Origin of the sequence: Paenarthrobacter sp. 2TAF44 (assembly GCF_052114885.1) — a bacterium.
Taxonomy (GTDB): Bacteria; Actinomycetota; Actinomycetes; order Actinomycetales; family Micrococcaceae; genus Arthrobacter.
Genome location: NZ_JBFRFP010000001.1, coordinates 57,672 through 288,357, shown reverse-complemented (window position 1 = coordinate 288,357; position 230,686 = coordinate 57,672). Strand labels below are relative to the sequence as shown.

Annotated in this window: 200 protein-coding genes and 1 pseudogene (2 of these 201 only partly in view); 97 read left to right on the top strand and 104 right to left on the bottom strand. The window is 61.2% G+C overall.

From position 1 onward, the window contains the following. Positions 1–947: the 3' portion of a magnesium-translocating P-type ATPase gene (mgtA, locus tag AB4Z15_RS01245; RefSeq protein WP_442015675.1), read on the top strand. The gene continues 1,723 nt to the left of window position 1, outside the view; the window shows 947 of its 2,670 coding nt (coding positions 1,724–2,670); its start codon lies beyond the left edge, outside the window; its stop codon occupies positions 945–947. A gap of 68 nt (positions 948–1,015) precedes the next feature. On the opposite strand, the gene AB4Z15_RS01240 is transcribed toward mgtA, so the two are convergent. The 9 genes from AB4Z15_RS01240 to AB4Z15_RS01200 all read right to left on the bottom strand — a co-directional run bounded on the left by AB4Z15_RS01240 (position 1,016) and on the right by AB4Z15_RS01200 (position 7,484). Continuing rightward, entirely contained in the window at positions 1,016–1,486 is a 471-nt protein-coding gene (locus AB4Z15_RS01240) for a pyridoxamine 5'-phosphate oxidase family protein (RefSeq protein ID WP_442015674.1), read from the bottom strand. After that, the gene (locus tag AB4Z15_RS01235) at positions 1,461–1,994 is read right to left on the bottom strand and encodes a hypothetical protein (RefSeq protein WP_442015673.1); all 534 of its coding nucleotides are present in this window, start codon (positions 1,992–1,994) and stop codon (positions 1,461–1,463) included. The genes AB4Z15_RS01240 and AB4Z15_RS01235 overlap by 26 nt, the downstream gene beginning before the upstream one ends. Before the next feature lie 88 nt (positions 1,995–2,082). Beyond that, positions 2,083–3,039: a polysaccharide deacetylase family protein gene (locus tag AB4Z15_RS01230; RefSeq protein ID WP_442015672.1), complete on the bottom strand. Its 957-nt coding sequence runs from the start codon at positions 3,037–3,039 to the stop codon at positions 2,083–2,085. Then, positions 3,036–4,487 (bottom strand): DUF4389 domain-containing protein, encoded by a 1,452-nt coding sequence (locus AB4Z15_RS01225; protein WP_442015671.1) that lies wholly within the window; start codon positions 4,485–4,487, stop codon positions 3,036–3,038. The genes AB4Z15_RS01230 and AB4Z15_RS01225 overlap by 4 nt, the downstream gene beginning before the upstream one ends. Positions 4,488–4,489: 2 nt before the next feature. Beyond that, positions 4,490–5,254: an ABC transporter permease gene (locus AB4Z15_RS01220; protein WP_442015670.1), complete on the bottom strand. Its 765-nt coding sequence runs from the start codon at positions 5,252–5,254 to the stop codon at positions 4,490–4,492. Continuing rightward, complete coding sequence (locus AB4Z15_RS01215) at positions 5,251–6,243, bottom strand: ATP-binding cassette domain-containing protein (protein WP_442015669.1); 993 nt, start codon at positions 6,241–6,243, stop codon at positions 5,251–5,253. The genes AB4Z15_RS01220 and AB4Z15_RS01215 overlap by 4 nt, the downstream gene beginning before the upstream one ends. A 1-nt stretch (position 6,244) precedes the next feature. Then, positions 6,245–6,691, bottom strand: coding sequence for a universal stress protein (locus AB4Z15_RS01210; RefSeq protein WP_442005552.1), 447 nt, complete (start codon positions 6,689–6,691; stop codon positions 6,245–6,247). Then, positions 6,691–7,158 (bottom strand): flavodoxin family protein, encoded by a 468-nt coding sequence (locus AB4Z15_RS01205; RefSeq protein WP_442005517.1) that lies wholly within the window; start codon positions 7,156–7,158, stop codon positions 6,691–6,693. Before AB4Z15_RS01205 ends, AB4Z15_RS01210 begins: the two co-directional genes overlap by 1 nt. After that, positions 7,155–7,484, bottom strand: coding sequence for a DUF3040 domain-containing protein (locus AB4Z15_RS01200; RefSeq protein ID WP_442005516.1), 330 nt, complete (start codon positions 7,482–7,484; stop codon positions 7,155–7,157). The genes AB4Z15_RS01205 and AB4Z15_RS01200 overlap by 4 nt, the downstream gene beginning before the upstream one ends. Before the next feature lie 127 nt (positions 7,485–7,611). On the opposite strand from AB4Z15_RS01200, the gene ppsA reads away from it, so the two are divergent. Continuing rightward, positions 7,612–10,032 carry a phosphoenolpyruvate synthase gene (gene ppsA / locus AB4Z15_RS01195; protein WP_442015668.1) on the top strand — a complete coding sequence of 807 codons (2,421 nt, stop codon included), beginning with the start codon at positions 7,612–7,614 and terminating at the stop codon, positions 10,030–10,032. Beyond that, positions 10,029–13,202 carry an HAD-IA family hydrolase gene (locus AB4Z15_RS01190; protein WP_442015667.1) on the top strand — a complete coding sequence of 1,058 codons (3,174 nt, stop codon included), beginning with the start codon at positions 10,029–10,031 and terminating at the stop codon, positions 13,200–13,202. Before ppsA ends, AB4Z15_RS01190 begins: the two co-directional genes overlap by 4 nt. A gap of 43 nt (positions 13,203–13,245) precedes the next feature. On the opposite strand, the gene AB4Z15_RS01185 is transcribed toward AB4Z15_RS01190, so the two are convergent. Both AB4Z15_RS01185 and AB4Z15_RS01180 read right to left on the bottom strand, forming a co-directional pair. After that, a complete protein-coding gene (locus tag AB4Z15_RS01185; protein WP_442015666.1) occupies positions 13,246–14,247 on the bottom strand; it encodes a zinc-dependent alcohol dehydrogenase family protein in 1,002 nt (333 codons plus the stop codon). Between the two features lie 71 nt (positions 14,248–14,318). Then, positions 14,319–16,724, bottom strand: a complete 2,406-nt coding sequence (locus AB4Z15_RS01180; protein ID WP_442015665.1) for an HAD-IC family P-type ATPase — start codon at positions 16,722–16,724, stop codon at positions 14,319–14,321. Positions 16,725–16,951: 227 nt separating this feature from the next. Between AB4Z15_RS01180 and AB4Z15_RS01175 the strand changes: the two genes are divergently transcribed. From AB4Z15_RS01175 to AB4Z15_RS01160, 4 genes are all read left to right on the top strand, one after another. Then, positions 16,952–18,265, top strand: a complete 1,314-nt coding sequence (locus AB4Z15_RS01175; RefSeq protein ID WP_442015664.1) for a GAF domain-containing protein — start codon at positions 16,952–16,954, stop codon at positions 18,263–18,265. 88 nt (positions 18,266–18,353) lie between these two features. Next, positions 18,354–18,824, top strand: a complete 471-nt coding sequence (locus AB4Z15_RS01170) for a universal stress protein (RefSeq protein WP_442015663.1) — start codon at positions 18,354–18,356, stop codon at positions 18,822–18,824. Further along, positions 18,821–19,354, top strand: a complete 534-nt coding sequence (locus tag AB4Z15_RS01165; RefSeq protein ID WP_442005510.1) for a flavodoxin family protein — start codon at positions 18,821–18,823, stop codon at positions 19,352–19,354. The genes AB4Z15_RS01170 and AB4Z15_RS01165 overlap by 4 nt, the downstream gene beginning before the upstream one ends. A 105-nt stretch (positions 19,355–19,459) precedes the next feature. After that, entirely contained in the window at positions 19,460–20,326 is an 867-nt protein-coding gene (locus AB4Z15_RS01160) for a universal stress protein (protein WP_442015662.1), read from the top strand. A gap of 51 nt (positions 20,327–20,377) precedes the next feature. On the opposite strand, the gene AB4Z15_RS01155 is transcribed toward AB4Z15_RS01160, so the two are convergent. The 3 genes from AB4Z15_RS01155 to AB4Z15_RS01145 all read right to left on the bottom strand — a co-directional run bounded on the left by AB4Z15_RS01155 (position 20,378) and on the right by AB4Z15_RS01145 (position 23,243). Further along, on the bottom strand, positions 20,378–21,241 hold the full coding sequence (locus tag AB4Z15_RS01155; protein ID WP_442015661.1) for a universal stress protein: 864 nt from the start codon (positions 21,239–21,241) through the stop codon (positions 20,378–20,380). 141 nt (positions 21,242–21,382) lie between these two features. Then, positions 21,383–22,768 carry an MBL fold metallo-hydrolase RNA specificity domain-containing protein gene (locus tag AB4Z15_RS01150; RefSeq protein WP_442015660.1) on the bottom strand — a complete coding sequence of 462 codons (1,386 nt, stop codon included), beginning with the start codon at positions 22,766–22,768 and terminating at the stop codon, positions 21,383–21,385. Between the two features lie 112 nt (positions 22,769–22,880). Beyond that, positions 22,881–23,243, bottom strand: coding sequence for an SPW repeat domain-containing protein (locus AB4Z15_RS01145; protein WP_442015659.1), 363 nt, complete (start codon positions 23,241–23,243; stop codon positions 22,881–22,883). A 229-nt stretch (positions 23,244–23,472) separates the two neighbouring features. Between AB4Z15_RS01145 and AB4Z15_RS01140 the strand changes: the two genes are divergently transcribed. Next, positions 23,473–24,171 (top strand): response regulator, encoded by a 699-nt coding sequence (locus AB4Z15_RS01140; protein WP_442015658.1) that lies wholly within the window; start codon positions 23,473–23,475, stop codon positions 24,169–24,171. A gap of 3 nt (positions 24,172–24,174) precedes the next feature. Here the strand turns inward: AB4Z15_RS01140 and AB4Z15_RS01135 are convergent, their stop codons facing one another. Further along, a complete protein-coding gene (locus AB4Z15_RS01135) occupies positions 24,175–25,881 on the bottom strand; it encodes a GAF domain-containing sensor histidine kinase (protein ID WP_442015657.1) in 1,707 nt (568 codons plus the stop codon). A gap of 158 nt (positions 25,882–26,039) precedes the next feature. Between AB4Z15_RS01135 and AB4Z15_RS01130 the strand changes: the two genes are divergently transcribed. The 3 genes from AB4Z15_RS01130 to AB4Z15_RS01120 all read left to right on the top strand — a co-directional run bounded on the left by AB4Z15_RS01130 (position 26,040) and on the right by AB4Z15_RS01120 (position 29,593). Further along, on the top strand, positions 26,040–26,510 hold the full coding sequence (locus tag AB4Z15_RS01130) for a pyridoxamine 5'-phosphate oxidase family protein (protein WP_442015656.1): 471 nt from the start codon (positions 26,040–26,042) through the stop codon (positions 26,508–26,510). A 118-nt stretch (positions 26,511–26,628) separates the two neighbouring features. Continuing rightward, the gene (locus AB4Z15_RS01125) at positions 26,629–27,696 is read left to right on the top strand and encodes a zinc-dependent alcohol dehydrogenase family protein (RefSeq protein WP_442015655.1); all 1,068 of its coding nucleotides are present in this window, start codon (positions 26,629–26,631) and stop codon (positions 27,694–27,696) included. Positions 27,697–27,700: 4 nt separating this feature from the next. Continuing rightward, a complete protein-coding gene (locus AB4Z15_RS01120) occupies positions 27,701–29,593 on the top strand; it encodes a heavy metal translocating P-type ATPase (protein WP_442015654.1) in 1,893 nt (630 codons plus the stop codon). Here the strand turns inward: AB4Z15_RS01120 and AB4Z15_RS01115 are convergent. Continuing rightward, positions 29,587–30,009 carry a pyridoxamine 5'-phosphate oxidase family protein gene (locus tag AB4Z15_RS01115; protein WP_442005500.1) on the bottom strand — a complete coding sequence of 141 codons (423 nt, stop codon included), beginning with the start codon at positions 30,007–30,009 and terminating at the stop codon, positions 29,587–29,589. The genes AB4Z15_RS01120 and AB4Z15_RS01115 overlap by 7 nt on opposite strands. A 204-nt stretch (positions 30,010–30,213) precedes the next feature. On the opposite strand from AB4Z15_RS01115, the gene pta reads away from it, so the two are divergent. Continuing rightward, positions 30,214–32,301 carry a phosphate acetyltransferase gene (pta, locus tag AB4Z15_RS01110; RefSeq protein WP_442015653.1) on the top strand — a complete coding sequence of 696 codons (2,088 nt, stop codon included), beginning with the start codon at positions 30,214–30,216 and terminating at the stop codon, positions 32,299–32,301. Here the strand turns inward: pta and AB4Z15_RS01105 are convergent. Continuing rightward, a complete protein-coding gene (locus AB4Z15_RS01105; RefSeq protein ID WP_442005498.1) occupies positions 32,298–32,756 on the bottom strand; it encodes a universal stress protein in 459 nt (152 codons plus the stop codon). The two genes, pta and AB4Z15_RS01105, sit on opposite strands and share 4 nt — an antisense overlap. 56 nt (positions 32,757–32,812) lie before the next feature. Next, a complete protein-coding gene (locus tag AB4Z15_RS01100; RefSeq protein ID WP_442015652.1) occupies positions 32,813–35,422 on the bottom strand; it encodes a cation-translocating P-type ATPase in 2,610 nt (869 codons plus the stop codon). Positions 35,423–35,557: 135 nt separating this feature from the next. Between AB4Z15_RS01100 and AB4Z15_RS01095 the strand changes: the two genes are divergently transcribed. Continuing rightward, positions 35,558–36,070 carry a pyridoxamine 5'-phosphate oxidase family protein gene (locus AB4Z15_RS01095; RefSeq protein WP_442015651.1) on the top strand — a complete coding sequence of 171 codons (513 nt, stop codon included), beginning with the start codon at positions 35,558–35,560 and terminating at the stop codon, positions 36,068–36,070. Here AB4Z15_RS01095 and AB4Z15_RS01090 read toward each other — a convergent pair. Next, positions 36,067–36,891 (bottom strand): universal stress protein, encoded by an 825-nt coding sequence (locus tag AB4Z15_RS01090; protein WP_442015650.1) that lies wholly within the window; start codon positions 36,889–36,891, stop codon positions 36,067–36,069. The genes AB4Z15_RS01095 and AB4Z15_RS01090 overlap by 4 nt on opposite strands. A gap of 167 nt (positions 36,892–37,058) precedes the next feature. Here AB4Z15_RS01090 and AB4Z15_RS01085 point away from each other — a divergent pair, with 167 nt between their 5' ends. The 6 genes from AB4Z15_RS01085 to AB4Z15_RS01060 all read left to right on the top strand — a co-directional run bounded on the left by AB4Z15_RS01085 (position 37,059) and on the right by AB4Z15_RS01060 (position 43,078). Further along, positions 37,059–38,207 (top strand): acetate/propionate family kinase, encoded by a 1,149-nt coding sequence (locus AB4Z15_RS01085; protein ID WP_442015649.1) that lies wholly within the window; start codon positions 37,059–37,061, stop codon positions 38,205–38,207. A 13-nt stretch (positions 38,208–38,220) separates the two neighbouring features. Continuing rightward, positions 38,221–40,650 carry a phosphoketolase family protein gene (locus AB4Z15_RS01080; RefSeq protein ID WP_442015648.1) on the top strand — a complete coding sequence of 810 codons (2,430 nt, stop codon included), beginning with the start codon at positions 38,221–38,223 and terminating at the stop codon, positions 40,648–40,650. 62 nt (positions 40,651–40,712) lie between these two features. Then, positions 40,713–41,171, top strand: a complete 459-nt coding sequence (locus tag AB4Z15_RS01075) for a DUF1003 domain-containing protein (protein ID WP_442015647.1) — start codon at positions 40,713–40,715, stop codon at positions 41,169–41,171. Positions 41,172–41,232: 61 nt separating this feature from the next. Continuing rightward, complete coding sequence (locus AB4Z15_RS01070) at positions 41,233–41,727, top strand: MarR family winged helix-turn-helix transcriptional regulator (protein WP_442015646.1); 495 nt, start codon at positions 41,233–41,235, stop codon at positions 41,725–41,727. A gap of 116 nt (positions 41,728–41,843) precedes the next feature. Continuing rightward, entirely contained in the window at positions 41,844–42,650 is an 807-nt protein-coding gene (locus AB4Z15_RS01065; RefSeq protein WP_442015645.1) for an MBL fold metallo-hydrolase, read from the top strand. Further along, the gene (locus AB4Z15_RS01060) at positions 42,641–43,078 is read left to right on the top strand and encodes a nuclear transport factor 2 family protein (protein ID WP_442015644.1); all 438 of its coding nucleotides are present in this window, start codon (positions 42,641–42,643) and stop codon (positions 43,076–43,078) included. Before AB4Z15_RS01065 ends, AB4Z15_RS01060 begins: the two co-directional genes overlap by 10 nt. 134 nt (positions 43,079–43,212) lie before the next feature. On the opposite strand, the gene AB4Z15_RS01055 is transcribed toward AB4Z15_RS01060, so the two are convergent. The 9 genes from AB4Z15_RS01055 to AB4Z15_RS01015 all read right to left on the bottom strand — a co-directional run bounded on the left by AB4Z15_RS01055 (position 43,213) and on the right by AB4Z15_RS01015 (position 54,159). Continuing rightward, the gene (locus tag AB4Z15_RS01055) at positions 43,213–44,535 is read right to left on the bottom strand and encodes an NtaA/DmoA family FMN-dependent monooxygenase (protein ID WP_442015643.1); all 1,323 of its coding nucleotides are present in this window, start codon (positions 44,533–44,535) and stop codon (positions 43,213–43,215) included. Positions 44,536–44,606: 71 nt separating this feature from the next. Then, complete coding sequence (locus tag AB4Z15_RS01050; protein ID WP_442015642.1) at positions 44,607–45,572, bottom strand: alpha/beta hydrolase; 966 nt, start codon at positions 45,570–45,572, stop codon at positions 44,607–44,609. 11 nt (positions 45,573–45,583) lie between these two features. Next, a complete protein-coding gene (locus AB4Z15_RS01045) occupies positions 45,584–46,345 on the bottom strand; it encodes an SDR family NAD(P)-dependent oxidoreductase (protein WP_442015641.1) in 762 nt (253 codons plus the stop codon). Positions 46,346–46,408: 63 nt separating this feature from the next. Then, positions 46,409–47,425 carry an ABC transporter permease gene (locus AB4Z15_RS01040; RefSeq protein WP_442015640.1) on the bottom strand — a complete coding sequence of 339 codons (1,017 nt, stop codon included), beginning with the start codon at positions 47,423–47,425 and terminating at the stop codon, positions 46,409–46,411. Next, positions 47,422–48,990 carry a sugar ABC transporter ATP-binding protein gene (locus tag AB4Z15_RS01035; protein WP_442015639.1) on the bottom strand — a complete coding sequence of 523 codons (1,569 nt, stop codon included), beginning with the start codon at positions 48,988–48,990 and terminating at the stop codon, positions 47,422–47,424. Before AB4Z15_RS01035 ends, AB4Z15_RS01040 begins: the two co-directional genes overlap by 4 nt. 78 nt (positions 48,991–49,068) lie before the next feature. Beyond that, positions 49,069–50,166 carry a sugar ABC transporter substrate-binding protein gene (locus AB4Z15_RS01030; RefSeq protein ID WP_442015638.1) on the bottom strand — a complete coding sequence of 366 codons (1,098 nt, stop codon included), beginning with the start codon at positions 50,164–50,166 and terminating at the stop codon, positions 49,069–49,071. A gap of 147 nt (positions 50,167–50,313) precedes the next feature. Next, entirely contained in the window at positions 50,314–51,390 is a 1,077-nt protein-coding gene (locus tag AB4Z15_RS01025; protein WP_442015637.1) for a sugar ABC transporter substrate-binding protein, read from the bottom strand. 86 nt (positions 51,391–51,476) lie between these two features. Beyond that, the gene (locus tag AB4Z15_RS01020) at positions 51,477–52,928 is read right to left on the bottom strand and encodes an MFS transporter (protein WP_442015636.1); all 1,452 of its coding nucleotides are present in this window, start codon (positions 52,926–52,928) and stop codon (positions 51,477–51,479) included. Positions 52,929–53,142: 214 nt separating this feature from the next. Further along, the gene (locus AB4Z15_RS01015) at positions 53,143–54,159 is read right to left on the bottom strand and encodes a helix-turn-helix domain-containing protein (protein WP_442015635.1); all 1,017 of its coding nucleotides are present in this window, start codon (positions 54,157–54,159) and stop codon (positions 53,143–53,145) included. 264 nt (positions 54,160–54,423) lie between these two features. On the opposite strand from AB4Z15_RS01015, the gene AB4Z15_RS01010 reads away from it, so the two are divergent. Further along, positions 54,424–54,576 (top strand): hypothetical protein, encoded by a 153-nt coding sequence (locus tag AB4Z15_RS01010; RefSeq protein WP_431115036.1) that lies wholly within the window; start codon positions 54,424–54,426, stop codon positions 54,574–54,576. Between the two features lie 65 nt (positions 54,577–54,641). Beyond that, the gene (locus tag AB4Z15_RS01005) at positions 54,642–56,435 is read left to right on the top strand and encodes a glycoside hydrolase family 15 protein (protein WP_442015634.1); all 1,794 of its coding nucleotides are present in this window, start codon (positions 54,642–54,644) and stop codon (positions 56,433–56,435) included. Here the strand turns inward: AB4Z15_RS01005 and AB4Z15_RS01000 are convergent. Further along, a complete protein-coding gene (locus tag AB4Z15_RS01000) occupies positions 56,432–57,478 on the bottom strand; it encodes a helix-turn-helix domain-containing protein (protein ID WP_431115038.1) in 1,047 nt (348 codons plus the stop codon). The genes AB4Z15_RS01005 and AB4Z15_RS01000 overlap by 4 nt on opposite strands. 261 nt (positions 57,479–57,739) lie before the next feature. Between AB4Z15_RS01000 and AB4Z15_RS00995 the strand changes: the two genes are divergently transcribed. The 12 genes from AB4Z15_RS00995 to AB4Z15_RS00940 all read left to right on the top strand — a co-directional run bounded on the left by AB4Z15_RS00995 (position 57,740) and on the right by AB4Z15_RS00940 (position 69,049). After that, positions 57,740–58,276: a flavin reductase family protein gene (locus AB4Z15_RS00995; protein ID WP_431115039.1), complete on the top strand. Its 537-nt coding sequence runs from the start codon at positions 57,740–57,742 to the stop codon at positions 58,274–58,276. Positions 58,277–58,351: 75 nt separating this feature from the next. Then, positions 58,352–59,554, top strand: a complete 1,203-nt coding sequence (locus AB4Z15_RS00990; RefSeq protein ID WP_431115040.1) for an LLM class flavin-dependent oxidoreductase — start codon at positions 58,352–58,354, stop codon at positions 59,552–59,554. Between the two features lie 50 nt (positions 59,555–59,604). Further along, entirely contained in the window at positions 59,605–60,126 is a 522-nt protein-coding gene (locus AB4Z15_RS00985) for a cupin domain-containing protein (RefSeq protein WP_431115041.1), read from the top strand. Next, on the top strand, positions 60,123–61,073 hold the full coding sequence (locus AB4Z15_RS00980; RefSeq protein WP_431115042.1) for an isocitrate lyase/PEP mutase family protein: 951 nt from the start codon (positions 60,123–60,125) through the stop codon (positions 61,071–61,073). The genes AB4Z15_RS00985 and AB4Z15_RS00980 overlap by 4 nt, the downstream gene beginning before the upstream one ends. Then, positions 61,073–61,849, top strand: coding sequence for an SDR family NAD(P)-dependent oxidoreductase (locus tag AB4Z15_RS00975; RefSeq protein WP_442015633.1), 777 nt, complete (start codon positions 61,073–61,075; stop codon positions 61,847–61,849). Before AB4Z15_RS00980 ends, AB4Z15_RS00975 begins: the two co-directional genes overlap by 1 nt. 44 nt (positions 61,850–61,893) lie before the next feature. Next, a complete protein-coding gene (locus AB4Z15_RS00970; RefSeq protein WP_442015632.1) occupies positions 61,894–62,817 on the top strand; it encodes an SDR family NAD(P)-dependent oxidoreductase in 924 nt (307 codons plus the stop codon). Positions 62,818–62,891: 74 nt separating this feature from the next. After that, a complete protein-coding gene (locus tag AB4Z15_RS00965) occupies positions 62,892–63,635 on the top strand; it encodes an NADPH-dependent F420 reductase (protein WP_442015631.1) in 744 nt (247 codons plus the stop codon). A gap of 43 nt (positions 63,636–63,678) precedes the next feature. Next, positions 63,679–64,872, top strand: coding sequence for an acetyl-CoA C-acyltransferase (locus tag AB4Z15_RS00960; RefSeq protein WP_442015630.1), 1,194 nt, complete (start codon positions 63,679–63,681; stop codon positions 64,870–64,872). Further along, complete coding sequence (locus tag AB4Z15_RS00955; protein ID WP_442015629.1) at positions 64,873–65,502, top strand: nuclear transport factor 2 family protein; 630 nt, start codon at positions 64,873–64,875, stop codon at positions 65,500–65,502. Next, positions 65,495–66,415: an SDR family NAD(P)-dependent oxidoreductase gene (locus tag AB4Z15_RS00950; protein ID WP_431115047.1), complete on the top strand. Its 921-nt coding sequence runs from the start codon at positions 65,495–65,497 to the stop codon at positions 66,413–66,415. Before AB4Z15_RS00955 ends, AB4Z15_RS00950 begins: the two co-directional genes overlap by 8 nt. Beyond that, positions 66,412–68,031 carry an FAD-dependent monooxygenase gene (locus AB4Z15_RS00945; protein ID WP_442015628.1) on the top strand — a complete coding sequence of 540 codons (1,620 nt, stop codon included), beginning with the start codon at positions 66,412–66,414 and terminating at the stop codon, positions 68,029–68,031. Before AB4Z15_RS00950 ends, AB4Z15_RS00945 begins: the two co-directional genes overlap by 4 nt. 202 nt (positions 68,032–68,233) lie before the next feature. Then, entirely contained in the window at positions 68,234–69,049 is an 816-nt protein-coding gene (locus AB4Z15_RS00940) for an enoyl-CoA hydratase/isomerase family protein (RefSeq protein WP_230116537.1), read from the top strand. A 71-nt stretch (positions 69,050–69,120) separates the two neighbouring features. Here the strand turns inward: AB4Z15_RS00940 and AB4Z15_RS00935 are convergent, their stop codons facing one another. Beyond that, positions 69,121–69,996, bottom strand: a complete 876-nt coding sequence (locus AB4Z15_RS00935) for an isocitrate lyase/PEP mutase family protein (protein WP_442005468.1) — start codon at positions 69,994–69,996, stop codon at positions 69,121–69,123. A 171-nt stretch (positions 69,997–70,167) separates the two neighbouring features. Here AB4Z15_RS00935 and AB4Z15_RS00930 point away from each other — a divergent pair, with 171 nt between their 5' ends. The 3 genes from AB4Z15_RS00930 to AB4Z15_RS00920 all read left to right on the top strand — a co-directional run bounded on the left by AB4Z15_RS00930 (position 70,168) and on the right by AB4Z15_RS00920 (position 74,020). Continuing rightward, positions 70,168–70,995: a crotonase/enoyl-CoA hydratase family protein gene (locus AB4Z15_RS00930; RefSeq protein WP_442015627.1), complete on the top strand. Its 828-nt coding sequence runs from the start codon at positions 70,168–70,170 to the stop codon at positions 70,993–70,995. 155 nt (positions 70,996–71,150) lie between these two features. Continuing rightward, positions 71,151–72,407 (top strand): M24 family metallopeptidase, encoded by a 1,257-nt coding sequence (locus AB4Z15_RS00925; RefSeq protein ID WP_431115052.1) that lies wholly within the window; start codon positions 71,151–71,153, stop codon positions 72,405–72,407. 47 nt (positions 72,408–72,454) lie between these two features. After that, positions 72,455–74,020 carry a CocE/NonD family hydrolase gene (locus AB4Z15_RS00920; protein WP_442015626.1) on the top strand — a complete coding sequence of 522 codons (1,566 nt, stop codon included), beginning with the start codon at positions 72,455–72,457 and terminating at the stop codon, positions 74,018–74,020. Here the strand turns inward: AB4Z15_RS00920 and AB4Z15_RS00915 are convergent. Beyond that, complete coding sequence (locus AB4Z15_RS00915) at positions 74,006–74,827, bottom strand: IclR family transcriptional regulator (RefSeq protein ID WP_442015625.1); 822 nt, start codon at positions 74,825–74,827, stop codon at positions 74,006–74,008. The genes AB4Z15_RS00920 and AB4Z15_RS00915 overlap by 15 nt on opposite strands. 118 nt (positions 74,828–74,945) lie before the next feature. Here AB4Z15_RS00915 and AB4Z15_RS00910 point away from each other — a divergent pair, with 118 nt between their 5' ends. The 9 genes from AB4Z15_RS00910 (at position 74,946) to AB4Z15_RS00870 (ending at position 84,107) form a co-directional block, all read left to right on the top strand. Then, the gene (locus tag AB4Z15_RS00910) at positions 74,946–75,545 is read left to right on the top strand and encodes a VOC family protein (protein ID WP_442015624.1); all 600 of its coding nucleotides are present in this window, start codon (positions 74,946–74,948) and stop codon (positions 75,543–75,545) included. After that, the gene (locus AB4Z15_RS00905) at positions 75,546–77,672 is read left to right on the top strand and encodes an acetate--CoA ligase family protein (protein WP_442015623.1); all 2,127 of its coding nucleotides are present in this window, start codon (positions 75,546–75,548) and stop codon (positions 77,670–77,672) included. It abuts the gene before it with no gap. Next, positions 77,669–78,817: an FAS1-like dehydratase domain-containing protein gene (locus AB4Z15_RS00900; RefSeq protein WP_442015622.1), complete on the top strand. Its 1,149-nt coding sequence runs from the start codon at positions 77,669–77,671 to the stop codon at positions 78,815–78,817. Before AB4Z15_RS00905 ends, AB4Z15_RS00900 begins: the two co-directional genes overlap by 4 nt. A 159-nt stretch (positions 78,818–78,976) precedes the next feature. After that, the gene (locus tag AB4Z15_RS00895; protein ID WP_442015621.1) at positions 78,977–80,677 is read left to right on the top strand and encodes a flavin-containing monooxygenase; all 1,701 of its coding nucleotides are present in this window, start codon (positions 78,977–78,979) and stop codon (positions 80,675–80,677) included. Between the two features lie 204 nt (positions 80,678–80,881). Beyond that, the gene (locus AB4Z15_RS00890) at positions 80,882–81,631 is read left to right on the top strand and encodes an SDR family NAD(P)-dependent oxidoreductase (protein WP_431115059.1); all 750 of its coding nucleotides are present in this window, start codon (positions 80,882–80,884) and stop codon (positions 81,629–81,631) included. Between the two features lie 69 nt (positions 81,632–81,700). Continuing rightward, a complete protein-coding gene (locus AB4Z15_RS00885) occupies positions 81,701–82,240 on the top strand; it encodes a flavin reductase family protein (protein ID WP_431115060.1) in 540 nt (179 codons plus the stop codon). A 53-nt stretch (positions 82,241–82,293) separates the two neighbouring features. Further along, positions 82,294–82,788, top strand: coding sequence for an NUDIX domain-containing protein (locus tag AB4Z15_RS00880; RefSeq protein WP_431115061.1), 495 nt, complete (start codon positions 82,294–82,296; stop codon positions 82,786–82,788). Positions 82,789–82,790: 2 nt separating this feature from the next. Further along, a complete protein-coding gene (locus AB4Z15_RS00875) occupies positions 82,791–83,507 on the top strand; it encodes an NADPH-dependent F420 reductase (protein WP_442015620.1) in 717 nt (238 codons plus the stop codon). A gap of 60 nt (positions 83,508–83,567) precedes the next feature. Beyond that, positions 83,568–84,107 carry a nuclear transport factor 2 family protein gene (locus tag AB4Z15_RS00870; protein WP_442015619.1) on the top strand — a complete coding sequence of 180 codons (540 nt, stop codon included), beginning with the start codon at positions 83,568–83,570 and terminating at the stop codon, positions 84,105–84,107. A 113-nt stretch (positions 84,108–84,220) separates the two neighbouring features. Here the strand turns inward: AB4Z15_RS00870 and AB4Z15_RS00865 are convergent, their stop codons facing one another. The 4 genes from AB4Z15_RS00865 to AB4Z15_RS00850 form a co-directional block, all read right to left on the bottom strand. Beyond that, positions 84,221–85,723: an NAD-dependent succinate-semialdehyde dehydrogenase gene (locus tag AB4Z15_RS00865; RefSeq protein WP_442015618.1), complete on the bottom strand. Its 1,503-nt coding sequence runs from the start codon at positions 85,721–85,723 to the stop codon at positions 84,221–84,223. A gap of 63 nt (positions 85,724–85,786) precedes the next feature. Continuing rightward, positions 85,787–87,472, bottom strand: coding sequence for a thiamine pyrophosphate-dependent enzyme (locus AB4Z15_RS00860; protein ID WP_442015617.1), 1,686 nt, complete (start codon positions 87,470–87,472; stop codon positions 85,787–85,789). Between the two features lie 61 nt (positions 87,473–87,533). Next, positions 87,534–88,841 (bottom strand): dihydrolipoamide acetyltransferase family protein, encoded by a 1,308-nt coding sequence (locus AB4Z15_RS00855; RefSeq protein WP_442015616.1) that lies wholly within the window; start codon positions 88,839–88,841, stop codon positions 87,534–87,536. Positions 88,842–88,868: 27 nt separating this feature from the next. Further along, positions 88,869–91,085 (bottom strand): alpha-ketoacid dehydrogenase subunit alpha/beta, encoded by a 2,217-nt coding sequence (locus AB4Z15_RS00850; protein ID WP_442015615.1) that lies wholly within the window; start codon positions 91,083–91,085, stop codon positions 88,869–88,871. A 151-nt stretch (positions 91,086–91,236) separates the two neighbouring features. On the opposite strand from AB4Z15_RS00850, the gene AB4Z15_RS00845 reads away from it, so the two are divergent. From AB4Z15_RS00845 to AB4Z15_RS00810, 8 genes are all read left to right on the top strand, one after another. After that, positions 91,237–91,908, top strand: coding sequence for a GntR family transcriptional regulator (locus AB4Z15_RS00845; RefSeq protein ID WP_442015614.1), 672 nt, complete (start codon positions 91,237–91,239; stop codon positions 91,906–91,908). Positions 91,909–91,930: 22 nt separating this feature from the next. Next, positions 91,931–92,482: a VOC family protein gene (locus AB4Z15_RS00840; RefSeq protein WP_442015613.1), complete on the top strand. Its 552-nt coding sequence runs from the start codon at positions 91,931–91,933 to the stop codon at positions 92,480–92,482. A gap of 214 nt (positions 92,483–92,696) precedes the next feature. Continuing rightward, a complete protein-coding gene (locus AB4Z15_RS00835; protein ID WP_442015612.1) occupies positions 92,697–94,067 on the top strand; it encodes an MFS transporter in 1,371 nt (456 codons plus the stop codon). A gap of 245 nt (positions 94,068–94,312) precedes the next feature. After that, positions 94,313–95,773, top strand: coding sequence for an MFS transporter (locus tag AB4Z15_RS00830; RefSeq protein WP_442015611.1), 1,461 nt, complete (start codon positions 94,313–94,315; stop codon positions 95,771–95,773). Between the two features lie 203 nt (positions 95,774–95,976). Continuing rightward, entirely contained in the window at positions 95,977–97,614 is a 1,638-nt protein-coding gene (locus AB4Z15_RS00825; RefSeq protein ID WP_442015610.1) for an AMP-binding protein, read from the top strand. Next, the gene (locus tag AB4Z15_RS00820) at positions 97,611–98,393 is read left to right on the top strand and encodes an enoyl-CoA hydratase/isomerase family protein (RefSeq protein WP_442015609.1); all 783 of its coding nucleotides are present in this window, start codon (positions 97,611–97,613) and stop codon (positions 98,391–98,393) included. The genes AB4Z15_RS00825 and AB4Z15_RS00820 overlap by 4 nt, the downstream gene beginning before the upstream one ends. Before the next feature lie 12 nt (positions 98,394–98,405). Continuing rightward, positions 98,406–98,780, top strand: coding sequence for an SDR family NAD(P)-dependent oxidoreductase (locus AB4Z15_RS00815; RefSeq protein ID WP_442015608.1), 375 nt, complete (start codon positions 98,406–98,408; stop codon positions 98,778–98,780). Positions 98,781–98,818: 38 nt separating this feature from the next. Beyond that, the gene (locus tag AB4Z15_RS00810; RefSeq protein ID WP_442015607.1) at positions 98,819–99,190 is read left to right on the top strand and encodes an SDR family oxidoreductase; all 372 of its coding nucleotides are present in this window, start codon (positions 98,819–98,821) and stop codon (positions 99,188–99,190) included. Between the two features lie 46 nt (positions 99,191–99,236). Here AB4Z15_RS00810 and AB4Z15_RS00805 read toward each other — a convergent pair whose 3' ends face one another. Then, positions 99,237–99,677 carry a hypothetical protein gene (locus tag AB4Z15_RS00805; protein WP_442015606.1) on the bottom strand — a complete coding sequence of 147 codons (441 nt, stop codon included), beginning with the start codon at positions 99,675–99,677 and terminating at the stop codon, positions 99,237–99,239. Between the two features lie 348 nt (positions 99,678–100,025). Next, positions 100,026–101,756, bottom strand: coding sequence for a CocE/NonD family hydrolase (locus AB4Z15_RS00800; protein ID WP_442015605.1), 1,731 nt, complete (start codon positions 101,754–101,756; stop codon positions 100,026–100,028). A gap of 299 nt (positions 101,757–102,055) precedes the next feature. Here AB4Z15_RS00800 and AB4Z15_RS00795 point away from each other — a divergent pair, with 299 nt between their 5' ends. Together AB4Z15_RS00795 and AB4Z15_RS00790 are read left to right on the top strand one after the other, a co-directional pair. Beyond that, complete coding sequence (locus AB4Z15_RS00795) at positions 102,056–102,436, top strand: ArsR/SmtB family transcription factor (RefSeq protein ID WP_442015604.1); 381 nt, start codon at positions 102,056–102,058, stop codon at positions 102,434–102,436. Continuing rightward, positions 102,433–104,118 (top strand): SulP family inorganic anion transporter, encoded by a 1,686-nt coding sequence (locus AB4Z15_RS00790; RefSeq protein ID WP_442015603.1) that lies wholly within the window; start codon positions 102,433–102,435, stop codon positions 104,116–104,118. The genes AB4Z15_RS00795 and AB4Z15_RS00790 overlap by 4 nt, the downstream gene beginning before the upstream one ends. Before the next feature lie 45 nt (positions 104,119–104,163). Here AB4Z15_RS00790 and AB4Z15_RS00785 read toward each other — a convergent pair whose 3' ends face one another. The 6 genes from AB4Z15_RS00785 to AB4Z15_RS00760 form a co-directional block, all read right to left on the bottom strand. Next, positions 104,164–104,652, bottom strand: a complete 489-nt coding sequence (locus AB4Z15_RS00785) for a pyridoxamine 5'-phosphate oxidase family protein (RefSeq protein ID WP_442015602.1) — start codon at positions 104,650–104,652, stop codon at positions 104,164–104,166. Between the two features lie 169 nt (positions 104,653–104,821). Beyond that, positions 104,822–105,802 carry an ABC transporter substrate-binding protein gene (locus AB4Z15_RS00780; protein WP_442006458.1) on the bottom strand — a complete coding sequence of 327 codons (981 nt, stop codon included), beginning with the start codon at positions 105,800–105,802 and terminating at the stop codon, positions 104,822–104,824. A gap of 59 nt (positions 105,803–105,861) precedes the next feature. Continuing rightward, on the bottom strand, positions 105,862–107,895 hold the full coding sequence (locus tag AB4Z15_RS00775) for an ABC transporter permease (protein WP_442015601.1): 2,034 nt from the start codon (positions 107,893–107,895) through the stop codon (positions 105,862–105,864). Further along, a complete protein-coding gene (locus tag AB4Z15_RS00770) occupies positions 107,895–108,932 on the bottom strand; it encodes a quaternary amine ABC transporter ATP-binding protein (protein WP_442015600.1) in 1,038 nt (345 codons plus the stop codon). Before AB4Z15_RS00770 ends, AB4Z15_RS00775 begins: the two co-directional genes overlap by 1 nt. A 593-nt stretch (positions 108,933–109,525) precedes the next feature. Beyond that, positions 109,526–112,129, bottom strand: a complete 2,604-nt coding sequence (locus tag AB4Z15_RS00765) for a GH32 C-terminal domain-containing protein (protein ID WP_442015599.1) — start codon at positions 112,127–112,129, stop codon at positions 109,526–109,528. Between the two features lie 272 nt (positions 112,130–112,401). Beyond that, entirely contained in the window at positions 112,402–113,334 is a 933-nt protein-coding gene (locus AB4Z15_RS00760; protein ID WP_442015598.1) for a LysR family transcriptional regulator, read from the bottom strand. Between the two features lie 163 nt (positions 113,335–113,497). Here AB4Z15_RS00760 and AB4Z15_RS00755 point away from each other — a divergent pair, with 163 nt between their 5' ends. The 3 genes from AB4Z15_RS00755 (at position 113,498) to AB4Z15_RS00745 (ending at position 116,970) form a co-directional block, all read left to right on the top strand. Further along, a complete protein-coding gene (locus tag AB4Z15_RS00755) occupies positions 113,498–114,799 on the top strand; it encodes an aromatic ring-hydroxylating oxygenase subunit alpha (RefSeq protein ID WP_442015597.1) in 1,302 nt (433 codons plus the stop codon). Beyond that, positions 114,796–116,211: a ferredoxin reductase gene (locus AB4Z15_RS00750; RefSeq protein ID WP_442015596.1), complete on the top strand. Its 1,416-nt coding sequence runs from the start codon at positions 114,796–114,798 to the stop codon at positions 116,209–116,211. Before AB4Z15_RS00755 ends, AB4Z15_RS00750 begins: the two co-directional genes overlap by 4 nt. Before the next feature lie 438 nt (positions 116,212–116,649). Further along, on the top strand, positions 116,650–116,970 hold the full coding sequence (locus AB4Z15_RS00745; RefSeq protein ID WP_442015595.1) for a hypothetical protein: 321 nt from the start codon (positions 116,650–116,652) through the stop codon (positions 116,968–116,970). 105 nt (positions 116,971–117,075) lie between these two features. On the opposite strand, the gene AB4Z15_RS00740 is transcribed toward AB4Z15_RS00745, so the two are convergent. The 3 genes and pseudogenes from AB4Z15_RS00740 to AB4Z15_RS00730 all read right to left on the bottom strand — a co-directional run bounded on the left by AB4Z15_RS00740 (position 117,076) and on the right by AB4Z15_RS00730 (position 122,199). Beyond that, a complete protein-coding gene (locus AB4Z15_RS00740; RefSeq protein WP_442015594.1) occupies positions 117,076–119,367 on the bottom strand; it encodes a molybdopterin guanine dinucleotide-containing S/N-oxide reductase in 2,292 nt (763 codons plus the stop codon). A 59-nt stretch (positions 119,368–119,426) separates the two neighbouring features. Continuing rightward, a complete protein-coding gene (locus tag AB4Z15_RS00735) occupies positions 119,427–120,728 on the bottom strand; it encodes an FG-GAP repeat domain-containing protein (RefSeq protein WP_442015593.1) in 1,302 nt (433 codons plus the stop codon). Positions 120,729–121,141: 413 nt separating this feature from the next. Beyond that, a pseudogene (locus AB4Z15_RS00730) lies at positions 121,142–122,199 on the bottom strand (LLM class flavin-dependent oxidoreductase). A gap of 81 nt (positions 122,200–122,280) precedes the next feature. On the opposite strand from AB4Z15_RS00730, the gene AB4Z15_RS00725 reads away from it, so the two are divergent. Next, positions 122,281–122,787: a MarR family winged helix-turn-helix transcriptional regulator gene (locus AB4Z15_RS00725; protein ID WP_442015592.1), complete on the top strand. Its 507-nt coding sequence runs from the start codon at positions 122,281–122,283 to the stop codon at positions 122,785–122,787. Positions 122,788–122,924: 137 nt separating this feature from the next. Here the strand turns inward: AB4Z15_RS00725 and AB4Z15_RS00720 are convergent, their stop codons facing one another. The 3 genes from AB4Z15_RS00720 to AB4Z15_RS00710 form a co-directional block, all read right to left on the bottom strand. Then, positions 122,925–124,412: an NAD-dependent succinate-semialdehyde dehydrogenase gene (locus tag AB4Z15_RS00720; protein WP_442015591.1), complete on the bottom strand. Its 1,488-nt coding sequence runs from the start codon at positions 124,410–124,412 to the stop codon at positions 122,925–122,927. A gap of 97 nt (positions 124,413–124,509) precedes the next feature. Beyond that, the gene (locus AB4Z15_RS00715; protein WP_442015590.1) at positions 124,510–125,403 is read right to left on the bottom strand and encodes a LysR family transcriptional regulator; all 894 of its coding nucleotides are present in this window, start codon (positions 125,401–125,403) and stop codon (positions 124,510–124,512) included. A gap of 80 nt (positions 125,404–125,483) precedes the next feature. Continuing rightward, positions 125,484–127,127, bottom strand: a complete 1,644-nt coding sequence (locus AB4Z15_RS00710; RefSeq protein WP_442015589.1) for a DUF5597 domain-containing protein — start codon at positions 127,125–127,127, stop codon at positions 125,484–125,486. Positions 127,128–127,276: 149 nt separating this feature from the next. Between AB4Z15_RS00710 and AB4Z15_RS00705 the strand changes: the two genes are divergently transcribed. Continuing rightward, the gene (locus tag AB4Z15_RS00705) at positions 127,277–128,524 is read left to right on the top strand and encodes an MFS transporter (RefSeq protein WP_442015588.1); all 1,248 of its coding nucleotides are present in this window, start codon (positions 127,277–127,279) and stop codon (positions 128,522–128,524) included. A 56-nt stretch (positions 128,525–128,580) separates the two neighbouring features. Next, a complete protein-coding gene (locus AB4Z15_RS00700) occupies positions 128,581–129,198 on the top strand; it encodes a TetR/AcrR family transcriptional regulator (protein WP_442015587.1) in 618 nt (205 codons plus the stop codon). Between the two features lie 28 nt (positions 129,199–129,226). Here the strand turns inward: AB4Z15_RS00700 and AB4Z15_RS00695 are convergent, their stop codons facing one another. The 3 genes from AB4Z15_RS00695 to AB4Z15_RS00685 form a co-directional block, all read right to left on the bottom strand. Beyond that, the gene (locus AB4Z15_RS00695) at positions 129,227–129,901 is read right to left on the bottom strand and encodes a DUF6766 family protein (RefSeq protein ID WP_442015586.1); all 675 of its coding nucleotides are present in this window, start codon (positions 129,899–129,901) and stop codon (positions 129,227–129,229) included. A 94-nt stretch (positions 129,902–129,995) separates the two neighbouring features. Further along, positions 129,996–130,391: a hypothetical protein gene (locus AB4Z15_RS00690; RefSeq protein ID WP_442015585.1), complete on the bottom strand. Its 396-nt coding sequence runs from the start codon at positions 130,389–130,391 to the stop codon at positions 129,996–129,998. 130 nt (positions 130,392–130,521) lie between these two features. Further along, positions 130,522–133,998 carry a putative Ig domain-containing protein gene (locus AB4Z15_RS00685; RefSeq protein ID WP_442015584.1) on the bottom strand — a complete coding sequence of 1,159 codons (3,477 nt, stop codon included), beginning with the start codon at positions 133,996–133,998 and terminating at the stop codon, positions 130,522–130,524. A 467-nt stretch (positions 133,999–134,465) separates the two neighbouring features. Here AB4Z15_RS00685 and AB4Z15_RS00680 point away from each other — a divergent pair, with 467 nt between their 5' ends. The 8 genes from AB4Z15_RS00680 (at position 134,466) to AB4Z15_RS00645 (ending at position 145,894) form a co-directional block, all read left to right on the top strand. Further along, a complete protein-coding gene (locus tag AB4Z15_RS00680) occupies positions 134,466–135,461 on the top strand; it encodes an ABC transporter permease (protein ID WP_442015583.1) in 996 nt (331 codons plus the stop codon). Further along, positions 135,458–136,444, top strand: a complete 987-nt coding sequence (locus AB4Z15_RS00675) for a carbohydrate ABC transporter permease (protein ID WP_442015582.1) — start codon at positions 135,458–135,460, stop codon at positions 136,442–136,444. The genes AB4Z15_RS00680 and AB4Z15_RS00675 overlap by 4 nt, the downstream gene beginning before the upstream one ends. Before the next feature lie 104 nt (positions 136,445–136,548). After that, positions 136,549–138,105, top strand: coding sequence for a DUF3502 domain-containing protein (locus tag AB4Z15_RS00670; protein WP_442015581.1), 1,557 nt, complete (start codon positions 136,549–136,551; stop codon positions 138,103–138,105). Positions 138,106–138,141: 36 nt separating this feature from the next. Continuing rightward, positions 138,142–139,971, top strand: coding sequence for an alpha/beta fold hydrolase (locus AB4Z15_RS00665; protein ID WP_442015580.1), 1,830 nt, complete (start codon positions 138,142–138,144; stop codon positions 139,969–139,971). A gap of 13 nt (positions 139,972–139,984) precedes the next feature. Then, positions 139,985–141,667, top strand: coding sequence for a family 43 glycosylhydrolase (locus AB4Z15_RS00660; RefSeq protein ID WP_442015579.1), 1,683 nt, complete (start codon positions 139,985–139,987; stop codon positions 141,665–141,667). Next, positions 141,664–142,716, top strand: coding sequence for a LacI family DNA-binding transcriptional regulator (locus tag AB4Z15_RS00655; RefSeq protein ID WP_442015578.1), 1,053 nt, complete (start codon positions 141,664–141,666; stop codon positions 142,714–142,716). The genes AB4Z15_RS00660 and AB4Z15_RS00655 overlap by 4 nt, the downstream gene beginning before the upstream one ends. 41 nt (positions 142,717–142,757) lie before the next feature. Then, entirely contained in the window at positions 142,758–144,941 is a 2,184-nt protein-coding gene (locus AB4Z15_RS00650; RefSeq protein WP_442015577.1) for a glycoside hydrolase family 36 protein, read from the top strand. A 35-nt stretch (positions 144,942–144,976) separates the two neighbouring features. Further along, positions 144,977–145,894, top strand: coding sequence for a family 43 glycosylhydrolase (locus tag AB4Z15_RS00645; RefSeq protein WP_442015576.1), 918 nt, complete (start codon positions 144,977–144,979; stop codon positions 145,892–145,894). On the opposite strand, the gene AB4Z15_RS00640 is transcribed toward AB4Z15_RS00645, so the two are convergent. From AB4Z15_RS00640 to AB4Z15_RS00630, 3 genes are all read right to left on the bottom strand, one after another. Next, the gene (locus AB4Z15_RS00640; RefSeq protein WP_442015575.1) at positions 145,863–146,915 is read right to left on the bottom strand and encodes a LacI family DNA-binding transcriptional regulator; all 1,053 of its coding nucleotides are present in this window, start codon (positions 146,913–146,915) and stop codon (positions 145,863–145,865) included. The genes AB4Z15_RS00645 and AB4Z15_RS00640 overlap by 32 nt on opposite strands. 68 nt (positions 146,916–146,983) lie before the next feature. Continuing rightward, positions 146,984–147,796: a hydrolase gene (locus tag AB4Z15_RS00635; protein ID WP_442015574.1), complete on the bottom strand. Its 813-nt coding sequence runs from the start codon at positions 147,794–147,796 to the stop codon at positions 146,984–146,986. A 17-nt stretch (positions 147,797–147,813) separates the two neighbouring features. Then, positions 147,814–148,233: a nuclear transport factor 2 family protein gene (locus AB4Z15_RS00630; protein ID WP_442015573.1), complete on the bottom strand. Its 420-nt coding sequence runs from the start codon at positions 148,231–148,233 to the stop codon at positions 147,814–147,816. Positions 148,234–148,512: 279 nt separating this feature from the next. Here AB4Z15_RS00630 and AB4Z15_RS00625 point away from each other — a divergent pair, with 279 nt between their 5' ends. Next, positions 148,513–149,406, top strand: coding sequence for a PaaX family transcriptional regulator (locus tag AB4Z15_RS00625; RefSeq protein ID WP_442015572.1), 894 nt, complete (start codon positions 148,513–148,515; stop codon positions 149,404–149,406). Between the two features lie 82 nt (positions 149,407–149,488). Here the strand turns inward: AB4Z15_RS00625 and AB4Z15_RS00620 are convergent, their stop codons facing one another. The 6 genes from AB4Z15_RS00620 to AB4Z15_RS00595 all read right to left on the bottom strand — a co-directional run bounded on the left by AB4Z15_RS00620 (position 149,489) and on the right by AB4Z15_RS00595 (position 157,605). Further along, complete coding sequence (locus tag AB4Z15_RS00620) at positions 149,489–151,165, bottom strand: thiamine pyrophosphate-binding protein (protein WP_442015571.1); 1,677 nt, start codon at positions 151,163–151,165, stop codon at positions 149,489–149,491. Then, positions 151,162–151,974 (bottom strand): cyclase family protein, encoded by an 813-nt coding sequence (locus AB4Z15_RS00615; protein ID WP_442015570.1) that lies wholly within the window; start codon positions 151,972–151,974, stop codon positions 151,162–151,164. Before AB4Z15_RS00615 ends, AB4Z15_RS00620 begins: the two co-directional genes overlap by 4 nt. 28 nt (positions 151,975–152,002) lie before the next feature. Next, entirely contained in the window at positions 152,003–153,580 is a 1,578-nt protein-coding gene (locus AB4Z15_RS00610) for a phytoene desaturase family protein (RefSeq protein WP_442015569.1), read from the bottom strand. A 16-nt stretch (positions 153,581–153,596) separates the two neighbouring features. Continuing rightward, positions 153,597–155,372, bottom strand: coding sequence for a flavin reductase (locus AB4Z15_RS00605; protein ID WP_442015568.1), 1,776 nt, complete (start codon positions 155,370–155,372; stop codon positions 153,597–153,599). 50 nt (positions 155,373–155,422) lie between these two features. Then, positions 155,423–156,700 carry a styrene monooxygenase/indole monooxygenase family protein gene (locus tag AB4Z15_RS00600; protein ID WP_442015567.1) on the bottom strand — a complete coding sequence of 426 codons (1,278 nt, stop codon included), beginning with the start codon at positions 156,698–156,700 and terminating at the stop codon, positions 155,423–155,425. A 110-nt stretch (positions 156,701–156,810) separates the two neighbouring features. Further along, positions 156,811–157,605 (bottom strand): SDR family oxidoreductase, encoded by a 795-nt coding sequence (locus AB4Z15_RS00595; protein ID WP_442015566.1) that lies wholly within the window; start codon positions 157,603–157,605, stop codon positions 156,811–156,813. 297 nt (positions 157,606–157,902) lie between these two features. Here AB4Z15_RS00595 and AB4Z15_RS00590 point away from each other — a divergent pair, with 297 nt between their 5' ends. After that, the gene (locus AB4Z15_RS00590; RefSeq protein WP_442015565.1) at positions 157,903–158,913 is read left to right on the top strand and encodes an AraC family transcriptional regulator; all 1,011 of its coding nucleotides are present in this window, start codon (positions 157,903–157,905) and stop codon (positions 158,911–158,913) included. A gap of 30 nt (positions 158,914–158,943) precedes the next feature. Here AB4Z15_RS00590 and AB4Z15_RS00585 read toward each other — a convergent pair whose 3' ends face one another. The 9 genes from AB4Z15_RS00585 to AB4Z15_RS00545 form a co-directional block, all read right to left on the bottom strand. Next, on the bottom strand, positions 158,944–160,008 hold the full coding sequence (locus AB4Z15_RS00585) for an AraC family transcriptional regulator (RefSeq protein WP_442015564.1): 1,065 nt from the start codon (positions 160,006–160,008) through the stop codon (positions 158,944–158,946). Positions 160,009–160,110: 102 nt separating this feature from the next. Continuing rightward, the gene (locus AB4Z15_RS00580) at positions 160,111–161,211 is read right to left on the bottom strand and encodes an LLM class flavin-dependent oxidoreductase (protein ID WP_442015563.1); all 1,101 of its coding nucleotides are present in this window, start codon (positions 161,209–161,211) and stop codon (positions 160,111–160,113) included. Positions 161,212–161,279: 68 nt separating this feature from the next. After that, the gene (locus AB4Z15_RS00575; protein WP_442015562.1) at positions 161,280–161,795 is read right to left on the bottom strand and encodes a flavin reductase family protein; all 516 of its coding nucleotides are present in this window, start codon (positions 161,793–161,795) and stop codon (positions 161,280–161,282) included. 159 nt (positions 161,796–161,954) lie between these two features. After that, positions 161,955–162,146 (bottom strand): hypothetical protein, encoded by a 192-nt coding sequence (locus tag AB4Z15_RS00570; protein WP_442015561.1) that lies wholly within the window; start codon positions 162,144–162,146, stop codon positions 161,955–161,957. A 144-nt stretch (positions 162,147–162,290) separates the two neighbouring features. Beyond that, entirely contained in the window at positions 162,291–163,265 is a 975-nt protein-coding gene (locus AB4Z15_RS00565) for a LysR substrate-binding domain-containing protein (protein WP_442015560.1), read from the bottom strand. A gap of 61 nt (positions 163,266–163,326) precedes the next feature. Further along, on the bottom strand, positions 163,327–164,943 hold the full coding sequence (locus tag AB4Z15_RS00560) for an ATP-dependent acyl-CoA ligase (protein ID WP_442015559.1): 1,617 nt from the start codon (positions 164,941–164,943) through the stop codon (positions 163,327–163,329). Beyond that, complete coding sequence (locus AB4Z15_RS00555; protein WP_442015558.1) at positions 164,940–165,257, bottom strand: zinc ribbon domain-containing protein; 318 nt, start codon at positions 165,255–165,257, stop codon at positions 164,940–164,942. Before AB4Z15_RS00555 ends, AB4Z15_RS00560 begins: the two co-directional genes overlap by 4 nt. After that, a complete protein-coding gene (locus tag AB4Z15_RS00550; RefSeq protein ID WP_442015557.1) occupies positions 165,254–166,393 on the bottom strand; it encodes a thiolase family protein in 1,140 nt (379 codons plus the stop codon). The genes AB4Z15_RS00555 and AB4Z15_RS00550 overlap by 4 nt, the downstream gene beginning before the upstream one ends. A gap of 49 nt (positions 166,394–166,442) precedes the next feature. Continuing rightward, on the bottom strand, positions 166,443–167,771 hold the full coding sequence (locus tag AB4Z15_RS00545; RefSeq protein ID WP_442015556.1) for an MFS transporter: 1,329 nt from the start codon (positions 167,769–167,771) through the stop codon (positions 166,443–166,445). 341 nt (positions 167,772–168,112) lie between these two features. Between AB4Z15_RS00545 and AB4Z15_RS00540 the strand changes: the two genes are divergently transcribed. From AB4Z15_RS00540 to AB4Z15_RS00530, 3 genes are all read left to right on the top strand, one after another. Next, positions 168,113–168,922, top strand: a complete 810-nt coding sequence (locus tag AB4Z15_RS00540) for a cyclase family protein (RefSeq protein ID WP_442015555.1) — start codon at positions 168,113–168,115, stop codon at positions 168,920–168,922. Then, entirely contained in the window at positions 168,919–170,634 is a 1,716-nt protein-coding gene (locus AB4Z15_RS00535; protein WP_442015554.1) for a thiamine pyrophosphate-binding protein, read from the top strand. Before AB4Z15_RS00540 ends, AB4Z15_RS00535 begins: the two co-directional genes overlap by 4 nt. A gap of 114 nt (positions 170,635–170,748) precedes the next feature. Further along, a complete protein-coding gene (locus AB4Z15_RS00530) occupies positions 170,749–171,360 on the top strand; it encodes a dihydrofolate reductase family protein (RefSeq protein WP_442015553.1) in 612 nt (203 codons plus the stop codon). On the opposite strand, the gene ligD (AB4Z15_RS00525) is transcribed toward AB4Z15_RS00530, so the two are convergent. Continuing rightward, positions 171,361–172,605, bottom strand: coding sequence for a non-homologous end-joining DNA ligase (ligD, locus tag AB4Z15_RS00525; protein WP_442015552.1), 1,245 nt, complete (start codon positions 172,603–172,605; stop codon positions 171,361–171,363). Between the two features lie 103 nt (positions 172,606–172,708). Here ligD (AB4Z15_RS00525) and AB4Z15_RS00520 point away from each other — a divergent pair, with 103 nt between their 5' ends. Continuing rightward, positions 172,709–174,457 carry a pyruvate dehydrogenase gene (locus tag AB4Z15_RS00520; protein WP_442015551.1) on the top strand — a complete coding sequence of 583 codons (1,749 nt, stop codon included), beginning with the start codon at positions 172,709–172,711 and terminating at the stop codon, positions 174,455–174,457. 55 nt (positions 174,458–174,512) lie between these two features. On the opposite strand, the gene pdxR is transcribed toward AB4Z15_RS00520, so the two are convergent. Further along, complete coding sequence (pdxR, locus tag AB4Z15_RS00515) at positions 174,513–175,910, bottom strand: MocR-like pyridoxine biosynthesis transcription factor PdxR (protein ID WP_442015550.1); 1,398 nt, start codon at positions 175,908–175,910, stop codon at positions 174,513–174,515. A 124-nt stretch (positions 175,911–176,034) separates the two neighbouring features. Here pdxR and AB4Z15_RS00510 point away from each other — a divergent pair, with 124 nt between their 5' ends. Together AB4Z15_RS00510 and AB4Z15_RS00505 are read left to right on the top strand one after the other, a co-directional pair. Beyond that, a complete protein-coding gene (locus AB4Z15_RS00510) occupies positions 176,035–176,925 on the top strand; it encodes a dihydrodipicolinate synthase family protein (RefSeq protein WP_442015549.1) in 891 nt (296 codons plus the stop codon). Then, on the top strand, positions 176,922–178,166 hold the full coding sequence (locus tag AB4Z15_RS00505; RefSeq protein ID WP_442015548.1) for an MFS transporter: 1,245 nt from the start codon (positions 176,922–176,924) through the stop codon (positions 178,164–178,166). The genes AB4Z15_RS00510 and AB4Z15_RS00505 overlap by 4 nt, the downstream gene beginning before the upstream one ends. 25 nt (positions 178,167–178,191) lie before the next feature. Here AB4Z15_RS00505 and AB4Z15_RS00500 read toward each other — a convergent pair whose 3' ends face one another. Continuing rightward, a complete protein-coding gene (locus tag AB4Z15_RS00500; RefSeq protein ID WP_442015547.1) occupies positions 178,192–178,923 on the bottom strand; it encodes a B3/B4 domain-containing protein in 732 nt (243 codons plus the stop codon). Further along, positions 178,916–179,518, bottom strand: a complete 603-nt coding sequence (locus AB4Z15_RS00495) for a helix-turn-helix domain-containing protein (RefSeq protein ID WP_442015546.1) — start codon at positions 179,516–179,518, stop codon at positions 178,916–178,918. The genes AB4Z15_RS00500 and AB4Z15_RS00495 overlap by 8 nt, the downstream gene beginning before the upstream one ends. 179 nt (positions 179,519–179,697) lie before the next feature. On the opposite strand from AB4Z15_RS00495, the gene AB4Z15_RS00490 reads away from it, so the two are divergent. Then, positions 179,698–180,153, top strand: a complete 456-nt coding sequence (locus AB4Z15_RS00490; protein WP_442006557.1) for an Lrp/AsnC family transcriptional regulator — start codon at positions 179,698–179,700, stop codon at positions 180,151–180,153. 124 nt (positions 180,154–180,277) lie between these two features. Here the strand turns inward: AB4Z15_RS00490 and AB4Z15_RS00485 are convergent, their stop codons facing one another. The 6 genes from AB4Z15_RS00485 to AB4Z15_RS00460 form a co-directional block, all read right to left on the bottom strand. Further along, positions 180,278–181,693 carry an aldehyde dehydrogenase family protein gene (locus AB4Z15_RS00485; RefSeq protein ID WP_442015545.1) on the bottom strand — a complete coding sequence of 472 codons (1,416 nt, stop codon included), beginning with the start codon at positions 181,691–181,693 and terminating at the stop codon, positions 180,278–180,280. Beyond that, entirely contained in the window at positions 181,686–182,732 is a 1,047-nt protein-coding gene (locus AB4Z15_RS00480) for a homoserine dehydrogenase (protein WP_442015544.1), read from the bottom strand. Before AB4Z15_RS00480 ends, AB4Z15_RS00485 begins: the two co-directional genes overlap by 8 nt. Before the next feature lie 121 nt (positions 182,733–182,853). Then, positions 182,854–183,753 (bottom strand): EamA family transporter, encoded by a 900-nt coding sequence (locus AB4Z15_RS00475; RefSeq protein ID WP_442015543.1) that lies wholly within the window; start codon positions 183,751–183,753, stop codon positions 182,854–182,856. A gap of 36 nt (positions 183,754–183,789) precedes the next feature. Further along, positions 183,790–184,191, bottom strand: a complete 402-nt coding sequence (locus AB4Z15_RS00470; protein WP_442006561.1) for a RidA family protein — start codon at positions 184,189–184,191, stop codon at positions 183,790–183,792. Positions 184,192–184,309: 118 nt separating this feature from the next. Next, on the bottom strand, positions 184,310–184,729 hold the full coding sequence (gene arfB, locus AB4Z15_RS00465; protein ID WP_442015907.1) for an alternative ribosome rescue aminoacyl-tRNA hydrolase ArfB: 420 nt from the start codon (positions 184,727–184,729) through the stop codon (positions 184,310–184,312). An 80-nt stretch (positions 184,730–184,809) separates the two neighbouring features. Then, entirely contained in the window at positions 184,810–185,472 is a 663-nt protein-coding gene (locus tag AB4Z15_RS00460; protein WP_442015542.1) for a TetR/AcrR family transcriptional regulator, read from the bottom strand. Positions 185,473–185,571: 99 nt separating this feature from the next. Here AB4Z15_RS00460 and AB4Z15_RS00455 point away from each other — a divergent pair, with 99 nt between their 5' ends. From AB4Z15_RS00455 to AB4Z15_RS00445, 3 genes are all read left to right on the top strand, one after another. Then, positions 185,572–186,045, top strand: coding sequence for a nuclear transport factor 2 family protein (locus AB4Z15_RS00455; protein ID WP_442015541.1), 474 nt, complete (start codon positions 185,572–185,574; stop codon positions 186,043–186,045). After that, positions 186,042–186,923, top strand: coding sequence for an SDR family oxidoreductase (locus AB4Z15_RS00450; protein ID WP_442015540.1), 882 nt, complete (start codon positions 186,042–186,044; stop codon positions 186,921–186,923). Before AB4Z15_RS00455 ends, AB4Z15_RS00450 begins: the two co-directional genes overlap by 4 nt. Before the next feature lie 68 nt (positions 186,924–186,991). After that, the gene (locus AB4Z15_RS00445; RefSeq protein ID WP_442015539.1) at positions 186,992–187,624 is read left to right on the top strand and encodes a dihydrofolate reductase family protein; all 633 of its coding nucleotides are present in this window, start codon (positions 186,992–186,994) and stop codon (positions 187,622–187,624) included. Here the strand turns inward: AB4Z15_RS00445 and AB4Z15_RS00440 are convergent. Then, a complete protein-coding gene (locus tag AB4Z15_RS00440) occupies positions 187,596–187,985 on the bottom strand; it encodes a hypothetical protein (RefSeq protein ID WP_442015538.1) in 390 nt (129 codons plus the stop codon). The two genes, AB4Z15_RS00445 and AB4Z15_RS00440, sit on opposite strands and share 29 nt — an antisense overlap. Before the next feature lie 2 nt (positions 187,986–187,987). Then, positions 187,988–188,392, bottom strand: a complete 405-nt coding sequence (locus tag AB4Z15_RS00435) for a DUF1801 domain-containing protein (protein WP_442015537.1) — start codon at positions 188,390–188,392, stop codon at positions 187,988–187,990. A gap of 106 nt (positions 188,393–188,498) precedes the next feature. On the opposite strand from AB4Z15_RS00435, the gene AB4Z15_RS00430 reads away from it, so the two are divergent. Further along, positions 188,499–188,852: a TraR/DksA family transcriptional regulator gene (locus AB4Z15_RS00430; RefSeq protein ID WP_442015906.1), complete on the top strand. Its 354-nt coding sequence runs from the start codon at positions 188,499–188,501 to the stop codon at positions 188,850–188,852. A 51-nt stretch (positions 188,853–188,903) separates the two neighbouring features. Here the strand turns inward: AB4Z15_RS00430 and AB4Z15_RS00425 are convergent, their stop codons facing one another. Continuing rightward, positions 188,904–189,122 carry a hypothetical protein gene (locus tag AB4Z15_RS00425; RefSeq protein WP_442006569.1) on the bottom strand — a complete coding sequence of 73 codons (219 nt, stop codon included), beginning with the start codon at positions 189,120–189,122 and terminating at the stop codon, positions 188,904–188,906. 159 nt (positions 189,123–189,281) lie between these two features. On the opposite strand from AB4Z15_RS00425, the gene AB4Z15_RS00420 reads away from it, so the two are divergent. After that, positions 189,282–189,866 carry a carboxymuconolactone decarboxylase family protein gene (locus tag AB4Z15_RS00420; protein WP_442015536.1) on the top strand — a complete coding sequence of 195 codons (585 nt, stop codon included), beginning with the start codon at positions 189,282–189,284 and terminating at the stop codon, positions 189,864–189,866. Here the strand turns inward: AB4Z15_RS00420 and AB4Z15_RS00415 are convergent. The 7 genes from AB4Z15_RS00415 to AB4Z15_RS00385 form a co-directional block, all read right to left on the bottom strand. After that, positions 189,854–191,110, bottom strand: coding sequence for an MFS transporter (locus AB4Z15_RS00415; protein WP_442006584.1), 1,257 nt, complete (start codon positions 191,108–191,110; stop codon positions 189,854–189,856). The genes AB4Z15_RS00420 and AB4Z15_RS00415 overlap by 13 nt on opposite strands. A gap of 103 nt (positions 191,111–191,213) precedes the next feature. Continuing rightward, complete coding sequence (locus AB4Z15_RS00410; protein WP_442015535.1) at positions 191,214–192,410, bottom strand: VWA domain-containing protein; 1,197 nt, start codon at positions 192,408–192,410, stop codon at positions 191,214–191,216. Further along, positions 192,407–194,656 (bottom strand): DUF5682 family protein, encoded by a 2,250-nt coding sequence (locus AB4Z15_RS00405; protein ID WP_442015534.1) that lies wholly within the window; start codon positions 194,654–194,656, stop codon positions 192,407–192,409. Before AB4Z15_RS00405 ends, AB4Z15_RS00410 begins: the two co-directional genes overlap by 4 nt. Positions 194,657–194,659: 3 nt before the next feature. Further along, positions 194,660–195,766, bottom strand: a complete 1,107-nt coding sequence (locus AB4Z15_RS00400; protein WP_442015533.1) for an ATP-binding protein — start codon at positions 195,764–195,766, stop codon at positions 194,660–194,662. Next, complete coding sequence (locus tag AB4Z15_RS00395; RefSeq protein WP_442015532.1) at positions 195,763–197,223, bottom strand: DUF5691 domain-containing protein; 1,461 nt, start codon at positions 197,221–197,223, stop codon at positions 195,763–195,765. The genes AB4Z15_RS00400 and AB4Z15_RS00395 overlap by 4 nt, the downstream gene beginning before the upstream one ends. Beyond that, positions 197,220–198,518, bottom strand: a complete 1,299-nt coding sequence (locus AB4Z15_RS00390) for an SWIM zinc finger family protein (RefSeq protein WP_442015531.1) — start codon at positions 198,516–198,518, stop codon at positions 197,220–197,222. The genes AB4Z15_RS00395 and AB4Z15_RS00390 overlap by 4 nt, the downstream gene beginning before the upstream one ends. Before the next feature lie 105 nt (positions 198,519–198,623). Beyond that, complete coding sequence (locus AB4Z15_RS00385) at positions 198,624–200,558, bottom strand: FAD-binding monooxygenase (protein WP_442015530.1); 1,935 nt, start codon at positions 200,556–200,558, stop codon at positions 198,624–198,626. Positions 200,559–200,741: 183 nt separating this feature from the next. Here AB4Z15_RS00385 and AB4Z15_RS00380 point away from each other — a divergent pair, with 183 nt between their 5' ends. Further along, positions 200,742–201,689: a 5'-3' exonuclease gene (locus AB4Z15_RS00380; protein WP_442015529.1), complete on the top strand. Its 948-nt coding sequence runs from the start codon at positions 200,742–200,744 to the stop codon at positions 201,687–201,689. 157 nt (positions 201,690–201,846) lie between these two features. Beyond that, positions 201,847–202,398: a hypothetical protein gene (locus AB4Z15_RS00375; RefSeq protein ID WP_442015528.1), complete on the top strand. Its 552-nt coding sequence runs from the start codon at positions 201,847–201,849 to the stop codon at positions 202,396–202,398. A 121-nt stretch (positions 202,399–202,519) separates the two neighbouring features. Here AB4Z15_RS00375 and AB4Z15_RS00370 read toward each other — a convergent pair whose 3' ends face one another. Further along, complete coding sequence (locus AB4Z15_RS00370; RefSeq protein WP_442015527.1) at positions 202,520–203,608, bottom strand: fatty acid desaturase family protein; 1,089 nt, start codon at positions 203,606–203,608, stop codon at positions 202,520–202,522. 185 nt (positions 203,609–203,793) lie between these two features. Between AB4Z15_RS00370 and AB4Z15_RS00365 the strand changes: the two genes are divergently transcribed. Then, a complete protein-coding gene (locus AB4Z15_RS00365; protein WP_442015526.1) occupies positions 203,794–204,213 on the top strand; it encodes a YciI family protein in 420 nt (139 codons plus the stop codon). Between the two features lie 66 nt (positions 204,214–204,279). Next, on the top strand, positions 204,280–205,533 hold the full coding sequence (locus tag AB4Z15_RS00360; protein ID WP_442015525.1) for an RNA polymerase sigma factor: 1,254 nt from the start codon (positions 204,280–204,282) through the stop codon (positions 205,531–205,533). A gap of 87 nt (positions 205,534–205,620) precedes the next feature. On the opposite strand, the gene AB4Z15_RS00355 is transcribed toward AB4Z15_RS00360, so the two are convergent. The 3 genes from AB4Z15_RS00355 to AB4Z15_RS00345 are packed head-to-tail and all read right to left on the bottom strand — an operon-like array spanning position 205,621 to position 208,865. After that, positions 205,621–207,477, bottom strand: a complete 1,857-nt coding sequence (locus AB4Z15_RS00355; protein WP_442015524.1) for a DUF222 domain-containing protein — start codon at positions 207,475–207,477, stop codon at positions 205,621–205,623. 53 nt (positions 207,478–207,530) lie between these two features. Beyond that, complete coding sequence (locus AB4Z15_RS00350) at positions 207,531–207,935, bottom strand: (R)-mandelonitrile lyase (protein ID WP_442015523.1); 405 nt, start codon at positions 207,933–207,935, stop codon at positions 207,531–207,533. Positions 207,936–207,956: 21 nt separating this feature from the next. Further along, the gene (locus tag AB4Z15_RS00345; RefSeq protein WP_442015522.1) at positions 207,957–208,865 is read right to left on the bottom strand and encodes a helix-turn-helix transcriptional regulator; all 909 of its coding nucleotides are present in this window, start codon (positions 208,863–208,865) and stop codon (positions 207,957–207,959) included. Between the two features lie 130 nt (positions 208,866–208,995). Here AB4Z15_RS00345 and AB4Z15_RS00340 point away from each other — a divergent pair, with 130 nt between their 5' ends. Both AB4Z15_RS00340 and hrpB read left to right on the top strand, forming a co-directional pair. Then, positions 208,996–210,039, top strand: a complete 1,044-nt coding sequence (locus tag AB4Z15_RS00340; RefSeq protein WP_442015521.1) for an NAD(P)-dependent alcohol dehydrogenase — start codon at positions 208,996–208,998, stop codon at positions 210,037–210,039. An 83-nt stretch (positions 210,040–210,122) separates the two neighbouring features. Continuing rightward, positions 210,123–212,834 carry an ATP-dependent helicase HrpB gene (hrpB, locus tag AB4Z15_RS00335; protein ID WP_442015905.1) on the top strand — a complete coding sequence of 904 codons (2,712 nt, stop codon included), beginning with the start codon at positions 210,123–210,125 and terminating at the stop codon, positions 212,832–212,834. Positions 212,835–212,870: 36 nt separating this feature from the next. On the opposite strand, the gene AB4Z15_RS00330 is transcribed toward hrpB, so the two are convergent. After that, a complete protein-coding gene (locus AB4Z15_RS00330; RefSeq protein WP_442015520.1) occupies positions 212,871–214,529 on the bottom strand; it encodes an amidohydrolase in 1,659 nt (552 codons plus the stop codon). Further along, entirely contained in the window at positions 214,519–215,976 is a 1,458-nt protein-coding gene (locus AB4Z15_RS00325; RefSeq protein WP_442015519.1) for an APC family permease, read from the bottom strand. The genes AB4Z15_RS00330 and AB4Z15_RS00325 overlap by 11 nt, the downstream gene beginning before the upstream one ends. A gap of 155 nt (positions 215,977–216,131) precedes the next feature. Here AB4Z15_RS00325 and AB4Z15_RS00320 point away from each other — a divergent pair, with 155 nt between their 5' ends. The 3 genes from AB4Z15_RS00320 (at position 216,132) to AB4Z15_RS00310 (ending at position 219,732) form a co-directional block, all read left to right on the top strand. Then, positions 216,132–216,749: a TetR/AcrR family transcriptional regulator C-terminal domain-containing protein gene (locus AB4Z15_RS00320; RefSeq protein ID WP_442015518.1), complete on the top strand. Its 618-nt coding sequence runs from the start codon at positions 216,132–216,134 to the stop codon at positions 216,747–216,749. A gap of 20 nt (positions 216,750–216,769) precedes the next feature. After that, entirely contained in the window at positions 216,770–217,504 is a 735-nt protein-coding gene (locus AB4Z15_RS00315) for a M50 family metallopeptidase (RefSeq protein ID WP_442015517.1), read from the top strand. A 143-nt stretch (positions 217,505–217,647) separates the two neighbouring features. Then, positions 217,648–219,732, top strand: a complete 2,085-nt coding sequence (locus AB4Z15_RS00310; protein ID WP_442015516.1) for an elongation factor G-like protein EF-G2 — start codon at positions 217,648–217,650, stop codon at positions 219,730–219,732. A gap of 4 nt (positions 219,733–219,736) precedes the next feature. Here AB4Z15_RS00310 and AB4Z15_RS00305 read toward each other — a convergent pair whose 3' ends face one another. Continuing rightward, entirely contained in the window at positions 219,737–220,402 is a 666-nt protein-coding gene (locus AB4Z15_RS00305) for an alpha/beta hydrolase family protein (protein WP_442015515.1), read from the bottom strand. A gap of 113 nt (positions 220,403–220,515) precedes the next feature. Between AB4Z15_RS00305 and ligD (AB4Z15_RS00300) the strand changes: the two genes are divergently transcribed. Together ligD (AB4Z15_RS00300) and AB4Z15_RS00295 are read left to right on the top strand one after the other, a co-directional pair. Further along, a complete protein-coding gene (gene ligD, locus AB4Z15_RS00300) occupies positions 220,516–221,541 on the top strand; it encodes a non-homologous end-joining DNA ligase (protein WP_442015514.1) in 1,026 nt (341 codons plus the stop codon). A 41-nt stretch (positions 221,542–221,582) separates the two neighbouring features. Then, on the top strand, positions 221,583–222,695 hold the full coding sequence (locus tag AB4Z15_RS00295) for a serine hydrolase domain-containing protein (protein WP_442015513.1): 1,113 nt from the start codon (positions 221,583–221,585) through the stop codon (positions 222,693–222,695). 24 nt (positions 222,696–222,719) lie between these two features. Here AB4Z15_RS00295 and AB4Z15_RS00290 read toward each other — a convergent pair whose 3' ends face one another. The 7 genes from AB4Z15_RS00290 to AB4Z15_RS00260 form a co-directional block, all read right to left on the bottom strand. Beyond that, complete coding sequence (locus tag AB4Z15_RS00290; RefSeq protein WP_442015512.1) at positions 222,720–223,340, bottom strand: L-threonylcarbamoyladenylate synthase; 621 nt, start codon at positions 223,338–223,340, stop codon at positions 222,720–222,722. 20 nt (positions 223,341–223,360) lie between these two features. After that, entirely contained in the window at positions 223,361–224,176 is an 816-nt protein-coding gene (locus AB4Z15_RS00285; protein WP_442015904.1) for an ABC transporter permease, read from the bottom strand. Between the two features lie 76 nt (positions 224,177–224,252). Beyond that, positions 224,253–225,227 (bottom strand): ATP-binding cassette domain-containing protein, encoded by a 975-nt coding sequence (locus AB4Z15_RS00280; protein ID WP_442015511.1) that lies wholly within the window; start codon positions 225,225–225,227, stop codon positions 224,253–224,255. 24 nt (positions 225,228–225,251) lie between these two features. Further along, positions 225,252–226,421, bottom strand: a complete 1,170-nt coding sequence (locus AB4Z15_RS00275; protein ID WP_442015510.1) for a DUF2092 domain-containing protein — start codon at positions 226,419–226,421, stop codon at positions 225,252–225,254. Between the two features lie 154 nt (positions 226,422–226,575). Beyond that, positions 226,576–227,646, bottom strand: coding sequence for an SIS domain-containing protein (locus tag AB4Z15_RS00270; RefSeq protein WP_442015509.1), 1,071 nt, complete (start codon positions 227,644–227,646; stop codon positions 226,576–226,578). Positions 227,647–227,686: 40 nt separating this feature from the next. Next, positions 227,687–228,616, bottom strand: a complete 930-nt coding sequence (locus tag AB4Z15_RS00265) for an N-acetylglucosamine kinase (protein WP_442015508.1) — start codon at positions 228,614–228,616, stop codon at positions 227,687–227,689. Beyond that, positions 228,613–228,849 (bottom strand): MFS transporter, encoded by a 237-nt coding sequence (locus tag AB4Z15_RS00260; RefSeq protein ID WP_442015507.1) that lies wholly within the window; start codon positions 228,847–228,849, stop codon positions 228,613–228,615. The genes AB4Z15_RS00265 and AB4Z15_RS00260 overlap by 4 nt, the downstream gene beginning before the upstream one ends. A 99-nt stretch (positions 228,850–228,948) precedes the next feature. Here AB4Z15_RS00260 and AB4Z15_RS00255 point away from each other — a divergent pair, with 99 nt between their 5' ends. From AB4Z15_RS00255 to AB4Z15_RS00245, 3 genes are all read left to right on the top strand, one after another. Then, positions 228,949–229,680 (top strand): GntR family transcriptional regulator, encoded by a 732-nt coding sequence (locus AB4Z15_RS00255; RefSeq protein WP_442015506.1) that lies wholly within the window; start codon positions 228,949–228,951, stop codon positions 229,678–229,680. A gap of 1 nt (position 229,681) precedes the next feature. Beyond that, a complete protein-coding gene (locus tag AB4Z15_RS00250; RefSeq protein WP_442015505.1) occupies positions 229,682–230,476 on the top strand; it encodes an IclR family transcriptional regulator in 795 nt (264 codons plus the stop codon). 173 nt (positions 230,477–230,649) lie between these two features. Next, a protein-coding gene (locus tag AB4Z15_RS00245; protein ID WP_442015504.1) for an SDR family NAD(P)-dependent oxidoreductase crosses the window boundary here: on the top strand, positions 230,650–230,686 show its 5' end (the start). 749 nt of this gene lie beyond the right edge of the window; only the first 37 of its 786 coding nucleotides appear in the window; the start codon lies at positions 230,650–230,652; its stop codon lies off the right edge, out of view.

Below are 230,686 nucleotides of genomic sequence, written 5' to 3'. Positions count from 1 at the left end.
CCCCTGAACATAAAGCACGAATCATCACTGCCCTGCGTCAGAGCGGCGGCTCCGTGGGGTTCCTGGGAGATGGAGTGAACGACACCCTGGCCCTGCACAAAGCCGACATAGGCATCTCGGTGGATACGGCCACCGACGTCGCCAAGGATGCGGCAGACGTCATCCTGCTCGACAAAGACCTCGGCGTCCTTGCCGATGGTGTCAGGGAGGGTCGCCGGATCTTCGCGAACACCATTAAGTACGTCCTGATGGGAACATCAAGCAACTTCGGGAACATGTTCAGCGCCGCGACTGCCTCGGTGGTGTTGAGCTTCCTGCCCATGCTCCCAGGCCAGATCCTGCTCAATAACCTGCTCTATGACGCCGGTCAACTGGCCATTCCCAGCGACAGAGTCGACAACGAACAACTCCGCGCCCCTGCCCACTGGGATATCGCCTTCATCCGACGATTCATGTTCCTCTTCGGTCCCATCAGCTCAATCTTTGACTTCGCCACCTTCGCCCTCATGCTGACAGTGTTCCATGCTGTGCCTGGGGAGTTCCGCGCCGGGTGGTTCATCGAATCAATCGCCACCCAAACCCTGATCATCTTCGTCATCCGGACCCGCAAGGTGCCCTTCCTTCGCAGCAGGCCTTCGGCCGGGCTGGTCGTGGCGTCCTTGACCGTAGTCGCCGTGGGAGTGGCCTTGCCCCTGACAGCGACGGGGCCTTGGCTCGGTTTCGACCCATTACCGGCACCGTTTTTCCTGGCCCTTCTGGGCATGGTGATCGTATATCTGACCATGGTGGAGTTCGCCAAAAAATGGTTCTTCTCCCGGGCCAAGCAACAATCCCCTGCCGCCGCGTTACCCATTCCTCGGCGTCGGGCAACCCATCACATCAGCAGGCGGGCCTCCCGGTTCAGCATCGCCGCAAAACTATCCGGGCCGACGGAGGACATCCCCTGACGTCTGATCACCCCGTCGCTACAGGGCTTCTCGCCACCAGAATCCCCACATCACCCCGCGCCGGATTCCTATTCCAAGCCTGCGCGGGTTGCGTCGTCGAGCGGGGTTTGAAGCGACATTGGAGCGGAGAGATCAAAGCGCCTGCCGGAGACGGATTGGGGGACTAGCCGGTAGAGGAGGTCCTGGCCTACGCCTTGCCACGGGAAGAGGGCACGTCTGACTTCATCCAAAGCTGGACCGCCCGTACCGGCCTCGCCGGCTGCACCCTTTACTACGACGCTCCAGGCTTTGCCGAACTCGGCGCTCACTGAGTCGGCTTCAAGGGCCACGACGGCGTCGTCTTCCATCGCCTGTTGCTTGGTCCCCATTCCGGTTCGAAAGACGATTGTCCGATTGTCCACGGCGAAATTCACCGGAAAGATGTCCGGGTGGCCATCCACGATCACGGAGAGACGCCCAACATTCGTTTCGCCCAGAAGCCTCCAGCAATCGTCGGCTTCGAGTACTTCTGCCTCAGGCACTATGTTCTTGTCGGTCATGCGGCGATCCTACGGCGGCCCGCTTGTGACTAACAGGGCCCAAAGTCCCGCCACGGGATGCGTTTGTTCCGATCCGCCGCGCGGAGCCTTGCCAATCGGCTGGTGGAATGACGCCAAGCAGAAGCAACAGCAGCCCCAGCTCCGCGAGGCCGGCACCGAAGTAGACAGCTTGCAACGCGCTGAACGGGATCAGGGACATCTGCACGAAGATCCATACCAGGATGCCATAGGCAGCAGCTGCGGTTGCCATACCGGCCAAAGGATTGCGCCTGAGGAGCAAAACGAAAGCAGCCGTGTGGAGGCCTCCTACAACGAATGCAAGCAAGATTCCAGGCACCAGGTATGTGCTGAAGGGAGACCCCTCCAGGTATTCAGCCGGCAGCTGTATCTCAGGCGGTAGCCCGAGGCGTTCCGGCCCGAGCCAGGATCCAAGCGCCAGGGCAAGGCCACCGGCAATGGAAGTCACGGCTACGAAGCCCAGAACGATCAGAAGCAGCACAAAGGTCATGTCTTCCTCCTAAATGATGGTGCGGAATTCCTGGATGAGTCCGATCACGACACCCAGAATGGCTCCGGTACCGGGGCGCATCCATGGACTAGCCGGCCAACAGCGCATCGAGAGTGGCGAAACCGAATCCGGCGGACCTTGTCCCTTCAATGATGAGCGGCAAAGCGTCTGCGTCCAGGGTGCTGCCGTCGTCAGGATTCGAACCGATATGCATGAGGATGATGCCTCCCGGTTGCAGGCCCCCCAGTACCCGTTGGATTACGGATTCACGGGTCATGCCACCACTGGTTCCCTTCCATCCGAGAGTGTCCCCGCTCCAGCGCACAGGCACATAGCCGAGGCTGTTGACTGTATTGATGGTCCGGGAGTCGTGGTCTCCGAAAGGGAACCGAAAGAACGGCCGGGGGGCACCGCCGGCCGCAACGATGGCCGACTCGGCCCGTCCGATTTCGTCGGCAATCATCAAATCCGTGAGCTGGGTGAAAGCGGGGTGGGTCATTGAATGGTTGCCCAGCCGATGCCCGGCTGCCGCAATCCGGGCCACGCCGTCCGGGTTGGCCGCTGCCCAAGTGCCCGTCAGGAAGAACGTTGCGCTGATTTGCTCCCGGTCGAGCGTGGACAGGATGCTTTGAAGCCCGGCTGCGTTGGCGCCGCCATCGAATGTCAAGGCAATCTTGTTTCCCGCGCCCGGGATCGACGTTAGGTCCTGGCCCAGAAGCGACTCCGGGAAGGGGCGCACAGGTGGCGTGGCAGGTGCGGTATCGGAAGTGCCCGGCACGGATTCAGGGGGAGGAACCAAGGGTGGCTCCGAGGACGGTGGCGCCTCGTGGGAGCTTGCGGCGGAACCCGGTGAGGTGGTCGCGACCGGAGACTCCGACGATGCCCCCTGCGCCGGAGCTTCCGGCGCAGCACCGGGCCGCATGCTGAGCATCAGCGCGAGACCTGCCGCCACCACCAATACGGCGGCCAAGACCACGACGGCGACCATCCGCCGTCGGGCTTTGCCTTGGGACGGCAGGTCCGCCGGGGGACCGTTCCCGGTCACAGGTGGCCGTCCCGTCGGTTTCGACCCGGTGGTTCGACGAAGTCAGGCTCATCCGGGCCTTGGTCCAGCCGGAAGGGCGGGTACTCATCGCGCATGAGGGCTCCATAGGCCAGGACACGATAGACCCATCGGTTGAGACCCATGATGAACGCAAAGAGTGGCTGGGGATACCTACCCGTGAACAGAAGAATTACCAGTGCAATAAGCACGAGAAGGGCAAGCAGCGACAATCCTCCGCCGCGGTCGCCCACCACACCGGCGGGTCCATCATTCGTGCGCCATGCCCACGTCGCTGTGCCAGTGATGGCCCCGACAATGAGCAAATGCGGTATAAGCAGGAACCAGGATTTAATGAGCACCAATCCGCGGGAAAGGCGCGGCGGATAGTCGATGTCCAGGTCGGCAGGATAGTTGGTGCGTCCAAGCGTGAAGGGCGGGTACTGATCCGTGCCCCCGGCGGCGTAGACGTAGAAGGCCACGCGCCAGTTCCATCGCAGGACGCCCACGTTGAAGTGGAAGAGTGACTGCGGGTAATGGCCCGTGAAGAGAATGGCAAACCAGGCGACAACCGTGGTCACCGCGAAAGCAAACCAAAGGAAGAACAACACGAAGAAATGCGGAATCGCAAGGAACCATTTGACCAGCCACATCCAACGTGTCAGGGCAGGATCAAGATGGCCCCCCAAGCGAACCGGATGGCCGATGATGCCCGCCGGTTCCTGCCGTTGTTCGCCAACGAGGGGCGCCTGAAGGACTGCGGGAGCAGTTGCGCCGCCGTGCCTGCCGAGTCCGATTGCGCCGGCCACCAACAGCGGGACTCCGAGGACGAGAGCCAAGGTGCCGGAGAGAAGCAGGCCAGTGGCAGCAGGCTTAATAAGCTCTGATCGAAAGCCCGCCTGGAGGTCGGCCGAAACGCCCTCACGTGCGTCGGCATTCATGACAACCACGGTCCAGTTGCCCGCGGATATGTTCCAGGTGAGTTCCTGTTGTCCTGGACCGGAAGCGGAGGCCACCCATAAGGGTTGGCCAGCGGGTAGGGCAGGTGTTGAGGACCCGGGGATGTCCCGATAGACCGGGCGGAAGGGCTGGAACTTCACTTCCTGCAGTTCTGTGTGGTGGACTCCCTTCAGATACGCATCAACATCACCCTGGGGCGCAATGCCGATGAAGACGCTCCCATCAGGATCCGCAGACGTAGCCCGGAGCCTCAGGGTGCCAACGTCGAACGGAAGTCTCTCGGCAGTGCCCTCGCCGATGGCATCCAGTTGAGGCGAGACCAATGCATAGGATGCAACGGTGTAGCGCTCCGTACGGGATGTGAAGTAACCTTCATCGCCCTGGCCTGAGGCCAGCAACGCTGCCGCTGCCCCTCCGGCTGTAAGCGCGAATCCAAAGATTGACAGTGTGATCCCGACGACGAGCATCACGATTGAGGCTGGCTTCGTCATGGCTACAGTTCTTTCCGTTTGAAGAGGAACGCGGCCAACGCGACAGCGGCTATTGCGGCAACAAGCCCGGTGATCGCTGGCCATGCCGGCGACATGTGTGCTTGATTCGCCGCCATCGCGGCAGCAATGGCGGGAACGCCAGCCGGAGAATAGCTGGCCAACGGATCCCACGCTCCGCCCGCCGCCAACAGGGCGTACAGGCCAAGTCCGGCCCCGGCAGCCCCTGCAGTGGCCGGAATCAGAACTGAGAAGAGTTCCATGAAGGCGAGGACAAGGAGTGCGAAAAGGAGCAGCAGGAGCGCCGGAGCCCAGAGCTGGCCAGCGGGTGCGGCGCCAAAGACCAGCTGCGTCATGAACCATGTTGCCAGGGTGCCCACCACAAACGCGATGCTGACAAAGAGCCCGTGGACGGTTGCTTTGGCCATGATGAACGTGCTTCGACGCACGGGCTTGGTGAGTACGAAAGCTGCAGTGCCCTCGCGGACCTCGGTGGAGACCATTCCGCCGTACATAATGATGATCGCGAACAGGATGATCTGGGAGAGGTTCTTAATCCATTGCCCGTACGCGTCGGCAAAAGTTGCCGGCGGCAGCGTGACCGACCCCTTGGTCCCGGCGGTAAGAGATCCCAAGAGCTCAGGAGTGATCCGCGCCAGCGGCGGGCCGATGACAGCAAAGAAGATCACCATGGCCGGAAGCACCCAGATGCGCCAGGTGTGGATTATTTCCTGGGCTTCCTTCCAAGCGAGGACTGGAAAGGTTTTCACGGCTCCGGTTCTCCAATGAGTTCGAGGAAGACGTCTTCCAAGCTGATCTCGGCGCTTTCCAAGCGAACCAATCCCGTGCCTTGTTCGCTGACCATGGTGGGGATCTCGTGTTGGGCAGCAGCCACATCCGACACCCGCGTCAGGATCTCCCCCCGCTGGCCAGGATGTACCGATATGGTCCAGGCCCTGCCCGCAATGGCATGGGCGAGCCTCTCGGCTCCCGTGCTGACCTCCACTGCGATGGTTTGTTGTCCATGCCTGGCCCGGAGCTCATCCATCGAGGATTGTGAGAGGATTCTTCCCTTATTGAGGATGGCCACTGAGTCACAAACGCGCTCTACATCGCTGAGGATATGCGTTGAGAAAAACACGGTGGTCCCACCTCGCAGTCCTCCGATGAAATCCAGGAGGTCCCTTCGGCCCCCGGGATCCAGTGCACTGGTGGGTTCGTCCAGCAAGAGCAGTTTGGGTGAATTGATGAGGGCCTGTGCCACACCCAGGCGTTGACGCATTCCCCGGGAGTACTTCCCGATTGCCTGGTTGTTTCCAGCCAACCCCATGAAGCCCAACAACTCCTGGACCCGTTCGTCCAGGATTCCGCCCTTAAGCCCACACAACCTGCCTGCAAGTTGAAGAGTTTGGGAAGCCGTCATCCAGTCGTAGAACGCCGGAACGTCAGGGAGGTAACCAACCTCGCGACGGACCTCGGGGGCTTCCGCACCAACATCCATGCCCAGTATCTGCAAGCCACCGGATGAAGCACGGGAGAGGCCGGTCATGATGCGGAGCAGGGTGGTCTTTCCTGCACCGTTGGGTCCCAGGAAACCGAAGATCGACCCTGCGGGCACGCTCAGGTTGACAGCGTCGAGCGCTTTTTTGCGCCCGAATGTTTTGCTCAGGCCTGTGCACTCGATCACTGCACCTGGGCTGGCTGTAGCCGGAACCGTTGGCTCATGGGCTGGAAGCCGCATCTTCTGGTCCGGTTGCATCTCAGGGAGCGGTTTCGGGGGAATGGACGACGACGACGGGGCAGTGGGCGTGCGCCACGACTGCGGAACTCACAGAACCCAGAAGGAGGCCACCAAAGCCACCATGTCCACGGCGGCCGACGACGACGAGTGCTGCATGCTTGCTGCCCTCCACCAAGGCAGCCCGTGCCGAGCCTTGGACAAGTCGGGTGCTGAGGTTCTTTGGCAGGTGGGCCCCGAATGCCTCCTCAAGGGCATCCTTTACGTGCTGCTCTGCATCATGGGCGAAGCCATCGATGCCCATCGCCAGGTATCCCTCGTATCCGAGCGGCAGCTCCCAACAGCCCCATGCCTCCAACGGCGCGTTGAGGGCCATCGCAAGATGTTGGCCCTGGCGCAACGCCTCCACTGACGCCTTGGACCCATCGACGCCAACGATGATCTTGCTGGGGTCCAAGCGACCGGCCATCATGCGCTCCTCTTGGTTGCACGGGTATTCATCAGCGTTAGCAGCTCCCCGCCCCAATTCCTTGCCCGCTCAGGCTCGCCGGCCAGAAGGGGACCTTCCGTGCCCTTGACATAGAAAGGCATGGGTTGGCTGACGAGTGTTGCACCCGCGTTTCTGAGTTGCCGGGAGATCTTTTTCGCTGCATCGCCATGAATGAACAGCTTGACTCTGGTGTCAAAGGCAGCTGCCAGGACTCCCGAAAGTCCCTGCATGCCAACAGCTGCCAGACCTTCCATGATCTTCGGCGTTGGCCGCCAGCCGTTGATGGGGCTTCCCACCACCAACAGGTCGCCAGCCGAGACATCCCCACGCCGGAACTGCGCGATCGGCACTGTCCTGGCCTTGGCCGTTCCCAAGCCGGAGGCGACAGCCTCCGCGATTTCCTTTGTGTTTCCGAAAGCGGAGTCGTAAACAATAACTGCCTTCACGGTGTTTCCTTGTCGTTTTCGTGGTGGAGCCTGGCGGCCTGGGTCTTCCGCCGGGCGGGATGGGCATCCATGAAGAGAGTTGCCCAGTAGGTGCCGCCGCCCATCACCATGAAGCCCGTTATGCCGAGCACTGGTTCCCCCACCGCGACCCCGGCCAGCAGCAAACCGAGTCCCGCAAGGCCAACAAGGGCTCCGCGGAAGGCATGCTTCCACCGGATTCGTCCAAGATTTTCCAAGCTCATGAGGGCGGCCAGCTTCGGATCCTCTTCTTCGAGGCCCCGAGCGATCTTGTCCAGTTCCAGCTTCTCAAAGTTGGAGAGTTCCATGGTTTTGCCTCCTGCTCTCCTGTCCAGCATGGGCCGCCTGCACGTGGCGAAACAGGGCCAAAAGTCACAGCGGGGCAGGGGACCAAAGACCCTCCTCATGCAGTGGCTGGGCGTGCAGAATCAAGGCATGTATTCAGCACGTGAAGCTTCGTTGAACAGCGCCCACGTCTTGTGGTTTGAAGATTCAGGTATCCAGGACATCCCCTCCGTGGGCGGCAAGAATGCCTCTCTCGGTGAGCTGACGAGGTCCCTGCGGTCCGCGGGCGTGAAGGTACCTGACGGATTTGCCACAACGGCTGACGCATATCGGCAATTCCTTTCCGCGAACGCCCTGGAATCGGTGATCAGCCTCTCCTTGGATGATTACCATTCCGGACGCTCATCGTTGCGACAAGCTGGAAGCGCCATCAGGGAATCATTCCTGTCCGCGGAATTCCCGGCGGACTTCGCCCGCAGCGTGCAGGAGAGCTACAGCATGCTGTGTCAACGCGCTGGCCAGGATCAGCTCGCGGTGGCCGTACGGAGCAGCGCAACGGCAGAGGATCTACCGGATGCGAGCTTTGCAGGCCAGCAGGAAACCTACCTCAACATTTCAGGAGAGCGAGGAGTCCTTCAAGCCTGCAGGCAGTGCTACGCCTCCCTGTTCACGGATCGAGCCATCAGCTATCGGGAGATCAAAGGTTTTGGGCACCTCGATGTGGCGCTGTCCGTTGGTGTGCAGCGCATGGTCCGCTCCGATGTCGGGGCCTCAGGGGTCATGTTTTCCATTGATACAGAGTCCGGTTTTCCACGGAGCGTCCTTATCAGTGCGGCTTGGGGGCTGGGCGAGACGGTCGTTCAAGGAACCATCAACCCTGATAAGTACCAAGTGTTCAAGCCCCTGCTGGGCGATCCGACGCTTGTCCCGGTCATCCAGCGGGAGGTCGGGGCCAAGGAACGGAAGATGGTTTACAGCCAAGGTGGCACTGCCCGGACGCAGATGATGGACACGAGCGATCAGGAACGGCGGTCGCTGGTCCTGACGGATCCGGAGGTACTGAAGTTGGCTCGATGGGCTGTAGCGGTGGAAGAGCACTACGGGCGTCCCATGGATATGGAATGGGCAAAGGACGGGGTCACCGGCGAGCTGTTCATGGTTCAGGCACGCCCGGAAACCGTCCAGGCCCAACTGTCTGCATCAACATTCCGAATGCACCACCTGCGGCACCCAGGCAGGATACTGGCAACCGGTGCGGCGGTAGGGGAGTCGATCACCCAAGGCCCTGTGTGCGTCATCCGGGATGCGGGGGACATTGAATCGTTTGTGGAAGGCTCGATTCTGGTCACACAGATGACCGACCCCGATTGGGTTCCTGTCATGAAACGGGCGGCCGGCATTGTTACGGATCACGGTGGCCCCACCAGCCACGCTGCCATCGTCAGCAGGGAGCTCGGTGTCCCCGCAGTCGTTGGAACCGGGAACGCAACGGGACTCCTCAAGCCTGGCGCGCAAGTCACGGTGTCATGCGCTGAAGGTGAGCAAGGCCGGGTATATGAGGGAAAGCTGGAGTTCGACGTCGAAGAAGTGGATGTGGGAACTCTTCCGTCCACCCGGACCGATGTCATGATCAACGTCGCCAGCCCCTCCGCCGCGTTTCGATGGTGGCGGCTGCCGGCAGCTGGCGTGGGCTTGGCCAGAATGGAATTCATCATCAATAACTTGATCCGGGTTCACCCGATGGCCCTGGTTCACCCTGAACGGGTCACCGATGCCGCCGAGGCGAGGTCCATACGTGAGCTGACGGTCAATTATGAGAGTCCTGAGGAATATTTCGTCTCTGTTCTGGCTACGGGAATTGCGAAAATTGCAGCGCCGTTCCATCCCAAGCCTGTGGTAGTTCGGCTTAGTGATTTCAAGAGCAACGAGTACGCCCATCTCATGGGAGGAAAATTCTTCGAGCATCCCGAAGAAAACCCAATGCTGGGCTTCCGTGGTGCAGCCAGGTACTACAGCAAAGAGTACAAGGAGGGTTTCGAACTGGAACTCCGGGCCCTGAAGCGCGTCCGGGAAGTTATTGGCTTTACAAATGTCATCGTTATGGTTCCGTTCTGCCGCACGGTCCATGAAGCGGAAACGGTTTTGGCTGTCATGGCGGCCCACGGACTGGTGCGCGGCAATAACGGGCTGAAGATTTACATGATGTGCGAAGTGCCGTCGAACGTAGTCCTGGCAGAGCAGTTTGCGCGGAGGTTTGACGGCTTCTCCATCGGATCAAACGACCTCACTCAACTGGTTCTGGGCGTGGACCGTGATTCGGAACAGTTGGCCGGCCTCTTTGATGAACGGGATCCTGCCGTGACGACGATGATTTCACAAGTCATCACGGAGGCCCATGCTGCAGGAATCAAGATCGGATTGTGTGGTCAAGGGCCCAGCAACCACCCCGACTTCGCCGGATTCCTGGTCCGTGAAGGTATTGATTCAATCTCATTGAACCCGGACACTTTCCTCCGCACTTTGCCAATGATATTGTCCGCCGAACAGCGGCCGGCCCAGGCCGGGAGATGAAGGGATCACCCACCGCTGCTGCGGCCAAACCCCCTTATGACGGCGTCATTTTTGATCTGGACGGGGTAGTGACCATTACTGCCACGGTCCATCAAAGGGCTTGGAAAGATGCCTACGATGCGATCATCCATGATGCCCGTTTTCCGGCAGATGCCGATCACCGGGCCTTCACACCGAACGACTACTTCACGTTGTTGGACGGCAAGCCCCGGGAACAAGGTTTGACGGATCTGTTGGCGTCCCGGGGTGTTCGCATCCCGCCGGGACTACCAAGCGACCCCACAGGTGAGTGGACCGCATTCGGGTTGGGTGCGCTGAAGAACAAGGCCTATCTGGCGCGGCTGAGGGACGACGGTGTTCAAACCTATCCCGGAACAGTACAGTTCCTGGCGAATTTGAAGGCAGCAGGAGTTCCAGTGGCGCTCGTGACCTCGAGCCGTAATGCAACTGCAATACTCGCAGCGGCAGGCATGGCAGATACCTTTGCCGTCGTCCTGGACGGCACGGCAGCCACGACCCTCGGTCTACCCGGGAAGCCATCGCCAGATGTGTTCCTTGAGGCAGCGCGCCGATTGAAGGTCCTGCCAAAGCGTGCCGTGGTTATAGAAGACTCAGTCGCGGGGGTGCAGTCGGCTCATCGGGGCGGGTTCGGGCTGGTGGTGGGGATCGACCGTCTGGGGACCCGGAACGAACTCGAAGCCGCCGGCGCGAACGTAGTGCTCAACGACGTCAGCGAACTTGATCTTGGGCTTGTCATGGGTGACCCCTGGAAGCTGATTTTTGAAGGAACGGATCCAGACCACGAAGGACATCGTGAGGCACTCACAACACTCGGAAATGGCTACATGGGCGTCCGAGGCGCCGTAACCGAAATCCACAGGAGGACGCGATATCCGGGACTGTATCTGGCCGGAGTGTTCAACCGTGTCTCCGTGGGCATTGGCCAAGAGACCGTACTCGAAGAACACATGGTCAACGGTCCGGATTGCCTCCCGATGGATCTGCGGTTGGAGGGTAGCCCATGGTGGTCCCGCGACGGGCTGGAAACTGTTCATGAACGAAGGACGCTTCATATGGACAAGGCAGTCCTCAAACGCAGGCTCGTTCTGGGGTCACCGGACGGACGACGTCTGGAAGTCAGGGAAACGCGATTCGTCTCCATGGCAGACCCCCATCTGCTCGCCATAAAGACCCGCATTAGGCCGCTGGGTTGGAGCGGCTTGATCGGAGTCCGGGTGGGGGTCAACGTCGGCATACGCAACGCAAACATTCCCGAGCCACCTTTGACCGGTCGGAAACATTTGATTGATCGGACGACGTTGGACGGTGCGGGCCGCGGTCCAGGCACTACCTTGATGGTGGAAGCGGAAACCAGCCAAAGCCAGATCCGGCTGGCCGTTGGACTTCGCGTTGAGTTGGCAGGTACCAATGGGACCCCCGGGAGCAAAGGGGCATTCCACTTTCGGACTTTTGAAGCCCATTGTGCTGATGGAGCCGCGGTGACGGTTACGAGGATTGTGGCCGTTGCCACGTCACGGGATCGGCCTATTTCGTCGGCCGGTACTGCGGCCGCCGCAAGCCTGGAACGCGCCGGCTGTGATTTCGATAAGCTCCTGCGGGCCCACCAGTCCGCATGGCAGCGGATGGTACGTCCATTCTTGGTCCATCTCGACGCCCCAGCACAGGTACAGCTCGTTTTGAACCTTCACTTGTTCCACGTTCTACAGACGTTGACGTTGCATACCACTGAACTTGATGTTGGCGTACCTGCACGGGGGCTGCATGGCGAAGGCTACCGTGGTCATGTCTTTTGGGACGAGTTGTTCGTACTTCCCGTTCTCACGTCCAGGACACCTGCAGTGGCGCGGGCCTTGCTGGACTACCGATGGAGGCGGCTCCCGGCGGCACGGCAGGCTGCGGCTCAACACGGCATGCCCGGTGCCAGGTTTCCCTGGCAAAGCGGGAGTGACGGGAGGGAAGAAACCCCGCAGTGGCTATATAACGCACGTTCGGGTCGTTGGGTGGCGGACCACTCGCACCTGCAAATGCACGTAGGGCTGGCTGTGGCTTTCAACGCGTGGCAGTACTTTGAAGCGACCAATGACGTGGCGTGGCTTTCTCAGAAGGGGGCAGAGCTTGTGGTGGAAGTTGCCCGTTATTTTGCCGCCGTCGCTGAGTACGACCCCGGTGACCACCGCTACCACATCCGGGGCGTGGTGGGGCCGGACGAGTATCACACATGGTTGCATGGACACGGAAACCCCGGCCTAGATGACAACGCGTATACGAACGTGATGGCTGCGTGGGTATGGGGCTGTGCAGCCGGGATTCCCGAAACTTTCTCGGGCCATGAATTGGCCGACCTTCTGGAACGCCTTGGCATCACCGAACAGGAAGTTATCCGGTGGGGCCGTCTGTCCCGTACCGTGTTTGTGCCATTCGCCGAGGATGGAATCATCAGCCAATTTGCCGGTTATGACCAATTGGAAGAACTGGACTGGGACAAGTACCGCCAACAGTACGAGAACATTGAGCGGCTGGATCTCATCCTCGAGGCAGAGGGCGATGACGTCAATAGGTACAAGCTGGCCAAACAGGCAGATGTCCTTATGCTGCCCTACCTCTTGGGACGCCAGGGGCTTATTTCGTTTCTGGGGCGCCTTGGGTACGACTTGCAGCAGGAACAGTTGGATCGAACGATCGAGTACTACTTGGCCCGAACGGCCCACGGTTCCACATTGAGCAGGGTCGCGCACGCCTCAGTATTGGCAGCCTTGGACCCGGAGCGGGCATGGGACAGCTTTCGGGAAGCCCTTGACGCCGACCTTGATGACACCCAGCATGGCACCACAAAGGCGGGAATACACCTTGGAGCGATGGCGGGCACAATAGACGTCGTCCAAAGAAGCTTCGCTGGGCTACGGCTGGACCGGAGGGGGTTGTCGTTCACACCGAACATGCCCCACGGCCTTCGATCGGTTTCCTTCCACGTGACTTATCGGGGACACCTGATGGACATCCAGCTGAAAGATGGACGCATCCGAATATCCTCTGCCGCCGGCGACGCCCCGCCTGTCCGGGTCACAGTCCATGACCAGACCGTGATGCTCGCCTGTGGGCACAGTCGAAGCTTCCGGCTGGAATCGACGAGCCGCAGCGAACAGCCTTGAAGCCTTGGGCATCCTGGCGAGCTGGGGCGATGGCCGTTACCCATCAGCTGATTTTCAACACGGCGGCTCCGGTAATCCGGTCATTGGCCAAATCGTCCAAGGCCTGGTCTGCACGCGAGAAGTCGTATGAGGTTGTGGTCGGCTTTAACGCCATGTCCGCGGCAAGGGCGAGGAGTTCCACCCCGTCCGCGCGTGTGTTGGCGGTTACGCTTCGGAGTTGGCGTTCGTAGAAGAGGTCATCGGCGTAGTTGAGTGAGGGAATGTCGGTGAGGTGTATGCCGGCAATTGCCAGGGTCCCTCCTCGGTTCAAGGACCTCAATGCGGTGGGCACCAGCTCTCCTACTGGTGCAAAGAGAATGGCTGAATCGAGCTTGACCGGAGGCTCGTCTGAGGCGCCGCCCACGTACGCGGCGCCTAAGGACCGGGCGAGCGCCTGTGCTTCTGTTGAACGTGTCATGACGTAGATGGAGGCGCCCTGATGCATCGCAATCTGCGCCGTGAGGTGGGCGGAACCCCCAAAGCCGTAGATGCCCAGGCGCCCTCCTGGCGGCAGGGCAGCTCGCTTCAACGCGCGGTAACCGATAATTCCCGAGCACAGAAGCGGGGCGGCCTGTTCATCGGTGAAGCCGGACGGAATAGCATAGACAAAGTCCTCGTGGGCCGTCATCATCTCCGCGAACCCGCCGTCACGGTCCCATCCAGTAAACGTTGGCGCCACGCAGAGGTTCTCGTTGCCGCGGAGGCAGAAGGTACACGTTCCACAGGTGCCGCCGAGCCATGGAACACCAACCCGGTCTCCGGGCGCGAACCTGCTTTCAGTGGACCCGGTTTCGAGGACTGTTCCGACGGCTTCGTGGCCCGGCACTACATTGGCATTGCGGGGCGGTAAATCACCTTCAGCCAGGTGAAGGTCCGTTCGGCACACACCGCAAACACTTATACGGATCAGCAATTCCCCGGCCTGTGGTTGGGGGTCTTTCCGTTTCCCCTGCACCAGGGGACGGTTTGCTATCGGTCCTGGATCTGCTACCCACCATGCATGCATTGCCAGCTTCCTTTCGTAGTCCTACGCCTGGAGGTTTGCATGCTTTCAGCGCCGTAAACCAGAGCCGAAGGTCATGGTCCTTCGCCATGTGGCCTGGGAGGAGGACTCCTCCGGAGTCGACCGGCAATCTCGACGGCGGTGCTGGACGCCACCGCGACTACGAAAGTCGCCAGGAAGAGGTCTCCTGGGGGCCATTCAAGTCGGAAGAACCCACTCAAGGGCGGGAAGGTGAATACGATGACAGTGCCCAGATACATTGCGGCTATAACGGCCGCCTTCCGTAGGTTGAGGGGTCGCGCGATGACCGCCAGGATCCAGGATCCTATGAGCGCCAAGGCCATCGATGAGGCGGATCGCGCCTGGTCCACGCTGAAACGGCCCGTAGCTTGGACGTAGAAATTGAGCGCGGTGATCCCGACGGCGATGGCCACGCCTGCCGGTATTGAGAAGGCTAATGACCGCCGCAGGAATCCGCGCGTATAGTCGTGCCTATTGGGCAGGAGTGCCAGGAAAAAGGCAGGCAGCCCGATGGTGAGGCCATCGATGGCAGACAGCTGGCGTGGAAGGAATGGGAAAGGGAGCAGGAGTGCTCCGCATAGTAGCGAGATCACAAGTGCGTAGGCTGTCTTGCTGAGAAACAGCATGGAGACACGCTCCATATTGTTGATCACTCTCCGCCCCTCGGCCACGACGGCAGGAAGCCGGCTGAATCTGCCATCAAGCAGGACGATGCGTGCCACGGCTTTGGTTGCGGGAGCAGCGGAGTCCATGGCTATGCCGAGATCGGCCACCTTGAGCGCCAATGTGTCATTGACTCCATCTCCGGTCATGGCAACCGTGTGACCGCGACGTTGCAGTGCAAGCACCAGCTCCCTCTTTTGTTCCGGTGAGACGCGTCCGAACACTGAATGCGCGTCCACCAGATCCTGCAAGGCTGCCGGGTCCCCAGTCAATTTACTGGCGTCGATAGCATCCGGGTTTTCCAGACCCAACTTCCGGGCCAGAAGACCAACGGTTCTGGGGTCATCTCCGGAAAGAATTTTTATGGTGACGTCTTGCTCCCGGAAGTAGGCCAAAGTGCGCGGCGCATCCCACCGGATACTTTCCCGCAGTGTCAGCACCAGGACAGGCTCGCAGTCACCGGGCAAGGCACTTTCAGTCGCTTCGGTACATTGGCTCGAGCGGGACATTCCCATGGTGCGAACCCCCGACAAGACCAACTCCCCGGCCCGTTGCCGCGCGAGCCTACAGTCAGGCGATTCGCCGGCAAATACAACTTCCGGTGCGCCGAGAATCCAGGTACTGGAATCGCCTTGGAGATTGGGCAGGGTCACCGAGCTCCATTTGCGCGTAGAGTCGAACGGCACTGAAGAGAGAGGGGTCAGTTGCACTTTGAGGGGAAAGGCGTCTCCGATGGACAGGGATGTGGCGTTGGCAGGCTCGTTGGCCCCGAACCAAGCCAAAGCCTGTCGCCAGCCGTCCTGGACTTCACCTCGAAGCTGGTGAACGGCGTCGAAGGCCATTCGTCCGTCTGTTAGCGTTCCTGTCTTGTCCAAGCACAGGACGTCGACCCGGGCCAACACTTCTACAGCTGCAAGCTCCTGGACCAGGACCTTCTGGCCCGCGAGGCGGACGGCGCCTACGGCGAAAGCCACGCTGGTCATGAGTACCAGTCCCAGGGGAATCATGGCGATTGTACTTGCCACAGTCGAAACAGCGCTCTGTGCCCAAGCTCCAGAGGCCAGTGCGGCCTCCCATCCCCCTTGTTGGAGCAGCTGTGAATTCAACACCAGCAACGTCACCGGCAGGACAACCCAGGCGAGAACCCGCAGCACCCGATTGATACCTGTGCGTATTTCTGAACTGACGAGCGAAAACCGCTTGGCGTCGGCGGCCAGCCGGTTGGCAAAGGTCTCATGGCCAACCCTGAATACCCGGGTATGGCAGGAGCCGGTGAAGACCAGCGACCCGGCCAACAGCACATCCCCCCGGTGTTTGGTGACAGGTGCCGATTCACCTGTCAGTAGTGACTCGTCGACTTCAAGCGAACCCGGTCCAACAATATGGGCGTCTGCTGGGACTTGATCACCTGCACAAAGCAGAAGTAAGTCATCCAGCACCACGTCATGTGCGGGGATTTCCTGAACATTTCCCTCCCGCACCACTCTGGCCATTGCTCCGTGGACGATGGTTAAGCGGTCGAGGGATCGTTTGGCGCGGTATTCCTGAACCACGCCAATGAGGGCGTTTCCTATGGCCGCCAGCCCGAAGAGCGCGTCCCTCCACTGCCCAAGGAACAGCAGCAAACTGAAACCCGCCACTACGATGCCATTGAACAGCGTGAGTACATTGGCACGGACTATGGCCAACAGGCTACGGCTGGGAGGTGTCGACAAATCGTTCACGAGACCGTCCCGGACCCGCTGGGAGACTTCCTCTTCGGAAAGGCCCGCCATCGGGATGTTGGGTGTGATCATCGTCGCCGACCTTTACCGCCTGTGCTAACGGCTCTCATGGAAGTATGTTTCGCCATGCTGGTATCACCTTTGTCATCGTCCCAGTCTCCTGACGGCAGGTGTAGGGTCGAAGGTCATGTCTCCCAAGACGTGTTCGGGCCCTTGACCCGTGATCTGTACCCGTATGCCGACGACTCACCTAGACTCGGGAGAGGCAGGCCATTAGCGGCGCAGGGAGGTAAAGGCCTATGGGCGCGGATCACCCTTGGCGCTCCCCACTGAAGGGGCGCGTTGAAACACTCCTCCGTGAGTTCGTGCAGCGTGCGGATGAGATGATCCATGCACAGGAACAAATGAACGGGTTGCTCTCAGCGGTAATTTCCATTGCCGAGGACCTCAGCCTGGAAGTTGTCCTGGACCGCGTCGTCCGGTCGGCCTGCGAGTTGGTGGACGCCAAATACGGAGCTCTTGGCGTCATTGGAGAGGATAAGCAGCTAAGCCACTTCATTACGGTCGGCATGGATGGGGACGCCATTGGATCCATCGGCGATCTTCCCACCGGGCATGGTGTCCTGGGACACCTGATCCGCGAACCCGAACCACTCCGTCTTCACGACCTCACCGCTCACCCAATGGCTGTGGGAGTCCCGGCAAGCCATCCTCCCATGAAGTCGTTTCTCGGAGTACCAATCCGTGTCCGCGATATTGTTTTTGGCAACCTGTACCTCACCGAGAAGAGGGACGGGAAGGACTTCAGCCAAGATGATCAGGAGCTTGCCATCGCACTGGCGGCAGCAGCCGGCGTCGCCATCCAAAACGCCCGCCTGTTCGACGAAAGCAATCGCCGGCAGCGATGGTTGGAAGCGGGCATGGAGCTTGGCAGCCGCCTCATTGCAAGCAAGCCCGACGACGACTCCGGCAACCTGGATCTTGTCGCGGAGGCGGCCGTCCGTGCTTCCGACTCAATCCTGGGTGTCGTTGCCATACCAACGCCCGGAGGAGAGGTCCGTTGTAGATCGGCGGTCGGAGTGCAGGGCTTGAACACGGGCCAGCAATTGCCGGGCTCCGAGGTAGTAGCATCAGTGCTTGCCACTGGCGACTCCCGCCTCGTGCAGGATGCTTCACAAGTTCTCGGTCCCGAGGTGTCGGAGAAGCTGGGCACTGTGTTGGTAGCGGCCCTGGGCCACAGGGGGAGGGGAAACGGAGTTCTGCTGATGGCCCGGGCCGTTGGCGGCGCGGCCTATACCCGTTCTGATCTGGAATCCAGTGCATTGTTTGGCAGCAGGATCGGCCTTGCACTGGATCTCGCGGAAGTAAGCGCCCTTCGTGAGCAGGCCTTGTTGCTCTCGGACAGGGAGCGCATAGCCCGCGACCTTCATGACCTCGTCATTCAGCGTATATTTGCAGCCGGCTTGGGAATGCAGAACTTGAAGCGATTCCTGGTGGACCCCGCAGCCGTTGAGCGGATGATGCATGTCACGTCGGAATTGGATGACACCATCCGCACTCTCAGAAAGACAATCGAAGACCTCCGTTCCGAAGAATCCCCGCCCACGCAATAAGCATCTCCGTGACTTTGGACCCTGTCCGAGGACGCCCTGCAGCGCCATTGTGGAGGGATCGAACGTTTCATTCGGCAGGAGAACAGTCATGGACAAAGCCGGCTCAACAGGAGAAATCATCGTCGGAGTCGACGGCTCCGATGCGTCCATAGCTGCACTCCAAGAAGCCCAACTGTTGGCGACGCCGTTGGGCGTTGACGTGGTTGCCACGGCTTTCTGGGACTATCCCCCCGTCTACGAGGGCTATGTGGTGATGGGCATTACCGGTTTTGAGGAAGCCGCCGGGCGAATCCTGAAGCAGTCCGTGGAAATGGCCTTCGGCCCGACCCAGCCCGACAACGTCCATTCGCGGCTTGTTCAGGGTCATCCCAGACAAGGACTGATCGAAGCTAGCCGGAAGGCAGACATGATCGTTGTGGGGCGACGTGGACACGGTGGTTTTGGAGGCTTGCTGCTGGGATCAGTCACCTCAGCGTGCGTTGCTCATGCCCACTGCCCGGTTCTCGTGGTCCACGTACCTGAGGACCACTCGACCGAAGCCACTGAAGGGCGACCATGATGGACATCTTGGTGGTCTACGAAACAATGTACGGAACTACCCGCAGGGTAGCTGAAGCAATTGCCAGCGGCTTTGATGGCGAGCCCGGGGCCAGAGCGGTCTCCGTTTCCGATGTAGTCGCCGATGACCTGGGTAATTGTGCCTTGCTGATCGTCGGTGGACCTACCCATGCTCACGGAATGAGCAGACCCGCAACACGACACTCCGCAGCAAACGTCGCTGCCGCGACCGGTTCCCTTGGCCACGATATCGATGCGAACGTCGGCATACGTGAGTGGCTGGCCCAGCTCCGACCTGCCATCCCGGGCCAAAAAGCCGCAGCATTCGACACCCGCAACCACGGTCCGGCATTCCTCACCGGCAGAGCATCCAAACACATCACCTCCGGGTTACGAAAAGCCGGCTTCGAGCTCATTGCAGAACCGGAGAGCTTCGAAGTCAGCCAGGAACCTTCGATAAGCGAAGACGAGCTCCACCGCGCCGCAAAGTGGGGCCAAGCTCTGGCCAGGTTAATTGACGCCGGAAGATAGGGAGTTTCAGATGACCTTGCCCAGCATGACCGGCTGGACAGGCTGGAATGTGTTCCTGGCTTGACGGTTACCAAAGGGCAGTCCAAGGCTTGGAAAGAAGGAACAATGAAAGAGAGCGAGCGGGAAGAGAGCGAGCGGATCGTCGTCGGATTTGACGGGTCTCCCGAGGCCGTTACGGCAGTTCAGTGGGCGACCCGGCAAGCCGAGCTGAGAAGCTGCGCGCTGCAATTAGTGCATTGTTCCCTTTGGCCGGCCATAACACACAACATGGAACCCGTGCCGGGTGTAGCTGACAGCGGCCTGCGACACGCCGCTGAATCAATAGTTGCCGAGGGGGTCGCGTGCGCCCGTCAGGCTTCTGAGTCGGTGGAAATCACGAAGAGCCTGGTGTACGGCTGGCCGGCCGAGAACCTTCGCAAGTTGGCGGGAGGCGCCTCCATGCTGGTTGTGGGAAGTCGGGGGATAGGAGGCTTTATGGGCCTGCTCGTGGGATCCGTGAGCCTGGAGTTGGCCGCCACTGCAGCGTGTCCCGTGGCTGTTGTTCGGTCCACCGACCACCCGGATGGACCCGTCGTCGTTGGCATAGATCGGGAAGGCTGGGAGGCTTCGCTTCACTATGCCGCTTCTCATGCTTCCTATGCGGGCACATCGCTTCGGATTGTGCATGTCCGAAAGAGACACGAAGCCCACGCTGAAGCAAGTGACGTTGGTCCCCTGGAAATATTGCATTCGGCAGTACGTACCGTGCGCAACACCTCGCCCGAACTCGAGCTTGAAGACCTCCTGCTCACGGGGACCTCCGTTGCCGGAACGCTCCTTAGTGCAGCGAAAGATGCCCAGTTAATCGTTGTGGGAACTATGGGGCAGGGTCTTGTCCGCGGCAGTATTGGCTCAACGGCGCATGCCGTTCTCCATCATGCTTCCTGTCCTGTCGTGGTGGTAAGGCCCCCACTGGAAGCGAGGGAGCAGTAATGAGCAGCAGGCCCGGGGAGCCATTGGGTTCCAGGGCCTGCTGCTCGCTACTTACTCGGAATGCTTGACTGGCTGGATCCTGGTGATGATTGTTGGGCAGGGCAGTTTGGTGAGGACTGCGTGGGCCGTAGATCCCATCAGTAGACGTTTGAAGCCGCCACGGCCCCTGCTGCCGACGACCAACAGGCGGGCTGTTGCGGCGGCATTTACCAGCGCCTCGCCAGGACGCATGTGGGTCTCCAAGTTCTGGTGCACAACAAGATCCGGATATTTATCCGCCAAGCCCGCGACCGTTTCCGCAAGAACCACCCGTTCCTCCTCGGTCACGAGTTCAAAGAAATTGCCGTGGGGCACTCCCCGATCCACCCATGGATCCGGTGTCCGGAAAGCGTGCAGCACGGTTAGCTCCTGCCCTTCACGGTCTGCCTCTGCGGCAGCGAATGCCACGGCCTGAGTGGATTCTTCGGAACCATCAACTCCGACCAGAACGCCGTGTCGACTGGTCATATCATGTTCAGCGATCACCGCTACGGGGCACTTCGCCACGGCAGCAACCTGTAGCGCACGATCCGCGAGCGATCCGCCGGCCCAACTGTGGCCGGAACCAATAACCACCATCGATGCGGTTTTTGACCGCTTGCGCAGGGCGTACCCGGCTCCTCCCGAGACGAGATCCGTGCTGATTTTGACCGTTGGCTCGACTTTTTCGGCCCGGTCTTTGGCAGTAACAAGGAATTTTTCACCGGACTCCCGGATCCACTCGTTATAGCCGATGGCATCGTAGGCCCAACGATCATCCACAGCGTGTACCAGGAGCACAGGTAATTTAAGGGCAGCGGCCCTTTGCACGGCCCATCGGGTCGCAGCCTCACTACTGGGCGCATCGCTGACACCGACGACAATTGCTTCCTTCATGACTGCTCCAGTTCTTGTTCGATGATTCCCCGGAAAATCCGTTTGCCGGGTCTTGTCAGTCCAGCTTCTGCCTGCTCTTTTCAAAGGGTTAGGGTCGGAAGTCCCGCGGAACGCGGCCGCGGCAGACTGGTGTGCCTTTTGCTAATCGGGGGCATTCACCATGATGGTTTCCAGGTGGTCGGGAACTCGTGCTTTCCAGCCCAGTTCACGTTTGATGCGCAGACGGAGTGCATCGGAGGCCTCAGGCTCTCCATGCGTGATGTAGGTCATTCGTGGCGTCCGCGGTGCTGAACGCATCCAACGGATAATTCCGTCGGCGTCGGCGTGGGCGCTGAAACCTTCCAATTGAACAACCTCCGCGCGGATCAGCACATCCTGTCCATAAACCCTGAGTTGCCGGGACCCCGCGGCAAGGGCGGCTCCGCGGGTACCTCCTGCCTGGTAACCGCTGAGAACCACAGCATTATGTGGATCGCTGCCATAGGCGGCCAGATGATGAAGTATCCGCCCTCCCGTGAGCATTCCGCTGGCCGAGATGATGATCATTGGCCCGCCACGGAGATTGAGGAGTTTCGAGTCATCGACGCTCCTGGTCATAATGGCGAGCTCGTACATGCTCTTGAATTCCTCCGGACCCAGGCGATGTTCCTCCGGATGTTGCTGGTAAATATAGGACGCGTCAATGGCCATGGGACTGTTCAAATACACCGGTATGTCCGGAATCAGCCCTTTCCGGCGGAGACGCGCAAGCTGGAGCATCAGCGTCTCGGCACGCCCCACGGCAAACGCCGCAATCAAGACGACACCGCCGCGCTTTGCTGCACGGTTAACAACTTCGGCCAGTTCAATGTCAGAACCCGCCGCCGGATGGGTCCGGTTCCCGTAGGTAGACTCTGTCACCAGGACATCAGTGGATTCAAGATCCCGGGGCGGGTACATGAATGGATCATCGGTCCTGCCCAGGTCACCTGTGAAATGGACGGAATGCTCTCCGAGTCGTACATGGATCTGGGCAGCACCAAGGATGTGCCCGGCGGGAACGAATGTCGCATCAAAGGCGTGACCCAGCTCGACGGGTGCGTCAAAGTCCACAGGGCGGACACTATTTAGCGATCTCACCGCATCGGCGGCCGTGTAGATGGGCAAGGCGGGCACATGGATGGAAGAGCCAGTATGTTCGGCATACCGGGCCTCTTCCTCTTGCAGGTGGCCGGAGTCCGGCAGCAAGAGTTTGCACAGTTGATTGGTGCCGTGAGTGGTGTATACGGGGCCGCGGTAACCGTCCCGGACGAGAGCCGGGACGTACCCACTGTGATCCAAGTGGGCGTGTGTCAAGAGCACGGCATCTATGGAGCCCGGGGAAACTGGAAACGGCCTCCGGTTGCGCTCGCGGAGACGTTTATAGCCTTGGAACAGGCCGCAGTCCACGAGGACGCGCGTCCCGTTGAACTCCAGAAGGTAGCGGGACCCTGTGACAGTATCGGTTGCTCCAAGGAAGCGGAGTGAAGCGACGTTCCTGGTTTGCATTATGCCCTAACCACTCAAGTCGACGGCGCCTGCCCTGGGAATTGGCCGCAGAGCAGACCTTGGCGGCATCTGGCGCCGTAAGGTAGTCCGGCGCCAGATGCAGGTTTGGTACCTAAGGGGCCGGCACCGCGTGGTGGTGCCGGTACTCTTCCGTACTGGGCTTGATCGCCAACGCGGTGACGATCAAAGCGGCAGCACCCGGAATCCATGCGCTCCACGCAGCGCCAGTCGCTGATGTGAAGCCACCCACCCAAGGGGCCAACAAGAGAGCCACTGCGATGATCGCTTGTGCCCATTCGGCGGCCGGCATTCCCGGCAATGCAAGATTGACGACACCGCAGATGACAAGCAGTGTGCCTAAGGTGACCATGATGGCCGTTGATGATCCTGCTTGCGTGGTCCATAAGACCGACAGCGCCGCGTAGGCGCCCGCCGCGACTACTGTCCAATCCTGCCATCGTGTCCATTTCTTCATCGGAATTTTGCTCCTTTATTGTCTGGAGACACCCGCGGGGCCTGATGCTGGGCGGTTTCGTCTCCTGTTCTCCTAGCGTCCGTTTAATCTCCTCGTCCTAATAGGGCCTAAAGTCACGCGCGGGGATGGGTCCTTGTGCCCTTGTGGCGCAGACATGCAGTCGGCAAGAATTTGGCATCGATGAAATGTCGGCAAGCGCGGTTGCCGCTTCCGCCGGAGAGGGAATGTCATGAATCACCAGGATGTCCCAGGCCTTGCTGGGGTGGGTTCGCCAGAAAGTCCTGTTCGCGTGTTCATTCTTGATGACCACGAATTGGTTCGCCGCGGGTTGCAGGAGCTTTTGGAAAGCGAAGGGTTTCAGGTGGTGGGCATGTCGGGATCTGCTGAGGAAGCGACGCGCCGTATCCCGGCATTGCGCCCCGACGTCTCAGTCCTGGATGCACGGCTGCCTGACGGTACGGGCATCGAAGTCTGCCGCGACGTTAGATCCATAGATCCTCGTCTGAATTGCCTGATTCTGACCAGCTATGACGATGAAATGGCTCTGCGAGGTGCAGTCCTGGCAGGAGCCGCGGGATACATCCTCAAGGAAATCGGCGGTTCAGACCTACTGGGTGCGCTGCGCAGGGCGGCGCGCGGCGAGTCGCTCTTCGATGATTCCGTGAAGGCGCGGATTATCCAAGGACTCACTGAACCGAAGAGGCTCGATCCGCGCGTAGCCGCCCTGACTCCCCAGGAGCGGCGCGTGCTGGAATACGTCGGCCAGGGGATGACCAATCGCCAGATTGGCGAGGAGATGCTATTGGCGGAAAAGACGGTGAAGAACTACGTCTCGTCCCTCTTGGCGAAACTTGGGTTCGAGCGACGGACCCAAGCCGCAGTTTTCATGGCCCACGTACCCGAGGAGGACGCTGGCTCCGTTCGCTGACGCTCAGGGCAGCGGAACGGACCAAGCCTGCGAAGTACCCTTGCCAGGCGTGCTGGTGACGCTGAATGACCCGTTGAGTTCTGCAGCCCTCCGGGCCATGTTCGCCAACCCATTACCGGATCCCACAGCCGTGAAACCACAGCCGTCGTCTGTGAGCTCCGTGCTTAGCGTGCCATGAGCCACCCGAACTGACACGGAGATGGTGTTCGCATCGGAATGGCGGACAGCGTTACTGAGGCTCTCCGAGATTACCGCCAGGAGGTGCCCGATCGTGACATCGTCTTCTACGGAATCAACGGGGCCGATCAAGGTCAGATGCGGGGTGTATGCCAACGATTTTGCCCCGGCTTGAATCGTTTGGAAGATCCGACTGCTCAGGAGTTCGTGGTCGTGGGTACTTGTCCGCAGGGAGTAGATGGTGTTTCTGAGGTCGCGGATACTGGTATCGAGTTCCTCCGTTATGGCGTCGATCCGTTCAAGGGCTGAGCCGCCGGCGGTGTAGCGCCGCAGGCTCTGGATGCTCAGTCCCGCCGCAAAGAGGCGTTGGATGACGAGGTCGTGAAGGTCCCGCGCAATCCTGTCCCGGTCAGTGAAAACCACCAGCTGCTCCCGGAACCGATGTATCCGGTCCAGTGCCAAAGCCAGGGCTACATGTGAACCGAAGACCGGAGCCATATCAACAACGGTGGTGGAAAAGGACCCGGTGCCGGGTTTTCGAGCAAGAACCAGCAGCCCTTGATGAGTTCCTTGGGCACTGAGGTTTACGACAAGCAGTTCTCCCGGGCACTCATCGGCCGAATCGCCAAGGAGGTGCCAAGGATCCTCGCCTTTGATTGCTCCTCTGAGGGTGACGTCAAGGAAATCCGTGGAATCCAACGATAAAACGCGACTCTTCAGGGCCGCGCCCTTCCCGCCCGCTACCCCCTCCACGGTGTAGTCCTGGACGTGTTCAGCCGAAGGCTTCAGAACCACGGCAAGGTGGCATCCTGACTCCCGAAGGGCCGTGTCTGCAATGAGGTCAAGTGCGGCACTTTCTGCCTGTCCCTCCTCCAGCATCAGCCCCGTAATTTCCATACATGCTTCAAGCCATGACGTCCGGTGCCCCGCGTCCTCGTAGAGCCGGGCGTTTTCGATCGCGACGGCGGCGGCTGCCGCCAATGCCACCGCGACATCCTCATCTTCCGGGGTGAAGTCCTCGCCGCCGTCCTTCTCTGTCAGGTACAGGTTGCCGAAGACGACGTCCCGGATGCGGATTGGAACACCGAGGAAAGACTTCATCGGCGGGTGGTGCTGCGGGAAGCCGTAGGCCATCGGGTGTTCACGGAGGTCGTGGAGCCTTAAAGGTGAAGGCTCGGTAATGAGCAGTCCCAGAACCCCGTGTCCTGTGGGCAGAGGACCAATCCGGCTCGCCAAATCATCATCGATGCCCACTGTTATGAAATGGCTCAGCGCGTTGTCCTCGCCGATGACACCCAAGGCGCCATAACGTGCCTGCAGGAGCTTGCATGCGGAAGTAACCACCCGCTCCAGCACGGCTTCAAGGCTGAGGTCTTCTGCAACGGCCACCACGGCTTCGAGCAGGCCCCGGGTCCTTTCCTGGGCTTGCAGTAACTCGCCTGCCCTGGACGTGAAGTCCATCATCAGGTCCTCCAGCTGGACCGCTGGAGCACCCGTTTGGTGTTCGCGTGGGACTTTGGGAGAGTCTGTCATTGCCGCCTTTCGGCGCCTGCCACCAGCCTGGTGCACGGCGTTACTGCTTGGCACTTTCGGTGTCAGCCTACTCCGGGCCCGTACGGCTAGCGATAGCCGTAGCCAGAAGGGGTCTTTGGGCCCTGTCGCAGCAACCGAGGCAGGCTTAGGATCCTCGCATGAGGAACGAACCATCAGCACCCGAGGCCGAGCACCTGGACACCAAGCAATGTTGGGAGCAGCTCCGCGGCGTATCCGTGGGCCGTCTGGCAGTGTGGATGGGCGACCATCCCGATATCTTCCCCATCAACTACAAAGTTGACCACGGCACCTTGGTCTTCCGGACCGGCGAAGGAACGAAACTCCATGCTGCACTCGGGGCAACGCCCGTTGCCTTGGAAGCTGATGGAGTGGATACCGGCTCTGGAGTTGCATGGAGCGTGGTGGTGAAGGGCACGGCTGCAAGCATCCAGTTGACGCAGGAAGTACTGGACACCGTGGGATTGCTGCTTTTCCCCTGGCAAGCCGGGCGGAAGGACCACTTTGTACGGATTATTCCCACGACCATGACCGGGAGGCGTTTCAAGGTGACACCACCATTGACTTGGTGGAGCCCTTTGGACGATGCCACCCGTGCGGGTTTGGAATGACCGCGCCGTTCAGCGGCAGCCAGGACCAACGGCCCTAACGACGCCCGCATGGCCGTCCTGGTGGAGGGACGGCAGTACATTTTCCTGCTCCAAGGCTCCTACAGGAATGGACCACACCATGAAGGCACTCGTTTATGAAGGACCAGGATCCACGTCCTGGAAAGACGTTCCTGATCCACGCATCACCCACCCTACGGATGCGATTGTCCGCATTGACACGACCACCATCTGCGGGACGGACCTGCACATCCTCAAGGGAGACGTCCCGGCGGTACAGCCAGGACGGATCCTCGGGCATGAAGGCGTCGGTACCGTCACCGAGATAGGCACCTCGGTTAGTGGCCTGCGCGTTGGTGACCGGGTCATCATCTCGTGCATCAAGTCCTGCGGCCATTGCAGCAACTGCAGGAAGGGCTTGTTTTCCCATTGCCTTGGAGAAGAGGGCCAGGTGGGGACGGGGTGGATCTTCGGTCACCTCATCGACGGGACCCAAGCGGAATTCGTTCGCGTCCCGTACGCGGACAACTCGCTCCACAAGCTCCCACCCGGGGTAAGCGATGATCAGGCCGTTATGCTCTCCGATATCCTTCCCACAGCCTTCGAAATCGGTGTCCGCGATGGTCGCGTGGCCCCCGGTGACGTCATTGCCGTAGTTGGCGCCGGGCCCATCGGCTTGGCAGTGATGGCGACGGCGGGGCTTCACGGTGCCGCGACCATTATTGCCATTGACCCCAACGAGAGCCGCCTGGCCCGGGCGGCAGAATTTGGTGCGACGCACGCCGTGAATCCAATGAACCCCGAGTGGATCAGTGAGGTCCTTGCCCTCACTGATGGTGCCGGGGTTGATGTTGCCCTGGAAGCCGTCGGGCTCCCGGAGACTTTTGAGATGGCATTGCGCTTGGTGCGGCCAGGGGGAAATGTTGCAAACATTGGCGTTCACGGGAAGCCCGTCGAACTTCCGCTCCAAGATCTTTGGATCCGTAACGTCAATATCAGCATGGGCTTGGTCAACACCAACACGACTCCGATGCTGCTTCGCCTCGTCGCCCAACAAAAGCTACCTGCCGGGAAATTCGCAACCCATCATTTCGCGCTTGACCAGATTGTGGATGCGTACGACACATTCTCAAGGGCGGTCGAAACGGAGGCTTTGAAAGTGGTCCTCAGCAGAACCCCGCATGATTAGCGCCATGGCACCGCAAGTAGCGAAGCTTGCGCTGCGCTTTCCTTTGGTAGCGTCCACCGTGCTGGCAGGGGTCATCGTTGCGGGATTGGTCATCGCGGGACACGCCGCTGCGGCCCAGGGAACAGCCACCATTTATTCACTCTCGGTGGCCTTATACCGTACGGTGGCCATGGTCAAAGGCCTCCTTCGGGGACGGTGGGGCATCGACCTCTTGGCTGTGACGGCGATTGGTTCCACAGCAGCGGTTGGGGAATACGTGGCCTCATTGGTCATCGTCCTCATGTTGACCGGCGGCGAGGCGCTGGAAGACTTTGCACAGGGCCGGGCCACAAGAGAGCTCCGAGCGTTGTTGGAGCGTGCTCCCCGGAGCGCCCATCGCGAGGGATCGGATGGCCAGGTGGTGGACGTTGGTGTCGATGTCATCCGTCCTGGCGACCTCCTCTTGGTGAAGCCGGCAGAAACGGTCCCCGTCGATGGCAGGATGTTGTCCGACGTCGGGATTCTTGACGAGTCCGCGATCACAGGGGAAAGCCTGCCGGCGGAGCGAGCAAAGGGTGACCTACTGCTCAGTGGCTCCCTGAACGGAGCCGACGCCATACGCATGGTGGCCACTGCCTCAACGGAGGAGTCCCAGTACAGCCAGATCGTCGCCTTGGTGCGGGAAGCTGCAGCGAGCCGCGCCCCCATGGTGCGCTTGGCTGACAGGTACGCAGTGCCGTTCACACTGGTTGCGTTTCTTCTTGCCGGTACGGCGTGGCTGCTTAGCCAGGATCCCTTACGCTTTGCCCAGGTACTGGTGGTGGCGACACCCTGCCCTCTGTTGATAGCGGCACCTGTCGCCTTTCTTGCCGGTGCCAGCCGTGCAGCCAAAGCAGGAATCATTATTAAGAACGCCGGTACGCTGGAGAAGCTCAGCCGGGTGAAGACGGCTGTGTTCGATAAGACCGGGACCCTCACTCAGGGCAGGCCCGTCCTGTCCGGGATACGGCTTGCTGCCGGGGGAACCCAGTCCGAGGACAGGCTGCTGCAGCTGGCGGCATCGGCCGAGCAATATTCCTCCCATGTCTTCGCGGCTTCTGTCATTGAAGCGGCTCGCGAGCGTGGCTTACCTCTGTTGCCGGCATCCGGTGCCAGCGAACACGCCACCAATGGTGTCAGCGCCGCTGTGGGGCCGCAGACGGTTCTCGTAGGAAAGCCTGCGTTCGTCAGCGCAAATACGAGCGGGTTCGAACGCACACCCTTGGACGGTGGGCAGCTCGCCGTGTACATCGGTGTCGATGGGACATATGCCGGAAGCCTGATCATGAGCGATCCGCTGCGCACCAACGCCGTTGATACACTCGCCTTGCTCCGGAAGCTCGGTGTCGTGGAGACGATGCTGCTGACGGGCGACACCGCCAGTACTGCCCGCCACATTGCCGCTGTTGCCGGGATCGGCAACGTCCTGGCGGAATGCCTGCCGGCCGACAAAGTCGCTGCCGTTGCGTCCCTGCCGATGAGGCAAGTCATGATGGTGGGCGACGGCGTCAATGACGCACCCGTCCTGGCTGCGGCCGACGTCGGAGTCGCCATGGGCGCCAAAGGCGCCACCGCAGCCAGCGAGTCGGCTGACGTCGTCATCATGCTCGATGACCTGTCCAGGGTCGCGTCGGCTGTGGACATCGGGGAGTACACGCTGCGGATTGCCCGGCAGAGTATCTGGACCGGCATTCTGCTGAGCCTGGGCCTGATGGTCATGGCATCGTTCGGGGTGATCCCGGCTGTTGCCGGAGCACTGCTGCAGGAACTTGTAGACCTGGCGACGATTCTGAACGCGCTAAGGGCACTTGGACCGGTGCAGCATTTCAAGCCCGCACAACTGGAAACCGTCCCACGCGAACGGATTCCGCGTCAGTAGCGTTCCGGCTCATCCCCAAGTTCAAAGTAACGGCCCTGGATGCTTGTCGGAGTAATTTCGACGTAGGTGTACTTGCGGGTGGCAATCCATGGTTTGAGGGGCAGCTTGTCTGCCTCGTCGATTTCGGTTTGCGACTCAATAACCCTCGCCTTGCCCTTAAGAACTACGCTCCATGCCTCTGCATCTACAATCTCCTCCACTTCGAAGGCCACCTTCTCATTCACCGTCAGTTCGGCCAGCTTCGTTCCCGGGTTGGTTCTTAGGAGCAGCCGATGGTTGTGGGCGATGAAGTTCAGGGGATAGATGTCGGGCTCACCCAAAACGCTGACGGCCAGGCGACCATGCTGGTTGCGTTCGAGGACTTTCCATGAATCGTCCTCAGACAGGACGGTGCCGGGCCGCTCGTCATTTTCCATGATCGTTGTCTCCTGTGGTGCGGACGGGACAGGCGCCAAGGGTTCCTGCCATCTGATGTCGTGATCCTATGGCTGCGGTCGTGCCTGCCAACAGAGTCCAAGGTCCTGCGGCAATCTGTTCACCGTGACCTTAGGCTCTGGCGCCAAGGTTTCGTTGTGGGAGATGCTTGGGACCAGTCAAGGCCGGCTCTGAAGGGAGGGCCCATGGTTCAAGGCGTCTACGTTGCCTCGGCGCTACCGGGCTCGGGTAAATCGCTGGTGGTTTTGGGAGTGGTCGACGCCCTTCATCGGCACTCGGGTCGTCTGGGCTTCTACCGCCCGATTGTCAACAATACCGATACGCACCGGGATCCTGTGATCTTCATGCTTCGGCGGCTCTACGAACTGGACGCTGCGCGGTGCCGAAGTGGCGTGTCCTTGCCCACAGCCATGGCAGATACGATCGCCGGCCGGAAGGACGAGCTCCTTTCCCTGATGCTCACGGAATATGCGCAGATTGCCAACAATTGCGATGTGGTTGTTGTTGATGGATCGGACCTTCGCGGAAACGCCACGGGCAGGGAGTTCGATCTGAATGCCAGGCTGGCGACCAACCTGGGGCTCCCTGTATTGGCTGTGGTCGGCGCCCGAGGTCTCACGTCGACGCAAACAACGGCGGCCGTGGAAGCAGCCATCAGGCAGTATGAGTCTGCGCACTGCCCCCTGTTGGCCGTCGTGGTGAACCGCGCCGAACCAACGTCTGTGGACCAGCTGCATTCGGAACTACAGGCGGCAGTCCGGGCGATGGTGGGTCCCGTTCCCTGCTATGTGATACCCGAAGTCTCCGAGATTTCGACCCCGACTGTGGCGGATGTTGTGGCTTCGCTCGGTCTCCACCGTATGTCCGGCAGTGCGGAGCTGGACCGGGATGTGCGCAGCATTAGGCTGGCGGGAATGAACGTGGACAACTTCTTGCGTGTGCTTGAAGCCGGCGATTTGATCATCGTTCCGGGTGACCGTGCCGACATCATCATGACCAGCATTGCGTCGGCGTTGTCGCCCGAGTTTCCCACTCCCGCGGCTATTATTTTGGCAGACGGACTGTCCCCGGGTCCTCACGTCACATCCTTGTTGTCGCGTGCACCGTTTCCCGTTTTCGATGAAATGGCTGATAGTTACGCCGTGGCCCAAAAAGCCGCTGGCGTCCGCAGCGAAATCCACACGGGAGAGAACCGCAAAGTGGCAGCGGCACTGGGGGTGTGGGCAAGGTACATCGATGAACCCGAACTGCTGGCTCGCTTGGCGCTGCCTCGCCCGGCAATCATGACGCCGTTGCGTTTCCTCAATGAATTGATCGAACGGGCGAGGAAGCAAAAGAGGCGCATCATCCTTGCCGAGGGGAGCGACGTCCGGGTACTTCGTGCCGCAGAGATTCTGCGACGCCGCGACGTCTGCGACGTAACGCTTCTGGGAAATGTGGCCGCGATCCAGGAGCTCTCCGCCGCGCACGGAATCGACGTCGGGGGAGTACGGGTAGTGGATCCTGCAACCTCACCTCTCCGTGAGCGCTACGCCGCCGAGTATGTGCGGCTGCGGGCCCACAAAGGCATGCTTATGGAGCGCGCCAGGGAAATCATGGTTGACGGAGCCTACTTCGGCACGATGATGGTGCAGCTTGGTGATGCAGATGGACTGGTTTCGGGAGCCGCGCACACCACAGCCAACACCATCCGCCCGGCCCTGGAATTCGTTAAGAGCCGGGATGCCGATGGGCTGGTGTCCTCCGTTTTTTTCATGTTGTTCCCCGACCGGATATTGGTTTACGGGGACTGCGCAGTCGTCCCAGATCCAACGGACTCTCAGCTGGCAGCCATCGCCGTCGCCTCCGCAGCCACTGCTGTTCGGTTCGGCGTCGAACCAAGGGTAGCCATGCTCTCCTACTCGACGGGAGGATCAGGATCCGGGACTGCTGTGGAAAAGGTGCGTCGTGCCACGGAATTGGTGAGGAAGGCACGTCCTGACCTTCCTGTGGACGGACCTATCCAATACGACGCGGCGGTGAATGAGGCCATCGCCAGTTCCAAGCTGCCTGCATCCGCAGTGGCCGGAAAGGCGACCGTGTTCATCTTTCCCGACCTCAACACAGGCAACAACACCTATAAGGCTGTTGAACAGTCGTCGGGCGCTATCGCCGTCGGGCCTATCCTTCAAGGCCTGCGCAAGCCGATCAATGATCTTTCCAGGGGATCAACTGTGGAAGACATCATCAACACGGTTGCGATCACGGCAATCCAGGCCCAGAGCCCTGACTAGCTACCGTCCTCCGTTGTGACGACCATAACCGGGCAATGCGAGTGGGCTGCGCAGACCCTGCTGACGGATCCTATGGGCTGGCTGAGGAACCCGCCAGCGCCGCGCCTCCCGACGACGAGCAGCTGCGCGTCACGGCTTTCTTCCACCAGTACCTTGGCAGGTTCCCCGAACTTGACCGTAACGGTAAGCTCCTCTGGGCGGGATGCTCCAAAGGCACGCTCCAACGCTTCGTCGGCCAATCGCCTGGCGGTATCTTCGAGCTGTGAGGTGAAGCGGGTCAATTCGGGCTCAAAGCGGGACGCCATAAAGTAGTCGGACATGCCAACACACGTGACGACGTCGATCGGCGCGTCGAAAACGGCCGCCAGGCGTCCCGCCATCTTCAGGGTATTGGAAGAGAACTCCGAGCCATCCACGCCAACGACGATTCGATGCGACCGTGATTGTGCATTCATGGAACCAGCTTGCCGTTGCGCCGGCAGCCGCGATAGGGCCGAAGGACATGCATCTCTCAGGATTCTTCAAGCGTCGTGGCCTGCCGTTGACGCAGGCGTTTGTACAGCCAATCGACGCCAAGGACGCCCGGGATGGCAAGGAACGCAACCAGCCATCCCACGGCATTCGGGGGTGCTTGTCCCAGCAGTTCGGCCACAGGCCGGACGAACACGAACACGGCCAAGGCGACCAGTTCAGCGGCAACTGCCCAGAGCAGAAGGCGGTTGGTTAGCCAACCTTGTTTCCACGGGGGAGCTGTTGCACTCCGACACGCAAAAGCGGTTGCAAGTTGTCCCAGTACGACGGCGGCAAAGGCGCCCCCTGAAGCGGACATCAGCACGCCCGGATCCAATGGTTCACCCCGTGCCCAGCCGCTTCCGAAGAGGATCGTCGAAAACGCAGCCATGGCGAACAGGGCTTCCGTGGGTCCCATGACGGCAAATACCCTGAACATGAGCCGGCGGTCCAGGAGGTGCCGCTTCTCGGGCGGGCGGTTCAGGACCCGTTTGCCGGGTGGCTCTGCGCCAAGGGCGAGGGCAGGCAGCAGGTCTGTTCCTATGTCGAGGGCCAAAATCTGGAGAACGCCAAGCGCGAGCGGGAATTGGCCGCCGGACAGGGCCCAGATGACGAAAGGAGCCAACTCAGCCACGTTGTCCGTGAGATGGTAGGTCAGGAATCTGTGGATATTCGAGTAGGTTGCCCTGCCCTGTTCGATGGCGGCAACGATGGTGGCGAAGTGGTCATCCAGGAGCACGAGGTCGGCCGCCTCACGGGCGACGTCCGTGCCGCTGAGACCCATTGCCACTCCGATGTCGGCCTGGCGCAGTGCAGGACCGTCGTTCACACCGTCGCCGGTCATCGCCACCACATGGCCGCGCATCTGCAGCGCCTTCGCCACCCGGAGCTTTTGTTCCGGAGAGACCCTGCTGACCACAATTCCATCGCGATCCAGGAGCGCTCCGAGGATCTGCTCGTCCTCGGGCAGCTCGGAGCCTTGGACAACGAGGTTGTCCGGACCCATCAGGCCTACCTCCCTGGCGATTGCACCGGCCGTTGAGGGATGGTCGCCAGTAATCATCGCAATCCGGATTCCAGCTCCCCGGGCAGCCTTGAGCACACTTTGGACGTCAGATCGTGGTGGGTCATGCAGGCCAATAAGACCCAGTATTTGAAGGTTCTGTTCAGCGTCCTCTGCTGAACGATGTAACCAGTCTGTGGCCATCCCCGGTAATTCCCGCCGTGCTACTGCGATCACACGCAGGCCCCGTGACGCCATAGCCTCCAACGCCTGTGTGAAGCTCGTCGCGGGATCTCCGCACAAAGGAAGAACCGATTCCGGCGCACCTTTCATGCAGAGCGTGGTCCCTGAAATCACGGACTCCCGCCGCCTGTCAGCGTCAAAGGCAAAACGGCGGTTCACGGCGCCGGATTCCCTCCCGCCACTTGTCAGGCGGCGGGCAAGGGCATCAATGGCCGCTTCCATGGGATCCCCCTGCGCTGCCCATGCATCGCCTTGAAGAACGGCCCGTCCTTGGGAAGCGGTGCGTGCGGCCAAAGCAACGCCGAGCGCTGCATCCTTTGCCTCCCCTTCGATGCGGGCATCAGGGCCGTAGCCCTCTCCTGCGATTGTCACCGTACCGGCTGTTGTAAAAACCTCGACGGCGTTCATCCGGTTTTGGGTCAAGGTGCCTGTCTTGTCCGTGCAGATGAAGGTGGTGGAACCGAGCGTTTCGACGGCCTCAAGATTGCGCACCAGCGCATGGCGGTCAGCCATGCGCTGTGCTCCCATCGCCAGCGAAAGCGTTACCGTCGGCAAGAGCCCCTCCGGGATGAGGGCGACTGCAACGCCGATCGCGAAAAGAAATGCATCACGCCAGACGATCCCCACCAACAGGGAGACAATGAAGAACAATCCGGCGACCGTCAATGCCACCAAGGCGACAAGCCGGACTATCCTCCGCAGTTCCAGCGTCAATGGCGTTGGCGGGGACTTTGTGCCACTCGTGAGGGCAGCGATAGCGGCCAGTTTCGTGTTCCCTCCCGTGGCGACCACCAGGCCTTCCGCTTCGCCGTTGACCAGGAACGTTCCACCCCAGGCTGTGTCCTTGGTGGTCTTAGGCACGGCAACGCTTTCACCGGTCAGCATGGATTCGTCCACAGTGCATCCGGAGGCAGAAATGAATCGAATGTCCGCGGGCAGCTTGTCCCCAGCTGCGAGGATTACCACGTCACCAGGGACAAGTTCACTGGCGTGGACGCTTTGGATCTTGCCGTCACGACGGACGGTCACTTCGGCCGGGAGGAGTCCTTGCAGGCGCTCCGCTGCATGCTGGGCACGTTCCTGCTGGATGTGGGCAAAAACCCCGTTGACGATGACGACAATGACGATAGCCACACATAGCTGCGGCAATCCGCCGATGTAGGCGAGCACCGCCGCAGCCCAGAGCATCAGTGCAAAGAAGTGCGTTAGCTCGCCCAGCAACTTTCGCCACTGGGAGACCTTCTTTGCTCTTGGCAGGACGTTCGGTCCCACGGTTTCCAACAACTTTGCGGCGGCATGGGAACTGAGGCCTTCAGTGCCAGCCGTCTCGGACAGCGGGGCAGGAGGTTGGTTCCCAAGGGACATCGTTACTCCAATGCCGGATGCCTGTTCGATGAAAGGCTCCACCCTGGACCTGGTTGCGTCTAGGGCCAAAGGGCATGGTCACGACAGGACCTTTTGCCCTACACCCGTTTGGCAGGACGCGTTAGGCTCGGCGCCATGGAGAACACATCAATGGACCAGGACACCAAAGAGCTCAGCGTTCACGACTGCTGGAAGTATCTTCAGTCCACATCCACCTGCAGGATTGCACTCATCAACGGGAACGTTCCGGAGATCTTTCCGGTGAACTACATTCCCAATTTCGGGACGATCCTGTTCAGGACGGGGCAAGGGACCAAACACAAAGCCCTTCGTGAAGGGACACCGCTTGCCCTCGAGGCTGATGGATTTAATCGTTATGGAACCATCGCGTGGAGTGTCATCATCAAGGGTCATCCAGAGTTCGTAACCCACCCCGAGGAAATTCAGGAAGCCGTAAATGCAGGGTTGTCGCCATGGCAGCCGGGTGCAAAGGACATTCTGGTCAGGGTCACTCCCACGGAAATCAGTGGTCGGCGGTTTGTGATCACGCCGCCGTCGAAATGGTGGCCGCCCCTGGACCCGTCGGCTGCCGTGGACGACACGACGGACGGGGGCTCCTCAACACGGAACGACGACGAAAACGGCTAATTGCCATGCCGCGTGTTTGGCTCGGGCCGGGTCAGGATTGTGGGGCACTGGACATTCAGGAGAACATGCTGCGCCACAGATCCCAAAAGCACGCGCAGTCCGCCACGACCCCTGCATCCCATCACCAGGACCTGGGCTTCCTTTGCAGCAGCGACGAGTGCATCCCCTGGACGGTGGTCCAAGTCCAACTTCTCCCGGACGTTCAGGGCCGGGTAACGTTCTTTGACCCACCGGACAGAGTCGCCCATAACGTCCCCATCCTTGGGCGCCAGGGCCCCTGGACCTGATGCATGAACAATCACCAGCTCCTCCCTTAGGCGTGAGGCTTCAGTAGCTGCCATGTCCAAGGCGCACAGCGAATCTGGGGAGCCGTCTACTCCGACCACCACTCCAGAACGTTTCCCTGCAGTAATGTCCGGGACCACAGCGACAGGCGCTTTGCTGGTGACTGCGATCTGGAAACTGACCGAGCCGTACCCCTGCCCTTCGGTACCTGGGCCGCGATCCGTTCCAACCACCACCATCTCCGCTTCCGAGGACAGGGAGGCAATCGTTTCCGCGGGTTCGCCGGAGAATTGTGTGGATTTGATCTCCATCGAGGGAAAGACCCCGGCAAGTCGCGCTGCTTCGCTCTTGAGGAGGTCGTTGGCACGCTCCATCGCCAAGGTACGGTCACCCGGCAGTGGGAATGCCCAATCCGGGGGAACGATGTGGATGAGATTGAGTACCAGACCGAGGGAATCTGCACGGGCGACAGCCCAGTCTGCGACACGGCTGCCCGCCCTGGAACCATCAAGGGCTGCCAGAATCTGCTTTTTCACGTACAGACGTCCCTTCGGTTCATTCCGATAGTGATCGTCTCCACTATCGGCGTGGCGGACCGTCGTGGCAAGGGTCCGAAGCCCCTCCCGCTGATCGGCAGAGTGCGTTAGGGTCCTCAGCAGAGAGTGCTTGACCTTTCACCGAAGATCGACGGGAAGGACATGAGGTGCACGTTCTTGTGCTGAACCCCGGCTCGTCGTCACTGAAGTACCACTTGAGGGACACCACGGTCCCGACCGGAAACAACAGCATCCTGGCTTCCGGACAAGTCAACTGGCCGCCGGATCACCGTTTCGATGCCGCCCGCCTCCACGGCGTTTTTGACGAAATCGTTACGGCTGTGGCCAACAGCCTGGATTCAGGTACTCCGGATTCAGTCGGGCATCGTGTGGTCCACGGCGGCGACCGCTTCAGCAGCCCTGCACTTGTCACGCCAGACGTTGTAAGGGTTATTGAAGGGCTCAGCCCGCTGGCGCCGCTTCACAATCCTGCCAGCGCCGCGTGCATGAACACTGCGCAAGAGCGTTGGCCGGGCGTTCCACAGGTGGCCATCTTTGACACCGCTTTCCACCGGTCCATACCGGAGTTCGCCGCCCGCTATGCCATTCCGGAAGACAGCTATGTGGAACACCCCATCAGGCGCTTCGGATTTCATGGCATATCCGTGGGGATGGCCTGCCGTGACACTGCGTCCTACCTCGGGGTGGACGGTTCCTCGTTGAATGCGATTGTGGCGCATATCGGAAACGGGGCCTCAGTCACTGCCGTGAGGGGAGGCCAGAGCGTTGACACCTCCATGGGAATGACACCGCTGGAGGGACTCGTCATGGGAACCCGCTCCGGTGATCTGGACCCTTCCATCATCCTGTTGATGCAACGTGCGGGAGCGTCGGCCGACGACGTCGATGAGGTGCTCAACCACAGATCAGGCCTCCGGGCATTGGCCGGGACCGCGGACATGCGTGAGGTCTGCGCGGCTGCAACTAGGGGAGAACCCAAGGCGATTCTCGCCCTCAAAACGGCTGCCTATCGTTTGGCCAAGTACGTAGCGGCGTACTCCATGGTGGTTCAAAAGCCCGACGCTTTGGTATTCACAGGTGGGGTGGGCGAGAACTCCGATGTGTTCAGGTCGCAGGTCCTCTCGTGGCTGGCCCCCTTGGGATTGCGCATCGCGGAGGACAGGAATTCGACCCCAGTGGAAGGCATCCGTGGAGTCAGCTCCGATGACTCGTCATTTCCGGTGCTGGTAGTGCCCAGCGACGAGGAACGGGCCATAGCTGAAGCAACTGCATCACTCCTCGGTGGACATAGTTAGGAAGGAACGCGGCATGACGCAACGCACTCAAGACAGCCACCCAGGTTCGCGGTCGGAAAGCGAAGACTTCGAACTGCTCAACAAGTACTGGGCAGCGGCGAACTACCTGACTGTTGCACAGATCTATCTCCAGGAAAATCCGCTGCTCCGCGAGCCATTGCAAGCCAAGCACATCAAGCCCAGACTTCTGGGCCATTGGGGGACCAGTCCCGGGTTGTCTCTTATTTACGCCCACCTGAATCGCCTCATCCGTCGCACGAGTGCGGAAGTCCTCTTGGTGACGGGCCCCGGTCACGGAGGCCCCGCCGTCGTCGCCAACACATATCTCGAAGGCAGCTATTCCGAGGTCTATCCCGCTGTTGGCAGGGATCTTGCAGGGCTGAGACGACTGGTCAGGCAGTTTTCGACGCCGGGCGGGATCGCGAGCCATGTCGGACCGGCCACGCCAGGTTCCATTCACGAAGGCGGTGAATTGGGGTATTCGCTGATGCATGCCACAGGTGCGGCAATGGACAACCCCGGCCTGATCGTTGCGTGTGTGGTGGGGGACGGGGAGGCAGAAACCGGGCCATTGGAGGGTTCCTGGAAGGCGCCGTCGTTTCTTAATCCGCTGAGCGACGGCGCTGTGCTTCCGATTCTCCACCTCAACGGCTACAAGATCTCGGGGCCTACTGTCTTGGGACGGCGCTCGAACCTGGAGGTGGCGTCGTTGCTCGAAGCGCATGGCTGGGAGCCTGTGATCGTCGACGGGGATGATCCTGACCTTGTCCATCCAGCATTGGCATCAGCCATGGACTCGGCCTATGCAGCCATCCGGGCGATACAGTCACATGCCCGCCAGGAAGGCGTTACGGGGCCAGCCCGATGGCCAGCCATTATCCTGCGGACACCCAAAGGCTGGACGGGGCCCGCCACCGTTGATGGGGTCCCCGTCGAAGGTACTTTCCGTTCACATCAGGTCCCTCTCGCCGGAGTGCGGGAAAAGCCGGAGCACCTGGCACAACTGGAAACCTGGATGCGCTCCTACCGGCCGGAGGAGCTGTTCGACGCCGATGGCCGGCTTGTCGCCGAATTGGCGGCGCTGGCTCCCGACGGCGATCTGCGCATGGGCGCGCTGCCGGCCAGTCGCGGCGTGGGTGGCACGGATCTCGTGGTTCCGCCCATCGAAAAGTACGCTGTGGAGACCCTGCCCCGAGGCCAAAAAATGTACCAAAGCACAAAGCCGCTGGGGGAAATGCTCCGGGATATCTATATTGACACTGCCGAGGATCCCAGATTCCGGCTTTTCTGTCCGGACGAAACCAACAGCAACAGGCTCGGTGCCGTCTTTGAAGCCACGGACCGTTGCCTTCTGGAGCCGGATGCCAGTGTGGCTGCCCCATCTGGCGGCGACCATGTTTCCGCTAATGGACGCGTCATGGAAGTCCTCTCCGAACATCTCTGCCAAGGATGGCTGGAAGGATACGTCCTTACTGGCAGGTACGGCTTGTTCGCGAGCTACGAGGCGTTTGCAATGGTGAGTGCGTCCATGACAGTCCAGCACGCCAAATGGCTCCAACATTCGCGGGACCTGGAGTGGCGACGGCCTGTGCCGAGCCTGAATATCCTCCTGACCTCTACCTGCTGGCGGAACGACCACAACGGTTTCAGCCATCAGGGTCCGGGACTCATCGACACGGTTTTGTCACTGTCCGGCACTGTCATACGGGTCTACCTTCCACCGGATGCCAACACCCTGCTGGTCACAGCGGAACACATGCTCAAAAGCAAGAACTATGTGAACCTTGCCGTCATCGACAAGCAGGACCACCCGCAGTATTTGACCCTCGACGAGGCCAGGAAGCACGCCGCCGTTGGTGCATCCGTGTGGGACTGGGCGGGGAACGAAGTGTCCCTGGGGTCTTCGAAGGACGTTGCGAAACCCGACATCATCCTGGCCTGTGCGGGGGATGTTCCGACCCAGGAGACCCTGGCAGCGGCATGGCTGCTCCGGCGCCATGTTCCCGATCTGACTGTCAGGGTGGTCAACGTCATGGACGCCATGGTCCTACCGCCTCCGGACACGCATCCGCATGGGCTTTCCAGCGAGAAATTTGAAGAGATCTTTACTGGTGACGTGGATGTGGTGATGGCATGGCACGGGTATGCACGGGCCCTCCATCAGCTCCTGCATGGTCGCCCGCTGCCTGAGAGGTTCCACGTCCGCGGATACAACGAGCAAGGTACTACGACCACACCGTTTGACATGGTGGTCCTGAACAAAGTCAGCCGCTATCACCTCGTCATGGAATCACTTCGCCGTTCCCGCGGACATTTCGCGGGTGCAGAAGAACTCCTGGAACACTGCCGCAACCAGCTCGACGCCCACGCTGCACATATACGCGAACACTTCGAGGACCTCCCTGAAATCCGCGACTGGGTATGGACGGAGCCGGATTCCTAAAGGCGCTCGATCTCCTCGTGCCGAATGTCCGAATGCAGGGCAGCAGACCCTACGCTGGGTTCATGAGTGAGAGACCGGCTACCTGGCATAGGCAGCATAAAGCAGGTTTGAGCCGGGGCGAGCGCGCAGCGGATATCCTTCGGAATGGCATGGGTAGTTGGATCTTCGTATCGCTGTTCGTTGCATTTATGGCTGCTTGGGCTGCTATCAACTCGTTTGTTTTTACGTCACATGCGTGGGATCCATATCCATTCATCCTTCTGAACCTCTTCCTGTCCATGCTGGCTGGGCTTCAGGGCGCAATATTGCTGATAGCTGCAAAGCGGCAAGACGCCATCGCAGCAGCGATGGCCTTGCATGACTATGAAACGGACGTGCAGGCAAAAACCGAGATCGATCGGCTGATGGCAATCAACAGCCAACAACTGGAACTTCTTGAGGAACTGAGGGCCCTGTTGCTACGGCCCAGAACGTCGGGAGGCGACGGCGACTGGGAGCCGGGGCAAGCCGCGGAAGAGTAATCTCAATGGCCCCAGCAAGTTGCTGGTATCTCTAGCCGTACCCCACGTTTAGTGTTGGAGGGTGGAAGTACAGGGAAAACTTAAGACTGCTCAAGAGGCCGCCAATGATCCTCGTATCCTGGTTTTCGGGCGTTTGCTTGGTGCTGCTAACCGGCTGGAGTATTTGCTTGGTCGATCTTTGGAGCAGGAGGTGGGGCTCAGTCACTCACTGTTCGAACTCCTTCTCTTAGTGGGCCGTGCTGGTGACACGGGAATGCCTGTGCGCGATATTGCGCAAGCTAGGGTGTTGACCTCGGGTGGTGCTACCCGGCTGGTTCAGCGGGCATCGGCGCAGGGTTTGATCGAGCGCAGAGGTTCCATGGATGATCGTCGCGTCCAGCTGATCCACCTCACCCCTCATGGAGAGCAAGTCCTCCTTCGGGCCGCTGCCCTTCATGCCCGAAACGTAGAACGCTATGTCATCGACCCCCTGCCCGTTGATCAAGCCGAGGTCTTTGCGACAGCTATCCGAACACTGAGCAAGAACGCCGCGAAAGAACTGCCAACCATGCCGTGATCACCGGTCCGCGCGCGGGAGGGGAATAGCTGACGAGTCAGCTTTGTTACTGGCTAAGGGTGGTACCAAGCCGCCTGCCTGGACGTTTCCTGCTGTACACGATAAGGAGCACCACCATGTCGCTTAACTTCGAAGTCTTCGATCTGGACTTTCCCGCCGGTTCACCCAATAAGTCAGCCACTCTGGTGACAGGTCCCACGGGAGCGCTGCTTATTGATGCCGGCTTCACCCGGGCAGACGGACACCGGTTGGTGGCCGCCATCCTCGACTCCGGGAAGGACCTGGCCACGGTCTTTGTAAGCCACGCCGACCCGGATTTCTACTTCGGCCTGGAAGCTATCGCTGAGGCGTTTCCCGACGCGGCCATCGTCGCCACTCCGATCGTGATCGAGCACATCCGCGACTCCTTCGAAGGCAAGCTCAAGGCGTGGGCCACGCTGGGAGCGAACCTGCCAACGCGCCTGGTCCCGATCACCCCGCTCGTCGGTGATTTCCTTGAGCTGGATGGGTACAGATTCGACGTCAAGGGAGGTTCGGCCCTGCTGCCGGACCGGCACTATCTGTGGAATGGGGATTACCAGGCCGTCGTAGGTGGCGTCCTGGTGTTCCAGCAGGAACATGTCTGGACTGCCGATACCGCGACGCCGGAACAGCGGGCTGCCTGGATCGACATGCTCGATGAGATGCAATCGCTGGAGCCTCAGTTGGTCGTCGCCGGACACCGGCTCCCTGGGACCGCAAACGATGCGAGCGGCATAGACTACACCCGCCAGTATCTGCAGGACTTCGAGCGCATTCTCGAACATTCCCCCGATGGTGCTGCGGCAACAGCCGCGCTCGTTGAAAGCTATCCGGAATCGGGGATGCTGATCGCGGCACAAATCGGACCCAAGGTGGCCAAAGGTGAGATGACATGGGGCTGAACGAGACGATGGACCCTGGGACGTCCACGGCACCGCGTGACGTTGTCCGCCGGCAGTACATTGCCTCAGCGGCCGGTGACCTTCAGGCGCTTCGTGCCACGATGGCGCCCGACGTCGAATGGACTGAAATGGCGGGGTTTCCCCTTGCGGGAACCTATCGCACACCGCAGGGCGTCACATCCAACGTCATGGAAGTACTCGGACGCGACTGGGACGCTTGGACCGCTCACGATGACAACTACGTCGTCGATGGTGAGAACGTCGTCGTCCTCGCACGATACACAGCAACGCACCGTAAAACGGAGCGGAAGCTCAATGTCCGGGTAGCCCACCACTTCATTGTCCGCGGGGGTCTCATCGTGCGCTTCGAGCAGTTCGTCGACACCGCGAAAGTCGCCGAAGCCGCCAGCGAGGAGGGGGACCATTGACGAATGCCGACCGGCCGCGGACTAGTCCAGCGGGTCGCCGTCTTCTTATACCAGAACAGGCCGTATTGGTCGATGGCGTTGCCGTATCAGCCGATGTCGCCCGCTATCCCGAGCCAGGTCACGTTTGATTCACGTCACTTCGTGACGCGCGGATCGACTCCATATTGGGTCGGAGCGCCCAGATGTTCGCGCAGGGTTGTGCCCTCATATTCCCAATGGAAGGGCCCGCGATCCTGGAGGATTGGCACCACGCCATCTACGAATGCGTCAATCCCATCCTCGTATGTGTCGGGGGAGACCCAGAAGCCGTCCACAGCTTCTGCTTCGAACCATTCCTGCATGTGGTCAGCGGCTTCGGCGGCCGGTCCGACGACGACGGGGTGGTAGTCGATCACACCGTGCGCGAGCACATCGCGGACCGTCCAGCCTTCACTCGCGATCCTAAGTGCATTAGCCGAGCGAGGGTCGCCCGCTGATGGCCGCGCCTTGGACAGTTGCTCCTGCGATAGTGGCTCGTCGAGCTGTGCCGGATCGAGGCCCAGGCCGAGCATCTGTCCAAGATAGGACGCGCGCTGAGGAGAGATTCGCCCACTCAGCGTAATTCGGCGATCAAGACCTTCGCGCTTGTCCTTGGCGATCGTCGTCATTAGGCCGGCAAAGAATTTGAGCTCGTCCGGATCCCTGCCGGCTCGTTCGGCCGCTTCACGAAACGCGGCGCGCTGCGCACGCGCATCGTTGATAGTGAAAGCTGCCCCGATGACGCCACTGGCGTAACGACCGGCGAGTTCGAGGGCGTTCGCACTGCCTCCCGCGTGGAAGACAACAGGTTGACCCTGCTCGGATGGAGGGATATACAGCGGACCACGCGAGGCGACGAAATTGCCACCCATATTGATGGGTACGATCTGGTCGGCGTCCGCGAAGCGGCCCGTTGCCTTATCGTGCATCCACGCTGTCTTTCCCCAGCTGCCCCAAAGAGACTGTACTAGCTGGATCGTCTCATGCGCCCTCCCGTAGCGTTCCGGGCTTGATAGCACTCTTTGGCCATAATTTGCCGCGACATCTTGTCCGCTCGAGGTGACGGCATTCCAACCCGCCCTCCCATGACTCATGACATCCAGCGCCTTGAACTGTCGGGCGAGGTTGAACGGCTCGTTGAACGTCGTCGAGCCGGTGGCGACGAGGCCAATCCGGCTCGTTTCGCGCGCGACAGCTGCCAACGTCACCATGACGTCGAGATTGAAGCGGGGCGGCTCGTTCTCAATATCGCCGACGTGAGTGGGGCCATCCGGTAGGAACAGGAACTGGAGCTTCCCGCGCTCGGCCGCCTGGGCATGGCGAACCTTCGCGTCAAAACTCGTATAGCTCCTGGGGTCTACTAACGGGGCGCGCCAGGCCCCAGGCAGGTTGCCGTATCCGTTGCCCAGGTGCATGCCGACAATCATTTGTCTGGTCATGATCTCTTCTTTCCGTGCGCAGATTGGAGTTGCCGACAGTCCTGTTCCGGCCCAGTTCGCCCAGGTTCCGGCTATTGCGCGCCCGCGGTGTCGGGATGATCGCGAAAAATCCACCTCAGCGTCTCCGGGAGGACCGCGCCACCGTGCAGGAGCGAGTGTCCGCCCTCGCCATACACGAATTTGGCATCGTAGCGTCGATACTCAAGGGCTGCGAACATGTCGTGGTTGGCGATCGGAATACTGCCGAAAATGACGTCAAGATCCCGGGCTCCAGTTTGTAGCCAGACCCGGATTGGTTTTCGTGGGTTCTGCCGAATTGCCGAGGGGTGATTGTGGCCGCCCCGGATATTGATGAAGCTGCCGCAATGGGAGATGACGTTGCCGAAGACGTCAGGACGTGCCCAGGCTGCGGTGAACGCACAATTGCCGCCCGAGCTGATGCCTACAAGCACTCGATCCCGGGGAACTGTGGAGACATTGAGATGCCCTATGGCATCCGGAAGGAATTCGTCCGTGAGGAATCTGGCATAGTCGCCGTTGACGGAGTCGTACTCGATGCTGCGGTTGTCCGTTCCACCAAAGTGGGGATATCCCGGGCCTTGCTCGCCTGCTTCAATGAATATGGCGACCGTAACCGGGATCTCGCCCTTGTTGATGAGGTTGTCCAGGACGATATCCGCGCTGGCCTTCGGTGCCAGATACAGATTGGCATCCTGAAAAATGGCAAGGGCGGCGGGCTTGTCTGGCGTGTATTGAGCGGGGACATAGAGGTAATAGCTCCGTTCCACGCCAGGGTAAACGCTTCGCCCTGTGTGGCGTCCCTTTGTCAGCGTGCCTTGAGGGGTCCCTGGCTGTCGCTCGGAATCTGGACCCAGCGAATAGGTCGGCTTGGTGTCATCGGCGAGGACATAGGCAGAAGCATCCTTGCCGGAGATTGTGAGGTCATCCTGGTAGTCGTTTTCTTGCCGGTAATCAGCATCCGGGGTCTGGCCGTTGTTACCAGTCACGCGTGGTTCGGTGTCCGGGGAGTGCGTCATTGTGATCCTTTTCAGTGAGAGGTGAACCCGCCGTCGATGACGAGTTCCGTTCCGGTGATGAACTTGGCCTCATCCGACGCGAGGTAGAGCATGCCATACGCGATGTCGGAGGCTTCCCCCGCGTGGGGCGGCAAAGGAACGGTTTCAGGGTTGGCGAGCGATTCCCTTGTGAGCCCGTAGCCACGGGTCAGGCCGGTGTCGACCGGACCGGGATGCACTGAATTCACCCGGATGTTGTCCTTTGCAAACCACTGGGCAGCGTGTTTTGTCAGGGAGCGGACTGCCCCCTTCGAAGCGGAGTAGGCCGCACTGCCGCCATCCGAGGCGCCGCCGACAATGCCGGCGATCGATGACACGTTCACGATGGAACCGGCGCCCGCGGCCTGCATGGCGGGGATGACGCTCTTCATTCCGAGCCAAGGTCCGGTGACATTGATGGCCATCACCTTGTTCCAGTCGTCAAGCTCGGCTTCGAGGACACCTTTCGCCATGGCAATTCCGGCGTTGTTGATCAGGATGTCGATCGTGCCCCACTCGGCGAGGACGTCCTCGACTACACGCTTCCAGTCCTCGGCAGAGGAAACATCGTGCGTGCGTGCAATGGCCTCGCCGCCGTTTTCGGTGACTTCCCCGACGGCCTGTCGCAGTGCCTCTGCGGAGATGTCCGTGGCCGCTACCCGCGCCCCCTCGGCTACGAAGAGCTTGAGGGCGGAGAGGCCCATTCCGCTGGCTGCGCCCGTGATGACGGCGACCTTGCCGGCCAATCGTGACATGTCATCTTCCTTCCCTGATGGTTGATCTGTGAGCAGATATTGCGGACGCGGATATGAGACAGCTCAGGCTTCTCCTGACCGCTTCCGAGACCGTGTGTAGGCGTCCAGCGAGACGGCGGCGAGCACGATCACACCAAGGGCCACCTCTTGTGTTGCCTGCGGAAATGCCAGGATGTCAAAGACGTTGTTGATAGTCCCAAAGATCAGGATGCCGACGAGTGTTCGCCACATGGCGCCTTCTCCGCCGAGCAATGAAGTTCCGCCGATGATGACGATCGCGATCGAGTTAAGCGTGACTCCAACGGCCACGCCTGGCTGTCCGACGCCGATGACCGACCCCAGGACGATTCCCGCGAGGGTTGCCAGCATCGCTGTCAGCACGTAGGTACTGGCCCGGAGGGACACCACGGGCAGTCCGGCCAACCGTGCGGCTTCGTTGTTGCCGCCGATCGCGTAGATGCCCCGGCCGTACACGGTTCTGGAAAGTGCGAACCATCCTGCCGCTACGAGGACAGCAAGCAGCCAGACGGAGAGCGGCGCCCCCAGGAAGTCCTTGTCCGAGAGGAAGTCGTAGCCGCCTGCTGCCATGGGAACCGGTTTGGAGTTCGTGAACAGCAAGGTCAGCCCGCTGAACAATGAGGCTGTAGCGAGAGTAGCGATGAACGCGTTCACTTTCGCTTTTGTGATGAGGAGGGCATTGATCAGGCCAAGAAGGAATCCGATCACCAGCGTGATGAGTATCGCCAGACCCGCAGGCATCATGTGAGACAGCGTTGCGTAAGACACTCCGCCGATGGCCAGTACAGCGGCCACCGAAAGGTCGAAACCTCCGGCGATAATAATGAACGTCATCCCAACGGCGATAATGCCGACAGGTGCATTTTGGGTGAGGATGTTGACGAGGTTTCCTGGGTTGAGGAAGCGAGGATTGAGGCTGATCGCCGTCATCACGAGGATGATGAGCACCCAGACCATCCCGAGGCTCGCTGCTCTCTCCCGTAGATTGACTCTTCTCTTTCTCGTGACAGGGGGAGCAACGGTGTTATCCGGGCTGGTGCCCCTGTCGATGGTGGCGCTCATACGTTCTCCTTCAATCCGAATGCAGCTTTCAGTACGTCTTCCATGGCGATCTCTTGATCGCCGTTTCGCTCCAGCAAGCCCATGCTTTGGCCTTTGGCGACGACGAGTACACGGTCCGAAACGGCCAGCACTTCCTCGAGTTCGGATGAGACCACGATGACGCCGACGCCGTCGTCCGCCATTTTGCGCAGGCTCTCAAGCAACTCGCCCTTGGCGCCGATGTCTATACCGCGTGTGGGCTCGTCAGCGAGGAGCACTTTCGGGCGGTCGTACAACCACCGTGCCATCAAGAGCTTCTGTTGGTTGCCGCCGGAAAACCGGTCGCTCCGTTCACCCAGCCGGGCTATCGGGAAGTTCAGCTTCGAGGCAGCCTCGGCAACCATGGCACGCAGTTTCCTTCGCCCAATTACGCCGCCTGATGAGGCTGCGCCAAGATTGGACAGGGCAATGTTGTCCGCGGCATTTCGGGGCATGACCAGGCCCTGCCCCTTACGGTCTTCCGGGATCAAACCGATTCCCAGCTTGCGGGCCGCTCGAACTGTTCGCGGCCAGGGGGACTGGGCCCCCGACAGGCGGATGGTTCCCCGGGCAGTCGGTTCCGCGCCGGCAATCGCCCTCAGCAACGTCGAGCGGCCTGAGCCTACAAGACCGGCAATGCCGAGTATCTCGCCTGGCTTCACTTCCAGGTCGATGTTCTCTATGACCCCCGGCACAGTAAGACCGACCACTTCAAGGACGGGCGCGAGAGACGGGTCAATCGATTTCTGGTGGGTACCGGCCGGCTTGTCCATCAGCACCCGGCCAAGGGTTTGGTCACCTCGCTGCTCGCCAAGCATCGCCCGCACGAGTTCGGCGCGCGAACTCTCTCCCCGGCCGCTCGTGACGATGGCCCGGCCATTGCGGAATACCGTGACTCTGTCGGCCAGCCGTTCGATTTCATCGAAGTTGTGACTGACAATCACGATGGTGACGCCGCGCTTACGCAATCCTTCGATCGCTCTATACAGGGCTTCCCGCTCCTCCACGGCCAGGGACGCGCTCGGCTCATCGAAGAGGATGACGCGAGGATCCACCACCAGCGACCGCATGATCTCAAGCAACTGCTGCTCGGCCACTGACAGGGTGCCGACGGGCACGCCAGCCGGAACGAGCTGGACCTCCAGCTGGGCACACAGCTGGACGTATTTGCGTCGCATCTCAGCGGCGGAGAGAACTCCGAACCGGGACAGGACGGACCCGAGAAAAACGTTCGCTGCTGCATCCAGATGCGGGATGATCGTCAGTTCCTGGTAGATGGCCGAGACACCGCTCCGGCGTGCAGCGCGAAGGTTCCCCGGTTCAACTTGTTCACCGAAGACTTCGACGACACCCCCGTCATAGTCGACGCGACCGGCGATAGCGCCCAAGGCCGTGGACTTGCCCGCTCCGTTCTCGCCGATCAGTGCATGTACCGTTCCTTCATGGATCTCAACGTCCACATCGATTAATGCGCGTGTGGCACCGTAGGTCTTCGACACCGCTTTAAGTGCGACGGCGATAACCGGGTCCGATTTCGAAGGCTCCATTGCCAGTTCTACTTTCTATGTTGGGCTGGGCGGCGTTCGAGCGAACGACGCCCAGCCCCAGGCTGGTGAGCTGCCGCGCTAGCGTAGCTCGGCGGGCAGTTGTGAAATCGTTTCCTTTGTGACTACAAAGGGATTCTTTGCAGTGCCAATGACCGAGTCATCCACAAAGCGTGTGCCGGCGTCCCCGCGTTGCGCAGCGGCAATGGAGTTGAGGTTTGCCTTCATTTGGTTGAAAGGGAACAGCATTGTGGAGAGCTGTACCGTACCGGCCTCCAATTGTTGGATCTGGAACTTGCCGAAGCCGATGTCCACAACGTGAACCTTCTCCGACAGGCCGGCGTCCTTTTCGGCTTGGATGACGCCCTGCGTGAGGTCGGGCGAAGACGCAGACATGATGAGGGTGGTGTCAGGATGGCCCTGCAAGTAGGTCTGGGTCTTGTTGTAGGCGTCGGTCGTCGTCCAGTCCGTGTAGATCGTCTCGACCGAGTAGCCGGGGTTGTCGGCTGTGAGCTTTGCCAGTGCGGCTTCTGTGACGCGGGTCTGGGTGTTGACTGCGGGGCCAAGAACAGCAATGACCTTCTGCTTGCCGGGGTTGGCCTTTGCTGCTGCCGCCAACCAGCCGTCGACATAATCGCGGGTGGTGTTGCTGCCCACGAAGTTCAGTGTGCCTGGAGCCCAGACGTCGTCAACCGACTTGCCGGTCTGGTTTTTGCCGTCGTCGCACAGGGGTGAGCCCGAAATCGACGTAAGGATGTTGGCCTTCGCGAAGTCATGGGTGAGGAGCTTGCAGGACATCACGCCGTCGAGGGCCATTACTACTGCTGCATCGAAGTTTCCGGAGGTCATCGCAGTCTGCATTTGGTTGAGCTGCTTGTTCGGGTCATAGCCTGCGTCGAACAAGGTCATGTCCATACCAAGTTCCTTGGCGGTCGCGTTCGCTGCCCGCTCCTGCTCCAGCCCGAACTCATTGGCAACACCCGGGATAAAAACGGCGACCTTAAGGCCCTTGCCGGTCTTCAAGTTGACCGTCATGTCATTGCCGACATCGATTGCGACCGTGCCGGCCGGGCCCTGACTGCCCGGTTTACCGGCGTCGTTCCCGGCGCAACCGGCCAAGGCCAGCAGCACCGCCGTAGATCCAGCAGCCCACATGACCAGCGACTTCGTTGTACGCATAATTCTCCTGATTACCTCGTGCCCGGCGCCGAAGACGGCCCGGGTGCATGTGATGTGTCGCGAAGCTTCATTGCTTCGCGCTCTTGATAGGGGCGGCCGGCGTTATGGTGTACGCCCCGACAGCGGTCCTCCAGGCGATCTGCGCGGCTAGCGTAGTTCGGCGGGAAGCTGGGAGATCGTGCCATTCGTGATGGTGAAAGGGCTGCTTGCAGTGCCGATGACCGAGTCATCCACAAAACGAGGGCCCGCATCTCCGCGTTGAGCCGCAGCGATGCTTTCCAGGGATACCTTTATGCCGTTGTAAGGGAAGAACAGCGTTGAGAACTGGATATTTCCCGCCTCAATCTGTTCGATTGAGAAGTCGCCGAAACCCTGGTCAACAATGTGGACCTTTCCAAGAAGGCCTGCGTCTTCTACGGCCTTGACGATTCCCTGTGAAATATCCGGCGTGTACATGGACAGGATGAGGCTGGTGTCCGCGTGGCCTTGCAGGTAAGTCTGGGTCTCATTGAACGTGCCGGTAGTCGTGTAATCGGTGTAGATCTTATCCACCGTGTACTCGGGGTTCTCCTGAGCGAACTTCGCCAGGGCAACCTCAATCACGCGCGTTTGGGCAGCGACAGCAGGACCAAGTACAGCAACAACGTTCTGCTTTCCGGGGTTTGCTTTTGCTGCCGCGGAGAACCAGCCGTCGATGTAAGCGCGGGTGTTGTTGCTGCCTACAAAGTTCATCGTGCCCGGCGCCCAGACCTCCTCAACTGACTTGCCGGTCTGATTTGTGCCGTAGTCGCACAATGGGGTGACGTTGTTCACCACAAGAATGTTGGCCTTGGGGTAATCCTCGGTGAGGGTTTTGCAGACTACTGTGCCGTCGAGGGCCTGCACGACTGCAGCGTCATAGCCCCCGGATACGAGCGCGGTCTGCATTTGGTTGAGTTGTTGGCTCGGGTTATAGCCGCCGTCGAACAATGTCATGTCCATGCCGAGTTTCTTGGCCGTCTCCTTTGCGGCAAGCTCTTGTGCCTGGCCGTATGCGTTGGCGACTCCCGGGATAAAGACGGCGACCTTGAGATTGGGGCTTGTCTTCAGGTTGACCTTCATATTGTTGCCGACATCGATTGCGACAGTGTCAGCGGGGCCTTGACTGCTCGGGCCTTGAGCGCAGCCAGCCAGGGCCAGCAGCACCGCCGTCGAGCCTGCGGTCAACATCATTCGCGACTTCATTGTTCGCATTTTTCTCCTCGCGTTTCGCGGTTTCCCACTTGTAGGTCATCCAGACCTCATATCCGTCGGCTTTGCTGATCAGGCTCTTAGTGGCTAACAGCATGGACCTTCGTGGGATCGGTCTCTGTGTCGACTGCATGCAGATCGGTGATGCGCTTAGGTGCCAGCACCGCCCAGATGAGTACGAAAGCAGCAATAATCACGGCCGATGCGATGTAGATGCCAGCAAACGTTGCCTGCGGAATGAATCCGTCGGGGCCGGGAACCAGCACGTTCAAGATAACTGCGACTGCAATCATCGCTCCGACGAACTGGATGATGTTTTGCATGCCAACGGTCGTTGCCATGTTGTCCTGGCGACCGGCGGCTGCAACGAGGGTGTATCCAGTGGTCAGGCAGCTGAGGATCGTGAGTGCGTAGAGGAAGACCCACAACCACGACAACCAGACTTGGCCTTGGGCCAGGGCGAGCCCGAGGAAGACAAGGACCGCAGCCGATCCGGAAATGACCAGAACCGTCTTCGGTCCCAGGCGCCGCAGACCCCACCGGGTCCAGAGGTATCCCAGCGCAGCTCCGGGAATCATGGCCAACAATACGTACGAGGAATCCAGTGCAGAGAGGCCATGGCCGTACCCGGAGGAGACCGGCGTCTGCAGCCATGCCGGCAGCACGATAAATATGCCCTGTCCTACCAAGCTGATCAAGAGGATTCCGGAGTAACCGATGAGGGTCTGGCGGATATCCATGTTGCGGAATGACACCAGGGGCTCCTGGGTGCGTCGCTGCTGAACGATCCAAGCAGCCAATGTCACTGCGCTCAGCAGGAATGAACCCAGCACCAACGGTGATGTCCAGCCCTGGCCGGGCCCTTCAGCAATTCCGATCAGGAGTGCCGTGACCCAAACGCCCAGCCCCAGCGCGCCGAACCAGTCCAGCTGAACAACAGCGCGGGCTGCCACGGGCGTTTCAGGTGACATCAGGGCGAGGATCAGCATCACTGCATACAAAGCGAAAGTCACCCAAAAGACGGTCTCCCAGGGCAAACCCAATCCAATGATCAGGCCGCCGGCAATCAGTGCTAGCGGTACGAGGACCGCCATCACCGTCGAAAGCACCAGAGAGACCAGTCGGATTTGGCGGGCGGTAGCCCGTGGACGCAGCAAACCCCAGCTAAGCGGAATCGTGACAGCGAGGCCCATCAGGAACCGGCCGGCGACCAGAGGCAAGAAGCCATGGACGGTGGCACCCAGGGCGCATCCCAACAGTGCCAGGACTATTAGCGTGATGAGAACTTTACGATGCCCGAAAATGTCACCCATCCGGGCGGTCAGGCTAACGGAGATCACGCTCCCCATCATCAGAGCGTTAAGGACCCAGCCGATCTCCGAACCCGTTAGTCCTGACTCGGTCGCAATCACCCCAATGAGCGGAGCGAGGATTCCGTATTGGATGTCAAGTGTTATGCCGCTCAACAGGAGCAGGGCAATTATTGCTGTGCTTTGGCCAGTGCGGGACTCGACCAATGTTGTTTGTGTCATCTTTGATCACCTTGTATGTAACCAGCAGTCGCTGGAGTCGTTCCTGACCGCAGAGAACCCTGCTTCTTTGCCGGGCCTGCGTAGGCTTCAACGGTAAGGTGGGCCGGCCCCGACCCGGCACGGCAATCAACGCCGTCCACATGGGAATGTACGCCAAGGTGTGTCGCGGGTCACGTGAGGATCAGGAGCGTTCAAGAGACCGGTGGGAGCAGGCCTAGGCCCCGGAGCTGACCTTGCTCTTGTACTGGGAAGCTTCCCGGTAGGCCGTCGGTGGCATCCCCTTCCACCGCTTAAAGGCGATGGTGAAGCTGGCAGGCTCTGTATAGCCAAGCCTGCGCGATATCCGCGCTACCGAAAGATCCGTATTCGAGAGTAAATCGGCGGCGAGATCACTCAAGGTCTTGTCCCGGAGTTGGGCGAAGTCATCCCCAGTAAGTTCGAGCTTGCGTTGCAGGGTGCGGGGGGAAACCCGAAGTGTTGCGGCCACATTTGCCAGTTTGCGGTTGAGCTCGGGCGCAGTCCGTATGGTCTTGGCGACAGTGGCGGCCCAGTCTCCGGTCGCCCTTAGAGTATCGACAATCTGGGTATCCGCCTTGATCCATGCCGCGTGCTGAAAGGCGTTACCAAAGGGAAGTTCCTGTGCAGACGTTGCGGGGTCCCACCATAGCCGCAGTGTTTCGGCGCCGCATTCAATGCCGCAGGGGACGTTGCTCGAGAGCTCGGGGGAGGCTTCCGGGAGAGGGAATTCAATCCGGGTGAAGGGGAAGGGGCTGCCATAGAGCCATGTGAAGTTTCGGGCAATGAAACAGAGGTCGCGGTAAACGCTGAAGGGGATCAGCTCTTCCGGGGCATCGGGGTAGGTGAACTCCATCCCCGTTACCGCGCCATCCGCTGTCCTCAGAGACGTTAACTCGAACAGGGCAGGGCCATAGTCAGTGGTACTTGCAACATCAACCCACGCCTCGATGGTAGGTGCAGTAGCGAGGGCCAATCCTCTAACTCCGAAGGAGCCAAGTGAGTAGGCACGTGCGGCCCGCACCCAGAGATCCACACGATCTCCTGTAAGACCAACGAACTGAAGCTGGAAGGCCAGCTCCTTCCTGGCAGGAATAGTACCTCCCGGGCGGTTCACCGCGTCGGGGTCTATTTCCGCATTCGCCAGGGCAGTTTGCCAATCCAAATCCGCATCCTCAAGCAGCCCCCGCAGTATGTGCACGCTGAAGTTTGGCACGCGCAGGTTCTGATATGTTCCGCCTTTCACCGTCGCCACCCTCTGCCGCAGTCATAATCCGAGTACCAGAAGCCTCGTGAAGTCATGTCAGTAGCTTTGCACCTCCGGCGGGGCTGAAACGCACACGAGGTGACGTTTGGCGCGGTTTCCCATCTACTTGGCGTCGCCTGTCATGCCGGCCGACGCTGAAGGCTCCTAACGTTGAAGCTAACCAAGGCTCCGCAGTGGAGCCGAACAAACAACCCAACAAAGAGAGGGAACGAGATGACACGCGAAGAAGCCTTTACACTCTGCCCTTCCGACTCCTACGTGGAGCTCTACGGCAACCAGTGGCTCATCGTTCCGTTTGCACCGGTCGCCCAGCCTCAGTTCTTTATCTGCACACCAGGCCAGCGAACTCCCAAGCACGGTAATTGATCCTGCCTTCGAAGCCACAGCCGCAAAAGCCTATGGGGATCATTCATCTTGTGATTGAGTGAAGCATGGCTGCCCCGATTGAGGATTATGCGCTGCTTTCGGATCTCCACACTGGACCCCTTGTTTCCCGCCAGGGCAGTGTTGACTGGCTCTGCTTCCCGCGTTTCGACTCGCCGTCGCTCTTTGCCTCCCTGCTCGGGCATGAAGACCATGGCCGGTGGCTGCTGGCCCCGAGTCCTCCGGAGGCAGTTGTGGTGGACCGTCACTATATGGAGTCGACGTTCGTACTCCAGACAACGTGGCAGACGAATTCGGGAAAGGTCCTGGTGACGGACTTTATGCCGGTTGGTGCCGCCCATCCATCACTCGTCCGGCGGGTCACTGGACTCAGCGGGACAGTTCCCATGCACCAAGAGATAAGAATTCGGCCCCAGTATGCCACCGTCCTGCCTTGGGTAAGCAGGATCCGCGACAGCGCCGACCCCGGCGCCGAAATACTTCTCGCAATGTCCGGCCCGGATGCTCTGTCTTTGCGGGGCGACTTTCTTCCACAGGCCGAAGACCACCGGCATGCGGGGGAGTTCACGGTTGAGCAGGGACGGAATGTGGACTTTCACCTGACATGGTTCCCCTCCTACCAGGACGTGCCGCCGGCCATCAACATTGATGCAGCCCTGGACGACGCCATCCACTACTGGACGACGTGGGCGGCCAATTGCCGCTACGACGGGCCGCATCAGGATGCAGTCAAGCGATCACTTCTGGTCTTACGTGCCTTGACCCACTATGAGACGGGCGGCATTGTGGCCGCTCCCACCACTTCCCTGCCGGAAGAGTTTGGCGGACCACGCAACTGGGACTACCGCTACTGCTGGCTTCGAGATGCATCGTTGACACTTGAAGCCATGCTGACGCACGGCTATGAATCCGAAGCCCTGAAGTGGCGCAACTGGCTTCTGCGTGCGCTGGCCGGCGATCCGGAAGACCTGCAAATAATGTATGGCGTAGGGGGCGAACGGGACCTGACAGAAAAGGAACTCCCGCACCTGCCGGGCTACCAGGACGCCAGACCCGTTCGAATCGGCAATGCAGCCGTCTCCCAGCATCAGGCCGACGTCGTGGGGGAAGTGATGGTGGTACTGGAGAGGCTTCGCTTGGCCGGGGGCAAGGAAGATCATTTCTCCTGGGCCTTGCAGCGCGCCCTTCTTGGTTCCGTGGACAAACACTTCGAAGACAAAGACCTGGGATTGTGGGAAATGCGCGGCGCACCGCAGTATTTCACGCACTCCCGGGTCATGATGTGGGCGGCCTATGACAGCGGGGTACGGGCTGTCCGGGACCACGGATTGCCTGGGCCGCTGGAGGATTGGGAGCGGCATCGGGATCGGCTCGCCGTAGAAATAACGGATCTCGGATTCAACCGTGAACTTAATTCCTTCACTCAGACTTACGGTGGTGAGGCGACGGACGCGGCCCTGCTGGTTTTGCCGCAGGTAGGCTTTCTCGCCTACGACGACGAGCGGATGTTGGGAACCGTCGCCCAGCTGGAGAAGGAGCTACTCACCTCTGATGGATTCCTGATGCGCTACCGCACTGAGACGGGCGTCGACGGGTTGGCGCCCGGAGAACATCCATTCCTTGCCTGTTCCTTCTGGTTGGTGGAACAGTACGCACGCTCAGGCCGACGGGCAGACGCCAAGAACCTGATGGGCGCCCTGGTGGGACTTTGCAATGACCTCGGTCTGCTGAGCGAAGAATATTCAATGAACGAAAAACGCATGGCGGGAAACTTTCCACAAGCCTTTTCCCACCTGGCCCTCATACGCGCCGCAGACGCCATGCACAGCGAAAGCGTCTAAGCCGTGGAACCCGCGTTGTTCTTGTATCGGGATGCTTCCCTGTAGGCCGTCGGTGGCATCCCATTCCATCGTTTGAAGGCGATGGTGAAGCTCGTTGGGTCTGTGTAGCCCAGGGTACGGGATATCCGTGCCACAGAGTGGTCCGTTTTCGAGAGCAGATCGGCGGCGAGGTCACGGAGGGCCTTATCCCGGAGTTGGGCAAAGTCGTCACCGGTTAGTTCGAGCTTGCGTTGCAAGGTGCGCGGGGAGACCCGAAGGGTTGCTGCCACATTTGCCAGTTTGCGGTTGAGTTCGGGCGCGGCCCTAATAATCTTCATGACAGTTTCGGGCCAGTCGCCGGTCGCCCTGAGGTCGTCAAGAATCTGGTGATCCGCTTTAAGCCACGCTTCGTGCTGGAAGGCGTTTCCGAACGGGAGCTCCTGGACCGATGTTGCGGGATCCCACCAGATTCGCAGTGCATCGGAGCCACAGTCGATGGGGCAGGGGACGTAGGGGAGAACCTGGGGGGAGGCTTCTGCGAGAGGGAATTCGACCTGGGTAAAAGGGAAAGGGCCGCCGTACATCCACGTGAAAGTTCGGGCAACGACGCAGAAATCGCGGTAGACGCTGAACGGGATGAGCTCCTCAGGGGTATCGGGGTAAGTGAACTCCATGCCAGTCACTGTGCCATCCAATGTCCGGAGGGGCCTGATTTCCATCAGGCCGGGGGCGTAGTCTGTCGAACTGCCAGCTTCTACCCAGGCCCCGATAGTCGGTGCGGTAGCGAGGGCCAATCCGCGAATTCCGAAGGATCCCAGTGTGTAGGCTTGTGCAGCCTTAATCCAAAGGTCGACGCGATCCTTTGTGAGTGCCACGAATTGTAGTTGGAAGGCCAACTCCTTCTTGGCGGGAATAGTGCCTCCCGGGCGGTCTATGGCATCGGGGTCGATTTCTGCGTTTCTGAGCGCAGTTTGCCAATCAAGATCCGCGTCCTTCAACACTGCGCAGAGTCCGTGAACGCTGAAGTTCGGTAGCCGCAGATTCTGGTAGGAGCTTAGTTTCACTGCCGCCCCCTTTCACCGTTGACGAAGAGGCGCTCCAGCATTTCAGGTTCGCGAGGCGAGGGGCCGCAGCGGCGCAGCATGTGAAGCACGTCACCAGCTTTGCATCCCATGCCATGTATTCACAAGAGGCCCCAGCCTGACGCAGTTTCCCATCTGTTTGGCATGTCTTGCCATGCCGCCTACCTCACCTGCGCACCTAACGTTGAAGCCCTAAGCAAGGGCCGGCAGTGAAGCCGGCGAACTGATATCAAAGGAGATCCGGTGAGCTTATCCATCACCCAAAGCCTTGAACCTGCAGTCACTGCCGACGAATTCAAGGCGGCGTTTCGCAACCATCCCGGTGGTGTTGCTGTCATCACCGCTGATGCGGGCAACGGGCCTGTCGGCCTGACGGCAACGTCTGTCATTTCCGCCAGTGCCGAACCCCCCATTCTGGCCTTCTCAGTATCGGAATTTTCCTCCAGTACCCCGACCATTCTGGCTGCAGACACCGTCGTCGTGCATCTATTGGGCGCTGATCAGGTGGACATTGCCAAACTCTGCGCCACCAGCGGGATCGATCGCTTTGCTGACACCTCTCTCTGGTCCCGTCTCGAGTCGGGGGAGCCCTACTTTGTGCAGGCCCAGACTTGGATCCGGGGAAGGATCATCAACTCGATGGCCGCCGGAGGGTCCACCATCGTGGCGGTCGAGGCGCTTCAGGCTTCTCCGGCGCTCTCAAGTGAGGCAGCGCCCGCGGACCCGCTGGTCTATCACAACCGGACCTGGCACGTCCTTGGGGATGCATCCCAAATCTGAAACGTGACCCTGCCGGTCATAGCGATTCCAACCCCTTCTGCACCCAATTTCAATCTTCCCGAAAGGACGGCGATTATGAGCATCGCATCCAACGAAACTTCCACCGACCAAGCCGTTGATCGCGACTTCGTCGCGGATTACACAGTCGAGCGTGACAAGGGCCCGATGGTCGGAAGCGACAACGCTTTCAAGGTCGCGATCTTCGGGGCGAACGTGTCCACTGGCCAAGGCGGCCTGAACTTCGCCGAGAACTCCATCAAGCTTGGCAACTGGGGCGAGGTGCAGCATCTCGCGCAAAAGGCGGACCGGTACGGCTTGGACGGATTCATCCCCATCGCTCGCTGGCAGGGGCTCGCTGGTCCCGACCGGCCCTGGGGTCGTCAGTTCGAGACGTTCACCTGGGCGGCAGGTATCGCCGCGGTGACGCAGAACATTCAGATCATCGCCACCTGCAACGTGCAGTTCATCAACCCCGTGATGGGCGCGAAAATGGTGACAACCATTGACCACATCAGTGGTGGTCGCATGGGGCTGAACGTGACAGCGGGCTACTTCAAGCCCGAGTACGACATCTTCGGCGTCGAACTCCCAGAGCACGATGTGCGATACGAGCTCGCCGACGAGTGGATTGAGATCGCCGAGCGGCTGTGGGCGAACGAGGAGCAGGAGTTCGACTTCGACGGCAAGTTCTTCAATCTGAAGGGCGCGCAGGCGCACCCGAAGCCCGTGCAGTCCCCGCGCCCGATGGTGATGAGCGCCGGTTCGAGCCCAGCAGGGCAGGAGTTCGCCTTCAAGCACGCAAACGTCCTGTTCGCGTCGGTTGCCAGCGTCGAACACAGTGGCGAGCTGACACCGAAACTGCGGCAGAAAGCCGACGCCGCTGGACGCGAGGATCTCGGCCTGTGGGCTGGCGCGCACATCATCGTCAAGGACACCGAGAAGGAAGCACGCGCCTACGCGGACTACGTCACGGAAAACACTGACTGGGAGAGCGCGCTTCGCTATCGCGAGATCATTCGCAGCGGCACGCAGAGCTTCAACTGGGATGAGTACAAGCAGTCCGAGGACTACAAGCGTGACGAGTCCGTGAGGGCCTTTGGCCGCGCGGCGCTTATGCCCATCACTGGTACTCCCGAGATGGTCGTCGAGGAGCTGCAGAAGTTGCAGGCCTCGGGCATCACGGGCATCTGCACCGGCCTCGTCGACTATGACGAGGGCCTTGACCGGCTGAACGAGCAAGTCTTCCCGCTGATGCGCGAGGCGGGCCTGCGCGCCTGACCACTAAGCGCCCAACCGCGAAGCGTCCATCCACGAAGGAGTGAACACAGATGACTTTTCCTGATCCCAAAAAATTCCAACTCGTCGTCGCGGGACCGAACGAAGCTGGCGAGGCCGACTTTCTCGAAGTCGGCCCGGCCGCCGAGTTCGACTTCCCCGGCGTGGCAGCGGGTGCCTTTTACTGGGCTGTTGACGGGGGCCACAGCAAAACGAACATCGGCGCCCCACCAAGCAAGGTGGCCTTGGCTGGACCCAACGGATCCACCTTCGGTATCAGCAGCTTCCCTGCACACTCTTCCGGGGAGGTGGACGCAGAGACGCTGGACGAAAGCATGAACGCCACCGACGACGACGGCGACGCCGGGATGCACGCGAGCGACACCATCGACTACGAGGTGGTTATCTCGGGCAAAGTTGACCTCGTTCTCCCGGGTGGGAAGAAGCGGACGCTCGTGCCGGGAGACCTGCTAGTCATGGCCGGGGTGCCCCATGCCTGGAAGAACCCGTACGACGAAGACTGCGTCTACGTCGTGGTAACTGTGGGTTTCAACACCCCTGAGGTGGCATCATGAGTCTGACCTCACCGGGCAAGGCGCTGCGTGCCGTCTTCGACAGTCCCCAGACGGCCCTGGTGCCGTTCGGTGCCTTGCCACTCCACGCACAGATGGCGCAGCATGCAGGTTTCGACGCGTTCCAGCTCTCCGGCGGCATGTCGGCCTGGTGGCAGGGCGTCTCCGACACTGGATGGCTCACCCTGACCGAAGTGGTTGAGCATGCAAAACGTACCGCCCGCGCCGCTGACATTCCGATCTATTGCGACGCCGATACTGGCTTCGGTGCACCGATCAACGTGCAACGCACAGTGTCAGAGTTCATTGATGCCGGCGTCGCCGGAATCCACATTGAGGATCAGCGGGAGCCCAAGAAATCAGGCGGCGTAGCCGGGATCGAATTGGTTTCGGATGCCGAGGCTATTGGAAGACTGAATGCCGCCGTCGATGCCCGCGACAAATTGGACAGCGATTTCGTTATCGTTGCCCGCACCGACGGCTATGGTGCCGCCGGCGGTGGCGTGGACGAGGCGATCCGCCGCGCGCAACTCTACAAGGCCGAGACCGGTGCGGACGTCATCTTCTACGAGGGATTCCATACCTGGGAGCAGGCCGAACTCGCGCTGAAGGAGACACCCGGGCCCGCCTACGCCGTCGGAGTTCCGTTGATCGGCCGTAAGACCGTCGCCGAGATGACAGCGCTCGGCCAGGCGATCCAGCCTGTGGCCTTCGTGCTTCCGGGGGTTAAAGAGGTATGGCGCTTGCTCATGGAGGTCAAGGAATCAGGCGAGGCCACACCCATCGGGGAGTACATCGACCACCTGAATGAGGGCCCGGACAGCATCGGCTGGGGCGCAATGTTGGGCCGTCCCCTCACCGACTACGTGCGTGAAACCGAGGACAGGTTCCTCCCGCAGGAGGCGCGCCGTGATTATGACAACAACGTCCATGTTGGAGAGAACTACTAATGAATGAGGAGAAAGAGATGATGAAGGACAAAGCCGGTCTCGTCACCGGTGCGGGCTCGGGCATTGGCCGGGCAGGTGCCCTGGCGTTCGCGAAGAATGGCGCGCGCGTAGTGGTGTCCGATATTGATGAGGCCTCCGGGCGCGAAACGGTGGATCTCATCACGGAATCCGGTGGAAAGGCTGTCTTCTTCCAGTGCGATGTCAGCGATGAGGAGCAGGTCAAAGGCCTCGTCGACGCGACCGTGTCGAACTTCGGGCAGCTGGATTTCGCTTTCAACAATGCAGGGATGAACGGTGTCTTCGCACCTATTGGGGAGACTGACAGCGAGACCTGGGATCGAGTCATGAAGGTGAACCTCTACAGCACCTTCTACTGCCTCAAGCACGAAGTCAACGCGATGCTGAAGACCGGAGGTGGCGCGATCGTGAACACAGCTTCTGCTGCGGGCTTGATCGGCATCGCCAACAACGCGCCGTACACGGCCTCGAAGTTCGGCGTCGTCGGGATGACGAGGAACGCGGCCATTGATTATGGGCCCTTGGGCATCCGTATTAACGCTCTCACGCCGGGGTCGACGACGAGTCCCATGATGAAGAACGCCTTCGAGCAGAACCCGCCCGAATTCCGGGAAAGGATCCTGTCGGCGATTCCGATGCGCGGGCTGGCTGAACCCGAGGACCAGGCAGATGCGGTTGTGTGGCTCTGCTCGGAACAAGCCCGCATGGTTACCGGAATTTCCCTGGCGGTCGACGGCGGCTGGCTGGCTGGAAAGTAATGGCAACGCCTGCCGGCTTCCACAAGAAATGGAGTAACTGAAAAATGAACAATCTTGATTTCAAGGGCCGGGTGGCAATTGTCACGGGTGCCGGACAGGGAATGGGCCGCGAGCACGCAAAGATGCTCGCCTCCCGCGGGGCCCGCGTCGTTGTCAACGATGTCAACGTGGCGAACGCCTCCGCGGCCGTGGCCGAAATTACTGACGCCGGCGGTATGGCAGTGGTTGACAGCAATAACGTTGTCACGAACGCGGCTGACATAGTCCAGACCGCACTGGACTCCTTTGGGCAGCTCGACATCGTCGTGAACAACGCCGGGATCAACGCTTTCGGCCGTTTCTGGGAGATGGAGCCCGAGACGTGGTGGCGCATCTTCGATGTGGCCGTCAAGGGCGTGGTCGGAGTCTCACGTGCCGCCATGCCGCACCTCATTGCCTCCGGCAGTGGCCGGCTTATCAATATTTCGTCGAACGGGGTCATGGGCGTGCCGACGGACTCGGCCTACAACGCTGCCAAGGCCGCGATCTGGGGTCTGGGTATTACCCTCGCGGCCGAGGCCCGTGAGGTGGGAGTTCAAGTCACCACCCTGATGCCGGTTGCCTTGACACCAATGACGGAGGACGCCTTCCCAAATCCCGTCGTCAAGGACGCCATGCGCACCAATGTTCCGGCGAGCTCTGTGTCTGCGTTCGTGACGTGGTTGGCGCACCAGGACACTACAGTCTTCGGCGAAACGTTCGAGATTGCCGGAGTCGCTGCCGGTCGCGTGGCCATTGCCGGCATGCCGCGAATGAAGGTCGAATCACCTACGCCCGAGAGTTGGGCCGACAGCGGGGAGGCGCTCATGAAGGGCGGCGAGCTGCGGGAATTCCGCAATGCGAGCGAGTCGTTCCGCGACCAGATGGTGTACTTGGCGCCCGAATTGGACACGGTGCTCCCAGTCGACGCAGCGGACGTTTCGCGGTGACGGTCGCGGCATCAATTACCACGTAGGGGCAAGTTCAAGGCCGGAACCGGCTCACAAACAAGACAAGGATTCTCATGAAGATCGGCATTGTAGGAGCAGGATCAATCGGAGCGACACTCGCCCGCAAACTCAGTGGAGCTGGCCATGATGTGAAGGTTGCTAATTCCCGCGGCCCTGAAACCATCAGTTCGGACATTGTGGCGGCGGGAGCCAAGCCAGTAGAGGCAAGCAGCGTCGCCACCGACGTCGATGTCCTCATCACGTCCATACCGCTCAGCCGGATGCCGGAGGTCAAAACCCTTATCGAGGACCTCCCGGCCCACGCGGTCATCGTCGATACGTCCAACTACTACCCAGTACGTGATGGACGGGTGGATGCCCTGGAAAACGGGATGGTCGAAAGCGTCTGGATCACCCAGCAGCTCGGGCGTCCCGTGGCCAAGGCCTGGAACGCCATTACGGCTGGGTCTTTCGAGGCCTATGGACGTGACGACGGCGATCCCGATCGGATCGCGATCCCCGTGGCCGCGGACCGCGACCACGACAAAACGGTGGCAATGGCCCTCGTCGAGGAAACCGGCTTTGACGCGGTCGACGCCGGATCCCTGGCCGAGTCTTGGCGCCAGCAGCCCGGATCCCCCAGCTACTGCACCGATCTCACCCGCCAGAAGATACCCCACGCCCTTGCTTCAGCCGATAAGGCGCGGAGCCCACACCGACGCGACATCGCTCTTGCTGCCATTACAGAACGCTTCCCGAACTATTCGGATGTCACCACCGATTACCTTGTTCGACTTCACCGGGCCCTCTACAGCTAAACCCGTGACTATTCGCCAGCAGCCCCAGGGCCAAGGAGCATCAATGAACCGTAAGGAAGATATCGTCATCGTTGGGGCTGCCCGGACTCCCCAGGGCCGGTTGATGGGTCAGCTCGCCGCGTTGTCCGCCGTCGAGCTCGGCGGCGCTGCGATCGCTGCCGCCCTGGGCAGGGCAGGCATCAGTGCGGATGCTGTTGACGCTGTTCTCATGGGACAGGTAATCCAGGCGGGCGCTGGCCAGAACCCTGCACGGCAAGCAGCTGTAGCGGGCGGCATACCGCTCAATGCCCACGCTGTCACCGTTAACAAGGTATGCCTGTCCGGACTGAGCGCGATCATCGAAGCCAGTCGGCTACTCCAGCTTGGCGAAGCGGAAGTAGTCATCGCAGGCGGACAGGAATCAATGAGCAATGCCCCGCATCTGCTGCCCGGCTCGCGCGCCGGGCAGATGTACGGAGATGCCGTGCTGTCGGACTCTGTTGCCCATGACGGGCTAACCGATGCCTTCGACCACGAGTCCATGGGCCTTAATACTGACCGCGCCAATGACGTACACGGCATCGCTCGTGCCGAGCAGGACAAGGCCGCTGCAGACTCCCATCGACGGGCAGCAGCGGCCCAGAGCGCAGGGTACTTTGATGCGGAAATTGTTCCGGTCAAAGTGCCGCGTCGGCGGGGAACGGCTGAATTGGCAGGCATGGACGAGGGTGTCCGTCCGGACAGCAATGCGGAGTCCCTCAGCAAACTCCGGCCAGCTTTTTCCCCTGGCGGTACCGTAACGGCAGGCAACGCATCGCCGCTCACTGATGGTGCTGCCGCCGTCGTCCTTACCACGCGCGGATACGCAGAGACCCATCGCCTGGAGATCTGGGCTGTGCTCGCAGCTCATGGACAGATTGCCGGCCCCGACACATCCCTGCCGGACAAACCAGCGCAAGCCATTGCGAAAGCGCTCGGAGCCGCGGGCTGGACCGTAGAAGAGTTGGATTTCGTGGAGATCAACGAAGCGTTCGCGTCCGTAGCCCTCCACTCAGCTGCGCAGCTCGGAATTGCGATGGACAAGGTCAACGTGAACGGCGGCGCCATCGCTCTCGGACACCCCATTGGCGCCTCCGGGGCGCGCGTGGTTGTCTCCGCTGTCTACGAGCTGCAGCGCCGCGAAAGGGGCAAAGTTGCTGTGGCACTGTGTGGTGGAGGCGGCCAGGGCGAGGCGCTGCTCCTGTCCCGGACCCGTTAGATGACTGGAGTAATTGAGCCCATGAAGGAGGCTACGCCGAACACCGGCAAAACGGTGGACTGGGCTGCCGAGCTGGACCAACTGCGTGTCCTGGTCGCCAAGCAGGAGCTGAACGAGAACATGATCCGCTATTGCCGGGGCATGGACCGGAAGGAACTGGACCTGATGAAGTCCACCTACTGGCCTGAGGCGACTGAGGATCATGGCATGTATATGGGCCTGTCCCATGACTTCTGCGACTGGGCCTATTCCTTGCGGCGGGAGTCCTCCCACAAGGCCAGCCACTACGTGACCAACATACTCATCGACCTCAACGGCAACGAAGCCAAGCGTGAAACAGCGTTCATCTACCGTACGGTTCCAGCCGACGGCGGCCCTACGGACCTGCTTTTTGGCCGTTACCGGGATCTCTGTGAGCGGCGCCAAGGGGAGTGGAAGGTGCTCGCGAGGACTTGCGTCTGGGACGGGGCGCAACGGCTCGGTCCGGAAGCGGACGTAGCCGAGCTGTTTGGCATCCCACCCACGTCGAACTTCGGCGATCGCTATCCGCACGACCCGATCTATGCCACGGATTGGGGAAAAGCATCCCCTGTCCAGACCACGAATGCAAAGGAGCATTTCAATGACTAGCGACCAAATCCTCGCTGGAAAGCACATCCTCATTACCGGCGCCGGTCGCGGCCTCGGCGAGGCTTATGCACACGCGGCCGCAGCGGAAGGTGCCCGCGTCGTCGTCTCGGACATTAATGCCGAAAGTGCCGAGGCTGTGGCGGAGGCGATCAATCGGGAGGGCGGCGAAGCATTAGCCGTCGCGGCCGACGTCACCGATTGGGACAGTTGCCAGCGGCTTGTCTCGGCGGCGGTAGAACGCTTCGGGAAACTTGACGGCCTGGTAAACAACGCCGGTTACTTGGAGACGGTGACGGCCGGGGAGGAGACCCAGGAGCACATCCGCCGCCATGTGGACATCAACGTCTGTGGTACCTACTTCATGTCAGTCCATGGCCTTGCCGCCATGGAGGGACGCGGATCGATCGTCAACGTGACCTCGGGCGCGGTTGTAGGTCTCCGGATGATGAGTGCTTATGCCGCAGCCAAGGCGGCGATCGCCTCGTTGACTTTCGCCTGGGCAACCGAGTTCGGCGCCGAAGGCGGAGATATCCGGGTAAACGCCATGGCACCCCATGCCGACACACCGATGATGACGGCCGGCACCGAGGCGTACACGAAGTTCTTCGGCGGAAACCCCATCGCACCGCCGCCGTCCACAAACGCTCCAGTGGTGCTTTATCTCCTGTCCGACCTCAGCAAGGGAGTAAACGGCCAAGTGGTCCGTTTTGCGAACGGGCATGACCTCATGCTGCTTTCGCACCCGGCCGTCGTCGACTCCGCCCTCACCCGCGAGTCATGGACGCCCCTTGATGTCAGCGCTGCGTTCGATGACGTCCTGCGCGCCAGGATGCAGCCGTGCGGCCAACTGACGTACATGGATTCCCGCATCACGGAGCCAGAACTGACGGAGTTTGCAGGAGTCAGCCAGTGAACGAGCGGAATGAACCCGCGAAGCGCAGCGTCGACGTCCTGATTATCGGAGCTGGTCCGGTGGGACTTTCGGCGGCGATCCTCCTGGGGCGGTTCGGCGTCGACACCCTCGTTGTCGAGCGACGAACCGAGCGGTCGCGCCACCCCAGGTCCCGTGCGGTCAGTTGCCGCACCATGGAGGTTTTTCGCGAACTCGGTCTCGCGGAAGAAGTACGGGCTGCGGCACTTCCTGGCGGACCACGGCGCCTGCTGGGAAGCGATGCCGTATCACCGTGGCGTTCTGTAGTCACCAGCAGCGGTGCTGACGGCCCCGCCGACACCAGCCTCGGTCCGGAGACCTTGGATGTGGTGCTGTGCTCACAGGACGCCCTTGAGCCCATCCTCGTTGACGCGGCCCAGGCAGAGGACACGGTCACGATCGAGTTCGGAAGGACGGTGTCGACGGTTAAGGACACAGGGACAGAAGTCCTCGTGTCCATAGCCGATGATGATGGCTCTGTGGACGTTGCCGCAAAATATGTCATCGCGGCCGACGGCGCCGCCAGCCAGGTGCGCACTGCCCTGGGGATCGGGACGACGGGCGATCAGGACCTGCAGACTGCGGTGAGCGTGCTGTTCCGTTCGCCTGTTATCCAGCGGCGCACGGGCGATCCGTCCAGCTTTATCTATCTCGATAATCCAGAGACCATCGGCGCTGTCGTGATCGCTCCCGTTGACGCGACCGATCGGGTAGCGATGCTGGGCCGCCCACTGGTCATGGACAGGGTGCCCTTCGAGGACATTGACTGGACGACGCAAATACGGGACGCGATCGGCGATCCTCACGAGTCGGTGGAGTTAATGGACGCCCGGACCTGGACTGTGGGCGCCTGGGTCGCTGACAGCTACCAGTCCGGCCGGATCCTGCTCGCGGGAGACGCCGTGCACGTCATGCCTCCATACGGCGGCTTCAACCAAAACACCGGCATTCAGGACGTCCACAACATCGCATGGAAGCTGGCAGCCGTCCTCAAGGGCTGGGCTGATCCTGCACTCCTGGCCACCTACGAAGTGGAGCGGCGGCCCGTTGCAGTGTTTAATATGGCCGAATCCGTCCGCAACTTCCGATCCATTGTGGGTAACGCCGATGAAGGCCCCCGCTCCTTCCGGCCGGAAAACTTTGTACACCCTGGCCTGGACATCGGATTCCGCTATAACCGTGGAGCGGTAGCGGGACCCACCTCGCCGGATGCCGGCTGGCCGGTGGGAACCTTCACGCCAACTGCTGCCGTGGGTGAACGCGCCCCGCACGTGTGGCTCAACGCCGAGGAAACTGCTTCAACGCTTGATTTGTTCGGACGCGAACTGACCATCCTCGCGCGCTCCGGTTCGGAGCCAGCAAGGGAGGCAGCGCGGCGCGCAGACATCCGTGGCATTCCATACCACTTGGTGACGTTCGGGCCCTCAGGTGACTTTGACGCTGCAGAGGCCGAGTGGGCGGCTGCTTACCGTGTAAACGGGGACGAGGCCATCCTTGTACGGCCCGATGGGCACGTGCTGGCGCGGTTGGACAGCGAGGACCCGGCAACGCTGGACGCCGCCCTGCTCGCTTACACCGGCCGGAGGACTGCCGCATGATTCCGGCAGAGTTGGACCTGCCGCCGCCGGCAAGTCCAAGGCAGGCTCGAAACGCTATTCCTCGCGCGGATTTTTGCCAACGACTATTGAGAACTCGCGCTATTTGTATATACAGTTCATATTACGAGAGTTTAGACGCGCTGGCCGGACGGCCTTATGGAGCGCGACTCATGGCTCAATCACAGAAATAAGGAGATTCACGATGGCGTGGATAACGTTTGATGATTACAAGGACAAGTACCAGCACATCAAATTGGAGCGTGACGAGGATGGCATTCTGCTGGTCACGTTCCATACGGATGGAAGCGACGTCGTCTGGGGTGTGGGAGTCCATGACAATGTTTCATCGCTCTGGGATGACATCAGCAGGGACCGGGGGAACCGCGTTGTCATCATCACCGGAGCGGGCGACACCTTCATCGACAAGGAAGCCCCGATTGATAACAAGAACTGGGTAACCCCTGAGATCTGGCTCGGCCTTCATCACGACGCCAAGCGCCTTGTGCTCGGCCACCTCGACATCGAGGTTCCGATGATTGCCGCAGTAAACGGTCCGGCGAGGTATCACAATGAGCAGGCGCTGTTGTGCGACATTGTCATCGCTTCCGAGGATGCCGTGTTCGCCGATCATGCACATTTCTCCCAGGGAAACATTCCCGGCGACGGCATGCAGATCATCTGGCCGCTGGTCATCGGCCTGAACCGGGGCCGGTACTTCCACCTCACCGGCCAGGAGATCACTGCGCAGCAGGCATACGAATGGGGTGCCGTGAACGAAGTGGTGCCCAAGGATCAGGTAGTCACCAGGGCATATGAACTTGCCCGGATGCTTGCCGCGAAGCCTACGCTGACGCTGCGCTCCACGCGGATGCTGATGGTGAACGAGCTCAAAAAGACCATGAATGACGCGGTCAGCCACGGAATGATGACCGAAGGTCTTGTTGCCATGGGCGAAGGCTGGAATCCGACTCCGCTCACGGGACCGGAGCTGGCCGCGGGTGTAAAAACTCCGGCCTGACGCAAATGAAAGCGCCGACGACTTGAGATGTCGTCGGCGCTTTCTGCTCGTGAATCAGTTGCAACAAACTGTCAGGAATAACCGAAGTGGCGGGCCTTGCGGGCCCAGTCTGCCGCATCGATTGCTTCCATGATGGGTATGTAAGCGCCGCCTTCTGCTTCGCCCTCGAGCAACTCACCACGCGCGAGGAGGGACAGATTCTCGCGAAAGCCCGCTACGGCACCGTTCACTGTGTTGATGACCAGCAGCATCTTTACACCGGCGTCTTCGAGTTCCTGGCGCTCTTCCAGGGTGGGATTCTTTACGGTCACCATGACGTACTTGCCTGGGACGACTTCCGAGAGCTTGGGCAAGTCGAGAAGGGGGTAGCCGCACGGATAGAGCATGTCTGCGCCGGCAGCAGAATAGGCAGCCATGCGTTCAGAGAGGTTGTCGAAGCCAAAGCGGCTGGCATCCGATCGGGCCACGATCACCATATCCGGGGACGTCCGGGCTTCCACGCAGGCACGGATGATGTCACTCATCTCCTCGACGGTTCGAAGTTTGAGTTGCGGCTTCCAGCGCTCCCCGCCGTCTCTGGGTGTCCAAAAGTGCTTCGTTGCAGGCACCATGTCTTCGACCAGCAGGGCTGCGACGCCGGCTTGCTCGGCAAGTTGGACGCCACGGAACGCTTGAAGGGGTGATCCTCCTGCATCATCAAAGTCGAGAATGAGTGGCAGGTCTGTGACTGCGGTAATGCGCCTGCCGGCCTCGATGAGTTCTCCCTGGGAGATAAAACCGTTATCCGGCACCCCGTAGTGGAAGTTGGAGTAAGTGCCCCCGGCGATAAGCACGACATCGAAGCCGGCTTGCTCAATCAACTTCGCTGAGAGTGCATCGTAGGCTCCCGGCGCGATGATCATTTTGGAATCCGCGAGCAGTTCCCGGAGTCTTTGCGCGGGTTTCATGGTTATTTCCCTTCATTCCATCCGAAATTGTGGCTAGCACGAGAAAGAAGAAATCCTCGTGGAAAGTAGCAATGTTACTATCGTAACACGGTAGTAACATTCACCATTTGAAAATAACGAGATCAGCAATCCGCAGCTCTCTTCCCATCATGACGACCCAAAGGATGAACGATGCAACAAACCCAGCCTCAAGCGGGAGCAAGCAACAAACAGAGTGAGCCAAGCGTTCACGTCAGCAACTCCGGGGGAGTTCGCATCATGACGATCACCCGTCCGCACAAGCGAAATGCCATTGACCGCCCCACAGCACTGGCGCTTGCAGCTGCGTTCGATGCGTTCGACGCCGATGATTCTGCAAGTGTCGCCATCCTCACCGGCGCTGGCGGATACTTCTCGGCAGGCGCTGACCTCGTTTCGGTTGCAGCGGGAGACGTCCCGGTCCTTGAAGGACGTGGTTTCGCCGGCATCACCCGTCGGCCGCCCGTGAAACCCGTCATTGCCGCCGTCGAAGGCTACGCCTACGCAGGGGGATTTGAGCTTGCGCTCGCATGCGACTTGATCGTGGCCAGCTCAACGGCCTCGTTTGCCCTTCCTGAGGTAAAGCGGGGACTGATCGCCGCAGGCGGCGGGCTACTCCGCCTACCGGACCGTATGCCGTATCACATCGCGATGGAGCTGGCGCTGCTGGGAGAGCCGATCACTGCGGCCCGCCTCGCCGAGCTCGGCCTCATCAACAGGCTGACGGAGCCGGGCAAAGCACTCGACACAGCACTGGAACTCGCCGGGAAAATCCAGCTCAACGGACCCGTTGCAATGAAGACTGCCAAACGCATAATTTCGGAGTCGCGGTATGCCGCAGCGGAGGCGCGCTTCGCTGCCCAGGAAGAAATCGTTGCTCCGTTGCGAAGCGGACCGGAAGCGCGTGAGGGTGCCCTGGCCTTTGTGGAACGGCGCGACCCCGCGTGGGCAGTCACTGCGCAGGGCAGCGATAGCCGCTGAGTTAACAAACTGGAAGTCTGGCGTGGCTTCCTACGTCATTGGCGTCCTATGCCGTGTCGCGCAGGGGCCGCCCCCTCTTAGCGTTATTTCAGAGCAAAGTTCGGTTGAAATGCCGCAGCACTGACATCCGTAAACACGAAAGGCCAAGGCAAGCGATGCCCGAAAATCACCAGAAATTGCACTTCGGACCGGCGCGTACAGAACTGCACGTAGGCGTTGATCTCGAGCGAATGCGTCGAGAGCGTGCTGACCGCATGCGGGCACTGATGCGCTCCAAGGGCATACCGGCGCTGCTGCTCACGGGCGCGGACAATGTGCGTTATCTGACGGGCTTCTGGTGGGGCGAATTCTCGCTCCAGGTGGGCTATGCATTGTTCTTCGCAGATGAGGAACCAATCGTGTTCGCGCCAGCGGGGTCCCTCCAACAAATGCCTGACCAGGCTCCATGGATCACGCAGTGGCGCCCAGCCATCTCTTGGCTCGGCGGTGTGGCACCCAGTTCTGCAATTGCCGAACTGTCGGCCGTTTTCGCAGCCCAGATCCGCGATGAACTTGCATCACGATCTCTCGAGGGCGAGCAACTGGCCGTCAGCGAGATTGATGAGCCCGGTATGAATGCCCTGGCCGATGCAGGCATCCAAACAATCCCGGGGCTCCCTCTCTTGCTCGAATGCTCAACGATCAAGACCGCTGATGAAATCTCCTGCATCTCGATGGCGGCGAGCTTGAGCACTGCAGGGTTTGAGGCGACCCGGGCCGCATTGCGGCCCGGAACCAAGCAGGCCCAGATCGCGTTGATGGCCCGTCGCGCCATTGAAGATGCCGGTGCGGAAGTGGGAGCCGCCCGTCTCCTCTCCGGACCACTGTCGTTCCCCCGTGGGATCAGCGGTGGAGACCGCATCGTTGAGCATGGCGATCTCGCCTACCTCCTCACCTGCGGAACTTCCTACATGGGGTACACCGCGTGTCTCTACCGCCAATACGTCGTGGGCCGCGCCCCGACCTCAGCCGAGCGCTCGTCCTACGCAAAGCTGACGGACCGTCTGGATCTGGCGATGTCGCTCATGAAACCCGGCGCAAGCACAGCTGACGTGGCCTCCGTACTTGCCCCCGCGGAAGATCTTGGCTTTCCGTCCGAGGCAGAGTGTTTCAGCATCGAACTGGGGCACGGGATCGGCCTGGTCAACGCAGGGTCCCGGGCAATCCACTACAACCCGCCCACCATTACGCGCTCGTGGTCGCTTGACCATCCTGAGGAGATCCAGGAAGGCATGGTCATTGCCATCGAAGGTATCGAAGGGCAGCACCGCGTCGGAGGCGTACGTCTTGAGAATCTCGTTGTCGTGACGGCAAATGGCGCGGAACTGCTTGACCACTACCCGCGCCTGGACATGGTCCAAACTGCCGGGTGATTATCCCCGGCCAGACCGATTGCGAAAGCGAAACACCGAAGGTTGCCATGACCCTGATAGTTGAGAAGCACGTCCCTGTCGCAATGCGCGACGGCGTTACCCTCTCCGGAGATGTGTATCGGCCAAGTGATGGGGAACCGCGCTCCACAGTTCTGATACGAACGCCCTACTGCAAGGATGACCCCGCGCACACCAACACGTGGATTAACGTCCTGCGCGCCGTGGAAAGCGGCTGGGCGGTGGTGGTTCAGGACGTACGGGGCCGGTTTCGAAGCGAGGGCGACTTCGTTCCTTTTGTGAATGAAGCCGATGATGGTGTGGACACCATCCAGTGGGTGCGCGGGCAACCGTGGTCCGACGGCAAAGTGGGCATGGTGGGCGGGTCATACGTAGGTATCAGCCAGTGGTTGGCGGCGGCGAAGAATCCTGAAGGCCTCATTGGTATTGTTCCCGCTGTGACCGCCGACGACGTCCATTCCGGTTGGCTTTACGAGGACGACAACGTCGTGTTGGGATTCCTTGCACACTGGGTGTCGATTCTTCTCGCAAGCGCCGGTATGAATGAAAAAAGCCGTCCGCGGATCGCAGGCCTGGAGCGGAACGTCGCAGAGGGGAAAATCCGTACTTTTCACCAACTCATCGAGGAGGCCGGGGAATTCGCGCCGTACCTGCGCGACTGGCGGGATCGTAGCCGTTCGCTGGTGGATCCGGAGCTGGCTGGGCACGTTGAGGTGCCGGCGTTTGTCATCGGAGGCTGGTTCGACATTTTCCTTCCAGGAACGGTTGCCAGTTTTGTCCGACGAGAGGCCATGGGTGCGCGGAATCTCCATGATCGCCTCTTGATAGGGCCCTGGGCGCACGGTCTCATGGGCGGATGGTTCCCGGCGCGCTTCTTTGGTCCTGCATCATCGTTTGACAGTCTGGACCCGACCTCCCTTCAACTCGGTTGGCTGGAGGAAATACGCGACGGCCGCAACCACGCTGACCACCCTGTGAGTGTTTTCTCCATGGGAGCCGATGAATGGCGATGCTTCTCAAGCTGGCCACCGGATGACGCCCGCCGAATGCAGCTTCAATTACGCTCCAGCACGCCGGACCGTGCTGAAACGAGTGCGGATACCTACGGCGTGCTGTCACTGGAGCCACCCGTACCGACAATCGGCGGGCGAACATTCTTCCCGGGCTACAAGGTGGGCGCGAATTCAGGTCCGCGAATGGTGGACGCATTGAGTGCGCGCCACGACGTGCAGACCTTCGTTTCAGATCCACTGTTCGAAGACGTCGAGATCCTCGGGTCGGTCACGTGCAGCCTCAAGGTGGCGGCCACGGGTCCCACGCCTGTGGTCATCAAGCTGGCGACACTTGATGACAACGGCTCCTCTGAGCTGCTCTGCGAGGGGTCCTCATTCAGCACTGCGGAGGGTACCGGCGGGAAGTCAATCACCGTGGATCTTGGATCCACTGCGATCCGGCTTTCGAAAGGAACCCGCTTGTGCGCTTACCTTGCCAGCTCAGATTTTCCCCGGTTGGAGGACGGCCCCCGGACGTCCCTGGAAGTTTGTCATGGGGAAGGGGGTCCGGTACTGGAACTTGACGTACTACGGCTGGGTTGACTCTCCTTCTTCATCGTCCAGGCGGCGGGCTTCCATCAGGGCATCGAGGCACACCTGGAAGTGCTCCTCGTTGGTAAATCGATGAAGCGGGACCGTAACCGTCAGAGCAGTGCGGGGGCGTTCGGACCCTTCGAAGAGAGGAACTGCCATGCCGCAGACGCCAAGAACGTATTCCTGGTGGTCCAGTGCGTAACCACGCGATCTGGTCACCTCAAGATCGGCCAAGAATTCAGGAAGGGTAGTGATCGTATGCTCGGTTCGCCGCGTGAGTTCACCGTCTACGGACCGGATCCGTTCCAGTTGTGATTCGGGACCGAAGGCGAGGAGGGCCTTGCCTGAGGCGCGAGCATGAATGTCGCCGGAAACGCCAACCCTAAGATCCGCTACCCGAACCGCGTGGCTGCCCTCCTCAACGGCGACCACAGTGACAGTGCCGCCTTGCCACCCGGAAAGGTAGGCGCTTTCGCCGGTAGCATCAACCACCATCTTCAAGAGACGCAGCGCCAGGGGCGACGGACGCCAGTCGTCTTCCACGCGCGAACTAAGATCCAGGATTTTCCCGGCGGCGAGTTTGTAGGTGCGCTCGTTACGTTCCAGATAACCGGCATGTACAAGCGTCGCCAGTAAATGGGAGGTCGTCGCAATGTGCAGGTTTACTGCGCTCGCGATGGACTGGGCCCGCATGGGCTCCTTCGACGCCGCAACGACATCAACGATGTTCAGGGCCCGGGCAACCGACTGCACCAGGTCCTTCGGGGCTTCGCTGTCGGGGGACGGTTTGTCGACTGCCTTAGTTGTACTTGCCATGCGGAAATCATACGCACATGGCGAAAGGAGAGCTACAGCGCCATGAGAAAGAGTCGGTACCCGGGGACAGCATTTTATCCGTTGACAGCAACTAGAAAGCTAGCGTAGTTATTACATTATGAATACAACTATCACATCAAGAGAGTTTGAGCGGGATGGCGACGCTGCCAGGTCCGCTGCCGGAACGGAATCTGGAGCTCTGCTGCCGAAGGTTCAGTTCGCAGCTCCTGTCCCGATAGGAAAAGTGGGGCAGGTAGGGATCCTCGTGCCGGACCTGGACGAGGCCATCGACTTGTACGGGCGAGCCTTCGGCATCGACGAGTGGACTTGTTACAGCTATGACCAGGAGTTCATGCCCTGGTCACGCTTTGGCGCCGAGGAAGGCGCTTTTGCCATGAAGCTCGCCATGGGCGGGTCCAATCCCCAGATCGAGCTCATCCAGCCATTGGCCGGTCCAAGTATTTATCACGAGTTCACCGAACAGGGGCGCACCGGCCTGCACCACTTGGGCGTCTTCGTGGACAGCTTGGACGACGCGATCACGCTCATGGAAGGGTCCGGATATCGGGTTACACAAACCGCGCGTGGCTATGGCCGGGGCGGCGACGGCGGATTTGCCTACTTCGATACCGAACGTGATCTCGGCGTCGTGGTCGAGGCAATAGAAGTCCCCGCCCGCCGCAGGCCGGGGACCATCCGACGTACTGGAGGAATGTAAATGTTGGATAGCAAGGCCGTTTTGAGCCCGGTGCGCATCGATAACCCTCTAAAGGCAGAGAGTGTGGCAGTGGTTGGCCCCTCCCGGGACGCATGGAAGACCTCGGGACGGACCTTGGATTACCTCGCCCGGCTCGGCTTCGAGGGGCGGTACTACGCAGTCAGCAGCGTGCACAAGGAAGTGCTCGGTGTACCCACCGTGGAGAGCCTCTCCGACCTCCCCGAGGTGCCCGACGTTGCTGTCCTCGTGGGTCCGGCCGACAGGGTCATCGAGGATCTTCGCGAGTGCGTGGCGCTCGGCGTCCCTTTCGCGGTGGCCTTCGCTGCCGGCTTCGGTGAGACCGGCAGGCACGACCGCGACGAGTTGCTCCGTGCAGAATTGGCCAAGGGCACCACCCGACTTATCGGGCCCAACTGCATCGGCTTTATGCACGTGGGCCGGTCACTGACCGCAACGTTCTCCTCGGTCCTGCAGCGTAGTGCGATTCCGGCAGGTCACGTGGCCATGTTCAGCCAGAGCGGCGGACTCGGAAACGCGCTCATGCAATCCCTTGCCGCACGCGGCGCGAGCGGCTTGAGTGCATGGGCCAGCTCAGGAAACGAGATTTCTACGGGCTTTACCGACTGGGCGCAGTGGTTGGGCGCTGATCCGGACACGCATGTCCTTACCTGCATCGTCGAGAGCTTCAGCGCAAACGACGACCTCGAAGCCGCTGCAACCGCTGCGGGGGACCGCGGAATCCCGGTCATCGTCCTGAAACTGGGACGGTCCACCCGCGGCGCGATGAGCGCCCAGTCGCATACCGGGAAGCTGGCGGGCAGCGGCCGTGTCGCTCTGAGCGTCCTGCGCCACCGTTTCGGAATGGTGTGTACCTCGCCTGAGCAACTCCTTGATTTGACCGAGACGTTCGACGTCTTCCATGGACGGCTCTCCGGCGGTGACCAGGAACTGACGGTCGTCACGACTTCCGGCGCCCAGGTGGGGCTCTGGAACGACCTGGCCGATGACCGCGGCCTGACTTTCCGGGATCTTGAACCAGATGCGCTCCAATCAATCGGCGATGCGGTTGGCAGCAATCACCTCGGCAACCCCATCGACGTCGGAGTCCAGTCATCCACTGCCGACTACCTGCGCATCCTTGAACGGGTCTTCGCCACGACGTCGGACGGTTGGGTTATCGTGACGGCGACCCGGCTCGCGCACGATTTCGATGAGTTGGCGGCCGGTATCGCCGGGATGAGCATCCCGGCGGGAGTGCGCGTCATGGTGGTCCCGTTGTCCGAGGACGACCGGGTCACGGCCGCCCAGGCCGGGATCCTGCGCAAAGCAGGAGTGCTTTCCCTGCCTACAGCGGGGCGTGCGCTGGATGCCATCGCGGCCGCATCTTCATGGGCCCACGTCCAAAGAACCCGTGCCAACCGCGGAGATCTCGTGGGGAGGGCCCTCAAGACGACGACGACTGACGGGACGTCCAACCTGACGTGGCGTGAGGTGGCTGAATCCTTGGCGGAATCCGGTGTCCCTGTGCCCGCCAGCCGCGCCGTCCGTGATGTCGACGGCGTTGTCCAGGCTGCCGAGGAGATCGGCTTCCCAGTGGCGATCAAAATTGACGACGCCGAGATCCTGCACAAGGCAGACGCCGGCGGCGTTTTCATCGGCGTCAACGACGCCGACAGCGCGCGTGCGGCAGCCACCCAGCTCGCATCCCTCCAGGGGGATGCCGCGACGATCTCTGTCCAGGCGATGGCACCAGGGAAGACCGAAGTCCTCCTGGGGCTTCGACGCGATCCCGAATTTGGTCCCGTCCTCGTCATCGGCGCCGGCGGCGGGATGACTGAGGCAATCGACGATATAAGTATCCTTCCGCTCCCGGTGTCCCGGTCGGAGGTCCGGCAAGCCATCTCTCACGCGCGCGTTGTGGCCACCAGCCTTCGCGGTGAGGCCGGCGGGAAGACCCTCGAGGCCCTTACGAGCAGTGTGATCGACATAGTTGCCTGGGCCGAACGGCACGGGAACATCCACGAGTTCGAATTCAATCCCATCCTTGCGGACCCGGCGACAGCAACCGTCACGGTCGTCGATGCTGTCGTCTCAGTCCACACCACCTCGTTAGGACCAACAACATGACCAGCGCAGCTACTGCCGTACCGGCAAAGCAGATCACCGATGAAGATGTCGCGTACATGAAGAGCTTCATCGGTGAGTCAGCCGTTATCGTGCAATGGAACGAGGAGGCCAGCACCGACTCGATCCGCCACTACGCGTGGGGGATCGGCGACGAGAACCCGCTGTGGCTATCCGACTCGTACGCGCAGACAACGCGGCACGGTACCCGGATTGCACCCCCCACCTTCCTCTACTCCGTGTGTGACGCCGAAGTCGCAATGGGCATGTCAGAGGGCCTCCAGGCCATTCATCTTGGTGCCGACCTCGACTTACGCCGGCCGATCCGGCTGGGGGAGCGGGTGCGGGCCCGCGCCTTCGTCGAGGACGTACGCGAACGGGTTGGCCGCCGGTCGGGCCGCCTCGTGGAGCAGGTGGGGCGCACCGATTACTTCGTCGGCGAAGAGCTGGTCGGGATCGTCCGTAACACGATCGTCTGCGTGGCTCGAAGTTCCGAGGCCCAGCGGATGCACGAACCGCGAGACCCCCATGTCTACACGGACGAGGAGAAGGACCAGATCCGAGCCGCGATCCTTGCTGAGGAGATCCGCGGCCAGCGCACGCGTTTTGCTGAGACGGTATCCGTCGGCGATGTCGTGCCGCAGGTGGTCAAGGGTCCGCTCGACCTCATCACCATGACTGCGTACTACGCGGGCGCAATCGGTACCGCCGGCTACCGCGGCGTCGAGACCCGAGTGCGCCAGCAGGAGCGAGTGAGGAACGGCGACCCAAGCGCGCCGACGAACCTCGGTCCCGAGCACTTCCTCTCCGAGCCCTTCCCGAGCTTGGGACACCAGGACGCTGCCATGGCGCATGCGATCGGTATGCCGGGCGCGTACGACAACGGCAACCAGCGCGTGTCGTGGATGTCGCACTGCGTGACCAACTGGATGGGCGACGACGCGGATCTTGTGTCGCTTTCGGTCCGCATTAAGCAGCCGGGTGTCTTCGGCGATACCCAGTGGATCGGAGGCGAGGTCACGCGCGTGTTCCGCGATGAGACCCATGGAGCATGCGCTGAACTCACACTGAAGGCCATTAACCAGTTAGGTGTGGAGACCACGAGCGCCGTAGCGATCGTGGCCTTGGCCGAGACCCGCACGAGTTGACGCTAACCGGGTGGATGACTGGTTGACGCATTTTCCCGCCATATTGGCGTCCATTGCCATGCCGGTCCTGCCCCAGCGGCTCTTAGCGTTATTTGTGAACCGTTATTTGTGAACGAGGATCGGCAAAGAAGCCGACGCACTGACATCAAAGGAGATCCGGTGGGCTTTTCAAACGTACGAAATCAGGCAGACGGGACTGAGGAATATTCCGTCGTCGTGATCGGCGCGGGCATGGGGGGCATCTACGCCCTCCACCGTTTTGCAGATCTGGGACATGACGTCCACGGCTTTGAGGGAGCAGACGGCGTCGGGGGCGTCTGGTATCACAATGCCTACCCGGGTGCCCGCGTGGACTTGGAGAGCCACAGCTACTCCTTCATGTTTGATCCCGAACTTTACGCGGGATGGGACTGGAGCGAACGATACGCAGCGCAACCCGAAATCCTGCGCTACCTGAACTATGTTGCGGACCGCCTCGATGTGCGCCGAAACCTTTCGCTAAGCACCTGGGTGACGTCGGCTGAGTGGCAGCCGCATGAGAACAAATACTTGATCAAGACCAATACGGGCCGGACAGTTTGGGCCCGCTACCTGGTCATGGCGACCGGACAGCTGTCAAAGCCGCGTAAGCCGGACTTCCCCGGCCTGGATGATTTCCAAGGTGAATGGCATCAAACCGGCCACTGGCCACAAACCCCCGTCGAGTTTGCCGGCAAGCGCGTGGCAGTCATAGGAACGGGCTCTTCAGGCGTGCAGGCTGCGACTGAGATCGCCAAGACCGCCGGGGAACTCTATGTCCTGCAGAGGACCCCGAACTACTCGATCCCTGCACACAACGGGCCAGCGGACAGGAGGAAGAAGGCCCGGCTCAACAAGAAAGTCCTGCAACTGCGTGATGAGTCATACAATTCTCCAGTTGGGTACGTCATGCAGGGCTTTGCGGGCAAGGCTTCAGACTTTTCCGAGGAACAGCAACAGCAGATTCTCGAGTCCAGATGGGCGTTCGGGGGCCAGACGTTGCTCGGAACTTTCTCGGACCAGGGGACGAACATCGACGTTAATAACGTTGTAGCTGAATTCGTCCGCGGCAAGATCCGCGACATGATCGATGATCCGGAGACCGCAGAGAAGCTGATGCCAACCTCCTACCCAATCGGCATACGGCGCCTCTGCATCGACACCGGGTACTACTCGATCTTCAATCAAAGCAACGTCAGTCTGGTTGACTTGAGAAGTGATCCGGTGGAGCGCATCACCAAGACCGGGATCAAGACCCGGAACAATGAGTACGAGGTTGATCTCATCGTTTTTGCCCTCGGCTTCGAGGCCTTTACGGGAGCCCTGGACCAGGCCAACGTCCGCAATGAGCACGGCCAACAGCCCAGCGACCGGTGGAACCATAAGCCGCAGACCCATTTGGGGGTCATGACGCATGGATTCCCCAACCTGTTCATGCTTACCGGCCCGCAGAGCCCCAGTGTGCTTGCAAACTTCTTCGTGGGGAACAACCAACACGTTGATTTTGTAGCGGACATCATGGCGCACGCCGAAAAGAAGGGCGCCGTCCGCATTGAGGCCAGCCTTGAGGCAGAGCGGGAGTGGGGCGAGCACTGCAATGAGATTGCGGAGCCGCTGTTGCGCCGGGCCGTGGACAACTACATGGTCCACGTCAACAAATACGACGGCTCGCGCTATTTCATTCCGTATGCCGGGGGCTTCGACAAATACGTCAAAAAGGTCCAGGAAGTTGTCTCCGATGACTACCGCGGCTTCATGTTTTCGAAGGCGTTCGCGTCCGGCAATGCAGGACAAACCGGGAATGAAAGCCGGAGCCGTGACGCGGTTCTGACAGCAAAGTAGATAGACAGCCAACGGGCTCCCCGGAAGCAGGACTGGTCATCCAGTTCAGGCTTCCGGGGAGCTTTTGTTCTTGCGGGCAGTGTTCGCCGAGGACACATCTTGGCGCAGTTTCCTTCCTTGTTGGCGCCGATGGCCATGCCGTTGCACCCGCACCCGCTCTTAGCGTTGATGGTAGGCAAACCACAACGACGTGAAGGAATAACAATGAGCAACATACTCAAAGGCAAGACCGCAATCATTACCGGCGCAGGCTCAGGCATGGGTTTGGCAACCGCCCGCCTGTTTCATCAGCATGGCGCAAACATAGTCCTGGCGGACTTCTCCGGGGCCCAGGAGAAGACAGCAGTCGAGCTGGGAGACCGCACGGTGCCGATCCAGGCTGACATCTCAAACTCGGTAGACGCCAAGGCCATGGTCAGCTTGGCCGTCAGCGAATTCGGTGGACTCGACATCCTGTGCAATATCGCAGGTGCAAATGCCCCAATGGTGCAGCACCATGAGGCGCTGGAATCGGACTTCGACAAGATGATCAACGTGAATCTCCGGGGTGCTTTCCTCACGATGAAGTTTGCCATTCCGGCAATGTTGGAGCGCGGCGGGGGATCGATAGTCAATGTGGCTTCAGCCGCAGCCTTGATGGGGACGCCCTTGTATGGCAGCTACAGCGCCTCCAAGACCGGCCTCCTGGGGTTGACCCGAACCATCGCGCTTGAATACGCGGCACAGAATATTCGCGCGAATTCCATCTGCCCAGGCCCCATTAGGACGCCAATGATGGAAGAAGGCCTGGCGGAAAACCCTGCCGCCGCCGACTACCTCATCAATATGGTTCCGGCACGTCGTGTCGGAACCGCAGAAGAAGTAGCGAATGCCGTCCTGTTCCTCGGCAGTGAGCAGTCTTCGTACATCACCGGCATCGCACTGCCGGTTGACGGCGGCCAGACCGCTGCGTAGGGGTCCCGGCGTATTCGGTCCGGGAGTGGTTCAAGGGCGACCACTCCTCGGGCGCGAGAGGAAGAAATCATGAGCCAAAAATTTATGACCCGGCCGAAGGTCAGCGCGTTCGGCAACGACCCCTTGGTGGTGCGAAGCACCTTCGCGCAGTTTCCCTCCGGCGTTGCAGTGCTGGCGGTTGAAGCCGGCAATGAGAAGCATGCACTCGTTGCGTCATCGTTCATGGTTGGAGTCTCGCTGGAACCGTGCCTGGTTGCGGTAGCTGTGCAGAAGTCGTCCGAGACGTGGGAACAGATCAAGGACGCTGCCTCGCTCGGGGTTTCGATCTTTGGCAAGGGGCAAGGGCATCTGACCCGCAAGCTCGCAGGCAGGGACCGCGCTGCACGGTTTGAGCAGGTGGCAATCGACGTCGGTGAGGACGGGGCCGTGTTCATAGAAGACGCGGCATTGTGGCTCGAGTGCTCCATCCATGAGGTTTCAGAAGCCGGCGACCACTGGATGGCTCTGCTTGAGGTGAAGAAGCTCGGAGTTGGGGAAAACGAGCCGCTCATCTGGCACGGTGCAAAGTTCCGCGAGCTTGTTAACTCCCGGTCGATCGACGTTGTGTAGCGGCCTGGGCCGGTTGCTGCACGTGGGAGGTAAATACGCGCTGGGAGGAAAATATGAGCGCCATTGATGCGGTGTCCAATGTCGGGTTTCCGTCACTCGCTGGGCATGACATCCCGGCGGACCGTACCGTGATAGCGGCCGTGGTCCAGTGGCGGGACAAAATTGCCCTGTTCAGAAGAAGCGGAAATCTTGGTCACGACTGCGGTCTTTGGCATTGCATCACCGGTTTTATGGAAGCCGGTGCCACGCCTGAACAACAGACCCTTGAAGAGTTACTTGAAGAAGCCGGCCTCCAAGACAAAGATCTCCTGGCCCTCCTGCCGGGACCGGACGTGGTGGTGGCCGACGGTTTGGGGAATCCGTGGCTCATCCATACTTTCACTGCTGTGACGTCCCGCCGGCGGCTGAAGATCAACTGGGAAAACGACGCCTACCGGTGGACCGCACCGCACAAGGCCAAGCGGTTCACCAACCGGGTGGGCTGGCTGGACAACGTGCTCGACGCAACCGGCCACCTCCCCAATCCACCACTCTCAAAAGAGGAATAGATATGACCACCCTTGGAATTATTGGCACCGGAAACATCGGTGCTGCCATAGCGCGTCTGGCCGTAAATGCCGGGATCCGTGTAGTGCTGTCCAACTCCCGCGGCCCGGAGACCCTAGCCGGCTTCGTCTCAGAGCTGGGACCCCTGGCTTCCGCCGGCACCGTCGAACAGGCCGCAGCGGCCGGAGACGTTGTGGTGCTGTCCGTGCCGCTCACGGCACACACCGCCGTTCCTGCCTCCCACCTGGAAGGGAAAGCTGTACTGGACACCACCAACTACTACCCGTTCCGGGATGGAAGGGTGGCTGAGCTCGACGAGGAACGGCTCACTACGAGCGAGCTTGTCCTGCGGCACTTTCAAGGAGCCGGCCTGACAAAGGCATTCAATAACATCCTGGCGCACCACATTCCGCAGCTGGTTCGCCCCGCCGGCGCCTCCGATCGCACCGCCCTTCCGGTGGCGGGCGATGACATCTCTGCCAAAACCAAGGTAATGGGCGTCATCGAGCAACTGGGTTTCGATGCGGTGGACGCTGGCGCGCTGGCTGAGAGCTGGCGTTTCGAGCCGGAAGCCGCTGCCTACACCAGGCTTTACCTGGCTGACCCCGCAACCCCGGACGAAAGCATGCTCGAAGCTCCCGCGGCACCTGTGTCAGCTGAGCGTCTGGGCGAGGCCCTGAAGCGGGCCGAACCAGTGCGGGTCGCCGCACGCACGTTCTAAAAACCCCAACGAGGGTAGTCAAAGAAGCTGCCTGACGTTTGAAGTAGAAAGTCTGGATATATGTCTCTCACAGATGCTCAACTAACTGAGTTGTATGACAAGCAAGCCCTCCACGACAATCTGATGTTGTACGCGAGGGGCGCGGACCGGCACGACCGCGAGCTGATGAAATCCACCTACTGGCCTGATTCATTCGATGATCACGGCAGCTACGTCGGAAACGGCCATGGGTGGGCCGATGCAGCCATGACCTGGCACGACAAGATCCACAGTTGCAGCCACCATATCTCCAATGTCTTGTCCGAGATCGACGGCAATCGGGCGAAGCGCGAAAGCATGTTCATCTGCGTGGTCCCCTTCAAAGAGCCCGAAGTAACAATGTTCCAGGCAGGCCGCTACCGCGATCTGTGCGAGAAGCGCGATGGCGTCTGGAAGATTCTTCATCGGACCTGCGTCTGGGACTGGATCGACGTCCGGCCCATCAACTCGGATTGGGACGTCGTAAATGTCCCTCGTGTCTCACACTGGGGAGCTTGGCACCCGGAGGACCCGATCTACCTGGACTGGGTGGACAGCCCACCGACGGAGTTCTCGCGGTAGTCACTGCATCTGCGGCGACTGCCTTCCCTGGACCAACGTTGTCTGGCCCAACACTAAAGCGCCTGCCGGCTCCCTCTACAGGGGCCGGCAGGCGCTTCTGTGTGTTCCGGCGTTTAGCGGGCGTAGGGGTCGGCGATGCCGATGTATTGGGTGGTGGTGTACTCGGCGATGCCTTCGGAGCCGCCTTCGCGGCCGAGGCCTGATTGCTTGACCCCGCCAAAGGGTGCCGCGGCGTTGGAGATGACGCCGGCGTTGAAGCCGACCATGCCGAACTCGATCTGCTCCGCAACCCGGAGGAGGCGGTTGAAATCCTTGCTGTAGAGGTAGGACGCGAGGCCGTACTCGGAGGCATTGGCCAGGCGGATGGCGTCTTCCTCGGTGGCGAACGTGGTCACCGGGGCGACGGGGCCGAAGATTTCCTGGCCCAGGATCGCTGCGTCGTTCGGGACGTTGGACAGGACGGTGGGCTGGTAAAAATACCCGGGTCCGTCCACGGGCGCACCGCCCGTAACTGCAACAGCTCCGGCGTCGACGGCGGCGCGCACCAAAGCGTGCACATCCTCCCGGGCCCCGGCGTCGATCAGCGGACCAACCTGGGTGGCGGGGTCGGTGCCGCGGCCGGTCACCAAAGCGCCCATGGCGGCAGCGAACTTGGCAGTGAACTCCTCAGCAACAGAGGAATGGACGAGGAGCCGGTTCGCGGCGGTGCAGGCTTCGCCCATGTTCCGCATCTTCGCGGCCATCGCCCCTTCAACGGCGGCATCGACGTCTGCGTCTTCGAACACGATGAACGGGGCGTTCCCACCGAGCTCCATCGAGGTCCGCAGGACGTTCTGTGCGGCGTCGGCCATGAGCCGCTTCCCGACGGGGGTGGAGCCGGTGAAGGAGATCTTCCGCAGGCGGGAGTCCTTCAGCAGCGGCCCGGAGATGCCCGACGCGCTGGAGGAGGCGACGACGTTCAGGACTCCGGCGGGCAGGCCGGCGTCGAGCATGGTCTTTGCGAAGTACTGGGCCGTCAGGGGTGTGAGTTTGGCGGGTTTGAGGACCATCGTGCAGCCTGCCGCGACAGCGGGCGCGACCTTGCGGGTGGCCATCGCCAGGGGGAAGTTCCACGGGGTGATCAGCAGGCAGGGTCCGACGGGTTTGTGTTGGACCAGGATCTTGTTCTTGCCTTCGGGCGTGGTGAGGTACCGGCCGTAGTCGCGGACGGTTTCTTCGGAGAACCAGCGCAGGAACTCCGCCCCGTACGTCACTTCGCCGCGTGCTTCGGCCAGGGGCTTGCCCATTTCCAAGGTCATCAGCAAAGCGAAGTCCTCAGCCCGTTCAGTCACCAAGTCAAAGGCCCGGCGCAGGATCTCAGCCCGGGTCCGCGGCGCGGTCCGTGCCCAAGAGGACTGGGCGGCGTCGGCGGCATCCAACGCTGCGACCGCGTCGGCGCTGGTCGCCGAGGCGAGGGTGGCGAGCACCTCCCCAGTGGCGGGATCGTACACATCGAACGTGCCGCCGTCGGACGCATCCCGCCACTGCCCACCGATCAACAAACCGGTAGGCACGGACGCGAGGAGCGCGGCTTCGCGTTCAGATGAAACGGCAGGGGAAAGCGCAGAAACTGTCATGAAGGGAAGTCCTTAAAAGTTGAGGGTTGGAGCGGCTCAAGTGAGCCGATGGCGGATGGGTGGTTAGTAGGCTTTGACTCTCTGCTCAACCACCAGATGGATGAGCGCAAACACGCGGTCCTCGTCTATGGCTTTCAGAGCAGCCTTGATGGCTGCAGGAATGTCAGCATCAAGTTCCACCTTGATCCCGAAGCCGCCGAAGGCCTGCGCCATGAGCGCGAATTCCGGGTTCTTCAACTGGGTCCCTGACACCCGCTCCGGGTAGTGACGTTCCTGGTGGGTGCGGATGGTGCCGTACTCCTGGTTGTCCATGACGATGACCAAGGGAGTGGCGCCGTATTGGGCGGCTGTCGCGAGTTCCTGGCCATTCATCAGGAATTCGCCGTCACCGGCAATGGTCACCACACGCCGGCCTGGATATTCCAGGGATGCGGCGATGGCGGAGGGGACCGAGTAGCCCATGGAACCGTTCCGGGCACTGATCATCGAGGCATACCGCTGGGTGGGGAAGTAGCGATGGGCCCAGTTGGTGTGCTCCCCGGCACCGAGGGTCACCATGGCGTCAGCAGGTAGCGTGGGGACGAGGTTGGCCATCAGTGTATCCATCCGTGCGGGGCCAGCCGACGGCGTCGCCGGGGGCAGGCTGGCGAAGGCTTCCTGCTCCCCGCGCATTTTCGACGTCCAGTTCACCCATTCATCCTTGACGGGAAGATCTATCTTTGCCAGGTCACGGATAAAGACGTCCGGTTTGGCCAGGATTTGGTAGGAGACCGGACCCGAGCGGCCACGGAGCGAGGGATCGATGGTGACAAGGAAGTTCTTTTTTGCCCAGTCCTGGCGGCAGAGGAATCCATTGGTAATAACATCCCCGGGAACCGTGCCCACAAAGATCAGCAGGTCGGTTTCTTCCAGCAGATCATAGGTGGGGCGGGGCCGGCCGTAGCCGATGGGGCCTACATAGGACGCCGAATCGAAGGGGATGGTGCCCTCGGTGCGCCATTCAGCTGCGGCCGGGATGTGGTGTTTTTCCAGCCAGCGCGTGAGCTGGTCCGCGCCTTCCTGGGTCCAGTCGTTACCACCTGTCACAAACAGTGGCTTGCTGGATGCGGCCAGGGCATCGGCCAGCGCGGCCGCGTCCACGGTGGTCATTCCGCCGGTGGCGACAGGGATGGCTGGATGGAGTTCCGCGGGGATCTGCTGGCGGATAACGTCTTCCGGAAGGCCGACGACGACAGGCCCCGGCCGTCCGCTCATCGCCGCGAACAAGGCTTCGGCAACGATTTCGGAAGCGCGTGCCGCGTGGTCCAAGACCATCACACGCTTCGCGCCCGTATCGAACCAGGCCTTAATGTCGAATTCCTGGAAGGCCTCGCGATCCCTGTGGGCGAAGGGGATCAGCCCCACGAACAGAACCATGGGCGTTGAGTCCTGCCACGCTGTATGCAGTCCAACATGGGCATTGGCGGCGCCGGGTCCACGGGTAACCATCGCGATCCCGGGCAGCTGGTTCATTTTCCCATCAGCCTCGGCCATATATGTGGCACCACCCTCATGGCGGCAAACGATGGTTTCGATGGGGGAGCCGTGGAGCCCGTCAAGAACGTCAAGGAAGCTCTCGCCCGGCACCACATGCGCCCGCTTGATGCCATGGGCGGCCAGCGTATCAACGATGACATGGCCCGCGGACTTGAGGGATGGCTGCAGCACGTCTTCTTGCAATTCGTCGTGCTCGGCTGTTACTTGAGTCATGGATAGGACCTTTTCGCTGGATGCCGCGTCATTGCGCAACAGGTTTAAGTCGATGGATGGACTACAGGAGAATGCTGAGCGGGTTCTCTATGCGCGCCTTGAATGCAGCCAGCAACTGGGCTGCCACCGCGCCGTCGATAACACGGTGGTCTGCGGAGAGGGTGCAGCTCATGACCGTGGCAACTGCCAACTGGCCGGAGCGCACCACGGCGCGCTGTTCCGCCGCACCGACGGCCAGGATCCCTGCCTGGGGCGGGTTCAGGATGGCCGAGAACTCCCGTGTTCCATACATGCCCAGGTTCGTGAGGCTGAAGGACCCACCGTCGAGTTCTTGCTGCCGGATCCGGCCGGCGGCGGCACGTTCTTTGTAGTCACCCATCAGCCTGCCCAGAGAGCTGAGGGAGAGGTTTTCCAGGCCGCGGACCACCGGTGTCAGCAGGCCGTCCGTGGTCGCGATGGCCACGGAGACATCGACTGTGGAATAACGGCGGATGGCTTCACCTTGCCAGGAAGCATTTGCAGCGGGCACGTCCACGAGGGCGCCTCCCAGGGCTTTCAGAACGAGGTCGTTGACGGTCGTTTTCTGTCCCTGGGCGGGCATGTCCTGATTGATCTGTTTGCGTAAGGCCAGGAGCGCGTCCATTTCGACGTCAATGGAGACATAGAAATGGGGAACGCTGGTCTTCGACTCGGTCAGCCGCCTGGCAATGGCCTTGCGCATGCCGGAGAGTGGTACGTCCTGGAAGTTTTGCGCTCCCGTCTGCGATGAAGCCATCGGGGGAGCGGGAGCGGGTTCTTGCACCCTGGGGACGGGCTGTGGCCCCACTGCTTGATGCCTTCCGGCAGCTTCAACGTCGCCGCGCAGAATCCTGCCGTTGGGTCCGGAACCCTCCAATGCTGAGAGGTCTATCCCCATTTCTTTTGCGAGCTTTCGGGCCAGGGGTGACCCGAAGATGCGCGAGCCCGGTCCTTGATTCTTGCTGGACGCTTCAGGGCTGGAGTCCGGAGCCCCACGCCGCGGATCCCGGGTTGTTGGGGCTTCAGTGTCCTCCGGAACTAGATGCTCTGCAATGCTGTGCGAGGCGCCGCCAGCGGAGGCGATCTGCTTGTCGATGGACGCCTCATCTTCCCCGGCTTCCACGAGCACGGCAATGGGCTCACCGACACCTACGGAAGTTCCCGGCTGTACTAACAGCCTTCCTATGGTGCCCGGAAACTCAGCCTGTAGCTCAACAGTGGCCTTTTCAGTCTCAATTTCGGCGATGGGCTGTCCGGCGGCGATCGTGTCGCCTATTTTCACGAGCCAGTCCTGGAGGGCTGCTTCGGTGGCGTCTGCGACGACGGCCGGCATGGTGATGATGGTTGCCATGGTGAATATCCTTTGATGGGAGCCGGTTCAGGAACGGCCGAGGTTGCGGGCTATTTCGTCAAAGCCGGCAAGGACGTCGTCGATATCGGCATTGGCGGCAGCCTCAAGGACTTTCGATATGCTCGGCGCCGCTTCCCTGCCCGTAACTCTTTGAACGGGCTGGTCGAGGTAGTCGAAGAATCTGCGTTGGATCTCGTCGGACAGCCAGCCGCCATATGAGGTGCCCCGGGCGCCTTGCTCGACGATCAGGACGTTGTTGGTTTTCTGGATTGAGGCGCCGATCGTGTCCCAGTCCAGGGAGGCTCGGTCAAGCCACCGGAGATCAATGATTTCGGGATCGAGATCCATTCGCTGCCCGGCAGCCCGGAGGGAAATGTCCACCATGTTCAGGTAGCTCAGTACGGTGACGCCTTCGCCTGCGCGACGCACGGCAGCCTTGCCAACGGGCAACTGGTAGTCGAGATTTCCAGCGGGTATGTCTCCCTTGGTCCCGTAGAGGTCGACGTGCTCAAGCACAAGCACCGGGTCCTGGAGTTCCAGCGCAGTATTCATCAGGCCGATGTAGTCGTGCGGAGTTGACGGCGCTACGATTCGCCAGCCCGGGTTGTTGGCGAAGATACCTGCCGGGTCCATGGAATGCTGGGAGCCATAGCCAGCTCCCATTGCCACCTTGGAGCGCAGAACCACGGGCATCGCAGACTGGCCGCCGAACATGTGCCGCGCCTTGCCGATCTGGTTAAATATCTGGTCAGCCGCGACCCACAGGAAGTCCGAGTACATGAACTCAACAACTGGTTTGTAGCGCCCTGTCATGGACAGGCCGCCTGCGAGGCCCGCGAAGGCGTTCTCACTAATGGGTGTACCAAGGACCCGATCGGGGTAGGCGTCCTTCAGCCCGCGGGTGGCCCCGTTGGTGCCACCCTTGAGCCGGTGAACGTCCTCGCCCAGGACCAGCACACCCGGGTCAACGTCCATCCGGCGCCCCAGTACATCTGCAATTGCATCTACGAAGCGGCGCTCCTCGGTGCCGGTTTCGGTGCCTTCTCCGGAGGTTGATCCTGTCAGCGCAGGTTCGCTCCTGATGTCCGTGTCCACCCCTGTGGGATCGGGCCAAAGCGTCGGGCGGATGCGGCGGGCGCCTTTGGTGCTTTCCGGGTCCTTCTCCGTAATTCCGTCTACAATCCGGGTGATGTGTTCTGTGATGTGCGAGGTGAGATCGCTCAGTTGTTCATCGGTGAGGAGTCCGCGCCGGGTCATCTCGACGGTCAGCTTGGCCAGCGGGTCGCGATCACGCCACTGCTTCTCCTCCTCTTTCGTCCGGTAGCCGAAGGCACTGCCCGGGAAGGGGCCGTTCTGATGGAAATAGCGGTAGGTTTCCGCCTCGATGAGCGTTGCGCCCTTGCCTGCGCGCATATGATCCACGGCTGCCTTCTGGGCAAGATAGACCGCGAGGGGATCCATCCCGTCCACGCGCCAGGATCTGATTCCGAAGCCAGGGCCACGAGCCGCCAGCCGAGGTTCACCGGTCACGTCGGCAACATGGGTCGAAACGGCATACAGGTTGTTCTCAATGTAGAAGCACAGTGGCAAGCGCCAGGCAGCGGCAAGATTCAGCGTCTCCAATGTCGAGCCTATGTTTGAGGCGCCATCGCCGAAATAGGTCACCGTGACGCCCATGCCGCCTGCCGGCCCGCCGCCGTCGTGGACTTCTGCGTCATGCCGCTGTGCCCAGGCATTGCCTGCGGCAAGCGGCACTCCGCCACCAACAATGGCGTTCGTACCCAATGCTCCGGCGTCAAGCCACTGCAGGTGCATTGAGCCGCCCCGACCACCGCTGAAACCGGCTTTGAGACCCAAAATCTCGGACATCGTTCGTCGGATGAACTCCGTGACTTGGTCGTTCTTTATCCCGTCAATAATCGACATACCGTTCGGGGACAGGTAGGCCAGACCCTTTGCCAGGAATTGGTGATGGCCGCGGTGGGTGCCGTTGACGCCGTCGGCGCCCCTCAGCGCCAGAATGGATCCCACGGCCGCTCCCTCCTGACCGATGCTGGAGTGGGCCGGGCCGTGTACGAGGCCCTCACCTGCCAGCTGCAGGACAATTTCCTCGAAAATTCGAATGGTGTGCATCTGCACCAGCATGGATTCGAGCAGCTCCGGAGCTGCTTCATCCCAGTCTTTACGGGTTGTCCGCAGCTCTGTGCACTCTGTCGAGTAGGTCAAAGGCGTGGTGGTTGACATCTATGGCTCCCAGGTGGCGAACGTGAATGGCTTTGAGGCGTTCGTACAACCATAGAGGGGCGAATGGATCCAATGCAATGCATGCGACCACGTTTTTCACGCCAAACATCATCGAATGGATCCATTGCGGCTGAGTCCGTATGCTGTAGCTATGGCCATCGAAGCTGTTCTGTTGAAGAAGTCGGGTGCTGCAAGTCAGCGCATCGCAAACGAATTGAGTCAGAGGATTCTCGACGGCGATCTCGCACCTGGCACGAGGATCCGCCAGGAGCAGATTGCGGAAGAGTTTGGCGTGAGCAGGCTGCCGATTCGGGAAGCGTTGCGCATTCTTGAATCGCATGGTCTCGTCACGCTGGTCGCCTCCTCGGGTGCCTGGGTCAGCTCAATGAACCTCGCTGAGTGCCAGGAGACGTATCTGATTCGCGAACGAATTGAGCCGCTTGCGTTGGGGCAGGCCATTGACAGCGTCAGTGCCGAAACCATGGATCGGCTCAGCGAGCTGGCGGAGCGGATGGAAAATTGCACGGTGGTGGAGGACTTCGTTGAACTCGACCGGGAGTTCCACCTGTTGAGTTTTCAGGATGCGGGCATGCCAACCTTGTTGGAGATGGTCGAGAGACTCTGGAATACCACCCAGCATTATCGGCGCGCGTACGTACAGCTGATCGGTCCCGAGGGGCTCGGAGACACGAATTTGGAGCATCGGCTCCTCGTGGCAGCAATCCGCCGGCGTGACATCCGCTCTGCAGAGGAACTGCTGGCGATGCACGTCCGCAAAACCCGCATTGCGCTGCTTGATCACCCAGAGATATTTGATCGCTAGAGACATACGGCTGGAGAAGTAGATGAACCTGGACGCCGAACAGCAAAACGCCCCCATCGAACGAAGCGGGCTGCCGGGCATCCGTGGGACAGACCACGTTGGATTCACGGTGCCCGACATGGAACAGGCACACGAATTCCTCGTTAATGTCATTGGATGTCAGCATGTTTACTCCTTGGGGCCCTACCCGCAGGATCCCGTGTTGATGCGGACCAAGCTCAACGTCCATCCGGAGGCAACGCTGGTGGAAATACGCTTCTACCGCTGCTTCAATGGATCCAATTTTGAAGTCTTCAACTATTCCTCGCCGGATCAACGCTTGGACCAGCCCCGCAACAGCGACATCGGAGGTCATCACCTCGCCTTCTACGTAGAGGACCTCGATGTAGCTGTCGACTACCTCAAGGGTCACGGCATCCAGGTGCTTGGGGACCCGACCCTGAGCTCCGGCGCGAGCAAGGGGCAGCGTTGGGTTTACTTCCTGGCCCCGTGGGGGATGCAATTCGAGCTCGTGTCCTTTCCGCAGGGAAAAGCCTACGAGTCGCAAACCCCGCTGCGGCTTTGGATGCCTTGACCAGGGTTGCCCTGCGGTCGAGACTGCTCCAAGACAAAACCTGAAGTATCGCAATACGAGAGTTTGATACTTAGCGCGAAAGTTTTCCTTGACGCCGCATGTTGGGCCGAAGTAGCGTCGGCATACCGACCTGATCGATGAAGAGAATCTTCAGGCCGGACCCATTTGCAACCCGGCTACGCTTTTGCGCCGGCGAAAACACCCAGGAGAACTTATGCGGACGACGAAGTCCCAGGCCCTGCTGACAAATCAATCGATCGGGGAGAAGGACGCGTCTATCGTCCTACCCGCAGAAACCAGAAAGTTCGGACCGGAACAGAAGAAGCCGTTGCACCGCACTGTCGCCGGTAGCGTCGTTGGCAACATCATCGAGCAATATGATTTTGTCCTGTACGGATCGGTGGCCGCGCTGGTCTTCGGAAAACTGTTCTTCCCGAGCTTCGACCCGACTGCAGCACTACTTGCATCGTTTACTACCTACGCCGTCGGTTTCATTGCCCGACCTCTTGGCAGTTTGGTAGCGGGACATGTTGGCGACCTGCATGGCCGGAAACGGGTCTTGGTGGCCATGCTGCTTATCGCAGGCCTTTCAACCACTGCTATCGGGCTGCTTCCGACCTACGCCGCCATCGGCTTTTGGGCGTCCATTTTCCTCGTGATGCTGCGATTCGTCCAGGGCTTCTCCTTCGGAGGCGAGTATGGCGGTGCCATTCTGATGGTGAGTGAGACCGCGCCGCCGGAAAGGCGCGGTTTTTATACAGGGTTAATTCCGGCATCCTCCGCGATCGGCGGACTGCTGTCCACCGGCGTGCTCTTCGCTTTGAGTTTCATGCCAGCTGAGACCTTCGAAGCGTGGGGATGGCGGGTCCCGTTCCTGCTGTCGATCATCCTCGTGGTGACGGGCCTGATTATTCGGCTGCGCCTGAAAGAGACCCCGGTGTTCAAAGCCGCAGAGGCTCAAGGTAAGACCACCCGCAAACCCATCCTGGAAGTCATGAAGTCCAACCCCAAGGAGCTTCTCCTCGCAGCTGGGATCAGTTTTGGATTCGGCACGCTCGCATACATCCTCGTGACCTGGTTGCTCAGCTATATCACCATCGGCCTCAAGCTTGACGCGGGGGTAAGCCTTATCGCTCTGACCATCGCTTTCGTCTTCTACGGCCTTAGCGACTGGGGCAGCTCAGCAATCTCCGACAAGGTGGGTCGTCGACCCGTCATACTCGCAGGGGGCATTGCCTTCGCTCTCTGGGCATTTCCCATGTTTGCCCTGGTTGACACCAAGAACCCTGTATTGATCACGGTGGCAATGACAGGTGGCACTGTCTTGGCCGGTATGATCTACGGCCCGCTGGCCTCGTTGATCAGTGAGCTCTTCGCTACCAAATTCAGGTACAGCGGTGCTTCGATGGGTTACCAATTCGGACAGACCCTGGGCGGCGGGTTCTCGCCACTGATCGCAACGGCCCTGTACGCAGCAACGCTGGCTTCCTGGTCAGTCGCGCTCTATCTGGTGGTGGCCGGGGTCATCACAGCGGTGTGTGTGTTCTTCCTGACGGAAACCAAGGGCCGAGACCTCACACGCTGACCCTCAGCCAACTGTCGCCGACTCTGCCCACCCGGACGCTGCCGCGGACAGGGCAGAGCTCGGACCAGAAGTTGGGTGGCGCATATTCGAGGGTTGTTGACGCGGATGGCTATGGCCTGGCGATGCGCCTGGTACTAGCCTTAAACAAGCGTGAATCTGAGCGAAAACAACTATCGCACGGCCATCATCGTTCGGAGAATTCTTCGGGCCCGAACGGCGCCTGGAGATAGAGGAAATGAGTTTGCATGACGACAGAGACTTCTGAGGGCGTCGGGTTTCGGTCTCGGCGAGGACCTATCCTCATCGCCTTGATGCTCGCAACGGGTCTGGTAGCGATTGATTCGACGATTGTTGCGACGGCGGTTCCTTCAATTGTGGGTGACGTCGGCGGCTTCACGTCTTTTCCTTGGCTCTTTTCCGCTTACCTGTTGGCGCAGGCTATCTCGGTGCCGGTCTACGCGAAGCTCTCAGACATGGTTGGGCGTAAGCCGATTATCCTTTGCGGTATCGGACTCTTCCTGCTCGGATCGATCCTCTGCGGAGTAGCGTGGAGCATGCCCGCCCTCATAGCATTCCGGGTTCTCCAGGGTCTTGGCGCCGGAGCAGTGCTGCCGATGTCCATGACCATCGTGGGTGATATCTACACTGTGGCTGAACGGTCTAAAGTGCAGGGCTACCTCGCCAGTGTTTGGGCCCTTTCCTCGGTGGTTGGCCCAACCTCCGGAGGCGTGTTCGCGTCGCTGGGCATCTGGCGTGGGATCTTCTTCGTGAACATTCCGCTTTGCCTCTTGGCGGGTTGGATGCTGATTCGCTCGTTCCACGAGAATATTGAGCGGGCCAAGCACCGTGTGGACTTCCTGGGGGCGGGCCTGCTGTCACTTTCCCTCAGCCTGCTCATTCTTGGAGCACTCGGCGGTGGCCAGTCATGGGCCTGGAACTCTCCCATAAGTATCGCGATATTTGCTGCCGGCTCTGTCCTGTTCGCTGCGTTTGTGCTCGCCGAAAGGAGGGCAACGGAGCCGATACTGCCTGCGTGGGTAGTGTCCCGTCGGCTGCTGGCGACGACGGCGATGACCTCTTTTGGCGTCGGTGCGGTCATGTTCGGCCTCACCTCCTACGTTCCCACGTACCTTCAAGGAGCCACCTCGACCTCCCCAATCATCGCGGGGCTCGCTTTGGCTGCCCTGACCATCGGTTGGCCGATCAGTGCATCCCAGGCGGGCCGTTTCTATCTCCGCATCGGGTTCCGGAGGACCGCCCTGATTGGTGTCACGATCACGGTCTTGAGTACAGCTGTTCTTGCTCTGACTGCGCCTGCGCCCAACATTTTTGTGGTGGCTGCGGGCTGCTTCGTCGTCGGGCTTGGCCTGGGGCTGGTGGCGACCCCGAGCCTCATTGCCGCACAGACCAGCGTCGAATGGAATGAGCGAGGCGTAGTTACCGGTACCAATCTTTTTGCACGTTCGATCGGCAGCTCTGTCGGCGTCGCCGTTTTCGGGGCTGTCGCTAACGCGATATACGCCCGTGTTCCCGGCGGAAATTCGGATCCCCAGACAATCGTGGCGGCATCTACCGCTGTATTCATCGCCGTGCTGGTCAGCGCCATACTCACTGTGGTCGCCGTTGTCGCCATGCCCTCGGTCAACGGCGAAAGCAACACACTCGAGGCATCGGCGGAGGCCAGGGCGGCCTCTTCATCTGGTTAGGAACGAGTCGCCGTATAGACCCGAATCAAATTCTTGCGCTGAGCGCCCGACCCCCTCGTCGAGAGGGTCTTTGCTTTTAACGTGTGCTCCTGAACGTGGGAACCCCAGCGGCAAGGAACGTGCAGGCCGTCCATGCACTCGACAAATATTATGATTCGATCTACGATACGAACGTACCAAAAAACGTACTCAACAGATCAAGGGTGATCACATTGGACGTAGACCTCTTCACCGATATCAGCGGCCCCTATGTGGAGGAAAGTGCGTGTGCTGCCTGGCTTCTCTGCGACCGCCATGATCCGGAGTCAACGGCCTACACGGTAGTCGAAGACAACGGAGCGGCAAAAGCGGTCACTTACGGCGAACTCCACAACGAATCGATCCGGCTTGCCAACGGCTTTCGCGACCTCGGAGTGCAGCCTGGCACCCGCGTTGCCACTCTTCTCCACAAGGGCCCCGAACTCGTGACCACAATGCTTGCGGTATGGCGACTGGGCGCGGTGTACGTGCCGGTGTTTACCGCCTTTGCAGGCAAAGCGGTCGAATTTCGGATCCATACGGCACAGGTAGGCCTGGTTATTACGGACACAGCCCAACGCGGGAAGCTTCCGGACCTCACGAGGCGCCCCATCAAGGTCGTCGTTGTCGATGGAGCCGGCGAGCCCGAAGATGTTGACTACCAAACGTTGCTGGCTACCGCTTCCACCAAAGACTTGGAGACTTTTGTTCAGGGTCCCGATGGCCCTCTCGTCCACATGTTCACATCCGGTACAACGGGTTCCCCCAAAGGTGTCATTCACCCGCTGCGACAGGCGGCAGGATGGCACAGCTACCTTAAATACGGGCTCGGAGTCGCCAGCGACGACGTGTATTGGTGCGCAGCGGACCCTGGATGGGCCTACGGCCTATATGCCGGAATCGTTGCCCCGCTCGCGAATGGGACGGGGGCGATCCTGCAGGCCGGAGCCTTTGAGCCCACTGCTGCATGGAAAATCATCGAGAACCTGGGAGTCACAAACCTGACGGCGGCCCCCACCGTATACCGGGCGCTACGCACTCATTTCCCGGTCCTCCCATCGCGCACCCGTCTGAAGCGCCTGTCAAGTGCGGGTGAACCGCTCACGCCGGAGGTCAACGTATGGGCAGGGGAACAGTTGGGCCTGGAGGTCCACGACCACTTCGGCCAGACAGAAGTTGGTATGGTCTTCGGCAACGTCCACCACCCCGCGATCGCCCGCAAGGTTGTCCCGGGATCCATGGGCTACCCGCTTCCCGGATGGGCGGCGACGGTGCTTGGTGAAGACGAGGCCATGGAACTCGCGCCGGGCGTGATGGGCCGGGTGGCAATCGATGTCGCGAAGAGTCCAGCGATGACATTCCGAAGCTACCAGGACCCCTCGCAGACAGCATCGCGATTCACCCGCGATGGGCGCTTCTATCTCTTGGGCGACCTCGGCCATCGGGACGCTGATGGAGCCTTCCATTTCGCATCCCGCGATGACGACGTCATCATCATGGCCGGCTATCGGATCGGCCCGTTTGAGATCGAATCGATTCTCAGCGAACACCCGGCCGTCGCCGAAAGCGCTGCGATCGCCGCTCCCGACGCGGATAGGGGAGAAGTGCTGGAAGCCTACGTCGTACTCAGTGATGGGTGGGAGCCGTCTGACGCCCTTCGGCAGGATCTTCAAGGATTTGTGAAAAGCCATTATGCCGCTCATGCATACCCCCGATCCATCCACTTCATCCAAGAGCTTCCGAAGACACCCAGCGGCAAAATCCAACGCTATGTCCTGAGGCAGCAGCGACGTTCCGAGGTGGAGAAGGCAGGGCAGCTGTGACGTCCCAGCATCTCCAAGTCGAACAACGGGGAGCGGTCCGGTGGCTCTTCCTGAACCGCCCAGCTCAGCGCAACGCTCTCAATGGCGCCTTAGCGAACGCCTTGGCCGCTCAAGTCGACGATATCGCCCATGATCCAGGGACGGCTGTCGTCGTGCTGGCCGGGAAAGGCAAAAGTTTCAGTGCTGGCGGGGATTTCCGGCATTTCCTTGCACTTGAGGACGAAAGCGAAGCCGGCGTGGTGGAATTCCTCGAACGTCTTTCGAACGTCGTCACGACTATAGAGCGAAGCTCCAAGCCCTGGGTTGCAGCTCTCCACGGACACGCAATCGCCGGCGGTCTTGAACTCGCTTTAGCCTGCGACGTCGTCATTGCTGCTGAAGGAACACTGGTCGGCGACGGGCACCTGAACAATAAGCTGACGCCCGGGGCAGGGTCCAGCGTTCGTCTGGAGCGCGCTGTTGGAAAGAGCCCGGCACGGTGGATGCACCTCAGCGGTCAGCCCATGACAGCGGAAGCATTGCGACCAACTGGCTGGCTGCATGACGTGGTGCCATATCAGCAGTTGCACCCGAGGGCCGCCGAGGTCGCCGCCCAGCTCGCCGCCAGGGACTCGCCGGCGCAGCAGAACTTCAAAAACCTGCTTTCGTCGATTGTCGAACTCGACGATTCAGACGCCCTTGATCTGGAACTCGCAGCATTCCAGGCCAATTGGCGTGACAACAATGTTCCAGATGCGCTCCGCCAGTTTCTGGCAGCACGCAGGCTCAACCAGAAGTAGGAGACACACGCCTTGAAAACCCACAAGACCCCGGTGACCGACCGATATAAAGGCAGGACCGTGGCGATAACAGGGGCTGCCCAAGGCCTGGGATTGGCTATGGCCAGCCGCTTTGCAGCGGAGGGTGCTTCCTTGGCGCTGGCCGACGTCAACGACGTATTGCTCAGCGAAGCCATGAACCAGATCCAGGTCCACGGCGACGCCACCGTCAGCCAGAATGTGGTTGACGTGACGGACTCGTCCACGGTGAATGGATGGATCTCGGAAGTGGAACAAACCCAGGGAGCAGTCGATGTGCTGGTGAACAACGCTGGGATCATCCGGGACAACCGCATCGAGAAAATCAGCGACGCGGACTGGGACGCCGTGGTGGAGACGTCAGTCTGAAAGGTGCCTTCTACTGCTCCCGTGCCGTATTCCCGGGGATGCGGAAACGCCGCTACGGCCGGATCATCTCGTTTTCGTCGATGTCCTGGAGAGGTAACTTCGGACAGTCCAACTATGTAGCGGCCAAAGCTGGCGTGGTGGGGCTGACGAGAACGCTTGCCTTGGAAGGGGCACGTGACGGTATAACTGCCAACGCCATCGCTCCCGGGCTCATTGAGACGCCCATGCTTGCATCAATGAACGATGCAGCACGGAATCTCCTCATCAAAAAGGTCCCGATGATGCACACGGGTGACCCCTCGGACATCGCGGAAGCAGCAGCCTTTCTGGGCTCCGAGGGAGCGGCATTCATCACAGGTGTAGTTCTCGATGTTGACGGAGGCATCTCTATCGGGTCCTCCATACGCTGAACAGACCCCGATGCGGGGAAGGTGCTCGCCCACCTTCCCCGCATAATTACTGGGGCTTAGCCGTCAATCCGTGGATGACGAGCTCGCCGATTTCCGTGAACGCCTCACCTGCCGTCAGTCCCGTCGCCTCCAGGAGCTCGCCGGACTGCACACCGTCAATCAGCAAAGAAATGGCTTGACCAGCCAGGGCTGCATCTGCGGCCCGGAACGCTCCCGAGGCCACACCATCTTCGATCATGCCTTGAACTTTTCGGGCAGCGGCACGGGAATTCAACCGATAGATCGCCGCCGTTGGCTCGTAAGTAATCATGTCGAGGTAGAAGGCGCGCGAATTACGACTCATTGCAGAGCCGACACCCGCAAGATAGCGAATTATCCGGTCCGCGGGATCCTCGACAGCGGTAATTCCAGCCTCTATGGCTTTGGTAGACCGTTCAAAAAAGTGCCTTGTAACCTTTTGGATGATCTGCTCGCGGCTGCTGGCCACTGAGTAGAGCGTAGTTTTGGAGCATCGAAGCCGGCTGCAGAGCTCCTCGATCGTCAAGCTGCTAAAACCCTCTGACAAGAAGAGAGCTTCGAGCTCCACTAATAATTCCTGGCTCCTGGACCCGTCGTCGCTTTTCCGGGATCGACGGGCGCGGCCCGTTGCCGACGCGGCACCTTGAGGCATCATGTGAGGAGCCCTCCTTGTCTGAACTTAGGAGTACGAACGTATCATGTGCCGTACATCCCCGTTCTTCTTTGGCGCCTGGGCGTGACGCCGTGCCCTCCCAAACTGTCCACCCGCCGCCGTCGAACGCTGAATGTTCGACGGCGGCCGGGCTCGGGCGGTTCTTTAGCGGTTGATGACGGGCAGGACGAGCCGGCTGGGGTGTTCGGGTCCGTGCATGATCCGGTTGGTGGCGATGACCGCCTGGTCCACAGACTCCTGGGCGATGAAGCCTCCGGTGTTCGTGTTCCGGTCGTAGCGGGGGAAGTTGCTGCTGGAAATATCGAGTCGGATGCGGTGACCGGCCAGGAAGACGTTGGAGGTCACCGCCATCGGTACGGTCACCTCGTACACCTCACCGGGGGTCAGGGGCGCGGGGTTCGACAGGTCGTTCCGGTAGCGCAGACGCAGGATGCCGTCGCAGAGGTTGATTGCGCGTCCGTCGGGGAAGACGTCAACGAGTTTGGCGGTGATATCCGTGTCCACGGCGCTTGAAGAGACGAACACCTTGAGCTCCACGTGTCCGGTCACTTCAATGGGCTCCTCGAGGACGGGTCCGGTGTAGCAGAGGACGTCGGATCGTCCATCCACAACCTTCTGGTCAACTGGGCCCACCAATCCGGGCACGCTCGGAAGAAGGGCGCCACCGGCGGTGGGCAGTGGATCACGTGGATCGTACTGGAATTCGTCGTGGCCCGCCATCGAGGATGCCGCGGACTGGAGGGTGCCATCGCCGTGGCGGGTGTTGGCCGACCCGCCACTATGCAGGTGGTAGTCCGTGTAGGACGTGTCGGGGAGCGGCCAATCCTGCTCATCACGCCATTGATCAATGCCCATGACGAAGATCCGCACCCTGGGTGCGGGGGACTCGGGTGCGAGGTTACGAAGCGTCTGGTTGAAGAATGTGATGTGTGCCTCGGTGGCGTCTCCAACGCCAAGTGGCCCGAAGTGCCGATCTGCATACTGCCCGGTGAGCGGCCCGTGTTCCCATGGGCCGATAATCAGACGGGAGTCCTCACGGGCCGTTTCCGATGCGCCCTGTGTGCGGACCCTGATGAAGTCTGAGACCGTCCCGTTGATCTTGAGGTCATACCAGCCACCGATGGCCAAGACGGGAACCTCCACCGAGCTGACCAAGGGGGACCAGTCTTGGGCGGCCCAATAGCCGTCGAAGTCGGGGTGGGCCAGCCAATCGTCGAACCAGCGCCCCTTTCCGATCACCGGCAAATCGGCGACGGGCGTGGCGTCATTCAGTGATAGGACGTTCAGGAATGAGCCGCCGAGCCGTATCAGTGTGGCGGGGTCACTCGCCCTGCCGCTTGCCAGATCACGTTGTTCTTCGTTGGCGTACATCATGACGTTCCACATGGTGTCAAGGCTCAAGGACAGTGCGCCACCTTTTGAATACCAAAGCTCGGAATACCAGTCGGTCGCTGCCATGGTGGGGGCAATGGCTTTCAGGCCCGGCGTTTCCTTGATCGCCAGGGCCCACTGGGTCATCCCCATGTACGAAGCCCCATACATGCCGATCGTGCCGTCTGACCAGTCTTGCCGGGTGATCCAATCCGCCGCGTCCTGACCATCAGCGATCTCGTTGATCTTGGGCTCGAACTCACCTTCCGAGCCAAAGGTGCCTCGCGCGTCCTGAAGGACGACTGCGTACCCCGCGTTCACCAGTCCGATCAGGCTGGGGTGTGGAGTTCCTGGTCCACCGTACATCGTCGGCGTCTGCCTGTTGTACGGAGTTCGTACCAGAAGGGTCGGTGCGGTTCCTTCGAGCGGGCGCCAAATGTCAGCTGCCAGTGTGACTCCGTCCCGCATCGTCATCGTAACGTCGGGCTCATATATGTGCTTCATGAGTCTCTCCTTTGAGAACTCGAACGATCAGCACTGGCGTACGCCTCAGCTGTGTCCGCTTGGTCAGCGTTAATGTTTAGCAGTGTGCCTTGGATGAGGCATGGCGTCAGCGGGCGAAGCAGGGGGATCAATGCCGACGCGGGTACGATCTTTGATACGAACTACCCTTAAAACGTATCACAAAACATGGGGAGTGCAAGGGGCGATTTGGCTGGCGCACAGGCAGTTTGCTTACCGCTGTTACACTGAATGATGGAATCATCAATCAAGCGACTCCCATCGTGGGGCAAGGGGCAATCATGGATGAATTTTCCGATTTTCGGGCGCCTCTCTATGAGGTGAAGGCAAACCTCTTCAAAGGCTTGGCGCATCCGGTCAGGATCAGGGTCTTGGAGTTGCTGAGCGCAGCTCCGGAGGTATCGGTGACTGACATGCTGGCCGAGACTGGTCTGGAAGCATCCCACCTGTCCCAACACCTGTCCGTGCTGCGCCGCTACCACCTTGTCACCGGTGAACGCCGTGCGTTGCAAATGTTCTATTCGTTGGCCTACCCGCAGGTCGCAGAACTGCTGGCGGTGGCCCGGCAACTGCTACATGACATGTTGAACAACACCCGCGAGCAGCTTGAACATTCGACGGCGAACCTTTCTGCGACAGCCCCTTCCGTCGCCCCGCGATGACCGCCCTTCGCGCGGCCCGGGCGCTGCTGCCGTCCTGGCGGGACTATGCGGGACTTCCCCGGTCGTGGAAAGGGGATCTCGTTGCCGGGCTTACCGTTGGAATCGTTGCGCTGCCCTTGGCTCTGGCTTTTGGAGTCAGCTCCGGGGCCGGAGCGGCCAGTGGACTGATTACCGCGGTGATCGCCGGAATCGTTGCGGCTGTTTTCGGTGGGTCCAATATTCAGGTATCCGGGCCGACCGGTGCCATGGTTGTTGTCCTCGGCCCTGTCATCGCGGCTCACGGTATCGGCGCGTTGGCGGCGGTGTCGGTCCTTGCCGGGGCCATCGTCATCGTCGCTGGTGTCCTTAAACTCGGCCGCGTGGTGACCTTGCTGCCCTGGCCGGTGATCGAAGGCTTCACACTGGGCATCGCGCTGATCATCTTCCTCCAGCAGGTTCCTGCTGCGTTCGGAGTGCACGCGGGGCCCAGCAGCAACGCGGCTGTCTCGGCTTTCCAGGGGCTGGCGACGACGTCGCCGGCCGCCTTGTGGGCTCCAGTGGCTCTGGTGGTCCTGGTAGCAGTGATCATGGTCGCCGCACCGCGGATCCATCCGCAGATTCCCGGTTCCCTCCTCGCCATCATCGTGGCCAGCGTCGCCGCCCAGGTTCTGGACCTTCCGGTGGCGAGGATCGGCGCACTTCCTGGCGCGCTGCCGTCCCCAGTCGCCCCCGCCCTTGACTGGGGCACTGTGGCAGCGCTGGCAGCCCCGGCCGCAACGATCGCAGCGCTGGCTGCGATCGAGTCACTGCTTTCTGCACGGGTCGCCGCCTCGATCTCTGACACCGGTCCCTATGATGCAGACCGCGAACTCCTGGGCCAAGGCCTGGCCTCTATCTGCTCCGGGTTTTTCGGCGGTATGCCTGCCACCGGTGCCATCGCCCGCACAGCAGTGAACATCCGCTCTGGCGGCCGGACCAGGCTGTCCGCCGTCATCCACGCCGTAGTCCTGCTGGCCGTTGTCTACCTTGCTACGGGTCCAGTCTCGCGGATTCCGCTCGCTGCTTTGGCCGGTGTCCTGATGATCACCGCCACCCGCATGGTTTCCGTGGCCACCCTGCGCAGTGTGATCGGGTCCACGCGGGCAGATGCTGTCGTTTTCTTTGTCACTGCCGTGATCACCGTGTCCTTTGACCTGATTCAGGCCGTAGCCATCGGCATCGCCGTCGCGTCCTTCTTTGCCCTGCGCACGATGGTCAAGTCCAGCGGGGTGCACCGTGAGGAAATTCCCGGTCCTGTCCAAGACGGGGATGAACACATTGCCGTGTTTCGACTGGATGGGGCGTTGTTCTTCGGCGCCGCCGAGCGTGTTCTGGAACGCGTCAGTGCTATCCGCAACGTTGACGCAGTCATTATCCGCATGTCCCAACTCCAAGTCCTGGATGCTACTGGGGCGAGGGTCATCACCGACATCGTCAATGCACTGGAACGGCGCGGAATCACAGTGTTGATCAAGGGAATCCAGGCCCGGCACCTTGCCTTGGTCACGCGGGTGGGCGTGCTGGAATCCCTACGCCACCACAAACACCTGTTCGAGGACCTGGCCCCGGCCGTCGAGCACGCGCGCAGTCATGTCGCCCGGGCGATGGCCGCCCGCGCCGCGGAGCAAGCCGGCGCACCTCCAGGACGACGGTCCGATCAATGATCAGGAACCCCTTCGCCGGCCTGAGAAGGCCTGTCCACTGAGGATCTATTCGAACGAGGCACGTCGGGCATCATTTGTTTTGGTTTGCCACACGTCGGGTGCGTTGACCTTGAACCGCCGGCCTGTCAGGGCGCGGGGTACCAGTCGGATGTAGTTATCCTTGGGGCCAGGTTGCCATGGTTCAAGTCCCAGCGCATCGACCTTCGCTGTCTCGTCGGGATCTGTCATGAGAATTGTTTCACCGCGGGCGACGACACTCCAGGCTTCCGTTGTCGCGGCGTCGTACCCATCGATTTCCAAAACCCCGGGCCTGGACGCCATTGCTCCCCACAGTTTCCGTCCGGGGCTGCTGCGGAAAACGATGTGACGGTCAAAGAGAACGTAATTCACCGGGAAGATTTCGGGGTGGTCATCCACCACCAGGCCAAGGCGGCCTATTGTCGCCGCAGCCAGCAAATTCCAGCACTCGTTAAACGACAGCGACGAGTCATGGCCTTCAGAGGTTCCGTCGTCCAGCGTTGGGGAATCATTCATCTCAGACCTCACATCTTCCTGTGGTTGGTTCCGGAGCTGTCGTTCCAACAATGCCTTGTGGGCTGGTTTGGTTCAATGGCCAGGTTCCGGCCGTTTAGTGTTCCCGTCCTGTACCGAAGAAAAGTGCGACGGCGGCACTCGCCCGAGTGCCGCCGTCGTCCGGTTCCTTCTAGCTAAGCCAGGACGTCACCGTTTGCTGGTGCGCGTCCACCCACTTTTTGGCTGCGGCCTCGGGCGTCATGCCGCCTTGGATATCCGTGGCAACTGAATTTTGGTCATCATTGGTCCATTTGAAGCCCTTGGCCAGTTTGGCTGCAGGTGAGCCGCTGTCGGCGAACTTCTTGGAAATGACCTTGTTGAGGGTATAGGTCGGGTAATCGCAGGCGACCTTTTCCGCGTCGGTATCGCAGCCCTCGGTCCAGGCCGGCAGGGCGACCTTCTTAAGTGGAACCTGGGACAGGAACCACTGTGGCTCGTAGAAGTAGCCCAGTAACGGCGTCTTGTTTTGTTCCGCCGTCCGGAACGACTGGATAAGGGCAGCCTCCGAGCCAGAGAACACCACCTTGTAATCCAGGTTCAGATTCTTCACCAAGGCTTCGTCGTTCGTGACGAAAGCGGGGTCGCCGTCGAGGACCTGGCCCTTTCCGCCGGACTCGGAAGTAGTGAACATCGAGGCGTACTTGTTCAGGTTCTTCCCGTCCGTGATGTCCGGGTACTTCTCTGCCATCCATGGTGGTACGTACCAGCCGATGTGGCCTTCATTGCCGGTGGCACCGGCGTCTACAGCCACCTTCTGATCCGTAATGTACTGCTTGGTGAGATCAGCATGGCCCCAGTTTTCCATGATCACGTCCACCTCACCGGAGGCGAAACCCTGCCAGGAAATCTGTTCGTTCAGGTCCTTCTGCACCACAGTGCAGCCAAGCTGGTTTTTCGCTACGTAGCTGTACACGGCGGCATTGGCCGTATAGCCGACCCAGGCGTTCATCGCGACACTAACAGCTCCGCAGGGTGCATCCCCGCCGCTTGCGGGGGCGGCGGCCACCTGGTTCACGGAAGCACCGCCACAGCCTGTCAGCAGCAAAGCGGCCGCGGCGACTCCTGCCATCAGCGGGATAGTTCGTTTCAACAGCGGTGGGACTTTTTTCATTTGTTTGGTCTCCTTGTTGGGGGTGGGAGTATGGCGGGCTGGATTGTTGGTTTGAGCGACTAGGTTGAGGGGGTCTTGGCCGAGGCAATTTTCCGTATCGGGGCTGCCGCTGCAGCCTGGGTCATCCTGTCGAGCAGGATGCCGAGGAACACGATGGCAAGGCCAGCGGCCAGGCCCTTGCCGAACAGGGAACTTTGGACAAAGCCGGCGACGACGTCGTACCCGAGTCCGCCTGCACCGACCAAGGCACCCACGACCACCATGGCAAGGACGTAGATCAACCCTTGGTTGGCGGCGAGGGCCAGGGATTTCCTGGCCATCGGCAGCTGGACCTTGGTGATGACCTGCCATGGCGTCGACCCGCTGGAAATGGCAGCTTCAAGGACGGTGGGGGAGATCGCTGCGATGCCATCGGCGGTGATTTTGATGGCGACAGGAGCTGCATAGATGATGCCTGCGATGATCGCCGTGAAACGGGTAGCGCCGAATAGTCCCAGGAACGGAACAAGGTAGACGAAAGCGGGCATCGTCTGGCCGGCGTCGAGTATTGGCCGGAGGACTTGGTCCACCCTTTGTGAACGGCCCATCGCGACGCCGAAGACCACACCAAGGACCATGACCAGCACGGTGGCCACCAGCGTTCCTGCGAGGGTGACCATGGAATCGCTCCAGAGGCCCAGGTAGATAATGACGCCAAGGCAGGCGGTGGTCACGGCGGCGAGCTTCCAGCCGCCCAATGCGTAAGCCGCCAGGGCAATGACGCCCACGAGGATGTAGAAAGGCGTGTCCGTGAGCAGGGACTGGAACGGGTTAAGGATTCCAGTGGTGATTGATTCCCGCAGGGACACCGTGAACAGGGACAGGTTGTTCTGCATCCACTGGCTTGCCGAGCTTACGGCTTGAACGATCGCCGGGCCGATGTTGACGTCTTTGGGGAAAGCCGCGGCCCACAATGAGCTCCTGGACAACTGGACCATGACCAAGGCCAGGACCAGCGTGACGCCCAAGAGTATGTATCGATTCCTGCGGGAGATTCGTCCGTTCCTGGCAGCGCCGGGTTCCGCCCGGCGGCTGGCCGCAGTGGTCACCCGGTCCAGCACGATCGCCAGCAGGACGATGGAGAGGCCGGCATTTACTGCAGTGCCGACGTCGAGCGATTGCAACGCGCGGACAACAACCTGGCCAAGCCCTGGAGCGGCAATAAGTGCCGCAATAGTGACCATTGACAGAGCCGCCATGGTGCTTTGGTTGATTCCCATGACGACCGTCCGCCGGGCCATGGGAAGCTGCAGGGTAAGCAGCCGCTGGAGGCCCGTTGTACCCAGCGAGTCCGATGCCTCCCGGGTGTTCTCCGGGATGCTCCGGATGCCGTGGGCCGTAAGGCGGATGACCGGAGGCGCGGCGTAGATGACGGTCGCAATGACGGCCGAGGCCGGGCCAATGAGGAAGATGAGCGCCAAGGGTGCCAGGTAAACGAACGTGGGCAAAGTCTGCATGAAGTCCAGTACCGGCGTGATCACTGTGGCGACGCGCGTGGAGACGCCGGCGAGGATACCGAGCGGGATTCCGACCAGCAGTGTCAGCAGCACTGCGGTGAGGACCAGAGCGAACGTGTAAGTGGCCTCGACGAACAGACCTTGGAAGCCGAAGAAGGTAAAGACGGCTACCGTCAGGAGGGCCACGCGGGCGTTCCCGACTGCGAATGCAATCCAGCCAAGCAGTCCTACGGTTCCAAACCAGCCGATTTCTGGCAGTCGCAGACCGGTGGAACTTGCGGCAAAGAGCGTGATGAAGAGGTTGGCGACGTTGTCCACCACTGCCCGCAGGGGCGTGAAGACATACAGGAAGACCGGGTTGTCCGCGCGGTTGGCAGCGACCCAGGCGTTGAACTGGTTCAGCGAGCGATGCAGATCAGTCAGCTCGGAGGCAGGCAAAGTCAGAGTCGACGTCCCGTGCAGGATCAGAAATCCCAGGATCCAGACGACGCCCGCGCCCACCAGCAGAACGGTGCGGCGGCTGGGACGGCGGCGCGGTTCCCTGACATGGGTCGATGTTGGCTGGACCTTTTCCTGGTCCCGGACAAGCGTAGTCATCAGGCCGCTGCTTCCGCTGGCTGCAGCACTGAGAGGATGCTGTCACGGTCGATCTGCCCGATGATCCTGCCTGCTTCATCCTCCACGAGGACAGGGCAGGAGGAATGCATCACCGCTGTTATGGCGTCCCGGATAATCATCCCGGAACTGAGGACCGGAGCGTCCAAGGGCGTTCCATCCGTCACGGGACGGATGATCCACTTCAAGGTCAGAACGTCCGCGCGGGGAACTTCGGACACAAAATCCTGAATGTACTTATCTGCAGGGGATCCCACCAACTCATCCCCGGTGCCGCACTGGACCATCTCGCCATTGCGCATGATCAGGATGCGGTCACCGAGCTTGAGTGCCTCGGAAAGGTCATGGGTGACAAAGACCATGGTCTTACCCATTTCCTTGTGGAGCCGGATGACCTCGGCCTGCATGTCACGCCTGATGAGGGGATCCAGTGCCGAGAAGGGCTCGTCGAAAAGGATAGTGTCTGGATCGCCCGCCAAGGCCCGGCCAAGGCCAACGCGCTGCTGCATCCCGCCGGACAGTTGGTCCGGATAGTGCTGTTCATACCCCTTCAGGCCGACCAGTTCAATGATTTCCCGAGCCCGGCCGTAGCGCTCGTTCTTGGCCGCACCGCGGATCTGCAGCCCGTAGGAGACGTTGTCCAAAACCGTCCGGTGGGGCAGGAGTCCGAAGTGCTGGAACACCATGGACATTTTGCGCCGGCGCAGTTCCCGCAGCTCCCCAACGCCTGCCTGCAGGACATCCTTGCCGTCCACCATTACCTGCCCTGACGTGGGTTCGATAAGCCGGGTGAGGCAGCGGATCAGGGTTGATTTGCCGGATCCCGAAAGACCCATGACTACAAAGACCTCACCCTTTGCGACGTCGAAACTCAGGTTCCGGACGGCCGCCACGCAGCCCGAGGCTGCCAACAGTTCAGCAGAGCTAAGGGACGAAAGCTGAGGATCGCCAGGGACCTTTTCGCCAGCGGCGCCAAAAACCTTCCAGAGGTTCCGTACTGAGATGTCGGGGCTGTTCATTGCTGTACTCCTGCTTATGGCGGCTCGAACCAATGGCCGGGCTTCGAGTGGACGTTTTGGTGCTTGTTCTTTCGCCGAAGTCAACCCACTCGGCTTGGGGAAGGCTGGGTTACATCGACGCCATGCTCCAGACGCCCGCGGGCAAATCCTTGCGCGATGTCGCTAGGGCACTGTGAATCTTCTTGCTGCGAACGGGCTTGATCTACATGCGGCTGGTTGTGCATGCATCAACATCACCCGTAATACGCAACAGTGATGTATCTCACTCAGCCTGTCAAGGTTTGGAAATAAATAAAAACGATGGCCAACAGCTTCGATGAGTCTGGGCATCAGAGAGGCCCTTGGGTTCCTGCTGCCGGCGAGAGTGTTGGCTGTTTGAACTAAGGCTGCCAGCGAGCAAGGTTTCAACACGAACGTCCAGCCACCAGGAGCGAGGCTTGCGCGGTCCAAATAATTGGCGGGCTGGGTGCGTAGCCAAGGGAAAAGGTCACCTTGAGGGAAGCTGCTTTGTGACGGTACCACCGCGTCGTATTACGGCCATGACGTAGTGGGTCCCCGGACTGCACTGTTGGCAGCCAGGGGACCCACGGGTGTTACTTCTTTCCGGAAAGGAACATCGACTGTTCCATTGGCGTCACGGTCAGCGACTTCAGCTGCGCGGTGCCGCCTTCTGCAAAGAGTCCCATCTTGTCAGCTCCGGCGTTCGGGAACACTTGGTCGGTGATGGTCTGCAGACCGTTGCCGGTGAACACCTCTACTGATGAGCGGTCCACGTAGATCCGAAGGGTGACATTGCCCTTAGTGTCCAAGGCGACAGGGGCGTCATCCACGGAAGAGAATGCCGAGTGGAAAGCGGTGTTTCCGGACTTTGTTCGGTCAACGAAGATCTTTCCGGTCATGGCGTCGTAGCCGATGATGGTGGAGGAGTTGCCGTCGCCCAGCACGGTGATGCCGGACTTCTTCGCGGTGCCGGGGGCGAAGGTGATGTCCACACGCTGGACCTGGCCCGAAGTCGACGCCGGCAGCGACGTTGTTCCGGCCGCGACGGCGCCGCCCTTCTTATCGGCGTAGCTGGGCTTTTGCGCGAGATCGTCCACTTGCTTGACGGCGCTCTGGGTAAGTCGTGGTCCGTCAGGTGTCTGGGTCAGCTGCACATCGCGGGGCAGTGACATGGCGCTGCGCCACGGGTTGGTAGGGATGTCGTTGGCATAGTCCCAGTTATTCATCCAGCCCACCATGACCCGCTTGTTGTCGGGCATGTTCGCAAAGGAGACGGCCGCGTAGTAGTCGCGTCCGTAGTCCAGCCAGTCATAGGACTCCAGACGGGACGTCGCTGCTGTGGAGCTTGCGGTGAACTCATCCGCGAGTATGTGCCCCCAGCCGAACCTGTTGTTATCGACAACCTTGATTTGTGCCTGCTGCCCAACGAATTCCTTGACATTCCATGAGGCCCAATCCAGGGTTTCACTGTCGTTGCCTGTGGCCGTACGAACCACCTGTCCGTTGACTACCAAGTTCACCGTTTCTTCATCGGACCTCGGGACGGCGGGGGTGTCGGTGAGCATGACGTGGTCAAGGGTCAGGTGACCCCACCCGCCGGTAGCTTGGTCAACCACCCGCAGCTGTGCATTCTGGCCCGCGAATTCCGAAACGTCCCAGCCTTTCCAGTTCAGCAGTCCGGCGTTATCGCCCGCCAGGGAGCGGACGACATTGCCGTTGATGAGCAGCTGGACGGCCAGGGTCTGACCGGAGTCCGCCGAGCGGTGGCCGCCCCCAACGAGCATGCTCATGAAGTTTTTCGTGATGGGGAACTCAGGGGATGTCAGGGTACCCTGACGGTCATCACCGGGTACGGTGCCGGTTTCGAACGTGTTGATTCGTTTGGCGCCAAGGTAAAAGTCCCCACCGCTGGTGGCCGGCTGGAAGTTGGGGGTCAGGTCTCCTGTGCCGGTCCAGCCGGCATCGGCCAGCGTTGTGCCATCCGGTACCTCGAAGCCGTCAAACTTAAGTTCTCCTGGGGGCGGGGTGTTGTCCAGCTTGTCGGAGACGCGAGGGTGCTTGCCGCCGCCAATGAGGAAATTCAGGTAGTCGTCCGTCACGGTAAAAGTTGGTGACTGCATGGAACCCAGCGGCCAGTCGCCGTCGTTGAATGAGTTGATCAGTCCTGTGCCGCCAAATTGGGTCACCGGATTTTGACCGGGCAGGGAGCCGGCGGCGGGAGCGTCGCCGAAAGGGCCGTTCTTCCAGTTGCCGGGTTCGTTGTTGACGGTCCAGCCGTTGTAGGTGCCGTCGTTGAAGCCGGCCAGGACAGTACCGGCCGGTGCCGCTGTGGCTGGTTTCGTGGTTTCGGAGGTGAACGTGGTGCCGTCGAAGTTGCCCACGAAGTACTGTCCAGCCGAGCCTCCGGCGACACCGCCGGGGTTGATGTTGACGACCATGACCCACTTGATGTTGTTCGTATCCCCATCCACCGCGAGCGGGAACATATCAGGGCATTCCCACTGGCCGCCGCTGGCGTTGGCGGGTCCGAATTCGCTGAGGGCAGTCCAGTCCTTGAGATTGCCGGATTTGTACAGGAGGACCTTGTGATCCTGTGATTCGACTGCGGTCATGACCCAATATCCGCCGCCGGACGGGTTGTCGTACCAGAAGACCTTTGGGTCCCGGAAGTTGGCTGAATTGCGGTTCAGCACAGGATTTCCTGAATATTTGGTCCAGGTCTGGCCGTCATCCAGGCTGTACGCCAGGGACTGGGCCTGCAGGCCCCGGTGCGGGGAGGGCTCCTTGTAGGCACTGGTGTAGATGGCCACCAGCGGGGGGTTTTCCTTCGTCCCGAAGCCGGTTGTGTTGTCCTTGTCAACCACAATGCTGCCGGAGAATACATCTTCCTGTGCGTCGGTTGGGAGAGCGAGGCGCTGCTCCTGCCAGTGAACCAGGTCCTTGGACGTCGCATGGCCCCAGGACATGTTTCCCCACGTGTTGCCGGAGGGGTTGTGCTGGTAGAAGAGGTGGTAGACACCTTTATGGAAAATCATCCCGTTGGGATCGTTCATCCAATTCTTCGCGGGTGTGTAGTGGTAAGCAGGCCGAAATTGCTCACTTCCCAACTCTGGTCCCGCGGAGGCTGGTGTCACACCAGCCATGACGCCCGTAAGCGTCAGTCCCGCCAACGTAAACGCAGACGTTGCTACCCGCATGCTTTTGATCTTGAGTTTTCTCATTGTTTTTTTCGGTCGCCCTTCATCGCGGCGTGCCTATCCCCACTTAGACAACGTTGTCAGTGTCAGAAGCTATGGCAAGTCCATCGGACAAGTCAACGGTTTCTTTTAGCCCTCTTAGGTGGCGCTTTCTGAATCAAACGTGGTGATTGACCGCGTTGAGTAACGCGGGTAACCTCAATCACATACTCAGTCGGTAACGCGCGTGACTCCGCGCTTGCTACGTTAGGCGAGGCGACCAGACAAAGACTTCAGAGATCGTCTTCGGGACGGGCAGTGAGAATCCGATGGGCACTTTGCTGCAGGATGCCGAGCGACTCCTGGATCAGGGGCGATGTGATGCTGCCCCGGCGTACGGCAGCGACAATGCGGCGGGACGGCTTGCCCCTTCCGGTGATACGCAGGCGAACCACGTTCTCTGCACTACGCAGCGGCGCCAGTCGCGGCAGCAGGCCCACGCCCAGCCCCGCACCCACGAAGGCGATTTGGGTTTCCCACTCAACGGCCTCGTGGGCAATTCGTGGTGTTACCCCGGCTGCTGTGAACGCCGCGGTGAAGAGGGAGTGATAGGTGGAGCCGGCGGCCTCGGTGATCCAGGGTTCCGACGCCAGCTCTTGGAGAGTCACTGTTTCGCGCGATGCCAAAGGATGGTCAGAGGGAATGATGACGTCCAGCGGGTCATCGAGCAGGACTGTCTGTTCGAAGCGCGGATCGTCCTCTGCGTAAGTGTCGGACTGCATGGCGACGATGACCGCAAGGTCGATTCGCTCCGCGACCAACAAATCGAAGCAGCGAGACGGATTGGCCTCGAGTACTTGCACCTCCAGCAGGGGACGTGTTGAGCGAAGGGTCGCGGCGAGCGGCGCGAGCAACTGGGCGGCCGCCGTCGAGAATCCGCCGAGGCCAAAATGGGACTGCACCTGGTCGCCAGCCTCCATGGCGGCCGCACGCAGGCTCTCCCAGTCGGCAATGAGGGTGTCCGAACCCGCCACGAGAAAGCGGCCAGTGGCGGTCAGTCGCACCCCCCGGCCGTCCTTCGTCAGCAGCTGCATTCCAAGCACGCGCTGGAGCTCGCGCAACTGCGCGGAGACGGCGGAGGGAGAATAGCCTGTGAGCTCCGCGGTGGCGCCAATGGTGCCGCAGCGGGCAAACACTCGAAGTGTGATGAGTCTCGCATCGATCATGCACCCATTGTGCATGGTTATCTTCTAAATGTTGCGCTTTTGTTGCAGCTCATTCGTCCCTAATCTCATGACTACAAGGATTTTGAATACAACATCGGTTGCACCCAAGCACCCTTGGTCGCCATGAATCGCACGCTAACCCAGGCCTCCCGGGAGGAAACACATGTCTGCTCCAGTCTTGCCCCTCAATTCACGCGGAAAACTCGCTTCATCTTTGCCTGCAGAGCAGCTGGCAGAGATCAGCGAGTTGTTCGAGTTCCGGCGCAAGGGGTATTCCCTCGATGCGCCTTTCTACACCGATGCCACGATCTTCAAGATCGACATGGAAGCCATTTTTGGCCAGCACTGGATCTTTGCCGCCAGCATCGCGGAACTTCCGGAGCCGGGCGACTACGTCACCGTCGACTATGGTCCCTACTCCCTGATCGTGCTGCGCAATGACGACGGCGGCGTGAACGTACTGCACAACGTCTGCCGCCACCGCGGCGCCCGCGTCTTGACTGAGCCCGCCGGATCAACAGGCAACCTGGTCTGCGGCTACCACTCCTGGACATACTCCCCGGAGGGCAACCTGATCCATGCCTCGGCGCCGGGGGAGACGAAGTTCGACAAGGGGTGCTTCGGCCTCAAGCGCGCCCACAGCCGCGTGGTTGCCGGACTGATCTTCGTCTGCATTGCGGACGAACCGCCCACCGACTTTGACGAGACCTCCAAGATCTTCGAGCCCTACCTCGCACCCCACGATCTGTCCAAGACGAAAGTCGCTTACCAGCAGAACATCGTTGAAGAGGGCAACTGGAAGCTCGTCATGGAGAACAACCGTGAGTGCTACCACTGCGACGGCCACCCGGAACTCGCTTGTTCCCTCTTCCCCACCTGGGGCCTGACGGAGGGCTTGATCCCGGCCCACCTTGAAGAGGTCTGGGACCGCAACAAGGAAGCACAGGCATCGCTCGAGGAGCGTTGCCGCCGCTATGGCCTTCCCTACGAGGTGGTGGAAGAGCTCGACACCCGAATTGCTGGAATCCGTATCTCACGGGAATCGTTGGACGGCGACGGCGAATCGTTCTCGCCCGATGGGCACAGGCTCTCCAAGAAGCTGCTCGGCGATTTGCCGGACTTCCGGCTTGGCCGCTGCTCGATGCACCTCCAGCCCAACAGCTGGTTCCACTTCCAGAGCGACCACGTCATCACGTTCGGGGTCTTCCCGATCAACGAGCACCAGTCCTTGGTCCGCACCACGTGGCTGGTAGCCGACGACGCCGTGGAAGGTGTCGACTACGACCTGGAGAAGCTCACCTACACCTGGAAGCAGACCAATCTGCAGGACAAGGCGTTCGTGGAGCTGTGCCAGACGGGCGCCGGCAGCCCCGCCTACGAGCCCGGCCCGTACATGAAGAGTGAATACCAGGTGGAGGCATTCATTAACTGGTACGTGCAGCGTGTCCAGGAGCACCTGGCATGATTGAACTCCTCACTGAGACGGCAGTCCAGGAACCGCAGCGCATTCGCGGCCTTGAGATGCCTTGGAACCGGGTGATGGGAAGCACCGAGGGACCCGCCAGCGCTGCCCGCGCGCTGGGCCCTTGGCATCCCCAGGAGTTCATGGCCGAGTGTGTCGAGGTGGTTCCCGAGGTGGGCGGCATGATGACCTTCGTGTTCCGCCGCTGCGACGGTGCGCCGCTGGCGTTCCGCGCGGGGCAGTACGTGAACGTCGCCTTTCCCGTGAACGGCGAGGACCAGGATCCGGTGGACCGGAGCTACTCACTGTCCAGTTCGCCCACTCAGCCGTGGACCTTTAACATCACAGTCAAACGCGACGCCACGGGCCTTGTCTCTCCTTGGGTGCACGAGAACATCAAAGCCGGCACCGTCCTGGACATGCTCGGCCCGGTTGGGGCATTTCACCTGCCCGATGCCGACCGCCGGGCACGTTACCTCTTGTTGGCTGCCGGCGCAGGGATCACGCCCATCATGTCCATGGTGCGGACCATCCACTCCCTGCCCGGGCATGCCGACGTCGTGGTGCTCTATCACGGCGCGGAGGCTGGAGGCTTTGCTTTCCACAAGGAATTGGCCTACATCGCCTCCGTGGATTCGCGGGTCAAGGTCTTCTACTCCCTGGGCGACCGCAGCAAACCGGAGGGGTGGGAAGGACTCACCGGAAGGCTGACGGCGGCCATGCTGGACGAAGTGGCTCCCGATGCCAACGGCCGCCAGGTCTATGCCTGTGGTCCAGAGGGTTACCTGAACACCGCAACGGAGCTCCTTGGGAAGGTCGGCGTCGATGACACCTCCATCTACATGGAGTTCTTTTCGGGAGACCGCCAGACCATCCTTGAGTACCAGGCGGAGCTCGCGCTAGCGGCGGACATTGCCGAGGAAATCGCGGAGGAAATCGCCGATTCCGCGGAGGACTACTACGAAAGCCAGCCCACAGCGTTCGGGCTCTACGAGCCAGGCTACGACGCCGACGGAACCCTGAAAGCCGGGGGACTTCCGCTGGAAACCATCGATCCGGATGCAACCAGTCCGGAAGCGCCCGACGGCGGTTCGGACGCGGTCCCGCAGGCCTCGTCCCCGGATGCCTCAAGCTTCGACACCGTCGGAACGGGAAGCCTCACGCTGTCCTTCATGCGCACCGGAATTAATGTGCGCATCGACCCCACCGAACACATCCTGGGGGCGGCCCAGCGTGCGGGCGTCAGGATCGGTGCGAACTGCAAGGAAGGCATGTGCGGCTCGTGCAAGGTCGTCAAGCTTTCCGGTGAAGTGGAAATGAACCACCAGGGCGGGATCCGGGCTAGGGAAATTGATGCAGGCAAGTTCCTGCCCTGCTGCTCCACAGCGCGGACCGATATGGTGATCGATGCCTAGGGTCTTCCAGGTGCCTGAACCGAAACTTCCCTGATTTCCCGCTGCTTGGAGGCTTGGAACCCACTTCGGGTCTACCTTCAGGCCCGGCAAACCCCCTCGTCAGAGGGGGTTTCTGCTTTAAGCCACCGCACCACAACTTATAAGCATACTTACTAAAGTCGCCTCAAATCGTTGACACTAAGCATACTTACCTTTAGGCTCGAAAACAGAAGAGCAATATTGGGGTTGGTATGGGATTCTTCTTCAAAGGCCAGTGACAGTGGCATGTCGGGCGATGCAGTCCGACAAGCCGGCCCCCGCTCCTCTCTACCGCAACCGGCGGAACCTAAGAAAACCACGATGTCCGTATTTCCACGTGACACTGTTGGCATACCTGTGGGTATTCCAGCTACTGGGGATGACTTGGGGAAAGAACGGACGAGTCCAGGGAGTACAAAAATGTCCATCATGCGCAGAATCACCACAGCAGCAGTCGGATCGCTTTTTCTCATTGGAGCTGTAGCTGTTCCATCCCAAGCCGCTAGGAACACCACATTCCAGGACGGTTTGGTCAACGTCAACGTCGGGAATGTGACCATCGCTAGGGACATCGATGTGGCAGCAGTGGTTGGCGTCGCGGCCAACATCTGTGGTGTCAACGTTGGCCCGGTGGCCGCTGCAGTCCTTGGTGAGGCCACCGCAGTAGACGCCTCCGGACGAGGCCGGACCATTTGCGAGGCCGCTGGCACCGGTCTGCCTGTAACGATTACCCAGAACTAAGCATTGCATTTCGGAATGACAACGCCGGAGACCCAAGGGTCTCCGGCGTTGCCGTTGCTGGCCCGGCTTTCCTGGCCGGGGAATGCTCCGCGTCAGATGGATATGCTAACGCTCTGGGATCAAAACGGGCGGGATTGTCACCGTGAGGTCAGGGATTTCGGCCGACCAGGCTTCCACCTCGACGAGCGCGTGTTGCGCCGTCGTGGCCTGTGACAGGCTTGAGGACGGGCTGTCTGCTGTCAGGACATTGGCATTCCCGTGCCTGCAAAAGGAGGGGTCATTCGGCGCCGGATCGTACCAAGCTCCGGCCGAAAGCTGAACAACACCCCGCCGCAGAGAAGGACTGATAGTCAAACCCGCCAAACAACTTCCCCGGTCATTCCGCACGAGAACAACCTGTCCGTTTTCAAGACCGCGGGCTGCCGCGTCATACGGGTTCATTCTGATGGGCTCTCGCCCCTGGATCTTGGATTTCTGGCTTGTGGCCCCGACATCGAGTTGGCTGTGAAGTTTTGTCTTTGGCTGGTTGGCAATGAGGTGCAGGGGATAGTCGCTTGACGAGCCAAGCCATTCGTCAGGTTCGATCCACACGGGGTGGCCCGGGCAATCGGCATAGCCAAAACCGGCAATTGTCGAGGAGAATATTTCGATCTTTCCACTCGGTGTTCCGAGCGGGTACTTCCCGGGATGCCGACGGTAGTCCGAGAGCAAAACCTGGCTAGGTTCAATGACGGGGATCTCGATCTTTTCTGATTCCCAGAATGTGTCGAAATCAACGACTTCGACGCCTCGTTCGCTGAGCTTGCTGCTCCATTGTCCGTACAGGTGGCGGAGCCAACCCATCGTGTCGCGTTTCTCCGTGAACGCGTCAACTGTTCCAAGCTTTGCTGCTATTGCGGCGAAAATATCATAGTCATCGCGGGCGATGCCGGCAGGTTCAGTCAGTGCATGCATCGGGAAAAACGAAGGGTCATTTCGGCCCGCTCCATAGTCGTTTCGCTCGATCGACATGGTTGCTGGAAGCACGATGTCGGCATGGCGTGCTGTACTGGTCCAGAACTGTTCATTCACGATGACAGTAGCTGGTTTGGCCCATGCCTTCCGGAATCGTGCCAAGTCCTGATGATGATGGAACGGGTTACCGCCAGCCCAGTAAATCAACTCGATCTCTGGCAGGGTGATTTGCTTGCCATTGAAATCTATCTGGCTTCCTGGATTGAGCAGCATGTCGGCTATCCGGGCCACAGGTATATATGAAGTCTCGGGATTGCGGCCTTGGGGAAATGAAGGCGCACCGGAGACACCCAAAGGTAGTCCTACATCTGCGGAGGAACCGTAACCGTGCTGGAACCCTCCGCCAGGCAACCCGATCTGTCCAAGCATCGCGGCGAGGGTCACCCCGAGCCATATTGGCTGCTCACCGTGCTGTTGCCGCTGCATGGACCAACTCAGATTGATCATGGTTCGTGATGCAGCCATGTCACGTGCGAGTTGGGTGATTCGAATCGCCGGAACCCTCGTCAGATTTTCAGCCCAGCTCGGATTTTTTGGTTCACCGTCAACATCCCCCCGAATGTAGGGCAGGAATTCATCAAGACCGACACAATACCGGGCGAGGAACTTCTCGTCGGCGAGTTTTTCATTGTCCAGTACATACGCAAGGGCCAGCATCAGGGCGGCGTCGCTTCCAGGTATCGGCGCGATCCACTCGGCACCGGCTTCCTTGTATGTGTCGTCGCTTATCGGCGTCACGTCAATGAAGCGGCAGCCCCGAGCTACTGCTTTGCGGATTGCGGCCCTTGCAACATGGCGTCCGACTCCGCCAGGAGCAATTCCGCTGTTCTTCTCGGAAATTCCCCCGAAGGCAACGAAGAGCTCTGTCTTCTCACTTACTACTTCCCATGAGGTTGCGCCAGCCATGACCTGGTTGGGCGAAGCACCGATGACGTGCGGCAGAAGCACACCAGAGGCGCCGTAGCTGTAGTCTGTTACGCCGGAAACATAGCCCCCCAACCCGTTCAAGAATCGGTGGATCTGACTTTGCGCGTGATGAAACCTGCCGGCGCTGGCCCAGCCATATGAACATCCATACACAGCGGAAGGGCCTTTTTCGGAGTAGACCCGCCCCAGTTCTGCGCTGGCCAACTCAATTGCACGATCCCAGGAAACTTCAACAAAGGGTTCATTTCCCCGGCCAGACCCGCTTCCGGGTCCATGTTCCAGCCAGCCAGCACGAATGGCAGGGCGCAGTATACGAGTCGGGTGATGTTGTGCGGACGCCATGTTGTCCAAGAGGTCACGGGGGTCGGGGTCTTGGGACCAAGGTCTGACAGACAGCAAAGATTTCCCGTCACTTTCGGCTTCGAAGGCTCCCCAGTGCGTCAAATGCGTGCGCATGCGTCAGTCTCCCTTGGATGCTCTTCGGATGACCGTTGGCCAGTGTTGGAAGGTCACGGTCAGATGAGTGATCGAAAAATGTCCCACCCGGTCCCAATGGTTTCGTTGGTGGGAACGAACCCGCTGTACTTGAGCAGGTCGCCGTCCGGGTTGATGGCGATAGTGTCGTTTCGGGTCACGGTGTGCCCCCAATGTATAGCCTCGCCCAGGTTGTGTGTATAGCTGCCGACGCCGATGATCTCGGACATCGCGTCCCAGCCAGGGCCCCAGGTCCCTGCGCCTTCCCAACCTCCTTGGCCATTGGAGCGGTATTCGTGCATATAGCCGCTGTAATCACGTCCGAGGACATCAACATTACCGTCGCCGCTTAAGTCGCCGGGGGCAATGATCTTGTCAAAGACCTGCCACCCGGTGCCCACAACCTGTGGTCGCTTCCAGCCACCGTCGCCATCGCCGGGGTACAGGTGGAGATCACCTTCGGCGTCGCGGGCGAGCACGTCGTTGATGGAGTCTCCGTCGAAATCGCCGGCGCCCACGATCGTGTCGAATATGTTCCAGCCCGTGCCGACGACGGTTCTGTCCAGCCAGCCTCCGTGGCCATCACCCGGGTACAGGTAGAGGTCTCCCTTCGCGTCCCGGGCGAGGATGTCGTTATTGCCGTCGCCGTCGAAATCGCCGGGTGAGAACACGATGTTGAAGATGTCCCATCCGGTGCCAACAAGTCTGGGCTCATCCCAGTGCGCTGTCTCGTAGCTGGGGCACAGTCCCGCATCGCAGGCTCCCAAACCATAGGTATAGGTCCGTGGATACAGGACCAAGTCCCCGTCGTCTGTGCGTCCCAACACCTCGAAGCTGCCCCGCCCGGTCCAGCCCATGGCCCGGTTGGAGGCTGCAATTGGCGCCGTTTCCTTACTGTGCAGCAGGGTGTTCTCATCGCCCCGCAGGGAGTCGCCGCATTGTGGCTTTTCCGGAGTCGTGGCGTAGACGTTGAAGGACAGTCGGTTCCCGCGGTCCTCAGGCAGAATTTTTAGCGGTTCCACCTGACGTTCTGGAGGAAGAGGGGTTCCATTACTGAGCCATTCGATCGTGTAGCCAGCAGGCGCTGCTTCAGTCTTGTCGCAGCCCGAGAATTCGGCTGGAGCACCCATTCGAAGCTCTGACCCTACGTACGGCATTCCGATCAGGGAGACGATTCCATCCATATCAATGTGGTGGAGGGGGCGGGTATCTGCGGCCGCTGCAGGCGCAGCGCCGCCAGCAGCCACAGTGGTCACAAGCAGGGCAGCGATGACGCCGGGGCCCGTCAACCACAGCGCCTGCATAGCGGCAAGAACTCGTTTGCTCAGTGATGAGGAGATCATTTAGGCCCATTCCTGGTAAGGGTCACGGCTGTTGCGGACCCACGCAGGCCCTCGGGTATCAACCTATCGGCAGACGTTCCGGGACGGCAGGATTAACGTACCGCGAATGTGATGTTGGAAGGTGGCGGGAGCGTAGCAGGTAGCGTGGCCGCGGTTGTGGAGGAAAGACGAGTACTGACTACTCGTGCACCCAGATTGCATGTTGGTCTTTACTAAATGCAGCGGAACCCAAATAACTGCCAATGACCCCCCAACGCTTGGCGGTTGGTGCCCAAGGGTTCCGTCGGCCTGGACCGGACAACTGCAGCCAATGCAGATGTCCGGCCCTTAGCCAGGCCAAGAAAACATTAGAAGCCGAAAGGTCCGAAGCGGGCGATTGCGACGCCAGTGCCAAGACCTTGAGGAAAGTGCGACTACGAACCGGCCGGGTGGTCACTATCCGCAAGGATTTCGCGGACCATGGGAACTACCCTGCTGCCGTAGAGTTCTACTGCTTTGAGCCGGTGGCTGATCGGCTGGGCTCCGGAGGTGAAGATGAGGTCGAACCGGCCAATCTCCATTGCGGCGAGTGCCCGGGCGATCTTCTTGGCCACTGTCTCGGGGGACCCGATGTACATGGAGCCATGCTCGATTTCCGCTTCAAAGTCTGAGCGGCGGACGGGGGGCCAGCCGCGGAGTGCTCCGATCCGATCACGGACTATTTTGTAGTGGGGCCAGAAGATCTCTTTGGCTTCGTTGTCGGTGTCGGCTATGAACCCGGGGGAGTGCATTCCTACAGGCCATGCTGTGGTGCCGAATTCTGCGGAAGCCCGCTTATAAAGCTCAATGAAGGGCGTGAACCGCTCAGGCTGACCTCCAATGATGGCGAGCATCAAAGGGAAGCCATACTTTGCTGTCCGGACCACGGACGCGGGTGTGCCTCCGACGCCGACCCAGGTCTTGAGCCCGTGTTCGGTCTTCGGATAGACATCCGCGTCAACCAGCGGCGTGCGCGTGGAGCCGTTCCATGTGACGGGTTTCTCTTTCAGGAGTTGTGCGAAGAGCTCAATCTTTTCCTCAAAGAGTTTGTCGTAGTCCTTTAGGTCATAGCCGAAAAGCGGGAACGACTCCGTGAAGGAGCCTCTGCCCAAGATGACCTCGGCACGACCATTGGAAAGTGCATCAACGGTGGCAAACCGCTGGAAGACCCTCACCGGATCGTCCGAGCTGAGCACCGTAACGCCGGATCCAAGCCGGATACGGGAGGTAACAGTCGCCATCCCGGCCAGCACAGTTTCCGGGGACGACACCGAATATTCCGGGCGGTGGTGCTCGCCAACGGTGAAGACATCCACGCCGAGCTGATCAGCGATCACGGCCTCATCCACCAATTGCCGGATGGCCCGGGCGTGGCTCACTTGTATGCCTGCATCGTCCAGGGGATATCACCGAAAGTATCCAAACCAAAGATCACGTGCTCACGGCCCTTCACTATTTGATACGTCAATTACTTAATTGACGCGTCAATCATCACCCGGTATTGTTGACATGTCAAGCGAGGGGAAAAATTGTGATGAAGCAAAGCAGCAACGGCGTCAGGCGGAGTCCAACTGCCGATGAGCTTGCTATTTGGCGTGAGTACGTGGAGACAAGTGAGGAAGTCAAGCAGGCGATGGCAGCAGGGCTCCAGGCCACCTCCGGCGTATCACCGGGGGATTACTCGGTGCTCCTGAGGCTGAGCGAAGCGGAGGGGCATCGCCTCAGGTCCTCCGCCCTGGCTGAAGGAATTGGGTGGGAGCGGAGCAGGCTCTCCCATCATTTGGGGCGCATGGAGAGTCGGGGGCTCATCTGCAGGAAAAAGTCCAGTAACGACAGTCGCGGCGCCGTGGTGGAACTGACCGACGACGGCGCACGCACTTTCCGCGCGTCGTCTGCGCCACATCTTCGGCTCGTACGCGAGCTGTTCATAGACGCGCTCAGCACCGAAGAGCTGGACACCCTTGCCGAAATCGTCAAGCGACTGCGCCGACATCTGGAAGATGTCCTGGACGTCTACGCTCCCGGAACCCCTGAGGCCTAACCTCAGAGTTAGCCACGGGAGGCACCTGCCGGCGTCGTGCATTTCCACCTGATTCAAGGCGATCTATCGAAAAACGTTGAGACCGACGCCAACAGGCGCCGGTCTCAACGGGGTATGTAGATAGGAGCGGGCTCGCGTTATGCGGTGGCGCGTCGCGCCACGTTGTAGAAGCGGATGTTCTCGTACTCTTCGAGGCCCTCGGCGCTTCCTTCGCGTCCGAGACCTGACTGCTTGACGCCTCCGAAGGGGGCGCCTGCGTTGGATGGGACGCCTTGGTTGATGCCGACGATCCCTGTCTGGAGACTGTCGGCGACATTAAGGGCGCGGTCCAGGTTCTCGGTGAAGACGTAGCCGGCGAGTCCGAATTCTGTGGCGTTGGCGCGGTCGATTACTTCGGCCTCGGAGCTGAAGCGCTGTATCGCTGCGATGGGTCCGAAAATCTCGGACTGGGCGACGTCGGAATCTTCCGTAACGCCGTCCAGGACGGTCGGGGCGAAGAAGTTGCCTACGGAATCGTATCCGTGGCCGCCGGTGAGCAGTGTGGCGCCCAGGGCAACGGCGTTCTCGGTGTAGGCCTGCATTTGAGCGACTGCACGGTCATCGATGAGTGCGCCGAGTCCCGTCTGCTGTCCGAGACCGCTTCCCACACTGACCTGGCCGAAGCGTTCGGTGAGCGCTGCTACAAAGTCATCCGCTATTCCGTCCTGCACGTAGATTCGGTTGGCTCCAATACAGGACTGGCCGCCGTTGCGGAGTTTTGCGGCAAACGTTCCATCCACTGCCCGCTGCAGATCGGCGTCGTTGAAGACGATGAGCGGAGCGTTGCCGCCAAGCTCCATTGAGCTTCGGAGAACATTCTGGGAGGCGAGCTTCAGGAGCTGACGGCCCACCGGCGTCGATCCCGTGAAGGATACCTTCCTGACTCTGGGATCGAGCAGGACGGCTTCGCTGAACGCGCCTGATTTTGAGGTCGTGATGACCTGGATCAGTTCATCAGGCACCCCCGCTTCGATGGCGAGTTGAACAGCAAAGTACGTCGTGAGCGGAGTGAGGGTCGCAGGCTTGATGACTACGGGGCATCCTGCAGCCAGGGCGGGTGCGATTTTTCGGGTTGCCATCCCTAACGGGAAATTCCATGGCGTGATCAGTACCGCCAGTCCGACGGGGGAGCGGCGTGTCAGGAGGCTCGCACCACCATCCGGCGTTTCGCGGAAGTTTCCTGCGGGACGCACAGCTTCCTCGGCGTACCAGCGAACGAAGTCGGTGCCGTATTTGACCTCGCCGCGTGCCTCTGCCAGCGGCTTGCCCATTTCGCGCGAAATCAGGTGAGCGAGATCCTCAGTGTGGGCCACGAGCTTGTCGTACCAGGCGTGCAGGACGTTGGCGCGCTGGCGCAGGGTGCTCTTGGACCACACCGCTCCAGCGTTGTCGGCCTTCGCAACAGCCTCCAGTGCGGCCTCAACATCAGCGTCGGGGACATGGGCTATGGTCTCACCTGTCGCAGGATCGTAGACTGCGATGCCCGAGCTGGGAAGCCTGATGGATTGAATGACGGCATCCGCGTGTTGGAGGTTGACGGGGTCTGCCGCAATCAGGGGAGTAGTGACGTCGGATATGAGGCTCATCGGTTCTCTCTTTAGTAGTGGCCTGCCTGAAGCCAATGTATCTACGACGAAAAGTAAATAAAAGCGAACCTTTTTGACGCGTATATGTAAGCGCTCCTTACATGTCGGTGGCGTGCAGCACTTGGGTTATCGCTTCCCTGACGGCGACAAGGGAAGCGCTGCGCTCGGACCCTGACCGAACGAGGAACTGGATGCTTCGTGATTGATCTGCCGGCAGCCAGGAACTGGGTGTCATAACACTGCCGGCTTCACGCACCACCATGTCAGGTAGGAAGGCCGCGGCGAGGCCTTGTTCAACCATGCGGAGGTGGAAAAGGAGATCCGAAGACACGTAGGCAATCACGGGTTCAATGCCTAGTTCACGGCATACGCGCATTGCCCATCGTGACGAGGCCGTATGCGGCGGCTCTGCTGCCCAACGTAGCTCCTTTAGATCGTCAAAGTCAGCGAACTCCAGGCCATGGGGAAGATAGCCGCGGATGGGGTCCTGGCCGATCACGGTGGTGTGCACTCCTCCGGGCGGCGCCACTGTTGTTCCAGGAAACGCATCGCTGACCACGGCATCGACCTGCCGCGAGACCAACTGGACGACTGCCTGCTCGGGATCCTCGCGTCGCAACCTGACGTCGAGTCCGGGATAATTTCGGGCCAACTCCGCCAACGCAAAAGGCATCACGCTCCGGCTGATGGTGCTGAATGCCGCTATGGTCACAATCCCTTGAGGCCGCTCATGGGAGGTCGCAAGATCAGCCTCAGCGCGTTCCATCGCGGCCAATATTGCCTCCGTGTTGTGCACTAGTTCCTCGCCTGCCGGGGTGAGGCGGACGTTTCGCCCCACCCTTTCGAGAAGGACCACGCCCGTTTCCTTTTCCAACAAGCCGAGCTGCTGCGAGATGGCGGAGTGGCTGTAGGAAAGTTCGCGGGCGGCGGCACTCATGCTGCCGTGCAGCTTGACTTCCCTGAGGAGGGTGAGGCGATGGAGGTCGAGCATGCTGGTACCTGCCTGATTGCTGTCGGATGAGTTCAACGGCGCGCAGTCCCAGCGGCGTGACTGGGTGTGCTTCCCTCCAATCAAACCAGTTGGGGCGACATCCGAGGATACGGGTAGATGCGGCAGATCGAGATGCCGGTGTGCATGTGCCCCATGGGAATCGGGAACACCGCGGTGGACATTGGTTCGTTGTGTGGATGGATCCAGGTAGTGCCGCCTGCTGTCTCATCCCCGTTAAGTAAACGTCCGGATCGGGCATCAGCCACCCCGGATATTTCCTGCACGGATTCCATGCCGATGTTCGATTCTCCGTCGATCGCGGTGAAAGCTATTTTGAATCCGCGGCCGATCGCCGCGAACTCATCGGATCCCAGCTCGCGGATGATCCCATAAGCGCATGTGCCGATAGGGTCGGTTCCGATGGCAGTCATCCGCGTTACAGTCATTCCAACAGTCGAAAAGACGAGGTCTATCTGCGGCTGCTGATCGGTGAGGAAGAACCCCCGCTGTTGGCCAGTGGAGTACGCGGCGTCGCTAAGAAGAGGATCGGCGCGGGCGAGGAGATCGTAGGCGTCAGTAAGTGATTGGAGATCCTCGGCGCTGCCCGAATCAACGCCGAATGGTGATACGCCTAGGGCTCCGAATTCGCCGATCGCTTCAAAGATATGTCCGACTCCCGTAACGTCGCGCCGCATTTCCGGGATGAACAATCCCTTGGACGCATCAAGGAAGTTGCCGAAGATTGTCCGGCTGTCCCCGAAATAGAGATCGGGTGCCAGCAGATCGATGGAGGGTGCGCACGCCTTCCAGATGTCGGCGACGTGGGGGAGCGGCCCACCACTTGGATAGATGCCGGGGCGCTGTCCTCCAGCAACAGCGAAACCCGGAAGGTCGACGTCGATATCGCTGTCCAACCACGCGTTCACAAATAGGGGAAGTGCCGAGTGCTGCCGGCCGGCATGTGCCACCCGTTCGATGTGGGTTGCGATTCCGTACGCCATGAACGCCTCGTCAGAGCGGTCTGGGGAGGGGAGTAGTTCCGGCCACATGGCGATATTGGCGCCCAGTGCTTCTTGTGGCCGGCTCGCCAGGGCATCAACTACAGGCTGTGGTACTGGTTTGGCGAATGCAGCATTGGCTGGATGGGAATGATCCCGCGAAGCTCCAAGAAGGCCGACCTCGTTCTCCACCTGCACCATGAGGACGGTTCTCTGCTCGCCGTCGATCATCTCGATATGCCGCATCAGTGCGGCAAACGCCGTGGCATCCAATGGCTCCTCTGTGAAGGGAGAAAGGGTGTCAGTGAGACGCCCATCCTCCAGAACGCATCGCGTAAAGCGCGTCCAGTCCCTCTTTACCCAGGCAGGAGCATAGGTGGAGGCCCCATTCTTCCAAGCCCCGAACCAGAGGATGATCAAACGCAATCCAACACTGCGGGCCGACTCAATCAAGTGTGTAACTTGGGCCAGTTCAAAGGTGCCTTCAGTGGGCTCGACGGTCTCCCACGACACCGGTGCCAGGACTGTATTCGCGCCAACCGTGAGGGCTGACTCCAGTCCATTCCGGAACGCTTCAGGGGACGAACTGGACGAGTTATGCAGTTCGACGCCTCGGACCAGAAAGGGCGAGCCATCGACGATGAGTCGTGCCCGTCCAGTTGATCTTTCGAGCGTGGGAACATGCGTCGAATTCAACTTCATTTCGAGAAGTACTTCGGTTGACACGATTTGGACCTCCATTGGTTAAAATATGGCAAGTGCACGGTTTTAGAGTAGCAGGATATAGGAACTTTTCTCAAAATGTAGCGCATGCACTGTTTTTGAGCTAACGTCTTCCTTGTCGGACCTTCGTCCCATGCAAAGGAGCATCCCCAATGGCAATAACTTCCTCAGCCCCAGGCCAGTCTCAGGACGCCGTGCCGGCCCCACGACTAGGGCGTCTCGGGCCACTTCTCTTCCTGGCGCATGCTGGCTGGATGCTACCGTTCAGTGCTGCTGGCGCCCTTATCCCCGCCCTGATGGCCCAGATTGATCCCGATCAAAAGGTCGCACTCTATGCCACGCTGGCAGCGGCCGGCTCGATCGCCAGCATGATAGCGACCATCGTTTTCGGTGCCTTGTCCGATCGGACACGTAGCCGTTTCGGACGGCGAAATCCCTGGATTGCAAGCGGTGGAATCGTGCTCGGCCTTGCCGCCACGATGATGTCGTTCACGAGCGAGTTTGCCATCCTGGTCGTTCTCTGGGTTGTTCTCCAGATCGGGCTTGCTGTCGTCCTTGCTCCGCTGTTCGCGGTGCTGCCCGAACGAGTGAGCGCCAAGAACCTTGGAAAGGCCTCCACCCTCATCGGACTCGGTCAGCTGCTGGCGCAGAGCCTGGGCGCGATCGTTGGTGGCGCTTACATCACGATGCCGAGGGAGGGACTCCGTTGGCTGCCGTGGCTCATAGCGGTGGCAATGATCATCTTTGTCCTCCTTTCGCGTGAGAAGGACAACCGCGACGTCGCACGCGAACCCCTGTCTATTGGCGCACTGTTGCGCGGCTTCGTTCCGCCAAGGGACAGGGATTTCCTGCTCGCCCTTATCGGCCGCTTCCTCCTTCTCCTGTCGTTCATGATGGTCTTGCTGTACCAGCTCTTCGTCCTCACGGACTACATCGGACTGGATATTGCTGAGGCGGGCGGCGTGATCGGGACCGGCGGAGTGATCATGGCCATCTCTTCAGGAATCGCCACGCTGATCTCGGGCCCGCTCTCGGATAGGATCAAGCGGCGCAAACCAATCGTGATCGTCGCTTCGTTGGTTTTTGCCGCCGCCGAACTTCCACTTGTCTTTGCCGCCGACCTTAGTGCCTTCTACCTGTTCCTCGCTGTCGGTGGTTTCGCCTACGGAATGTATATCGCCGTTGACCAAGCGCTGCTTGCTGAAGTTCTCCCGGACGCAGAGAACCAAGGCAAGGACATGGGCATCCTGAGCATTGCCAATACTGGACCCCAGATCATTGCCCCTATCGTGGCCGGGATAGTCGTATCGATTGCAGGATTCCAACTGGTGTTCGGGATGGCGGTTGCGCTAGCGGTTCTGGCAGCGGTGGTACTGGTTCCGATTCGCCGCGTCCGATGACGGTAGACGGGGGGTCTGCCACCTGGTTGACCCCCCGGTCCGCGTAGCATTGCCACGTGACTACTTCCGCTACGCCAACCCCCAGAAGAGCTACGCGAGGCACCTACGCGAAAACGGAAGCCCGCCGGCGGCAAATCATCGAAGCCGCCACCGTCGAGTTCGCCACCCGCGGTTACGCGGGTGGCTCTCTCCGGGAAGTCGCAAAGGCCCTTTCGTTAAGCTTCACAGGCTTGATGCACCATTTTCCGAGCAAGGAACTGCTCCTCGAGGCCGTGCTTGAGCACGCGGACCAGTTAGCTGCCAGCGAGTTCGAACGCCGTCGACTTGCCGACGGTCTCCTCGAGGCGATCCTTTGGCTGGCGGAATATAACCTCGGGCATCCCCAGCTGCTCCGCCTCCTGGCCGTCCTCAGTGCGGAAGCATCGTCGCCGGGACACCCTGCGCACGGATGGTTCACAACCCGATATGCGAACCTCCGGCAGGCCTTCACGGCGCACATTCGCGAGGATCAGGCTAAAGGACTCATCGATACAAGCTGTAATGCTGAGCTCGCCGCTGCCTCCATCGTGGCCAGCTGGGACGGGACCCAGCTTCAGTGGCTCATCGATCCAGACTTTGACATGATGCCCGCCTTTAGCCACTCAATCCGGACCGCGCTGCGCGGCATGGCGTAAAGCCCATCACAAGGTATTCCCGGATTGGTCAGCCAGTGGTTCCGGTGTCATCATGAGCCGAGCCGACGGGCTTGGACTCCGGGGATCCGCGTTGGCGAAGGTAAATCGACAGGACCACCATGGATCCGACCGCAAGGAACTCCGACTGCCAGTTCTGCAGGGTACGGTTCCAAAAGTCAGGCGACACCAGGTATTCGGCCCATGAAAGGGGCTCTTGGAAGTTGCGCAGTTGCTCTTCATTGAAGGCGATGTGACCTGCGATGGACTGGACCAGCCACGACAGGATAAAAATCAATCCCATGGTTCCAGCAAGTGAATTTGAGAAAACGGTGAGACGCCAACCTTTGGCCTTGGCCCATGCGGGGGACTTGGCATTGGCATGCTCGCCAACGAGTTGTTCTTCGTCGGATTCCAGGCCGGGTTTGTCCAGCTCTTTTGATTCCGGCGAGCCCTTCTGAAGCAGCCAGATGGTGGCTGTGATGTAAAGGAGAAACTGCAGGTACTCCGACTGCCAGTTTTCTGACACGTCAACGGCGAAGCTGGAAGAAGTGATGTATTGGGTGAAACTGATTTCATCAAGGCCGGCAGTGAGTTGACCTTCGTTGAAGACGGCTTGTCCAGTAATGGCTTGACCCGCCAAGGCCAGGATGAAGATCAGACCGAAAAATAGACTCAGTCCGTTGTTCCTCAAAGCTGTTCTCACGTCGCCCCCTATCCGTGAACCAGTCCAACGGCGGCCATATAGGCAAGCCCGCCGAAGATGAGAATGAGATAGAGAGTAAAGACCACACGCATTGCTATCTGCCTCCTACTTCACAGGAATAGGGGGTTTCCTCCCTCGGCGTGCATCCGGCAGCAGTCACACGCCAAGTTGAGCCGGAAACAGCGACGAATACCGCATCTCCCTCGAACTCCACCAATGCTTCCCGGCCATAGGCTTCGGTTTTGACCACGTGACCGGGGACTCGAAGATGTACGGACGCCAAGTGGGACTGGCAGTCGCCGCCATCCTTCTCTTCTGACTTTTCCCGGATCGTTGGCTGGAGCAAATCGCATGCAGCAGCCCAGTTCGAGGCATCCACGGCACGATGGAAATCCTCGGCGACTTTGGTTGCACCGGCAGTGTCGACGGCGCAGCCTGTTGCAGTCAGAAGGAGAAGGGTGGCGGCAGTGGCGGGGAATATTCTGCGCATGGGGCCCAGCTTAAGAGACTGGGCCAGCCAACCGTAGCTTCGACATCCGCCCATGCGTTCCTCCCCGCCACCGACACTAAGCAACCTGATGATCTGGTATGGCTTCAGTGTAAACCAAGGGACTGCTTAGCTACTCGTGGTGAAGGAACTCCACTTCTGCGAGGTTGGTGTTGCCACCGTGTTCATCGAGCACCCTGACCTGGGCGTAGTCGACCCGCTGGGGAAGGGTGAAGGCGTACCAGTCGGCTGCGGACATTCCAGTAATCGTCAGGAATGTCTGCCATGTAGCCCCGCCATCGTTGGACCCCTGGACAACAGTTCCATTTCCGCGGGCCACAAAGCCGGCTCGCGGGTACACTCGGACGATGTCGGCGGTAATGCGCGTCGCATCGGTGGGCTTTACCGTCACCCAGCCATTCGCCGTCGTGGTGTCCGTGTACGTGGCGGTGTTGTGGTCAAACATCTTCCAGGCGTTCTCTTGCGTTGTACCTGTTCCGGGCCATGCCCGGGTGGAGGCGTTCACCCAGCCTTGAACCACCGGAACCCGTTGTATCGCGGTGTTCCACAGGGCAAGCCGGCTGTTATCGGTGGTGGCTGTGAGTGTTGTCCCGGTCTTACCAGAGGCGGTCTGATAGTCCACGGTGAACTGCACGTCACGGCCGTATCCGACGTCGTTGGGCAGCTGGGCGGCGGCTGTCCAGTTGATCCCGTCGGCAGATGTGGCGATCGCAGCTTGTCCCTCGACGACGACCTTCAGTTCGGACAGTGGCTCATTTGCGACGGCGTTGAACGTCACCGTGTCACCGTTGGTCGCCAGGCTCCTGTCCGGGTTGGAGGTGGAGATGGACAGGGAGGAAACAGCCATTGCCATCTCGTGCCGTTCCCCTTGGATATGGAACTCGCTGAAGGACGAGATGCCGGGATACGCGGGATCAGTAGCAACGCCCGGGTGATCCACCTGGACTTTGAAGTAGCGGAACGTCTGCCCCGCGACATCGGCGCGCACGGGGATGGTTTCCATCGCGAACCCACTGGCCGTTGTGTCGGTGGTTTCACGTTCGGTCAACAGGGTCCATGTTCGTCCGTCCCGGGAGCCGTAGACGTTTGCGCCTTGGGAACGATTGGCGAAGTTGTACCGGGCCTGGAGGCCGAACGATTTCGCTGAAACCTGGAAGCCTTGTCCGAAGTCGACGGTGAACGGTGAGCGTAGGTCTCCAGTGGTGGTGTCGAAGCTTCCGTCCAACAGGTTTCTGGGCTGAACGGTTGCCGGGTCGGTGGTGACGAGTCCGCGGTAGTCGATGGATCCGTCGCTCGCCAGCCGGGGTGTGAGGAGTTTGAGTGCCTTGACCGCGTCCTGGAGACGAACGAGCTGATCGAGGAAGCCGGCGTCGTCGGCCGCGTCCATGGCGGAGCGGACCTCGGCCCGAACCTTTTCAAAGGCCGAAAAGGACGGCGTTTCATAAACGGCATTCGGATCGAAACCCGCTAACGCGGTGTCGACGGCGGCCTGCCGGTTCGCTGCAATGATCACTTTTGCGGGACGCGTCGCGACGGACGTTCCGTCATCTGCAGTGACCTGGAACGTGTGTTCGCCAACTGCTGTGGTTGGTGCGGCCCATGTGAGTTGGCCAGTTGCGGGATCCAGCCGCGCGCCCGACGGCAGCCCTACGGCGGAGTATTGGAGTGCATCGCCGCCGGCGTCTGTTGCAGCGAGCGAGCGTGAGAGTTCTGCTCCCGCCAGGCCGATGAGCGCTGTTGTGGTGTCCTGGGGAAACTGCGGAACAGTCAGTTGCGTCTTGGCCTCGAGGTTCACGTAGTCAAAGTCGACTTGTGTATCAACCCCCGGGCTCATAACCGTGAAGTAGGCCAGGTTTTCGCCACCAAGGCTCACGCCCGTTAACTTCTCGGCGTCAACGTCATAGGTTACGTAACGCCACTGACCGCGGGTATCTGGAAGAGGGACGGATAAGCGGTTTGCTGGGTCCTTGCCGATGGCCAAGGTCGCGGGACCGTTGGTTCGGAACTGGACACCCACGGGGCTGTATCCGCTTCGGCCCACGTACATCAGGGTCCGCACTGCGATCGTGCGGCCGTTGCCTGTCGCGTTGACCTGAACAAAAGTTCGTCCGTCTTCGCTCACGACCTTAAGCTTCTTACCATCCGTTGCCGAGCTGCGCGTCTCCATCTGTACCTTGGCATCCGTGGCTACGGGCCGGGCCTGACCGGCAACTGAGGGCGGCAGGGACAGCCAGAACTCCGGGCTGTAATCGGGGTTACTTTCCCAGGAGTTGTAGGCGCCGACGCCCCAGAAGAACTTTGGCCCGTCCGCCTTGGCGTGCAGCTCGGCGACATAGGGCGCCTCACGTTCAACATCCACGCCAAGCTGGTACTTGTAGACGTTGTAGAGCTCATCAATGGGGTTGTACATGCGGCCGCGATATGCCTCCGAGAGTCGACCCGGTCCGCCGGTGGTATCGATCCAGGGAGTGTCGTAGCCGAGCATGTAACCAGTGAAAGCGTTCGCGGCCATGAGCAGGCGGTTACCAAGGAATTTGTAGGGCGAGACTGCATTGGGAGCGTTGGAGACTGTGCCGGCAGACGGATCCACTTTGGTGCCCTGGATTGTCAGGAACCGCGCGATTGCCCCTGTGGTGTTGATGCCGTCCCAGGCGTGGGCCTGGTCGCGGCCCATCTCCTGGTGCTGAACGAAGGAATAGCCATAGGGATTCAAGGGATCATCGGCCGATATGAGGGGGAACTGGGCTGCGATGGAACCGTTCTGCTCCGGACGGGACGTGGAAGCGTTGACCGTGTACCACTCGACAGCCTCGGAATAGCGGTCCCGGTTCCCAGTGAAGATGTATCCCGCGATGGAACCGACCAAGGGATAGGTGTGTTGATTCAGGTAGCGCCAGTTCGTGTGCAGGAAAGTCTCCGTCATCGGCACGATGAGATTGCTGCTGAGTTTGCTCGTGTCCTGGTCATGCCAGCCCAGGTCATAGGCCGTGTAGCCGTCCGGAACACTGGTGGATCGGAAAATTTCGGCTGCGGCAACAAGCCTGTAGAGCGGGACACCGGAGTGGATGTGCGCATCCGGATAGTAGACGTACTTCGAGGGGTCCATATTGCTCCACGTGCGGATAATCCGCATACCGTTTTCCCGGTACACCGGATCGCCGGTAATGACGTAGAGGGTGGCCTGTGTATAGGCCCCGAACGCGTCCCGGATGAGTTTGCTCTGTACGCCTTGGGAGTCGAAGGCAGTGGTGCCCGGCTGATCAATAATGCTGCTGGAATTTGAGGAACGGAAATCGCGCGCTGCAAATGACGTCTCCGCCATCGCCGCGTAGTAGCTCTTCCACGGTTCCGTGCCCGCCTTAACCATGGAGCGGGCGTTGCGCAGGCTATCGGCGCTCACGCCAACTCCAGGGTGGACGAAGCCACTCGCGTCCACGCTTTCGGTAATGGTCACCTCCTGCCCGGAATCCGCAACGGCCGGGGCCACGCCACCAAAGACGGGGATGCCTCCGGCCGGCGCAATGAGGGCAACGGCGGCACCAAGCGCAAGCACGCGGGCCCACCGCCTTACAGTTTGAGGATGCTTCATCGGTCCTCCTGGAACGATAAGTAATGAGAGTGATGTGGTGCAGTTCTGGCGTGGACATTTCGCCTGCCGCTTGGGGTAGGCCCAGGACACGAAAGGGCCAGGCGGGGTATTCGCAGACGAGCCGAATTGCGTGTGGCTCGGGACATCGGGCGGATCGGAAAGGTCTTCACCACCGTTCCGGCGGCAGTCAGCCTGCCGCAACGGGTCGAATGTCGGCAATCTTAGCTGGGGAGAGTCATTCAGGCAATCGTTTTCCTGAAGCTGCACTGGTGGCATCGCGGAGATCCCCGAGTCGCCTTTACGCCGACTTCGGGCAGCCTCTTGACAGCCCGTGATTCACGCCGCAGGATAGGGGATAACGTTTTCCTCGCTATCTCTTCCAGCCCTTCGCCAGTACGGAAACATGCCACGGTGGCATCGTCTCCCATCACTGTGAGTCCCACCTTCTAGAGTCAAGGGAGTGTGCCATGCAACAGCGCATGACCGCCCACAACGAGAACACCGCGGATTATGCGGTCTCTGTTCCTAAAGCACGCGCCAAGCTTTCACGAAAACACCGCAGCCGCGGTTCCGGCGTCCTGCTGCTTCTGGCAGCGCCGGGAATCGCCTGGTTCCTGATTTTTGCCTATGCTCCCATGGCTGGACTGATCGTTGCCTTCAAGAATTTCGATGTCAGCAAAGGGATTTTCAACAGTCCGTGGAGCGGACTGGATAATTTCAAGTACTTCATCGAAAGCGGTGATGCTCCCGCCATTGTGCTGAACACTCTTGTCCTCAATGTTCTCTTCCTCGCGGCAACCTTGGGAGCTGGCCTCGCCCTGGCCATCATGCTCAATGAACTGCGCGCCCGGTTGTTCAAGAAGTTCATGCAGTCCGCGATCTTTTTTCCTTACTTCGTGTCCCCGATAGTGATCAGCATCATCCTTCAGGTCATACTTGCCGGCGCAGGCGGCCACGGGGGAGCAGTCAATGACGCGCTGGGATTGTTCAACCTTCCTCAGATCAGTTGGTACACAGAACCAGGTCCCTGGCCTTGGATCCTTACCATCGTGAAAGTCTGGCAGCTGGGTGGCTACATGTCGGTCATTTTCCTGGCAGCGATTACCTCTATCCCCGAGGATGTCTACGAAGCAGCAATGCTCGACGGCGCCACCCGGGCACGGATGGCATTGTCCATCACCCTGCCCCTCTTGAAACCGACGGCCGCCATCTTGATCGTGCTTGGCGTGGGAAGGATCTTCTACGGAGACTTCGGCACCATCTTTGCCATCATCGGCGACAACGGCACACTGTTCTCCACCACTGACGTGATCGACACCTACGTTTTCCGTTCCCTCAGGACCATCGGTGACTTCGGTACCACAGCCGCGATCGGCCTCTTCCAGTCCGTGGTCGGATTCATCCTCGTTACAGCGGCAGTGCTCATCCAACGCCGCTACTCGAAAGAAAGCAGCATCCTGTGAGCACCTCCACAACGCCCGCCGTGACAGCAGATGACAATCCTGCAGAGGCCAGCGTAAGCGCACCCAAAGGGCCGTTCTCCCGGGCAGCAAAACCGACCACGGTTTCGCATGGCAAAGGACCCAAAAAGACCAGGCTTGAGCCCTTCACGGCAGTCAGTTATGTGGGTGTTACAGTCTTTGGCCTCTTTGCCCTGATTCCGTTGTGGATGATCGTGGCAGGCTCTTTGACGGAAGAGTCCACTCTTGCCCGCAGCGGCTACAGCTTCTTTCCCGAACCATTCTCGTTGGATGCGTACGTTGCCATTTTCAGCGGTACGGCCCTCTTCCAAGGCTATGCGGCCACGTTGTTCATCACTGTGGTTGGCACCGCGCTTTCGCTGTGCGCCACGGCGTCGTTGTCCTGGGTCATTGTGCGCCGGATGCCCCGGATCAGCAGGCCGCTGACGGTCTTCGCCTACCTTCCCATGCTCTTCTCGGGTGGTCTGGTGCCCCTGTATCTGCTGGTAACGCAAGTGCTGCAGCTCCAGAACAGCTGGTTCGCCGTCATTCTCCCGCACATGATGGCCCCCTTCCTGGTCTTCGTAGCGGTCAGCTTCTTTCGCCAGCTCCCCGAAGAAATCCTTGATTCCGCAAAGGTAGATGGCGCGGGCGAACTGAGGGTCTTCTTTGAGATCGTACTTCCGCTGTCCAAACCCATCCTGGCCGTCATTGGCCTGTTCTATGCCGTGTCCTACTGGAATGAATGGTTCACAGCCATGCTCTTCATCTCCGATCCTGAGAAGTACCCCTTGCAGCTGATGCTGCAGAACCTCATCGCCAACGTCACCAACGCCGCGATGCTGCCCGGATCCGGCTCAGTGGCCCCTATCTACCAGCTCCGCCTGGCCCTGACCGTCGTAACCATCGGCCCCATCCTCCTGGCATACCCCTTCGCGCAGCGCTACTTCGTCAAAGGCCTCACGCTTGGCGCCACCAAAGGCTAGCCGCTCCGCAATCACCAGCTCTTCGTTCCAGTCTTTAGCCCCAAAACTCTTTAGCCCCACAAAGTGTCTGGCCCACGATGCCAGCGTACAAAGGAGTGCAGCACATGATCCCCAACTCATCAGTTTCCCGGCGCGGTTTCCTTGGTCTGGCCGGTGGACTTGGAGCAGCGGCAGCGCTTGCCGGCTGCGGTACATCAGGATCGTCCTCCACGGGCGGCGCCGTCACGGGCACGTCGGTGGCAGTCCTGCCCAGCACTGCTCCAGCCACGTGGAATGCTGTCCTGGCCAAGGTGAACAGCAAGCTCAAAAGTGATCTCGGCTTCGACTTGGACGCGCAGTTCATTAACTGGTCCAACTACCAGCAGCAGTCCCTGCTCAAGTTCACGGCCGGAGAGAAATTCGATTCAGCCCTGCAGGCGCTTTGGCTGAACATGGCGCAACTACAGCAGAGCGGGTCCCTGGCAGATCTCACCAATGAGGTGGGCAAATACAAGAACCTCAGTGCAACACTGCCCAAGAAACTGTTGGAGTCCAACAGCTGGGACGGCAAGCTCTGGGGGATCCCGCAGGTCAACAGTGCGGCACGCGTCCAGCACTTCGTCATTCGCCAGGACATTGCCGACTCCGTTGGCTTCTCCACGATTGCAGACTTTGACCAGCTCGAGAAGTTCTTCTACGCCGTGAAGCAGAAAAACGACGGCACGGTTGCTTATGGAGCGGCTTCCAACAGTGGCTACCTTCACGCGCTCCCCGTTCCCACGGGAATGTTCAATGCCTCCTCATGGGAGAACCCGGACACGATTGCCCGCGCCTTCAGCGGAAAGGGTATGTTCTTCCTGCTCGCCAAGGACGCCGCCAAAACGGGATCCTCAACGCCCAAGGCCTTTTGGGACGACGAAGGCATCGTGGATACCCTGCACCGGATCCGCAAGTACTACAACGACGGAATCATCAACGCCGATGCGCTGAACACCGATGCAGCAACCCTTAAGAGCCAATGGATCGCCGGTAAGTACGCAGCGGGATGGGCCATGACCGATGGCACCGCGAGCAACTCACTCAGCACCCTGCAAAAGGCCGTCCCCAAGGCAGCGTTGGCCAATATCATGCCCCTCACAGGAGGCTTGTCTGCAAAACCCAACCAAACATTCCAGGCCGACAATCTCGTTGTGGTCAATTCCAAGGGCGGCAATCTGGACCGGACCATGCAGCTTCAGGACTGGCTTTCCATCAAGGAAAACCACGACCTCATCACGTATGGGATTGAAGGCACTGACTGGGAACCTGCAGACGGGAACAAATTCAAGCCCCTGAACGACTACGCGTTTCCGGGTTACGCGCTGTCCTGGCGGTCCAGCCTGGAGCGGAAATCCATGTCCATCAGTCCCACGGAAGAGAAGATCTTCGATTGGGCACAGAACTTCGACAACTTCACTCTTGACCCCTTTGCTTCCTTCATCCCCGACACCACACCTGTGAAACAGCAGGTGGCGGCGATGTCCAACGTCATCACGCAGTTCGCCAACCCACTCTTCTACGGTGTGGTGGATGTAGACGATCAATTGGACAAGCTGAAAAAAGCAGCCGACGGTGCCGGGGTCGCGAAATTGCAGGAAGAGATGGAAAAGCAAGCCAACGCCCATCTCAAAAAGCAAGCCTGACCCTGTCTGAATAGCTGACAAAGAGAAAGGTTCCTGATGCTGTCATACCGGTTGGCACTGCCCGAGTCAGCGGCCACCGCCGTCGTCATCGCCATCCACGGCCTGATGGAATCTGCAGAGTGCCTCGAAGCTGCCCGTTCGCACTGGATTTCCCGGCAATGGGCAGTCCTGACAATGGATCTTCGCGGGCACGGCAGTTCACCCCGCTGGTCAGAACAAGAGCTTCGGGAACACCCCGGGGATGTCATGGTCAGGGATGTCCTGGACCTCCTTGAATTGGAGGAACTGCAGGACGTGGCACAGCTCCCGGCTCTCTACTATGGGCACTCAGCCGGCGGTGGCGTCGCAGCCGCGGTTGCCGCCAGCGCATTGGAAAGGACACCTGCCGGATTCCGCCCGGCGGGTGTCCTCCTCGAAGATCCATTCTGGCGACTGCCGGTGACGACGCTACAGGAGCGTGATGTTGCAGAAGCCGCCTACGCTCACCTCGTTGACGTTCAATCCCGCACGCCGGAAGAACGCGTGCAGACTAGGAGACGCGAGTGGCCCAACTGGAGCGAGGCCGAGATTCAGCGCAGTTGCAAGGCGCAGGAGGATTGCGATCCAAACCTGGTGCGCAATGGCAACGTCGTTCCGAGCCTGCCGTGGCCGGAGTTGCTCGCATCATTCACGGCATCCGGCGTCCCTACGCTGATTATCACTGGCACCGTCAGAACCGGGATCACGCCGCAGCACCAGCAGATCGCCCGAACCGCAGGCGCTGCGATTGAGGTATTCGACGGCGCGTCCCACTTCATCCGGCGCGATATGGAAGACAGATTCATGGACACCGCAACCAACTTTTTCACGAAATCCCTGGAGGGGAAGGGCAAGCAACTGGCAAAGCCCGTCGCCATGGCAGTCATGGCACCGCCTGAACTCTTCTCCAAGCTCTTCTCGTCCTTGGCGATGAGCACGTTGGACCGGTTGGTGGACCTTCGTGGACCGGTTTTCAAAGACTTCTCGACGCCGGACGCCCAGGCAGCGCTTACCGACGTCGAAGTCCTCATTACCGGATGGGGTTGCCCGAAAATCGATGGGGACATTCTTTCCGCAGCCCCCAAGCTGCGTGCCATCATCCATGCAGGTGGGGTCATCGCGGGAAACATAGTGCCGATTCCCACAGGCAGGAAGATTGTGGGTTCCAATGCTGGTGAGGCGAATGGACGTCCCGTCGCGGAGTACACGCTGGCCATGATCCTGCTCGCCAACAAACAAGCTTTCGAAAGCGCCCGCATGTACGGGGAACGTCGTGGGCCGATAGACCGTGAACAGGAATTTCCCCGGGCGGGAAACTATCAGAAAACGGTGGGTCTGGTGGGGGCTTCCCGCATCGGCCGCCAGGTCGCCAAGCTGCTGCGGCCGTTCGAACTCGAGGTAGTGATTCATGACCCCTACCTGGACGAGGCAGAAGCAGTCGCCCTGGGGGTGACCTTGCTGCCGCTGCAGGAACTGATGACCCGGAGCGACATTGTCTCCCTGCATGTTCCCGTCACGCCGGAAACCACCGCGATGATCGGGGCGTCCGAACTGGCGTCAATGAAGGATGGCGCCACGCTCATTAATACGGCGAGAGGCGAGGTCCTGGACCAGGCAGCCCTCGAAAAAGAGCTGGCGAGCGGACGGATCAACGCGATCCTCGATGTGGCAGCGCCGGACGTGCTGCCCCTGGAACATCCTTTTTACGAGCTGCCCAACGTCATGCTCACGCCGCACATCGCTGGTTCCATGGGCACCGAACTGCTCCGCATGGGGGACCACGTGGTGGCCGAAATGGAACGGTACGTCAAGGGAGAGCCGTTCGCCTACCCGGAAGAGCTTTCCTAGCATGGAGAAATTAGTGACCGTCATCAGCAACCCTGTCCTGCCGGGGTTCTCGCCAGATCCGTCCCTTATCCGTGTGGGTGAGTGGTTCTACCTGGCCAACAGCTCCTTCGAGTGGTACCCAATTGTCCCGATCCACCGCTCCCGGGACCTGAAAACCTGGGAGTTTGCCGGCTCGTTCAGCGGCCCGGACGCAGTTCTGGAACTCAGGGGACTGGGGGATTCGGCAGGTGTCTGGGCGCCCTCGTTGAGTTGGTCTGATGGCCTTTTTTGGCTGGTCTTTACCGTGGTCCGGAGTTTCGGCGGACCACACAAAGACATGGACACCTACATCACACGTGCGGCCGACGTCGCCGGTCCCTGGTCGGCCCCTGCCCGTGTGACCACCACGGGTTTTGATCCATCCATCTTTCATCACGAGGGCCGCCACTGGCTATTGAACATGGAATGGGACCACAGGCCAACCGGGCGCGGAGGTTTCGCCGGCATCAACCTCCAGGAGCTGAACGCAACCGGGACAGCGACCATTGGCGAGCCTCGCATCATTCATCGTCGTGCCGAGCTCATCGAGGGACCCAATCTCTACTTCTTCAAGGACCGCTTCTACCTCATGCTCGCCGAGGGCGGAACGGGTCAGAACCATGGCATCGCCATGATGCGTTCCGGTTCTCTTTTCGGCCCTTATGAACCGGATCCGCACGGTCCGGTGCTGACCTCCCGCGACGATCCCACCCACATGCTGCAAAAGGCCGGGCACGGTGAAATCGCCGTCGCTGAGGATGGGACCCTTTTCCTGGCACATTTGGCTAGCCGGTGGGCTGAAAAGGACGGCAAGCAATATTCCATCCTTGGACGCGAGACGTGCATTCAGCGAATGCGGTTTACTGACGACGGCTGGTTGCGCCTGGAGCAGGATGGCTGGCATCCGTCCCTGACGGTTGAAGGTCCAAAACCAACGCTCGACGGCGCCGCTCCGGTTTCGACGTCAGTGCCGGCCGCTCAGGCTGCTGATACCAGCACCGTTGGCGGGTTCGCCACAGAAGCGGTGACCAATGATGGCCACCTGACTCTGGGTTGGCCCTGGAGTTCCCTGAGGCATCCCGTCACATCACAGTGGGCCAGCCTTTCGGAACGGCCTGGATGGCTTCGCCTCACGGGACGATACAGCACGGACTCGGTCCTGGAGCAGTCACTGGTGGCGCGCCGCTTGACCAGCGGCAGCCTGAGGGCGGGGGTGACAGTTGAAGCGCAACCAACCAATTTCACTCAAAGCGCTGGACTCATTTTCTACTACAACACCTCAAGTTACTTCTACCTCAGGACGACCGTAAGGGAAGCCGGAGGAGAACTGCTTGATGGCGACGCACCAATTGAGCAGATTCTCGAAGTGTTCGAGAAAGACCCGTATAAGGGCCTGCATTCCTTCGGGTCCGTTGTGGTGGAATCGAGCTTTCCCCTCCGTTTGGAAGCCACTCTTGACGGCGGACGTTTGCAATTCTTCTGGTCCGACCTGGGTAAACCGCTTCAACGGATTGGGCCCGAACTCAATGCCCTCCAATTGTCCGATGATCATGGAGACACATTGCGGTTCACGGGGGCCTTCGTCGGCGTCGCCGCACAGGACCTGCGCGAGCGGCGCTTTACTGCCGACTTCACGGACTTTCAGTTCCAGCCACTGGCAGGGCAGTCAGTCCTATGAGCGAGAGCCCTAATAAGCAGACCCCCACGCATCAGAAACCTCCGGTCCTCGGGGATGTCGCGAAGGCGGCCGGCGTTTCCGTTCCAACGGTTTCCCGTGTCTTGACGAGCAGCAAGTACGTTGCCCCCAGCCTCCGGACCCGTGTACTGAAAGCAGTCAACGACCTCGGCTATCGTCCCAACGTGGCCGCTCGAGCCACAAGGTCCGGAAAGCGTTCCATGGTGGCGGTTCTGACGGGCGCTACCTCCAATTATGGATACGCCCAAACCATTGAAGGCATTGAGAGAGCTGCGCGCCAGGCGGGCATGTCCGTCATCATCGCGGTAGTGGAATCCGACGCCGAAGAAGCAGTCAACGCCGCAATCGACCTCGTCCTCTCCCAACCCGTGGCCGGCGTAGTGATCCTGGAATTCGATCGCCCCGGACTTGCTGCCGTCCAGGCTTTTCCGCGCTCCATTCCCATGGTGGTGGCCGGCGGAGGAACAGGCCGTTCCACCAGAACCACCAGCGCTCTGCTCGATGAACATGGTGCCGGGAAGGATGCTACCGACCACCTTCTTTCGCTGGGGCATCGGACAGTGCACCACATAGCAGTTCCCACCATGGGCAAGCAGTCCGGCCGAACAGAGGGTTGGAAGGCAGCTTTGACAGCAGCGGGGATTCCTGTGCCCCGGATTCTGCACGCTACCTGGGAGCCTTCCAGCGGCTACAGCGTGGGCCGGAAACTCGCCGCCCAAAGTGATGTTACGGCTGTGTTCTGCGGGAATGATGATGTGGCGATTGGCGTCATCAAGGCATTCGTGGAATCCGGCAGGCGAATTCCCGAGGATGTTTCCGTGGTGGGCTTTGACGATCAGCCGCATGTGGCCATGTGGCGACCAGCTCTAACCACCATCCGGCAGGACTTCCAGGACCTCGGTTCCCGCGCGTTCGGGCTGCTGGAAACGGCTTTGGACGGCGGTCCCAAGCCGCCGACTGCTTCCACGGTTAAACCAAAACTCATCATCCGCGGCTCCACTGCTGCCGTCGGATCCATCTTCAGCCACTGACAAAAGGAGAGCTTTACCGTGAACATTTCCTGGAGGGCACCGTGACCCTCACGCACGCCAGTTCCGAGCTTGAGAACAAGCCGCCCACCGCAGGTGTTCCCCAAGGAGGGGATGTCCTGGCGTGGGGTAATGATTGCCTGACCTTGCACATTCTCCATGGGGCGCACATGGCTCCGAGGCTGCTTACGATCGGGCACGCACAGCTTCCGCTGCCGGACCTGGAGGGGTTGCGTCGGTCGTCCTTGCCCATTGTGGAGATTGCACTGGCTGGCGACGGTCGGCATGGCACCGCGGGCAAGCGGCACGTCGACGGCGCTGCTGCCCAACGTTTGCGACTCATCGAAGTGCGGGAATCTGAGACCCATGGTGTGGCCCGGCTGTGTCTGCTTGCCCGCGATCCGGAGACCGGCCTTGAGGCAACTGTCTATTATGAGCTGGCGCCAGGGTCCTCCGTGCTGCGCTGCTGGACTGAGCTACGGGCCGGGGCATCCGCCGTCGGGCTTGAATATGTGTCTTCCCTGGTTCTTTCCGGGCTGGGCCACTCCCGGGACTGGGAGGAGGGCATGGGTCTATGGCAGGCAGCGAACCCGTGGTCCGGCGAATTTCGGTGGCGGCGTGCCAGTCTTGCCGAACGGGGCCTGTACAACGTGGGCATGGTGGAATACGAGCAAGTCGGTTCCAAAAACCGGATCGCGCTGACATCCACCGGTGCATGGTCCACGGCAGAACACCTTCCCATGGGAATCCTGGAAGATCTTGCAACAGGGACGATGCTTGCGTGGCAGGTAGAGCACAACGGAGCCTGGCACTACGAATTAGGGGACCGGTACAACGACCTCTACCTCGCGGTTTCCGGTCCAACGGCCGCTGAACACCAGTGGGCGCTGACGCTCCAACCGGGCGAAGCTTTCACCACCGTTCCGTCAGCTGTGGCTGTGGTGCCCGCCGGCGGTATCGATGCTGTCACGGCAGAACTCACTGCCTACCGTCGTCGGATTCGCAGGCCTCACACTGACAATGTTGAGCTTCCCGTTATTTACAACGACTTCCTCAATGGGCTCATGTCGGATCCCACAACCGCAAAGGAACGTCCGCTGATTGCGGCAGCTTCAGCAGTTGGCGTTGAAGTCTTCTGCATCGACGCCGGCTGGTACGACGACGAAAACGGCGGCTGGTGGGATTCGGTGGGGGAGTGGGAGCCCTCCGTGACCCGCTTCCCCGACGGCGGTCTGGCTGGCCTGATTGCAGAAATCCGGGCCGCCGGCATGAAACCCGGGTTGTGGTTGGAGCCTGAAGTTGTGGGTGCGCGAAGTCGAATCGCTGAGCAGTTGCCTGCCGAGGCCTTCTTTGTGCGCAGTGGCCAGCGGATTAAGGAATGGGGACGCTACCAATTGGACTTGCGTCACCCTGCTGCGAAGTCACATCTGGACGGGGTAGTCGACCGGTTGATGGCGGACTTCGATCTTGCGTATCTCAAACTGGACTACAACGTCGATATCGGCGCAGGCACGGACCTGAACGGTGCCACTGGTGCAGGGCTCCTGGAGCACAACCGGGCCTATCTGGAGTGGGTGTCTGCAGTGATGGATCGGCACCCCGGACTGACTGTTGAAGGTTGCGCGGCCGGTGGATCCCGAACTGACGGTGCGTCCGGTGCGGTCTTCCCCATCCAGTCGCTGACGGATCAGCAGGACTTCGTCAAGACGCCGCCCATCTCAGCTGCCGCACCGCTTGCCATTGCTCCCGAACAGTCCGGTGTTTGGGCCTCCGTGGATGGATCGATGGGTGATGAGCAACTGGCATTCTCAATCGCCAGCGCGCTACTCTCCCGCGTACACCTCGGGGGCCGGATCGATACCCTCAGCCCCGGGCAGTTGGGCGTGATCCGTGCGGGCCTTGATGCCTATAAGGCCCTGCGCGCCGATATTTCATCCAGCGTGCCAACCTTCCCCTTGGGACTGCCGGGCTGGCGGGACAACTGGATCGCCCAGGGCGCGCGGCTCGGAGAACGCACGCTTGCCGTCATTGTTCACAGGCGGGGAGGCGAAGAGCAGCAATCAATTGACCTGCCCGCCTGGCTTGGAGAGCACCCCAGCGCAACGGTGGCGTATCCGCCCTGGGGTGCGGCAGACGCCATCGTACTTCCAGCCGCGGCCGGCGCGGCGGTACTCAACGTGACGCTCGCTCAAGAAAACAGCGCACGACTGATCCTCCTGCACGCCTAAGAACACTTCCATTAACTCCAGAGTCAGGTACAGATATGAGCCCTTACCAACAGGCGGCGGCCACCGTCCGAACAGCCACAGCATTGACCGACCAACACGGTGACATCGCGCAACTCCATGGAGTCGGTGTGCTGTTCCACGAGGGCCGGTACTACGCATGGGGTGAAGAAAAAAGTGCAGGAGCACTCTTTACTTCCGTCGAATGCTACTCAACTGAGAACTTCGCAGTATGGCGCCACGAGGGGACTTCCCTTCGCAGGGAAGGCGCCGGCGATCTGGGTCCACAAAGGATCGTTGAGAGGCCGAAGGTGCTTTTCAATTCCGCCACGGGGTATTTCGTGATGTTCCTGCATATCGACTCACCGGACTACGCCGAAGCCAGGCTTGGTTTCGCCCGGTCAACATCACTCATAGGCCCCTATGAATACCTGGGGAGCTCCCGTCCCCTGGGCAATTTAAGCCGCGATATTGGCGTCTACCAGGAACCCTCCGGCCTCGGTGTGCTGATGTCTGAAGACCGGGAAACCGGACTGCATCTGTACCGCCTGGCCCCGGACTATCTCAGTGTTGAGTCGGTTCTGTCCACCACCCTGAAAAATGATGGAAGCCATGGGTACGAATCGCCGGCCTTGGTGTGCGTTGATGGTTTGTATTATCTGTTTGGATCAGACTTGACCGGCTGGAACATGAATGACAATAAATTCGCAACCGCCGCCTCCCTTGAGGGGCCATGGTCTGAATGGCATGATTTCGCGCCGTCCGGCAGCCGAACGTTTGATTCACAGGTCAGCGCCGTAGTCCCTGTCCTCGGATCCAGCAGTGTTTCCCACGTCTACATTGGCGACCGCTGGAACCAGCACGACCTCTACAACTCGCTCCCCGTCATCCTTCCCATCAGCATCGGAGGCGGGCACGCCAGCCTTAGCTGGCGGGATGAGTGGTGGTTGGACTGACGGCGGCAGTTGACTCCCGAATAACGAGCTCCGGTTTGACGGCCGAGGAACCGGGAACCTCGCCAGTGGCCACGGTCGCGGCAAGAAGGGCAAAAGCCCTCGCTCCCAGGTCCCGGAAATCCTGCCGCACGGTGGTCAAAGCGGGCCTCCACATAGCCACGTGCGGCTGGTCGTCGAAACCAACCACCGACACGTCCTCCGGGACGCGCTTGCCGCTGTCGAGGAGGGCACTGATCACGCCGATGGCGACATCGTCATTGCCGCAGAAAACCGCAGTGACGTCGTCTCTGGCTGCAAGGTCTTTCCCCACGCGGTAACCGCTGGCCGGTTCCCAGGTTGCGTGCAATACCGGCGGGACCGGGGCGCCCGCAGCCGTCAGGGCTGCCCGCCAGCCTTCGGTGCGGCCTGAGTGCTTTCCCATCGTCGGAACTGAAACGTGATGGACGGTCTGGTGGCCGAGCGACAGCAGGTGGTTGGTTGCGTCCCTCCCGGAACCGCGCTCATCCAGAAGCGCTGCCGGAGTTTTTCCCGTGCGTCTGCTTCCGCCTCCGGCCGAGACCAAGGGGACAGATTTCGGGAACGCTTTCACTGCAGCCAGGCCCGGCCGGTCGAACTCAAGGATGATGACGCCAGCCACGGGCTGGGAAAGGACGAGGTCGATGGCCGAGTTGACGGCGTCGTCGTCGTCGGACTCAATCACTGAAATGATCACTGAGAGGCCCGCGGCCCGAGCCGCCTTCTCGATGCCCTCGATGGTCTTGGCATAACCGTAATTCGAAGTTGCTCCAGTCAACACGGCGACCATCGATCGTTTCCCGGACCTGGTTGCCCGGGCAGCGCCGTTGGGCCTGTAGCCGAGCTCGGCGACAGCTTTCATTACCCGTTCGCGGAGTTCCGGTGCAACATACTTGCTGCTGGTCAAAACACGCGAAACCGTGGGAACGGACACCCCCGCTGCCTTGGCGACGTCGCTCAGCACGGGAATCTTCTGCTTCAAGGGGTAGTCCGGAATCTTGGTCACAGTCCTCAGAGTAGTGCCAATCCTGCGTCTCCGGGCGAGACTCTCGGTTCAGTGGGTAATCGTTATCTTCACGTCAGGTCGTCGAAGTCTCCTCGCGCCCAGGCTGCATGCCGTTGGGCCGAATCGTGTAGAACGGCTTTGGCTCCGGAGGCGATGACGTTGTTGAAGTTGCCGTAGATCCTGTCGAACGTGAGTTCTTCCAGCTGTGCGGAGACCCGCAACGCTACTGCCCCCGATAGCGGCAGATGATTCGGGTAGCTGCGCATGAAGGCGACGGAGCGGCGGTCTGGATTAGGAAAGACGCTGTCGCCGGTCAGCAGGACCCCTTTGCCGCCCGCTCCTGCAGTCCAGTGCGCCACTGCGCTGCCGGGGAAGTGGCCTCCTGTCTGGTGCAGTGTCAACCCTTCGGTGATGGTCCTGCTGCCGGTCCAGTAGGAGATGGCTGGATCATTACGGCCAACCCATCGCCGGTCGGCGTCCGCCACAAGCACGGGGACGCCGCCGAGCCGACGTGACCACTCCACCTGCACCCCGAACATATGGGGATGACTGGCTGCGATCGCCACAACCGGGCCTCGCTCGAGGATTGCTTTCACGCTGATGTCATCAACGAATCCAACGGGATCCCACAGCAGTGAACCCCCTGGTGTCACGACAAGCTGGGTAGTTTGGCCGATCCCGACTTTCGGTGCGGTTCTGATGCCGATAAGTCCGGGCTCGTTCTCCTCCAGCAGTAAACGCTGGCCGTCCTGCGCCAACTCGTCGAGTGAAAGCCACTTTTGCCCGTCCTCGGGCACGTACTGCCGCTCGTCGGTGCAGATCGGGCAGAGTTCGGGCGTCGGCTCGTCGCGTTCGACGGCGCAGGTTGCGCAGATCAGCATAGCTTCCCCTTCCCGGCTTAGGACCCGGTCGGATCCGGCCGGCGCCCGGATAGATTTTCAACGGCTTGCTCGATCCCCACTGCCTCGGCTTCGACGTCCTCCATATACAGCCTGCCGGACGTGATCAGGCCGTCGTTTACTTCGAAGAGTGTGACCCCACGGGCTTGGAAGGGTTGCCCGTCGGTACGATTACCGGTCCATGACCATTCTGTCCATGTGGTGTTTCCGTCGTCGACTGTGCGGATCGATTCTGTCCGAAAGTCAGGTATTCCAGCGAACATCGCAGCCCAGTTCGCGTGCATCTGACCCCTGCCTGTGAAAGTCCGGCCAGGGTGGGCGGGCTGCTCGCTGTGGTAGTTCTCGTGGAACAGCGCTGCCATCCCCTCGAGATCGTGCGCGTTCATCGCCAGCAAGAGCCGGTCTATGACTTCACTCAACCTTGGTTTCCTTCCGCTCAGTGTTTGCCACCTTCAACCGCGCTTCTGGACGCGCGTGATGAGATGCCCAGCCTGGCGCCAATTTACGCGCAATCAGCCCTCCACTCCAGACCCTAAATCTCCGGCAGGGTGCGGATTTCATCCGGGTCTGGTTCACGCTCTGAACTAAAACCCGTCCGTGTACAGCACGTACAGCAGGTAGAGCCGTGAACCTGCGGCCATTCAGGGATGTAGCCTAAGACCCTAAGTCCATCCCTGAACCAATAGAGGTAGCGCTGAATGGCCAAGGCCGACGCCGCGCCGGACGTTGCCCCGACGCCGCGCCATCAACACCTGATCGTCACTGTCTATGGCTTGTATGCCCGCCATCAGGACGGAACGTTCGCGATCGCTGACCTCGTACAACTCTTGGGGGACCTGGGAGTTGAATCAGCAGGCGTACGTTCGTCGGTTTCGCGGCTGAAGAAACGCGGAGTCCTGGTCAGCGTGAAACGCGGGAATTCTGCGGCCTACAAACTCTCGCCGGGACTCGAGGACGTTTTCAATGCCGGTGACGAACGGATTTTCGCTCCCCGTCGTGCGGACAAAGACGACGCATGGCTCCTCGCCTCATTCTCGGTCCCCGAGACACAGCGGCACTTGCGACACAAGCTCCGGAGCATCCTGACCCGTATTGGCTGTGGGCAGGTGTCTCCGGGGTTGTGGATCGCACCCGGAAATCTTGCGTCCGACGTCGAACACCAGCTGCGGCGGGCCGCGCTCATGGACTACGTGGAGCTCTTCAAGGCAACCCATCTGACCGGCGGCCACCTGGAGGAGAAGGTGGGCCAATGGTGGGATCTGCCGTCGTTGGAAACCCTGTACACGGACTTCATTGCACGGCATCAGCCCGTACTCGATCGCTGGGAGAACCACGAAGAGAAGGCTGGGGCGGTCGAACCGCTGAAGCAGGCCTTTGTGGATTACGTTCCCATGGTTACCCAGTGGCGGAGGCTTCCCTATATGGACCCCGGGCTCCCGGAAGAATACCTGCCTGAAAATTGGCATGGACTGGCCGCGCAGGAGCTCTTCACCAAGCTGCACGAGCTGCTAAGTCCGAAGGCCCATGATTATGCCCTGTCCGTCGTCGGATCACCTGCAAAGTCAGACGCGGTTGCAGTCGCAGCCCTTTAACAAAGGTCTGCACATACACAACCGTGAAAAGGGTTGGGGCAGCATTGCGCCCCAACCCTTTTTCCATCGACCCATCCGGTTTTCAGTGCCCCTGGAAGGCCTCCGCCAGCCACCAGGAGCCACCGTCCGAGGCGATCTTGGCATCGATCACTAACGGCCGGTCCTGCCCACCGTCCCGGAAGGCGGCAACCCATTCCCGCACTGGCTGCAGGTCCTCAAGCGTTCGGACAGTCACGCCTTCGGCTCCGTATCCCCGGGCGATCGCGGCAATATCCGTCTCGGGGAAGGACACGCTGCCCAATTCCTCTTGGGGGTGGTGCTCGGCGAAGTGGTGGACCTCAGCGCCGTACGCGGCATCGTTGTAGACGATGCAGACCAGCGGCAGCTTCAGCCGGACGGCGGTCTCCAGTTCGCTGATGCCCATCAGGAACCCACCGTCTCCGGCACCCAGGACCGGCAACCGCTGCGGTTGCGCTATGGCAGCGCCGATTGCCGTGTAGAGGCCAAGGCCAATGGCCTGGAATGCCTGGGTAAAACAGAACCCGAATTCGTCCGGCACCGCCAAATACTGGCTGGGGTAGCCCATGAAGTTGCCCGAATCCACTGCGACAATCCTGTCCGCGGGAAGGATGGTATCCAGTTCCCGGCTGATGACCCGTGGGTCGATCGACGTCGCCGTGCCAAGGTCCGGAGTCTCCACGTCCCGCCACCGTGCACTTTGTTTGATGGCCAGGGCGTTCTGCTCGGTGCGGTACTTTTCCGCCGGTGCAGGCTGGATGGTCCTGAGGACGTCCAGGGCGTCCTCGGCCGTGAGGGCGGAATCACCCAGCACGCCCAGGGTGATCTGCCTGTTGGCGCCCAACGAGGAATCTTCGACGTCGATCTGGACTACTTTTGTCCCGGCCGAGATCAGCCGGCCGTGACGCATGGTCCACATATTCAGGGTGCACCCCCACCCGATAATCAGGTCCGCTGAGGTAATAAGCTCCGCGGTCAGGGGAGAGGAGAACCCGCCGGAGATGCCCAAGTTATGGGAATCGCCGTTGAACAGCCCGTTGGCCACAGCCGAGGTCGCCACGAGCGCGCCCGCGTGCCGGGCCAGGGCCAGGATGGAATCCCGGGCGCCCCTGCCGCCGCGGCCCGCTACAAACACGGGACGTTTCGCGTTCGAGATCAGCTCCACCAGCTGGTTCACTGCGCTGGTATCCGGACGAAGCCGCGCCGGTACAGGCACGACGACGGTACTCACCGTATCGGCCGCGGTTCCGCTTTGGACATCCAAGGGCAAGCTGAGGACCACGGTCCTGCGCTCGTTCACCGCTGTTCGGAAGGCCCGGACGGTATCCGCTACAGCCGTTTCGGGGGAGTGGATCCGTTCCGCCACGGCCCCGACACTGCGCGCCAGGGCATCCTGATCGATCTTGAAGTTGGAACGGATGGCCGCCGCCTGCGTATCGGCCGTCAGCACGATCATCGGTGTGCGGCTCTTGGCAGCTTCTCCGACGCCGGTGATCGCGTTGGTCAGCCCACATCCTTGGTGCGTGGTCACCACACCCACCTTGCCCGACATCCTGGAGTAGGCATCGGCCATGGTGGCAGCGCCGCCCTCATGGCGGGCAGCAGTGTACGGAATGCCGGCGCTCATCAGGGTGCTGGTGACGTCGAAGTTGCCGCTACCCACCACCCCGAAGACGTGACCGACTCCCAGTTTTGCCAGCGTCCGGCCCACCAGCGTAGAGACTCTTACCTGCTCGCTCATGCGCCCGGCTCCGAAGCCGTGCTTGCGGTATTTGCCGAGCTCTCAACCAGCGCATAAACGCGGCTGGGGCTTCCCGTCCCACCAACGATAGGCAGGGGTGCAACCACCAGCGTCGCGCCGGTGACCGGGAGGCGATCAACGTTCCGCAGCGACGTCACACCGTATTTGTCAGCGCCGAGCAGGAACGAATGGACGGGGAACATCGGGTCCAGCGTTGCGGCCTGGCCGGCGTCAATGCCGACCGTTTCCACGCCGAAGCCGCTGATCGACGCGTTTCCCGCCAGCCATTTGGCACCAGCCGCGGAGACCCCCGGAGTGTGGGGGCCGGCGTCGTCAGCGTTCATGAAGTCCGCAGCGTTACCGCCACGAGCGGACCAGCCGGTGCGGAAGATGACCCAGCAGTTTTCCGGGAAGGGCCCATGCTCCTGCTGCCACTGCTCAAAGTGTTCGGGCTCCAGCAGGAAATCGGCGTCCTGTGCGGCTTCGGCGCTCTTGTCAATCACCACGGCCGGCCCCACCAGGCGGTGCGGCTCGATCCGGTCAACAGACTTCCCGTCCTTGCCCGTGATCCAGTGGACGGGAGCGTCCAGGTGCGTCCCGGCGTGTTCGCCCACCGTGACGTCGTTCCACGCCCAGGCCGGTCCGGCGTCGTCGAAATTGCTGACGGGAGTCAGCGAAAGCCCAACAGTGTTGGCCAGGGGTTGGGGAAGATTCAGAATCGGGGTATCACCGCTGAGCGGCGTGGTGAGGTCGACGACGTCGATGGCGCCGGATGACAAGCCTGCGGTGAGCTCATTTAGAACAGACATTGTTCTCCTGTCGGGTTGATGTGTGGGTTCATTTCAATTTCTGAGCAACCAAATGCCCCGATCCGCCGGATAACCCGGGGCCGGGATGGGTGGACGCGCCGATGTGCCACAATCCCTTGACGGAGGTTTTGTGGTTTGCGGCCTGGGGAAAGGGCCGCCAGAGGAGGTTTTGGAAGAGCTCCGCGGATCCACCGTACGGATCGCCGTTGACGGCATTGGGGTTTTCCGCAGCCAGATCGGTCGGTGCCAGGATGTCCCAGGCCAGGACGGACGCCTTGGTGCCCGGCGCGAATTGTTCGAGCCTGGTCAGGACGCGTTCCATGTACTGTTCCTTGAGTTCCTGTGTCCAGCCGCCGTCAACGGCGAGCGCCCCTGCGGCATCCGCCACGGGGGAGAAGGGCACTTCCTGTAACTGCAGCCATAGTGTCGCTTTGCCTGCTGGGGCTCTGGAAGGATCCAGGACGCACTGTTGACCGACGACGACGGTAGGTTCCGTAGGCAAGAGTCCCGCCTCGGCTTGGGCGCAAGCAATTGCAGTGCTGTCCGAACCGTTGCTCAAGTGAACCAGGGGCACGGAACCCAACCGGGGATCGAGCCATTGGACCGGTTTGTCCAGGGCCAGGTGGATCTGCATGGCCCCGCGGCCGTTCTGGTAACGCGCGGCTGCTTCGGCCAACCCCGCTGGTGGCTGGCGCAACAGCTTGGAATACAGGGCCTGGGGTGACACGTTTGCCAGGACGGTCGGTGCGCTGACCAGTCCGTTGGAGGTTTTCACTCCCGTTGCACCCTTGGAATCGACCAGGACTTCTTTGGCTTCTGTGTCCAGCATGATCCGGACGCCTTTATCCCTCAGGAGGGTCTCGAAAGCAGCGATGAAGTTCGAGGCTCCGCCTTTCACCACCGGGAGGCCAAAGCTGTGCATGCTCAACGCCATAACTGGAAGCATGACGCCCCCGGTCGCTTGGTCGGGGCCGAGGCCGGCGTGAAGGAGCCAAGGGGACCACAGCTGGTCGGTTTGCCATCCGTTGAAGCGGCTGCGGAGGTAGTTGCGGCCACTCATGAGCGAATCGCGGACGAAAGCCTCGGTACCCTTGACCTTTCCTCGCCTCAAAGCGCCGGCGGCGATTGCCAGCACCTCCTTGAAAGAGCGCAGTTCAGCACCGAACGCACCGAAAATGGTCCCTGCATTGCGGCCGAGGTCCTCCAGCATGGCCAGGTAGGCGCCTTCGTCTCCGTGCTCCTGCAAAGCCGAAGCAGTGAGTGCCGGGTCGCGATGGGCCACGACCACCCTGTGTTGCCCTGTCTTTGGATCGGCTGCCACGCTGGCCGTCACCGCGCCGTCGGAATTGCAGTATTCCAATCCCCTCGCATGCAGTTCGCTTCCCAAAGCCTGGTAAGCGCCCCCGGAAACGAACAGGGGGTGCCAGGAAGAGAAGGAATCGTGGACGAACCCGGGGAGCGTGCGTTCCCCTGAATGGATGAAGCCGCCCAGCCTGTCGGCCCTTTCAATGAGGCAGACGCGCTTCCCGGCCATTGCAAGCTCCGCAGCGGCTACCAGGGAGTTGATCCCCGAACCAATGATGGCAATATCAGTGGAGTCCGTCATGGAGGGCACCGTCATCTCAGAAGTCCGGGTGGTTGGTCGCGGCGTGGTACTTGCCGCTGTGGAACAGGAGTGGTTCCCCTCCAGCATTCTCGTACTTCTCCACCTCGCCGACGTAGATGACATGGTCGCCGGCATCGTGTCGTGAGACGGTCCGGCACTGGAACGTGGCAACGGCACCGTCCAGCAACGGGATTCCGGCGATTCCCTCGCTGGTTTCCGCGCCGGCGAATTTGTCTGTAGCCGGCGTTGCGAACTGGCGCGAGAGGACGTGCTGGTCACTGGCAAGGATGTTGATGGCGAAGTGCGTGGCGTCCTGGAAGTCCACCAGGCTGGGAGCCCGCTTGCTGGGGCACCACAACACCAGCGGAGGTTCCATGGAAACGGACGTGAAGGAGTTAGCGGTCATGCCCACTTTCCGCCCGTCGACTCCAAGGGTGGTGACCACCGTGACGCCCGTAGCGAATTGTCCGAGGGCGCCCCGGAAGTCCCTCAGATCAAAAGCTGACGAATCTTCGTCCTTGCGTGCCTGCACAAACTCGGCGGCAGCTGCGGGATCGAACCACCATGGGTAGAACGTGCGGGGATCATCGAAACCTCCAGCGATGCTTGCGGCCAGAGCCGGGTGGTCAGCTGCTTCGGCCAGGACGGCCTGTTGGTGTTCCCGCCGGGGTTTGAGCATGTCATTTGTCCACGCCACAGCCCACTGACCCCAGCCCCGCCAGAACTCGTCAAAGGTGCGTTCCATCCACTGCTTGTCGAAAGGCTGCTGCCCTCGCCGCACGATGGAATCCAGGTAGTACTTGGCGGCCAGCGTCGCGTTGTTGGACCCCTGCCCGGTGAGGGGATCGTTGAGCAGGACGGCGTCGCCCAGGCCGAAGACAAGGTTGCCATTGCCCAGTTCGCCAACTGCCGAGCGAACGGTCGGGGTGATCCGGCCCAGGAGTGTTGCGCCCTCATCGGTGAGCGTTGCGTTGGCGAAGTTCTTCGCCTCGTGGGGGAAATGCTCTTCCAGGATTTCCAGTGATCGGCTCAGCTGTTCCTGTGGACTTGTAACATCGGTCCACCTATCCATCGGGCCGCCTACGACGCCTTCAAAGACCATCATCTGGCAGGGCCCGGACACGGTGAGTCCGGGGAAGGTGAAGAATTCCCCGACTCCGGGGACTACGGACATGCGAATGCTGTCGCTGGGCTGGTCGGCGGGGTCGTTGGATGTATCGGTTGAGACCGAGTCGAATGACACCGTATCGAGTGAGACATAATTCATGGCGAGCACTCTTTGTGGCCGGTCGAACGGCGACTTGGACCTGTCCTTGGGGAAGATCTGGGCGATCTCGCCCTTTCCGGTGCTAACGATCGCCAGCTCGTAGACCCGAGTGAGCTCCTCCAGCAAGCGCGGCGTGACTTTCTCTATACGGAAGTCGCCGCCGCCAGACACAAAGGTCTCGATCCAGGCCGCACTCTTGATGCGCTGATCCACGGAGCGGGCGGTCCCCTCAAGGGGCGCCTCCCACTCGATGGCGGCTGAGCCGGATTCGCCTTCCACACGCAATCGGATGGCACCGATCCCGGGCACGGCTTCGTCGTCATAGAGCTTGGTGAGGGCTGAACTTAGCTGCGCTTCGGCGGCCAGCGCGGTGGGGAACATGCATTGGCTGGACATGACCTTGCCGGTACGGATTTGAGCGGCCGAACGGTCCGAGAATAGGGTGATTTCATACCCCTCCCGCTGCAGGCCCAAGGCCAGTTGGGCGCCGGATTCGCCGGCTCCGATGATTGCGATCTTTCGCATGTCTGGTTTTCCTTCGAGGAACGTTGTTGCCAGGAGTAGTGGAGCGACTATCAGGTCGCGGGTACGGCAGAGCCCACGCTTGCAAGGTATGCAGCGGCCTTATCCGGATCCATGAACCATTCCTGGAAGTCCGGCGGGTTGTTGAATCCGTTGGCGAACCGGTGCGCGATCTCGGCCGACTGACCGGCCGCTCCCAGAAGCGAAAGGACATGCGGGGGCGGCGGAGCCAGCAGCGCGTTCGTCCACTGTGCTACGTGCTGTGCATAGTTCCAATACGTTTCGAAAGTGGCCTGCATGAACGCTGCGTCGAAGGCACCTTCGCCGTGCGCCGCGATGCTCTGCAAGTAGGACGCCGCACATTTACTGGCGTTGTTGGAGCCCTGGCCGGTGATGGGGTCGTTCAGGACCACGACGTCGGCGAGTCCCAGGACCTTCTTGCCACTGGGAAGCGTGGCGATGGGGTGGCGGACAGTAGGAGCGAACCGGCCCTGCAGGAACCCGTTGGGATCGGTCAGCTCGACGTCGGATGCACGGCGTGCTTCCCACGGCAAGAACTGCTTCAGGATGTTTTTGGACGTCTCCAGGTGTTCCCCGGCAGTCAGGCCCTTCCAGCAATCCATGGGTCCGCCCGGGATGCCCTCGAAAACCATGATTTCGCACGGACCGGTGGTGGTGAGCGCCGGGAAAGCAAAATACTCGCCCACCCCCGGAATCAGGTTGAAGGAAACGGCCGAGTGTTCTGCCCTGGGCTCCATTCCCGTGACGTACGTCAACGCCAAAGCGCGTTGCGGTGCGTCATAGGCGCTGCGCTGGGCATCGCGGGTGAAGAGCTGCGCAATTTCTCCCTTGCCGGCAGCCACAATCACCAGATCGGAGTAAAGGGAGTAACGCTCCAGTTCTTCAACGCCGGCGTCCTCGAACACGAGCTCGCCTCCCTGCGCCACGAACTCTTCCATGAACCTCGGGAATTTGACCCGCTGGTCAATGGACTTGGCCGGGTCATCCAGACGAGAGGCCCAACTGATGGCCTTCTCACCAGCAACCTCAGGATGGGGGATCGTGAACGATATTCCATCCACGGTGGGAGCGTCAGGCCAGAAATCCAGACCGAGCGCCCTCTCGTGCTCAAGGGCATCGTGGAAGATGCATTGGCTGGAGGAGACTTTTCCCTCGTGGATTTCTTCGGCGGTGCGGTTGGAGATCGTGGTGACCGCGAATCCGGCCTTAAGCAAACCGATGCCAAGTTGCAGACCCGATTGCCCTGCTCCGACGATGGTGATGTGGCGCTGTGTCATAGTGTTGACCTTGTCTTTCTGCTGTCTCTGCATCCGTAAATGATGGGGGAAGATATTTGGCCTGGCCTCGGCGTTGGCTCGGGATGGGTTTGTTCCCAGCCGGGGAGACCAATGTGTACGAGCTTGATGTCATTCATGTGTCGTCACCTCTTTTCGGCGGCAAGTAGTGGGATAGCTTCTTCGGCGCGTTCGGGTCCCAAAGCGGAGTAGCCGCCGTCGACGGCCCAATCAGCTCCTGTGACGAAGCTGGCAGCGTCGCTGGCGAGGAAGGCAACCACGGCTCCGATCTCCTCTGGCCGTCCCACCCGCTTCAGGGCGTGGAACGGGGCTGCCACCGAGTCCGTTTTGTCAAGGTCGCCGCCGGACAGGGTGTCCATGATGTTGCTCCACACCCATCCGGGGCTGACCGAATTGACACGGATGCCGTCGTCGGCGAGATCGACTGCCATGCTCCGGGTCAGCTGGACCAGTGCGGCCTTGCCCGCGGGGTAGAGCCAGCGGCCCGTCTGGGCGACGGAACTCGAAATCGAGGTGAAGTTGATGATGGCTCCGTGCCGGGACGCCTTCAGGTACGGGCGCGCCGCGTTGCTTGCCATGACGGCGCTCACCACGTTGACGTTCAGTGCCTGTAGCCAATCGTTCCTGTCCGAAGCCGCACCGTCGTCCTTGTAGCTGCAGGCCAGGTTGACGAGGATGTCGATGCCTCCGTGGGATGCTGCCGTATCGTCCATGAGCCGCGCCACCGCTGCGTCATCTGTGATGTCAGTGAGGGAAAAGCTGATGTCACTTCCCAGCGTGTGGAGCTGGGCGCCGCCGTCGGCGTCGATGTCGGCGACCACAACGGTGGCACCGGCATCGCGCAGCGCCTTCGCGACGCCTTGGCCGATCTTGGTGACGCCGCCTGTGACGACTGCGGTCCTGCCCGAGAGTGCTGACATAGCTAAACCTTTCGTAGTGAATCCATGGGGTGGGAGGTCGTGGGGTGGGAGGCCGTGCCTACTTGACGGTGGGCCTGGGTGCGGGCTTCGGATGAGTCCGTTCCCACTCGCTTCGGCGATCATGGACCAGCTTGACGTTCTTCATCTCTGCTCACCCCTTCCGTCGGTTTCGTTGCTGCGTTTCTATGACGTGCGTCATACTTGTTCTAAGAGCGACTCTATTCACAGGCGAAAAACGGGTCTATCCGCTTGGCGCAGGGCTCATCCGAAAAACGAAAACCGGGGAAGGAACGCGCAATGGTGAGAATCCTTCCCCGTGATGTCCTACGGGGTCTCCCAACAGTGACCACGACCGACGTGGATGATGCGCACCAGAAAATCGCCGATTTGTTCTGCGGTCACGATCTCGTTCCGCAAACCCGGGGGACGTCCGTGGACATGAAGCTGCGCTCGTTGCATCGCGGTGATGTTGGCATCGAATTCCTGGATTATGGCGCCAACGTCCGGATCAGTCCGGAAGGCCTGGAGAACTTCCATCTCATCCAGATCCCCCTCGCGGGCCGCGCACACATGGAAGTGGGCTCATCCTCCGTGGAGTCCAGCCCCAAAACCGCGACAGTACCGCCGATCGACCGCCCATTCACCATGACGTGGGATCGCGGAACCCCGCATTTGATTGTCTACGTGAGCCGCCTCGCCCTTGCTTCCGTAGCGGCGCAACTCTATGGCGAGGATCCGCACGGTCGTGATCCCGGCAGAGGCGATCCGGAGGAGAGCGTGAAACTCGGCTACGCGATGGACCTCACCGGCTCTGCCGGCCGGGCATTCCTGAGGTCTGTCGTCGAACTCCACGACGACATGATCAGCCAGGAGCAAAGGACGGCTCCAAGCTTCGTCCAGAAGCTTCTCGCGGACACGATGGTTTCACGGCTGCTCCTGGCGATGAATCCTGTGACCAAGGCTGACCGCTCCAGTCCGGCTTCCGAAAGCCGGTTGATACGACAATTCCGGGAACTGCTGGAACGGCACGCCTCTGAGGAGTTGGCGGTTCCAGACATCGCAGAGAATCTGGGAGTGTCGGTGCGTACCCTGCAACTGGCTCTTCGCTCCGAAGTGGGGGCAACGCCGTCGGAGTTGTTGAGGAGGGTACGCCTGGACCGGGCCCGCGAACTGCTTCTCGCCGCTGCCCCCGGACAGGAAACCATAGTTTCGATCGCTGAACGCTGCGGTTTCTCCCATCAAGGGCGCTTCTCGGCCCTCTACCTCGACACGTTCGGCGAGCTGCCATCAGAGAGCCTTCGCCGCTAGCCTCGCTCGGGTGTCAGCGTGAGATGGTCCTCAATGACTCACTTGACCAACCCACTGCGGAGGTTTAGAGGCCTGCTGTTTAGGGACGCCCCGCAATCTTTGCAGCGTAGCGGACGGCGATTCCTTGTACTTTTCGCTGTAGTATGCGGCAAACCGCCCAAGGTGGGAGAAGCCGGCGTCGAAGGCGGCTTCGGCCACCGTGGCCGCGACTGGACCGGCCTGTCCCTCCAACGTCCGGCGTGCACGCGCCAGCCTCATGTCTCTCAGTACGTGTGCGGGGCTCTGGCCGATGTGCGCCTGAAAGGCATTATGCAGCTGCCTTGTACTGATACCGACGGCGGAGGCCACATCATCAATCCGGATGTTTGCCCCCAGGTTCTGCTCCAGGTAATTGCAGGCTGACTCAACGTACGCCGGAGCCCCCTTGTTGCCAGGCAAGGGGGCGAAAGCCGGCTCCAGGAAAGGAGCAAGCCCGGCGGACATTGTGGCAAGAAGGATATTCTCAAGCCACGTGACAGATTCTCCTGCGATGCCCTGGTCCAGCTGGCGGCAGGCTTCCAACCAGGTTTGCGACACCATGTTTGGATTGCTGAGCTGTAAGGGAACGTCGCTGGCAAGGGAAATGGGCTTGACCAGCACGCGATTCGACGTAGCCGCCAAATAGTTTTCCAGCACATCTGCGTCGACACCGCCAACCAGGGCTCCGCGCAGTGGATCCGGAACCATCTCGGTCTGATGATGGGAGCTCAAAGCGAACGGAGTGTTCGCCACCCACTGGTTGCCGCAGGATTCCACGAGCATCGGACCCCTCGGGATGACAAGCAGCGCCCGGCGACCCGAAGGCGGACTGACAATCGTGACCCCAGTGCCGTACGAGACAAAAACCAGGCTGATGGCGCCCGCCACAAGACCGTTGACCGTCCCGTCGATTCCGCGTCCCTGATGCGGAACGAGCAGATGCTCATCCGACGTCAGGCTGTTGACCGAGTCACGGACAACTGCTGCCGAGGTGCTGCGGGTTAGAGCATGTGCCTCAAGGGGTCTATCCGCAGGCAACTGACATGAAACAGCGTCGACCGCACCCGTTGAGTCCATGTAGTGACCTTTCCCTGACCGAGATCTGGATCCCGGTACTGCCAGCTGCTCCTCGAACATCGTCAAAGGCATATAGCGTGTGCTTGACGATAGTCATTGCTTCTATACATTGGCAAGTGCCGGTTCGCGGACGCCCAGCTTCTCCAAGCGCGGGAGTACCTCCTGGACGAAGTACTCAAGCTCGCCCGCGTAGTCCACAAAGGCAAGTGTCATCCCGTCAAAACCGGCCTTGGCGAAGCGGGCAATTTCTCCGGCCACTTCATCGGGTGTGCCCACGAGCGGGCAGGAGCCATGGCCCGCGGCAAAACGGGATCGCATGGTCCCCAACATTTCCTTGGTGAAGGACTCCGCGTGCAGACCCTGCAGATTCATCAGGTAGTCCACCGCACCCCAATCGGCATTCTCTTCTGCGTAATACGCGAGATAGTCCGTTGCCTCCTGATGGCTCGGCCGGCACACCACATGGCTAAGCGTCAGAACACCAACCTCACGCTGGTAATTCGCCATCGCCTGGCTTCTCACGGAGCGGACAATTTCCGCCCCGTCCTCGGGCCCGCCGACCACCGTGAAGACGAAATCCGAGTTCCTTCCAGCGAAGTTCCTGCCTTGCGCGGAGGAACCCGCATTGAGAATGGGAACCTTTCCACCGGCGGGCTTCGGCGATGCCTCAACATGCTTAAGCGAGAAGAATTTCCCATCGAAATCAAAGACTCCTTCCTCTTGCCATGCTCGGCGCACCACCTCCCACCACTCCTGGGCGAAACCGTAGCGATCGTCATGGGCCTCCGCCATGTCCACGCCCATGGTTTCGTACTCGGGTTGATTCCAGCCGGCCACGATATTCAGTCCAGCACGGCCGCCACCGATCGCATCAAGGGTGGCGATCTGCTTCGCCGTCACCAGTGGATGGTTGAACGCTGTGTGAACCGTTGAGAAGACAGAAATCCTTTCGGTGGCGGCCAGGAGCGCGGCGGCCCAGGGAATGGGCTCGAGTACCGAACCATGAAAGTTCGTATCGCCCTTGTAACCGATCCATCTCGCGATGGGCAGCAGGAAATCAATTCCTGCTTGGTCGGCTATGCGGGCCATCCGAAGGTTTTCCTCCCACGTTGCTCCCCATCTTTCGGGAATCTTCGTAACGGCCAATCCTCCAGAGCAATTTGCCGAGAATAGTCCGAGCCTGAAGTGGTCTTTTCTGTTCATGGGATGCATGATTCCTCTTTCTGGTCCTGTCAAAGTGTTGGTGATGTCACGAGCCGTCAGGCGCTGTTCTACGGTTTCCGCAAGTGCTGAAAGAGCAGGGGATCGAACGACTCCGGTTGCGTTATGTGGTCCACTTGGCCGACCAGGATCATGTGGTCGCCGCCCTCATATCGGGCCCATAGCCGGCAGTCGAGTCGCAGCCCTACGTCCGGCAACGCAGGCGCGCCGGTATATCCCACAAGGGGAGTGAGACCTTCAAACTTGTCCTTGCCGCGCTGGGCGAAGCGGGGGACGTAGTGCCCAAGATCTTTCCCCAAAACGTGGATGGAGAAGTTATCTGTCGCCATCCAGGTCTCAATGCTGGACGATGCTTTGTCCACGCACCATGAGACAAGGGCCGGGTCCAGGGAGACGGACGCGAAGCTGTTCATGACCATGCCGGCCCGTCGACCACCCGCCGCCGTTGTCACGACGCTGACGCCGGAGGGCCAATGCCGCATGACGGACCTCAGGTCCGGAGGGACCTCACAGGCTTCCAGGTCTTTTGCTACAAACGGTTGCTGTTGGATGCTTTCAGTCCACATCGTGTGCCACCTCCAGTCAGTGTTGCGAACGTTCCACAATTCTGCGGATCGCAGGCTGACTGGACTATCCGTTCTTCGCTGACTTATGGCCGTTTTGCGCCAACTAGCGCCGCGCCCCAATCCCTAATCCAGCAGGGAAAGTACGAGGCGGCGTTCCTGTCATTGGAACGCGCCCAGCTGGATGTTGACGGCAATCACGACGGACGCCAGCGCGAGGATTCCCCCGGCGAGCTGCAGGAGGAAGCCGCCCTTGGAACGCCGCAGCCCTCCTGGCATGGACCGTGGCATGAGGGAGACTGCACTGAAGCTCGTCACCAGTGCCGCTGCGATGATGACGCTCAAGCTCAGCATGGCGTCAGAACCTTCCCCGGCTTGGATAGCTTCCAGGGTGATACACGACGACGTTGTCGCATTGTGACTGCCCTTTCGCAGACGGATGCAACAACAATATCGTCAATTGTTGACAACGAACAAGGCTTTCTTGCTGGTCTTCGCTCAGCCTTCTCTGGGGGCGTCGGTCGAAGGCAGGGACCGTTCGGCAAGTTCGCGCGCCATCTCGTCTCCGACTTCCCGGAGCTTTTCTGCCAAGAGCGCTGCACTGGGGGCCAACGGCCTATCCGGATGGAGCAACAGGCCCACTTGTTGAGCGAGTCCGTTCAGATGAAGGCCGACGATCTTTATATCCGGTTCAGCCAAGGCCATGGACTCCGGCATGAGGGCCAGGAACCCGGCCTCCACCACGAGCGTACGTACGGTGGCCGGAGCGCCGGATTCGACCTGTTGCGCAGGAGGGGCAAGTCCAGCATTCCGGAAGTTCTGTTCGAGCTCATCCCGAAGGGGCGTGTTGGCAAGTGGTACCACCCATCGGTAATCTGCCAGGTCCTGCAGGGAGACTTCGGGTATGGCGTGGGCGGGGTGCCACGGAGCGGCGACGATACGGAAGTCCTCGCGATACAGCGGGGCGAGCCGTAGCCGGGCGGTACTGGGATGGTCGGTCACCCGGCCTACCAACAGGTCCAGGTCACCGTTACCCAGTTCCTGGATCAGCGTCTCCGGGGGTGCTTCGCGCAGACGGACTTCCACCCGTGGCTTTTCGGCGGTGAGCCGGGCGACGGCGCGCGGCAACAGGAGATTGGCTCCGGTGACATGAGCGCCCACCTTGACAAGGCCCGACGCCGGGTCGGCCAGTTCCTCTACCCGTCGCCGCAGGGTGCTGAGATGGCCGACGATCGCTTTTGCATGCTCAAGGCATGCCTCCCCGGCCAGCGTAGGCACCATCCCACGCGCTGTTCTCTCGAAAAGAGGCGCGCCGATGGCATGCTCGGCTTCCCGTAAAGCCCGGCTCAACGCCGGCTGTGTCAGATAGAGTTCTTCGGCGGCCCGGACAAGGCTGCCTTGCTCTGCGACGGCGAGCACAATAACAAGGTGACGCAGCTTTACGTGGGTTGTCAGCAGCGCCCGCAGGTCCATGTCTTCATCCTACGGGTCCTCATCCTCCGGGCTGCTGCACCCGGCAGCGGGCCGGGATCAATCAGCGGGCAGCAACAGCAGCAGCCCGGCGCGGGGAGGCGACGTCCCGGTCCCACTGTGCTGCCTCCCGGCCAGCGGCTTTGAGCACCTGTTTGCGCACTTTGCCGTTCTCGGTCTGGGGCAGTTCATCCACCACCCGCAGGAAGCGGGGTATGGCGAAGGAAGCGAGCCGGGGAACACAGAACTGGCACAACTCGGCAAAATCCACAGGCTCACGGAGGACCAACGCGGCCATGACCTCATCTTCACCGAGTTCGGAATCCACTGCGTACACGGCAGCCTCCTGGACGGCGGGATGCTGCCGCAGAACCTGCTCAACCTCCACTGAGGAGATGTTTTCCCCGCGGCGCCGGATGACGTCCTTGATGCGGTCAACAAACCGGACCCACCCGTCCTCTTCCAGGACGACCCTGTCCCCGGAATGGAACCAGAGATCCTGCCACGCCTTCGTTGTCGCCTCGGGCATGGAATGATATCCGGTGGCCATTGCATGGGGCTGGTCACTGCGGATGAGCAACTCACCCGGCTGCCCGTTGGGAACGGGCACTCCGTGGGCGTCCACAACGCGGATGGAGAATCCGGGCCGCACCCGGCCGACGTACCCTGGGCGCCACTGATGGGGCGTGGACCCGATCACCGAGTTCGTCTCGGTGGATCCGTAGCCGTCCAGAAGGAGCACTCCGAACCGCTCCTGGAAGGGTCCGACCAGCCGGGCAGGTGTGGCCGGGGAAAGGGCCAGGCGAATGTGGTGGTTCCGATCACCCGGTCCCGGCTCCTTGCCAGCGAGTATTCCGACCATCGCGCCCAGAAGGTATGTCACCGTCGCTCCCGCTGAGGACGCATCTGCCCAGAACCGCGAGGCCGAAAACCGTGGGCCGAGTACGTACTCGCCTCCGCAAGCGACGGCCTGCATGAAGGCATTGAGGGCGTTCGTGTGAAACAGCGGCAAACAGGTGTAGAGCACGTCATCGGGCCTCAGGCCCAGCTGGTCTGACATATTTTCAGCCCACCAATAGAACTGCCCTTGAGGGCACAGCACACCCTTGGATACCCCGGTGGTGCCGGAGGTGTAAAGGATGGCAGCCGTGTCTGCCGGTCCTGTTTCCACTGGCTCCACTCCGGGAACCGGTTCAGGGACCGGAGTGACCTCGAAAGCGGGGGTGGCCTCGAAAGCAGTGGTGATGTCCGCCGTCGGACCATCAAATACCCACACCTGCTGTAGGTCCGGTACGGGACCAGCTGCGGCGATATGTGGCAGCAGTTCAGCTTCAGCCACCATCAGTGCCGGCCGGGAGTTGGTCAGGACATGGCGCAACTGTTCGCCCCTGCTCGCCGTGTTCACGGGGACAGCGACGGCGCCGATCCATGCGCAGCCCAGGATGAAGTCCAGCAGTTCTGTCCTGTTTGAGGACATCAGGGCCACTGTTTGACCAGCCTCGATCCCGGCACTGCGCAGCAGGCCGCCAGCGCGGGCAGCGGCGTCGGCCATCATCTGGCTGTCCCGACGAATTTCACCGCAGCGGAAAAGAGGCGCTGCAGGAGCTTTCCGGACCCGTTCAAGGAGCATTTCCGGGATGGTCAGGGGACGGAGGTTTGGGCCTGTTACTTGAGGGTTCATGGCTGATCCTGATTTACGTTTGAGGGGACAGGGATGAAGGCGTGGACGCCGGGGCCGGCGTTTGGGTTGTTGGTGAGCGGCAGGCTTTCACCGGGCACTGTCGTGCCGCCGGTCACGCGGGCAATGACATGAGGCCCGTTCGGGATGGTCAACGTGGCCAGAAGCGTGCCGTCGGCCAGTTGCGTTGTCTGCTGGACGTCTGCCTGCTCGGCCTGGACCGTCGAAAAGTCATCCTGTCCGCAGCGTGGGCAGAGGAGACGTGCCGGAAAGAGGAGGCTCCCGCATCCAAGGCAGGCTTGGATGGCGGCGCTCATTGGGCTGCCTCCAGCACCGACATCGTGGCGCAGGCCCCGTAACGGTACAGGACCATCCCGTAACCGCTCACGACTGCGTGGCGTGCCGTGACCTGGCGGGCCCCAGCTCGCCCCATCAGCTGGGCGGCGGCTTCAACCAGTCCGTGCATTCCGCCCGCAGCCCCGGCCTGGCCGGCCGAAAGCTGGCCTCCGGAGGTGTTGACGGGCAACAGGCGCGTGGCAATTCGGTGTTCGATGAAGTCGGCCGGGTTGTCCTGATTTGAAAGAAGGCCCAGATCCGCCAATTGCGCCACCACCATGGCCGGGTAGTCGTCATACACGCAGGCGAGGCCTATGTCGCCCGGACCGATCCCGGCCTGCTCCCAGCCGTTGGTTGCGCAGGCTTGCAGGCCCGTTGCCAGGCCGTCGTCGGACTGTTGGTCGGAGTTGTACGAGGCCTTTACGGAAAGCACTTTGGCGCGGGGAGTTCCCTTGCTCCGATCTGCCACCAGGACAACGGCGTCCGCCCCGGTAACGGGAGGTACACAGTCGTATCGGCCCAAGGGGGTGGCAACCATCGGGGCGTTAAGGTATTCGTCCATGCTTAGCGATTTGCGGTAGACAGCAGCTGGGTTATCCATGGCCCATTGGCGCTGCGCCACGGCGATGCGGCCGTAATCTTCACGGCAGAGTCCGAGGCGCTCCATCTGGCGGGACGTGAGCATCGCAAAGAGGGCATTCGGTCCGTTCATCGGCAGGGGCGCCAGGTGCTCTTCAGTCGCCTTGTTGTAACTGGCAACAAGACGTGAGAACGCGGCCTGGTCCATGAGGTCGCCTGCGGCCAGAACGATGACGTTTGCGTCGCCTGCTTCAATGGCGCGGACGGCATGCTGGAGCATTCCGCCTGCGCTGGCGCCCCCGTTGGTGTCTTGCATTAGCCAGGAGAGTCGAAGGCCCATGCGCCAGGCCAGATCGATGGCGTGATCGGGTGCGAGCGTGAAGCTGGATACCGCAAACCCATCCACGTCGCTCGTTTGGAGGCCGGCATCATGCAAGGCCTTGCTCACAGCCCGGGCAATAGTCTGGGACGTCGTTGTCCCTGCTGAAGGGTGCCGGGTGTAGGGGGACTGTCCAGTCCCGATGATGGAGACCGTCATGGCCATCCTTTCTAAAGAACGACAGCAGAGCAGAGGAACTTTTGGGTGCCTACGAGAGAACTTCTGCCTCGTGGCCGGCCTTTTCCTTCTGGTCGGCTTTGATGCCATGGCGGGAGAAACCCAGTGCTATGAGCGTGACCAAGACCAGGCCAATCACATAAAGGGATACCGGGATGGAGGAACCGTATTGCAGCAGCAAGGCTGTGGCGATCAACGGGGCGAATCCGCCGGCAAAGACCGCTGCGAGCTCGTGGGCGATCGCCATCGCGGAATAGCGGACCTCGGCGTTGAACAGTTCGTGGAAGAAAGCTGGCTGCGTTCCGATCATTGCGCCGTGGCAGAGGCCATTGCCCAGGAGGAAGGCCAGGATGACGATGGCGGGAGTGTTGGAATCAATCATGGAAAAGAACGGGAAAGCCATGGCACCCATGCCAACTGCACCAAGGGCGTAGACAGGACGCCGTCCAATCCTGTCTGAGAGATGGCCGAAGAAGATGTAGGTGCCAAACGAGACAAGCATGGATACTGCCACTGCCATCAGCAGCAGGCCCTTGTCCACGCCCACGTGAACTCCATAGGCAATGGAGAAGGAGAGGAAAATGTACGAGCCGCCGTTCTCGGCCACACGAAGTCCCATGGCGACGAGGATTTCGCGGGGGTGGGTTTTGATGGCCGCAAGCACGGGGAGGCGGTGTTGCTTGCTGTGACTGGCGACGGTGAACTCCTTGCTTTCCGGTAGCCGGAAGCGGATGTAGGCACCTACTGCCAGCAGCACCACGCTCAGGAGGAACGGGACGCGCCAGCCCCATGCCAGGAACTGGGCGTCCGGCATCAACTGGACCACAAAGAAGACCAAGGAGGACAGCACGAAGCCGAGCGAAATTCCTCCCTGGCTGAAGGCGGAGAGCATGCCCCTGCGGGTAGTGGAGGAGTTCTCGCTGATCAGCAGGACGCCTCCGCCCCATTCACCACCGGCCGCGATGCCCTGGATGACCCTGAGCAGGATCAACAAGGCAGGGGCCCACAGCCCTACTTGCGCATAGGTGGGCAGCAAGCCCATGAGGGCTGTGCTGATTCCCATGATGGACAGGGTCATGACCAATGCGCGCTTGCGCCCCAGCCTGTCGCCGATGTGTCCGAAAATGATGCCGCCCAGAGGACGGGCTGCAAACCCGACGGCGAAACCGGCGAAGGCGGCCATGGTACCAACCAGGGGGTCGACGTCGGAGGGGAAAAACAACCGACCAAAGACGACTGCCGATGCAGTGGCGTAGAGGAAGAAGTCATACCACTCCAGCGCATTGCCCACGAGCGAGGCAACAACGTACCGACGGACGCCGGGACGTTGTCCCGGCAAGGTGTGCTGTGGATGGGACATTGTTGCTCCTTAGTGCGAAAAGCTCTGGCAATCGTCCGGCCAATTCGACGTGTCGTCCTGGCTGAAACTCTGCGGATCAGGTTGTCCGCTTCATGATCGAAACGGTCAATTGTGATGGGCGTTACAGCTGCTGATTTCAGTTTCCCCCGGGCTCAGGGGAACGTCGAATGCCGGTTTTGCCAGGGGCTATGCCTTTCCGGGTAACCCTTGCGATTTGCACAAAAACGCTGTTCCGGTGCGTATGAATGTGCTGCTAATGTCGCAGCCACAAGTCCTGTTGCGCACCGCCACGGGACCCTCAACGCCCTCATCGACGGCGAACCCATCCCCAAGGAACTCTCATGGATACCAGCAATATTGACGTGCGCCAAGGCAGCGTAGCCCAGGTGCTTGCCGGCCTCGCCACGGGCCGGATTGATGTCATTGACCTGACCACCAGGCTCTCGATCAACACTCCAACTCTCGAACTGCCGGAACCCTTCGCAAACCTCATTGACTTCAGCCTCGAAGAGGTCTCCGCCTACAACAACCCCGGATCCTTCTGGAAGCATCACAACATCCACACCGGCGAACACATAGGCACCCATCTGGACGCCCCGGTGCACTGGATCACCGGGCGTGACGGCAAAGACGTCGCCCAGATCGAACCCGCCCGGCTCGTGGGCCCGGCAATCGTCCTTGATGCGACCGAGGAGGCTACTGCGGACCCGGACTTTCTCCTGGACCTTCACCACATCCGCCGATGGGAGGAAACCTACGGACCACTGCCCGACGGCGGCTGGCTCCTCATTCGAACGGGGTGGGACAAGCGCTCCCAAGACCGACAACGATTCCTGAACAAGGACGAGCACGGCCCACATTCTCCCGGGCTCACGGTCGAATGCGCCCGATGGATTGCCGAGGAGTCTTCGCTGTCCGGCATTGGAGTGGAAACCGTTGGCATCGATGCCGGGGCCGCCGGTGGACAGGAACCTCCATTTCCGGCCCACCACTTCCTGCTGGGGAACGACAAATACGGAATCACCTCATTGCAAAATCTGGACCAACTGCCCCCAACCGGAGCAGCCCTCATCGTTGCGCCCTTGCCAATCGTTGGCGGAACCGGAAGCCCAGCCCGCGTGTTCGCGCTCAAAGAAGGAGAATCACGATGACCGTCACCACCGGCAGCCCGGTACTCAAGGAGGACTGCACCACGCTGGCCCCCGCATCCCGCTCTGACAATGTTGCCGAACTCGTGGGGAACACCCTCGCCCGGCTTGGCGTCGGCCACGTCTTCGGAGTGGTGGGCAGCGGAAATTTCGTCGTGACAAACGCACTGCGCCGGGCGGGAGTGCCCTATGCCGCAGCAAGGCACGAAGGGGGCGCCGCCACCATGGCTGATGCCTACGGGAGGATGTCAGGCAAGGTCGGAGTCGTCACCACGCATCAGGGTTGTGGGCTGACCAATGCTGTAACAGGAATCGGCGAGGCAGCGAAGAGCCGAACCCCCATGATTGTCCTAACCGCGGACACGGCTGCATCCGCAGTCAGGTCCAACTTCACCATCGATCAGGATGCACTTGCCCGAAGCGTCGGTGCAGTGGCTGAGCGGGTCCACTCGCCGCAAAGCGCAGTAGCAGACACCCTCCGCGCCTACCGGACGGCAGTAAACGAACGCCGCACGGTGGTCCTTTCCCTGCCGACAGACATCCAAAGTGCAGAGGCGCCGGTAGGAATCGGCCTCTTGGAGACTTTGGAACCCCGGCAGCGGATCAGGCCCTCAGGGGCGGCTGTCAGCAAACTGGCAGAACTCATCCAAGGCGCGAAGAAGCCCGTATTTGTGGCTGGCCGTGGAGGCCGCGAGGCAGGGCCGGACATCGCAGCGCTCGCCGAAACCGCAGGCGCGCTCGTGGCGACCTCCGCTGTCGCTCACGGACTCTTCAACGGCGACGCATTCAACCTCGGTATTTCCGGTGGATTCTCCTCACCGTTCACCGCGGACACTGTACGGGAAGCGGACTTGATCGTCGGGTGGGGCTGTGCGCTGAACATGTGGACGATGCGCCATGGTTCGCTCATTGGCCCGGGAACAAAAGTGGTGCAAGTGGACCTTGAGGACTCGGCACTGGGGGCAAACCGGTCCATCGATCTGGGGGTACTGGGGGATTGCAGCGAGACAGCCCTTGCTGTGCTCAATGAACTGCGTTCTGCCGGACACCAGGCGGTTGGCCTGCGTACCCCACAGATGGCTGATCGGATAGCTGTGCACGCGCGCTGGAACTCGGTGGACACGGCAGACCTGTCCGCTGCGGGGACCATCGATCCCCGGGTGCTCAGCCGCGAGCTCGACCGGATCCTGCCCGACAATCGGATTGTTTCCGTTGATTCAGGCAATTTCATGGGGTACCCAAGCGCCTACCTGTCCGTTCCTGATGAGTATGGCTTTTGCTTCACGCAGGCTTTTCAGTCGATTGGGCTGGGGTTGTCCACTGCGATCGGCGCGGCGAAAGCCCAACCGGAACGCGTGCCGGTCCTGGGCACTGGCGATGGTGGCTTCCTCATGGCCATTTCGGAATTGGAGACGCTGGTCCGTGAGCGGATTCCCATGGCGGTGATTGTCTACAACGATTCCGCGTACGGCGCCGAGGTCCATCACTTCGATGCAGATGATGAAGACCTGGAAGTGGTTCGATTCCCCACCACAGATATCGCCTCCATCGCCGCGGGCTACGGTGCTGCCACCGTAAGAGTCCGGTGCGTGGCGGATCTGGCCCCGGTGGAGGAGTGGGTTGCGGGTCCTCGGAATGTCCCGATGGTCATTGACGCCCGGATCGCTTCCGATGGTGGCGCGTGGTGGCTGGCCGAGGCCTTTAAGGGCCATTGAGGCTGAACGGCGGAGTCGCTAGTCTGGCTCGCAATGATGTCGATTCCGGGTTATCCCGATCGGCGTACGGTTGGAGGCGGCATCCGGGTTGCCTCCCCTGCGAAGGAGTACATTATGGGAATCCTCTCCGTCGACCTGTTCATCACCCTTGATGGCGTGTATCAAGGCCCGGGTGGACCTGATGAGGACCGTGAGGGCGGCTTCGAATTCGGCGGCTGGCAGGCGGCCTATTCCGATGAGGAAACGGGCCAGGCGATCGTCGCGGGAATCAACCGCATGGATGCGCTGCTCTTGGGACGCAAAACCTACGACATCTTCGCGGGATACTGGCCCAACCGGGCCGATGACCCGATTGCCGGTACGTTCAACGCCCTGCCGAAGTTCGTCGTCTCCCGCTCGCTGACGGACCCTGGCTGGGCGGGCACTACGGCGTTGTCCGAGGTGGCGGAAGTGGCTGCCCTGAAGGATCGGTTCGAGGACATCCATGTCATAGGCAGCGGCGAGCTGGTGCGGTCCTTGCTGAAGGCCGACGTCGTTGATCGGCTGAACCTTTTCCTTTACCCCATCACGCTTGGAGCCGGAAAGAAGTTGTTCCCTGACGGCGCCGGCGTGCCGGCAGCGTTCCGGTTCGCGCAACCACCGCAGGGGTTCCCGACGGGCGCGGTGGCCCTTGCCTACGAGCGCGCGGGTGCGCCGGTTACAGGCATCGACATCGGCGAAGGGTAGTCAGGATGCCGGACGGCCGGGCCATTCCTTGCCGGCCCACGGGTCGTAGTCGGCGATGAGCTCCTCCTGGGCCGGGCGCTTTGCTTCGGGGATGTGCTGCAGGTTCACCCGGACCCTGTACCAGAGCGAACTCGAACCGCGCATCCCGTCGATGAGTACATCCGCCGGGTGCAGCTCCGGGACCACGTCAGCGTGCCGGGCTTTCCATTCATCGAGGGCGGCCACCGCCTGGGGCTTTGTCTTGGTGCGGGCCACCTCAATGAGTGGCATCGTTGAAACCCGGCGGCCTGACCCGTCGCCGGCGCGCGGTGCCTTCTCGGCGGGACCAAGTTCCTTGGCCAAGGCCAGCAGACCCTCAAGGGACCCCACGGCGTCATCGATGCCAGCATGGGGATCGCCCAGCTCCGCGAAGCGTTCGGGCACTGAGCGGACGGTGAATTGTTCGGGCCTCGCGGACGTGAACTCGGCCCACGTCAGCGGAGTAGAAACCCGGGCATCGGGCCGGGGCCGGACAGAGTACGCCGAGGCAACAGTCCGGTCCTTCGCATTCTGGTTGAAGTCGACGAAGACGCTCTCGCCGCGTTCTTCCTTCCACCACCGTGCCGTGGCGAGCCCAGGTGCGCGGTTCTCGACCTCCCGGGCAAGGGTCTCCGCAGCGAGCCGCAGCTCGCTGTAAGACCACTCCGGGGCGATTCGCACCAAAATGTGCAGTCCCCGGGACCCGCTCGTCTTGGGCCACCCCACCAGCCCGACGTCGTCAAGCACCTCGCGCGCCACATAAGCGACATCGACGATTTGCGACCAATCCACACCGGGCATGGGATCGAGGTCGATTCGAAGTTCGTCGGGATGATCAAGGTCCTCGGCACGTACCGGGTGGGGGTTGAGGTCCAGGCAGCCAAGATTCACCACCCACGCCAAACCGGCAGCGTCCCGGATGACAGTTTCTTCTGCTGAGGTCCCCGATGAGTAGTGCAGCGTAGCCGTATCAATGAACTCCGGATGGTTTTCGGGAACGCGTTTCTGAAAGAACGGCTCAGCGTCGATGCCCTTGGGGAAGCGCTTGAGCACCATGGGGCGGCCGCCGGCACCCCGCAGCGCACCCTCCGCAACTGAAAGGTAGTAGCGGACTAAATCCAGCTTCGTTAGCCCGGGTTCGGGGAAAACCACCTTGTCCGGATTGGAGACGCGAACTTCGGCGTCGCCTATGTCCAGAATCTCTGCCGGAGTCTTCGACGGGTTCATGCCGCCACGCTAGCAACGATCGGCGGTCCCAGCCAGACCAAGGGCGTGGGCGACTATATTGACCATGTCAGTCCACCACCACAATCGCGGGAGTCTGCACACTATGGCCAAGGAACTTGCTACCCAGCTCATCGAACAACTCCAGGCTGCCGGAGTGCAGCGGATTTATGGAATCGTCGGAGACAGTCTGAATCCAATAGTGGACGCTGTCCGTCAAACGGGAGGTTCGGCCAAAGGCGGTATCGACTGGATCCATGTCCGCCACGAGGAGGCCGCCGCTTTTGCCGCAGCGGCCGAGGCGCAACTCACTGGGAAGCTTGCTGTCTGTGCCGGCTCTTGTGGCCCTGGCAACCTCCATTTGATCAATGGACTCTACGACGCCAACCGCACTGGGGCGCCCGTACTTGCCATCGCTTCGCACATCCCCAGCAAGCAGATCGGCAGCGGATTCTTCCAGGAAACCCATCCTGACAGGATCTTCACTGAATGCTCGGTCTATTCGGAACTGATCAGCACCGCCGAGCAGGCGCCCCGCGTGATGCACAGCGCCATCCAGAACGCTGTAGCCCTTGGGGGAGTCGCCGTCGTGACTCTTCCCGGCGATATCGCCGGGCTTGAAGCCACCGCGCCGACGCCGTTGCCCGCCATCTTCCGGCCTGCGCGACTGATCCCGGACCAGTCGAGCGTCCAGGAACTGGCTGACGCCATCAACGACGCCGGAAAGGTCGCCATTTTCGCGGGGGCGGGCGTCCAGGGAGCCCACGACGAACTCATTGCTTTGGCGGAACTGGTCAACGCACCGATTGGCCACTCACTGCGCGGCAAGGACTTCGTCCAGTACGAAAACCCGTTCGACATCGGCATGACCGGCCTCCTCGGCTACGGTGCCGCAGCGGAAGGCATCGAGGACGCCGATCTGCTGATCCTTCTTGGTACCGATTTTCCCTACGACCAGTTCCTTCCGGACACCCGGACGGCACAGGTTGACCGCGCGGCGCAGCGGCTGGGGAGGAGGACCGACGTCGACATTGCTGTTCATGGAGATGTCCTGCCTACTCTGACCGCCCTTCTGCCTTTGGTGAATCCAAAGAAGAACCGCCGCTTCCTGGACCAGATGCTGAAGAAGCACGACCGCCTGATGAACAAGGCCGTGGGCGCGTACACAAGGAAGGTCGAAAAGAAGCAGCCCATTCATCCTGAGTACGCTGCTTCGCTGCTGGACCAAGTGGCGGCGGATGACGCCATCTTCACCGCGGATACCGGAATGTGCAACGTCTGGACGGCTCGCTATATCAACCCGCTCGGCACGCGCCGGCTGATCGGTTCCTTCCTTCACGGGTCCATGGCCAACGCCCTTCCGCACGCCATCGGGGCACAGGTGGCCTATCCAGGGCGCCAGGTGGTTTCTGTCTCGGGCGACGGTGGCTTGTCCATGCTGCTTGGTGAGCTCATCACCGTGGCCGCACATCAGCTGCCGGTAAACGTAGTCGTCTTCAACAACTCAACGCTGGGCATGGTCAAGCTGGAAATGTTGGTGGACGGGCTGCCCGATTTCGGGGTTGATGTGCCGGACGCCAACTATGCGGCCGTTGCCAAAGCCTTGGGTTTCCATGCTGTTCGGGTGACGGATCCGGCGAATATCGAGGAAGCGTATCGGGAGGCGTTCGCCCACCCGGGTCCTTCGCTGGTGGAGCTCATTACTGATCCCAATGCGCTGTCCATCCCGCCGAAGATTTCCGGGCAACAAGTCATCGGTTTCGCAACGGCAATGTCCAAAGTCGTCTTGAACCGCGGAGCCGGTGAAGCTGTGAGCATGGCCCGGAGCAACCTGCGCAATATTCCTCGGCGCTGAGAGGAGTCTTTGGCGGCAGCAGCTTCAAGCCGACAGCAGGTATAGATTCTCTGGCCTACGAATGTTCGTCAAGTAGGTTTCCAAGGATGGTGAGGGCTTTGGACAACTGGAGGTCGGACACTGCGCCATACCCGATGACCAATCCGTTCACCGGTGGGCGTTCGGCGTAATACCCGGCCAAAGGGATGACCCGCACGCCCCGTTCCAGCGCCTTCGCAGCCAGGTCCGCTGCGTCAGGCTGTTCGAAGCGGATCACTGCATGCAATCCGCCGTCGAGGCCTGCAAGCTCCACATCTGTCCGCGCGCCTAAGCGCTCAATGAGCAGGGAACGGCGGTGCGAATATTCCCTCCGGGCGCGGGCAATGTGCCGGGAAAGGCCGCCGCCCTGAAGGTAATAGGCGAGGGCCGACTGCAGGATCCCGGCCACCGGAGTATCCAAGGCTTCACGTACGGCCTTGAGGCGTTGCCCGGCATCGCCCCGGACCACCAGGTATCCGCAGCGCAGCCAAGGACTCAGGTTCTTTGAGAACGTTCCGAGAAGTACGACGTCGGCAGTTGACGGTAGGGATGCGACGGCCGGGAGAGGCATTCTGCTGTGACGGAATTCGCTGTCGTAATCGTCCTCCAGCACCAGCACGCCATGGCGATCCGCCCACTTCAGCAGGCCTAGCCGTTCCTGGACTGCCATCCTGCCGCCAAGAGGGTACTGGTGGCTGGGGGTAATGAGGACGGCGTCGGGGATGACATCGAGGCCGGCGAGCTGGGAGCTCTTCAGACCGTCTTCGTCCACGGTAAGCAGCTGAAGTTGGGCACCGGCCGCGCTCATGACCCGCCGGGCTGTGGGGTAGCCCGGGTCCTCAACCAGGATGCGCGGATTGTTCCTCTTGCCGCGAAGCATGGCCACTATCAAGTGCAGTGCATCACTGGTGCCGGCCGTAATGATGACGTCCTCCGGGCCTACCGCCAGACCCCTCGACACCGCCAGGTGACCGGCCACGGCTTCCCGAAGATCCAACGTTCCAAGGGCTGGCGGCAGATGCGTGTTTCCTTGCTCCGCCAAGGCCCTTTTCCAGGCGTTGCGCCACTCCCTGTCCTGGAACGGCGATCCGGAGGGACGGCCGGGTGTCAGGTCAATCACGTCGGCGATGGCAGGGCTGCTGCTCTGCGCCTTCGCTTCGTTGGGGCGCTGTTGGATGTCCGGCCGGACCGCTACTTTGGTCCCGCCAGTACCGCTGCTTTCCAGGAACCCTTCCCCGGAGAGTTGCTCGAAGGCCCGCACCACCACACCACGGGATATCCCTAAGTCCTTGGCCAGACGACGGGTGGCGGGGAGCGTGTGCTCAGGCTGGAGGACTCCGCCGAGGATGGCGGTCCGGAGCTGGCTTGCAACCTGGGCGGACAAGGAGGCTGGACTCTTCCTGTCGAGCTCGATGGGTATTTCCGATTCGCTCATTGGACCTCCAGAGTTGTTCATTCTTGGATCTAGTGTAGGACCAAGCCCTTTGGCAGCATGAGACGCGTAGTCACCCATTTGCTGTGTTCGCACCCGGCCACAGCCACAAGAAAGAAGGACTGTAGTGTTCAACGGCCTCAGCGCATTCCCCCTGACACCCATGAGCGGTGAAGGTGTTGATCTGGACACCGTTGCCCGGCTGGTGGCCCGCGCGGCGCAGTCCGGTGTGGATTCACTCGGTGTTCTTGGCTCGACTGGAAACTATGCTTATCTCTCCCGTGAAGAACGCCGCATGGTCCTTGAAACGTCCGTGGAAGCTGCGGGTGGCGTGCCAGTTTTGGCTGGTGTTGGGGCTTTGCGTACCCGCGACGTCCTCACGCTTGCCGGCGATGCACATACCGCTGGCGCCTCAGCATTGCTCTTGGCCCCGGTGTCCTATCAACGCCTGTCGGAAGCGGAGGTTTTCGGTCTGTTTGAGGACGTTGCGTCGGAGTCAGACCTTCCGATCGTTGTGTATGACAACCCCGGCACAACGGGCTTTACCTTCACCGACGAGCTGCACGCCCGGATCGCCCGTATCCCGGGAATCGCATCCATCAAGATTCCGCCGCCGGCTGCACCCGACATTGCCACCAGGCTCGGCAAGCTCCGCGCAGCTTTGCCCGAGCAAACATTTGTGGGTATCAGCGGAGATTGGATTGCCGCCGAAGCACTGCTTGCTGGCTGCGACCTCTGGTACTCGGTGATCGGCGGGATCCTTCCCCGTCAGGCCCGGGAAATAGTCGATCACGCGTTGGCTGGTCGGCGCCATGATGCGATGGCAGCCTCCGCGGCGCTGGAGCCCCTCTGGTCCCTGTTCCGAACCTACGGCAGCCTGCGGGTCACCGTGGCACTGGCGGAAGAGCTGAGGCTCATTCCGTCCTCAGCCTTGCCCTTGCCTCTGCGTGGTTTGGATCCCGAAGGACGCAGCAGAGTTGCCGCTGCCATCCGCCAGTGTGGATTGGAGGTGACATGAGCCTCATCGACGGGCGCAAAGCCAGCCGTACTGCTACGGGTGAGCAGACATCGCCGGGTGGGTTGGCCCGCTATGTCGTTGCAGCCACCCTGGCCCGCAGCGCCGATGGGGGTGCGGTTGTCGCTATTGTCCTGCTTGTGACAACCAGCGGGGCACCGGGTTGGCTGGCCGGAATATTGGGTGCCTGCATCACGGCACCGCACCTTTTCGGTCCGTTCGTTGCCAGGACACTCGACACCGCCCGGGACGGCAGGACAGTGATCGCTTGGGCGTGCCTGATGCACGGCGTTACCTTGGCAGCAGCTGTCCTGCTGTACCCGCTGACTCCTCCAATCGTTCCGGCTCTACTGCTCACTGTGTCCGGATTGGTGGGTCCATTACTGACAGGCGGCATCAGCAGTAGGCTCTCTGCGATCGCCGGGAGGAACAGAACCAGCCAGCGACGCGCCCATGGATGGGATGTAGCAACGTATGGCATCAGCGGAACCATTGGTCCCTCTTTGGTCGCAGCTGTCTCGGCCTGGGCGAATCCGGCACTGGCGGCATTGATCCTTGCCGGATTAACGTTTGTCGCCGCCGCTCTCGTCAGGCTTTTGCCTTCTTCTCCTCGAGCATCGGTTCCCTCGGAGGTACCGCGCCCGGGCCGCACATTGCTGATGATGCTATCCACCGGGCCCTTGCGCCGTACTCTCTACCTGACGGTCATCATCGCCCTGTCCGTCGCGGCGTTGCCGATCACAGCAGTGGCTTCGACGGCAGAACTCGGAGTCGAGCCAGCTGCTGCAGGGGTCCTGACGGCCGCATATGGTCTCGGCGGACTTCTCGGATCCGCCGGCGTCATGATCCGGCCCCTGCGAAGCGAAGCGGACCACCTCATGTCCTGGCTGGGCGCTGCTGTTGGAGTTGCGCTATGTGGGGCAGCGTTCGCCGGAATGTTCCCGGTAGCGGTAGTGGTCTACTCCTTGGCTGGAGTGCTCAACTCCTGCTTTTTCGCTGCGACACTGGCCGCGCGCAGCGAATACGCCCCAACTGACGCGCGCGGCCAGGTCTTCGTGTGGATCGGTGCCCTGAAGATCACTGCAGGTTCTGCCGGCACAGCATTGGCAGGGGCCATGGTTGTACCCATGACACACCTGCCCTTGCTTTTGGCGTCCGCCCTTATTGCTGTGGCTGTGAGCGCTTCCCTGGTTGACCGCCGTCGTGAGCGTGCCCAAACGGCTGGACCGGCTCCTCTCAGCTGATCTGACGTGATTGATGCGACAGAGGTCAGTGCTGGAGTGTGCCGGCGTCAATCAGCCGCTGGGCGGATACGACCTCCGGCCCCAGGAGGCTCAGGTGCGTGGTGAGGTTCTCGCCGGCGGCGAGGAGATCTTCGGTGGTCACGGGTGCGAGGGCATCAAGGATGAACAATGCCGAGGTTGTGTCGTCCCGCAGTTGCGTGCGGCGGCCCTGGCGCCAGTTCCAGCGACGGCAAGTGACACCGTCGTCGTCGCACCACACAACCTCCCCGGCATCGGGGTGCTCGACGATGGGCTCTCCGCTGGCAACGGTGTCGAACGGCTCTTGGCCCGTTGCGCGGATCAGCCGCGGCGCCCCGCTGTAACTGGAAAGGTCTTCGCCGCCGAGCGGAATCTGGTGCAGGACAGAGACGGCGTTGTAGAGGTCCGTGAGCCGGTTGACCCTGGGCAGGCCGGCGTCAGCACGTCGAAGCAGTGCCTCGAGGCTGTTGCGAGTGCGGTTGGGCTTGGCTCCGAACGATTGGTAGGCGTGCCGCCATGCGGCAACATGCGGGAGGTGTTCGACCTTCTGCTCGCCGAGTGCCGCTTGGGCTGCCGCTTCTGCCTGATTCAACAGTGCATCGCTGGCCTTATCGCTGGGACCCGGCTCAAGACCGTCGACGGCGATCAGGAGGGCCTGGTAGTCCGGTTGAAGTTCGAAGACGGCAGGTTCAACGTGGGCTGCGTGGAGAATTTCCTGGAGGTAATCAACCCTAAGCATTGTTCGCCTCCCGATGCGCCGATCCCACTCCACGTTCAAAAACAGCGAGTGAGAACCTTGCTGCGTCCGGGCCGTTGTTGCCGTAGGAATGGGCTACGTCTCCCGGGAAAGACAGCGAGTCGCCCGCCTCAAGGACCACCGTCTGCTCTGCGGCGACGACGGTAACGGTGCCTTGCAGAACCTGCAGGAGTTCCTTGGTACCAGGCGTATGAGGCTCACTGACGTGCTGGTCTCCAGGGGCGAGGGTCCAATCCCAGAGTTCCATCACTTCCGGCGGTTCCGTTCCCGCAACGAGTACTCCGCGTCCGCCTGCTTCACTGCTCCACAGCAGGGCACCTTCACCCTTTCGTGTCACCTTGACTCCCTTGGGCTCGGGGGACTGGACCAGGTCCGGCAGACCTACACCGAGCGCGGCGCTGATCCTCAGAAGAGTGCCGACGCTGGGGTTCATGGTTGCTTGTTCCACATTGATGAGCATGCGTCGGCTGACGCCGGCAGCTTCGGCCAGTTGATCCAGGGTCCAGTGACGTGCCTGGCGCTCCTGTTTAACCCGTCCGCCAATAGCTGAGGCGAGCGATGCGATGTTTTCTTCCATCAATGCAGCATAATGCACTTAGAGTGCAGTGGGCAATATCCCTGCCAACCAGTCCAAGAAGCAATACACCAATGGGATATGTTTGTACCGGCCAATTTGCTGGACACGCTAGCCGCAGCGGCATTCCTGCATCGAAGGACGCCCAAACACATGTTCACATCCCTCAGACAGGAGCGTCCGTGCCGAAGAGTCCACGTGACGAGATAGACGCGCAGATTCTGGCCGAGCTGCGGCGCAATGCCCGTATCAGCCTTGCCCAGCTGGGGGAGAAGGTGCTGCTCTCCCGCAACGCGGTACGGCAACGGATTGAGCGGCTTGAACGGGACGGGTATATCCACGGGTACACCATCAAGGAATCGGCCGGAGAAGGCACGCCAACGGTCAATGCCGTGCTTCTGATCCAACGGCATGACAGGATGCGGGGCGGGGACGTGATTGCCGGGCTCAAGGCAATTCCTGAAATCGCAACTTGCGATGTTGTCAGCGGCGAACTGGATATCGTGGTCAGGGTTGAGGCCCCGGACGCCGCACGCATCCAGGAAATCTGGAGGCAGGTCTCAGAGTTTCCTGGAGTCCGCGACATCACGACCGCCTTGTCCCTCTCCACAGTCATCGACAGGCAGGCGCCTCGTTAAGGCAGCGTGCTGAGACGGCGTGAACCATGCTGGGCTTAAATGGTTCCGGCGCTGCGGAACCAAGGTGGTTACGCAACGCCGGATCGGCACAGCCTGATTGATTGACGGTAGCGTCAGACGATCATCATGAAGTGATCGCTATGACCTTGGGCTGCGTCATTTCCTCGTAGGCGAAGCGGACGCCTTCCCGGCCCATGCTGCCGTATTTCGAGCCGCCAAAAGGCATTGCATCGAGCCGGTAGTCAGAGGAATCATTGATCATCACGCCGCCTGCGTCGATTGCCTTGGCGGTGGCCAGCGCACGGGCCAGGTCCTTGGTGAAAACCCCGGCCTGCAAGGCGTATTCGCTGTCGTTGGCCAGTTGGATGGCTTCCTCGTCGGAGTCGAACGGTTCCACCAGGACCACGGGTGCGAACAATTCTTCGCTCCATGCCTCGCAGTTGCGCGGGACTCGGGTCAGGACAGCAGGCGTCAGGAGCGCCCCATCCAAAGTGCCGCCGGTGAGCAGTCGCGCACCGGCCGACACGGCCTCGTCGATCTTACGCTTCGCTTCAGCGGCAGACGCGGCGCTGATCATGGGTCCGACGTCGGTCTGCTCGCTGCGGGGATCGCCTGCAGTCAGGGCGGCCGTTTGGGCAACAAAGGCGTGAAGGAAGGTCTCGAAGACTGACCGCTGGACGAGGATCCGCTGGGCGCCGATGCAGTTCTGTCCAGCGGCCCAGAAGGAACCGGAAACACTGGCCTCGACGGCAGCAGGAATGTCGGCGTCGTCGAACACGATGACGGGCGCGTTGCCGCCAAGTTCCATGGACAGGCGCTTTATTCCGGCGTTGGCTGCGATGGCCTGGCCCGTGGAAAAGCCGCCCGTGAAGGAGACCATTCGAACCAGTTTGGACGAGATGATGGTTTGCGCGATGGTGCGATCGCCCAGGACAACAGTGACGAACTCCGCCGGCAGGCCTGCCTCGCGCAACAGGTCCACGAGGAGAATGGCCGTCAGGGGTGTCAGCTGGGATGGCTTGAGGATGACGGTGTTTCCTCCGGCAATCGCCGGCCCGAGCTTGTGCGCCACCAGGTTCAGGGCGTCGTTGTAAGGGGTGATGGCAGCGATAAGCCCCAACGGCTCACGGGTGAACCATCCCTGGCGGTTTTCGGAGCCGGCGAAGGAGTCGAAGGGAACTACTTCGCCAACGTTACGGCGGGTTTCCGCTGCCGACAGCTTGAGCGTGTTGACCGCACGGGAGACCTCTTTGAGTGCCTGCGTGATGGTCTTCCCGGCCTCGGCGACGATTAGCCCAGCCACTTTCTGCGCCCGTTGCTGGAGCAGGTCTGCAGCGGCGTCCAGAATTCGGCCGCGCTCATGACGGGGCATAGCCGCCGCTGCCGGAGCGGACGCAGCGGCACGGATGAGCTCCACGCGTACGTCTGCCTCCGTGCACTGGGGAAGGGTCGCCAGCACGGAACCGTCAAACTTGTCGTACACCACCAGATCAGTGATAGCGGCAGCCGTTGTGGAGTGGGCAATGGCTGTTTCAGGCACGGACCGCTCCTTTGGCGAATTCGTCGACGGCGATGATGTCGGAGATGAGGGCATAAGCAGTTTCCACGCGGCCAGCTCCAGGACCCGATACCGTGACGGCCCCCAGCAAATCCGTGCTGAAGGATACGGCGTTGGTGGCACCGGAAATCCCAGCCAGCGGGTGGTCTGCCGGGAGGGCGATGGGCTGGACAGTAGCAACGATGCTGCCATCGCTCTCGCGGCGGGCTTCGCCGATGAGCTTCCAGCGGAGGCCATTGGCCAGGGCTTGGGCGACGTCATCACCCTTGATGTCCTGAATACCGGTGGTTTCCACGTCATTGGGGTGGATGGTGGCGCCGAGCAGCTCGTTGGCCAGGATGGCGACCTTCAACCGGACATCCGAGCCGCCGATGTCTGCAGTGGGGTCCGCTTCGGCGTATCCGCGCTCCTGGGCTTCGGCAATGGCTTCGTCCAGGCCCAGCCCGGCCTCCATCCGACCCAGGACGTAATTGCTGGTTCCGTTCAGGATGCCTTGAACGGAGTTCAATTCGAGGCCGCCCAGCATTTTGTGTGCGAGTCGAATGACGGGCGTGCCGCTCATGACTGAGCCCTCGTATTCGAAACGGACACCATTGCTTGCTGCAAGCTGGCCCAGTTCCCGGCCGCGCAACGCCACAGGACCCTTGTTGGTGGTCACCACATGCTTGCCGGACTCGATGGCCCATTTGACGTGCGAAACTGCCGGTTCGCCGTCGATCGGACTGGTGAAGGTAGCCTCAACGACGATGTGGGCCGGGCTGTTTTTGATGACGTCTTCGTTGCGGGGATCCGGGCTGCCACCTGGCAGTCCCTCGAACGAGGCTCCGCGGGGCATCGCGAGCACGGCCGTAAGGTCGATCCCGTCTCCTTGGACGAGCGAGCCGAAGGCAAGATCGGTGATGGCCACGACGCGAAGCTCGAATCCGAGTGAGGCAAATCGCTGGGGTTCGTCACGGATGAGTTCGGCCAAAGCGCGGTTGACGCCTCCGAAGCCGATGAGGGCCAGATTGTAGGTAGTCACGTGATCTCCTTGGTAGGGCGGTGGTGCTGTCCTTTAAGCCTCGGTTCCAGGAGTGTCAGTTCCCTAGAAGCGAATCGCCCGCCAAGGATGACGAAACGCCCAAAAAAGCTGCCAACCATGCTCAAACGCCCGCGGTACGTCCCCTCTTTGGAAGAGGAGCCGGTACGACGGGTTGCTGTTGCCGCCGCCCGCCGCGCTGCGCCGCAGCACCGGCGACAATGACGAGCAAGAGACCTGCGAGTTGCAGCATCGATGGCAACTGACGCAGGACGATCGCGCCGAGCAGTACGCCGATGGCTGGTTCCATAGCCAGAAGAGTCCCGAATGCTGTGTGTGTCATGCGGCGGAGGGCAAACATTTCCAGAATGTAGGGCAGAACCGGTATCAGCACTGCCAAGGCGGCGGCAACGGCCACGGTTTCCCACGTGATGTGGCCTATGGCTTGCGGCAGTCCAAACGGTGCCGCGGCTACAGCTGCAATCGGAATGGTCAGCGCGAGGGCTCCGATTCCATTGAAGCGATCACCCACCCGCTGGGTCAAAAGGATGTAGATGGCCCACCCCACGGCGCCCATCACCGCAAAACCGACTCCGAGCAGGTCCACGTGGCCAGCCCACGGTTCGGTGAGCAGCACGACGCCTGCCAGTGCCGTTGCCGGCAGGATCAAGGAACGGACCCCGTGACCCCGCAAGGCAGCAACCGTAAGCGGTCCGAGGAATTCAATGGCAACCGCTGTTCCCATGGGAATGCGTTCCATGGCGACAAGAAACGTCACCGACATTACTGCGGTGGCGACGCCGAGGCCAACAACCACCGGAGCGTCACGAAGTCGCAGGGTCTTCAGGGGTGGACGGGCCAGTGCCAGCAGGATGAGGGCTCCCATACTCAGGCGCAGCCATGCTGTCCCGAGGGGACCCAACGTTGGCATCAACCCCAGTGAGAGGGCGGAGCCGAGCTGGATGGAGAACATTGCTGCGACGGTCAGGAGCCACGGGGGGATTCGGCCTTTGATTGTGGTCATAAGGCATAATACTGCACTTTGAGTGCAGTCTTGTTCTTACCGCTCGACGGCGGCTACCGCACTGATCTCCACCAGCGCCCCGGGAACGCCCAAACGGGACACAAACGCTGCTGTCACTAGGGGCGGCTCGTCGGCGGCGAGGTCTGCCGCGATGGCCCCATACCCTGCCGCGAGGTCGGCACCGTCCACGAAGAGAACCGTCCACTGCACAACATCGCTGAGGGTTGCCCCGGCAGCCGCCAGCGCGGTCTTTGCGTTCGCCAAGGCGCGGGCAGATTGCACTCCAACATCACCTTCGCCGATAAGCGAACCGCCACTGTCGACCGAGTTCTGGCCGCCGACGTAGATGGTGGTGGCGTTTGGAGGCACGATGGCTACGTGGCTGAATGCGGGGCTGGAGACAAGCCCCTCGGGCCTGATGCGCTGGATGGATGACATGACTGTATGCTGCCATCCCCGACCAATTGCCAAAAGAGGTGAGCCCAAGCGCCCGGGCTGGACCGGCTTCATCACACAGTCGCGCGCGTCACTCAGGCACTCGTCATTCCAGTGCTCGTCACTCAGGCGAGGGCCGCCGTCGTTGCTGTTTGGTTGCCGCCCTCTGTACTTTTGCCGCGCGATGCCGCTGGGCAGACCCGCGTGTGGGTTTCGTTGCCCTGCGCACAGTCCTTGGGGCAAGGCCGGCCACCACAATGTCAGCGAGCTTGGCCAGGGCGCTCTCGCGGTTGCGTAACTGCGAGCGCTGCTCGGAGGCTGTAACAGTGATGACTCCGTCGACGAGTCGCTTCTCCAGTCGACGCAGCAGGATCTCCCTTTGGCTTTCTGTCAACGCTTCCGATATGGCTACGTTCCAGGAAAGCTCAGCCCTGCTGTCGGTCGTGTTGACGTGTTGACCGCCCGGTCCTGATGAACGCGAGAACCGCCAGCCCAGTTCCGAGGCCGGAATCGTGAGGGAAGGCGAGATTTCCAGGTCCATGGAACAAGCGTTGCACGTCAGGGGTGGGTCTTCCCAGCGGAGCGGCGCTTCGGCATGACGCATCAGAGTAGGTTTGCCTGTCAGAGCAGATTTGCAGTCAGCGTTGAGGCGACAAACCGGCCGTACCGCTCTGCGCTCCACCCTCGTTTCAGGACGAGGCTCTCGAACAGTTCGGGGGTGGTGCACGCGAACATGATGTCGGCGGCCTCTTCCGGGGACAAGCCCGGACGAAGCAGTCCGCGGGCAGTCAGCTGGCGCGCGTTGTGCAGCATCCTGCGATGGCGGGCGTCGTCGACGTCCTTCAGGAGGTTGGCCATGTCGGCATCCCCTGTTGCGGCGGCGTCGCGGATGAGCAGGATGATCGGCGTCGAAAGTGGACTGACTTCTGCAGTGAACCGGCCGAACTGCTCCATCAGTTCCCGCGGGTCATCTGCCCTTACTTGTGCGAGGTCTGAGCGCTGTTCGGCAGGCGCGCCGCCCTTGCCGAGGAGGCTCTGCTCGTGGAGGGCCCGGACGAGGCCGGCTTTGCCGCCGAAGTTCTTGTAGATGGACTCCGTCGACACCCCGGACGCACCGGCAATTTCGGCGATGGTGGTTGCGCCGAAGCCCTGCAAGAGAAACAGTTCCCGGGCGCGCGCGAGGATAGTGAGCCGGGATGCCTCGGCTGCTTGGCGGCGACGGCTTGCATCGTAGCTGCGTTGAGTCCCGGATGTTCCGCCGGGACTCTTGATTCCGGTTGCCATGACTTCTAGACTCCAATCAATACAGAGAACTGTATTGAATTCAAGATACCAGCCCTGCCCGCCCGTGAGGTGAAAATTGCGGGGCACCAAGGAGTCACCATGGAATCCGTGGAGGGACTTGAGCGCCTTCCGGAAGGACCCGTTCGCCGGATGTTCGCAGCTTCCGGACGCCACGACCTTGACGCTTTGGTCGCCGAATTCGCCGACGACTACCTCAACATCACTCCGATTCATCCCGAACGGAATTTCACCGGCAGCGCCCAGGTCCGCGCCAACTGGACCAGCCTTTTTGCTGGCATCCCCGATCTCACACCGGCAATCGCCGACGCCGCAGAAGGCAAGCACGGAACCATTTGGGTGGAATGGGGCGCCCGGGGCACCAGGCGCGATGCCACGCCGGTGGAACTTGCCGGCGTCGCGATCTTTACAGTGCGCCAGGAGCGAATCGCCTCCGTGCGTTTCTATCTCGAACCTGTGGAACGTACTTCAGGTGACATCGACGACGCCGTCCAGGCCACTGCGGGCGCGGGTCTTCAGGCTGGGGCCGTACTTCCGACATCGCAGGGGTCATGATCCTCGTAGTAGGCGGCACAGGCCGCCTGGGTTCACGCCTTACTGGGGAGCTAGTTGGGCGGGGGGCTTCGGTGCGGGTCATGGCCAGGGGCGAATCCCAGCCGTTCCCCGGGAAGACGATCGACGGCGTCGAGCTTGTCCGTGGGTCCCTCGCCTCAGGCACGGACTGCGGGCGGGCCGTTGCCGGGTGCAGCCAGGTGGTGTTCGCGGCGTCGGGCTTTGGGCTGAAAAGGGGCGGCAGCCCGCGCAGTGTGGACCGGGACGGCGCACTGCGGCTCATCGATGCCGCATCCCGGGCGGGCGTGCAGCATGTTGTCATGATGTCGATGCCTGGGGCAGCTCCGGATGCCCCTCTGGATTTCCTGCGCATGAAGTACGCAGCGGAGGAGGCGCTGAAGGCCTCGGGCATGGCGTGGTCAGTGATCCGAATGGGAGCAAACCTCGAGCAGTTCCTCGATTCAATGAGCCAGCCCCTTCACACGAGGGGCAGGGTGCTTGTCTTCGGTTCGGGACGGGCACCTGTGACATTTACGTCGACGCCGGACGCTGCAGCCGCTGTCTTGTTGGCTCTTGCCGGCCCTTCCTTGCATGGAAGGACCGTTGAGTGGGGGTCCGAAACGCACTCCTTCAACACGCTCGCGGAAGCTATCCTCGCGCACGCCGGAAAGGGTTCGATCCAACGGATACCAGTGGCAGCGTTACGGGTGATGGCCGCCGTCGCACGTCCGATTTCGCCGTTTATGGCCCGGATGGCGAGGGCGGCCCTGTGGATGGAATCGGGCGAGGCGTCCTTCAATCCAGCGGTGGAACGTGCCGCCTTCCCTGAAATTCCGGTGATCGGACTGCGTGAGAGTCTGGACCAGATCAGGAGCACGTGAGTCGTGGTGCAAACCGTCCTTCGGGAGGACAATGCTAGGCACAACCCGAAATCTCGTGAGGAGCAGACATGGGTGAGCCAACTACAGAAGCGACATCAGCGCAGTTGACGGTGGACTTGATCATTTCCCTGGATGGATATGCCTCCGCCGAGGGCTGGCCCGGTTGGTGGGGACTGGAATCCCCGGAATACCTTGCCTGGCTCGAGGAGGAAGGGAAGAAAGAGTTCACCACACTTATGGGCGCCAACACCTACCGGGTGATGTCAAGCATGTCGGAGCAGGCCGCGGGCGAAGATTCGGGGTTCTCCGAGGAAGAGGGAGCGGCATTGACCGGCCTGGCGGCCGTGCCAAAGATCATCTTCTCGTCCACTCTTCAGGAACCGCTGGCCTGGCCGAATTCTGAACTGGTGGGGGGTGATGCGGTGGAAGCTGTCAAGGAGCTGAAGCGGACCCGGACCGGCGCCCTGACCACTCTGGGAAGCCTCAGCCTCTGCCGCTCCTTGTTGACGGCCGGACTCGTGGACCGATACAGGATTGTTGTTTTCCCCGTGATCACAGGCCGCACCGGCAGGGAGCGGATTTATGACGGGTATCCTGACGTCTCCCTTGAAATGGTGAACAGCAGGACTTTCGATGGTCAACTACAGCTGCTGGAGTACATACCCACGTTGATCAGCGGTCCGCCTGCCCGGCAGCCGTGAACAACGGCTCCAGCGAATCCGAATAGCTGGACAGTATTTCGGCAAACGTGAGCAGTTGGAATCCTTCGGTGCGGCACAGGAGTGGCTCGCAGCTGGTTCCCTTCGCGGAAAGCGTCGCAATTCCCCATGGATGCGTTGGCTCGCCGACCGTGATGCCTGCTGCGTCGAACGTGTCACGGAGCACGTAACGCGTGACGGTCCGCCAAGATTGCAGGAACGGTGACCGCAACTGCTCAATGAGTTCTTCGTCGTTGGCGTCGTAGGCCGCCCACAGGTTCATGGACAGCTCGTCCCACTCCTTGGCGTCGCGGACCATGAGGTGGGCGGCTCGGAGGCGGGCAATCGTTTCTTTCAACGTCATGGTCAGTCCCCAAACTTCCTGTCGTTTTTGATCTTCCGCCACCCACCTGCGCGATTGTTGGCGGCAATCTGTCGCAGCATCTCAATCAGGGGTTCCGTTGGTACTTCGTCATCAAGGTAAAAGCTGATCATTCGGCCAGTCTTGTTATCGTGCCCGGCCGTGATGATCCCGGCAGGGTCAGGAACAATTGCGCCATCATAGAGAAAGAGGTTGACGTGGTTCTTGGCCGCGAGCAACGCGTTTCCCTCCAGGACAAAGTACGGCTGAACCCGTCTCTTGATCGTCTCCACGATGTCCGGTTCTGCCTCGTGGATCACGTCCCGCAGTTCCTCACAAACTGCTTTTTGCCAGTCCGGGAGGGCGTCCATGTAACTATCGACTCCGGGATGGCGCGCGTAGTTCCCCATGACGTTATTAGGGCATCACACCCCACGGCTTGTCCAGACCGGGGGATTGTCCAGCCAGGGCCTTGTTCATACCACGAGGTTGAAGGTGATGAGTAGGCTTGCTCACATGCACGACGTCGAGCGGTTCCGGGTTCTCCTGGAGGAGGAACGCGACCGGAAGCTTGCCCTGCTGAAGGCGCTGCGCAGCGACATCACAGGAGTCAGCCTTGCCCGCCAGGACTCAAACGTCGACGACGAGCATGATCCGGAAGGCACAACCATCGCCTTCGAGCTCTCACAGGCCTCGGCGCTGCTGGACCAGAGCCGTATCGGCCTGGAGCAGATTGAAGCCGCATTGCAGCGGATTTCGGATGGAACGTACGGCATATGCGCGATTTGTGGTGTCGCCATTCCCGAGGGGCGGCTCGAAGCCAGGCCATGGACGCCCTTTTGCGTCAGTCACGCCTCAGGTAACCGGTAAAACCCGGTAAACAGTAAAACCCAGGCAGATATGAACCCGCCCCAGCGCAATTTACGCCATGTCAGGGCTGATGGGCACGAACTCGATACCCTGCTGGACCTTCTTTTTTGGTCCCCGATCGAAGCCCTTGCCGTCGAGGTTATTTCCTGCCCGGAACGCGGCCAAGGCGTCGTCGAAGATTTCGTTGAGCCGCTGGCCCTGGAAAACCTTCTGGGTGCCGTCGGCAAAGGTGATGGACACGGAGGCGCTGGCGGGAAAATGCCGGCTCATTCGGATGAAGCCTTGGGAATCCTGCCGGAGGGAGATCATTACTTGTCCACGCTTTCAGTATTGGGTTCCACCACAATTCACGGTGAAGTCCCACTCTGTCATTCCGATGGACTTTCCGCCTCATTTACATTCCCTTGACCGGGGGCCACAATAGCGCCCATGTCCATACTCAAGGTGCCATCCGAGTCCGAGGCCACAGGCCTCACCGCCGAAATCTACCAAGCCGATCTGCAGTTGATGGGCTATGTTCCGAGCCACACGAAGGCCATGAGCATAAACCCGGAGGCCTACAAGGCATGGCAGGCGCTGGTTAAGGCAATCGTCTCATCGCTGGGTTTGCGACGATACGAACTTGTGACACTCGCCGCCGCCCAGGCTATCGGTTCCTCCCACTGCCGGTTGGCCCATGGGAAGAAGACGTTGGCCATCATTGATGAGGAGGAACTACTCGCTGTCGCCCGGGACTACAGGGATGCCGGGCTGCCCCCGGAGGAAGTCGCGATGATGGACTACGCGGTCAGGCTCAGCACCGATGCGGCCGCAATGAACGACGACGACACGCAGCACCTTCGCGATGTGGGCTTCAGCGACCGGGAGATTGCCGACATCACTCTCGCTGCCACTGCCAGGAACTACTTCAGCCGCGCACTTCTTGCCCTGGCCGTGGACCTCGATGTACCTCCAGGCGTGACCGCCGAGCTTCAGGACGCCTTGTTGACGCCGCTGCCGGCTCAAGGTGACTGAACGGCTTCGGTGTTGGCACGGTCTGCGGATGCCCCTTGCCTCCGGCTCGCCAGCAGGAATGGCACCGAAATGAGCTCGATGATGCCCGCCATGGCCAACGAGGCCGGGTAGCCGTAGAGGTCGGCGCCACGTCCAAGGAGCGGCTGAACCACCACTCCGCCGCTGGATCCCATGAGCGAATCGAAGCTCAGCACCGTGGCCCGCTGCTTGGAGGGGATCATGTCATTGACGTACGCCTGCCGGACTGGAGTTGCTGCGGACCCCACCACGGCCCAGAGTGCCAGCAGCACCAGGGCCAACCAAAAGATCCGGGTGAAGCCGAGGACGACCAAGATCACGAATCCAGCCAGACCGCCAAGGATCAGCACCGAGGTTCGTTTATGGAACAAACGCCGGGCATGGGGCGCAAGCCAGCCGCCCAGGATTTGCGAGCCCGCCACAATTGCGGCCGCTAGACCAGCAATGGAATAGGCCCGCGGGTCGCCATACAGGTCAAGGAGGAATGGTTGCAGGGCGTAGAAGACATAAATCCCGACGCCGGCACTAAAGGGAGCGGCCAGCATGACGTACCGGACGGGCGGGTTTTTCAAGCCGTTCTCGATCGAGGCAGAAAGTACTGCGCGGGTGGCGCGGAGGGGGTGAGTGGACCGCTCAGGTGAGAACCCGACGTCGTGCATTAACCCAAACGCTACGGCGAACATGGCAACCAGAACGAAAACCCGAATGAGGAACGGGACGCCAAGGTTGGTGACTTGGGCGATCACCCCACCTGCCACTGAACCCAGCAGCATCGCCACACCCTGCACCATCTGGCCGCGCCCCAGAACGGTTTCAAGGCCGCCTTCATAGCCGGAGAAGCGCAAGGCATCCACCAGCCAGGCTTCCACGGCTCCGGAGAAGAACGTGAACCCGAGACCAAGGAGCACCGACACAACGGCCCACATCCAAAACGGTGCGGAGATCTGCCAGAGCACGTAGTACAAGTACGTAGACGCCGCCAACGTGATCGTTCCAAGCAGGAAAGACGTGCGGCGGCCCCAGCCATCAGCGACAACGCCTGTGGGTATCTCGAAAAGGACCATTCCGGCTGTGAAGAAAGCGTTGGCCGCGAAGGCTTCAAGGTTGCTCAAGCCCGCGTCAAGGAGGAAAAGCGTGTTGATACCCCAGATGAAGGAAGCAGCCACCGTGTTGCCCAGCGTCAGCGTGAGATAGACACGTTGAATCTTTCTGGCGGCGTCGTTCATGGTGTCGCCGCCAGCGCTGGGAGGGGTGACCACAAGCCCATTCTCGTCCCGTTGCCCTGCGTCCGCCAGAGCCCGTGGGCACAGTTTGCTACATCAGAGTTTGCTACGTCCCGTGTGTGGTTGGGATGCCTTGGGACGCTGCCCACTCGCTGACGTCCCGGCGCTCAATTGCCGCCGCCATCATCTCCGGAAACAGGTCCGGCGTGCAGGCAAAAGCCGGGACACCAATCCCGGCGAGCGCTGCGGCGTGACTGGAGTCAAAGGAAGGATGACCACTGTCACTCAAGGCCAGCAGGGCGATCATGGTAGTTCCCGCGCCAACAATCGAAGCGGCACGGCGCAGCATCTCCTCGGCTATCCCACCTTCGTAAAGGTCACTGATCAGCACCAGGATGGTCTCGGTCGGCTTGGTGATCTGATCCTGGCAATAGGCCAGGGCACGGTTGATGTCGGTACCACCACCGAGCTGCACCCCAAACAGCACGTCCACGGGATCATCCAGGTCCTCGGTCAGATCAACGACTTCGGTATCGAAGACCACCAGACGGGTGCTCACGGAACGCAGTGAACTGAGCACCGCGCCGAAGACGCTGGAGTACACCACGGATTCCGCCATGGATCCTGATTGGTCGATGCAGAGGATGATCTCGCGCTGTATCTCCGTGCTGCGCCGGGCATGGCCGTGGAGTTGTTCAGGCACAACGGTGCGGTATTCGGGTTGGTAGTGCTTGAGGTTGGCCGCAATGGTCCTGTTCCAGTCAATATCCCTGTGCCGTGGCCGCCTGGTCCGGGCGGACCGGTTCAGCGCCCCGGAGACGGCCTGAACCGTTTTGGCCCGCAGGCGGTCTTCAAGCTCCTTGGTCACCTGGCGAACCACAGACCTTGCTGTCTCGCGCGACTGCTCGGGGATAACCCTGCCCAAGCCAACAAGCGTGCTTACCAAGGCGATATCCGCTTGGACCGTTCGCAACATCTCGGGTTCAAGGAGCAATTGCCGCAGCCCCAGACGGTCCATTGCGTCAGCCTGCATCACCTGGACCACGGTAGAGGGGAAATATCCGCGGATATCTCCGAGCCACCGAGCCACGCGTGGACTCGAGGCCCCGAGCCCGCCTCGGCGACTGGAACCCTCGCCATATAGCTCTTCAAGAGCTTGGTCACGCCGGGCATCATCGGCCGAGAGCTGGACGCGCTCGCCGTCGGCTTTTGAGATGCCGTCTGCCTCGTTGCCGCCCAGCACTAACCGCCAGCGGTCCAGCCGGTCGCGCCCCCGATCCTCCTCAAAGTTGCCATCTGTCATGTGATCTCCTCCCAGCCCAAAATTCTGGCCATCGTCCTGATGGCCGGGCCTGCCGCAGCCAGGTTAAAGCTTGTGCCTGCCGTGGTGTCCCGCGAAGCGCCGGAACGGCTCAGCTGCTCACCGATCTCGCGCCGCTCAGGGCGGCTGAAGGCCGAGAATGTCCTGCGCAGGAGCGGCAGCACGTCCTCGAAAACCTCATCCTGCACGCCATCCACCCACTCATCCACAATCTGAAGGAGGCGGCGATCATGGATCAGCAGTGTGGCGTCGCCGGACAGCAGCCCATCCAACCAGGCCGCAGCCTCGGGTGCCGGGGCCGCGACAGACAAGCGGCGGCTCAGATTGGCAGCAACGTCGTCGGCGTCCACCAGGCCGGCCTCCAGCAGGAGCCGTAGAGCGCGACCTGCCACAGAGCCGTGGATGCGGTCCGAATGTGCCACCGCGGCGAGCGCTGAATGCCAGTCGTCCAAGGGCAAGTCCGGGAGCAGGGACAGCCCGTCCTGGGCGGAGTCGATCGCCCCGCGCATGACGGTGGCAGCGTCGTCGTCCAAAGCTGCGCAGGCTGTGGGCAGGCCAACGCAGGCGCGCACGACAGTGGCTTCCAGGATCTTTCGGACATTGCTCACGTCCACCCCGCGCACGTTTCCGTACCGGCATGTGCGGGCAAGAGGCGCAATGGTTTCCAGGAGCGGGGGAACGTCCTGCTGGAGCGCTGTTCGTTCAGCAAGAGCGGAGACGACGCCGGCAATTCCGTCCGGGAGGTCCGCGAGCAGGCAGTTTGCCAGCAGTTCGGACAGGACAGGAAGGCCGTCGGCGGCCTGGGCTTCTTCGGTCACAAACGCCGCTGCGGCGGAGGCAACTGTTGTGCCGTACCGGCTGGCTTCCACCAAGGACAGGGCGAGTTCAGGCTTCCAGAGAAGGGTCCACGCCTCCTTGAACGTGCCGGTGGTACGGCCGGTGTCAGTGGGCACGCCCCAGTCCACACCCAGCAGTGCCAGGCGATGGAGCAGCACGGAACGCGCCAGTTGGTTGGGTTTGCGGAGGTCCACGACCATGACCTCTTCCAAGGCGCTGGCTTTCATCCTCAGTTTGCGTTGTGCCGCGGCGAGGTCAGCAGCCAGCGGAAGCGTAGGAACGGAGTCCGGCACGCTGCCGAAATCCCGTCCGACACTTAGTTCGCGATGTACCAATGCCAACAGCAGGGGAGAGCCATCGCAAAGGACGGCCTGCGCAGCGTCGTCCAGTTCGGGTAACCCCGGGCTTGGCCGACCCCGAACGGCAGCGAGGGCCTTTGCCATCCGGCTCGCCTCCACCACGGAGGCCGTCGAGGCGTCGAGGTTTTCCTTGCGCAAAGCCCGGGCAACTCGAACAAGCCACGTCGTAGACACATCCACGGCTGGATCCTGGGCCATCCAGTGCGCGAACAGATGCTGATACCAGCCCGGTGCCGTCACACCTGCCCCGTATCCGCTCCGCAGGCTGAGCCGGTCCGATGTCCACGGGACCCATGTCACGGCCACCTTGGCCTTGGGCAGGCCAGCGAGTACTTTGTTGTCCGCGGAAACGGAGGGGAAGCCGGCGGGCACGAGTGCTGGTGCATGGAAGGCGCCGCAGACCACAGCGATACGACCGTATCCTTCACGAATCGCCGCCCTCAGGATGCGCCGCATTGCCGCTTCCCGGCGGTGGTTCTCCACGACGTCCGGATGATCGGGGGATCGGTCGTCCAGTGCCCGGATTTCGGAAATGGCATCGATCAAGGCCTCGAAGCGCTCCACGGGGTTTGAGTTGCGGTGCTCGACGGCGTCCTCCCACCAGCGCTCGGCATCGCTGTACCCGGCAGCTTCTGCCAGGATGCCGATTGCATCCGGGCGGTACGGCTGATCCGGGGCGGAAATCGACTCAACGGCTTCGGCAGCTACCCTCAGTCCGAATGTATGCGCCGCTGGCAGATCGATGGCCTGCACGGGGGTCCCAGTAGACAGCGCCCAGCGGATGGCTACCCATTCAGGTGAAAAACTGGCCATGGGATAAAAGGAAGCCAACCGCGGCTCGTCCACTGCGTAGATCAGGCCTGCGACCGGAGGAACCATTTCTGGATCGGTGATGAGCGGAATGACTTGATCGAGCTCAGGCGGGCCCTCGACCAGTACCAGATCCGGGCGAAGGGTGGCCAATGCTTCGGCCACCGAGTGCGCCGAGCCGGGTCCGTGGTGCCGGATCCCCAGAATGTGGACGTCAGTCATCGCCTAGGTCGTCGACTCAAGGTCACGGCAGGCCCGGTAGAGGTCCTTCCACTCGGGTCGGTTCCGCACTACGGTCTCCAGATACTCCTGCCAAATCACACTGTCTTGTACAGGATCCTTGATCACTGCGCCCACCAAGCTCGCCGCAACGTCATCGGCCCGCACCGTTCCGTCGCCGAAGTGCGCGGCGAGGGACAGCCCGTTGGTCATCACGGAAATGGCCTCCGCCGTGGACAGAGTGGCCGACGGGGATTTGATGGTGGTGCGTTGATCCTGGGTGACCCCTGCACGCAGTTCCCGCATGACGGTCACTACCCTGCGGATTTCGGAGAGGGCCGCCAAGTCAGCCGGAAGCTCCAGTGCCTCGCCCAGGCTGCGCACACGTGTTGTCACGATCTCCACCTCCTGATCGATGGTGTCCGGAAGCGGCAAGATCACGGTATTAAAGCGGCGGCGGAGTGCGGAGGAGAGCTCGTTGACGCCTTTGTCGCGGTTGTTCGCGGTGGCGATCACGTTGAATCCTTTGCGGGCCTGCACTTCGTCGTTGAGTTCCGGGATGGGCAGGGTCTTCTCGCTGAGGATGGTGATCAGGGAATCCTGGACATCGGAGGGGATGCGAGTGAGTTCTTCCACGCGCACCAGGCTTCCCGCCTCCATTGCACGCATCACAGGTCCCGGAACCATGGCTGCCCGTGAGGGACCTTCGGCGAGTAGCCGTGCGTAGTTCCACCCATACCGCAATGCTTCTTCGGGTGTTCCCGCCGTGCCCTGGACCACCAGCGTGGACGCGCCCGAAATAGCCGCGGCCAGGTGCTCGCCAAGCCAGGTCTTCGCAGTTCCCGGCACGCCCAGGAGCAGCAGGGCCCGGTCCGTAGCGAGGGAAGCCACAGCGATTTCCACCAGGCGCTCCTGGCCCAGGTATTTCGGCGTGATCACGGCACCATTGGGTAGGGTTCCGCCCAGGATGTACGTGGTGACGGCCCATGGAGAGAGCCGCCAACTGGGTGGCCGGGGACGGTCGTCAACCGCCGCCAACACACTGAGTTCATCGGCGTACGCATTTTCGGCGTGGGCCCGGAGAACATCGGTTCCGTTTGGGGCATCTGTCATTGGAAGGCCTCCGTGAGTGATTGTCGGAATGCTTGGTATTGAACAGCGTCGCGGAGCACCCTGCGCCGGGCAGCGTCCTCGTCTGAACGCTCCAAAAGGCGTCGGCATTGCTCGGCGGCCTCCCGCGGCAGCGCGGTTGGCAGCACCTGCGCCAGCATGGCCGCCAATTGGCCACCGTTCTTGCCGGCAATCAGCCCGAGCAGCGCATCAGCCAACCCCAACCCCCATGGCTGGGGCAGATCCCGTAACAGCGGAACCAAGGTCAGGGGCTGGTCAATGCCATTGCGGATGTACCCTTCCAGCCATTGCTCACGCTCACCAACGGGCAGGCAACCCAGCAGCCGCACGTCGGTCCGGACGGTCAGCAGCGCGCGGATCCACTCAAGGTCTTTCCGGCTCACAGCAGCTGTGATGAGGCCATCCAGGACCCGGGGCTCGGGTTTCAGGAGTTCCACAGTTGAGGCCGGGCCGCGGCCGGACACGGATGTCCAGACCTCAAGCGGTGCACCCCTGATGATGATGTCCAATCGCGCCAGTCTGTCAGGTTCACCACTGCGTTGGTTGGACGGGATGCCGTCGCGTAAAGCTTGCTCATCCGGGTCTGGCGGAAGGTCGACGTCGATCCGCTTGTTCAACAACCCCTTCAAATGCAGCAGGGGAAGCAGCCGGGCAGACATGCGCCCGGCTCGGAGACTGCCAGGGAGTCGGTCCAACAATCCGGTTGCCACCTCGCGCACACTCTTCGCTTTGTCGTCCAAGGCGCGTTCCAACAGCTCTTCGTCGTCGCTGCCCAGGTTCGTGGCCAACAGGGCCAGTTGATTTGCGCGTTCCCGGGCGCTTAGGTCACCCCAGTGCGTCGCCAGCCTCTCACGTGCAGCTGCAGGGTCACTCCTCCGGAGACGTTTGAGTTCTGCCGAAGCGAGTTCGATTCCGGGCTCTGGGGATTCATCGGCAGGCGTCGGAACTGATGTTTTTGAGAGACTTTGAAGCCATCGGCCGCGGGTTCCGATGGCTGGCTCCAAGCGCTTGAAGACAGCTACTTTAGTTTCGGCCAACGCGAACATCGCCGGAAGCAGTCCGTGCGGGACCCGGCGTCGTGATTCTTCTGCCAACTGAAGCCAGTCCACTACCAGTTGGTTCCTCAACTCCAGTCCGACGGGCGGTTGCGTGAGCAGAAGTTCCAGCAGCCGGGCAGCTTCTCTAGCGGCCTGCGGCTCTGTATCAGGCGACGCCGGCAGCGGCAGAGTGGCGGCGGACGCTTGGGCGGGTCTGCGGGACGCGCGGATGACGACATCCACCATGGCAGCCTGGTCCAGCACCTCTTCCTCGCGGGACAAGCCTTCGGGAGGGCGCACGGTCAGCCCCGCTGGGGGAGACGGCGCGGCATGCCGCCCTGTTCCTACGAGCGCGGCAGTGCGTAGCCCGTCCAACCATGTCAGCTCGTCCAACCACGTCATGGAGTCACCACCGCATCACCGACGACGACGGTCAGCGGACGCACGTGGCCATCCTCGAGTTCGCCGAAAATATCCACCGGGTGCCCGCCCGTCAGCGCCAGCAGCGAATCCAGGGGAGCATCCATCAAGGGAAGAGCGTTGCCGTTCTCCTCTACCAGCCAACCATGGTCCTCCGGCCGGATGGTGACGCCGGCCAACAGCACCGGCTGACGGTCGCGCCATGGCGACCGCGCAACAGCGACTGACTGCTGCTCGAGTGCCTGGTCGATGGTGCCGCCAGGACCAAGGCTGGTGGCCAGCCCGTGGGACGCAACGGGACTGGTGAACATGGCACGCTGCGGCGTGGATCCGGGGTAGCGGGCAACTGTGACGTCCAGCAGGGCGCCCGCAAGTTGCGGTGTTGCGAGCCCTTGGCCCTGCCCGGCAAAATCCAGGATGACCACCACCGTTCCATCGGAAGCGCGGAGCCACGTCCGCTGCTGTTGGAGCCGTCCGTCGTCGCTTCGATGGGCCCCCAGTACCAGCCATGGCCCCGGCAGTGCTTCAGTATCCTTGACGTCGGCTGATGCTGTGGCCCAACCGACAGCTGCTTTGACGTCTGCAAATTCCTCGGCAGACAGCGCGTCCCGTGCGGCCCAGGCTTTGGTCAGCGCCCACCACCGGCCCGCATGGAGCAACAGATGGTCTGCCCAGTCAGTCCTACCGTGGATCTCCGAAGCCATGCTCCGCACTTGTTCGGCAAGGCCCGGCAACTGCGAGTCGACCAATCGGGCCGCCACGCCGTCCCACCAGGAGTAGGGCTGGTTGCGGGCTGCGGCAAGCCCGGTCCGGATCAGGTCGGTGAGCCAGCGGGCGAAGTCTGCGATTCCTGCATCCATGAGTGCTTGTCGCTCGGCGAGCCGCTTGGCCTGCGCTTCGGGATCCGATGCCTCCCCCGACTTCCTGCGGTCCTGGGCGGTGGCACGTTCTGCGCGCTGGCCTGCCCATTCCTGCGCGAAGTCCGCCGTCTCGGCCGAAGCCTCCGCAGCCTCACCCCGTGCCCACAGAAGAAGCAGTGCCAGGGCGTGTTTGCAGGGAAATTTGCGGCTCGGACATGAGCATCGGTAGGCAGGGGCGACGATGTCCACGCTTACTTGATAGGGCGTTTTCCCGCTGCCTTGGCATTTGCCCCAAACCAGGACGTCGTTGCTCCCTGAGTCCGACCACGGGCCGGGATGTGCCAGTTTTCGTGCCGCTGCCAAAGACGATGCGTCGGGGGCGGCGTTGATGACTCTCTCTTCGCTCCAACGCCCCATGAGGGCAATTCTGCCTGACACCTAGGACGCTTTGGGAGAGGACCGCGACGGGGCGGCGATTTGCTGCCGGGAGCCTTGCCCGGCTCCCGGCACTTGCGTCCGTCGTTACGCCTGGTGGCTGACCAGATCGGCGTTTGTTGTGGCCGCCTTATCCTGCCGCCCGGAATGCACGGTGGCGAAGAACTCACCTAGTTCCGCGGTGGCTGTCAGTGGGAGCACGTTCGCGACGTACTGGTCTGGGCGGACCACTACAACCACACCGTCGCGGCTGAGGCCGCGCATATCGAAAATGTCGTTGGCGGGGTCCGTCCCGAAGACCTTCTCCAGGTAGGTGAGCTTGAACGGTCCAACTGTCGGCTTGAACGCCGTGGGGACTGCGTTGATGTCTACGTTGGTGTGGTCCTGTTGGTAGATCACCTTCACATCGAACCAGGCGTCGCGGTCAGCGTCCGACGGCGTCGCGGCCAGCGGCGAGGCAGGCGAGTTCGCGATCCACTCGGCGAGGTCCGCGACAGGTCCCGGGGCGCCTGCAGGGGCGGCGTCGGCAAAGACGTAGATGCGCCAGCGTCCGTCTGCCTTGGCGTGGTGGCCGAGGTGCATCGGGTTCGTGTCGCAGACCCGCAGGACCGGGGCCGACTTGAAGCGCTTGCCGACTGGGAAGCCCGTTGCCAACTCCTGGTGTTTCGCTTCGGCAACAAGCATGGACGGGGAGTACTGGGTCATGAAACCGGCAGGGAACTCCGCGGTGCTGGTGTAGAAGGTCTCCAGCTCCGCCGGGTCTTCGAACTCTTCGGGCTTCTTGGCCATGAGCGTTGACCATTGCTTGTCGAAGTCGATCAGGTTCTTCGCCACCACCTGGCGTTCAGCCGAGTAGGTGTCCAGCAGGGACTCGGGGCTGCGGCCCTCCAGGACGTGCCCGAGTTTCCAGCCGATGTTGAAGCCGTCCTGCATGGAAACGTTCATGCCCTGCCCGGCCTTCGCGCTGTGGGTGTGGCAGGCGTCGCCGGTGATGAACACCCGCGGGGTCCGTGTGCCGCGTTCCTCCGGCAGGACGTCGTCGAACCTGTCCGTGAGCCGGTGGCCTACCTCGTAAACGCTGTGCCAGGCGACGTTGCGGACATCCAGCGTGTAGGGGTGGAGGATGTCGTTGGCTTTGCCGATGATCTGCTCAATCGTGGTCTTCCGCACGGCGCCGTGATCCTCCGGTTTCACCTCGCCAAGGTCCACATACATGCGGAACAGGTGGCCGCCCTCGCGGGGGATCAGCAGGATGCTGCCGCCCGCACCGGACTGAATGGCACACTTGGTGCGGATATCCGGGAAGTCCGTGACGGCCAGGACGTCCATCACACCCCAGGCATGGTTGGCTTGGTCGCCCGCGAGGTGGCAGCCAATCGATTCGCGGACTTTGCTGCGCGCCCCATCGGCACCGACGACGTACTTGGCCCGGATGGTGCGCTGCTGTCCTTCATCAGGCCCGGAGGTGCGCCCAAGGGTGACAGTCACCGGGTACTCACCAACACCGGTGACCTCGAGACTGCGGAACTCGTAGCCGTAGTCAGGCGTCATGCGCGTGGGGGAGTTGGCCATGAATTCTGCGAAGTAGTCCAGCACGCGTGCCTGGTTCACGATCAAGTGCGGGAACTCACTGATACCTGTGGGGTCATCCACGGCGCGGGCCGCGCGTACGATGCGCGAATGGTCAGCGGGGTCCGGCTTCCAAAACGCCATTTCGGTGATGCGGTAGGCCTCGGCGGTGATCCGCTCGGCGAACCCGAACGCCTGGAAGGTCTCGACGCTGCGGGCCTGGATGCCGTCGGCCTGACCAATGGCGAGGCGCCCGGGGCGGCGCTCGATAATACGCGTGGTGATATCCGGGAACTGGGCCAATTGCGCCGCGGTCAGCATCCCTGCGGGACCGGTCCCTACGATCAGAACGTCAACTTCGTCGGGAAGCTCGGCCGGGCGGTCGATGCCGACGCCGGCAGCTGGCTCGACTCGCGGGTCACCGGATACGTAACCGTGGTGGTGGAACTGCACGGGCTTTCCTCACTTCTTTGTGGGTCGAAATTTATGTGATGTTCTATAGTTGAACACCTTGTTCTATTATCGCTCACATTATCGTAATGCGGCTCACAGTGCGGATCAAGTCTTTGCCCAGCCCGGCAAAGAGGTTTAGCTCAGGTTCACGGTGATTCCGGACTGGACGTGTCAGGATCAGGTATGCCTCGACTCATGCTCCTGGACACTGCATCCTTGTATTTCCGCGCCTTCTACGGCATTCCGGACTCCATTCGCCGCTCCGACGGCACACCCGTCAACGCCGTCCGTGGCCTGATGGACATGATTGCCCGCCTCACCACCGAGTACGAAGCGACCCACGTGGTCGCTTGCTGGGACAATGACTGGCGCCCGAAATGGCGGGTTGAGCTGATCCCCAGCTACAAGGCGCACAGGGTGGCCGAAATCGTGCCGGTGGGCCCTGACGTCGAGATCGTTCCCGATCCTCTCGAAGCGCAGATCCCGCTGATCCGCCACGTGCTGGACCTTGCGGGAATTGCTGTGGTGGGCGTCGATGAGCATGAAGCCGACGATGTTGTGGGTGCGTATGCCAGCCAGGCGCAGTTGCCCACTGATGTGGTCACCGGTGACCGGGACCTTTTCCAACTCGTCGATGATGACCGGGACGTCCGCGTCATCTACACCGCCCGTGGCATGAGGAACCTCGAAGTGGTCACCGACGTCGTCGTCGTTGGAAAGTACCGCGTGCTGCCGCAACAGTACGCCGACTACGCCACCCTGCGTGGCGATTCCTCCGACGGACTACCGGGCGTTGCCGGCATCGGCGAGAAAACGGCCGCGTCTTTACTCGCGGAATACGGCTCCCTTGAGGGCCTCCTGGAGGCAGCAGAGGCTCCCGACGGCGGATTGTCCAGTTCCGTACGCGCCAAACTTGCCGCAGCGGCCGGGTACCTCAAGGTGGCGCCCGCCGTCGTCAATGTGGTTCGCGACTTGAAGGTGCCCACCCTTGAGGAGGCAGGCGCCCAGCTGCGCCCCGTGACAGGCGAGGCGCGCGCTGAGCTTGAGCGTTTGGCTACCGAGTGGAACCTGGGTGGTTCAGTCAAGCGATTACTTGCGGCCTTGGACACCCAACCGCACCTTCACAGCTGATTGACAGCTTCACAACAGCGCGGGCTTGGGTGATCGACTCATTGTAGTAACAGGACGATGTTACAGATCGTCTGGAAGTTACAAGCTGTCTGGAAGTTGCAGGCCGCTCGGACGGCTCAGCAGCCGTTACAGCGGCGCCGGATTGAGGAGAGGCACCATGTCAAAGACCAAGAGAATCACGCTGGGCATTACAGCCGGAGCGTTGGCGCTGGGTGCAGGGCTGGGTGTCACCAGCATTGCTTCAGCCACCACGACGCCGACGCCGAGCGCAACGTCGTCCGCCGATGTCACCACGCCACCGGAGGGCCACGGAAGGCCCGGAGGCCACGGCCCCGACCGCGGTCAGCTCGCAGCGGACCTTGCCGCCAAGTTGGGAGTGGACGAAGCCAAAGTCACCGACGCGTTGAAGGCCTTCAGAGAAGCGAATAAGCCCACCACTCCACCAACTCAAGGCACCGAGGGAACCAAGCCGGACCGGACAGCGCAGGAAGCAGCCTTGGCCAAGTCCCTGGCCGCAGCACTGGGCATTGATGAATCCAAGGTCACTGCCGCCTTGGAAGAAATCCGCACTGCCGCCCAAGAAGAGCGAGCCGCTGCCCTTAAGACCAGGCTGGACAAGGCCGTCACGGACGGCAAGCTCACCCAGGCCGAAGCTGACGCCGTCACCAAGGCTGTTGAAGCCGGAGTTATCGGAGGCGGCGGCCGCTAAGGCACTGCAACCGCAGAAAGGAAACCACGACGCCGACACTTGGCAACGAAGGATCCCCCGGAGAGTGCTCGTAACACCTCCGGGGGATCTTCGTGTGGCCGCCTTGTCAGTAGTGGCCACCTCATCCGGGTCTGAACCTGTCCACGACAGGACACTCAAAGGGTTCGCCAGCGAAGAGTCCCACGTTGTTCAAGTACCTGACGACGATTGCGTACGAAGCTGCCAGTGAAGTCTCCGTGTAAGGGATGTCCAGTTCCCGGCAACATTCCTTGACGATTCCGGAGGCACGCTGCAGGTAAGGCCTGGGCATGTCCGGGAAGAGGTGGTGTTCGATCTGCCGGTTCAGTCCGCCCATAAGTGCGTCAAGGAACCGTCCCCCAGAGATGTTCCGGGCAGTAAGAACCTGGCGGTTCAGGAAATCCGTCCTGCTGGATGCTGGCAGGATGGGCATGCCTTTGTGATTGGGCGCGAATGCAGCGCCCATATAAAAGCCGAAGACGCCCAATTGGACGCCAAGGAAGGCAAAGGCCATTCCCAGCGGCAACAAGGAGAACACCAAAACCGGCACCATAAGCAGGCGCAGCATAAGGACAGGGATTTCCACCCAGCGATGATCTGCCTTTCGTTGGCGTAACAAGTACTTCAACGAATCAACATGCAGGCTCGCACCGAGGAAGAACAACAGGGGGAACAGCAACCATCCCTGTTTCCGGGTGACACTCACCATTGGGCCGCGACGCGATGCGGCGGCCTCGGGATGGAAGGCGATGGCGCCTGTGTGGATATCCGGGTCCTTGTCGATGACATTGGGGAAGTTGTGGTGCCGGGTATGTTTTTGGGCCCACATCGCATAACTGATTCCCACCAACCCCGTGCCAATCAGGCGCGCGGACCATTCGTTCATGCTCTTGGATTTGAACACCTGGCGATGGGCGGCCTCATGTGCGAGAAACGCGAATTGAGTGAGGACAACACCCATGCCCGCCGCGATCAAGAGCTGGAACCACGTGTCCCGCAAGAGAAGAAAGCCACTCCATGTTCCGGCCCACGCCAGCATCAGAATCACGAAAACCGTGATGTAGAAACCCCGGCGGCGCTTCAGCAAGCCCGCACTGCGGACGGACTTCAGGAGGGCTGCATAGGAGTTAACCATCCGGGCGGCGGCACCGCGTTCCGGAAAAAAGTCTTCGGGAGAGCGTGATGATGCCATGATGCCTCGAACCAGTTACCGGCGGGAAAACACATCGTTTACCCACTGTTCCTCAGGATACGCCCGGCAGCCCTGGATGGAACGGGAAAATTCTTTTGAGAGGTTGTCGATTTCGCCTCGCACTGTTCGACCCATGAATGAGAAGGTCGAAGGGCGACCTTCCACAACACAGGAGATTGAGTGCAATGGCCAAGTACATGCTGATCATGCGGGCAACCGACGAATCGTTCGCCAAGTTCGAGAACATCGACTTCAACGAAATCCTCGAAGCGATGGGCAAGTTCAACGACGAACTGATCCGCGCTGGAGTACTGCTCGCTGCTGAAGGACTGGACGATGCAAAGGAAAGCGTCGTGGTCGACTTCACCGGTGACACCCCGGTGGTCACTGATGGCCCGTACGGTGAAACGAAGGAACTGTTTGCCGGTTACTACATCCTGGATGTCGCCTCCAAGCAGGAAGCAATCGAGTGGGCCAAGCGTGCTCCGATGACCGCAGGCAGCAAGACAGAGATCCGCCGGGTCACCAGCATCGACGAATTCCCCCAAGACAACGAATGGATCCAAAAGGAGCGGGCTTGGCGCGAGCGGACCGGACAGCTGTAGACGGGACGGCCATTGCTTCGGGGGAGCACCTGCAATGAGCAGCACCAGACGTGAGCAGCAACTGACGTGAGCAGCAACGAGGTAAGGGCCGCCGTCGAAGCGGTGTGGCGCAGCGAATCCGCCCGCATCGTCGGCGCCCTTGCCCGCTATACAGGGGACTTTCCACTGGCAGAGGACCTCGCACAGGAAGCACTCGCAGAGGCCCTCGTCTCGTGGTCTGTCAATGGCGCACCTGCCGAGCCGGTGGGATGGCTCCTCACAGCGGGTCGTCGTCGTGCCATCGATGCTTTCCGGCGGCGGGCAGCCCTGGACGAGAAATACGCGCTTCTGGCACGCGATCTCACAGAGGAAGAAGCGGGTGTGGATACGCTGTTCAACCCCCAAGCCATTGATGACGATGTCCTGGCCCTGATGTTCATTTCCTGCCACCCCGTGGTGTCCAGGGAGGCCCGGATTGCCATGACACTTCGCGTTGTGGGCGGCATGACCACGGATGAGATCGCCAAGGCATTCCTGGTCCCGGTGCCAACCATCCAGGCGCGCATCACCAGGGCAAAGAAGACTCTCGCCGCTGCCCGCATCCCGTTTGCAGTGCCCGAGGCCGATCAGGTTCCTGAGCGGCTTGGTTCGGTGCTGAATGTCCTCTACCTGATCTTCACGGAGGGGGCCTACGCTTCCGGAGGAGAAAACTGGATGCGCACCGAGTTGGCGAGTGAAGCACGTCGACTTGCCCGGGTGTTGGTCCGCGTGGCGCCGGAACCCGAAGCATTCGGATTGCTGGCACTGATGGAACTCACAGCCGCGCGATTCCCGGCAAGGCTCGACGCAGCTGGCCAACCGGTACTGCTGGAAGACCAGGATCGACGTCGGTGGGATCAGTCAGCAATCCGGCGCGGACGCGCAGCACTTTCGACGGCGGTGGATGCGGGCCGTGGGCTCGGCGCCTACGGGCTCCAGGCTTCCATTGCCGAATGCCATGGTGTGGCACGCACGGTGGAGGACACAGACTGGGAGCGAATCGTGGTCCTGTACGAGTCACTTGGGCGACTCACGCCGTCGCCAATCATTGATTTGAACCATGCCGTCGCCGTCTCCATGGCCTCTGGCCCGGCCGCCGGACTGGACCTCGTTGACGGATTGGCGGCCCGGGGTGAACTCAAGGGATCGCATCTCTTGCCGGCGGTCAAGGGCGAGCTGCTGTCGCGGCTTGGGCGCCGAGAAGAAGCCAACGAGGCTTTTCACCAGGCTCTTGAACTGTGCTCAAACGGCGCGGAACGCTTGGCCCTTGAGCGAAAGATTAGGGACTTGCAACTCATGTAGCGCCAACAACGGGCCGCGCGAATGGGTACACCTCAGCTGCACTCCGCGTCTGGTCGTCGTGAGGCGCAATTTAGCGCGATGGCACTCTTATGTTCTGAGGGGTGTGTGGTGGTGGTTGCGTCGGGGTGTTTGTTTGGGGTCGATGTGTGTCGGTGGGGTGAACCAGGGCACGCCGGTGGTCATGTCGATCCGCCATTGTTCTTTGTGGATGAGGTGGTGGTGGTGGCTGCAGAGCAGGGTGCCGTTCTCGGTTCCTGTGGTGCCGCCGTGTGACCAGTAGGTGATGTGGTGGGCTTCGCACCAGGGGGCGGGCATGGTGCAGTCGGGGAACGCGCAGCCGCCGTCGCGGGCGGTGATGGCTTTGCGGATGTGGGGTGGGAAGATCCGGGTGGTGCGGCCGATGTCCAGGACGCGGGAGTCGCTGCCGAGCAGGACGGGGAGGATGTCGGCGTCGCAGGCGATTTTGCGGATGGTGTTGGGGTGCATCGGACCCAGGAACGTTGCTGTGCCGGTGCTGAGTCGTTGGTGGTCGGTGCGTCGTTCGAAGAGGTCGCGTTCGTCGATGGTGAGGGTGAGTTGGGGTCGGAGTCCGCCGTTGGCTGGCAGTTTCCCGGTGGTCATCGCGACGGCGCAGGCTCCGACGAGTCCGTCGAGGAGTTTCATGGGGCGGGAACGCCGGTCCAGGTCCGGTCCGGTGGGATTACTATCCGTGGTGAGTCGGGGGTTGGTGGCGACGTTCATGGCGGTGGTGAGGGTTTCGTATTGTTCGGCGGTGGCGAAGATTTCGATGTGGTGGAGCCCGTGGCGGCGTCGGCGGCGGAAGAACGCGCCTTGGAGTTGGCGGAGGATTTCTTCGCTGGGTTCGGGACCGTCTTGGTCGATCGAATCGACCCAGCGTTTGGCCATTTTGGTGACGAAGTCCGGGTCGGTTTCCACTGCTGTTGCGGTGAGGGCGTGTTCCATCCGGGTGAGGGTGTCGTCATCGGTGAGTTGCCGGACATTTTCCAGTGCGCTGCTGATGATGGTCGCGGACCGGGTGGGTATCTGTGTGGTTTCGAGCGCCTGGGCGAGGATTTCGCGGCGGGGCGGGATGTGTTGCCCGGCGATTCCGGTCCGGGGGAGGACCTGGGAGGCCAGGGCGAGCCGGCGGTTGGCTTCGCTTTTGCTGATCCGCAGGCTGGCGCGGAGGAATTCCGTGGCGTTCCGGTAGCCATCATCGGCCACCGCAGCAGCGTCCGCCGCAGTAACAACTACTGCCGAAGCCACAACACCTGGCCCCGCAGTAGTAGCGGATCCAGCAACAACCCCGGCCGAGTCCGAGCCGGTGGTTGCGGGGTCGGTCCAGCCTGTCTGCCATCCCGTGCCGGCGGCGGATGAGGGCCGCGCCTGCTGGGCTTGCGTGCGGGTCCGCTCAACGGCGTGCGCCGCGATGACCTGCAGATACTCCACGGTCCGGGCAATCTCCTCCACCCGCCCGGCGAAACCAGCGGCCTCGGTAAACCCGAATACCAGGGCACCGGTTACGGTGAAGGAACGCAGGGATTCCAACGCCTCAAAGCTGTCAGCCAGCGCCCCCTCAAGTCCCAGCGCACCCTCAATTCCCTGGGAAACGCTGCGCCCAGGGGAACCGTCAAGTAACAGGGAAACAGGGCGGACCTCAGGGTCCACTTCACCAGGGGCGGCGAAGGGCAGTGGTTCCAAGCCGCGAAGCAGCTCGACTTCACAGTCCACTTCATCAGGCTCAGAGAAGGGCCCTGGTTCAATGCCGCGAAGCAGCCAAATGCCCCTGGGGTTGTCCGAATCGGTGACTACCGCCGTCGGGCTTTCACAGCGCGCATCCGCGTTGGCAGGTAGGTCATGGCTTGCTCGGGAAACTCCTCCGGGGCGCAACGCGGCGCCAGACATCACTGCCCGACGCGCCAACATCTCCCCAATACTTCCCATGGATAAACCCTCTCATTGGGGTCTGACATTTTTAGGAAGCCCGCGAAAAGCCCTCAGCCCGGATAGCCATACTCCTCATCTGTCACTAGCTCGCCCCACGTAGTTTCGGAACCGTCGGTGGCTCCGGTGGTTTCCCACATGGCAAGGTGGCTCATGAAATGCTCCGGAGCAGCCCCATGCCAGTGCCATTCGCCCGGCGGGGTGTAGATGGTGTCACCTTGACGGATCACCTTAACCTCGCCTCCGCGTGCCTGGACCAGGCCTACACCGTCCGTCACATGGAGGGTCTGTCCAACCGCGTGGGTGTGCCACGCCGTTCTAGCGCACGGAGCGAAGCGGACAATGTTCACCCGCAATCGGGAGGGCTCGTTTCCCTTGGCGATGACGTCGAAGTAGACGTCGCCGGTGAAGAGCCCTGATGGTCCCTTGGTACTGGTGGTTTTGGGGGTAATGTCCATGGTTCCTTTGTGGTTCCAGAATTAGTTGCGGTTCGTCTTGCGAAGGTCGTGGCCGAATTCAGACGTGCCAGGTTCAGACACGAGCGTGGTTGCAGCCCAACTCGCCAGTAACCGCAGGGCATCCTCGGTTCCGGTGCCAGGCTCCGCGTTGTAGATGGTCATGGTCAGGCCGTCGTCGGCGGAGAGCTCAAACGCCTCGTAGAGAGTGTGCAGGTCCCCGACGATCGGATGGTGAAACTGCTTTTTCCCGGTGTAATGCTGCCGGACGTTGTGGGACGCCCAGCGCATACGGAATTCCTCGCTGCGGGTGGACAGCTCACCTACGAGGTCAGTGAGGCCACGGTCGTAAGGATCTCGCCCAGCCTCGGTACGCATGATGGCCACAGTGTCATTGGCAGCCCGTTCCCAATCGGTGTAGAAGTCATGGCTGCGGGGATCGAGGAAGAGGAAACGGGCAAGGTTGGGCGGCCCGGAAGGGGTGTCGTAGCTGTCCGCGTACAGTGCCCTGCCCAAAGCGTTGGTAGCGAGGATATCGAGCCGGCCATTGCGGACGAAGGCCGGCGCATGCGTGATCGCGTCCAAGGTGAGTTGGACACCCTGACGGATGGACTGCTTCCGAACCGGACAACGCCGCAACCGACCGCCGTCGTTGGCCGCACGGGCGAGGTCGAAGAGGTGTGCCCGTTCGGCGTCATCCAGTTGCAGGGCGTTGGCCAGAGCCTCGAGGACGCTGTCCGAAACACCTGAGAGATTCCCCCGCTCCAAACGGGTGTAGTACTCAACACTGACGCCTGCAAGCATGGCAACCTCGCCGCGGCGGAGCCCAAGGACGCGCCGATTGCCGCCATAGGCGGCCAGCCCAGCTTGCTCGGGGGTGATCTTCGCTCTTCGGGTAGAGAGGAAATCGCGCGTCTCGGTCCTGTTGTCCATGGTTCCAACGGTATGGCTTTTGGCCCTCCAAGGGAGTCCCTGTCATTACCCCTAACAGCAGTAACTCCTTGCATTTTGGAAAAGAGGGTTAGATGGAAGCATCCACTAATCTTCATCACGCAGGAGAAACATGCCTTCCGCTAACGCTTATGCTTCACCTTCGGCCACGGGCGACCTCACCCTGACCACCATCGAACGTCGCGAAGTTGGACCTCACGACGTCCACATCGACATCAAATTCGCCGGTATCTGCCACTCTGATATCCATACTGTCCGGGGCGATTGGGGTCCCCAGCGGTACCCGCTCGTCCCCGGCCACGAGATTGCCGGGATCGTTACCGAAGTCGGTCCGGAGGTCACCAAGCACAAAGTGGGCGACCGCGTAGGTGTTGGCTGCATGGTCAACTCCTGTAAAGAGTGCAGGAACTGCCTGGCGGGCGAGGAACAGTATTGCCTCAACGGCAACGTGGGCACCTACGGCGCGGTCGACCGTGATGGCACCATCACCCAGGGCGGATACTCCAGCAACGTCGTCGTGAACGAGGACTTTGTCGTCACCATCCCTGAAGCGCTGGACCTCGACGTCGCCGCACCGCTTCTGTGCGCTGGCATCACGACGTTCTCCCCGCTGCAGCACTGGGACGCCGGTCCTGGCAAGAAGGTCGCGATCGTGGGCTTGGGCGGCCTGGGACACATGGGCGTCAAGATTGCCGACGCCATGGGTGCCGAGGTGACGGTCCTCTCGCAGTCCCTGAAGAAGATGGAAGACGGCCTGAAGCTGGGCGCAGACCACTACTACGCCACCAGTGATCCGGCCACGTTCGAGCAGCTGGCAGGGACGTTTGACCTCATCATCAACACGGTCAGCGCGTCCATCGACATCAGCGCTTACCTGCAACTGCTGAGCCTTGACGGCACGCTGGTGAACGTTGGTGCACCCGCCGAACCGTTGCCCGTGAATGCTTTCGCACTCATTGGTGGGCGCCGCAGGTTCGCCGGCTCCATGATTGGCGGAATCCGTGAAACGCAGGAGATGTTGGACTTCTGTGCCGAGCACGGGCTCGGTGCTGAGATCGAGGTCATCCCTGCCAGCAAGATCAATGAAGCCTATGAGCGCGTGCTCGCTTCCGATGTGCGTTATCGCTTCGTGATTGACACGTCCACCATTGGCTAGCACACCGACCCAAGAGCAATAACGTTGAAGGGGCCACGCCTCCTCGCAGCCGTCAGGTTCACCGAGGAGGCGTGGCCTTTTTAGTGCTGGCAAGCAGGGACAATGGTGTGGTGACTTTCAGACTGGACACCATCGGCGCAGGACTGGTTTTCGCTGATTCGTTGGGAAGGCTCGCCACCGCTTTGGAGAGCCAGGGCGACGGCGGAACGGTGGTCGTCCAGGCACCGCCCGGGACGGGAAAGACCACCCTGGTTCCTCCACTGCTGGCCAATCTCGTGGGGGAGAGGCACCCCGGCCAGCCGCGCGTCGTCGTCACCCAACCGCGCAGGGTGGCCGCGCGTTCAGCGGCCCGCCGTCTTGCCTCACTCGACGGCAGCCGTCTGGGCGGTCGGGTGGGTTATACAGTCCGCGGCGAAAGCATCGCTGGTTCGGACACTGTGGTGGAGTTCGTCACTCCCGGCATTCTCCTGCGGCGCCTCCTGGCTGATCCCGGACTCGAGGGAACGCAAGCGGTGATCCTGGATGAGGTCCACGAGCGTGGACTCGAAACCGACCTGCTCGTGGGCATGCTCGCGGAAGTCCAGGAACTCCGTGGCGACCTCACACTGGTGGCCATGTCGGCGACCGTTGACGCCACGCGTTTCGCCGCCCTGCTGGGGCAAAGCGGGACGGGGCGAACCGGCTTGGGGGAGGCCGACGACGGCACGCCGGCTCCCGTCGTCGACTGTCCTTCCGTGCTTCATGCCCTGGAGGTCGACTGGATTCCTGCCTCAGGTCCGCGCCTGGACGAGCGCGGCGTTGCCTACAGCTTCCTCAATCATGTTGCCGCAACAACGGTGGCCGCGCATGAGCAGGCCCTCATACATGACCCCGACGTTGACGCGCTGGTCTTCCTCCCGGGCGTGCGTGAAGTGTCCGACGTCGCCAGCCGGCTCCGCGGGCGGGTCCGGGCAGGCGTTGAGGTACTTGAGCTGCACGGCCAGATCGGTCCCGACGCCCAGGACCGGGCGGTTTCAGGCCGGGAACCCGGCGGCCCTCCTCGAATTATCGTGTCAACGGCGTTGGCCGAGTCGTCACTCACGGTGCCGGGCGTCCGGCTCGTCATAGATTCCGGCCTGTCACGTGAACCGCGTCGTGACGCGGGCAGAGGCATGTCAGGACTGGTGACGGTGTCCTGCTCGAAGGCTTCGGCCGATCAGCGGGCCGGCCGCGCAGCGCGCCAAGGACCAGGCAGGGTGGTTCGGTGCTACGACCAGCAGGCCTTCGCCGCCGCGCCAGCGCATCAAACCCCTGAGATTTCGGTGGCCGACCTCACCAGCGCCGCTTTGGTGCTCGCTTGCTGGGGAGCCCCCGAGGGCCGTGGGCTCGCACTGCCGGATGCACCACCGCGTGCCGCTATGGAGGACGCCGTCGAGGTCCTGCGGGAACTCGGTGCGGTGACAGTGCAAGGAACTGTCACCGACTTGGGCAGGACGCTCGCGAAGATCCCGGCAGACCCTCGGCTCGCCCGGGCGCTGCTGGACGGTTCAGCGATGGTTGGCCGTCGCCTTGCCGCTGAAACAGTGGCACTGGTAGCCGGTGATCAACGCGCACCGGGTGCTGACCTCACAAAACTGTTGGCGTCAGTTCGTTCCGGATCAGACCCGGCAGCCCGACGATTCGCCGAAGACGTCAAACGGATGGAATCGATCGCGCGCCAGGAAACTTTCGGCATCGCCTATCAACAAGGCATCGATGAGCGACGGGCACTGGACGTTTCAGCGAGGGAGGCGCCCGGGTTCGTCGTCGCCTTGGCCTTCCCTGACCGTATTGCCAGGCGGGTTCCCGGCCAAGGGGCACCAACGTATCTGCTGACCTCGGGCACCAGAGCCGGTCTGCCTGCGGGTAGCCAGCTGGCCGGGCATGACTGGCTGGCCGTGGCGGAGGTTTCCCGCGCCCAAGGCAGGGATGCCGCGGGAACGGGAGCCGTAATCCGATCGGCGGCGCCCTTGTCCGTAGAGCTGGCGGCCGCCGCGGCGCCGGAGCTCCTGATCGAGGAGGTAACAGCACGTTTCGTCCAAGGGCGGGTGACCGCCAGGCTTGAGCGGAAGTTGGGAGCCCTTGTGCTGTCCTCGACGCCCGTGCGCCCCAGCGTAGAGCAGGGCCGTCAGGCTGTTGCGGTTGCACTGGAAAAGGCAGGACTCTCGATGATCGGGTGGTCCGCTGCGGCGGATGCGCTGCGCCGGCGTCTGTCCCTGTTGCACCGGGAGCTGGGCGATCCGTGGCCCGATGTCACCGAATCCGCGTTGTTGGCAAGGTTGGATGACTGGCTTGCCCCGGAGCTCGAATCCATGTCCACCGGCACCCCGGCCACCGCCATTGACCTCGGCGATCCACTTCGGCGCCTGCTCCCATGGCCCGAGGCTTCCAACATGGACAGCCTGGTGCCCGAGCGCCTTCAGGTGCCCAGTGGCTCGCGGGTGCGAATCGAGTACCCCGAGGTCTCTGAGGGCTCCGGGCACCCCGATCGAAAGGATACGGAGCACGACGGCGGCAGCCCGGTGGTGGCGGTCAAGCTGCAGGAATGTTTCGGCTGGGACCGCACGCCTCGCCTTGTTGGCGGAAGGGTGCCGGTGCTTTTCCACCTTTTGTCTCCCGCAGGCAGGCCGTTGGCGGTGACAGGTGATCTCGCATCGTTCTGGTCCGGGCCCTACGCCCAGGTTCGGGCAGAGATGCGTGGGCGCTACCCCAGGCATCCCTGGCCCGAAGATCCTTGGACGGCACTAGCCACGGCCAAAACCAAGAACCGCATGTAGCCCGCCCCATCAAAAGGGCTGGCCCGATCAACAATGCTAGGCGAGCCTTTCCAGCATGTACTGGATTTCGCCGTCCACGAACGTGCCCAGCACGCTGCTGGAGGCAAACTCATCCGGGGCGGTGGTCAGTGGATCGCGCTCGAACGCGGTGAAGTCGGCGCGTTTACCCACCGTGATCGAGCCCGAAACGTCCCACAGTCCTGCAGCGCGTGCGGCGTGCGAGGTGTAGCCCTCAAGCGCCTGGAGTGCGGTGAGTGCCTGGGAAGGTGCGATGGGTTCCTGCTCCGGATGTCCGGAACGACGGCGCAACTGGGCGTCTGCAATGATCGGCAAGGGGTCGTAGGGAGCGATCGGCCAGTCGGAGCCGATGCCCACGGTAACTCCAGCCTCACGGAGGTCCCTGCAACGCCATGCGCGGTCGGCACGGACCTTGCCAAGCCTGGTGGACCAGTTGTCACTGTGGTCCGCCACGGAATAGTGCGTGCAGTGCGTGGGCTGCATGCTCGCCACCACTTCGGCGTGCTGGAAGCGTTCCACCAGCTGGTCGGGCACCGTCTCGATGTGTTCAATCCTGTGAACCGTCTGGCGGAGCACGTCCGAGGGCACAACACCGCGGAGCGACTCCAAGGCGTCCAGCACATGTTCCACGCCGGCATCGCCAATGGCGTGGGTCGCCGTCGGGATGCCGCGGGAGGCAAAGTAGCGAACCGCTGCTGTGTATTCTTCCGGCCGTGGCCAGAATGGCGCCGTGGATTGGCCGTACAGGTCCGGCTCGTAAAGCCACGCGGTCCCGTTGTCCACGGTTCCGTCAACGAACAGTTTGATGGCCTCGACGGACCAGCGGCGTCCGCCGGTGCCTATGGTGTGGGCAAGTCCCTTCCACTCAGCCTCGCCAGTGCCCGGCATGCACCATGGCGCACTCCGCAGCCGCAGGGGCAGCTCGCCGTCGGCTTCCAAAGCCTGAAAAAGGGCGGCCGACTCCTCGTGGTGGTCCATGACGTGCCCGCCGGTCAGGCCGGACAGGGCGAAGTCCCGGAGCAAGTTGCCCAGGCGGGTCTTCCGTTCCTCAAACGATTCCTTGGGAATGTGACGCTGCACCAGATCAATGGCCGCCGCTTCCAGGAGCATCCCGGTGGGGAGGCCCTCGGCATCGCAGACCACCTCGGCGCTCTGGTCAAATTCAACACGGCCGTGGATCCCAGCCAGTTCCAGGGCCCGGCTGTTCGCCAACGCGGAATGGCCGTCGAACAACCGGATCATGGCTGGCCGGTCACCGGAGACCTCGTCGATCACGTTCCGGTGCAGGGGCACTGGCCCAAACGCGTTCGGGTTCAGGCCCCAGGCACGCAACCAGCCGCCGTCGTTTTGTGATGCGAAGCTTGCTGATTCTGCCTGCAGCAGCGCCCGTACTTCAGCCAAAGTGGATGCGCCGGACAGATCGCAGCCAATGGTCAGGTCCAGGCCAAACACAGGGTGGATGTGGCAATCAACCAGGCCTGGCGTCAGCGTGGCACTGCCAAGATCCACTATTCGCGTGCCTGGCTGACGCCACTCCTGGGCGTCCTCCCTGGATCCGACGGCGGCGATCAAACCGTCCCTGACGGCGACGGCCTGAATAGCCGGACCCGAACTGTTAGCCGGGCGGTCGTCGAGCGTGTGGATGGTGTCAGCAAGCACGATGAGGTCAGGAGTCATGGGTTTCGAAGCTTCCAATCCGGGCAAAGATGGCGGGGCGGGTGGTGCGCAATCTGCGGGCGATCAGCAGGCCGGCCAGGAAAACAAGGGGCGTCACCAGCATGAGAACGGTGTTGGTGAGGGCATCGGCGAACGTCAGGAGTTCGATGTTGATGGCGATCAACGCAACCACGCCAAACAGCAGGATGGCTGACGCAATGCTCAAGGGAATGAGTAGCCTGTTGGTCACGGCGTCAGGGTTGCGCCGCAGGTAGATGAAAGCTGCCACGGAAACCAGTCCCTGCAAGGCGACAATGCCGAAGATGCCGGGAGTGTTGACCCAGATCAGCAGCTGTTTGTAGGGATCAGCGCCGGCGATGGCGCAAATGATGATGACGACGGCGGCGAGGGCTGTCTGGATTTGCCCGGCGCGGAGCGGGGACTTGAACTTCGGGTGGGTCCTGCCGAGGAATGCGGGAAGGACGCCGTCTTTGGCGAGCATGTAAACGTAGCGATTGATGGCATTGTGGAACGCGAGCTGGGAGGCATACACGCTGGTCACGATCAGTACGTACATGACAACTTCTGCCCAAGGACCCACGTAATGGTTGATCGTGGCGAAGAACATGCCGTCCGCCAATTCACCGGCAGCAGCCATCACGTCGCCATCTCCATAGGCCTGGATGACTGTCCACACGATGAAGGCGTAGAACACGGACATGAAGCCGACGGCAATGTATGTTGCCCGCGGCACGGACTTGTCAGGGTTGCGGGCCTCACGGCGGTACAGCACCGTGGACTCAAAGCCCATGAACGCGGCGAAGCAGATGGCCAGGATGGCCAGGACGCCAGGGGTAAAGGCGTGCTCGGGGGAGAATGAGGCAACGCTGATGCCTTGCGCGCCGCCGTTGGCCAGAATTCCAGCACCCATGACGGCAAGAATGGCGGTCTCGGCAATGAGCAGTACGCCCAGGACCTTGGCCCCAACATCAATGCCCCGATAGCCAAGGAACCAGACGGCGGCCACGGCTGCCAGCGCTACCGCCGGCCATGGGACGTCCAAGCCGAAGAGTGTCCGGAGCATGGCCTGGGTCTGGACTGCAAAGAGTCCATAAACGCCGATCTGCAGGCAGTTATAAGAAACGATGGCGAGAATGGCCGAGGCCAGCCCCACCGTTTTTCCCATGGCCAGGGTGATGTAGGTGTAGAAGCCGCCGGCTGCTTTGACGTGCTTGGTCATGGCCATGAAAGCCACGGCGAAGATCAAGAGAACGGCGCCGGCGATGATGTAGCCCATGGGGGCGCCAATGCCCCCGATGCCAATGGCCACAGGTGCCACGCCGGCCATTACGGTCAAGGGGGCTGCTGCGGAGATCACCAGGAAGGCAATGCCGCCGGTGCCGATGGCATTCTTCTTGAGCCCGTTTCCAGCATCCGCTTCAGGAGGGCGGGTTTCGATTTCAGACATGGTGTCCTCGGAGGTCTAATGCGGGGAGATTCAGGGGAGGAGCCGATCGATAAGCGAAAGGCTTTCGTTTATCGTAAGGCCTTGTGATGGGGCGCACAATACCTTTGCCCAAACTTCTGGCTAGAGTCGTAACAACACTTTGATTGGAGAACCCAATGCCACGCCCGCTGGTTCCGCTGATTTCCATCGACGCACTCGTCACGGCCGCCTTGGAGCTGGTAGACGAGGCCGGCGACTTCAGCCTGCCCAAACTGGCCAAGAGGATCGGCGTCAGCCAATCGTCCATCTACAATCACGTCAGCGGCCGGGAAGAAATACTGGAGCTCATGCGCGGGCGGATCATCGCCGAGAGCCCCTACACCCTCCATGAAGGGCAGGACTGGGAGGAGGCCCTCAGAGTTATTGTCCGCAGCTACCGTGACGCGTTCGCCCGGCATCCCCGCCTGGCCCCCCTGCTGGTGTTGCAAACGGTGCAGGACGATCAAGTGCTCGCTCTCTACGAGAACCTGGCCGTCGCCCTGGAAAAGGCCGGTTTCCAGGGACAGGATGTGGTCTCGGCGATCTCCACCATTGACAGTTTTGCCTTGGGATTTGCGTTGGACCTGGCAGCTCCCGACGTCGTGTGGGCACCTCCGGTTCACGGCTACCCGACCCTTACCCAGGCGTTGGCGCACGCCGGTCCGCCGGACCAGCGTGGTGAAGCGGCCTTCGATTTCGGTTTGGAGATCCTGGTAGCGGGACTCCGTTCACGCCTCAAATCCTCGGTGCTGTGAACGGGGCTGTGAACCCTGCTGTGAACTTGCTGCAAACCTGGTGGGCGGCTGTGGTCCGTGGCTTCACCGACGTCCAGACTACTGTCGTGCCCCTGCCAGCGTTGTTGGCGATTCTCGCTGGAGCCACCATTCTGAGCATCCCTCGAGCCACGTGGCGATGGTTTGGTCTCTACGTGACATTCGTCCATGAGCTTGGCCACGCATATGCCGCCCTCATGACGGGGCGATTTGTCCACAGTCTTCGAATCGGACTGGATCATTCGGGTCGCCTCGTCAGCAGCGGCCGGAGCCCTTTCGGTGCGGCTTGGTCAGGGTTCTGGGGTTATCCCGCCCCGGCAGTCGTGGGACTTGCCTTAATTGCTGCGTTCGCCGCGGGCCGATCAGGAGCCGCGATGTCTGTGGGTGCCCTCATCCTGCTGGTCTCCCTGATTTTCCTGCGCAACCTGACAGGGATCCTCGTGGCGGTTGTCAGCGCAGCTATCGCCCAGCTTTTGCTCCTCTTCGGATCGCCCACCATCGTCAACTACATTGTGCTGGCCCTGGGGATCGCCCTGTCAGTGGGTGCCGTGCGGGACCTCTTCAAGCTCGCCGGCGTCCATACACGGCGCCGGGACCGGCTCGCAGCGTCGGACGCCTACATCCTTGGCCGAACCACGGGTGTCCCGTCGTTCCTGTGGCTGACAGGATTCTCCGTGGTCATCACAGGGAGCACAGTCACCTCAGCATGGTTGTTATGGGGGATGGTCGCGGCCTAGAACCCCTTGGCCACTTCGCGCTGGCTCTTCGTCCGCGGCTGGGTCTTGCCCTGTGGTCGCCTCAGGGTGTCCAATCCTCTTACACGTTCGAACCTTTCGGCGCGTTCGAACTCCGAGCTTGGATAGGACACCAGGAGGTGCTCATGTCCGCGAAGGGCACACGGGAGACGGCCAAGGCGGCCGGACCCGGCACACCCGAGTCCCGGCGAAGCGAGAACGGAACGGCTCTGGCGGCAAGTGATCCTGCCAAGATACGCAACGTGGCACTCGTAGGGCATTCAGGTGCAGGGAAGTCGATGCTCGTTGAGGCGCTGTTGGCTGCCACCGGTGCCATCACCCGGATGGGTTCCATCGCTGAGGGAACAACTGTCAGCGATTCAGACCCTTCAGCCATCCATCAGCAGAGGTCCGTCACCATGTCAGTGGCCCCGATCCTGGTGGGCGAGGTCAAAGTGAACCTGATCGACACTCCGGGGTACACGGATTTCACGGGGGAATTACGAGCAGGGTTGAGGGCCGCCGATGCGGCCCTCTTTGTCGTCTCCGCCGTGGACGGCATCGACGGCGCCACCATCGCCTTGTGGGGTGAATGCGAGAAGATCCGCATGCCGCGGGCTGTAGTAGTCAGCCGCCTGGACCACCCCCGCGCGGACTTCAGCGCCGCCGTCGTACGTTGCCAGGAAGCCTTCGGTGAGTCTGTCCTCCCTCTGTATCTGCCCTCTGGCGGAGGGTTGGCAGGGGTGCTCGAGGGGAACAACGATGATCCCGTCGTGGAGGAAGCCCGCGGCCCCTTGATTGAAGGCATCATTGCCGAAAGCGAAGACGAGACCTTGATGAACCGCTATCTGGGCGGTGAAGAGTTGCCCTTGGAAGACCTCATCAAGGACCTGGAGACGGCTGTGGCCAGGGGCTCCTTCTTCCCGGTGATGGCTACTTCGGCGGAAACGGGTTTGGGGCTTCCCGAGCTCATGGCACTGATGATTGATGCCTTGCCGTCGCCGTTGGAGCGCACCGCGCCCCCGGTGATGAAACTCGATGGATCCTCTCTGAAGCCACTGGAGTGCGACCCGGCAGGACGCCTCGCTGCCGAGGTGGTGCGGACGACGGTGGACCCGTTCCTGGGCCGCGTCTGCCTGGTCCGTGTTTTTTCCGGCACCCTCGGTGAAGATTCAGCCATCCACATCGGCGGCAGGGGATTGGCGGACAGGGGCCACGAGGACCACGACAGCGATGAACGCGTCACGCATCTGTACTCGCCCGTCGGATCAAGCCTGAAGGCTGTTTCGCAGTGCGTCGCCGGTGACATTTGCGCTATCAGCAAGCTGGCAAACGCGGAAACCGGGGACACTGTCTCGGACAAGGACGCCCCACTGTTGATCGAAACCTGGAACATGCCTGAGCCGCTGATGCCCATCGCGATCGAAGGAGTGTCCCGCAGCGACGAGGACGCGCTGGCCAAGAGCATCGGTAAGGTAGTCGCCGCAGATCCGACGCTTCGGGTGGAACGCAACCAGGACACGCACCAGTTGATTCTTTGGTGCATGGGTGAGGCGCATGCCGAAGTGATATTGGACAGGCTGCGCAACCAGGGCGTCAAGCTTCAAACTGTGGAGGTCATCACGCCGCTGCGTGAGACCTTCGCCAGCAAGGCCGCAGGGCACGGCCGGCATGTCAAGCAATCAGGCGGACACGGACAGTTCGCCATCTGCGACATCGAAGTTGAGCCGTTGGCGCGCGGGGAGGGGTTTGAATTCGCTGACAAGACGGTGGGCGGTGTTATTCCCGGAACGTTCGTCACTTCCGTGGAGAAGGGCGTGCGCTCCCAGATGCTCAAGGGCGTTTCCGCTGGGTTCCCCGTGGTGGATATCAAGGTCACCTTGGTGGGCGGAAAAACGCACAGCGTGGATTCCTCAGATGCAGCCTTCCAGGCAGCCGGTGCATTGGCGCTTCGAGAAGCCGCGTCAACGGCCAGGATCCAGCTTCTGGAACCCGTGTCCGCCGTGGTGGTCAGCGTCCCGGACGAACACGTGGGGGCGGTGATGAGTGATTTGTCGGGTCGGAGGGGACGGGTGACCGGAACTACGGCAGCCAACGGCGAAGGTACTGAGATCACCGCAGAAGTCCCCGACCAGGAGCTTCTGCGCTACGCCGTTGAACTTCGGGCGCTCACGGCGGGTACGGGGCGCTTCCGGCGATCGTATCTGCGCCACGAACCGGTGCCGAAGTAGTTCCTCAACTGTTTTCCCTCATGAACCCCGCTACCGCGGGTGCAAGCGAGGCACCTATCTCAGCGGCACTGCGCTTGAGGCCCTTGACCACAAACGAATGGTCGGCATTTTCGCTCCACTGGAAAGTCGCCGTCGGGCCTATCCTGGCCACTACCGACTCCAGAAGTTCCGGCGTCGCGAAGGTATCGCGAGTGCCTTGGAGGAAGAGCATGGGCACCGTTATCCCATAGAGGTGTTCATCGCGGAGCTTCTCCGGTTTGCCCGGTGCGTGGAGGGGATAACCGAGGTACACCAGGCCAGCCGCGGGCATTCCCTCAGCCACGGCCATGGATGCCATCCGACCCCCAAAGGATTTTCCGCCGGCCCACAACGGTTCATCGCCTGCGAGATCCGCGGCCTTTTCCATGACGGCCCGCCACGTGGCAATCGCTGCGGGCGGACGGTCGGGGAAACGGCGTCCGGCTTCCCGGTACGGAAAATTGAAGCGCAGCGTACTGACGCCTTCCTCCGCCATCGCTTCGGCAAATCCCTGCAGGAAGGGGTGTTCCTTTCCGGCTCCGGCACCGTGGGCAACTACGAGGGTCGCGAACGACTTCTCCGGACGGACGTGGATCGCCGATACCTTGGTGTCTCCCACGGCAACAGTCAGGGCGGTTTCAGTGTTTGGCATGTATCCATCATGGTGCAGTTTGGCCTTTGAGCTGTCAGGCACTACTTCACGCCGCCCGAAAAAAGGAACGCAGGATGCTGACGTGAACGCCCTTGACGGGGTAGCTTGTGGCCATGGCGAGCGAATCAGCAACAGTCTCCGTGCCCGGTCCCGAGGGCCCCCGCGAAGTCCGGATTTCAAGTCCAAGCCGCGTCATGTGGCCCGAGGCCGGACTGACAAAACTGGACCTGGCCAATTACTTGGTGGATGTGGGCGATGCTTTTGTGGCGGCCAACGGCAACCGGCCCGTCAGCCTCCAGCGGTACTCGGGCAACATCGAGGGGGAGATGTTCTTCTCCAAGAACCCTCCCAAGGGTGCCCCGGACTACGTCCGCTCGGTCATGGTGACCTATCCGAGTGCCCGGACCCATCCGCAGTTGGTGATCGACGAACCCGCGGCCGCGGTGTGGGCAGCGCAAATGAACACGGTCGTCTTCCACCCGTGGGCTTCCCGTGCCAACGATCCCGACAATCCCGACCAGCTGCGTATCGACCTCGATCCGCAGCCGGGAACGGACTTTGATGACGCCATACCGGCCGCGCAGGAACTGCGTGCGTTGTTGGACGAAGCCGGGCTGACGGCCTTCATCAAGACCTCGGGCAACCGGGGATTGCATGTGTATGCGCCCATCCACCCCAAGCATGAATTCCTGGAAGTGCGCCACGCGGTGATCGCTGCTGGCCGGGAGTTGGAGCGACGGATGCCCGAGAAGGTCACCACGGCATGGTGGAAAGAAGAACGCGGGACCAGGATCTTCGTGGACTTCAACCAGGCCAACCGCGACAGGACGATTGCCGGTGCGTACAGCCCGCGTGCCGTGCCAAATGCACAAGTATCGTGCCCGTTGGCGTGGGAAGAGCTGGAAAATGCAGATCCGGCTAAATACACCATCACCACAGTTCCGGATCGGCTGAAGAAGACAGGCGACCCGTGGGCCACCATGCATGACAAGCCCGGAGACCTCGACGTCCTTCTGCAATGGTGGGAACGCGACGTCAAGAACGGCCAGGGCGAAATGCCGTTCCCGCCGGAATTTCCCAAGATGCCGGGCGAGCCCATGCGGGTACAGCCGAGCCGGGCGCGGAAGCAGGAGGAGTAAACGCAGGAGCAGGTGTGCATCCAGGTCCACGCAGGGGAATTGTGACCGCAGCGCTTGTCTGCGGCCTGTTCCTGGCTGACTGCACGGGCGAACCGCAGCCCAACCCGCTTCCGCCGCCACCCGTGACAAGCTCGACGTCGATCCCTCCCACAGTGCCCACGCCGCCATCGGGGAGGGCACAGTCCCCGACGGCATCAGCCTCACCACCAACAACACCCGCCTTTGCCGAACTGCAGGCAGCATTGGAACTCTTCAGCCGGGAGATGCTCCAGAACGGTGCCCCCGCGGTGCTGATAGAGGCCAGGGCCGGCCAACAAGTGTGGAGGCACGCGGCGGGTGTCAGGAGCCTTCACGGAGGTGCTCCTGTGCAGGCGGATGATCCGATCCGGGTGGGCGGGCTTACACGGACCATGGTGGCAGTTTCCGTGTTGAAGCTGGTGGAAGAAGGCCGGCTGGTACTTGAGGATTCGATCGACAAATATCTGCCGGGGATCGACGTCCTCCTGCCGGCAGAGCCGGAGTCTGTGACAGTCCGGCAATTGCTGGGCCACACGGCAGGGACTCCCTATGCCAGCGGACTTTCGGACTATGCAGTCCTTGGCTTTTTGGTGGAGCGGCTCCGGGGCGCTCCTTTGGCCACGGTACTGCGAACGGACATCCTGGATCCCTTGAGTTTGCACTCAACCACGGTGTTGGACGAGGGCCCCCTTTCAAACACCCTGGTCCATGGTTATGCAGTGGTGGGGGGTGAAACGGTGGACATCACGCGTACCGTCCAGCAAGGCGGCCCGGCTTCCGACGGCTTGATCGCCAGCGTTACGGACATCAATGCCTTCTACGCAGCGTTGCTCAAGGGGCGGCTGCTCTTACCGGAGAGCCTGGTGGAGATGAAGGGTTCGGTTTTCGCCGATTACGGATTGGGCCTGGACCACTGGAAGGACACGTGCACCAACGGCTACTATTACGGCCACTCAGGTGACGTACCGGGCTATGGCACCATCTCCATCAGCAGTGCTGATGGGAACCGTCAGCTCACCATTTCCTTGGCCTACCCGCCGTCGCCCCTGTCTACGCAACCTTCGGCCATCGCTTTGGAACTGACAGGACTCGCCCAGGTCGCTTTGAACGCGAGTTGCCGTTTCCAGTTCCGCTGATCGCGGTACGCCCCCGCTGGGACCCTATTCGAACCGTGAAGGATCGCCCGTTCCACGCCGAACTACTTCTGCCGTGCCGCTGGAGAAATCGATCACCGTGGTGGGCTCCGAACCTGTATCGCCGGAATCGATCACGGCGTCCACTTCGTTGTCCAGCCGCTCCTTGATTTCCCAGCCCTGGGTCAACGGCTCCTCCTGGTCGGGCAGCAGGAGCGTGCTGGAAAGCAATGGTTCGCCGAGCTCCGCCAAGAGCGCCTGAACCACTTTGTGATCCGGGATGCGTACTCCCACTGTCTTCTTTTTCGGGTGGAGCAGGCGCTTGGGAACCTCGCGCGTGGCCGGAAGGATGAAGGTGTAGCTGCCTGGCGTGACGGCCTTGATGCTGCGGAAGACATCGTTATCGATCATCACGAACTGCCCCATTTGGGCGAAATCCTTGCAGACCAGAGTGAAGTGGTGTTTGTCGTCCAACTGCCGGATAGTCCGGATACGATCCAAGGCTTCCCTGTTGCCGATCTGGGCACCCAGTGCGTAGCAGGAGTCGGTGGGGTAGGCGATCAGCCCGCCGCTTTGGAGCATATTAACCACTTGGCTGATGGCGCGTGGTTGGGGATCTTCAGGGTGCACGTCAAAGAATCTGGCCATGCAGAGAGCCTACGTCAAAGCTAGGACAGGATGTCTTTGGTGGAGAACTTCCCGTAGGCCAGCGCGCCACAGACGGCAATATAGCCCGCTTGGAGCAGCGCGTTTTCACCGAACGACGTCCAGGCGATCGGTTGCCGCAGGAGGTCGGCGAAGCCCAGCCAGTGGTGGCTGAACAGCCAGGGATGCAGCCAATCGAGTTGTGGCAGGTTATCCAGGACCTGCGATACCACCGAGAGGACGATGGTCGCCGCCATCGCCCCTACGGGGACATCCGTGAAGGTCGAGATGAGCAGCCCGATCGCAGACAATCCCAGGAGCGAGACCGTGATGTAGGCAGCAATCAGCAAGGATCGCAATACAGACTCGCCTACCCCGATCGTGTCCCCTGAAAGTAGCGTCACGGGACCGATGGGGAAGAACACGACGCCGGCCAAGGCACCCGCCGCTGCGACGGTGGCCGTTGCGGCGCAGCAGAAAGCGACGGCACCGGCGTACTTGATCAGGAGCAGGCGGATACGCCCCGCCGGTGCCAGGAGCAGATAGCGCAATGTGCCGAGGTTGGCCTCTCCGGCGATGGTGTCTCCTGCCACCACTCCGATGGTGAGGGGGAGGAACAGCGGGACACAAACCACCAGGGCTGTCACAGCAACAAAGAGGCCATTCTGGGTGATGCGATCCAAGAATAATGGCCCGCGACCGGGTGTCGCTGGCCGGGACGAGAGCTTGACGGCAAGGGCAATCAGGATCGGAACGGCGGCGAGGGCCACCAGCATTGCCCAGGTCCGGAGGCGACGGAACAGCACGGATAGCTCCGAGCCAAGCAGCGCCCACCCCATCCCTGGACGGACAGCATTGTCATTGGAAGTAGCAGGGGTACCAGTAGTAGGAGTCGCTCCAGCCCTTCCAGCAGTTTCAGCCGACAACGTCGAACCCCTCTCCGGTCAAGGACACGAAGCGCTCCTCCAGGCTTGCGTTCTCCACAGTGAAGCCCCTGACCCTGACGCCATTGGCCACCAACGCGGCAACGATCTCTTCAGGCTTAACGCCGTCCAGCCCGTTTCCCTGGACCACCTCGCGGCCAGGCGCTTCGCCGGGTACCAGACCCAACCGGGCCAGAACACGGGCAGCACGTTCGACGTCGGGCGTTCGCACCAGGACGTGCGCTTGCCCGGCAGAGCGCAGTTCATCCAGCGGTCCTTGGGCTACCAGCCGTCCGGCACTCATCACGCCCACATGGGTGCACATCTGTTCCACCTCGGCCAGGAGGTGGCTGGAAACGAAGACGGTGGTCCCGCCGGCGGCAAGGGAGCGCACCAGGCTTCGCACCTCCCGGGTACCTTGGGGGTCCAGCCCGTTGGTTGGTTCGTCGAGCACCAGCAGTTCCCGCGGCCGGAGCATGGCGTTGGCCAGCCCGAGGCGCTGTTTCATACCCAGCGAGTAGGCACGCACTTTCTTCCCCGCGGCGTGGCTCAGGCCGACGCGGTCCAACGCCTCGTCCACGCGCTGGCGTCGGGTGGAAGAGGATGCATGGCGATCAGCGGAGTCCAACCGCAGCAGATTGGCCGCTCCGGAAAGAAATGGGTAGAAGCCCGGCCCCTCCACCAGCGCGCCGACCTCGGGCAACACCGAGGCCAATTGCTGCGGCATCTCCCTGCCTAGAACCCGTATTTCACCGCTGTTCGCTGAAGCGAGCCCCAGCAAGACCCGGATGGTGGTGGTCTTTCCCGAACCGTTGGGCCCCAGGAAACCGAACACCGCACCACGGGGGACCGCAAGGTCAATGCCATCCACCGCGGAACGGTGCCCAAAGCGCTTCACGAGGCCATGGGTTTCTATGGCAAGGTCAATCGATTGAGCGCCGGGTGCAGTTTCACGGATCTCCGTCACAGGCTGCCGATCATGGGGTGCCGATCATGGTGCCGTCGCGGCTGATTCCAGCCGGTCCAACGGCACCAATCCCGCAAACACGCGGCCGTCGTCGAGAATGAGGACGCTCACCAAGGAGGTAGTCAATGCTCGTCCGCCACTCACGGGTTGCAGGGCCTGGGCGAGTAGCGGGTTCGAGGTGAGTTCGGCGGGCGCCGTTCCAGCCGGCAAACCGATCACGGTGTCCCACCCTTCGCCGGTCACTGAAGGGCTGGGGTGGGGGAGCATCGGCGGGGTTGCTGCGCCCGGTGTGGGGACCAAGGCATCGGGGCTCGGAGCCGGCTCAGTGGGAGCTGGCTCATTGGGGGCTGGGACGGGAGCATCCGGCGCCGGGATGGCAGGATCTTCCATCGTGGGCGGCAACGGCTTCATGGGGACCGGCTTCTCCGTGACAGTGGCACCGGCAGGAGGAGTGAAGGTAAACAGGGCCGCGTCAGGTGTGGAGAAGTTCACGTCTGTATAGGCAAGTGAGTACGCAGGCTCCGGCTGGCCTTTCGCGCGGACCTCGACGCCCAGCGGCAAACCGGTTTCGGAGTCGACGTCGATCGATACAGAATCAACCAAAGTTCCGTCACTGCGCGGCACCAGGCTCAGCCGGTACGCGCTGCGACCCGCCACTGTGGACGCATCTCCCACCGTTACTTTGGTGCTGGAATCAATGGCTGACAAGAAGTGACCGGCCATCGCCTCCGGAGTGGGAATGTCAGGACGGGCTGTTTCGCTTGGCCCGGATCCTCTCCGCTCAGCCTTTGACGGCACAGGGACGCTCAAGTGCGTTACGCTGTTGTCCGCGGAGTTGTAGAACCAGGCATCGCCGCCATTGACCACAAAGTCACGTTCGGCCATCCGGTCCAGGATCTGCAGCCTGGCCTTGAAGGGCCCGTCGAGATAGACCCGCGCTGTGTGCGAGCCTGTGAGCAGCTCAAGAGCCGACGTGGCTCCGGGCACGATTCCCGGGCCAGCCGTGGGAACTTCAGGCAGCCCCAACTCCGCAGTTTGCACCACAGTGCCGGATAAAGCGCGCACCTCGGTACGGGCTATCATCGCCAGGATCTCGTCGGCCGTTTTAGGCGGCAAGGAGACAACTGCGCCGGCCTGGACGGAACCGACAAGCGCCGCCAGTGCCAATGCAAGGGGAATCAGGAGAGCTGGCAACCACCGCTGCCTGGCCCGCGCCATTGCTACCGACCACCACACGTGAGAGGCATGAATCCAGACTACTCCCGTTACCTGAACGCATCATCGGTCCGCTGGGCTGGATGCAGCCTGCACATCCAGCCACGCACCGGTGCGCACTAGGTTGCTGCGCCTACCAGGTTTCGGTGACCTTCAGCAGGCCCCGCGGCGCATCCGGATCATTGCCGCGCTCCACCGACAACTGCAACGCCAGTCGCTGGAGGGGCAGGATCTGCAGGATAGGAGAAAGCTCCTCGGGAACGCCCGCAGGCAAAGGAAGCACCAAACTGCCTGGAAGGGCGGCAGCGGGATCGCCCACCACGCACACGTGCGCCCCCCGGTCCGCAAGTCTGTCCAGGACCGGGCGCATCGCCGCACCTCCGATTCCCTCCGGTACAACTGCAATCACAGGGTGCTGGGAGTCGATCATCGCGAACGGGCCGTGCAGCAGATCCGCGCCAGAGAATGCCTGGGCAGGAAGATAGGAGGTCTCCATGAGCTTCAAGGCGCCTTCCCTCGCCGTGGGGTAGGAATAGCCACGACCCGTAGTGACGATGCGATCCGCAAAGCGGTAACCACCAGCGACCTCCAGCACGGTGTCGTCGGCAAGGACGGAAGCGGCCCACTCTGGAAGGCCCGCGGCGTCGGCGAACGTCCCATCACGCCACGCATCAACCAACAACCACAGGGCCAGAAGCTGCGCCGTGTAGCTCTTGGTAGCAGCAACTGCAGTTTCGCTTCCCGCCCGAATATCCAGATGATGCTCCGCCGCCCCAGCCAGCGCGGACTCCGGCGAGTTTGTCACCGCAACAGTGAGGGCGCCCAGACGGCGAGCTGCCGCCGTCGACTCCACCAGGTCCGGTGAGCCGCCGGACTGGCTAACCGCCAACCACAGCACGCCCTCCAGTTGGGGCGTGGCGCCATAGGCGGTGAGGGTCGACGGCGACGCGAGGCCAACCGGCAGCCCCAAGCTGATTTCAATGAGGTACTTCGCGTACAAAGCCGCATGGTCACTCGTGCCGCGGGCGGCCAGCAGGACAAACCGAGGGCTCGCCTTCTTGATGATGTCCGCCATCGCCACGAACTGGTGGCGACCCGAGTCCAGGAGTCCGGCAAGAACCCGGGGCTGCTCGCCGATCTCATGGGCCATCTTCACGCCGGGAGTATGGTTCGAGACGTCTGGGGAGGTAGGAGTGATCGTCATGGTTCCTGTCTGTTGTTCGAAGGGGCAAAATCTCTGGGAGTCAGGGCTGGATCAGCTGCCGTGCGAGCTTTACGGCCCCGTGCACCGGCGCCTGGCTCAGGATCCTGATCAACGACGGATCATCCACGGCAACCTTGCGGGCAACAGCGCCCGCCAACTGCTGTTGATTGACCAGAAGGCCACCAGCCATCACCAACGGAAGGTCCAATCCGAGCTCGCCCAGTACTTGCCTGGCCAGCGTGGCCAGGGAATGTGCGGCTTCCGCTTGAATCCGCAACGCAGCAGGATCACCTTCAACCGCAAGATCCAGGACCAACGGGGCAAGGCCCGCCCAATGGTCCGGCTCAGGCTTGGCATAGAACAGATCCATGAGCTGCAGCGCGTCCGCGCTCGCAGTCGCAGCCAAAAGGGCGTTGACCATGGTGCCGGGTTCCAGCCCCGCGTAGTACTCCCGCAGGGCCTCCCGAACAGCGTCGCGGACCACGGAATAGCCTCCGCCTTCATCGCCGAGCAAGTAGCCATAGCCTCCGCTGCGCGCTTCCCGTCCCTCCCGGTTCCGGCCCCAAGCTACCGAGCCGGTGCCTGCGACCAGGACCGCTCCGGCGTCGAGGTCTGCTGCGGCGAGGACGATGCGGGTGTCATGGACCACGTCAATCCTGGCGCCGGGAAAATACTCCGTCAGCAGGGCACTCAGGACTGCCCTGCTGGCAGGAGTATCCGCCCCCGCGGCGCCTGCGCAAACCGCTTCGACGCCGTCACCAAGGGCTGCCGCGATCCGCCGCAGCACGGCATCTGCTCCCTGATGACCCACTGAGGACAGGTTGGCGCTCGCCTCAGTGATCTCCAGAGGTGCCCTGCTGGTTACGGCCGCGCCCAGGCCCGAGTGCGAGCTCAGGTCCGAGTCCAGGTCCGAACGGACAGCATGTGTCTTGGAACCTCCAATATGAAGGCCCAACACTGCCGGCGTCATCGGCTAGCCGCCACTTCGGTGATTTCCTGTGGGGGGACCTGCCCGGCTGCCTCAGCCTCCGGCCACTTCCCACGGTTTTCCCAGTACTGCTGTATTTCCTCCAAGGGGCGGCCCTTCGTCTCGGGAGCGAACTTGCGGACAAACATAAAGCCGAGGATAGCCAGAACACCGAACACTGCGAAGGTGCCTGCACCACCCAATCGCTGGAGCATGGTCAGGAAGAAGGCTGCCACCAGGACATTGGCACCTATCGTTTTCGGAGCTTCTCTGCAATTGGTTTAGACCAACCTGAACAAGATTGGCATAGACCAATGACGTTGTCTACAAGTAGGATGTCCAATATGTCCTCCAATGCCACGCCGGCAACGCCCAAGTACTACCTCCTCAAGACCGAGCTGCTTGCCTCGATCGCCGGAGAGCAGCCGGGCACGCTCATTCCCACGGAGCGGGCGCTGGCTGAGAAGTACAAGACGTCCCGCACCACCGTTCGGCAGGCCATTAGCGAGCTGGTTGCAGAAGGGAAACTGGGCCGCATCCAAGGGCACGGCACCTTTGTGGCGCCGCCAAAGATCACCCACGTGCGGCAGCTCACCTCCTTCTCCGACGACGCGAAGAACCAAGGCCTTCGGCCCGACTCGCAGCTTCTGTCCCTTGCAACAGCAAAGGCGGACATCGACGTCGCGGCGCACATGGGGCTCGACGACGGCGCTGTTGTCACCCGGCTTGAGCGAATCCGGTTAATCGACGGCGAACCGCTGGCCCACGAGATCGCCTACCTCCCAGGCAAGCTGCCGCGGTTCAAGGCAAACCTCGAGAAGGCCGGTTCGCTCTATACAGCCCTGGCCGACATGTACGGCATCCACATCTCCGACGTTGAGGACACCGTGGAAACGGCACTTGCCGGGCCCGAGGACGTCCGGCTCCTCGGGATTGAAATGGGGGCGCCGTTGCTGGTGGTCCACCGCCTGGCGCGGGACGCTGCAGGCGTCCCCGTCGAGTGGACGCGCAGCACGTTTCGCGGCGACCGCTTCCGGTTCGTCTCACGTGTGAAGTCCGGCTCCTGAAATGGCCAACTCGCAATCGGGCGAATCCGTAATCCGCCGCGTCGTTCGCTTGGTTGGAGCTTTCGACGACGGCCACCGGACCATGAGTGTGGCAGGTCTTGCCCGCCGGTCCGGGCTCCCCGTCACCACCACGTACCGTTTGGTCGATGAACTGCTCGCGGAGGGGCTGCTGGAAAGGGAAACCAACAGCGAGGTTCGCATAGGTACGCGGCTCTGGGAACTCGTTTCCAGAAGTTCACGGATGGTCGGCCTTCGTGAAGCTGCCCTGCCGTTCATGGAGGACGTCCAGGCGGTGGTGCAGCATTCAACAACGCTGGGAATCCTGGATTCGGATGAAGTCCTGTACATCGAGCGGATCGGCTCCAGGGATTCCATGGTGGATATTACGAAGGTCGCGGGACGCCTTCCGGTGCACGGGACTTCCTCCGGCCTGGTCTTGTTGGCCCACTCTCCGGCGGCATACCAGGACCTCTTCCTGTCACGGCCATTGGAAAAGTTCACGGATGCGACGCTCACCGATCCGGCTGAACTGCGCCGCCATCTGGCAAGCATCCGCCAACGGGGCTTCGCGTCCATGCCCGGAATCATCGTCCCGGAGTCCAGCGGCATCGCCGTTCCCGTCTTTGACCGCTCCAATACAGTGGTGGCAGCCCTTAGCGTCGTCGTACCGCGGAATGAAGAAAATGCCGCCATCCGCGTGCCTGTGTTGATGACGGCGGCCCGCGGCATCTCACGTGCTTTAGGGTGGCGCGGCGAACTAAAACGAACCTTGCGGCAGAGCAACGGCAATATCTGATTCCCGTTCATCGGTAACGTTGTGTTCCCACTCACAGGTCGCTGGAAGAGTGGAGTTCAAGCAGGGCAGCTCGCCCGGCAACCACAATTTTCAGCCCCAACGGGCTATTCCGTGCTGCCCTGCGTCGAATCGATGGTTGAGCAGCCGCAATCCCGCGGCAGGAGGAGTTGTTCATGGAGACTGGAGCGCATCCAATTCCAGCAAGGACGG

Coding starts and splice junctions, on each gene's coding strand:
- AB4Z15_RS00790 (WP_442015603.1), top strand. CDS start 102,433: ATGACCGCCCTTCGCGCGGCCCGGGCGCTGCTGCCGTCCTGGCGGGAC.
- AB4Z15_RS00395 (WP_442015532.1), bottom strand. CDS start 197,223: ATGACGTGGTTGGACGAGCTGACATGGTTGGACGGGCTACGCACTGCC.
- AB4Z15_RS01200 (WP_442005516.1), bottom strand. CDS start 7,484: ATGGAACTCTCCAACTTTGAGAAGCTGGAACTGGACAAGATCGCTCGG.
- AB4Z15_RS00910 (WP_442015624.1), top strand. CDS start 74,946: ATGAATACAACTATCACATCAAGAGAGTTTGAGCGGGATGGCGACGCT.
- AB4Z15_RS00735 (WP_442015593.1), bottom strand. CDS start 120,728: ATGATCTCCTCATCACTGAGCAAACGAGTTCTTGCCGCTATGCAGGCG.
- ligD (WP_442015552.1), bottom strand. CDS start 172,605: ATGAACCCGTCGAAGACTCCGGCAGAGATTCTGGACATAGGCGACGCC.
- AB4Z15_RS00840 (WP_442015613.1), top strand. CDS start 91,931: ATGAACCTGGACGCCGAACAGCAAAACGCCCCCATCGAACGAAGCGGG.
- AB4Z15_RS00435 (WP_442015537.1), bottom strand. CDS start 188,392: ATGGGGAACTACGCGCGCCATCCCGGAGTCGATAGTTACATGGACGCC.
- AB4Z15_RS01190 (WP_442015667.1), top strand. CDS start 10,029: ATGAAGGGATCACCCACCGCTGCTGCGGCCAAACCCCCTTATGACGGC.
- AB4Z15_RS00645 (WP_442015576.1), top strand. CDS start 144,977: ATGAGCCCTTACCAACAGGCGGCGGCCACCGTCCGAACAGCCACAGCA.
- AB4Z15_RS00520 (WP_442015551.1), top strand. CDS start 172,709: ATGGCCAAGGAACTTGCTACCCAGCTCATCGAACAACTCCAGGCTGCC.
- AB4Z15_RS01210 (WP_442005552.1), bottom strand. CDS start 6,691: ATGGCCGGTCGCTTGGACCCCAGCAAGATCATCGTTGGCGTCGATGGG.
- AB4Z15_RS00475 (WP_442015543.1), bottom strand. CDS start 183,753: ATGACCACAATCAAAGGCCGAATCCCCCCGTGGCTCCTGACCGTCGCA.
- ppsA (WP_442015668.1), top strand. CDS start 7,612: ATGTATTCAGCACGTGAAGCTTCGTTGAACAGCGCCCACGTCTTGTGG.
- AB4Z15_RS01140 (WP_442015658.1), top strand. CDS start 23,473: ATGAATCACCAGGATGTCCCAGGCCTTGCTGGGGTGGGTTCGCCAGAA.
- AB4Z15_RS00605 (WP_442015568.1), bottom strand. CDS start 155,372: ATGCGAAAGATCGCAATCATCGGAGCCGGCGAATCCGGCGCCCAACTG.
- AB4Z15_RS00785 (WP_442015602.1), bottom strand. CDS start 104,652: ATGAATGATTCCCCAACGCTGGACGACGGAACCTCTGAAGGCCATGAC.
- AB4Z15_RS00410 (WP_442015535.1), bottom strand. CDS start 192,410: ATGACAGATGGCAACTTTGAGGAGGATCGGGGGCGCGACCGGCTGGAC.
- AB4Z15_RS00905 (WP_442015623.1), top strand. CDS start 75,546: ATGTTGGATAGCAAGGCCGTTTTGAGCCCGGTGCGCATCGATAACCCT.
- AB4Z15_RS00920 (WP_442015626.1), top strand. CDS start 72,455: ATGACCCTGATAGTTGAGAAGCACGTCCCTGTCGCAATGCGCGACGGC.
- AB4Z15_RS00425 (WP_442006569.1), bottom strand. CDS start 189,122: ATGAGCCGGCATTTTCCCGCCAGCGCCTCCGTGTCCATCACCTTTGCC.
- AB4Z15_RS00810 (WP_442015607.1), top strand. CDS start 98,819: ATGCGGAAACGCCGCTACGGCCGGATCATCTCGTTTTCGTCGATGTCC.
- pdxR (WP_442015550.1), bottom strand. CDS start 175,910: ATGAGCGAATCGGAAATACCCATCGAGCTCGACAGGAAGAGTCCAGCC.
- AB4Z15_RS00455 (WP_442015541.1), top strand. CDS start 185,572: ATGGAATCCGTGGAGGGACTTGAGCGCCTTCCGGAAGGACCCGTTCGC.
- AB4Z15_RS01225 (WP_442015671.1), bottom strand. CDS start 4,487: ATGACGAAGCCAGCCTCAATCGTGATGCTCGTCGTCGGGATCACACTG.
- AB4Z15_RS00960 (WP_442015630.1), top strand. CDS start 63,679: ATGAACCGTAAGGAAGATATCGTCATCGTTGGGGCTGCCCGGACTCCC.
- AB4Z15_RS01040 (WP_442015640.1), bottom strand. CDS start 47,425: ATGAGCGCCACCATCGACAGGGGCACCAGCCCGGATAACACCGTTGCT.
- AB4Z15_RS00350 (WP_442015523.1), bottom strand. CDS start 207,935: ATGGACATTACCCCCAAAACCACCAGTACCAAGGGACCATCAGGGCTC.
- AB4Z15_RS01215 (WP_442015669.1), bottom strand. CDS start 6,243: ATGCAACCGGACCAGAAGATGCGGCTTCCAGCCCATGAGCCAACGGTT.
- AB4Z15_RS00390 (WP_442015531.1), bottom strand. CDS start 198,518: ATGGGGCGTTGGAGCGAAGAGAGAGTCATCAACGCCGCCCCCGACGCA.
- AB4Z15_RS00885 (WP_431115060.1), top strand. CDS start 81,701: ATGAGCCAAAAATTTATGACCCGGCCGAAGGTCAGCGCGTTCGGCAAC.
- AB4Z15_RS01080 (WP_442015648.1), top strand. CDS start 38,221: ATGACGCAACGCACTCAAGACAGCCACCCAGGTTCGCGGTCGGAAAGC.
- AB4Z15_RS01160 (WP_442015662.1), top strand. CDS start 19,460: ATGAAAGAGAGCGAGCGGGAAGAGAGCGAGCGGATCGTCGTCGGATTT.
- AB4Z15_RS00570 (WP_442015561.1), bottom strand. CDS start 162,146: ATGCTGAGCTTGAGCGTCATCATCGCAGCGGCACTGGTGACGAGCTTC.
- AB4Z15_RS00985 (WP_431115041.1), top strand. CDS start 59,605: ATGACTTTTCCTGATCCCAAAAAATTCCAACTCGTCGTCGCGGGACCG.
- AB4Z15_RS01165 (WP_442005510.1), top strand. CDS start 18,821: ATGATGGACATCTTGGTGGTCTACGAAACAATGTACGGAACTACCCGC.
- AB4Z15_RS00585 (WP_442015564.1), bottom strand. CDS start 160,008: ATGGACTCAACGGGTGCGGTCGACGCTGTTTCATGTCAGTTGCCTGCG.
- AB4Z15_RS00625 (WP_442015572.1), top strand. CDS start 148,513: ATGGCCAAGGCCGACGCCGCGCCGGACGTTGCCCCGACGCCGCGCCAT.
- AB4Z15_RS00795 (WP_442015604.1), top strand. CDS start 102,056: ATGGATGAATTTTCCGATTTTCGGGCGCCTCTCTATGAGGTGAAGGCA.
- AB4Z15_RS01240 (WP_442015674.1), bottom strand. CDS start 1,486: ATGACCGACAAGAACATAGTGCCTGAGGCAGAAGTACTCGAAGCCGAC.
- AB4Z15_RS00305 (WP_442015515.1), bottom strand. CDS start 220,402: ATGCCAAACACTGAAACCGCCCTGACTGTTGCCGTGGGAGACACCAAG.
- AB4Z15_RS01170 (WP_442015663.1), top strand. CDS start 18,354: ATGGACAAAGCCGGCTCAACAGGAGAAATCATCGTCGGAGTCGACGGC.
- AB4Z15_RS00450 (WP_442015540.1), top strand. CDS start 186,042: ATGATCCTCGTAGTAGGCGGCACAGGCCGCCTGGGTTCACGCCTTACT.
- AB4Z15_RS00580 (WP_442015563.1), bottom strand. CDS start 161,211: ATGAACAGAAAAGACCACTTCAGGCTCGGACTATTCTCGGCAAATTGC.
- AB4Z15_RS01065 (WP_442015645.1), top strand. CDS start 41,844: ATGTCGCTTAACTTCGAAGTCTTCGATCTGGACTTTCCCGCCGGTTCA.
- AB4Z15_RS00560 (WP_442015559.1), bottom strand. CDS start 164,943: ATGAACCCTCAAGTAACAGGCCCAAACCTCCGTCCCCTGACCATCCCG.
- AB4Z15_RS00575 (WP_442015562.1), bottom strand. CDS start 161,795: ATGTGGACTGAAAGCATCCAACAGCAACCGTTTGTAGCAAAAGACCTG.
- AB4Z15_RS00325 (WP_442015519.1), bottom strand. CDS start 215,976: ATGTCTGAAATCGAAACCCGCCCTCCTGAAGCGGATGCTGGAAACGGG.
- AB4Z15_RS00330 (WP_442015520.1), bottom strand. CDS start 214,529: ATGACTCCTGACCTCATCGTGCTTGCTGACACCATCCACACGCTCGAC.
- AB4Z15_RS01100 (WP_442015652.1), bottom strand. CDS start 35,422: ATGTCCCTTGGGAACCAACCTCCTGCCCCGCTGTCCGAGACGGCTGGC.
- AB4Z15_RS00340 (WP_442015521.1), top strand. CDS start 208,996: ATGCCTTCCGCTAACGCTTATGCTTCACCTTCGGCCACGGGCGACCTC.
- AB4Z15_RS00265 (WP_442015508.1), bottom strand. CDS start 228,616: ATGACGCCGGCAGTGTTGGGCCTTCATATTGGAGGTTCCAAGACACAT.
- AB4Z15_RS00535 (WP_442015554.1), top strand. CDS start 168,919: ATGACCGTCACCACCGGCAGCCCGGTACTCAAGGAGGACTGCACCACG.
- AB4Z15_RS00440 (WP_442015538.1), bottom strand. CDS start 187,985: ATGACGTTGAAAGAAACGATTGCCCGCCTCCGAGCCGCCCACCTCATG.
- pta (WP_442015653.1), top strand. CDS start 30,214: ATGGTTCAAGGCGTCTACGTTGCCTCGGCGCTACCGGGCTCGGGTAAA.
- AB4Z15_RS00775 (WP_442015601.1), bottom strand. CDS start 107,895: ATGACTACGCTTGTCCGGGACCAGGAAAAGGTCCAGCCAACATCGACC.
- AB4Z15_RS01095 (WP_442015651.1), top strand. CDS start 35,558: ATGGAGAACACATCAATGGACCAGGACACCAAAGAGCTCAGCGTTCAC.
- AB4Z15_RS00955 (WP_442015629.1), top strand. CDS start 64,873: ATGACTGGAGTAATTGAGCCCATGAAGGAGGCTACGCCGAACACCGGC.
- AB4Z15_RS01050 (WP_442015642.1), bottom strand. CDS start 45,572: ATGACGCACTCCCCGGACACCGAACCACGCGTGACTGGTAACAACGGC.
- AB4Z15_RS00495 (WP_442015546.1), bottom strand. CDS start 179,518: ATGGAAGAAAACATCGCATCGCTCGCCTCAGCTATTGGCGGACGGGTT.
- AB4Z15_RS01155 (WP_442015661.1), bottom strand. CDS start 21,241: ATGAAGGAAGCAATTGTCGTCGGTGTCAGCGATGCGCCCAGTAGTGAG.
- AB4Z15_RS00780 (WP_442006458.1), bottom strand. CDS start 105,802: ATGAAAAAAGTCCCACCGCTGTTGAAACGAACTATCCCGCTGATGGCA.
- AB4Z15_RS00460 (WP_442015542.1), bottom strand. CDS start 185,472: ATGGCAACCGGAATCAAGAGTCCCGGCGGAACATCCGGGACTCAACGC.
- AB4Z15_RS00655 (WP_442015578.1), top strand. CDS start 141,664: ATGAGCGAGAGCCCTAATAAGCAGACCCCCACGCATCAGAAACCTCCG.
- AB4Z15_RS00940 (WP_230116537.1), top strand. CDS start 68,234: ATGGCGTGGATAACGTTTGATGATTACAAGGACAAGTACCAGCACATC.
- AB4Z15_RS00800 (WP_442015605.1), bottom strand. CDS start 101,756: ATGAAGCACATATATGAGCCCGACGTTACGATGACGATGCGGGACGGA.
- AB4Z15_RS00765 (WP_442015599.1), bottom strand. CDS start 112,129: ATGCGGGTAGCAACGTCTGCGTTTACGTTGGCGGGACTGACGCTTACG.
- AB4Z15_RS01025 (WP_442015637.1), bottom strand. CDS start 51,390: ATGAAGTCGCGAATGATGTTGACCGCAGGCTCGACGGCGGTGCTGCTG.
- AB4Z15_RS00380 (WP_442015529.1), top strand. CDS start 200,742: ATGCCTCGACTCATGCTCCTGGACACTGCATCCTTGTATTTCCGCGCC.
- AB4Z15_RS00370 (WP_442015527.1), bottom strand. CDS start 203,608: ATGGCATCATCACGCTCTCCCGAAGACTTTTTTCCGGAACGCGGTGCC.
- AB4Z15_RS00915 (WP_442015625.1), bottom strand. CDS start 74,827: ATGGCAAGTACAACTAAGGCAGTCGACAAACCGTCCCCCGACAGCGAA.
- AB4Z15_RS01175 (WP_442015664.1), top strand. CDS start 16,952: ATGGGCGCGGATCACCCTTGGCGCTCCCCACTGAAGGGGCGCGTTGAA.
- AB4Z15_RS00530 (WP_442015553.1), top strand. CDS start 170,749: ATGGGAATCCTCTCCGTCGACCTGTTCATCACCCTTGATGGCGTGTAT.
- arfB (WP_442015907.1), bottom strand. CDS start 184,729: ATGGACCTGGAAATCTCGCCTTCCCTCACGATTCCGGCCTCGGAACTG.
- AB4Z15_RS00830 (WP_442015611.1), top strand. CDS start 94,313: ATGACGACAGAGACTTCTGAGGGCGTCGGGTTTCGGTCTCGGCGAGGA.
- AB4Z15_RS00715 (WP_442015590.1), bottom strand. CDS start 125,403: ATGCTCGACCTCCATCGCCTCACCCTCCTCAGGGAAGTCAAGCTGCAC.
- AB4Z15_RS00720 (WP_442015591.1), bottom strand. CDS start 124,412: ATGAGCCTCATATCCGACGTCACTACTCCCCTGATTGCGGCAGACCCC.
- AB4Z15_RS00865 (WP_442015618.1), bottom strand. CDS start 85,723: ATGACAGTTTCTGCGCTTTCCCCTGCCGTTTCATCTGAACGCGAAGCC.
- AB4Z15_RS00980 (WP_431115042.1), top strand. CDS start 60,123: ATGAGTCTGACCTCACCGGGCAAGGCGCTGCGTGCCGTCTTCGACAGT.
- AB4Z15_RS01105 (WP_442005498.1), bottom strand. CDS start 32,756: ATGAATGCACAATCACGGTCGCATCGAATCGTCGTTGGCGTGGATGGC.
- AB4Z15_RS00835 (WP_442015612.1), top strand. CDS start 92,697: ATGCGGACGACGAAGTCCCAGGCCCTGCTGACAAATCAATCGATCGGG.
- AB4Z15_RS01075 (WP_442015647.1), top strand. CDS start 40,713: ATGAGTGAGAGACCGGCTACCTGGCATAGGCAGCATAAAGCAGGTTTG.
- AB4Z15_RS00990 (WP_431115040.1), top strand. CDS start 58,352: ATGAGCATCGCATCCAACGAAACTTCCACCGACCAAGCCGTTGATCGC.
- AB4Z15_RS00740 (WP_442015594.1), bottom strand. CDS start 119,367: ATGCGCACGCATTTGACGCACTGGGGAGCCTTCGAAGCCGAAAGTGAC.
- AB4Z15_RS00540 (WP_442015555.1), top strand. CDS start 168,113: ATGGATACCAGCAATATTGACGTGCGCCAAGGCAGCGTAGCCCAGGTG.
- AB4Z15_RS00345 (WP_442015522.1), bottom strand. CDS start 208,865: ATGGACAACAGGACCGAGACGCGCGATTTCCTCTCTACCCGAAGAGCG.
- AB4Z15_RS00595 (WP_442015566.1), bottom strand. CDS start 157,605: ATGTCAGCACTCTCGGGCAGGACCGCAGTCGTCACAGGCGGCGTCACC.
- AB4Z15_RS01005 (WP_442015634.1), top strand. CDS start 54,642: ATGGCTGCCCCGATTGAGGATTATGCGCTGCTTTCGGATCTCCACACT.
- AB4Z15_RS00555 (WP_442015558.1), bottom strand. CDS start 165,257: ATGAGCGCCGCCATCCAAGCCTGCCTTGGATGCGGGAGCCTCCTCTTT.
- AB4Z15_RS00545 (WP_442015556.1), bottom strand. CDS start 167,771: ATGTCCCATCCACAGCACACCTTGCCGGGACAACGTCCCGGCGTCCGT.
- AB4Z15_RS00845 (WP_442015614.1), top strand. CDS start 91,237: ATGGCCATCGAAGCTGTTCTGTTGAAGAAGTCGGGTGCTGCAAGTCAG.
- AB4Z15_RS00505 (WP_442015548.1), top strand. CDS start 176,922: ATGAGCCTCATCGACGGGCGCAAAGCCAGCCGTACTGCTACGGGTGAG.
- AB4Z15_RS01035 (WP_442015639.1), bottom strand. CDS start 48,990: ATGGAGCCTTCGAAATCGGACCCGGTTATCGCCGTCGCACTTAAAGCG.
- AB4Z15_RS00665 (WP_442015580.1), top strand. CDS start 138,142: ATGCTGTCATACCGGTTGGCACTGCCCGAGTCAGCGGCCACCGCCGTC.
- AB4Z15_RS00500 (WP_442015547.1), bottom strand. CDS start 178,923: ATGCTTAGGGTTGATTACCTCCAGGAAATTCTCCACGCAGCCCACGTT.
- AB4Z15_RS01185 (WP_442015666.1), bottom strand. CDS start 14,247: ATGCATGCATGGTGGGTAGCAGATCCAGGACCGATAGCAAACCGTCCC.
- AB4Z15_RS00970 (WP_442015632.1), top strand. CDS start 61,894: ATGAACAATCTTGATTTCAAGGGCCGGGTGGCAATTGTCACGGGTGCC.
- AB4Z15_RS01145 (WP_442015659.1), bottom strand. CDS start 23,243: ATGAAGAAATGGACACGATGGCAGGATTGGACAGTAGTCGCGGCGGGC.
- AB4Z15_RS00565 (WP_442015560.1), bottom strand. CDS start 163,265: ATGGACCTGCGGGCGCTGCTGACAACCCACGTAAAGCTGCGTCACCTT.
- AB4Z15_RS00550 (WP_442015557.1), bottom strand. CDS start 166,393: ATGACGGTCTCCATCATCGGGACTGGACAGTCCCCCTACACCCGGCAC.
- AB4Z15_RS00705 (WP_442015588.1), top strand. CDS start 127,277: ATGGCAATAACTTCCTCAGCCCCAGGCCAGTCTCAGGACGCCGTGCCG.
- AB4Z15_RS00405 (WP_442015534.1), bottom strand. CDS start 194,656: ATGACTGACGTCCACATTCTGGGGATCCGGCACCACGGACCCGGCTCG.
- AB4Z15_RS00415 (WP_442006584.1), bottom strand. CDS start 191,110: ATGAACGACGCCGCCAGAAAGATTCAACGTGTCTATCTCACGCTGACG.
- AB4Z15_RS00255 (WP_442015506.1), top strand. CDS start 228,949: ATGTCCAATATGTCCTCCAATGCCACGCCGGCAACGCCCAAGTACTAC.
- AB4Z15_RS01135 (WP_442015657.1), bottom strand. CDS start 25,881: ATGACAGACTCTCCCAAAGTCCCACGCGAACACCAAACGGGTGCTCCA.
- AB4Z15_RS01120 (WP_442015654.1), top strand. CDS start 27,701: ATGGCACCGCAAGTAGCGAAGCTTGCGCTGCGCTTTCCTTTGGTAGCG.
- AB4Z15_RS00900 (WP_442015622.1), top strand. CDS start 77,669: ATGACCAGCGCAGCTACTGCCGTACCGGCAAAGCAGATCACCGATGAA.
- AB4Z15_RS00610 (WP_442015569.1), bottom strand. CDS start 153,580: ATGACGGACTCCACTGATATTGCCATCATTGGTTCGGGGATCAACTCC.
- AB4Z15_RS00750 (WP_442015596.1), top strand. CDS start 114,796: ATGATTGAACTCCTCACTGAGACGGCAGTCCAGGAACCGCAGCGCATT.
- AB4Z15_RS00770 (WP_442015600.1), bottom strand. CDS start 108,932: ATGAACAGCCCCGACATCTCAGTACGGAACCTCTGGAAGGTTTTTGGC.
- AB4Z15_RS01130 (WP_442015656.1), top strand. CDS start 26,040: ATGAGGAACGAACCATCAGCACCCGAGGCCGAGCACCTGGACACCAAG.
- AB4Z15_RS00635 (WP_442015574.1), bottom strand. CDS start 147,796: ATGCTGATCTGCGCAACCTGCGCCGTCGAACGCGACGAGCCGACGCCC.
- AB4Z15_RS00725 (WP_442015592.1), top strand. CDS start 122,281: ATGAAGCAAAGCAGCAACGGCGTCAGGCGGAGTCCAACTGCCGATGAG.
- AB4Z15_RS00320 (WP_442015518.1), top strand. CDS start 216,132: ATGCCACGCCCGCTGGTTCCGCTGATTTCCATCGACGCACTCGTCACG.
- AB4Z15_RS00890 (WP_431115059.1), top strand. CDS start 80,882: ATGAGCAACATACTCAAAGGCAAGACCGCAATCATTACCGGCGCAGGC.
- AB4Z15_RS00445 (WP_442015539.1), top strand. CDS start 186,992: ATGGGTGAGCCAACTACAGAAGCGACATCAGCGCAGTTGACGGTGGAC.
- AB4Z15_RS00965 (WP_442015631.1), top strand. CDS start 62,892: ATGAAGATCGGCATTGTAGGAGCAGGATCAATCGGAGCGACACTCGCC.
- ligD (WP_442015514.1), top strand. CDS start 220,516: ATGGCGAGCGAATCAGCAACAGTCTCCGTGCCCGGTCCCGAGGGCCCC.
- AB4Z15_RS00935 (WP_442005468.1), bottom strand. CDS start 69,996: ATGAAACCCGCGCAAAGACTCCGGGAACTGCTCGCGGATTCCAAAATG.
- AB4Z15_RS01180 (WP_442015665.1), bottom strand. CDS start 16,724: ATGATCACACCCAACATCCCGATGGCGGGCCTTTCCGAAGAGGAAGTC.
- AB4Z15_RS00860 (WP_442015617.1), bottom strand. CDS start 87,472: ATGACTCAAGTAACAGCCGAGCACGACGAATTGCAAGAAGACGTGCTG.
- AB4Z15_RS00250 (WP_442015505.1), top strand. CDS start 229,682: ATGGCCAACTCGCAATCGGGCGAATCCGTAATCCGCCGCGTCGTTCGC.
- AB4Z15_RS00855 (WP_442015616.1), bottom strand. CDS start 88,841: ATGGCAACCATCATCACCATGCCGGCCGTCGTCGCAGACGCCACCGAA.
- AB4Z15_RS01115 (WP_442005500.1), bottom strand. CDS start 30,009: ATGGAAAATGACGAGCGGCCCGGCACCGTCCTGTCTGAGGACGATTCA.
- AB4Z15_RS00870 (WP_442015619.1), top strand. CDS start 83,568: ATGTCTCTCACAGATGCTCAACTAACTGAGTTGTATGACAAGCAAGCC.
- AB4Z15_RS00400 (WP_442015533.1), bottom strand. CDS start 195,766: ATGACAGATGCCCCAAACGGAACCGATGTTCTCCGGGCCCACGCCGAA.
- AB4Z15_RS00470 (WP_442006561.1), bottom strand. CDS start 184,191: ATGTCATCCATCCAGCGCATCAGGCCCGAGGGGCTTGTCTCCAGCCCC.
- AB4Z15_RS00875 (WP_442015620.1), top strand. CDS start 82,791: ATGACCACCCTTGGAATTATTGGCACCGGAAACATCGGTGCTGCCATA.
- AB4Z15_RS00760 (WP_442015598.1), bottom strand. CDS start 113,334: ATGATCGATGCGAGACTCATCACACTTCGAGTGTTTGCCCGCTGCGGC.
- AB4Z15_RS01235 (WP_442015673.1), bottom strand. CDS start 1,994: ATGACCTTTGTGCTGCTTCTGATCGTTCTGGGCTTCGTAGCCGTGACT.
- AB4Z15_RS01150 (WP_442015660.1), bottom strand. CDS start 22,768: ATGCAAACCAGGAACGTCGCTTCACTCCGCTTCCTTGGAGCAACCGAT.
- AB4Z15_RS00600 (WP_442015567.1), bottom strand. CDS start 156,700: ATGCAGAGACAGCAGAAAGACAAGGTCAACACTATGACACAGCGCCAC.
- AB4Z15_RS00285 (WP_442015904.1), bottom strand. CDS start 224,176: ATGGGGTGGGCGCTGCTTGGCTCGGAGCTATCCGTGCTGTTCCGTCGC.
- AB4Z15_RS00690 (WP_442015585.1), bottom strand. CDS start 130,391: ATGCGCAGAATATTCCCCGCCACTGCCGCCACCCTTCTCCTTCTGACT.
- AB4Z15_RS00290 (WP_442015512.1), bottom strand. CDS start 223,340: ATGGCCAGATTCTTTGACGTGCACCCTGAAGATCCCCAACCACGCGCC.
- AB4Z15_RS00355 (WP_442015524.1), bottom strand. CDS start 207,477: ATGGGAAGTATTGGGGAGATGTTGGCGCGTCGGGCAGTGATGTCTGGC.
- AB4Z15_RS00880 (WP_431115061.1), top strand. CDS start 82,294: ATGAGCGCCATTGATGCGGTGTCCAATGTCGGGTTTCCGTCACTCGCT.
- AB4Z15_RS00680 (WP_442015583.1), top strand. CDS start 134,466: ATGCAACAGCGCATGACCGCCCACAACGAGAACACCGCGGATTATGCG.
- AB4Z15_RS01125 (WP_442015655.1), top strand. CDS start 26,629: ATGAAGGCACTCGTTTATGAAGGACCAGGATCCACGTCCTGGAAAGAC.
- AB4Z15_RS00975 (WP_442015633.1), top strand. CDS start 61,073: ATGAATGAGGAGAAAGAGATGATGAAGGACAAAGCCGGTCTCGTCACC.
- AB4Z15_RS01045 (WP_442015641.1), bottom strand. CDS start 46,345: ATGTCACGATTGGCCGGCAAGGTCGCCGTCATCACGGGCGCAGCCAGC.
- AB4Z15_RS00745 (WP_442015595.1), top strand. CDS start 116,650: ATGTCCATCATGCGCAGAATCACCACAGCAGCAGTCGGATCGCTTTTT.
- AB4Z15_RS00925 (WP_431115052.1), top strand. CDS start 71,151: ATGCCCGAAAATCACCAGAAATTGCACTTCGGACCGGCGCGTACAGAA.
- AB4Z15_RS00365 (WP_442015526.1), top strand. CDS start 203,794: ATGGCCAAGTACATGCTGATCATGCGGGCAACCGACGAATCGTTCGCC.
- AB4Z15_RS00590 (WP_442015565.1), top strand. CDS start 157,903: ATGGTGAGAATCCTTCCCCGTGATGTCCTACGGGGTCTCCCAACAGTG.
- AB4Z15_RS00620 (WP_442015571.1), bottom strand. CDS start 151,165: ATGAGCGAGCAGGTAAGAGTCTCTACGCTGGTGGGCCGGACGCTGGCA.
- AB4Z15_RS00310 (WP_442015516.1), top strand. CDS start 217,648: ATGTCCGCGAAGGGCACACGGGAGACGGCCAAGGCGGCCGGACCCGGC.
- AB4Z15_RS00930 (WP_442015627.1), top strand. CDS start 70,168: ATGCAACAAACCCAGCCTCAAGCGGGAGCAAGCAACAAACAGAGTGAG.
- AB4Z15_RS01055 (WP_442015643.1), bottom strand. CDS start 44,535: ATGACCAGACAAATGATTGTCGGCATGCACCTGGGCAACGGATACGGC.
- AB4Z15_RS01060 (WP_442015644.1), top strand. CDS start 42,641: ATGGGGCTGAACGAGACGATGGACCCTGGGACGTCCACGGCACCGCGT.
- AB4Z15_RS00755 (WP_442015597.1), top strand. CDS start 113,498: ATGTCTGCTCCAGTCTTGCCCCTCAATTCACGCGGAAAACTCGCTTCA.
- AB4Z15_RS00685 (WP_442015584.1), bottom strand. CDS start 133,998: ATGAAGCATCCTCAAACTGTAAGGCGGTGGGCCCGCGTGCTTGCGCTT.
- AB4Z15_RS00850 (WP_442015615.1), bottom strand. CDS start 91,085: ATGTCAACCACCACGCCTTTGACCTACTCGACAGAGTGCACAGAGCTG.
- AB4Z15_RS01020 (WP_442015636.1), bottom strand. CDS start 52,928: ATGACACAAACAACATTGGTCGAGTCCCGCACTGGCCAAAGCACAGCA.
- AB4Z15_RS00670 (WP_442015581.1), top strand. CDS start 136,549: ATGATCCCCAACTCATCAGTTTCCCGGCGCGGTTTCCTTGGTCTGGCC.
- AB4Z15_RS00420 (WP_442015536.1), top strand. CDS start 189,282: ATGTCCATACTCAAGGTGCCATCCGAGTCCGAGGCCACAGGCCTCACC.
- AB4Z15_RS01030 (WP_442015638.1), bottom strand. CDS start 50,166: ATGCGTACAACGAAGTCGCTGGTCATGTGGGCTGCTGGATCTACGGCG.
- AB4Z15_RS00375 (WP_442015528.1), top strand. CDS start 201,847: ATGTCAAAGACCAAGAGAATCACGCTGGGCATTACAGCCGGAGCGTTG.
- AB4Z15_RS01010 (WP_431115036.1), top strand. CDS start 54,424: ATGACACGCGAAGAAGCCTTTACACTCTGCCCTTCCGACTCCTACGTG.
- AB4Z15_RS00430 (WP_442015906.1), top strand. CDS start 188,499: ATGCACGACGTCGAGCGGTTCCGGGTTCTCCTGGAGGAGGAACGCGAC.
- AB4Z15_RS00615 (WP_442015570.1), bottom strand. CDS start 151,974: ATGTCTGTTCTAAATGAGCTCACCGCAGGCTTGTCATCCGGCGCCATC.
- AB4Z15_RS00950 (WP_431115047.1), top strand. CDS start 65,495: ATGACTAGCGACCAAATCCTCGCTGGAAAGCACATCCTCATTACCGGC.
- AB4Z15_RS00270 (WP_442015509.1), bottom strand. CDS start 227,646: ATGACGATCACTCCTACCTCCCCAGACGTCTCGAACCATACTCCCGGC.